Raw genomic sequence first — 206491 nt, 5'->3', positions numbered from 1 at the left:
TGCGGTATTCCGCCGCCGGATGGCAGGGAGACATGGATTTACCGCCGCAGCCGCTGATACCTTACGCCGACTGGTAACGAGGTAGAATCAGAAGTTTAAATCTCGGAAATTAAGTCTAGTAAATCAGCGTCGAGCATGTTCTCAACGCTGATTTACTCATTACTACTAAAGGAAGGAGCCCAGGTCGAAATATGATGTTTTAGAACATCACTTTATGACCATATTGCTCAAGAATCCCTTTCACTCGCTCCATGGTTTCTTTTTTCGGTGGTTTCACACCGTCGAGTTTGTACTCTTCGCCCATCGCCACCCACTTATGTTTGCCTAACTCATGGTAGGGGAGGAGCTCGATTTTTTCGACGTTACCCATATCGCGAGTAAATTCACCGAGGCGATGAGCTGAATCGTCATCGTCAGACCAGCCAGGTACTACGACATAACGTATCCAGACTTTCACATTTTTGTTCGCCAGATATTTAGCAAACTCGAGTGTACGATGGTTGGAAACGCCTACCAGATTCTGGTGGATTTCGTCGTTCATCTGTTTGAGATCGAGCATTACCAGGTCGGTCACTTCCAGAAGTTCATCAATTACTGGATCGTAACGACGAACAAAACCGTTAGTGTCCAGACAGGTATGAATGCCTTCTTTTTTGCAGGCGCGGAACCAGTCGCGAACGAACTCGGCTTGCAGGATTGCTTCACCACCGGATGCGGTAACGCCGCCGCCGGAAGCGTTCATAAAGTGGCGATAGGTCACCACTTCCTTCATTAAATCTTCAACGGTAACTTCTTTACCGCCATGCGTGTCCCAGGTGTCGCGGTTATGACAATACAGGCAGCGCATCAGGCAGCCCTGGAAAAAGGTGATAAAGCGAATACCTGGACCGTCTACGGTTCCACAGGATTCAAAGGAGTGAATGCGACCAATAACTGACTTGGTAGCCCCCGCCGCAGCGGTATTTTCTGTTGTATTACAATTAGTTAAATTACTCATATCGCTTCAATTGGCTCTAGTTAACTCTGGTTTATGGACGCATTATGGACATTCCTGACACCGGGTTAAGAGTCACAGCATCTTGTAAGAAATCCGGTGCAAAGTGTGCGTAGGTCATAGTTTGCTGAATGTTAGAATGACCCAGGATGCGCTGCAATGTGATTATGTTACCTCCATTCATTATAAAATGTGTGGCAAATGTATGCCTCAAAACATGCACTGCCTGTCCGTCAGGTAAATCGGGTTTTACTTCCCTGAGAGCGTTGCGCACTTTGTAGTAACTGGCATTAAAAAGCCTGCCTGAATTTTTGGTCTTGATCCGTTTAATCAGGTCCTGCGACACGGGAATTGTCCTGCGCTTTCCGTTTTTAGTTTTCATAAACGTAACCATCTGGTTAATGATGTGTTCAGCTTTTAAATTTGACACTTCACTCCAGCGTCCACCAGTAGAAAGGCAGACCAGAGTTGCATTTAATTCATCACCATCAAGCATGGATAACAGCCGCGTAATCTCTTCACTGGACAAAAAAGCCATTTCCGTAACAGCTTCACGTAACCGCTTAACCTCACGGAACGGGTTGTGAGAGTGGTATTCACCGGCGTCAATTAACTTGGTGAACATCCCGCTCATTATTGCCAGATGCCGATTTACGCTGGCTGGTTTAAGACCATCGTTCATCATTACAACGCGATAATCAGTTATCGTTTTCTTTGTTAGCTGGTCAGCTCTGGACACTCCCATTTCTGCAAATTTGGCGATTATTGTCGTCAAACGCCCCCGTTCAATATCTCCACGCTCATGTGATTTTCCGTGATATATCCACCATCTGCCTAACAACTCTGTAAGAGTTCGGCGGTCGGCTGGCTTCTCCAACCACTCTTTGTTGTGGTAGTTAACCAGGACATGACGTTCGAATGCTTGAGCTTCACCCTTAGTTTTAAATTTCCGCCTGATACGTTTTCCATCTGCACCCTGCGGTCTGACGTCCACTTCATAACGACCATCATCGAGCTTTTTAATAGACATAAAGCCCTCCGATGACGCTGTTTACTTCTACTACTTGAAAATTAATGCAATTTTCTTTCGTACATTTACTGCACACATATGCTGAATAAATCGTCAGCCAGTCTTTTGGTCTGAGTGGTGCAAGGTTGTTGAGTCTTGCCCAATGTGCGCGAGCGCCGGGGCTATTTGTCCGCCAGCGGGATCAGTTTCATCAAACATGAACCAGTCACGGTACTTGCGAAATCTTTCTGGCTTGAAAAATTTCATACCTGCGTCAAAAGACATCTTTACTTTTCCCTGCTCATATCCAGCATAGGTGTTGTAGTTAATCCCAGTTAATTCAGCGACTTGCTTCCTTGTCATCCTTTCTGACTCCCTAATAAGTGCGAGTTTCTCTGCTTGAGATGTGATTTGTGTATTTGACATGAATTGTCGTATCTCGTAATTTATGTTGCATGCGACAAGCCAGAACAACGCAGAGCGGCTTCAAATAGCTCTGGTTGAATGGCACCAAAGTTGAGGATATCAAAATGAGTATTGGATCAGAAATGAATAACGATGTTGGAGAAAAATTATCTGATCTCACAAAAAGTAAAAAATGTGACATCAAGCTCGCTGCCGCACCGTCGGATCTACTCTCGAAAGAGGGTTTTGCTCTTTACATCGGTAAGACGCCTCGCGCTGTAGCTGAAATGGCGAAAGCAGGCAAGCTGCCTGCCTTTTACATGGCAGACCCATTAAAGCCGGGAGGTCATGCTGAGTTATGGATTAATCGTCGTGAGTGGGACAAGTACGCAGCACAGCTAGTCGATGAAGCTCCATCAGAATGGCACGACTGGAAAAATCGCATTAGTTATAGCAAATCAAGACATGGCCGTGCGGCTTAAGGTGGAAAGGATGAAGGAGCCTCGTTGTATTGCTCAGTTATTGCGTAACGAAAGCCCCAGGGCGATTGACTTCACCATCACCCACGGTAAGGGGCGTAAGGGAATCATTATCCGCACCAAAAAACAGAGTCCGTTAAAAAAGGCTCTGACCTTTCTGAAAAGCCGGAGGGTCTGGAAATGACAGTGATGACGCTCAATCTCGTTGAAAAACAGCCAGCAGCTATGCGCCGGATAATTGGCAAGCATCTTGCCGTCCCTCGCTGGCAGGATACATGTGATTATTATAATCAGATGATGGAGCGCGAACGGCTAACGGTTTGCTTTCATGCACAGTTAAAACAGCGTCACGCAACGATGCGTTTTGAAGAAATGAACGACGTCGAACGTGAACGACTGGTTTGTGCAATTGATGAATTGCGTGGCGCATTCTCAAAACGTCGTCAGGTCGGTGCAAGTGAGTATGCATATATTAGTTTTTTAACAGTCAGTCAGCGTCGTACTTTATTTATGCATGCCGGATTGACTGAAAAAGAATTTAACCAGCCATACTGGCGAATTAATGAAGAGTCATGTTACTGGCGTGATGCTTTATTCCGTGCATTACGTGAATTATTCAGCCTGTTTGAGTATGCACCGACAATTCTGACGTCGGTAAAACCAGAGCAATATCTGCATTAAGTAATTAACCAGAGTTTTTAACGCACTTAATCGTGCGGGGCTTCTTTTTGCCTGGAGAAAGTTATGCATACAGTTTCTGAAAATCAGTGCGGTAAATACGCATTACTGCTGCAACAGGCCAGAACCGAAGCACAGGCCGACGCTGCGACGCGCTTTTCTTCTCATCTTGATGCCATGATTCGCCACATCACAAAGGCGGAGTTATCCCGCGTGGAGATAGTCGAGCTGCTCAGTCAGGAGTCGGAAAAATTTCACAATATCGGATTGTCTCGCGGGGAGGTGCTTTGATGTCCTGTTCTCGTTCAGTTGTATTACTGAATAACGCCTTAAAAATCGCCGTTATGAAAAATGGCGATTTGTCTCTTATTCAACTTGGTCTTGATAAAGAAAAACGCGAAATAACTGAGTCTGTTATCGCGATTTATCAGAACGAATTAAACCTCCTGTCTGATGTGGTCAATTTGCTTGTTAAACGCGCTGTGTTTCACAAGCAAATCTCCTCCGTGGATGAACTGACGAAATTAACGACAGAAATCGCCAGCTATTGCGCTGATGAATTTAAAAACCTTAACGACAAAAGGAACTGGTAATGCCGGACAACGTAGATTTTATTCAGGCACAACAGGCTGAATTACTGGAGCGCCAGATTAACGCGGCAAGGGTAAAACATTGCGGTGCTTCTGCGCTGGTTTGCGAAGAGTGTGACGCGCCAATACCTGCTGCCCGTCGTGCGGCTTATCCGTCAGCCACGCGTTGTGTTTCCTGTCAGTCAGTTTTTGAAGCAAAAAACAAACATTACCGGAGAACGGCATGAGTATTCGTATTGAAATTGGCGAACGTTATGTCGTTACCAGTGACAGCTTTCAGTTTATTCTCCACGAGAAAAAGAGAGCTGAAAGCGGTAAAAACGCCGGTCAGGAATGGCTGGCGGTGGTTGGTTATTACCCGAAATTAAGCCAGCTCGTTTCCGGCCTGATGCATCACGATATTCTGACCGGAAGCGCAAAGTCTTTTGCTGATTTAAACGCGCAGGTTGAGCAACTCAGCAAGCGTTGTTCAGAGGCTTTTGGCTCATATGGCCGTTAAAGCCTCCGGGCGTTTTGTCCCTCCGTCAGCATTTGCCGCAGGCACCGGTAAGACGTTTACCGGTGCTTATGCATGGAACGCGCCACGCGAGGCCGTCGGGCGCGAAAGACCCCTTACACGTGACGAGATGCGTCAGGTGCAAGGTGTTTTATCCACGATTAACCGCCTGCCTTACTTTTTGCGCTCGCTGTTTACTTCACGCTATGACTACATCCGGCGCAATAAAAGCCCGGTGCACGGGTTTTATTTCCTCACATCCACTTTTCAGCGTCGTTTATGGCCGCGCATTGAGCGTGTGAATCAGCGCCATGAAATGAACACCGACGCGTCGTTGCTGTTTCTGGCAGAGCGTGATCACTATGCGCGCCTGCCGGGAATGAATGACAAGGAGCTGAAAAAGTTTGCCGCCCGTATCTCATCGCAGCTTTTCATGATGTATGAGGAACTCAGCGATGCCTGGGTGGATGCGCATGGCGAAAAAGAATCACTGTTTACGGATGAGGCTCAGGATCACCTGTATGGTCATGTTGCTGGCGCTGCACGAGCTTTCAATATTTCTCCTCTCTACTGGAAAAAATACCGTAAAAGACAGATGACCACGAGGCAGGCATATTCTGCCATTGCCCGTCTGTTTAACGATGAGTGGTGGACTCATCAGCTTAAAGGCCAGCGTATGCGCTGGCATGAAGCGTTACTGATAGCTGTCGGGGAGGTCAATAAAGACCGTTCTCCTTATGCCAGTAAACACGCCATTCGTGATGTGCGTGCGCGCCGCCAGGCAAATCTGGAATTTCTTAAATCGTGTGACCTTGAAAACAGGGAAACCGGCGAGCGCATCGACCTTATCAGTAAGGTGATGGGCAGTATTTCTAATCCTGAAATTCGCCGGATGGAGCTGATGAACACCATTGCCGGTATTGAGCGTTACGCCGCTGCAGAGGGTGATGTGGGGATGTTTATCACGCTGACCGCGCCGTCAAAGTATCACCCGACACGTCAGGTAGGAAAAGGCGAAAGTAAAACCGTGCAGCTTAATCACGGCTGGAACGATGAGGCATTTAATCCAAAGGATGCGCAGCGTTATCTCTGCCGTATCTGGAGCCTGATGCGCACGGCATTCAAGGATAATGATTTACAGGTCTACGGTTTGCGTGTCGTCGAGCCACACCACGACGGAACGCCGCACTGGCATATGATGCTTTTTTGTAATTCACGCCAGCGTAACCAGATTATCGAAATCATGCGTCGCTATGCGCTCAAAGAGGATGGCGACGAAAGAGGAGCCGCGCGAAACCGTTTTCAGGCAAAACACCTTAACCGGGGCGGTGCTGCGGGATATATCGCGAAATACATTTCAAAAAACATCGACGGCTATGCACTGGATGGTCAGCTCGATAACGACACCGGCAGGCCGCTGAAAGACACTGCAGCGGCTGTTACCGCATGGGCGTCAACGTGGCGCATCCCGCAATTTAAAACGGTTGGCCTGCCGACAATGGGGGCTTACCGTGAACTACGCAAATTGCCGCGCGGCGTCAGCATTGCTGATGAGTTTGACGAGCGCGTCGAGGCTGCACGCGCCGCCGCAGACAGTGGTGATTTTGCGTTGTATATCAGCGCGCAGGGTGGGGCAAATGTCCCGCGCGATTGTCAGACTGTCAGAGTCGCCCGTAGCCCGTCGGATGAAGTTAACGAGTACGAGGAAGAAGTCGAGAGAGTGGTCGGCATTTACGCGCCGCATCTCGGCGCGCGTCATATTCATATCACCAGAACGACGGACTGGCGCATTGTGCCGAAAGTTCCGGTCGTTGAGCCTTTGACTTTAAAAAGCGGCATCGCCGCGCCTCGGAGTCCTGTCAATAACTGTGGAAAGCTCACCGGTGGTGATACTTCGTTACCGGCTCCCACGCCTTCTGAACACGCCGCAGCAGTGCTTAATCTGGTAGATGACGGTGTTATCGAATGGACTGACCCGGAGGTCGTGAGGGCGCTCAGGGGTGCATTAAAACACGACATGAGAACACCAAATCGTCAGCAAAGAAACGGAAGCCCGTTAAAACCGCATGAAATTGCGCCATCGGCCAGACTGACCCGGTCGGAACGAATGCAAATCACCCGTATCCGCGTTGACCTTGGTCAGAACGGTATCAGACCTCAGCGATGGGAGCTTGAGACGCTGGCGCGTGGCGCGACCGTAAATTACGACGGGAAAAAATTCACGTATCCGGTCGCTGATGAGTGGCCGGGATTCTCAACAGTAATGGAGTGGACATAATGGCAAAAATTCACGAGGTAAAGCTGCACGCAAAATATTTCGACCTTGTGCTGGAAGGACATAAACGTGCAGAGTTTCGGAAAAATGACCGTAATTATGAGTGCGGGGACACGTTGATTTTGCATGAATGGGTGCAGGGTGTGTATACGGGGCGAAAGGTTGAAGCCCGGATAACAGATGTTACTGACCTGTCAGACTGGCTGGAAGATTATGTCTTGCTAAGTATTGAGCGGCTTATTACAGGCGCATATGAGATTGTGAACTGGAAAGAACTTAGTGAGCGTGGTCTGGTATTCAGAATTAATCATGAAATTATGCATCAGCTCGGCCTTGCTGTTATGTATGAACCAGAGACGGGGATGTCTGGCGGGGCAATGGTTGCCACGGATGGAGCATGGAACTATTCAGATGAACAGATGGAGCGTGCACAGCAAAACGGGTGGCTCGGATAATGCACAGAATACCAGGCGAGATACCGCACCATAAAACTAAAAATATCAAGCTGATGGCCATTGTTCACCGTCTACAGCAGATTATGGTCAACGAAAATCTGACGCCCGATGAACTAGTCGGGTGTGCCGAAATAGTCCGGGATAATTACGGGCGACTTAACTATATCGGTATCGGTCAGTCCAGAGTTGCGCCACCACCACGCAGACGATAGAGAACGCCGCCAGTCGTGAAACTTGTTTTCAGGGCTGGCGGCGTTGAACAACGAGCGAAGCGAGGCGTTAGTTGACAGTCATATTTTTACTGCGTTGGTGCTGGTTTTTGACGGTTGAAAGGAGTTAGCCCGGAGAGCTAAAGCTAACAACTTACAAATATTCAAAAGTAAGCTTCCTGTTGCTAACATAAGGTCGATTTTTTATGTGGATGATGCAAAAAGGATAGCTATGGATATTGTAATCGCTTTTCTATCACTCGCTTTTTTCGTTGCTTTTTTCATCGGGTTAATCAAGCCATCACTGGTGCGGATGCCAAACCGTAAACGTGCAAGTGCGGTTTATCTCGGAGGTGGTTTTGCATTGAGCATAATTGGTTCAATACTCTACCCAACAGAAAAAAGCCAGCCAGTTGCTAAAACTGAAACAGCAACCGTAGCAGAACACCAGGCTCAAAAAACATTCGAATATACTGAAAAAACACTCAAGGAATATCGGAACGAGCCAATGAAGACTCGACACGATATTGTGAATAGTTACATTAACTTTAAGAAAGTGCCAGTCACCGCATCAGATGCATTTTATGCCTGCATGAGTGAGTATACATTTACCAAAGATGATGAGTTGAAACTCGGTGATGTTCTTGGGTGGTGCTTTAATGATTATGAAAATGACCCGAATTCACTAAACAATAAAATCAATCTTGATACATTTCAGAGCAATTTTAGTGGTTGGGATGGTTCTTATCGTCCATTGGAAAAACTAATTAAAGATAATATGAACGATGATTCATCTTATAAACATGTGTCAACGGTATATCATTTGGTTTTGAATAAAGACCCGCACGCCATTGTGAAAACCACATTTCGTGGAACTAATGCTTATGGCGGAGTGGTGAAACAGACCGTTGCGGCGCGCGTCAATGTTCGAACTGGTGAGGTAACTTCAATAATTGATAACTAAAGTGAAGGGCTAGGCCATGTTATGTTTAAGCCATAATATGGCTTTTTTATGATTTGGGTAAATTGATAAGGAGTCGATTTAAATGAATTCAAAAAAAAGGAATAAATATCTCAAGTTAATGTTTGAGTGTAGAAAAAGAATTGAAACGCTACATGATTTAGCATCCGGACATACAGGAGGACTTTATCTTCAAGTTTTAATAGAAATAGAAGCGTTACAACTCAGAAAGTTATTGGAGCTTATCGCATTTTCATCGTTAATTTCATATGAGGAATCCTATAAGACTGTTGCGAAGAGTATTGATGGTGTATGGAAAGCCAAGCGTATTATAAGTGAGTTAGAAAAAATAAATCCAAATTTTTACCCGTTACCTGTATCATCATTTACCAATGACGGGTGGAAGAAATTGAAAGGTGGATATTTAACAAAAAAACAATTTATTGCACTGTATGATGAATGTTCAACTCATATTCATGTTAGAAACCCATACAGGATAAGCGAAAACTCGCTGGCTTTTCATAGAAAAGTACCTTCATACTTAGAGAGAATTGAATGTTTATTATCTAAACATATTGTTTCACTTGTAGATGATAGGGAGTTTCTTTTTGTAGAGGTACCTCATTTTGAAGATTCGGCTACCCCTCTAAGAATTAGGTGTTTAATTAAAAATAGAGGGTAAATTTTTATTATCCCTTAATGATAACTTACATTAGTTATGATAAAAGTTTGATAACGTCAGTAGTGCTGGAGCTGTCCTTCAGCACTGATGGAGTTGAACAATGAGCACTTCTGGACGTTATATTAATACTGATATAGTTAGTGGTTTTATTCTAAATTATTAGCGTAGTGCCGAAACTCACTATTTACAATGGTGGGGTAACGCTGAAAGAACCGGAGCGTAGATATCTTTTTTTACTGAAAAATAGTGGTCAATATCGCTTGACCACTATACAGCGTCAGTTCAAACTACAATTAATAAAGTTAAGGTTCATAGCCTTTTTGAAGGGTACGTATCCAAGAGGCCTGTGCTCACTATGTGGTAAAGAGTCAAAATATCGTTATGTCTGATTCTTACGCACAATTGTAATATTTCTTTTAAATGTCAGACATATATTTCTTTGCGATTTCAGAAGCTGTCTTTTCTATACTTGGATAAACAGTGCTCTCAGTAATGTTCAATTGTGCAAGTTCTTTCAAGATTATTTCTTTATTAATTATGTCAACTCTGTCAAGAGGAAAGTCTTCTGTTGTCTCTGGGAGTACTGCCTCGTGACCAAATAATAGAAATGCGCCAGACTGTGATTGAATGCGTTCATTATTTATTCTGGCGCGGATGAATAGTATTTTCCGAAGATCATGCAGGTCTATATTTTTTTTAAAATATGGTTTTTCAGCTTGAATATGATCTAAAAGTTTATTGAGTAGTTCTTTTGCGTGAGATTTGTCGTTTTCAATTAAGCTTTTTGATATAGTGCTTAAGATATTGTGTGGCATAAATGCCAGATTGGCTATACAGCTAACAGTATCAGAGTCAAAATATTTGATATTTTTTCTTTCTGTAGGAAACGAGATGACTTGTCCGGTGTCTTCAGGATCTTCACAGCATGCAAAATATAAAGCAATTAGCGGGTTGGATGTAATATCTAGCAATCTTGTAGGTAAACCATAATGCTGCATTCTAACTAGTTTATCGATCGTAAAATTATCAGATATAAATTCATTAGGCCTTGCTGACAGAATTTCACGAACCATAGATGATTCTGAATCAAGGTGCTTATGAGTCCCGTTATCATGTTTCCGGAAAAGAGATGGGATAAGTTCATATTTATTTCGTGAATGTCCTCTATAAAAAATTTCAGAGTTTGAATTGTTGGATTTTTCTATAAAACTGATATATTCCTTTAAGCTCTTTATTTTTCTTATTTTTGATGTTCTTTTGATGTTTCCAATTTTGGATGTGTTAGAGAGAATTTTTTCAGTTGTATCGTTTTTGGTTTTATTTAGCTCAAGTTTTAGCAGTGTTTCTCTTAATTTTTTATCTTTAACTGCCCAGTGGGTTCTGCTAAGACCATAAGCACCTAAGTCTAATATTTCTTTATATTGTTTTATTTCGGGGTTCTTGATTTCGCCAAAATCATGAACGATTTCAAAGTGATAACAAACATCATCATTATCTATGTGTAAGTTGCCGACTTTTCCAAGTCTTACTCTTAAATATCTATTTTTGTCACCGTCTTTATCGTATATTTCAGTCATGAAAAGAACAGGTAGCTTAGATAGAGCGGCTAAAGTTATAGGGCTTACTGGTGTTAATTTTTTATAAAGTAAGGATGGTGTACCTTCTAGCATTCGGGAAAGAGAGAAACTATCTTCCCCATTTTTAATATTAGGATCCATAGATGGCCATCTATCAAACACAGAGGGCTCACCCCCGATAATGAGATTAAACATTCTAACTCCTTTTTACTTAAGAAATGACATTGATTGTCTTAATGTTGTCGTAAGGGCGATGTAGATTGCCAGATCTGATTCAGCACTACCAGAGAAAACTGTCAGTCTATGTTTGACTCTGTGGGAAGGTAGTTTTGCGTACATTATTGCATCAAATTGCATTTGCTATTATTTGGCCTTTCATACAAATGAGCTCAAAACTGACGTGCTTTCGCCTGGCTTATACATTTGCATTAAAACCGCCCCACGAAGCGGGCGGGCGAGGCGGGGAAAGCACTGCGCGCTGGCGGTGGTGCTGATTTTATTTTTTCAGCGTCTGAGCGCGTCGTGATGGCGTTTAGATTGTGTGCTGGGGCGTTGGTGTGTCTGCGGGCTGTTTTGTGCGGTGGTGAGCGTGTGAGGGCGTGATGACGGGGTGTAAAAAAGCCGCCCGCAGGCGGCGATGTTCAGCCGTTGTCAGTGTCCAGTGAGTAGTTTTTAAAGCGGATGACCTCCTGACCGAGCCAGCCGTTTATTTCCCGAATCCTGTCCTGTAACGGGATAAGCTCATTGCGGACAAAGACCTTTGCCACTTTCTCAATATCACCCAGCGACCCGACGTTCTCCGGCTTGCCGCCCATCAACTGAAAGGGGATGCGGTGCGCGTCCAGCAGGTCTGCGGCACTGGCTTTTTTGATATTAAAAAAATCGTCCTTCGTTGCCACTTCACTGAGCGGGATAATTTTAATGCCGTCAGCTTTCCCCTGTGGGGCATAGAGAAACAGATTTTTAAAGTTGTTGCGGCCTTTCGATTTAACCATGTTTTCGCGGAGCATTTCGATATCGTTGCGATCCTGCACGGCATCGGTGACGTACATGATGTATCCGGCATGTGCGCCGTTTTCGTAATACTTTCGGCGGAACAGCGTGGCCGACTCATTCAGCCAGGCAGAGTTAAGGGCGCTGAGGTATTCCGGCAGGCCGTACAGCTCCTGATTAATATCCGGCTCCAGCAGGTGAAACACGGAGCCGGGCGTGAAAGGTGTCGGCTCGTTGAAGGAAGGCACCCACCAGTAAACATCCTCTTCCACGCCACGGCGGGTATATTTTGCCGGTGAGGTTTCCAGTCTGATGACCTTACCGGTGGTGCTGTAACGCTTTTCCAGAAACGCATTACCGAACACCAGAAAATCCAGCACAAAGCGGCTGAAATCCTGCTGGGACAGCCACGGATGCGGGATAAATGTCGAGGCCAGAATATTACGTTTGACGTAAATCGGGGAGCTGTGATGCACGGCAGCACGCAGGCTTTTTGCCAGACCGGTAAAGCTGACCGGCGGCTCATACCATCTGCCGTTACTGATGCACTCGACGTAATCCAGAATGTCACGGCGGTCGAGTACCGGCACCGGCTCACCAAAGGTGAATGCCTCCATTTTCGGGGCGCTGGCGGTGATTGTTTTTGCCGCAGGTTGCGGTGTTTTCCCTTTTTTCTTGCTCATCAGTAAAACTCCAGAATGGTGGATGTCAGCGGGGTGCTGATACCGGCGGTGAGAGGCTCATTTAACAGGGCGTGCATGGTCGCCCAGGCGAGGTCGGCGTGGCTGGCTTCCTCGCTGCGGCTGGCCTCATAGGTGGCGCTGCGTCCGCTGCTGGTCATGGTCTTGCGGATAGCCATAAACGAGCTGGTGATGTCGGTGGCGCTGACGTCATATTCCAGACAGCCACGGCGGATAACGTCTTTTGCCTTGAGCACCATTGCGGTTTTCATTTCCGGCGTGTAGCGGATATCGCGCGCGGCGGGATAGAACGAGCGCACAAGCTGGAACACGCCGACACCGAGGCCGGTGGCATCAATACCGATGTATTCGACGTTGTATTTTTCGGTGAGTTTGCGGATGGATTCCGCCTGGGTGGCAAAGTCCATGCCTTTCCACTGGTGACGCTCAAGTATTCTGAATTTGCCACCGGCCACCACCGGCGGTGCCAGTACCACGCATCCGGCGCTGTCGCCACGGTGTGACGGGTCGTAACCAATCCATACCGGGCGGGAGCCGAACGGATTGGCGGCAAACGGCGCATAGTCTTCCCATTCTTCCAGCGTGTCGACCATGCAGCGTTGCAGCTCCTCGAACGGGAACACCGACGCCTTGTCGTCAACAAATTCACACATGAACAGGTTTTTAAAATCGTCGGCGCTGTTTTCGCGTTTAAGCTGCTCAATGTCGAACAGCGTGCAGCCACCTTTCAGGGCGTCCTCAATGGTGACAATCTGCCGCCACTGGCCGTCCGCACAGAGAAGCCCACCGGCAAGGGCGTTATGACTGACGTCGATTTCCACGCGTTCGGCGGCGCTGGCGCGTCCCCGGTTAAACAGTTCACCCGACCAGAACGGGTAGGCGTCGTGCGCCAGCGTGGACGGGGTGGAGAAATAGGTCGAGCGCAGGTGACTCTGTGAGGCCATACCTGATGCCACCTTACGCAGTACCTGAAAATTCGGGATCCAGAAAATCTCGTCGACGTACAGGTCGCCGTTATGGCTCTGCGCGGTGTTGGAGTTGGTGCCGAGAAAAATCAGTTTTGCGCCGTTATTGCCCAGGACAATCGGGTCACCGGTCAGGTCAACGTCAACCAGACGGGCAAAGGCGATGATGTATTCACGGAACACATACGCCTGCGTTTTACTGGCCGACAGAAAAATCTGGTTATGACCGGTTTTCAGGGCGCGCAGCAGCGCCTCGCGGGAAAAATAAAACGTCGCGCCAATCTGGCGGGATTTCAGGATATCGCGAATGCGGTGCTCAAGCCCGGCGCGATACCAGTGCAACTGATAGTCGAAAGACTGCTCAAAGAAAATCTGCTCCAGCTTTTCGATGGCCTCGTCACTGAAAAAATTCTTTTTCGGTTTGCGACGCCCGCCTTTGTTGCGGTTAGCGACGTTCGGATTAAGGTCTGCCTCGTTGCCGGTCTGGCTGTAACGGTTTACCCGTGCCAGTCGTTCAATCTGGCGTCCCAGCAGGTCAATTTCCTTGAAGTCACCACCGGTTTTCTGCGGTTTGATGATGAGCTGGGTCAGCCGCGCTTCCAGACTCATTTCGACACGGCTGATGGGGGCAACGCTGTCCCAGCCGTCGCGCTGTTTCCAGCTCTGCACCGTCGGGCGTTTCATCTGCAACATGGCGGCAATCTGCGGCACGGAAAACCCCTGCCAGTACAGCAGCGCCGCCTGACGACGCGGGTCGTGTAAAAGAGTGGTGTCTGTGGTGATGGTCATGAATACCTCGCCGTGATGAATACACGGCAAGGCTACTGAGTCGCGCCCCGCGATTCGCTAAGGTGCTGTTGTGTCAGTGATAAGCCATCCGGGACTGATGGCGGAGGATGCGCATCGTCGGGAAACTGATGCCGACATGTGACTCCTCTAATCACTATTCAGGACTCCTGACAATGGCAAAAAAAGTCTCAAAATTCTTTCGTATCGGCGTTGAGGGTGACACCTGTGACGGGCGTGTCATCAGTGCGCAGGATATTCAGGAAATGGCCGAAACCTTTGACCCGCGTGTCTATGGTTGCCGCATTAACCTGGAACATCTGCGCGGCATCCTGCCTGACGGTATTTTTAAGCGTTATGGCGATGTGGCCGAACTGAAGGCGGAAAAGATTGACGACGATTCGGCGCTGAAAGGCAAATGGGCGCTGTTTGCGAAAATCACCCCGACCGATGACCTTATCGCGATGAACAAGGCCGCGCAGAAGGTCTACACCTCAATGGAAATTCAGCCGAACTTTGCCAACACCGGCAAATGTTATCTGGTGGGGCTGGCCGTCACCGATGACCCGGCAAGCCTCGGCACGGAATACCTGGAATTCTGCCGCACGGCAAAACACAACCCCCTGAACCGCTTCAAATTAAGCCCTGAAAACCTGATTTCAGTGGCAACGCCCGTTGAGCTGGAATTTGAAGACCTGCCTGAAACCGTGTTCACCGCCCTGACCGAAAAGGTGAAATCCATTTTTGGCCGCAAACAGGCCAGCGATGACGCCCGTCTGAATGACGTGCATGAAGCGGTGACCGCTGTTGCTGAACATGTGCAGGAAAAACTGAGCGCCACTGAGCAGCGCCTCGCTGAGGTGGAAACCGCCTTTTCCGCACTTAAGCAGGAGGTGACTGACAGGGCGGATGAAACCAGCCAGGCATTCACCCGCCTGAAAAACAGTCTCGACCACACCGAAAGTCTGACCCAGCAGCGCCGCAGCAAGGCCACCGGTGGTGGCGGTGACGCCCTGATGACGAACTGCTGACCGGCGTCAGTCAGTCCGGGAAAACCTTCACGATTAACCCTTAATTTCAGGAAAAACTATGCGCCAGGAAACCCGCTTTAAATTTAATGCCTACCTGTCCCGTGTTGCCGAACTGAACGGCATCGACGCCGGTGATGTGTCGAAAAAATTCACCGTTGAACCGTCGGTCACCCAGACCCTGATGAACACCATGCAGGAGTCCTCTGACTTTCTGACCCGCATCAACATTGTGCCGGTCAGCGAAATGAAAGGGGAAAAAATTGGCATCGGTGTCACCGGCTCCATCGCCAGCACCACCGACACCGCCGGTGGCACCGAGCGTCAGCCGAAGGACTTCTCGAAGCTGGCGTCAAACAAGTACGAATGCGACCAGATTAACTTCGATTTTTATATCCGCTACAAAACGCTTGACCTGTGGGCGCGTTATCAGGATTTCCAGCTCCGTGTCCGTAACGCCATTATCAAACGCCAGTCCCTTGATTTCATCATGGCCGGTTTTAACGGCGTGAAGCGTGCCGAAACCTCTGACCGCAGCAGCAATCCGATGTTGCAGGATGTGGCGGTCGGCTGGCTGCAGAAATACCGCAATGAAGCTCCGGCGCGCGTGATGAGCAAGGTCACTGACGAGGAAGGCCATACCACCTCTGAGGTTATCCGCGTGGGTAAGGGCGGTGATTATGCCAGCCTCGATGCACTGGTGATGGATGCGACCAACAACCTGATTGAGCCGTGGTATCAGGAAGACCCTGACCTTGTGGTGATTGTGGGACGTCAGCTACTGGCGGACAAGTATTTCCCCATCGTTAACAAGGAGCAGGATAACAGCGAAATGCTGGCCGCTGACGTCATCATCAGCCAGAAACGCATCGGTAACCTGCCGGCGGTGCGCGTCCCGTACTTCCCGGCAGATGCGATGCTCATCACGAAGCTGGAAAACCTGTCCATCTACTACATGGATGACAGCCATCGCCGCGTGATTGAGGAAAACCCGAAACTCGACCGCGTGGAGAACTACGAGTCAATGAACATTGATTACGTGGTGGAAGACTACGCCGCCGGTTGTCTGGTGGAAAAAATTAAGGTCGGTGATTTCTCCACACCGGCTAAGGCGACCGCAGAGCCGGGAGCGTAACCGATGACGAGTCCCGCACAGCGCCACATGATGCGGGTCTCGGCAGCGATGACCGCGCAGCGGGAAGCCGCCCCGCTGCGACATGCAACTGTCTATGAGCAGATGCTGGTCAAGCTGGCCGCAGACCAGCGCACACTGAAAGCGATTTATTCAAAAGAGCTGAAGGCCGCGAAAAAACGCGAACTGCTGCCGTTCTGGTTGCCGTGGGTGAACGGCGTGCTGGAGCAGGGCAAAGGTGCACAGGATGACATTCTGATGACGGTCATGCTGTGGCGTCTGGATACCGGCGATATTGCCGGTGCGCTGGAGATTGCCCGTTATGCCCTGAAGTACGGTCTGACCATGCCGGGTAAACACCGCCGCACCCCGCCGTACATGTTCACCGAGGAGGTGGCGCTCGCGGCCATGCGCGCTCACGCTGCCGGTGAGTCTGTGGAGCCCCGCCTGCTGACGGACACCCTTGAGCTGACCGCCACAGCTGACATGCCTGATGAAGTGCGCGCAAAGCTGCACAAAATCACCGGTCTGTTTCTGCGTGACGCTGGTGATGCCGCCGGTGCGCTGGCTCACCTGCAACGTGCGACACAGCTTGACTGTCAGGCAGGCGTCAAAAAAGAGATTGAACGACTGGAGCGGGAGCTGAAACCGAAGCCGGAGCCGCAGCCAAAAGCGGCCACCCGCGCCCCGCGTAAGACCCGGAGCGTGACACCGGCAAAACGTGGACGCCCGAAAAAGAAAGCCAGTTAACAACCGAATGCGCCCCGCGCCAGGGCGGCACGCCGGTCAGTGAGGGTGAATCACCTGACACTGCACCGGCGTCCACCGCCCGACTTTTCAGAGGTAGTCATGATGACGCTGATTATTCCGCGAAAGGAGGCTCCCGTGTCCGGTGAGGGTACGGTGGTCATCCCGCAACCGGCAGGCGACGAGCCGGTGATTAAAAACACGTTCTTTTTTCCCGATATCGACCCGAAGCGCGTCCGGGAACGTATGCGCCTTGAGCAGACCGTCGCCCCCGCCCGTCTGCGTGAGGCCATCAAGTCAGGCATGGCGGAGACGAATGCGGAGCTGTACGAGTACCGCGAACAGAAAATTGCCGCCGGTTTTACGCGTCTGGCGGACGTTCCGGCGGACGACATCGACGGTGAAAGCATCAAAGTTTTTTACTACGAGCGTGCCGTGTGTGCGATGGCGACCGCGTCGCTTTATGAGCGTTATCGCGGCGTGGATGCCAGTGCGAAAGGCGACAAGAAGGCTGACAGCATTGACAGCACCATTGATGAACTGTGGCGGGATATGCGCTGGGCGGTGGCGCGTATCCAGGACAAGCCGCGCTGCATCGTGAGTCAAATCTGATGAAGACCTTTGCGCTACAGGGCGACACGCTCGACGCCATTTGTGTCCGGTATTACGGGCGCACTGAGGGCGTGGTTGAGACCGTGCTCGCCGCAAATCCGGGACTGGCTGAACTGGGTGCGGTGCTGCCACACGGCACCGCCGTCGAACTGCCTGACGTTCAGACCGCGCCCGTGGCTGAAACTGTCAATCTGTGGGAGTAACGCATGACAGCAGAAGAAAAAAGCGTCCTGTCGCTTTTCATGATTGGAGTGCTGATTGTTGTCGGCAAGGTGCTTGCCGGTGGTGAACCCATCACCCCGCGTCTGTTTATCGGGCGCATGTTGCTCGGTGGTTTTGTCTCAATGGTTGCCGGTGTTGTTCTGGTGCAGTTTCCTGACCTGTCACTGCCTGCGGTGTGCGGCATCGGCTCCATGCTGGGTATCGCCGGTTATCAGGTGATTGAGATTGCCATTCAGCGCCGCTTTAAGGGCAGGGGGAAACCGTAATGCCGGTAATTAACACGCACCAGAATATCGCCGCCTTTCTCGACATGCTGGCGGTGTCCGAAGGGACGGCGAATCATCCGCTGACGAAAAAACGGGGCTATGACGTGATAGTCACCGGACTGGACGGAAAGCCGGAAATCTTCACCGACTACAGTGACCACCCGTTCGCGCATGGCCGACCGGCGAAGGTGTTTAACCGTCGCGGTGAAAAGTCCACGGCCTCCGGTCGCTATCAGCAGCTTTACCTGTTCTGGCCGCACTACCGCAAACAGCTTGCCCTGCCGGATTTCAGTCCGTTGTCACAGGACAGACTTGCCATTCAGTTGATCCGCGAACGCGGTGCACTGGATGACATCCGGGCGGGACGCATTGAGCGCGCCATTTCACGCTGTCGCAATATCTGGGCGTCCCTGCCGGGTGCCGGTTACGGTCAGCGTGAGCATTCACTGGAAAAACTGGTCACCGTCTGGCGTACCGCTGGCGGCGTACCGGCTTAAACGGAGTAAACACCATGAAGAAATTATCCCTTTCACTGATGCTGAACGTGTCGCTGGCGCTGATGCTGGCACTGTCCCTGATTTACCCGCAGAGCGTGGCCGTCAGTTTTGTCGCCGCCTGGGCGATTCTGGCGACGGTTATCTGTGTGGTTGCCGGTGGTGTCGGCGTGTATGCCACTGAGTATGTGCTGGAACGCTACGGGCGGGAGCTGCCGCCGGAATCGCTGGCCGTGAAGATTGTCGCGTCGCTGTTTTTACAGCCGGTGCCGTGGCGCAGGCGGGCAGCGGCTCTGGTGGTGATGGTGGCGACGTTTATCTCGCTGGTCGCTGCCGGGTGGATTTTTACTGCGCTGATTTATCTTGTGGCGTCGCTGTTTTTCCGGCTGATACGTAAAGCCTGTCGTCAGCGTCTTGAGGAGCGGGAACCATGTCAAGGCTGATGATTGTGCTGGTCGTGTTGTTATCGCTGGCGGTGGCGGGGCTGTTTCTGGTGAAACACAAAAATGCCAGCCTGCGCGCCTCGCTGGACAGGGCGAACAACGTCGCCAGTGAACAGCAGACGACCATCACCATGCTGAAAAATCAGCTTCATGTTGCCCTCACCAGAGCAGACAAAAACGAGCTGGCGCAGGTGGCACTGCGTCAGGAACTGGAGAACGCCGCGAAGCGTGAAGCACAGCGCGAGAAAACCATCACGAGGTTACTTAATGAAAACGAAGATTTTCGCCGCTGGTACGGTGCTGACCTGCCTGATGCTGTGCGCCGGTTGCACCAGCGCCCGGCCTGCACCGACGCCAGTGATTGTCGCCAACGCCTGCCCGAAAGTGAGCCTTTGCCCGATGCCGGGCAGTGACCCGCAGACGAACGGCGATTTAAGTGCTGATATCCGGCAGCTTGAGAACGCGCTGGCACGCTGTGCCAGCCAGGTAAAAATGATTAAACACTGTCAGGACGAAAACGATGCTCAAACCCGACAGCCTGCGCAGGGCGTTGACTGATGCCGTCACGGTACTGAAAACCAGTCCCGAGATGCTGCGGATATTCGTTGATAACGGGAGTATTGCCTCCACACTGGCGACGTCGCTGTCGTTCGAAAAGCGTTACACGCTCAATGTCATTGTGACCGACTTTACCGGTGATTTTGACCTGCTCATTGTGCCGGTGCTGGCGTGGCTGCGGGAAAATCAGCCCGACATCATGACCACCGACGAAGGCCAGAAAAAGGGCTTCACGTTTTATGCAGACATCAACAATGACAGCAGCTTTGATATCAGCATCAGCCTGATGCTGACCGAGCGCACGCTGGTCAGAGAGGTGGACGGCGCGCTGCATGTGAAGAATATCCCGGAACCCCCGCCGCCGGAGCCGGTCACCCGCCCGATGGAGCTGTATATCAATGGCGAACTGGTGAGCAAGTGGGATGAATGAGTTTAAGCGTTTTGAAGACCGGCTGACCGGACTGATTGAATCGCTGTCACCGTCAGGGCGTCGGCGACTGAGCGCCGAACTGGCGAAACGTCTGCGTCAGAGTCAGCAGCGCCGGGTGATGGCACAGAAAGCCCCGGACGGCACACCCTACGCGCCACGCCAGCAGCAGAGCGCCAGAAAAAAGACCGGTCGTGTTAAGCGAAAAATGTTTGCGAAACTTATCACCAGTCGTTTTTTGCATATCCGCGCCAGCCCGGAACAGGCATCAATGGAATTTTACGGCGGGAAGTCACCGAAAATCGCCAGCGTGCATCAGTTTGGTCTGTCGGAAGAAAACCGGAAAGACGGTAAGAAAATTGATTATCCGGCTCGTCCTCTGCTCGGCTTTACCGGTGAGGATGTGCAGATGATTGAAGAGATTATTCTGGCTCACCTCGACCGTTAGTTGTGCCATTCCCGACACCTCATCGTCACATTGCCGCCGGTATGACCCGGCGGCATCCTTCCCGTTATGAACACTCTCGCAAATATTCAGGAACTCGCGCGCGCACTGCGCAACATGATCCGCACCGGCATTATCGTCGAAACCGACCTTAACGCCGGTCGCTGCCGTGTGCAGACCGGCGGCATGTGCACTGACTGGCTTCAGTGGCTGACCCATCGCGCCGGGCGTTCGCGCACATGGTGGGCACCTTCCGTGGGGGAACAGGTGCTGATTCTGGCCGTGGGCGGTGAACTCGACACGGCGTTCGTTCTGCCGGGGATTTATTCCGGCGATAACCCCGCGCCGTCTGCGTCGGCGGATGCCCTGCATATCCGTTTCCCTGACGGGGCGGTGATTGAATATGAACCCGAAACCAGTGCACTTACGGTAAGCGGAATTAAAACGGCCAGCGTGACGGCTTCTGATTCTGTTACTGCCACGGTGCCGGTGGTCACGGTGAAAGCATCAACCCGCGTCACCCTGGACACACCGGAAGTGGTCTGCACTAACAAGCTGACTACCGGCACGCTGGAAGTGCAGAAGGGCGGGAAGATGCACGGCAACATCGAGCATACCGACGGGAAATTCACGTCTAACGGCGTTCAGGTGGATGACCACGGTCACGGTGGTGTTAAGTCAGGAGACAACTGGACACAGGGGACAAAATGACAGCACGTTATCTCGGAATGAATCGCAGTGATGGCCAGACTGTCACTGACCTTGAGCATATCAGCCAGAGTATCGGCGATATCCTGCGCACGCCGGTCGGCTCACGGGTGATGCGTCGTGATTACGGCTCGTTGCTGGCGTCAATGATTGACCAGCCGCAGACCCCGGCACTTGAGTTGCAGATTAAGGTCGCCTGTTACATGGCGGTGCTGAAATGGGAACCCCGCGTCACCCTGGCATCCGTCACCACGGCGCGCAGCTTTGACGGGCGAATGACGGTCACGTTAACCGGCCAGCATAACGACACCGGCCAGCCACTTTCGTTAACCATCCCTGTGAGTTGAAACCATGCCGATTATCGACCTGAACCAGCTACCCGCACCGGATGTGGTTGAGGAGCTGGACTTTGAAACCATTCTTGCCGAACGCAAGGCGACACTGATTTCCCTTTACCCGGAAGACCAGCAGGAGGCGGTCGCCCGTACCCTGACGCTGGAATCCGAGCCTCTCGTCAAACTGCTGGAGGAAAATGCTTATCGCGAGCTTATCTGGCGTCAGCGTGTGAATGAGGCCGCACGGGCGGTGATGCTGGCCTGTGCCGCCGGTAATGACCTTGATGTGATTGGTGCCAATTACAACACCACGCGCCTGATTATCACCCCGGCAGATGATTCGACTATCCCGCCGACACCGGCAGTGATGGAGTCTGACACCGATTATCGTCTGCGTATTCAGCAGGCGTTTGAGGGCTTAAGCGTCGCCGGGTCGGTGGGTGCCTATCAGTATCATGGCCGCAGTGCCGACGGGCGTGTCGCGGATATCTCTGTCACCAGTCCGTCTCCGGCCTGCGTCACCATCTCTGTGCTGTCACGTGAAAATAACGGTGTCGCATCCGAAGACCTGCTGGCGGTGGTGCGTAACGCTCTTAATGGCGAGGACGTCAGGCCGGTGGCCGACCGCGTGACCGTGCAGTCTGCCGCCATCGTTGAATACCAGATAAACGCCACGCTTTACCTTTACCCTGGTCCCGAAAGCGAACCCATTCGCGCTGCTGCTGTGAAAAAACTGGAAGCGTATATCACGGCACAGCACCGGCTGGGGCGTGACATCCGTCTGTCTGCCATTTATGCCGCTTTGCATGTGGAAGGCGTGCAGCGTGTCGAACTGACTGCTCCGCTGGCCGACATCGTGCTCAACAGTACGCAGGCGTCTTTCTGTACCGAATACAACGTCGTGACCGGAGGCTCGGATGAGTGATTCGCGACTGCTGCCGACCGGCTCATCACCGCTTGAGGTCGCCGCCGCAAAAGCCTGTGCGGAAATTGAAAAAACGCCGGTCAGTATTCGTGAGCTGTGGAATCCGGACACCTGCCCGGCAAATCTGCTGCCGTGGCTGGCGTGGGCGTTTTCGGTCGACAGGTGGGATGAAAAGTGGCCGGAAGCGACAAAACGCGCCGTTATCCGCGATGCCTATTTCATTCACTGTCATAAGGGCACTATAGGCGCAATCCGACGCGTGGTGGAGCCGCTCGGCTATCTCATTAACGTAAAGGAATGGTGGGAGACAAACGACCCGCCCGGCACTTTCCGGCTTGATATCGGCGTACTGGAAAGCGGTATCACAGAGGAAATGTATCTGGAAATGGAACGGCTGATTGCCGATGCCAAACCCGCAAGTCGCCACCTTATCGGCCTGAACATTATCCAGGACATTCCCGGCTGTCTGTATACAGGCGGTGTGGTCTGTGATGGTGATGTTATTACTGTTTATCCCGGATAAGTGAGAAACAATGAGCACGAAATTTAAAACCGTTATCACTACTGCCGGAGCCGCAAAGCTGGCAGCCGCCACTGTCCCCGGCGGGAAAAAAGTAACCCTGTCTGCAATGGCCGTGGGTGACGGTAATGGCAAATTGCCGGTGCCGGATGCCGGTCAGACGAAACTGGTGCATGAGGTCTGGCGTCACGCCCTGAATAAAGTCAGCGTGGATAATAAGAATAAAAACTATATCGTGGCTGAACTGGTTGTACCGCCCGAAGTGGGCGGCTTCTGGATGCGTGAGCTTGGCCTGTATGACGATGCCGGAACACTGATTGCGGTCGCCAACATGGCAGAAAGCTATAAGCCTGAACTCGCTGAAGGCTCCGGGCGTGCGCAGACCTGCCGCATGGTTATTATTGTCAGTAACGTGGCGTCCGTTGAGCTGAGTATTGATGCCAGCACAGTGATGGCGACGCAGGATTACGTCGATGACAAAATCGCAGAACATGAGCAGTCCCGCCGCCATCCTGACGCCACGCTGACAGAAAAAGGCTTTACTCAGTTAAGCAGTGCAACAAACAGCACCAGTGAGTCATTGGCGGCAACGCCAAAAGCGGTCAAGGCAGCAAATGACAACGCAAATTCACGTCTGGCGAAAAATCAGAATGGTGCAGATATCCAGGATAAATCAGCTTTTCTGGACAATGTTGGCGTTACCAGCCTGACGTTTATGAAAAACAATGGCGAAATGCCGCTTGATGCCGACCTGAATACATTTGGTCCTGTTAAGGCTTATCTGGGGATCTGGTCTAAAGCTACCTCAACTAACGCAACACTGGAGAAAAATTTCCCGGAAGATAATGCTGTCGGTGTGCTTGAGGTTTTTGCTGCCGGCAATTTTGCAGGTACGCAACGCTTTACCACGAGAGACGGCAATGTATACATACGCAGACTCGCCAATAAGTGGAATGGCTCTGATGGTCCGTGGGGTATATGGCGTCACACTCAATCAGCTACCCGCCCTTTGAGTACGACTATAGACCTGAATACGCTTGGAGCCGCCGAACATCTTGGTTTATGGCGTAACAGTAGCTCGGCTATAGCTTCATATGAACGCAATTATCCAGAGGAAGGCGGCTTTGCTCAGGGGATGCTTGAGATCCTCGAAGGCGGGAATTATGGAAGAACGCAACGTTATACCACTCGCCGTGGAAATATGTATGTCCGCTGCCTTGCGGCAAGCTGGGATGCATCAAATCCGCAGTGGGAACCGTGGTTAAGAGTCGGTCATCAGTCAGAGAGTCGTTATTACGAAGGTGATTTAAATGTTCTAACCGACCCCGGTATTTACAGTGTTACAGGAAAGGCAACAAACGGTCCGATGCTGGACACCGTTGGCGCGACACTACTTGGGATACTGGAAGTAATCAGACGTTTTGATGGTGTGTCTGTCTGGCAGCGTTACACAACCACAGGGAAATCAGAAACCACACAGGGGCGCACTTTTGAGCGCGTCTACGCCGGGAGCAAATGGACCGAATGGCGAGAAGTATATAACTCCTTTTCGTTGCCTCTGAATCTGGGCATCGGTGGCGCAGTGGCAAAACTATCCAGTCTGGACTGGCAGACCTACGACTTTGTGCCGGGCAGTCTGATAACCGTTCGGCTTGATAACATGACCAACATTCCCGACGGTATGGACTGGGGCGTCATTGATGGCAACCTGATAAACATCGCAGTGGGTCCGAGTGATGATTCCGGTACGGGGCGCTCAATGCATGTATGGCGCAGCACTGTAAGTAAAGCCAACTACCGCTTTTTTATGGTGCGCATTTCAGGAAATCCGGGAAGCCGCACGATTACAGCAAGACGAGTACCAATCATTGACGAAGCCCAGACATGGGGCGCGAAACAGACATTCAGCGGTGGCCTTTCAGGTGAGCTATCCGGCAATGCTGCTACCGCAACAAAGCTGAAAACGGCAAGGACAATTAACGGCGTAAAATTTGACGGCTCGGCAAATATTGAAGCGTTTCCGCCAGGTGTTCCGCTGCCGTGGCCATCAGATACACCACCTGCAGGCTATGCAATTATGCAAGGCCAGACGTTTGATAAAGCAGCATATCCGAAACTGGCTATTGCCTATCCTTCTGGTGTTATTCCTGATATGCGCGGCTGGACAATCAAGGGCAAACCCGCCAGTGGGCGAGCCGTATTGTCACAGGAACAGGACGGGATTAAATCACATACTCACAGTGCCAGTGCGTCAAATACGGACTTAGGAACGAAAACGACCAGTTCATTTGATTACGGCACGAAGACAGTCAGTACGTTTAACTACGGAACAAAAACCACTAATACCACTGGTAACCATACACATACCATTTACAGAGGGAATGCCAATACTAATGGTGAAACCGGTAAAACAGGCTTTGACAACCCATCGTTTAATGGCACATCAGGAGCTGCCGGGAATCATGCCCACACGGTAGATATTGGTGCACATAATCATACTGTTGGTATTGGTGCACATTCACACACGGTTGCTATTGGCTCACACGGGCACTCTATTACCGTTAATGCTACAGGTAATACAGAAAACACCGTCAAAAACATCGCATTTAACTATATTGTGAGGCTTGCATAATGGCTTTCAGAATGAGTGCAGAAGCACAAACTATCCGCGTATTTAATTTACTTGATGGAACCAATGAATTTATTGGGGAAAGTGATGCGTATATTCCACCGTATACAGGTCTGCCTGCAAACAGTACAGATATTGCGCCGCCTGATATTCCTGCTGGTTATGCAGCCGTTTTCAATGCAGATGAAATGAAATGGGAACTGATGGAAGACCATCGCGGAAAGACCGTCTATGAAACGAAAACGGGAGCAGCCATTTATATTTCTGAACTTGGCGTATTACCTCCAGACGTGACAGCTATTTCCCCGGAGGGGGATTATCAGAAATGGAACGGAAATGCGTGGGTGAATGATGAGAATGCAGAGCGTGATGCACTTGTCAGAGCGGCGGAGTCTCAGAAGAAAGAGCTGATTGCATATGCAGGTGAAATTATTGCCACGCTGCAGGATGCTGTCGATTTAGATATGGCTACCGAGGAAGAAAAGTTAAGTCTGACACACTGGAAAAAATACCGTGTGCTACTGAATCGCGTTCAGCCGGAAGATGCTCCGGATATAGAATGGCCGGAAATGCCGCGATAAATTGTATTAGCTCGGATGTGAGTTTACACATCTATAGCACAGAGTAAAACCTAATCTGGCTGTCCGCTCTGTGCTAGGAGCGGACATTACCAAGTAACATGCCTTAATCAAAAGGAAATGGTTAATATATGCCATCATTGTTTGAAAAATACGCAGTCATATATTGCTATGAACATTGTTGGTGCATTAATTTGCTTAAGAAACTACAATTAAGCATCATAAAACACTCTTATGACTTTTAAGGCTCTACCGTATCATGGCTAAGCGGATTCCTGGTGTTAGTAAAGAATGGTCTAACTATCTCCTTTGTTTATTATTACATATGTCTTTACCTCTCTTACCTTTGGGGTTCGAGACACTTGTGCGTTCCGATCACTTGCCATCAATACAAACATTAAATATTACAGCGGCGTTTTATGCGATCTCGATAGGGCTTTCTTCTAAGAACGTTGCTATGTTTGGTTTGGGTATATTCGTGAGCATTTGTTTCTCTGTTGTATTTGGGATTGTTTCTTCAAATCCTAATTCTGATCCTAATCTTAATTTTAATGATAACTTGTATTTTTATTCTCCAATTGCGTGTATTGTTGCTATATTTGTTATACATGCATGTGAACGATATAACAGGCATGTTGCTGATTGTACACCATTTTTTGAGTTTTAAGGGGGTGCTATGATTGATACAATTATCCCAGTAATACTATCAATTCTCCCGGCAATACTATCTATATTTAGCTTAGTAGCTGTTTTTATAGGTGCATTAGTATCTATCAGGTCTGTTAAAAAAAGACGTGAAATAGAAGTTCAGCTTTTTAATGAGATAATAAATCAACAAATTAAACAAACTAAAAGCAACCGTAAAAAGGATCTTGAAAATAGTGTTAATGAAATAGAAAATGAACTCAAGAGAAGAGTTGATATTTTGAATAAAATGCAAAAAGATCTAGAAGCAGTTTCAGAGAACAAATACTATTTTGATAAAGCAAAATTTCTTCGAAATGTCAAGTATGGAGAGTATTTATTAGAGATAAATGAAGCTGTGAATAATATTGATAATAAAAACAAACACTTACTAAATAACGCTCTTAATCAAAGCTCTGAGATTGGAAAAGTAAGATATCTTGGAAGAATAACAAAGGAAGCACTGGAAAAAACAGTAGGTTGATCATTTTTTCCGCTCGTAATAGATAAACTCAAAGGTTCTTTTTGAGAGCCTTTGAGTTTCAATCTTACCAATATTACTCACCATTTCTTTAGCAGCAATTTGGGGACTATAACTTCTACTTCTTGCTGTGAGTTCAACCGATGGATACAACACATTGGCTAAAACGCCCTGTGGGTGATTCATAGTCTAGCGTTTGGACTCCGTAAATTCACAGTTGGAAACTGAACGAGTACAAATCAAGGCAGGCGGGCTGATTGCCCGCCTTTTCTTTATCTGTTGTTTCATCCACTGGCCAGCCAGGCCAAATAGCGTCTCATGCTCTGCACAACAGAAAATAGTTGCACCCATTAACCACGGAGTTAAACGGATGAGTGACTATCATCACGGCGTGCAGGTGCTGGAGATTAACGACGGCACCCGCGTCATTTCCACCGTATCCACTGCCATTGTCGGCATGGTTTGCACGGCCAGCGATGCGGATGCGGAAACCTTCCCCCTCAATAAACCGGTGCTGATTACCAATGTGCAGAGCGCAATTGCAAAGGCCGGTAAAAAAGGCACGCTGGCGGCATCGTTGCAGGCCATCGCCGACCAGTCAAAACCAGTGACTGTTGTTGTGCGCGTGGAAGACGGCACCGGCGAAGACGAAGAAACGAAACTCGCGCAGACCGTTTCCAATATCATCGGCACCACCGACGAAAACGGTCAGTATACCGGACTGAAAGCCCTGCTGGCGGCAGAGTCGGTAACCGGTGTTAAACCGCGTATTCTCGGTGTGCCGGGACTGGACACCAAAGAGGTGGCTGTTGCACTGGCATCAGTCTGCCAGAAGCTGCGCGCTTTCGGGTATATCAGCGCATGGGGCTGTAAAACCATTTCCGAGGTGAAAGCCTACCGCCAGAATTTCAGCCAGCGTGAGCTGATGGTCATCTGGCCGGATTTCCTCGCATGGGATACGGTCACCAGTACCACCTCCACCGCGTATGCCACCGCCCGTGCGCTGGGGCTGCGTGCTAAAATCGACCAGGAGCAGGGCTGGCATAAAACGCTGTCCAACGTCGGGGTGAACGGTGTTACCGGCATCAGCGCATCTGTATTCTGGGATTTGCAGGAGTCCGGCACCGATGCTGACCTGCTGAACGAGGCAGGCGTCACTACGCTGATTCGCCGCGACGGTTTCCGATTCTGGGGTAACCGTACCTGCTCTGATGACCCGCTGTTCCTCTTTGAAAACTACACCCGGACCGCGCAGGTGCTGGCCGACACGATGGCTGAAGCGCACATGTGGGCGGTGGACAAGCCCATCACCGCAACGTTGATTCGCGACATCGTTGACGGCATCAATGCCAAATTCCGTGAGCTGAAAACAAACGGCTATATCGTGGATGCGACCTGCTGGTTCAGCGAAGAATCCAACGATGCGGAAACCCTTAAGGCCGGAAAACTGTATATCGACTACGACTATACCCCGGTGCCTCCTCTTGAAAACCTGACCCTGCGCCAGCGTATTACCGATAAATACCTGGCAAATCTGGTCACCTCGGTTAACAGCAATTAAGGAGCCTGACCGATGGCAATGCCGCGCAAACTCAAGTTAATGAACGTCTTTCTGAACGGCTACAGCTATCAGGGCGTTGCAAAGTCCGTCACGCTGCCAAAACTGACCCGTAAGCTCGAAAACTATCGTGGTGCGGGGATGAACGGCAGCGCACCGGTAGACCTCGGCCTTGATGACGATGCGCTGTCAATGGAGTGGTCGCTCGGGGGCTTCCCGGATTCGGTTATCTGGGAGCTTTACGCCGCAACCGGCGTGGATGCCGTGCCGATTCGTTTTGCAGGCTCTTACCAGCGCGACGATACCGGCGAAACGGTGGCCGTCGAAGTGGTCATGCGTGGACGTCAGAAAGAAATCGACACCGGCGAGGGCAAACAGGGAGAAGACACCGAGTCGAAAATCTCCGTGGTCTGCACCTATTTCCGGCTGACGATGGACGGTAAGGAGCTGGTCGAAATTGACACCATCAACATGATTGAAAAGGTGAACGGCGTCGACCGGCTGGAGCAACACCGCCGCAATATCGGCCTGTGATTTTCATCCGGTCAGCCTGGCTGGCCGGTTAACCCTGATTCAGAAGTGAGAAAACCATGAACAAAGAAAATGTCATTACCCTGGACAATCCGGTCAAACGTGGTGAGCAGGTTATCGAACAGGTCACGCTGATGAAACCCAGTGCCGGGACGCTACGCGGTGTCAGTCTGGCTGCGGTTGCAAACTCCGAAGTCGATGCACTGATTAAGGTGCTGCCGCGCATGACGGCACCGATGCTGACCGAGCAGGAAGTCGCCGCGCTGGAACTGCCTGACCTTGTGGCGCTGGCCGGTAAGGTGGTCGGTTTTTTGTCGCCGAACTCGGTGCAGTGACGTTTCCAAAAAATCTCTCGGTCGATGACCTGATGGCGGATGTGGCAGTGATATTTCACTGGCCGCCATCAGAACTGTATCCCATGAGCCTGACCGAACTCATCACATGGCGCGAAAAGGCGCTCCGGCGAAGCGGAAACACGAATGAGTAACAATGTAAAATTACAGGTATTGCTCAGGGCTGTTGACCAGGCATCCCGCCCGTTTAAATCCATCCGCACAGCGAGTAAGTCGCTGTCGGGGGATATCCGGGAAACACAAAAATCACTGCGCGAGCTGAACGGTCACGCATCCCGTATTGAGGGATTCCGCAAGACCAGTGCACAGCTCGCCGTGACTGGTCATGCACTTGAAAAGGCACGGCAGGAAGCCGAAGCCCTTGCCACACAGTTTAAAAACACCGAACGTCCGACCCGTGCTCAGGCGAAAGTGCTGGAATCAGCAAAGCGAGCGGCGGAGGACTTACAGGCGAAATATAACCGCCTGACGGATTCCGTTAAACGCCAGCAGCGGGAACTGGCCGCTGTGGGAATTAATACCCGCAATCTTGCACATGATGAGCAGGGGCTGAAAAACCGTATCAGTGAAACCACCGCACAGCTTAATCGTCAGCGCGACGCACTGGCGCGTGTCAGTGCGCAACAGGCAAAACTTAACGCAGTAAAACAGCGTTATCAGGCCGGAAAGGAACTGGCCGGAAATATGGCCTCAGTGGGCGCTGCCGGTGTGGGGATTGCGGCGGCGGGAACGATGGCCGGAGTTAAGCTGCTGATGCCCGGTTATGAGTTTGCGCAGAAAAACTCAGAATTGCAGGCCGTGCTCGGAGTGGCAAAAGACTCCGCCGAAATGACCGCACTCCGCAAGCAGGCGCGCCAGCTCGGCGACAATACCGCAGCCTCGGCAGATGATGCAGCCGGTGCACAGATTATCATCGCGAAAGCGGGTGGGGATGTTGATGCCATTCAGGCGGCAACGCCGGTCACGCTGAATATGGCGCTGGCGAACCGCCGCACGATGGAAGAAAACGCCGCCCTGCTGATGGGGATGAAATCCGCCTTTCAGCTTTCAAACGATAAGGTCGCTCATATCGGGGATGTTCTCTCCATGACGATGAACAAAACCGCCGCCGATTTTGACGGCATGAGCGATGCGCTGACCTATGCCGCACCTGTGGCAAAAAATGCCGGTGTCAGCATTGAAGAAACCGCCGCAATGGTCGGGGCGCTGCATGATGCAAAAATCACAGGCTCAATGGCGGGGACGGGAAGCCGTGCCGTGTTAAGCCGCCTGCAGGCACCGACGGGAAAAGCATGGGATGCACTCAAAGAGCTTGGCGTGAAAACTTCAGACAGCAAGGGAAACACCCGGCCAATATTTACCATTCTGAAAGAAATGCAGGCCAGTTTTGAGAAAAACCGGCTCGGTACTGCCCAGCAGGCTGAATACATGAAAACTATTTTCGGGGAGGAGGCCAGCTCAGCCGCCGCCGTGCTGATGACTGCCGCCTCAACCGGAAAGCTGGACAAACTGACCGCTGCGTTTAAAGCCTCAGACGGGAAGACTGCCGAGCTGGTAAATATCATGCAGGACAACCTCGGCGGTGACTTTAAGGAGTTTCAGTCCGCTTATGAGGCGGTGGGGACAGACCTGTTTGACCAGCAGGAAGGCGCACTGCGTAAGCTCACGCAGACGGCCACAAAGTATGTGTTAAAACTCGACGGCTGGATCCAGAAAAACAAATCACTGGCGTCAACCATCGGCCTCATTGTCGGTGGCGCGCTGGCGCTTATTGGCATCATCGGTGTCATTGGTCTTGTAGCCTGGCCGGTTATCACTGGCATCAATGCCATCATCGCGGCAGCAGGCGCAATGGGGGCAGTCTTCACGACGGTTGGCAGTGCTGTTATGACCGCTATCGGGGCGATTAGCTGGCCGGTTGTGGCCGTGGTGGCCGCCATTGTCGCCGGGGCGTTGCTTATCCGTAAATACTGGGAGCCTGTCAGCGCATTCTTTGGCGGTGTGGTGGAAGGGCTGAAAGCGGCATTTGCGCCGGTGGGGGAACTGTTCACGCCACTTAAGCCGGTGTTCGACTGGCTGGGCGAAAAGTTACAGGCCGCGTGGCAGTGGTTTAAAAACCTGATTGCCCCGGTCAAAGCCACCCAGGACACCCTGAACCGTTGCCGTGACACGGGCGTCATGTTCGGGCAGGCACTGGCTGACGCGTTGATGCTGCCGCTTAATGCGTTCAACAAACTGCGCAGTGGTATTGACTGGGTACTGGAAAAACTCGGTGTTATCAACAAAGAGTCAGACACACTTGACCAGACCGCCGCAAGGACTCATGCCGCCACGTATGGCACCGGTGGTTATATTCCGGCGACCAGCTCTTATGCAGGCTATCAGGCTTATCAGCCGGTCACGGCACCGGCTGGCCGCTCTTATGTGGACCAGAGTAAAAACGAATATCACATCAGCCTGACGGGTGGTACTGCGCCGGGGACACAGCTTGACCGCCAGTTACAGGATGCGCTCGAAAAATACGAGCGGGATAAACGTGCGCGCGCCCGTGCCAGCATGATGCATGACGGTTAAGGAGGTGACGAAAAATGATGCTCGCGTTAGGTATGTTTGTTTTTATGCGCCAGACGCTGCCACACCAGACCATGCAGCGTGAATCAGATTATCGCTGGCCGTCAAATTCCCGTATCGGCAAACGGGATGCCTTTCAGTTTCTCGGTGTGGGTGAGGAAAACATCACGCTTGCCGGTGTGCTTTATCCCGAACTGACCGGCGGCAAGCTGACGATGACCACGCTCAGACTGATGGCAGAGGAAGGCCGGGCGTGGCCGTTGCTGGATGGCACCGGAATGATTTACGGCATGTATGTCATCAGCAGGGTGAGTGAAACAGGGAGTATTTTCTTTGCAGACGGCACACCCCGAAAAATTGATTTTACGCTGTCGCTCACCCGCGTTGATGAATCACTGGCCGCGCTTTATGGCGATATCGGTAAACAGGCGGAATCGCTCATCGGTAAGGCTGGCAGTATGGCGACTAAATTCACGGGTATGACAGGGGCGGGATAATGCTGGATGCGCTGACATTTGATGCAGGCAGTACGCTGACACCGGATTACATGCTGATGCTCGACAGCAGGGATATTACCGGCAATATCAGCGACCGTCTGATGAGCATGACTCTGACGGATAACCGGGGCTTTGAGGCTGACCAGCTTGATATTGAACTGAACGATGCCGACGGGCAGGTAGGGCTACCGGTTCGTGGCGCTGTCCTGACGGTGTATATCGGCTGGAAAGGTTTTGCCCTGGTATGCAAAGGGAAATTTACCGTTGATGAGGTTGAACACCGGGGCGCACCGGATGTGGTCACCATCCGCGCCCGGAGTGCAGATTTTCGCGGGACGCTCAATTCCCGCCGTGAAGGCTCCTGGCATGACACCACGCTCGGTGCGATTGTTGAGGCGATAGCCTCCCGTAACAGGCTGGAAGCCAGTGTCGCGCCGTCACTGGCAGGAATTAAAATCCCGCACATCGACCAGTCGCAGGAGTCTGATGCGAAATTCCTGACCCGTCTTGCAGAACGCAACGGCGGTGAGGTGTCGGTAAAAATGGGAAAACTGTTGTTTCTCAAAGCGGGGCAGGGGGTGACGGCCAGTGGTAAAAAAATCCCGCAGATTACCATCACCCGCAGCGACGGCGACCGTCATCATTTTGCGATTGCTGACCGTGGAGCTTACACCGGCGTAACGGCAAAGTGGTTACACACCAAAGACCCGAAACCACAAAAGCAGAAGATAAAACTGAAACGCAAAAAGAAAGAAAAACACCTGCGCGCACTGGAGCACCCGAAAGCGAAACCGGTCAGGCAGAAGAAAGCGCCTAAAGTACCGGAAGCGCGCGAAGGTGAATACATGGCCGGGGAAGCTGACAACGTTTTTGCCCTGACCACGGTATATGCCACGAAAGCGCAGGCCATGCGCGCCGCTCAGGCGAAGTGGGATAAACTGCAACGGGGCGTTGCGGAGTTCTCCATCAGCCTGGCTACCGGTCGGGCAGATATTTACACGGAAACACCGGTTAAAGTGTCAGGCTTTAAGCGCATCATAGACGAGCAGGACTGGACAATCACTAAGGTGACACATTTTCTGAATAATAGCGGCTTCACGACGTCCTTAGAGCTTGAGGTCAGGCTTTCTGATGTGGAGTACGAAACAGAAGATGATGAGTGATGTTTTTATTTTATCTGTTTGTTTTATAAGGATAATTTAACTAAAATGGCACCATCAACAAAACCGGAAGAGGTGCTCGCGATGTTTCATTGTCCTTTATGCCAGCATGCTGCACATGCGCGTACAAGCCGCTATATTACTGACACGACAAAAGAGCGTTATCACCAGTGTCAGAACGTGAATTGCAGCGCCACGTTCATCACTTATGAGTCGGTACAGCGATACATCGTGAAGCCGGGAGAAGTCCACGCCGTAAGGCCGCACCCGTTACCATCAGGGCAGCAAATTATGTGGATGTAATTACAAACAGAAAGCCCCTCAGTCGAGGGGCTTTTTTGTCGATGTGGTCAATGTGTGGACGTGACCAGAAATAAATCCTTTTATTTCATGTGATTAGATATCAAAAAATGTCACCAATAACTGACATTGCGGTGTTTCTCCAGATGTGGCCCATCTGAGGCCGTGTTGGTGCGCAGCTCGAAGGCTACGTCGAGTCTGTTTTGGCAGTTACCTTAAAGTATAGATAGCTGACAAAAAAGGCTCTCTTGCTAAAAAAGGCCCCACTTCCGTGGAGCCTTTATTGTACGCTTTTTACTGTACGATTTCAGTCAAATCTAATTACATAGACTGAGTGAAGGTACGAGTAATAACGTCCTGCTGCTGTTCTTTAGTCAGCGAGTTGAAACGTACTGCGTAGCCAGATACACGGATGGTCAGCTGCGGATATTTTTCCGGGTTTTCCATCGCGTCGAGCAGCATTTCACGGTTCATCACGTTAACGTTCAGGTGCTGACCACCTTCGATGGACGCTTCGTGGTGGAAGTAACCATCCATCAGACCTGCCAAGTTGGTCTTACGAACTTCGTCGTCTTTACCCAGTGCGTTCGGAACGATAGAGAAGGTGTAGGAGATACCATCTTTAGCGTAGGCGAACGGCAGTTTAGCAACGGAAGTCAGAGACGCTACAGCACCTTTCTGGTCACGACCGTGCATCGGGTTAGCACCCGGTCCGAACGGCGCGCCAGCACGACGACCGTCTGGGGTGTTACCCGTTTTCTTACCATACACAACGTTAGAAGTGATGGTCAGAACAGACTGAGTCGGGATAGCGTCACGGTAGGTGTGCAGTTTCTGAATTTTCTTCATGAAACGTTCTACCAGATCAACAGCCAGGTCATCTACACGCGGATCGTTGTTACCAAACTGCGGGTATTCGCCTTCGATTTCGAAGTCGATAGCCAGACCGTCTTCGTCACGAATCGGTTTAACTTTCGCATATTTGATTGCAGACAGGGAGTCAGCAGCAACGGACAGACCAGCGATACCACACGCCATGGTGCGGATAACGTCACGGTCGTGCAGCGCCATCAGAGAGGCTTCGTAGCTGTACTTGTCGTGCATGTAGTGGATGATGTTCAGTGCAGTGATGTACTGTTTAGCCAGCCAGTCCATGAAGTGATCCATGCGCTCCATCACTTCATCGTAGTTCAGGAGATCGCCTTTGATCGGTTCAGACTTCGGACCAACCTGCATTTTCAGTTTTTCGTCAACGCCGCCGTTGATTGCGTACAGCATGGTTTTCGCCAGGTTTGCACGCGCACCGAAGAACTGCATTTGTTTACCAACGATCATCGGGCTTACGCAGCAAGCGATAGCGTAGTCATCGTTGTTGAAGTCCGGACGCATCAGGTCATCGTTCTCATACTGCAGAGAAGAGGTGTCGATGGACACTTTAGCGGCGAATTTCTTGAAGTTCAGCGGCAGTTTTTCAGACCACAGAATGGTCATGTTCGGTTCCGGAGACGGACCCATGGTGTACAGGGTGTTCAGGAAACGGAAGCTGTTTTTGGTAACCAGGGTACGACCGTCGAGGCCCATACCACCGATAGATTCGGTTGCCCAGATCGGGTCGCCAGAGAACAGTTCATCGTACTCCGGAGTACGCAGGAAGCGAACCATACGCAGTTTCATGACCAGGTGGTCAACCATTTCCTGCGCTTCTTGTTCGGTGATCTTGCCAGCTTTCAGGTCGCGTTCGATGTACACATCCAGGAAGGTGGAAGTACGACCGAAGGACATTGCAGCACCGTTCTGAGACTTAACAGCAGCCAGGTAGCCGAAGTAAGTCCACTGGATAGCTTCCTGAGCGTTGGTAGCCGGACCAGAGATGTCGTAGCCGTATTTAGCAGCCATTTCTTTCATCTGACCCAGAGCGCGGTGCTGTTCAGCGATTTCTTCGCGCAGACGGATGGTCTGTTCCAGGTTTACGCCGTTTTCCAGATCAGCCTGCAGAGAGGTGAACTGTGCCAGTTTGTCTTTCATCAGGTAGTCGATACCGTACAGCGCAACGCGACGGTAGTCACCGATGATACGACCACGGCCATAAGCATCTGGCAGGCCGGTCAGAACACCGGATTTACGGCAACGCAGGATGTCCGGAGTGTAAACGTCGAACACGCCCTGGTTGTGAGTTTTACGGTATTCAGTGAAGATTTTTTTGATCATCGGATCCAGTTCGCGGTTGTACGCTTTGCAGGAACCTTCGATCATTTTGATACCACCGAACGGGATAAGAGCACGTTTCAGCGGAGCTTCAGTCTGCAGACCAACGATTTTCTCAAGCTGCTTGTTGATGTAGCCAGCGTCGTGAGAAGTGATGGTGGAAGCAACAGCGGTGTCAAAGTCAACTGGCGCGTGAGTGCGGTTTTCCAGTTTAACGCCTTCCATTACTTTGTCCCACAGGGTGGTGGTCGCTTCAGTAGCGCCAGCCAGGAAGGACTCGTCACCCTCGTACGGAGTGTAGTTTTTCTGAATGAAGTCACGGACGTTTACTTCATTCTGCCAGTCACCTTTGGTAAAACCTTCCCAGGCTGTGGCTAACTTTTCATTAAGCTCGGACATGTAACACCTACCTTCTTAAGTGGATTTTTTATTTACTGCGTACTTCGACAACCATTAATGGTTGTCGTTTTCACGCAGGTAAATGACCCAGTATGTCAACCCAACCAACAAACCACCGCCGATAATATTACCGATCGTAACCGGAATCAGGTTATCAGTGATGAAGTTCATCACGGTCAGGTGAGAAAAATTTTCCGGTGCAGAACCGACAGCGGTCCAGAATTCCGGAGATGCGAAGTCGCGGATTACAATACCCATCGGGATCATAAACATGTTTGCGATACTGTGCTCAAAACCGCTGGCAACAAACATCGCGACCGGCAGCACCATGATAAACGCTTTGTCCATCAGGCTGCGGCCAGAATAGCTCATCCATACCGCCAGGCATACCATCAGGTTAGCCAGGATACCGAGGCAGACAGCCTCAATAAAAGTATGGTGTACTTTGTGGTCGGCGGTTTGTAGGACGTTAAGTCCCCATTGACCATTGGCGGTCATATACTCGCCGGAAAGCCACATTAAAAGCACAAATAACAACGCGCCGACCAGGTTGCCAAAATAGACGTTCAGCCAGTTTTTCGCTAACTGACCCCAGGTGATGCGCCCACTCGCCTTGGCAACAACAATCAACACTGTAGAAGTAAAGAGATCGGCTCCGCAGACAACACAAAGAATCAGCCCCAGAGAGAAGCAAATGCCGCCAACCAGTTTAGCCATGCCAAAGGGCATTGTGCCTGTGCCAGTAGTTGCTGTGATATAGAAGACGAATGCGATTGAGATGAAAACACCGGCGGTAATCGCCAGATAGAAAGTCTTAAGCGGATGTTTCGTTGCTTTATAGACACCTGCCTCTTCGGCCACTTTGGCCATTGCTGCAGGAAGTAAAAGATCAAAAGGGTTGTCAGCTTTCACACTAACTCTCTCTTTATTAAGTCGGCGACGAGATACTAACAAAGCATTATAGATGAGAAATTGATATAGATCATATCTCGCCTGGCTTATAGGCCCGTAACTCGCATGGTTTTTATGCAAATACGGAGTAAATATTTGATTATCCAAATAAAAATAAATTTTAAAAATTAACAAATGAGTTGAATTTTTTCCACATCCTCCGCTAAAACAGTTAATTAAAAGGGAGCATCAGACAAATAAAGTAACAATATCGATCGTATTTACTAAATACAAATTACCGATATTTAACTTTATAATTACAATTATTTTATTAATGCAAATATATGTAAAGCGGGGCATTAAAAAAACGCCCCGTAATATAACTCAGCCGAATCATTAAGCCTACATTGCGTAGGCTATTTGATTTTATTTTGCCCAGAATGCCGCTTTGGCACGCTGCAGCTTTTCGTAGGCTTTTAACAGCGACTGATGCGCAGCAAACGCGTGTAGATCGTTATCTACCGGTTGCAGGCCATAAAACGCCGCTTCGCCACTCATTGCCGCACTGGCCGCTTCTACCGCGTCTGCGCCGTACATACGAACGAAGGCATTCAGATATTGCAGCGGCTGGCGATCTTCTTCCTGCGCCAGTAATAACAATGTTTGCAGGCAGCGATAATAGTTGGCGCGTTCCGGACTGAACACCGATGAGTTAAATTCCATCGTCCATTCAGTCCAGACCAGGGCTTGTTCCAGATCGCCGCCAGCCAGTGCCAGCATTGCTTTTAATTCACCGATACGCAGGGTATACCAACCGTTATCTGACCCGGTCGCCAGACCTAACAGCTCACGCACGCGGGTAAAGTCATCAAAACCTTCTTCATCCAGTTGTTCGATGAGGTTCAGGTAATCTTCTTTTTCCCACTCACTGCCTGGCAACGAAAGAATTGTTTCACGTAAATGGCTGCCCATACTGTTATTTGCCAGCCACAGATCTTCTGCCGGATAAATATCGGACATACCCGGCACGATAATGCGGCAAGCATAAACGCCCAGATGCTCGTAATCGGCAATATAAACTTCTTTATCCTCTTTGTTGAAGATAGCCATCAGCGTGGCAAACTCTTCTTCAGTGGTGCCAGAGAAATTCCAGTCCACAAACGGATAATCGGCATCTTGTTTGAAAAGATCCCAGGAGATCAAACCGCTGGAATCGATAAAGTGCGTTTCGAGGTTAGTATGTTCGGCGACTTCTTCATCATCGAAGGTCGGCGGAGTAAACACATCCAGATCTTTCAGGCCACGACCCTGCAGCAGCTCGGTCACGGTACGTTCCAGTGCAACGCCAAAATCAGGATGCGCGCCGAAGGAGGCAAAACAAGTGCCATTGGTCGGGTTGAACAGTACGACGCAGATCACTGGATACTGACCGCCAAGCGAGCCGTCATAAGCAAAGATTGGGAAACCTTCCGCTTCCAGTGTTTCGATCGCTTCAACTACAGCCGGATAACGCGCAAGCACCTCTGCCGGGATCTCCGGCAAGCTGATGCTTTCAGCAATAATGCGGTTTTTCACGTAGCGTTCGAAAACTTCGGACACCCCCTGAACGCGCGCCTCGTTGCGGGTATTGCCAGCGGACATACCATTGGAAACGTACAGGTTACCGATAATATTCATCGGAATATAAACGGTCTGATTGTCAGACTGGCGTGTAAACGGCAGGCCACATATACCGCGATCTTCATTACCTGATTGCAGATCAATTAGCATACTGCCGGTCAATTCATTTTCCGGGTCGTAAAATGCGCGCAGACGGTCATCAAGCAGGCCTTCCGGCACATCGTCGTTTTCGGTTAGTGGAAACCATTTTTCGTTGGGATAATGGACGAACGGACCGTTGGCGATAGTTTCGCCCAGCCAGAAATCAGCAAAAAAGTAGTTGGTTGAGAGACGCTCGAAATATTCACCCAGAGCAGAAGCCAGCGCCGCTTTTTTGGTTGCGCCTTTACCGTTGGTAAAACACAGCGCGCACTCTTTGTCGCGAATATGTACAGACCAGACGTTAGGCACCGGATTCAGCCAGGAAGCTTCTTCAATCTGAAAACCGAGGTCGGAGAGTTTTTGCTGGAAGCGAGCGATGGAATCTTCCAGGGCGGCATCTTTGCCGGGGATAAATGTTTGTGTCATGAAAATCACTTTAGTCGTACGGAAAGCGCGCAATAATACGGGTTTTATCTCAAAGGCGCTATCACCGCCGCCACGCCGGTGAACTGTTGACTATGCTTTTAGCGGATAAATTACGATAAGAGCATAAAAATGAAGGCGTTCGATCTCCACCGTATGGCATTCGATAAAGTGCCGCTGGATTTTCTTGGCGAAGTCGCTCTACGCAGTCTCTATACCTTTGTACTGGTCTTTCTGTTTCTTAAAATGACAGGTAGGCGTGGAGTGCGGCAAATGTCGCTGTTTGAAGTGTTAATCATTCTGACACTGGGGTCGGCAGCAGGGGATGTGGCGTTTTACGACGATGTGCCGATGATCCCGGTGCTTATCGTCTTCATTACCCTGGCGTTGTTATACCGCCTTGTGATGTGGCTGATGGCGCACAGTGAGAAACTGGAAGATCTGCTGGAGGGCAAGCCGGTTGTCATTATTGAAGATGGCGAACTGGCCTGGTCGAAACTCAATAACTCCAACATGACGGAATTTGAGTTTTTTATGGAGCTGCGACTGCGTGGTGTAGAACAACTAGGACAGGTACGTCTGGCTATTCTTGAAACCAACGGTGAAATCAGCGTCTATTTCTTTGAAGATGACAAGGTGAAGCCGGGGTTACTTATTTTACCCAGTGATTGTACCCAGCGTTATAAAGTGGTGCCGGAGTCGGCGGACTATGCCTGCATCCGTTGCAGTGAAATCATTCACATGAAGGCGGGTGAAAAACAATTATGTCCGCGCTGTGCAAATCCAGAATGGACGAAGGCAAGTCGGGCAAAACGAGTGACCTGACAGCAAAAATATCGGTTTTTTTCCAATAATCCGAGATTTTCTATTGTGTGACGCGTACCGCATTTTTGCTCTCAACGGTTTTACCCATTGCGATGCGTGTCACTGAATGATAAAACCGATAGCCACAGGAATAACGTATTACCTGCGGTCGCAATCGATTGACCGGGGTTAATAGCAACGCAACGTGGTGAGGGGAAATGGCTCAAATCTTCAATTTTAGTTCTGGTCCGGCAATGCTACCGGCAGAGGTGCTTAAACAGGCTCAACAGGAACTGCGCGACTGGAACGGTCTTGGCACGTCGGTGATGGAAGTGAGCCACCGTGGCAAAGAGTTCATTCAGATTGCAGAGGAAGCCGAGAAGGATTTTCGCGATCTTCTTAACGTCCCCTCCAACTACAAAGTATTATTCTGTCACGGCGGCGGTCGCGGTCAGTTTGCTGCCGTACCTCTGAATATTCTTGGTGATAAAACCACCGCAGATTATGTTGATGCCGGCTACTGGGCGGCAAGCGCCATTAAAGAAGCGAAAAAATACTGCACGCCAAATGTGTTTGACGCCAAAGTGACTGTTGATGGCCTGCGCGCGGTTAAGCCAATGCGTGAATGGCAACTCTCAGATAATGCTGCTTATATGCATTACTGCCCGAATGAAACCATCGACGGTATCGCCATCGACGAAACGCCAGACTTCGGCAAAGATGTGGTGGTCGCTGCCGACTTCTCTTCAACGATTCTTTCCCGTCCGATTGATGTCAGCCGTTACGGTGTGATTTACGCTGGCGCGCAGAAAAATATCGGCCCGGCTGGCCTGACGATCGTTATTGTTCGCGAAGATTTGCTGGGTAAAGCAAATATCGCCTGCCCGTCGATTCTGGATTATTCCATCCTCAACGATAACGACTCCATGTTTAATACGCCGCCAACATTTGCCTGGTATTTATCTGGCCTGGTCTTCAAATGGCTAAAAGCGAACGGTGGCGTGGCTGCAATGGATAATATCAATCAGCAAAAAGCAGAACTGCTGTATGGCGTGATTGATAACAGCGATTTCTACCGTAATGATGTGGCGAAAGCTAACCGTTCGCGGATGAATGTGCCGTTCCAGTTAGCAGATAGTGCGCTTGACAAGCTGTTCCTCGAAGAGTCTTTTGCCGCTGGTCTTCATGCTCTGAAAGGTCACCGTGTAGTCGGCGGAATGCGCGCTTCTATTTATAACGCGATGCCGCTGGAAGGCGTTAAAGCTTTGACAGATTTCATGGTTGAGTTCGAACGTCGTCACGGCTAATGCCTAAAATTTGCTTAATCCCCACAGCCAGACTGTGGGGTTTTTATTTCTGTTGTAGAGAGTTGAGTTCATGGAATCCCTGACGTTACACCCCATCGCCCGTGTCGATGGCACTATTAATCTGCCTGGTTCCAAGAGCGTTTCTAACCGCGCTTTATTGCTGGCGGCATTAGCACACGGCAAAACAGTATTAACCAATCTGCTGGATAGCGATGATGTTCGTCATATGCTGAATGCGTTGCAGGCATTGGGAGTGAGCTATACGCTTTCTGCCGATCGTACGCGCTGCGAAATCATCGGTAACGGCGGTCCATTACATGCGGAAAATGCGCTGGAGTTGTTCCTGGGTAATGCGGGAACAGCGATGCGTCCGCTGGCGGCGGCACTTTGTCTGGGAAGCAATGATATTGTCCTGACGGGTGAGCCTCGCATGAAAGAGCGCCCGATTGGTCATCTGGTGGATGCGCTGCTCCAGGGCGGGGCGAAAATTACTTACCTGGAACAAGAGAATTACCCACCGCTGCGTTTACAGGGGGGTTTTGTGGGGGGCAACGTAGAAGTCGATGGCTCCGTTTCCAGCCAGTTCCTCACCGCACTGTTAATGACCGCGCCGCTCGCGTCGGAAGATACGGTTATTCGTATTAAAGGTGATCTGGTTTCTAAACCTTATATCGACATCACGCTCAACCTGATGAAGACGTTTGGTGTTGAAATTGAAAATCAGCACTATCAACAATTTGTCGTAAAAGGCGGGCAGTCTTATCAGTCTCCGGGGACTTATTTGGTCGAAGGCGATGCATCTTCAGCTTCTTACTTCCTGGCAGCAGCAGCAATCAAAGGCGGCACTGTAAAAGTGACCGGCATTGGACGCAACAGTATGCAGGGTGATATTCGCTTTGCTGATGTGCTGGAAAAAATGGGCGCGACCATTTGCTGGGGCGATGATTATATTTCCTGCACGCATGGTGAACTGAACGCCATCGATATGGATATGAACCATATTCCCGATGCGGCGATGACCATTGCTACAACGGCGCTTTTTGCGAAAGGCACCACCACGCTGCGCAATATTTATAACTGGCGCGTAAAAGAGACGGATCGCCTGTTTGCGATGGCAACAGAGTTGCGTAAAGTCGGTGCGGAAGTAGAAGAGGGACATGATTTCATTCGCATTACGCCGCCGGAAAAACTGAACTTTGCCGAGATAGCCACTTATAACGATCACCGCATGGCGATGTGTTTCTCGCTGGTGGCTTTGTCAGATACGCCGGTGACAATTCTTGACCCAAAATGTACGGCCAAAACATTTCCGGATTATTTCGAGCAACTGGCGCGGATTAGCCAGGCTGCCTGAATAAACGATGGGCAATAAATAGCCAAATCTTTCTTTATCAAAACGTCGACACATTGTCGGCGTTTTTTTTCGGACATTGTGAACCATTTTTATTGATGGTAGCGTTAACTGTCAATGTAAGTTGTTGATACATAATATTTATATATGATTAATCAACGGATGATTCACATGAAGAATACTAAATTACTGCTGGCGATTGCGACCTCTGCAGCATTGCTGACGGGGTGTCAGAATACGCATGGTATTAATACCGATCTGGCCATCAGTTCCGGTTTAAATGCCTATAAAGCTGTAACGTTAAGCGATGCCGATGCAAAAGCGATTGCCAATCAGGGCTGTGCCGAAATGGACAGCGGCAATCAAGTCGCAAGTAAATCCAGCAAGTACGGTAAACGTCTGGCAAAAATCGCCAAAGCATTGGGTAACAATATTAATGGCACGCCGGTCAACTATAAGGTTTATATGACCAGCGACGTCAACGCATGGGCGATGGCGAACGGCTGTGTTCGTGTCTACAGTATGATGAACGACAACGAAATTGAAGGCGTTCTGGGCCATGAACTGGGTCACGTCGCGTTGGGTCACTCGTTGGCTGAAATGAAAGCTTCTTATGCGATCGTTGCCGCACGTGATGCTATTTCCGCCACCAGCGGTGTTGCTTCCCAGCTTTCCCGTTCACAATTAGGTGATATCGCAGAAGGCGCTATCAATGCTAAATACTCCCGCGATAAAGAGTCTGAAGCAGATGATTTCTCCTTTGATCTGCTGAAGAAACGTGGCATCAGCACCCAGGGACTGGTCGGTAGCTTTGAAAAACTGGCCAGCCTGGATGGCGGTCGTACCCAGTCCATGTTTGACTCTCACCCACCATCAACAGAGCGTGCGCAACACATCCGTGATCGTATCGCCTCTGGTAAGTAAATCATTGTCATCTTTCGGGCTGGTCTTCTGCCAGCCCGCTATAATTGCGCAATAAGTCCCCATCTGAATACAGACAAAACTGGTTTTTGCACACAACGTTAACGATTTGTGGCGCCGACGCGTATAATGCGCGCGGTTATGTTAACGGTACGCCTGTTTTAAGGAGATAAAGATGACGGCAATTGCCCCGGTTATTACCATTGATGGCCCAAGCGGTGCAGGGAAAGGCACCTTGTGTAAGGCTATGGCGGAAGCGTTGCAATGGCATCTGCTGGACTCGGGTGCAATTTATCGCGTACTGGCGCTGGCGGCATTACATCACCATGTTGATGTGGCGTCAGAAGACGCTCTGGTGCCGCTAGCATCCCACCTGGATGTACGTTTTGTGTCAACCAATGGCAATCTGGAAGTGATCCTCGAAGGGGAAGATGTCAGCGGTGAAATTCGTACTCAGGAAGTGGCGAATGCCGCTTCACAAGTCGCCGCATTTCCTCGTGTTCGTGAAGCATTATTGCGTCGCCAACGTGCGTTTCGCGAATTGCCGGGCCTGATTGCCGATGGCCGCGACATGGGAACAGTGGTATTCCCTGATGCGCCAGTGAAAATATTCCTTGACGCCTCTTCGGAAGAACGTGCGCATCGCCGAATGCTACAGTTGCAGGAGAAGGGCTTTAGTGTTAACTTTGAACGCCTTTTGGCCGAGATCAAAGAACGCGATGACCGCGATCGTAACCGAGCGGTAGCGCCACTGGTTCCGGCAGCCGATGCTTTAGTGTTGGATTCCACCACCTTAAGCATTGAGCAAGTAATTGAAAAAGCGTTACACTACGCGCGCCAAAAATTGGTTCTCGCATAAGCGACCGAATTTGCAGTACCCCCGTTGCAATGGAATGACAGCGGGTATGTTAAACAACCCCATCCGGCACGGAGCCAGGTGGACGTTAAATATAAACCTGAAGATTAAACATGACTGAATCTTTTGCTCAACTCTTTGAAGAGTCCTTAAAAGAAATCGAAACCCGCCCGGGTTCTATCGTTCGTGGCGTTGTTGTTGCTATCGACAAAGACGTAGTACTGGTTGACGCTGGTCTGAAATCTGAGTCTGCCATCCCGGCTGAGCAGTTCAAAAACGCCCAGGGCGAGCTGGAAATCCAGGTAGGTGACGAAGTTGACGTTGCTCTGGACGCAGTAGAAGACGGCTTCGGTGAAACTCTGCTGTCCCGTGAGAAAGCTAAACGTCACGAAGCCTGGATCACGCTGGAAAAAGCTTACGAAGATGCTGAAACTGTTACCGGTGTTATCAACGGCAAAGTTAAGGGCGGCTTCACTGTTGAGCTGAACGGTATTCGTGCGTTCCTGCCTGGTTCTCTGGTAGACGTTCGTCCGGTGCGTGACACTCTGCACCTGGAAGGCAAAGAGCTTGAATTCAAAGTAATCAAGCTGGATCAGAAGCGCAACAACGTTGTTGTTTCTCGTCGTGCCGTTATCGAATCCGAAAACAGCGCAGAGCGCGATCAGCTGCTGGAAAACCTGCAGGAAGGCATGGAAGTTAAAGGTATCGTTAAGAACCTCACTGACTACGGTGCATTCGTTGATCTGGGCGGCGTTGACGGCCTGCTGCACATCACTGACATGGCCTGGAAACGCGTTAAGCATCCGAGCGAAATCGTCAACGTGGGCGACGAAATCACTGTTAAAGTGCTGAAGTTCGACCGCGAACGTACCCGTGTATCCCTGGGCCTGAAACAGCTGGGCGAAGATCCGTGGGTAGCTATCGCTAAACGTTATCCGGAAGGTACTAAACTGACTGGTCGCGTGACCAACCTGACCGACTACGGCTGCTTCGTTGAAATCGAAGAAGGCGTTGAAGGCCTGGTACACGTTTCCGAAATGGATTGGACCAACAAAAACATCCACCCGTCCAAAGTTGTTAACGTTGGCGATGTAGTGGAAGTTATGGTTCTGGATATCGACGAAGAACGTCGTCGTATCTCCCTGGGTCTGAAACAGTGCAAAGCTAACCCGTGGCAGCAGTTCGCGGAAACCCACAACAAGGGCGACCGTGTTGAAGGTAAAATCAAGTCTATCACTGACTTCGGTATCTTCATCGGCCTGGACGGCGGCATCGACGGCCTGGTTCACCTGTCTGACATCTCCTGGAACGTTGCAGGCGAAGAAGCAGTTCGTGAATACAAAAAAGGCGACGAAATCGCTGCAGTTGTTCTGCAAGTTGACGCAGAACGTGAACGTATCTCCCTGGGCGTTAAACAGCTCGCAGAAGATCCGTTCAACAACTGGGTTGCTCTGAACAAGAAAGGCGCTATCGTAACTGGTAAAGTAACTGCAGTTGACGCTAAAGGCGCAACCGTAGAACTGGCTGACGGCGTTGAAGGTTACCTGCGTGCTTCTGAAGCATCCCGTGACCGCGTTGAAGACGCTACCCTGGTTCTGAGCGTTGGCGACGAAGTTGAAGCTAAATTCACCGGCGTTGATCGTAAAAACCGCGCAATCAGCCTGTCTGTTCGTGCGAAAGACGAAGCTGACGAGAAAGATGCAATCGCAACTGTTAACAAACAGGAAGATGCAAACTTCTCCAACAACGCAATGGCTGAAGCTTTCAAAGCAGCTAAAGGCGAGTAATTCTCTGACTCTTCGGGATTTTTATTCCGAAGTTTGTTGAGTTTACTTGACAGATTGCAGGTTTCGTCCTGTAATCAAGCACTAAGGGCGGCTACGGCCGCCCTTAATCAATGCAGCAACAGCAGCCGCTTAATTTGCCTTTAAGGAACCGGAGGAATCATGACCAAGTCAGAATTGATAGAAAGACTTGCCAACCAGCAATCGCACATTCCCGCTAAGACGGTTGAAGATGCAGTAAAAGAGATGCTGGAGCATATGGCCTCGACTCTTGCGCAGGGCGAGCGTATTGAAATCCGCGGTTTCGGCAGTTTCTCTTTGCACTACCGCGCACCACGTACCGGACGTAATCCGAAGACTGGCGATAAAGTAGAACTGGAAGGAAAATACGTTCCTCACTTTAAACCTGGTAAAGAACTGCGCGATCGCGCCAATATTTACGGTTAAGTTTTCACTCAAACTTGAACGCGAGAAAAGCACCTGTCGGGTGCTTTTTTCATTTCTGTAATCTGGAACTGGAAGCTGCCTCGCAGAGTTTTGTGTAGTTTTCACCTTTCCGTTAAATTCTTCTGAACCCGTCTCGGGGAACGCAAAACTCCCGCCAGACAACCGTTCAACAAAGTTGCACACTTTCCAAAAACAGGGAGGGGTGCATGAAAATAACGACAGTCGGTGTATGCATTATTTGCGGAATTTTTCCGCTGCTGATTTTGCCGCAATTGCCTGGAACATTACCCCTTGCGTGTCTGACTGTCTTTGCCTGCGTACTGGCATTTATTCCTGTAAAAACCGTTCGTTATTTCACGCTAACATTGCTGTTTTTCCTTTGGGGCGTATTGGCGGCAAAGCAAATTTTGTGGGCAGGAGAAACCTTAACTGGCGCGACGCAGGATGCAATTGTCGAAATTACTGCTACTGACGGCATGACCACTCATTACGCTCAAATTACCCATCTACAAGGTCGACGTCTTTTCCCTGCGCCAGGCATCGTGCTGTATGGCGAGTATCTGCCACAAGCGGTTTGTGCCGGACAACAATGGTCAATGAAACTCAGAGTTCGTGCGGTTCACGGTCAGCTTAATGATGGCGGCTTTGACAGCCAGCGTTATGCTATTGCCCAGCACCAGACTCTAACCGGGCGTTTTCTTCAGGCAAGAATCATTGAACCGGGGTGTAGTCTGCGGGCGCAATATCTGGCCTCTTTGCAAACGACCCTGCAACCTTATCTGTGGAAAGCGGTGATTCTTGGCTTAGGTATGGGTGAACGGTTATCTGTGCCTAAAGAAATCAAAGATATTATGCGCAATACTGGTACAGCGCATTTAATGGCTATATCGGGATTGCACATCGCTTTTGCGGCGTTGCTGGCAGCCGGGCTCATTCGCGTTGGGCAAATTTTCCTCCCTGGTCATTGGATCCACTGGCAGATGCCATTAATTGGCGGAATTTGCTGTGCCGCTTTTTATGCCTGGTTGACTGGTATGCAACCTCCGGCACTGCGTACTATCGTGGCGCTTGCAACGTGGGGAATGCTTAAGTTAAGTGGGCGACAATGGCGTGGCTGGGATGTCTGGTTATGCTGCCTTGCGGCAATATTGCTAATGGATCCTGTTGCCATCCTTTCACAAAGTTTGTGGCTCTCTGCTGCAGCGGTGGCGGCGCTGATTTTTTGGTATCAGTGGTTTCCCTGTCCGGTCTGGTCGCTGCCGCCAGTATTGCGCGCTATTGTTTCCTTCATCCATCTGCAACTGGGAATAACGCTCCTGCTCATGCCAGTGCAAATAGTCATATTTCATGGCATTAGCCTGACCTCGTTTATAGCAAATCTGTTCGCTATTCCCTTAGTGACATTTATCACGGTTCCGTTGATTCTCGCCGCGATGATAGTGCATTTAAGCGGACCATTAATCGTGGAACAAGGATTATGGTTTCTGGTCGACAGATCTTTGGCTTTACTTTTCTGGTTGTTAAAGAGCTTGCCGGAAGGATGGGTCAACATTGCTGAACGTTGGCAATGGATATCATTTTTTCCCTGGTTATTACTGGTAGGATGGCGACTAAACGCATGGCGAACGTTGCCTGCGCTGTGCGTGGCTGGAGGCATAATGATGTGTTGTCCATTGTGGCAAAAACCACGGTCTGACGAGTGGCAAGTGTATATGCTTGATGTCGGGCAAGGGCTGGCAATGGTAATTGCGCGAAACGGCAAAGCGATTCTCTATGATACGGGGCTCGCCTGGCCAGAAGGTGACAGCGGGCAACAACTGATTGTCCCTTGGCTACGCTGGCATAACCTTGAACCGGAAGGCGTCATTCTGAGTCATGAGCATCTGGATCATCGGGGAGGGCTGGACTCGATATTACATGTCTGGCCGACGTTATGGGTCAGAAGTCCTTTAAACTGGGAACATCATCAGCCCTGTATGCGTGGTGAAGCGTGGCAGTGGCAAGGATTACGTTTTAGCGCACACTGGCCTTTACAAGGTAGCAACGATAAAGGAAATAACCATTCCTGTGTGGTTAAGATTGATGACGGAACGTATAGCATTCTTTTAACCGGTGATATTGAAGCATTCGCTGAACAAAAAATGCTAAGTCGTTACTGGCAACACGTGCAGGCAACATTACTTCAGGTGCCCCATCATGGCAGTAATACCTCATCATCATTGCCATTAATTCAGCGTGTGAATGGAAAAGTGGCACTGGCATCGGCATCGCGCTATAACGCATGGCGACTACCCTCCAGTAAAGTTAAAAGACGCTATCAACTTCAGGGATATCAATGGGTTGACACCCCGCATCAGGGGCAAATAACCGTCGATTTTTCAGCGCAAGGCTGGCAGGTACGCAGCCTAAGAGAGCAAATTTTACCTTGTTGGTATCATCAGTGGTTTGGCGTGCCAGTGGATAACGGGTAGAATATGCGGCTATTTCAACAAATGCTGGTTTTTTGAATGCATAACGACAAAGATCTCTCTACGTGGCAGACATTCCGCCGACTGTGGCCAACCATTGCGCCTTTTAAAGCGGGTCTGATCGTGGCGGGCATAGCGTTAATTCTCAACGCAGCCAGCGATACCTTCATGTTATCGCTCCTTAAGCCACTTCTCGATGATGGCTTTGGTAAAACCGATCGCTCCGTGCTGATGTGGATGCCGCTGGTGGTTATTGGGCTGATGATTTTACGTGGTATCACCAGTTATATTTCCAGTTACTGCATCTCCTGGGTATCAGGAAAAGTGGTAATGACTATGCGTCGCCGCCTGTTTGGTCACATGATGGGAATGCCGGTGTCATTTTTTGACAAACAGTCAACCGGGACTCTGCTTTCACGTATTACTTACGATTCTGAACAGGTTGCTTCGTCGTCTTCCGGCGCGCTGATTACGGTGGTGCGTGAAGGTGCTTCCATTATCGGTCTGTTCGCCATGATGTTCTATTACAGCTGGCAGTTGTCGATCATTTTGATTGTGCTGGCGCCGATCGTCTCGATTGCGATTCGTATCGTATCGAAGCGTTTTCGCAGCATCAGTAAAAACATGCAGAATACCATGGGGCAGGTGACTACCAGTGCAGAACAGATGCTGAAAGGCCACAAAGAGGTGCTGATTTTTGGCGGCCAGGAAGTGGAAACGAAGCGTTTTGATAAGGTCAGCAACAAGATGCGTTTGCAGGGAATGAAGATGGTATCAGCCTCTTCTATCTCTGACCCAATCATTCAGCTGATTGCCTCTTTGGCGCTGGCGTTTGTTCTGTATGCAGCGAGCTTCCCAAGTGTAATGGATAGCCTGACAGCAGGTACGATTACCGTTGTCTTCTCTTCGATGATTGCACTGATGCGTCCGCTGAAATCGCTGACCAACGTTAACGCCCAATTCCAGCGTGGTATGGCGGCCTGTCAGACGCTGTTTACCATTCTGGATAGTGAACAGGAGAAAGACGAAGGTAAACGCGAGATTGAACGAGCAATCGGCGACGTCGAATTTCGCAATGTCACTTTTACCTATCCGGGGCGTGAAGTTCCCGCTCTGCGTAACATCAACCTAAAAATTCCGGCAGGGAAAACGGTCGCTCTGGTCGGACGTTCTGGTTCAGGTAAATCAACAATCGCCAGCTTGATCACGCGTTTCTACGATATTGATGAAGGCGAAATCCTGATGGATGGTCACGATCTGCGCGAGTATACCCTGGCGTCATTGCGTAACCAAGTTGCACTGGTATCGCAGAATGTCCATTTGTTTAACGATACGGTTGCCAACAACATTGCTTACGCACGTACAGACCAGTACAGCCGTGAGCAAATTGAAGAAGCGGCGCGTATGGCTTATGCCATGGACTTTATCAATAAGATGGATAACGGTCTTGATACGGTGATTGGTGAAAACGGCGTGTTGCTCTCTGGCGGTCAGCGCCAGCGTATCGCTATCGCTCGAGCTTTGTTGCGTGACAGCCCGATTCTGATCCTTGATGAAGCCACCTCGGCGCTGGATACAGAATCCGAACGTGCGATTCAGGCGGCGCTTGACGAGCTACAGAAAAACCGTACCTCACTGGTGATTGCTCACCGTTTGTCTACCATTGAAAAGGCAGACGAAATTGTGGTCGTTGAGGATGGTGTCATTGTGGAACGCGGCACGCATAACGATTTGCTTGAGCACCGTGGTGTCTACGCGCAACTTCACAAAATGCAATTTGGTCAATGATCGAAAAAATCTGGTCTGGTGAATCCCCTTTGTGGCGGCTGTTGCTGCCACTCTCCTGGTTGTATGGCCTGGTGAGTGGCGCTATCCGTCTTTGCTATAAACTAAAACTGAAGCGCGCATGGCGTGCCCCGGTGCCAGTTGTGGTGGTCGGTAATCTCACCGCAGGTGGCAACGGGAAAACTCCGGTCGTTGTCTGGCTGGTAGAACAACTGCAAAAACGTGGTATTCGTGTTGGTGTTGTATCCCGGGGCTATGGCGGTAAGGCCGAGTCGTATCCGATGTTATTGTCGGCAGAGACCACCACAGCACAGGCGGGTGATGAACCGGTGCTGATTTATCAGCGTACTGGCGCGCCTGTTGCAGTTTCTCCCGTCCGTTCTGATGCGGTAAAAGCCATTCTGGCGCAACATCCTGATGTGCAGCTCATCGTAACCGACGACGGTTTACAGCATTATCGTCTGGCGCGTGATGTGGAAATCGTCGTTATTGATGGTGTGCGTCGCTTTGGCAATGGCTGGTGGTTGCCGGCGGGGCCAATGCGTGAGCGAGCGGGGCGCTTAAAGTCGGTTGATGCGGTAATCGTCAACGGCGGTGTCCCCCGCAGCGGTGAAATCCCCATGCATCTGCTGCCGGGTCAGGCGGTGAATTTGCGTACCGGTGCTCGTTGTGATGTTGCACAACTTGTACATGTGGTGGCAATGGCGGGGATTGGTCATCCGCCGCGCTTTTTTGCCACGCTGAAGATGTGTGGTGTGCAACCGGAAAAATGTGTGCCGTTGTCCGATCATCAGTCTTTGAATCATGCGGATGTCAGCGCATTGTTAAGTGCCGGGCAAACACTGGTTATGACTGAAAAAGATGCGGTGAAATGCCGGGGCTTTGCAGAAGAAAATTGGTGGTATTTGCCCGTTGACGCACAGTTTTCGGGCGCTGAGCCAGAGAAACTGCTCGCGCAACTTTCCTCGCTGGCTTCTGGCAACTAATTCGCAGCAGCAGCGTTCAATTGATGGAGTCATGAATGACGCTGCCGTATATCTCTCTTGCTGATGCACGTAATCTTCATCTCGCTGCGCAAGGTCTGTTAAAAAAATCTCGTCGTCGCGCGTTGCCGCAAGATATTCTGGCAGCTATCTCCCGCATGTCCTTGCTGCAAATCGACACTATCAATATCGTTGCTCGCAGCCCTTATTTGGTGCTTTTTAGTCGTCTGGGTAATTATCCTCCTCAGTGGTTGGACGAGTCGCTGGCGCATGGCGAATTAATGGAATACTGGGCGCATGAAGCCTGCTTTATGCCACGTAGTGATTTTCATCTCATTCGCCACCGGATGCTGGCGCCAGAAAAAATGGGCTGGAAATATCAAGACGCCTGGATGCGGGAACATGCAGAAGAAATTGAACAGTTACTTCAGTACATTCAGGATAACGGACCCGTACGTTCAGCCGATTTTGCTCATCCCCGCAAAGGGGCAAGCGGTTGGTGGGAGTGGAAGCCGCATAAACGCCATCTGGAAGGGCTGTTTACTGCTGGAAAGGTTATGGTGATTGAAAGGCGTAATTTCCAGCGCATTTATGATTTAACCCATCGCGTCATGCCGCACTGGGATGATAAGTGTGACCTCGTTTCGCAAACAGAAGCAGAAATCACTATGCTGGATAACAGTGCGCGTAGCCTGGGAATATTCCGCGAACAGTGGCTGGCGGATTACTATCGCCTTAAACGCCCGGCGCTGGCTGCCTGGCGTGATGTGCGTGCTGAACAGCAGAAAATTATCCCCGTAAATGTGGAGAGGTTAGGACAACTCTGGCTGCATATTGATTTGTTGCCTCTTCTCGAAACAGCTCTCGTGGGGAAACTCACCGCGACGCATAGCACTGTACTGTCACCCTTTGACCCTGTCGTCTGGGATCGCAAACGCGCAGAGCAGCTTTTTGATTTTAGCTACCGGCTGGAATGCTACACGCCGGCACCGAAACGCCAGTATGGCTATTTCGTTCTGCCGTTACTGCATCGTGGACAATTAGTCGGGCGAATGGATGCTAAAATGCATCGCCAGACGGGCGTCCTTGAAGTTATCGCCCTTTGGTTACAGGATGGCATCAAACTGACTGCTTCTCTTCAAAAAGGATTACGCCAGGCGATTACCGATTTTGCTGGCTGGCAGCAGGCAACGCGAGTGACATTAGGGCGCTGCCCACACGGTCTCTTTAGTGATTGCCGCACAGGCTGGGAAATAGCCCCCTGGGCATAAATGATTATGATAAGATTTATGCATTCATAACCCGATCCATCTGGAGGAACTATGGATCATCGTCTGCTTGAAATCGTTGCCTGCCCGGTTTGCAACGGCAAACTTTGGTATAACCAGGAAAAACAAGAACTGATTTGCAAACTGGATAACCTGGCTTTCCCGCTGCGCGATGGCATCCCAGTGCTGTTGGAAACGGAAGCCCGCGTGCTGACTGCTGATGAGAGTAAATCATGAGTTTTGTGGTGATTATTCCTGCACGCTACGCTTCTACGCGTCTGCCTGGTAAACCGTTGGTCGATATTAACGGTAAGCCGATGATCGTTCATGTTCTTGAACGCGCCCGCGAATCAGGAGCCGATCGCATCATTGTCGCAACCGATCATCAAGATGTTGCCCGCGCTGTTGAAGCGGCAGGAGGGGAAGTGTGCATGACGCGCGCCGATCATCAGTCAGGCACCGAACGCCTGGCGGAAGTTGTCGAAAAATGCGCGTTCAGTGACGACACGGTGATTGTTAATGTGCAGGGCGATGAGCCAATGATCCCTGCGACAATCATTCGTCAGGTTGCTGATAATCTCGCCCAGCGTGAAGTAGGCATGGCTACTCTGGCTGTACCTATCCACAGTGCGGAAGAAGCCTTTAATCCGAATGCGGTTAAAGTAGTGCTTGACGCTGAAGGTTATGCGCTTTACTTCTCACGAGCCACCATTCCGTGGGATCGTGACCGTTTTGCAAAAGGTCTGGAAACCGTTGGTGATAACTTCCTGCGTCATCTTGGTATTTATGGCTACCGTGCAGGCTTTATCCGTCGTTACGTCACCTGGCAGCCAAGTCCGTTAGAACACATCGAAATGTTAGAGCAGCTTCGCGTACTGTGGTACGGCGAAAAAATCCACGTTGCTGTTGCCCGGGAAGTTCCTGGTACAGGAGTGGATACCCCTGAAGATCTCGAGCGCGTTCGCGCTGAAATGCTCTAAGCTGATTTCACGACACTCCACCTGATTTTGGGGGGAGTGTCGTACCGTTACGATTTTCCTCATTTTTCTTTTCAACAATTGATCTCATTCAGGTGACATCTTTTACATTGGCGCTCATTATGAAGGCAGTAGCTTTTATGAGGGTAATCTGAATGGAACAGCTGCGTGCCGAATTAAGCCATTTACTGGGCGAAAAACTCAGTCGTATTGAGTGCGTCAATGAAAAAGCGGATACGGCGTTGTGGGCTTTGTATGACAGCCAGGGAAACCCAATGCCGTTAATGGCGAGAAGCTTTAGTACACCAGGCCAAGCCCGCCAGTTGGCATGGAAGACCACCATGCTGGCGCGCAGCGGGACTGTTCGTATGCCAACCATCTATGGCGTGATGACACATGAAGAACATCCTGGCCCCGATGTCCTGTTACTGGAGCGGATGCGTGGTGTTTCTGTAGAAGCTCCCGCGCGTACACCGGAACGCTGGGAGCATCTGAAAGAGCAAATTGTTGAAGCTCTGCTGGCCTGGCATCGACAGGACAGTCGAGGTTGCGTCGGCGCAGTCGACAACACTCAGGAAAATTTCTGGCCCTCCTGGTATCGGCAACATGTTGAAGTGCTATGGACCACGCTCAATCAGTTCCATAACACCGGACTAACGATGCAGGATAAGCGTATCCTGTTCCGCACTCGCGAATGTCTTCCGGCCTTATTTGAAGGCTTTAACGACAATTGTGTGCTGATTCATGGCAATTTCTGTTTGCGCAGCATGTTGAAAGATTCTCGTAGCGATCAATTACTGGCGATGGTAGGGCCGGGCCTCATGCTTTGGGCGCCACGTGAGTATGAGCTGTTCCGGTTGATGGATAACACTCTGGCAGAAGATTTACTCTGGAGTTACCTGCAACGCGCGCCAGTGGCGGAGTCTTTCATCTGGCGGCGTTGGCTGTATGTGTTATGGGATGAAGTTGCGCAACTGGTCAATACCGGACGGTTTAGTCGGCGCAACTTCGATCTGGCATCAAAATCACTCCTTCCCTGGCTCGCCTGACGAACCTTTCAGCCACTGCCAGATGCGACCAAGCGTTTCATAGCCTACACGGTCGCTATGCATCAACCAGACCGGAGAGGGAATTGCCCGTTCCCACGGATTAAGCGGCGAGTCGATTGCCAGCTGATTCGCCGGGGCTGGCAGCGGATTCAGGCCTTCCTGCTGGAAAAAGATCATCGCGCGCGGCAAATGAGACGCAGATGTCACCAGCAGGAAAGGGGCGTCACCAATGGCCTGTTTCACTGCGGCTGCTTCTTCTTCGGTATCTTTTGGCAAATCCAGCGTAATAATTTGTTCACGCGGCACGCCCAGCGATTGCGCCACTCTGGCACCTACTTCCGCTGTACTCACCGTATTGGTTTTTGCTACGCCTCCCGTGAAGATCAGTTTTGATCCCGGATTCTCGCGCCATAAACGAATACCTTCATTCAGGCGCGGCAAACTATTATTGATTAAATTTGAACTTGGTGCCCACTGCGGGTTCCAGGTATAACCACCTCCGAGCACCACGATATAGTCCACTTTTTGTGCATTATTCCATGTCGGATAAGTGCTTTCGATGGGACGCAGCAGGCGGTCGGCTACCGGTTGCAAACTTAATAACAAAAGCACCAACCATCCTGCGCTAATAAATATCTTTCCAGTTTTTTGAAAACGGCTAAACCACAGTAGCACCAGACCCACACCGATAATCAACAACATTAGCGGAAGCGGCAGCAGCATACCGCCAATCACTTTTTTCAGTGTAAAAAGCATCCTTTCTGGTTCCTTTTTTAACCATATAGCGAGGGATCGACAGTGATATTACACCAGACGGGTTCATTCTCGCCGTGGCTGTGACAAAATAGCGCCTTTATCAGAAAACGTCTTAGCCAACCGGTGGAGAAAGCAATGCAGGATCGCAATTTTGATGACATTGCGGAAAAGTTTTCCCGTAACATTTACGGCACCACCAAAGGACAGCTTCGACAGGCTATTCTGTGGCAGGATCTCGATCGTGTGCTGGTGGATATGGAACCGCAAAAACTGCGTGTGCTGGATGCCGGTGGTGGAGAAGGACAGACCGCGATCAAAATGGCCGAACGAGGGCATCAGGTCATTTTATGCGATCTCTCCGCCCAGATGATCGACCGCGCAAAGCAGGCGGCAGACGCTAAAGGTGTGAGCGACAACATGCAATTTATACATTGCGCCGCTCAGGACGTTGCTTCGCATTTGGAAACGCCCGTTGATCTGATATTGTTCCATGCGGTGCTGGAATGGGTGGCTGATCCCCGCAGCGTATTGCAAACGTTGTGGTCAGTGTTGCGCCCAGGCGGCGTGTTGTCATTAATGTTCTACAATGCGCATGGCTTGCTGATGCATAACATGGTCGCAGGGAATTTTGATTACGTGCAGGCGGGAATGCCGAAAAAGAAAAAACGGACGCTTTCGCCAGACTATCCACGCGACCCGGCGCAGGTATATCAGTGGCTGGAAGAAGCTGGCTGGCAAATTATGGGTAAAACCGGCGTTCGCGTGTTTCATGATTATCTGCGTGAAAAGCACCAGCAGCGCGACTGCTACGAAGCATTACTTGAATTAGAAACGCGTTATTGCCGTCAGGAACCGTATATCAGCCTGGGGCGTTATATTCATGTCACCGCGCGCAAACCGCAGAGCAAGGATAAAGTATGAGTGAATTTTCCCAGACAGTCCCCGAACTGGTTGCCTGGGCCAGAAAAAATGACTTCTCCATCTCGCTGCCGGTAGACCGACTCTCTTTTCTGCTGGCGGTTGCCACGCTGAATGGCGAGCGTCTGGATGGTGAGATGAGTGAAGGCGAGCTGGTGGATGCATTCCGCCATGTGAGTGATGCGTTTGAGCAAACCAGCGAAACCATCGGCGTGCGCGCCAACAACGCGATCAACGACATGGTGCGTCAACGTCTGCTGAACCGCTTTACCAGTGAGCAGGCGGAAGGGAATGCTATATATCGTCTGACGCCGCTCGGCATCGGCATTACTGACTACTACATCCGTCAGCGTGAGTTTTCTACGCTACGTCTTTCTATGCAGTTGTCGATCGTTGCAGGCGAACTGAAGCGTGCGGCGGACGCGGCAGAAGAGGGCGGCGATGAGTTTCACTGGCACCGCAATGTCTATGCTCCGCTGAAATATTCGGTAGCAGAAATTTTCGACAGCATCGATCTAACGCAACGTCTGATGGATGAGCAGCAGCAGCAGGTGAAAGATGACATCGCTCAGTTGCTGAATAAAGACTGGCGCGCGGCGATCTCCAGCTGCGAATTGTTGCTTTCAGAAACCTCCGGTACGCTGCGTGAATTGCAGGATACGCTGGAAGCGGCAGGTGACAAATTGCAGGCTAACCTGTTGCGCATCCAGGATGCGACCATGACGCATGACGATCTGCATTTTGTCGATAGTCTGGTGTTCGATCTGCAAAGTAAGCTCGATCGTATTATCAGCTGGGGACAGCAATCTATCGACTTGTGGATTGGCTACGATCGCCACGTACACAAATTTATCCGTACTGCTATCGATATGGATAAAAACCGCGTCTTTGCTCAGCGGTTACGTCAGTCGGTACAAACCTATTTTGATGAACCGTGGGCGCTGACTTACGCTAATGCCGATCGTCTGTTGGATATGCGTGACGAAGAGATGGCGCTGCGCGACGAAGAAGTGACCGGGGAGCTTCCGCCAGATTTAGAGTACGAAGAGTTCAACGAGATCCGCGAACAACTGGCGGCGATCATCGAAGAACAGCTCGCCGTGTACAAAACCAGACAAGTACCGCTGGATCTTGGTCTGGTGGTACGCGAATATCTGGCGCAGTATCCACGTGCGCGTCACTTTGACGTTGCGCGTATTGTTATTGATCAGGCGGTACGCCTCGGCGTAGCGCAAGCAGATTTCACCGGACTGCCAGCGAAATGGCAGCCGATTAATGATTACGGAGCCAAGGTACAGGCGCATGTCATCGACAAATATTGAACAAGTGATGCCGGTTAAGCTGGCGCAGGCGCTGGCGAATCCGTTATTTCCGGCGCTGGATAGCGCCTTACGTTCAGGCCGTCATATTGGCCTCGACGAACTGGATAATCATGCATTCCTGATGGATTTTCAGGAATATCTGGAAGAGTTTTACGCACGTTATAACGTGGAGCTTATTCGCGCGCCGGAAGGTTTTTTCTATTTGCGCCCACGTTCTACCACTATTATCCCGCGCTCCGTATTGTCGGAACTGGACATGATGGTCGGGAAAATCCTCTGTTATCTCTATCTCAGCCCGGAACGGCTGGCGAACGAGGGGATTTTTACTCAGCAGGAACTGTATGATGAACTGCTCACCCTGGCTGATGAAGCGAAACTGCTGAAACTGGTAAACAACCGTTCTACCGGTTCGGACGTGGATCGCCAGAAGTTGCAGGAAAAAGTACGCTCTTCGCTCAACCGTCTGCGCCGCTTAGGCATGGTGTGGTTTATGGGGCACGACAGCAGCAAGTTCCGCATTACTGAATCGGTGTTCCGTTTCGGTGCGGATGTCCGTGCGGGCGACGATCCGCGCGAAGCCCAGCGTCGCCTGATTCGCGATGGTGAAGCTATGTCGCTGGAAAACCACCTGCAACTCAACGACGAAACTGAAGAGAATCAGCCAGATAGCGGAGAGGAAGAATAATGATTGAACGCGGTAAATTTCGCTCACTGACGCTGATTAACTGGAATGGCTTTTTTGCCCGTACCTTTGACCTTGATGAGCTGGTCACGACGCTTTCCGGCGGTAATGGTGCGGGTAAATCAACCACCATGGCGGCGTTCGTTACGGCGCTTATCCCCGACCTGACCTTGTTGCACTTTCGTAACACCACGGAAGCCGGGGCTACCAGCGGTTCGCGCGATAAAGGCCTGCACGGTAAGTTAAAAGCGGGTGTCTGTTATTCAATGCTCGACACCATCAACTCGCGCCACCAGCGCGTGGTGGTTGGTGTGCGTCTACAACAGGTTGCCGGGCGCGATCGTAAAGTTGATATCAAACCGTTTGCCATTCAGGGGCTGCCGATGTCGGTGCAGCCGACGCAACTGGTGACCGAAACCCTGAACGAACGTCAGGCGCGCGTGCTGCCGCTTAACGAGCTGAAAGACAAACTCGAAGCGATGGAAGGCGTGCAGTTTAAGCAGTTCAACTCCATCACCGATTACCATTCGCTGATGTTCGATCTGGGCATCATCGCGCGTCGTCTGCGTTCTGCTTCTGATCGTAGTAAATTCTATCGTCTGATCGAAGCCTCGCTGTACGGCGGTATTTCCAGCGCCATTACCCGTTCTCTGCGCGATTACCTGCTGCCAGAAAACAGCGGTGTGCGTAAAGCGTTCCAGGACATGGAAGCGGCGCTGCGTGAAAACCGCATGACGCTGGAAGCGATTCGTGTCACTCAGTCTGACCGTGACTTGTTCAAGCATCTGATTAGCGAAGCCACCAACTACGTGGCGGCGGACTACATGCGTCACGCCAACGAGCGCCGTGTCCATCTCGACAAAGCTCTGGAGTTTCGTCGTGAGCTACACACTTCGCGTCAGCAACTGGCGGCGGAGCAGTACAAACACGTCGATATGGCGCGTGAGCTGGCAGAGCACAACGGTGCCGAAGGCGATCTGGAAGCGGATTATCAGGCGGCCAGCGATCACCTGAACCTGGTGCAGACTGCACTGCGTCAGCAGGAAAAGATCGAACGTTACGAAGCGGATCTCGATGAGCTGCAGATCCGTCTGGAAGAGCAAAACGAAGTGGTGGCAGAAGCCATCGAGCGCCAGGAAGAGAACGAAGCGCGTGCGGAAGCCGCCGAACTGGAAGTGGATGAGCTGAAAAGCCAGCTTGCTGACTACCAGCAGGCGCTGGACGTCCAGCAAACGCGCGCGATCCAGTACAACCAGGCGATTGCTGCGCTTAATCGTGCCAAAGAATTGTGTCATCTGCCGGACTTAACCGCCGACAGCGCCGCCGAATGGCTGGAAACCTTCCAGGCGAAAGAGCTGGAAGCGACCGAAAAAATGCTCTCTCTTGAGCAGAAAATGAGCATGGCGCAAACCGCGCACAGCCAGTTTGAGCAGGCTTATCAATTGGTATTAGCAATCAACGGTCCGCTGGCGCGTAACGAAGCGTGGGAGGTCGCCCGCGAACTGCTGCGCGAAGGGGTCGATCAGCGCCACCTGGCAGAACAGGTTCAGCCGCTGCGGATGCGCTTAAGCGAACTGGAACAGCGTCTGCGCGAGCAGCAAGAAGCCGAACGCCTGCTGGCAGAATTCTGCAAACGTCAGGGCAAGAATTTCGATATCGACGAACTGGAAGCCCTGCATCAGGAACTGGAAGCGCGCATTGCTTCTCTGTCTGACAGCGTGTCTAACGCCCGTGAAGAGCGCATGGCGCTGCGTCAGGAACAGGAACAACTACAATCACGCATTCAGAGTCTGATGCAGCGTGCGCCGGTTTGGCTGGCGGCGCAAAACAGCCTCAATCAGTTGAGTGAGCAGTGCGGTGAAGAGTTCACTTCCAGCCAGGACGTCACTGAATACATGCAACAGTTGCTGGAGCGTGAGCGCGAAGCGATTGTTGAACGTGACGAAGTGGGGGCACGCAAAAACGCCGTTGACGAAGAGATTGAGCGTTTAAGCCAGCCGGGCGGCTCTGAAGATCAGCGCCTGAATGCGCTGGCAGAACGTTTTGGTGGCGTGCTGCTGTCAGAAATTTATGACGACGTTAGCCTTGAAGATGCGCCGTACTTCTCTGCGCTATATGGCCCGTCTCGTCACGCGATCGTCGTGCCGGATCTGTCGCAGATTGCCGAACAACTGGAAGGTTTAACCGATTGCCCGGAAGATCTCTATCTGATCGAAGGTGATCCGCAGTCGTTCGATGACAGCGTGTTCAGCGTTGATGAGCTGGAAAAAGCGGTGGTGGTGAAAATTGCCGACCGTCAGTGGCGTTACTCACGCTTCCCGGAAGTTCCTCTGTTTGGTCGTGCGGCGCGCGAAAGCCGCATTGAAAGCCTTCATGCTGAGCGTGAAGTGCTCTCTGAACGTTTTGCTACGCTCTCCTTTGATGTACAGAAAACCCAGCGTTTGCATCAGGCATTTAGCCGCTTTATCGGCAGCCATCTGGCGGTGGCGTTTGAGTCCGATCCGGAAGCCGAAATCCGCCAACTGAACAGCCGTCGCGTCGAACTGGAGCGGGCGTTGAGTAATCATGAAAATGATAACCAGCAGCAACGTATTCAGTTTGAGCAGGCGAAAGAGGGCGTTACCGCGCTGAACCGCATTCTGCCGCGTCTCAACCTGCTGGCTGATGACAGCCTGGCAGATCGCGTCGATGAAATCCGCGAACGTCTGGATGAAGCCCAGGAAGCCGCGCGTTTTGTTCAGCAGTTCGGTAATCAACTGGCGAAACTGGAGCCGATGGTTTCAGTATTGCAGAGCGACCCTGAACAATTCGAACAGTTAAAAGAAGATTACGCATACTCCCAGCAGATGCAGCGCGATGCCCGTCAGCAGGCATTTGCCCTGACTGAAGTTGTGCAGCGTCGTGCGCACTTTAGCTACTCCGACTCGGCAGAAATGCTCAGCGGTAACAGCGATCTCAACGAAAAACTGCGTGAACGTCTGGAGCAGGCAGAGGCGGAACGTACCCGCGCTCGTGAAGCGTTGCGTGGTCATGCAGCGCAGTTGAGCCAGTACAACCAGGTACTGGCCTCGCTGAAAAGTTCTTACGACACCAAAAAAGAGCTGCTTAACGATCTGCAACGCGAATTGCAGGATATCGGTGTGCGTGCCGATAGCGGGGCAGAAGAACGGGCGCGCATTCGCCGTGACGAACTACATGCGCAACTGAGCAATAACCGTTCTCGTCGCAACCAACTGGAAAAAGCACTTACCTTCTGCGAAGCGGAGATGGACAACCTGACCCGCAAACTGCGCAAGCTGGAACGTGATTACTTTGAGATGCGCGAGCAGGTGGTGACCGCCAAAGCGGGCTGGTGTGCAGTCATGCGCATGGTGAAAGATAACGGTGTTGAGCGTCGCTTGCACCGTCGCGAGCTGGCTTATCTCTCCGCTGATGATTTGCGTTCCATGTCGGATAAGGCGTTAGGTGCGCTGCGTCTGGCGGTAGCGGATAACGAACATCTACGCGACGTGCTGCGTATGTCGGAAGATCCAAAACGTCCGGAACGTAAAATTCAGTTCTTCGTGGCGGTTTACCAGCATCTGCGTGAACGTATTCGTCAGGATATTATTCGTACCGATGATCCGGTTGAAGCTATCGAGCAGATGGAAATCGAACTTAGCCGTCTGACCGAAGAGTTAACTTCCCGCGAACAGAAACTGGCGATCAGTTCTCGCAGCGTGGCAAACATCATTCGTAAAACCATTCAGCGCGAGCAGAACCGCATCCGTATGCTCAACCAGGGATTGCAGAACGTTTCGTTCGGTCAGGTGAACAGCGTGCGTCTGAACGTGAACGTGCGTGAAACTCACGCCATGCTGCTGGATGTCCTTTCTGAACAGCATGAACAACATCAGGATCTATTTAACAGCAACCGTCTGACCTTCTCGGAAGCCCTGGCGAAACTGTATCAGCGTCTTAACCCGCAGATTGATATGGGCCAGCGCACACCGCAGACCATTGGTGAAGAACTGCTGGATTACCGCAACTACCTGGAGATGGAAGTTGAGGTTAACCGTGGTTCCGATGGCTGGTTGCGTGCGGAATCGGGCGCACTATCTACCGGTGAAGCAATTGGTACAGGTATGTCGATTCTGGTGATGGTGGTACAGAGCTGGGAAGATGAATCACGCCGACTGCGCGGTAAAGACATTTCTCCTTGCCGCCTGCTGTTCCTCGATGAAGCAGCGCGACTGGATGCTCGTTCTATCGCCACGCTGTTTGAATTGTGTGAGCGTTTGCAAATGCAGCTCATCATCGCGGCGCCAGAAAATATTAGCCCGGAGAAAGGCACCACCTACAAACTGGTGCGTAAGGTATTCCAGAATACCGAGCACGTTCATGTGGTTGGTTTACGTGGCTTTGCGCCGCAGCTTCCAGAAACGCTTCCAGGGGCTGACGAAGCGTCTTCCCAGGCAAGTTAAGATTAAGGCGGCAGCGATGTCGCCTTTTTTCAGAAAACTCCGTTTCTGCACTAAAAAAATGCCGCATTACGGCGCGCTTTTCTTTAAACTTCTTTACATTAGGTTGTGTAAAAACGTATCGGTGTTTATATACTGAAGGTAAGCCTGATAAGTAACAGGCTTGCTCGTCATACTTTCGTGAGTATTGGCGTTGTACAGGCAAGTAGAGAAAAGCAGCCTGGCTATTCAAAGTATGATAAAAACAGGGGGCAAGGGATGTTGCTTAACATGATGTGTGGTCGTCGGCTTTCGGCAATAAGTTTGTGTCTGGCCGTAACATTCGCTCCACTGTTCAGTGTGCAGGCTGATGAGCCTGAAGTAATCCCTGGCGACAGCCCGGTGGCTGTTAGCGAACAGGGAGATGCACTGCCGCAAGCGCAAGCTACGGCAATTATGGCGGGACTTCAGCCGCTACCAGAGGGTGCGGCGGAAAACGCTCGCACACAAATCGAATCTCAATTACCCGCAGGTTATAAGCCGGTTTATCTTAACCAGCTTCAACTGCTGTATGCCGCACGTGACATGCAGCCTATGTGGGAAAACCGTGATGCGGTAAAAGCCTTCCAGCAGCAACTGGCGGAAGTGGCGATTGCCGGTTTTCAGCCGCAGTTTAATAAATGGGTAGAGTTACTGACTGATCCTGGCGTTAACGGTCTGGCACGCGACGTAGTTCTGTCGGATGCAATGCTGGGCTATCTCCATTTCGTTGCCAACATTCCGGTCAAAGGTACGCACTGGTTGTACAGCAGTAAACCTTATGCGCTCTCTACACCACCGCTCTCGGTCATTAACCAATGGCAGGTGGCGCTAAATAATGGTCAGTTGCCAACGTTTGTTGCAGGACTGGCTCCGCAGCATCCGCAATATGCCGCGATGCATGAATCTTTATTGACCTTACTCAGCGATACGAAACCGTGGCCACAACTGACCGGTAAAGCAACGCTGCGTCCTGGCCAGTGGAGTAATGACGTACCAGCACTGCGCGAGATTTTGCAGCGTACGGGAATGCTCGAAGGCGGGCCGAAAATTGCGCTCCCTGGCGATGAAACACCCGCAGATGCAGTCGTGAGTCCGTCCGCCGTTGCCGTCGAAACAGCAGAAACTAAGCCGATGGACAGGCAAACTACGGCTCGCAGTAAACCTGCGCCAGCCGTACGCGCTGCCTACGATAATGAGCTGGTGGAAGCCGTTAAACGTTTTCAGGCATGGCAAGGATTGGGAGCCGATGGCGCTATTGGTCCGGCAACGCGGGACTGGTTAAATGTAACGCCAGCCCAGCGTGCAGGTGTGCTGGCACTCAACATCCAGCGTTTACGCTTGCTGCCTGCGGAGCTTTCTACTGGCATCATGGTCAATATACCCGCCTATTCTTTGGTCTATTACCAGAACGGTAATCAGGTGCTGGACTCGCGGGTGATTGTCGGCCGTCCTGACCGCAAAACACCGATGATGAGCAGTGCTTTAAACAATGTGGTGGTGAATCCGCCGTGGAACGTACCGCCGACGCTGGCACGCAAAGATATTCTGCCGAAAGTGCGTAACGATCCGGGTTATCTGGAAAGTCATGGCTATACGGTGATGCGCGGCTGGAACAGCAAAGAAGCGATTGATCCGTGGCAGGTTGACTGGTCAACGATTACCGCCTCGAATTTACCGTTCCGCTTCCAGCAAGCTCCTGGCCCACGAAATTCGCTAGGACGGTATAAATTTAATATGCCGAGTTCAGACGCTATCTACTTGCATGACACGCCTAATCACAATCTGTTCAAGCGTGATACACGCGCGTTAAGCTCAGGGTGTGTGCGGGTGAATAAGGCATCTGATCTGGCAAATATGCTGTTGCAGGATGCAGGCTGGAATGACAAGCGTATTTCCGACGCCCTGAAGCAGGGAGATACCCGTTACGTCAATATCCGTCAGTCGATCCCGGTTAATCTCTACTACCTGACCGCTTTTGTCGGTGCAGATGGTCGTACTCAATATCGTACAGATATTTACAATTATGATCTGCCTGCGCGATCCAGCTCGCAAATTGTATCGAAAGCGGAACAATTAATCAGATAAATGAAGTAGTTCGGGTAAATCAGTTGTCGTAATAATTGGCAAAATTGGGGGCTATTCTCGCTAGCCCCCATCACTGCTGGGATTGAGTCATCTTGACGTTAGCTTTATGCGCGGTTAAGGTGCCTCTTGTGCGCCAGAAGTGCATATAAACGATAACATTGACCTGTAGACTTGATTATCATGGACAAATTCGACGCTAATCGCCGTAAACTGCTGGCGCTTGGTGGCGTTGCACTTGGTGCCGCCATCTTGCCGACCCCTGCGTTTGCGACACTCTCTACCCCACGTCCGCGTATTTTGACACTCAACAATCTCCATACCGGAGAGTCCATTAAAGCGGAGTTTTTCGATGGCAGAGGCTATATTCAGGAAGAATTGGCAAAACTAAACCATTTTTTCCGCGATTTCCGCGCGAACAAAATAAAGTCCATCGACCCAGGATTATTCGACCAGTTGTATCGCCTGCAAGGGCTGTTAGGCACCCGCAAACCGGTGCAACTCATTTCCGGTTATCGCTCCATTGATACCAACAATGAACTACGCGCGCACAGCCGTGGGGTAGCGAAGAAAAGCTATCACACCAAAGGCCAGGCGATGGATTTCCATATTGAAGGTGTCGCGTTAAGCAATATTCGCAAAGCAGCGTTATCTATGCGTGCAGGTGGTGTAGGATATTACCCACGTAGTAACTTTGTGCATATTGATACCGGGCCAGCACGGCACTGGTAACAATCGCTTAACAAAACAGGGGCAGTATGAATTATCGTATTATTCCGGTCACTGCATTCTCCCAGAACTGCTCATTGATCTGGTGTGAACAAACTCGCCTGGCTGCACTGGTTGATCCTGGCGGCGATGCGGAAAAAATCAAACAGGAAGTTGATGCCAGCGGCCTGACGCTAATGCAGATCCTGCTGACGCATGGTCACCTGGATCATGTTGGCGCGGCGGCGGAACTGGCGCAACATTACGGCGTGCCGGTTCTTGGGCCGGAAAAAGAAGATGAGTTCTGGCTGCAAGGCTTGCCTGCGCAAAGCCGTATGTTCGGTCTGGAGGAGTGTCAGCCACTAACGCCGGATCGTTGGCTGAACGAAGGCGACACTATCAGCATAGGGAATGTGACTTTACAGGTGTTACATTGCCCTGGGCATACGCCGGGTCATGTGGTCTTCTTTGATAATCAGTCAAAACTGCTCATTTCTGGCGACGTTATTTTCAAAGGCGGAGTAGGGCGTAGCGACTTCCCTCGTGGTGACCATAATCAACTGATCTCTTCGATTAAAGATAAACTGCTGCCACTGGGCGATGACGTGACATTTATTCCGGGTCACGGACCATTATCCACTCTTGGTTATGAGCGCCTGCATAATCCCTTCCTGCAAGACGAAATGCCCGTCTGGTAAAGGCGTATAAAAAAGCCCGCTTTCAATGCGGGCCTGGATTTCTGGCAAAGTGCGCTTTGTTTATGCCGGATGCGGCGCGAGCGCCTTATCCGGCCTACAAAATCGTGCAAATTCAAAATATTGCAGGGGACGCGTAGGCCTGATAAGCGTAGCGCATCAGGCAATGCTGCGTTTGTCAGCAACCTCAGCCCGCTTTCAGCGGGCTTCATTGGTTTTAACTCTTACAGCACTGCCACAATCGCTTCGCACAGCGGAGCCATGTTGTCTGGCGTCATCCCGGCTACGTTCACACGACCGGAAGCCACCGCATACACGCCAAACTCTTCACGCAGACGCAGTACCTGTTCTTTTGTCAGGCCGCTAAAGGAGAACATGCCGTTCTGTTTGATGATGAAACTGAAGTCGCGGTTTGCGCCTTTTTCCTGCAGCGTATTGACGAACAACTGACGCATACGCTGAATACGCTGGCGCATATCAGTCAGCTCTTGTTCCCAAATCGCACGTAACGCATCGTTGCTCAGGATGGTGGCAACAACCGAAGCGCCGTGTGCTGGTGGGTTAGAGTAGTTAGCGCGAATCGCCGCTTTCATTTGGCTGAATGCGCGATCAACGGTTTCACTGTCAGCAGCAACCAGAGTACAAGCGCCAACGCGCTCGTTGTACAGGCCAAAGTTTTTAGAGTAGGAACTGGCGACGATCAGTTCTTTATGCAGACCAGCGAAAACGCGCAGACCTTCAGCATCTTCTTCCAGACCGCGAGCAAAACCCTGGTAAGCGAAGTCAAACAGCGGTAACCAGCCTTTCTCAACGGAAAGCTGCGCCAGCGTTTGCCATTGCTCCAGTGTAGGATCGATACCGGTTGGGTTATGGCAACAGCCATGGAACAGCACTACGTCGCCAGCCTGAGCTTCGTTCAGGCTGTTAATCAGTGCATCGAAGTCAAGGGTGTGATTTTCCGCATCATAATAAGCGTATTCACGAACTTCCAGACCTGCAGAGTTAAAGACGCTCTTATGGTTCGGCCAGCTTGGGTTGCTTACCCACACACGCTTAACGCTGGTATTTTTTGCCAGGAAATCGGCAGCCACGCGTAGTGCGCCAGTGCCACCCGGAGTCTGTGCTGTGCGAGCACGTTTGTCATTGATCAGGGCGCTACCTTTACCAAACAGCAGTTCCTGAGTGCAGCGACCAAATTCAGGGATGCCGTCAATGCCGAGGTAGTTTTTGGTGGTTTCATTTTCGAGCAGATACTGTTCAGCCTTTTTAACGCTGGTCAGCACCGGGGTTTTGCCCGTCTCATCTTTATAGACACCAATCCCAAGGTTAATTTTGCCGGGACGTTCATCGGCACGAAACAGATCGGCCAGACCCAGAATTGGGTCGGCAGGAGCGGCGGTAATGTTCTCAAACATGACGAGGTTCCATTATGGTTACAGAAGGGAAGTCCGCTATCAGGGTAACGGGAGATTTACAAAATTCCAACTATTACTGATGAAAACGCCGACTGTTTTTGCAAGACGTGAGATTGCTCTGGAAGGCATAAAAAAAACAGGACCAAAGTCCTGTTTTTTCGGCATTTAACAAAGAGGTCTGCTATTAGAACTGGTAAACGATACCCACAGCAACGGTGTCGTCTGAACCTACGCCCAGTTTGTTGTCAGAATCGATCTGGTTGATGATGTAGTCAACGTAGGTGGACATGTTTTTGTTGAAGTAGTAGGTTGCGCCCACTTCAAAGTAGTTCACCAGATCAACATCACCGATACCTTCTACGTCTTTCGCTTTAGATTTGGTGTAAGCGATGGACGGACGCAGACCGAAATCGAACTGGTATTGTGCAACTAACAGAACGTCTTGTGTTTTGTTGGCAAAGCCGCCAGTGATCGGCGTAGCGTTACGGGTTTCACCGTAGTTTGCCGCCAGGTAGATGTTGTTTGCATCATACTTCAGGCCAGTAGCCCACTGTTCAGCTTTTTTACCCTGGCCAAGAGGCTGAGCTTCCTGCAAGTTGGTGCGGTCAGCAGCACCATAAGCACCAACGATACCAAAGCCTTCGAATTCGTAGCTGATGGAGCCGCCAACACCGTCGCCGTTAGAACGACGTGCGGTGTCACGTTCGTTTTTACCCAGGTACTGAACAGCGAAATTCAGGCCGTCAACCAGACCAAAGAAGTTGGAGTTACGGTAAGTTGCAACGCCGCCAACACGGCCAACGAAGAAGTCATCGCTGTATGCAGTGTCACCACCAAACTCTGGCAGCATATCGGTGTAACCCAGTGCATCATAAACAACACCATAGTTACGACCGTAATCGATTGAGCCAGCATCAGCAAATTTCAGACCAGCGAACGCCAGACGGGTTTTATTGCCATTTTGGGCATCGGAACCCTCAGAGTTGTTACCCTGGAAGTTGTATTCCCACTGACCGTAACCGGTCAGGTCGGAATTGATTTGAGTTTCCCCTTTAAAACCAAGACGGGCATAGGTCATATCGCCATTGCCACCGTAACTGTTTTCACCGTTACCCTTGGAAAAATAGTGCAGACCGACAGCTTTACCGTACAGATCTACTTTGTTGCCATCTTTGTTATAGATTTCTGCAGCGTTTGCAGTACCTGCTACTAACAGAGCAGGGACGATCACTGCCAGAATGTTGCGCTTCATCATTATTTATTACCCTCATGGTTTTTTTTATGACACCTGCCACTGCCGTCAATAAGTTTCGTCAATAAATATTTACGGAGCTATTGATGAAAGTTTGGTGTCTTTATGTATCTGCAGGCATCTTTCCATTCAAACTAACGTTTCGCTACCGTGAAAGTGCTACAAATATAAAGATATAGTTACAAAAAGAAAAAATATGTAACTAAAAGTAAATTTTAAGGAACTTTGTGAACGCCGTCATATTTCCATTAGACTTTAATGATATTTGCAGAGAGTTTGATCTATATATATGATTTCCTTATATTAAATTTAGCTAAACGAAAATTTTCGCTCTGATAATTTCTCTCAGTGGCTTCGCTAAAACACAGGTTCAGACGTCCAGAAAGCTAATAAGAAGTATAAAAATTGTGCTATCAGCTAAGAAATAACTAATCCGCAATAAGAATGTGGATTATTTTTTGTTCATAAATATTACGTGGAAATATTCCGTAACAGGAAGGTTGTTGTGACAGGGTTGCAAATAGATTGATTGACTTAACAAACAGATAACTTGACAGAAGGGAATAGAAAAGAGCCAGCGGGCGCTGGCTCTCGGAAAAACTAAATTAGAAGCTGGCGTTACGCGGAGTACGCGGGAACGGAATCACGTCACGCACGTTTTGCACACCAGTCACGTAGGCGATCAGACGTTCAAAACCAAGACCGAAACCGGAATGCGGAACAGTACCGTAGCGACGCAGATCGCGATACCACCAGTAATCTTCTTTGTTCAGGCCCATCTCCAGCATACGCTCGTCCAGTACGTCCAGACGCTCTTCGCGCTGTGAACCACCAATGATCTCACCGATGCCCGGTGCCAGAACGTCCATTGCCGCGACGGTTTTACCGTCTTCGTTAAGACGCATATAGAACGCCTTAATATCTTTCGGATAGTTTTTCACCACGACCGGCGCTTTAAAGTGTTCTTCTGCCAGGTAACGCTCATGCTCGGAAGAGAGATCCACGCCCCAGTAAACCGGGTTTTCAAATTTCTTACCGCAAGTTTCGAGGATGGTTACCGCATCGGTGTAATCAACCTGCGCAAAGTCGGCTTCAATGAAGCGTTCCAGACGGCTGACAGCATCTTTATCTACGCGTTCAGCGAAGAATTTCATGTCGTCTGCACGTTCTTCGAGAACCGCTTTGAAGACATATTTCAGCATGGCTTCAGCCAGACCGGCGATATCGTTCAGGTTAGCAAACGCCACTTCCGGCTCCAGCATCCAGAATTCCGCCAGATGCCGGCTGGTGTTGGAGTTTTCTGCACGGAAAGTCGGGCCGAAGGTATAAATTTTGGACAATGCGCAAGCGTAGGTTTCACCGTTCAACTGACCAGATACGGTCAGGAAAGACTCTTTACCGAAGAAGTCTTTGTCGAAATCCACTTTGCCCTGATCGTTACGCGGCAGGTTTTCCAGATCCAGCGTTGAAACGCGGAACATTTCGCCAGCGCCTTCGGTATCAGATGCGGTAATCAGTGGCGTTGAAACCCAGAAGAATCCCTGCTCGTTAAAGAAGCGATGCAGCGCCTGTGCCAGCGTGTGGCGAACGCGCGCAACAGCGCCAATCAGGTTGGTACGTGGACGCAGGTGAGCGACTTCACGCAGATACTCAATGCTGTGGCGCTTTGCTGCCATCGGGTAAGTATCTGGATCTTCAACCCAGCCGGCAACTTCAACGTTGCTGGCCTGAATTTCAAATTGTTGCCCCTGACCCGGCGACGCCACGACTTTACCCGTCACAATGACCGAGCAACCGGTGGTCAGACGCAGGACGTCTTCATTGTAATTGGGCAGAGAATTATTGATGACAGCCTGTACAGGATCAAAGCAGGAACCGTCATAAACGGCGAGGAAGGAGATGCCAGCTTTTGAATCTCGGCGGGTACGCACCCATCCGCGCACGGTGACTTCGCTGTCAACGGCTACGCGGCCCTGGAGTACGTCGGCTACAGGCACAACGCTCATAATATTCTCTCTGTTAATAGTCGGAAAAAATAAACACTTGTCCACCCGTCAATGGGGGGATACCTATGTTACCTGGCATCTGCAATCAGACAAGCAGAATTCGCAGATGGGACAAAAGATTTCGGAATAAAAGGCAAAAAAGGGAGCCGTTATGGCTCCCTGATGATATTAACTGGCTTTTTTAATATGCGGAAGGTCGAACGCTTTACGCAGCGCACGGACAAACGCTTTGTCATGGCAGATAGTTTTGCCAGGGCTGTCAGAAAGTTTCGCCACCGGTTTACCGTTACACTCCACCAGCTTAATCACAATATTCAGTGGTTTGACCTGGGGGATATCGCAGGTCAGGCGTGTACCGATACCAAAACTTAATTGCACACGGGAAGAGAAGTGGCGATAAAGCTCGACCGCTTTGCGTAAATCCAGATTGTCAGAGAAAACCAGCGTTTTGCTCTGCGGATCAATTCCCAGCTTCTCATAATGTGCAATGGCTTTTTCGCCCCATTCTACCGGGTCGCCGGAATCATGGCGAAGCCCCTGGTAACGACTGGCAAATTCCACGCCGAAATCACGCAGAAAGGCATCCATAGTAATGCAGTCGGTTAACGCAATGCCAAGTTGGTCAGGATATTCTTCCAGCCACGCAGCAAGTGCAGCGCGCTGACTATTGGCAAGATCCGGGCTGATTTGTTGATGCGCCTGGAACCATTCATGCGCCTGTGTTCCCATCGGGGTGAGGGAAAGCCGACGTGCCAGATCGTAGTTACTGGTGCCAACGAACCAGGGTTCCTGTTGCAAACGTTTAACGATGGTTTCTTGTACTTCGCGGGAAAAACGGCGGCGAGTGCCGAAATCCATCAGATGGAAGCGCGACATCTCAAGATCGGCGGTTAACGCCGAAAAGTCGACTAATTTGCTTTCCAGCGTATCGAGGGCTTGCGCAACGTCGGCCTGCGGTGAGCGATAGCGATGTACCATTTCACTGATGACCGCCAGCAGAGGAACTTCCCAGAGGATGACTTCACGCCACGGGCCGGTTAAACGAATATCCAGCTTACCGTTATCGTTGGTGACGGTGACCTGTTCCGGGTTAAAGCGGAACTCGCGCAGCCAGTTGAGATAGTCGGCCTTAAAAAAAGGCAGGGCAGAGAGCCATTGATATTCATCATCCTGCAGGCGCAGGTGCTGCATCGCCTGAACCTGTTCACGAATAGCATCGGCATAAATACCCAGCAGATCGTCACCTCGGCAACGAAACTCCGCCGCGACATGCACATCATAATAGTGATGAAACACGGCTTGCTGCATATGCAACTTATAAGCATCTGTATCCAGCAACGAGTGCAGAACAGGAGAAGCGAATTGTGTCATAGGTGCGCAGTAGCGTCCTCGTACGGGAGCGTTTAGTACAATAAACATCTTCAGGAACTGCTGGAGTATACCTTGTTTCGCAATTTATTGAACCCCGATCACACCATATGCCACCTTTATGGTCGATGGCATTGCGCACCTTATGTTATAAAAATGTAGCAATAAAAGCGTTTGTACCTGAAAAGATGAAGATTCTGCGTAGCGAGATTTATGCAACAGGAATAGACTGAACACCTGACTCTATAAAAGATGCTAAAGGTTATTTATGACTCAACAGCCACAAGCCAAATACCGTCACGACTATCGTGCGCCGGATTACCAGATTACTGATATTGACTTGACCTTTGACCTGAACGCGCAAAAGACGGTGGTTACCGCGATCAGCCAGGCTGTCCGTCATGGTGCATCAGATGCTCCGCTTCGTCTGGACGGCGAAGCCCTTAAACTAGTCTCTATTCATATTAATGATGAGCCGTGGACAGCCTGGAAAGAAGAAGAGGGCGCACTGATCATCAGTAATTTACCGGAACGTTTTACGCTCAAGATTATTAATGAAATTAGCCCGGCGTCCAACACCGCGCTGGAAGGGCTTTACCAGTCAGGCGATGCGCTCTGCACTCAGTGTGAGGCTGAAGGTTTCCGCCATATTACGTACTATCTTGATCGCCCGGATGTGCTGGCGCGTTTTACCACCAAAATTATTGCGGATAAAACCAAATACCCGTTCCTGCTTTCCAACGGTAACCGTGTTGCGCAAGGCGAACTGGAAAATGGACGTCACTGGGTACAGTGGCAGGATCCGTTCCCGAAACCGAGCTATCTGTTTGCGCTGGTAGCTGGTGACTTCGATGTACTTCGCGACACTTTCACTACCCGCTCCGGTCGCGAAGTGGCGCTGGAGTTGTATGTCGATCGCGGCAATCTTGATCGCGCGCCGTGGGCGATGACCTCGCTGAAAAATTCCATGAAGTGGGATGAAGAACGCTTTGGTCTGGAGTATGACCTCGACATCTATATGATCGTTGCAGTGGATTTCTTCAACATGGGCGCAATGGAGAATAAAGGTCTCAACATCTTTAACTCCAAATATGTGCTGGCGCGTACCGACACTGCAACCGATAAAGATTATCTCGACATTGAGCGTGTCATCGGTCATGAATATTTCCATAACTGGACCGGCAACCGCGTTACCTGCCGTGACTGGTTCCAGCTCAGTTTGAAGGAAGGCTTGACTGTTTTCCGCGATCAGGAGTTCAGTTCTGACCTTGGTTCCCGCGCGGTAAACCGTATCAACAACGTGCGCACCATGCGCGGATTGCAGTTTGCGGAAGACGCCAGTCCGATGGCGCACCCAATCCGTCCGGATATGGTCATTGAAATGAACAACTTCTACACCCTGACCGTTTACGAGAAGGGCGCGGAAGTGATTCGTATGATCCACACTCTGCTGGGTGAAGAAAACTTCCAGAAAGGGATGCAGCTCTATTTCGAGCGTCACGATGGTAGTGCTGCGACCTGCGACGATTTCGTTCAGGCGATGGAAGATGCGTCAAATGTCGATCTTTCCCATTTCCGTCGCTGGTACAGCCAGTCCGGTACGCCGATTGTGACTGTTAAAGACGACTACAATCCGGAAACCGAGCAGTACACCCTGACCATCAGCCAGCGCACACCAGCCACGCCGGATCAGGCAGAAAAACAGCCGCTACATATTCCGTTTGCTATCGAACTGTATGACAACGAAGGCAAAGTGATTCCGTTGCAGAAGGGTGGCCATCCGGTCAATCCGGTATTGAATGTCACCCAGGCGGAACAGACCTTTGTCTTCGATAACGTCTACTTCCAGCCTGTGCCTGCGCTGCTTTGCGAATTTTCTGCGCCGGTGAAACTGGAATATAAGTGGAGCGACCAGCAACTGACTTTCCTGATGCGCCATGCGCGTAATGATTTCTCTCGCTGGGATGCGGCGCAAAGCCTGCTCGCAACCTACATCAAACTGAACGTCGCCCGTCATCAGCAAGGTCAACCATTGTCTTTACCAGCACATGTTGCCGATGCTTTCCGCGCGGTACTGCTCGATGAGAAGATTGATCCGGCGCTGGCGGCAGAAATCCTGACGCTGCCTTCCGTCAATGAAATGGCAGAACTGTTCGATATCATCGACCCGATTGCCATTGCTGAAGTGCGCGAAGCTCTCACCCGTACTCTGGCGGCTGAACTGGCGGATGAGTTGCTTGCTATTTATAACGCGAATTACCAGAGCGAGTACCGCGTTGAGCATGAAGATATTGCAAAACGCACTCTGCGTAATGCCTGCCTGCGTTTCCTCGCTTTTGGTGAAACGCATCTGGCTGACGTGCTGGTGAGCAAGCAGTTCCACGAGGCCAACAATATGACCGATGCGTTGGCGGCGCTCTCGGCGGCGGTTGCTGCGCAGTTACCATGTCGTGATGCGCTGATGCAGGAGTACGACGACAAATGGCATCAGGACGGTCTGGTGATGGATAAATGGTTTATCCTGCAAGCCACCAGTCCGGCGGCGAATGTACTGGAGACGGTGCGCAGCCTGTTGCAGCATCGTTCGTTCACCATGAGCAACCCGAACCGTATTCGTTCGTTGATTGGGGCGTTTGCGGGCAGCAACCCGGCTGCGTTCCATGCCGAAGATGGCAGCGGTTATCAGTTCCTGGTGGAAATGCTCACCGACCTGAACAGCCGTAACCCGCAGGTGGCTTCGCGCCTGATTGAGCCGTTGATTCGCCTGAAACGTTACGATGCTAAACGTCAGGCGAAAATGCGTGCGGCGCTGGAGCAGTTAAAAGGACTGGAAAATCTTTCTGGTGATCTGTACGAGAAGATCACCAAAGCTCTGGCTTGATACAAACATGCCTGATGCGACGCTTGCCGCGTCTTATCAGGCAACCTGTTGAAACTGCTGGTTTTGTAGGCCGGATAAGGCGTTCACGCCGCATCCGGCAACCGTGCCCAACGGCCTGATGCGACGCTTGCTGCGTCTTATCAGGCCTACAAGCCCGTTGAAACTGCTGGTTTTATGCGCCGCATCCGGCATATTAACCATGACGCCGAATCGGTTGTTCAGAATGCCCACGCTGCATCACCCGCTGCAACACTTCCGCTTCCAGCTCCGCTAATCGTACCGACCCTAACCGGCGCGGACGGGGTATATCCACCGTCAAATCCAGACCAATTTTTCCTTCTTCAATTAACAGCACCCGGTCAGCCATCGCCACCGCTTCGCTCACATCATGCGTTACCAGCAAGACGGTAAAACCGTGCTCCTGCCAAAGTGACACAATCAAATCCTGCACCTCCAGTCGCGTTAAGGCGTCCAGTGCCCCGAGCGGTTCATCAAGCAACAATAAACCCGGTCGATGAATCAACGCTCTTGCCAGCGCCACACGCTGTTTCTGCCCGCCAGACAGCGCCGCAGGCCATTCCCTGGCGCGATTCTCCAGCCCTACCGCAGCCAGCGCCTGACGCGCGGCATTGCGCTACTGGCCTTTCAGACCTAACCCAACGTTATCAATTACCGATTTCCACGGCAGCAGACGGGCATCCTGAAACATCATGCGTGTATCGTCCTGAATTTCGGCAAGTGGCGTTGTACCCGCTAACACATCGCCTGCGGTTGGCGTTTCCAGCCCCGCCAGCAGGCGCAGCAGGGTACTTTTGCCACCACCGCTGCGACCGACCACTGCCACAAACTGACCCGCTGGAATATGCAAATCCAGGTGGTTCAGGACGATATTATCCGCGTAATGTTTGCATACCGCATTGAGCAACAGCGGTGTGCCCTGGTTCAGACGAGCAGTATTCATACCGTGGCCTCCTTCAGATGATAAGCCGGGTTCCAGCGCAACCAGAGGCGCTCTAATAGTTGCGCGCTGACGTCAGCAAGTTTGCCGAGCAGGGCGTAAAGAATAATGGCGACCACCACCACGTCCGTTTGCAGAAACTCCCGCGCATTCATTGCCAGATAACCAATGCCTGAATTGGCAGAAATGGTTTCGGCAACAATCAGCGTTAGCCACATCAGACCCAACGCAAAACGCACGCCGACCATAATTGAGGGCAGGGCTCCGGGCAGGATCACATGGATAAACAGCGGCACGCCGGATAAGCCATAGCTGCGCGCCATCTCTACCAGCCCGCGATCGATATTACGGATCCCATGCCAGGTGTTGATATAAATGGGGAATAGCGTGCCAAGCGCCACCAGGAAAATCTTTGCGGACTCATCAATGCCAAACCACAAAATCACCAGCGGGATCAGCGCCAGATGCGGTACGTTGCGCAACATCTGAATTGAGGTATCCAGTAGTCGCTCACCCCAGCGTGACAGCCCGCTAATCAGCCCCAGAATCAACCCCAGCGATCCGCCAATGGAAAAACCAATCAGCGCCCGCCAGGAGCTGATCGCCAGATGCTGCCACAATTCGCCGCTGGCTGAGAGCGTCCAGAACGCCGTCACCACCCCTTGCGGAGAGGGCAAAATACGCGTCGACAACCAGCCAACTGAGGAGGCCAGTTGCCACACCGCCACGATGCCCACCGGTAAAAACCAGGGGGCAACGCGCAATAACCACTTTTTCACTGGCGTTGCCATCATTTTGTTCCTTAGCTTTGCGCGACTTTACGGGGGATAAAATCATTTGCCACCGCTTCGCCTTGCGGATTCAGCGGCTGCGGCTGGGGAATTTCCGGGATGGCGACATCCAGATGCGGGAACAGCAATTCGCCAACCCGATACGCTTCTTCCAGATGCGGGTAGCCCGAAAGCACAAAACTGTCGATGCCAAGCGCGGCGTATTCGTTGATTCGCGCAGCGACTGTCGGCCCATCGCCCACCAGCGCCGTTCCGGCACCGCCGCGTACTAAGCCAACTCCCGCCCATAAATTGGGGCTGATCTCCAGATTGTCGCGCTTGCCGTTATGTAGCGCCGCCATTCGCTGTTGTCCTACGGAATCCGTCCGGGCGAATGCGGCCTGTGCTTTGGCGATAGTTTCATCATCAAGATGCGAGATTAACCGCTCGGCGGCCTGCCAGGCTTCGTCGTTGGTTTCGCGGACAATTACATGCAGACGAATACCGAAACGAATTTTGCGCCCATGCGCGGCAGCTTTTGCCCGCACTTGTTCTATCTTCTCTTTTACCCGCTCCGGCGGCTCGCCCCAGGTGAGATAGAGATCAACCTGTTCGGCAGCCAGATCCTGAGCGACGTCGGACGATCCGCCAAAGTAAAGTGGCGGATACGGCTGTTGAATCGGCGGGAAGAGCAGTTTTGCTCCGCGCACATGAATATGTTTACCGTTGAAATCGACGGTTTCTCCCTGCAATAAACGTCGCCAGACCTGAGTAAATTCCGCCGAGGCTTCGTAACGCTCGCTATGATCAAGGAACACGCCGTCGCCTGCCAGCTCTTGCGGATCGCTGCCTGTGACCAGGTTAAACAACGCGCGTCCATTAGAGAGGCGATCAAGCGTGGCAGCCTGGCGAGCGGCTACGGTAGGCGATGTCACACTTGGGCGTAGGGCGACGAGGAACTTAAGCCGTTGCGTCACCGGGATCATCGATGCCGCCACCAGCCACGCATCTTCGCAGGAACGGCCTGTTGGGATCAGCACGCCGGTATAGCCAAGACGATCCGCCGCTTGTGCAATCTGTTGCAGATACCCATGATCAACCGGGCGAGACCCTTCTTCCGTTCCCAGATAATGACCGTCACCGTGCGTGGGTAAAAACCAGAACATATTCAGACTCATAATTGTTTTCCTTCCAGTTGAGTGGGCTGCCAGATGCGTTGGCGGATATCGACTTTTTTCGGCACCAGACGATTTTCATAAAACAGGTCGGCAGTGTGTTGCTGTAAAGCGGCAACCTCGGCGTTCACGGGTTTGATGGTGGTAGGGGGGCGATGGTCAAGATATGAGGCAATGACCGGCGCCGGTAAACCCATTGTTTTTGCCAACAGGGCGATGCTTTGTTCGCGCTGGCTATGGGTTAACGCATCGGCCTCGCTAAAGGTTGCCAGTACGCCCTGAATAAATGCGCCGTTTTTTTCTGCATACGGACGGGCTGCCAGATAAAACGATCCGGTTTGATTGAGATCGGTGCCATCTTTCAGCACCCGCACGCCGCCCTGCAATAACGCAGCGGAGTAGTAGGGATCCCAGATAGCCCAGGCGTCGACGTTACCCTGCTGGAATGCAGCGCGCGCATCGGCGGGCGTCAGATAGGTCGGCTGGATATCAGTGAAATTAAGCCCGGCTTGTTGCAGTGCGCGCAGTAAAAGGTTGTGCGAACTTGAACCTTTCTGAAACGCGACTTTGTGGCCCTTTAGTTCAGCCACAGTTTTGATCGGGCTGTTTTCGGGCACCAGAATCACTTCGGCTTTTGGTTTCGGTGGCTCGACACCGACGTAGACCAAATCAGCACCGGCGGCCTGAGCAAAAATTGGAGGAATGTCCCCCGTACTGCCCAGATCGATACTGCCGACGTTTAACGCCTCCAACATTTGCGGACCAGCGGGAAACTCCACCCACGAGATTTTGGTTTGCGGATAGCGTGTTTCCAGTAACTGGTGGCTTTTTGCCAGCACCATGCTGATGCTGCCTTTTTGATAACCTATCCGTAACGCTTCAGGAGAAGACTCCGCAGCAATCGTGAGCGTAGAGACGCTGAATAATCCCATCAGCACCAGTTTAAAAATATTACGCATGAGCGTTACCTCGCAGAGAGAGAAGGTCAGGAACCTGGACATCGCGGCGGTGCAGCGCCTGCCAGAAGGTATCGAGCGTGGTATCTAGACGGGATTGCAGATTCGGCGTGAATTGCGGCTTATGTTGGAAATCAAGCACCTGCGAGTCATCGGCAAATACGCCGTGTAGGATCTCCTGCGCTTTTAAGGCGCTTAGTACCGGTTTGAGGGCATAATCGACAGCCAGTAGATGAGCCACCGTGCCACCTGTCGCCAGCGGCAACACCACTTTTCCTTGTAGTGCGCGTTCTGGTAGCAGGTCGAGAAGCGTTTTCAGTGCGCCGGAATAGGCGGCTTTGTAGACGGGAGTGGCGACAATCAGCCCATCAGCCTGTTGCAACTGATCGGTGAAAGTCTTGAGTGCCGGACTATCGAAACGGGCATAAAGCAAATCTTCCGGGGCGAAGTTTTGCAGATTCCAGTGATAAACTTCCACATCCAGGCCATTCAATTTTTCCCGCGCATATTCTAGCAAAGAGCTGGAGCGAGAAGGAAAGCGAGGACTTCCTGCCAGGGTAATGACACGCATACTCTCTCCTTATAACCAATAGTTCTTGTTTTGTTAAAATTGATAACAATTCGGTCAGTCTGACAGAGAGAGCTTGTGAGTCGAAATGATTTATCTGATGAAGAAAAGCCAAAAAAAGCATAAAAAAAGCACAACAAGAAAACGTTTGCTATTTATTGCCACAGGTCAATTCCCTTTTGATCCGAACTCGCACATAATACGCACCCGGTTTGCACACCGGGAATCCAGGAGAGTTCATGTACTACCCCTTCGTTCGTAAAGCCCTTTTTCAGCTCGATCCTGAGCGCGCTCATGAGTTTACTTTTCAGCAATTACGTCGCATTACCGGAACGCCGTTTGAAGCACTTGTTCGACAGAACGTTCCAGCGAAACCGGTTAACTGCATGGGACTGACCTTTAAAAATCCGCTTGGTCTGGCTGCCGGTCTTGATAAAGACGGGGAGTGTATTGACGCTTTAGGCGCAATGGGATTTGGATCGATCGAGATCGGCACTGTCACCCCTCGTCCACAACCAGGAAATGACAAGCCGCGTCTCTTCCGTCTGGTGGATGCTGAAGGTTTGATCAACCGTATGGGCTTTAATAACCTCGGCGTTGATAACCTCGTTGAGAACGTTAAAAAAGCACATTATGACGGCGTTCTGGGAATTAATATCGGTAAAAATAAAGATACACCGGTTGAGCAAGGCAAAGATGACTATCTGATTTGTATGGAAAAAATCTACGCCTATGCAGGATATATTGCCATCAATATTTCATCACCGAATACCCCAGGATTACGTACTCTGCAATATGGCGAAGCACTGGATGATTTATTAACGGCAATTAAAAATAAGCAAAATGATTTGCAAGCGATGCACCATAAATATGTGCCGATCGCAGTGAAGATCGCACCGGATCTTTCTGAAGAAGAGTTGATCCAGGTTGCCGATAGTTTGGTACGTCATAATATTGATGGCGTTATTGCGACTAATACCACCCTCGATCGTTCTTTAGTTCAGGGAATGAAAAATTGCGATCAAACCGGTGGCTTAAGTGGTCGTCCGTTGCAATTAAAAAGCACAGAAATTATTCGCCGCTTGTCGCAGGAATTAAACGGTCGTTTACCGATCATTGGTGTTGGTGGTATTGACTCGGTTATTGCTGCCCGTGAGAAGATAGCAGCGGGGGCTTCACTGGTGCAAATTTATTCTGGTTTTATTTTTAAAGGACCACCGCTGATTAAAGAAATCGTTACTCATATCTAATTATTTCTTTCACTTTCTCTTTATAAGATAATCAGGGCTTTATTTTCAGCCCTGGTTGTTTTATATTCATTCCTGTTACTTATTTAGACATTTTGTACTTTTCTTGTTGAGGTTATTAAGCAAAGCGACAATGGAATGTGTTGCAGTGAATTTATAGGGTAGAGGAGAGGCATATGCGAATTAAACCAGACGATAACTGGCGTTGGTATTACGATGAAGAGCATGATCGAATGATGCTTGATTTAGCCAATGGTATGCTGTTTCGCTCACGTTTTGCGCGTAAAATGTTGACGCCGGATGCTTTTTCTCCTGCGGGATTTTGCGTTGATGACGCCGCGCTCTATTTCACGTTTGAAGAAAAATGCCGCGACCTTAACTTATCAAAAGAACAAAAAGCTGAACTGGTGCTTAATGCACTGGTAGCGATTCGTTATCTCAAACCGCAAATGCCGAAAAGCTGGCATTTTGTTTCTCATGGCGAAATGTGGGCTCCAGCGTCAGGTGATGCTGCCTGTGTCTGGTTAAGCGACACCAATGAGCAAGTCAATTTGCTGGTTATTGAATCTGGCGAAAATGCCGCACTGTGCCTGCTGGCGCAACCTTGCGTCGTCATCGCCGGGCGCGCCATGCAACTGGGTGACGCCATCAAAATTATGAATGACAGGCTGAGACCGCATGTGAGTTATGACAGCGTCAGCCTTGAACAAGCCGTTTAACTTTTCAGTTTCAATGCAGTCTTCGGTACGCAACTACAGCAAAGAATTGTTCCATCGTCACTCATAGCTGATTTTTTCAGCGGGGTGACTTCGCCTTCGAGAAGCTGAACACGACAACTTCCGCATATGCCGACACGGCAAGAATAGGGAATACGAATCCCTTGATTTTCTAATTGTTCCAGCAGTACCTGTTGGTTATTACCGCGAAATGCCCGCCCTTGCCAGTTGATGTCAACATTCGCGTTTGGTTGTTGTGTCGCAGTGAAAGTATCGTCGGCTGCGGCCGCACCGTAGACTTTTGCCGGTGCTGTCGCTAGGATTTCCACCTCATCGCCAACACGGATAACACCACTGTTACGGGCAATTAAGTTTTGACCGAAATCGACATCGCCATTATCCTGGGCTGTACGGAAAGATTGCAGCGTTTTTAATGGTTCGCCAGCCGGATGCTTTTGCCCTTTTTCCGGGCTAACGGTGGTGAAAATACAACGGCTACAAGGTTTCACCACATCGAACACCACATCGCCAATACGAATCACTTTCCAGGTGTCTTCTTCCCACGCGGCTACGCCAGAAACAACCAGATTGGGACGGAATTGTTCCATTTTGACGCTTGCCGGACAGCGTTGTTGGAGATCGCGCAATGAAGCTTCATTGACGAGCAGATACGGATAGCCATCAGCGAATGACAGGGGTACAGTGTTGTGGCGTTTTACGCGCCGCGTCATCTGTGGCCCCACCCAGCGCAATTGCACGTCGCGGGAGAAAAATCCGCTTAACCATTTGTTTATCTCATCTGGCGCAATGCGCGCAGTAAAATGGTTACCCCACACTTCCGTTGGTGCGTCCTGTTCGGCGAAATCGGCAAAGCGTACCCACGCACTACTACCATCGGGCGCAGTGAGATGCAGACCGTCATGAACGGGAGATGGGGTAAAGCGCACCATCTGTGGAAACTGACGGGCGGTAATAAATGTACCGTCGGGTTCTGTCAGCATAAAAATGCGATCGAAGGCCAGCCCGCTGATATCTGCAAGAGCGTGTGTCAGACCGATGCCACGCATGGATTTAACAGGATGAATAAAAAGCCGGGTTAATGTCGCCACGGTGCGGTCCCCAAATGAAAATAAGCCCTCAACTTTATGACATGACGGACTTATTAGCTATAATGCGCAACAATTTTCTTAGAGTAAAAGTGACGATATGAATTCTCTGTTTGCCAGTACGGCCCGTGGGCTGGAAGAGCTGTTAAAAACTGAACTGGAAAACCTGGGGGCCGTTGAATGCCAGGTGGTTCAGGGTGGGGTCCATTTCAAGGGCGACACGCGGCTTGTATACCAGAGCCTGATGTGGAGCCGCCTGGCCTCGCGTATTATGTTGCCGCTGGGCGAGTGCAAGGTTTACAGCGATTTAGACCTCTATCTCGGCGTTCAGGCGATCAACTGGACAGAGATGTTTAATCCTGGCGCGACCTTTGCTGTCCACTTTAGCGGTCTGAATGACACTATCCGCAACAGCCAGTATGGCGCGATGAAAGTTAAAGACGCAATTGTTGATGCTTTCACGCGTAAAAATCTGCCGCGACCAAATGTTGATCGCGATGCGCCGGATATTCGCGTTAACGTCTGGCTGCATAAAGAAACCGCCAGTATCGCTCTCGACTTAAGTGGTGATGGTTTGCATCTGCGTGGTTATCGTGACCGTGCCGGTATTGCGCCAATCAAAGAAACACTGGCGGCAGCCATTGTGATGCGATCTGGCTGGCAGCCAGGAACACCACTGCTCGACCCGATGTGTGGTTCCGGTACGTTGCTGATTGAAGCCGCGATGCTGGCGACCGACCGCGCGCCGGGCCTGCACCGTGGGCGTTGGGGATTTAGCGGCTGGGCGCAGCACGACGAAGCCATCTGGCAGGAAGTGAAAGTGGAAGCACAAACTCGCGCCCGTAAAGGTCTGGCAGAATACAGCTCTCATTTCTACGGTTCCGACAGCGATGCGCGGGTGATTCAACGTGCGCGTACTAACGCCCGCCTGGCGGGGATTGGCGAACTGATCACTTTTGAGGTGAAAGATGTCGCGCAGCTGACCAATCCGCTACCAAAAGGACCGTATGGCACCGTACTGAGCAACCCGCCATACGGTGAGCGTCTGGACAGCGAACCGGCGCTGATTGCGCTGCATAGCCTGCTGGGCCGAATCATGAAAAACCAGTTCGGTGGCTGGAATCTCTCTTTATTCAGCGCCTCGCCGGATTTGCTAAGTTGTCTGCAATTGCGCGCAGACAAACAGTACAAGGCGAAAAATGGCCCGCTGGACTGCGTGCAGAAAAACTACCACGTTGCCGAAAGTACCCCGGACAGCAAACCGGCGATGGTGGCGGAAGATTACGCCAACCGTCTGCGTAAGAACCTGAAGAAATTCGAAAAATGGGCGCGGCAGGAAGGGATTGAATGTTACCGCCTGTATGACGCCGATTTGCCAGAATACAACGTCGCTGTTGACCGCTACGCCGACTGGGTGGTCGTGCAGGAGTACGCGCCGCCGAAGACCATCGATGCGCACAAAGCGCGTCAACGTTTGTTCGATATTATCGCTGCGACCATTTCGGTACTGGGGATTGCGCCAAACAAACTGGTGCTGAAAACCCGTGAACGCCAGAAGGGCAAAAATCAGTATCAGAAACTGGGCGAGAAGGGCGAGTTTCTTGAAGTCACCGAATATAACGCGCACCTGTGGGTGAACCTGACGGATTACCTTGATACGGGTTTGTTCCTCGATCACCGTATCGCCCGTCGTATGCTCGGTCAGATGAGTAAAGGCAAAGATTTCCTCAACCTGTTCTCCTATACCGGTAGCGCCACCGTGCACGCGGGCTTAGGCGGCGCGCGCACCACCACCACGGTGGATATGTCGCGTACTTATCTGGAGTGGGCAGAACGCAACCTGCGTCTGAATGGCTTAACCGGCCGTGCGCATCGCCTGATTCAGGCCGATTGTCTGGCGTGGTTGCGTGAAGCTAATGAACAGTTCGATCTGATTTTTATCGATCCGCCAACCTTCTCTAACTCAAAACGAATGGAAGATGCGTTTGATGTTCAGCGCGATCATCTGGCGCTGATGAAAGATTTGAAGCGTCTGCTGCGTGCTGGCGGGACTATCATGTTCTCGAACAACAAGCGTGGCTTCCGTATGGATCTTGACGGACTGGCAAAACTGGGACTGAAAGCACAAGAAATTACGCAAAAAACGCTCTCCCAGGATTTCGCCCGTAACCGCCAGATCCACAACTGCTGGCTGATTACCGCAGCCTGAAAGGAATAGTAATGTCATTAATCAGTATGCATGGCGCATGGCTGTCGTTCAGCGACGCGCCGCTTCTCGATAACGCAGAACTGCATATCGAAGATAACGAACGTGTTTGTCTGGTGGGCCGTAACGGCGCAGGCAAATCGACGTTAATGAAAATCCTCAACCGTGAACAGGGGCTGGATGACGGTCGGATAATCTATGAGCAAGATTTGATCGTTGCGCGTTTGCAACAAGATCCGCCGCGTAACGTTGAGGGCAGCGTTTATGATTTCGTTGCCGAAGGCATCGAAGAACAGGCGGAATACCTGAAACGCTATCACGATATTTCGCGCCTGGTGATGAATGACCCGAGCGAGAAAAATCTCAATGAACTGGCGAAAGTCCAGGAGCAGCTTGATCACCATAATCTGTGGCAACTGGAAAACCGCATCAACGAAGTATTGGCACAGCTGGGATTAGACCCCAATGCTGCGCTGTCGTCACTTTCCGGCGGTTGGTTGCGTAAAGCGGCGTTGGGACGCGCGCTGGTGAGCAATCCGCGCGTGTTACTGCTCGACGAACCGACTAACCACCTGGATATCGAAACCATCGACTGGCTGGAAGGGTTCCTTAAAACCTTCAATGGGACGATTATTTTCATCTCCCACGACCGTTCGTTTATTCGCAATATGGCGACGCGCATTGTTGATCTCGATCGCGGCAAGCTGGTGACCTATCCAGGGAATTACGACCAGTACCTGCTGGAAAAAGAAGAAGCCCTGCGCGTGGAAGAGCTGCAAAACGCCGAGTTCGACCGCAAACTGGCGCAGGAAGAGGTATGGATCCGTCAGGGGATCAAAGCGCGTCGTACCCGTAACGAAGGTCGCGTGCGTGCATTGAAAGCGATGCGTCGTGAACGTAGCCAACGCCGGGAGGTAATGGGTACGGCGAAGATGCAGGTCGAAGAAGCCAGCCGCTCCGGTAAAATAGTCTTTGAAATGGAAGATGTTTGCTATCAGGTTGAGGGCAAACAACTGGTGAAAGACTTTTCCGCTCAGGTACAACGTGGCGACAAAATTGCGCTGATTGGCCCGAATGGCTGCGGTAAAACCACGCTGTTAAAACTGATGCTGGGGCAACTTCAGCCAGACAGCGGACGTATTCACGTTGGCACCAAACTTGAAGTGGCTTATTTCGATCAGCACCGCGCGGAACTGGATCCCGATAAAACGGTGATGGATAACCTTGCCGAAGGTAAGCAAGAGGTGATGGTTAACGGTAAACCACGCCACGTGCTGGGTTATTTGCAGGACTTCCTGTTCCATCCGAAACGGGCGATGACGCCGGTACGTGCGCTTTCTGGCGGGGAACGTAACCGTCTGCTGTTAGCACGTTTGTTCCTTAAGCCAAGCAATTTACTGATCCTCGACGAACCGACCAACGACCTTGACGTCGAAACGCTCGAACTGCTTGAAGAGCTAATCGACAGCTACCAGGGGACGGTGTTGTTAGTAAGCCACGATCGTCAGTTTGTCGATAACACTGTGACAGAATGCTGGATCTTTGAAGGCGGCGGCAAAATTGGTCGTTATGTTGGCGGTTATCATGATGCCCGTGGTCAGCAAGAACAGTATGTGGCGCTTAAACAGCCGGTGGTGAAAAAAACCGAAGAAGCGGCAGCGCCAAAAGCAGAAACTGTAAAACGCAACACTAGCAAACTAAGCTATAAATTGCAGCGCGAACTGGAACAGCTTCCGCAATTGCTTGAAGATCTGGAAGCGAAGCTGGAAGCCTTACAGGCGCAGGTGGCGGATGCCTCCTTCTTCAGCCAGTCTCATGAACATACGCAAAAAGTGCTCGCTGATCTGGCTGCTGCGGAGCAGGAGCTGGAGCAGGCTTTTGAACGCTGGGAGTATCTTGAAGCGTTAAAAAATGGTGGCTGATCGCAAAACAGTTGATTGATATAGAGGCTGATGACAAAGGTAAAATTGCCTGATGCGCTACGCTTATCAGGCATGGGGGAGATCATTTGTATTCTCTCAGACCGGTAAAGGCACCAATGCTGCATCCGGCATGAAAAAAGGACACTTTGTCAGCAATCTGTAGAATAGCGCATCATTAAGGAGTACCAATGTGCGAACATCATCATGCCGCGAAGCATATCTTGTGCTCGCAGTGTGACATGCTGGTGGCATTACCCCACCTTGAGCATGGTCAGAAAGCGGCATGTCCTCGGTGTGGCACAACGTTAACCGTTGCGTGGGACGCGCCCCGGCAGCGTCCTACCGCCTATGCGTTGGCCGCACTGTTCATGCTGTTGCTGTCCAACTTATTCCCTTTTGTGAATATGAACGTTGCAGGAGTTACCAGTGAAATTACATTACTGGAAATTCCGGGCGTGCTGTTTTCTGAGGACTACGCCAGCCTCGGCACCTTTTTCCTGTTGTTTGTGCAACTGGTTCCCGCGTTTTGTCTGATAACCATTCTGTTACTGGTGAATCGCGCGGAATTACCGGTCCGTTTAAAAGAGCAACTGGCACGGGTGCTTTTTCAACTCAAAACCTGGGGAATGGCGGAGATTTTCCTCGCGGGTGTGCTGGTCAGTTTCGTTAAACTGATGGCCTACGGCAGCATTGGTGTCGGCAGCAGCTTTCTCCCCTGGTGTTTATTTTGTGTCCTGCAACTGCGCGCCTTTCAGTGCGTTGATCGTCGCTGGTTGTGGGACGATATCGCCCCGATGCCAGAGCTACTTAAGCCGTTAAAACCGGGCATTACGGGTATCCGACAAGGATTGCGCTCTTGCTCTTGCTGTACGGCGATCCTTCCCGCCGATGAAACGGTGTGCCCGCGTTGCGGTACGAAAGGATACGTTCGGCGCAGAAATAGCCTGCAATGGACGCTGGCGCTGCTTGTTACGTCCATCATGCTGTATCTCCCGGCTAATCTTTTACCCATCATGGTGACTGATTTATTAGGCTCTAAGATGCCGTCAACGATTCTCGCCGGGGTCATCCTGTTGTGGAGTGAAGGCTCTTATCCTGTAGCTGCAGTTATCTTTTTAGCCAGTATCATGGTGCCAACGTTAAAGATGATCGCCATTGCATGGTTGTGCTGGGATGCCAAAGGGCACGGCAAGCGTGACAGCGAAAGAATGCATTTGATTTATGAAGTTGTTGAGTTTGTAGGCCGCTGGTCGATGATTGACGTTTTCGTGATTGCGGTGCTCTCGGCGCTGGTGCGTATGGGAGGTTTAATGAGTATTTATCCTGCAATGGGTGCGTTAATGTTTGCTTTAGTCGTCATAATGACAATGTTTTCTGCAATGACGTTTGATCCACGCTTGTCGTGGGATCGTCAACCTGAATCAGTGCATGAGGAGTCCTGACAGTATGGAATCTAATAATGGGGAAGCCAAAATCCAGAAAGTGAAGAACTGGTCTCCCGTGTGGATATTTCCTATCGTCACGGCGCTTATAGGGGCGTGGGTTCTTTTTTATCATTACAGCCATCAGGGACCGGAAGTTACCCTGATCACCGCGAATGCGGAAGGGATTGAGGGCGGCAAGACTACCATTAAAAGCCGTAGTGTTGACGTCGGCGTGGTCGAGAGCGCAACGCTAGCCGATGATTTGACGCACGTTGAAATCAAAGCGCGCCTGAACGCCGGTATGGAGAAGCTGCTGCATAAAGATACCGTCTTCTGGGTGGTAAAACCGCAGATAGGTCGAGAAGGTATTAGCGGCCTGGGCACACTGCTTTCCGGTGTGTATATCGAACTGCAACCGGGGGCGAAAGGCAGCAAACAGGCAAGTTATGATTTGCTCGATTCGCCACCGCTGGCACCGCCTGATGCGAAAGGTATTCGTGTGATTCTTGATAGCAAAAAAGCCGGACAACTCTCGCCGGGAGATCCGGTGCTGTTCCGTGGCTATCGGGTAGGTTCGGTTGAAACCAGCACCTTCGATACGCAAAAACGCAATATCAGCTATCAGCTGTTTATCAATGCACCTTATGACCGGTTGGTGACCGGCAATGTTCGCTTCTGGAAAGATAGTGGCATTGCGGTTGATCTGACGTCAGCGGGAATGCGCGTAGAGATGGGATCGTTGACAACGCTACTCAGCGGCGGCGTCAGCTTTGACGTGCCTGAAGGTCTGGATTTAGGGCAGCCTGTTGCGCCGAAAACCGCATTCGTTTTGTATGACGACCAGAAGAGCATTCAGGATTCGCTATACACCGATCACATTGACTATCTGATGTTCTTTAAAGATTCGGTACGTGGCCTGCAGCCTGGCGCTCCGGTAGAATTCCGGGGTATTCGCCTGGGTACAGTAAGTAAAGTACCTTTCTTTGCGCCGAATATGCGTCAGACATTTAATGATGATTACCGTATTCCGGTACTCATTCGCATTGAACCGGAACGGCTGAAAATGCAGCTTGGCGAAAATGCGGATGTCGTTAAGCACCTTGGAGAGTTGTTGAAACGTGGCTTGCGCGGATCGCTGAAGACCGGAAATCTGGTCACTGGTGCGCTCTATGTTGATCTCGATTTCTATCCAAATACGCCAGCGATAACCGGTATTCGTGAATTTAATGGTTATCAGATTATCCCGACCGTTAGCGGCGGTCTGGCGCAAATCCAGCAACGTCTGATGGAAGCATTAGATAAGATCAACAAGCTGCCGTTGAATCCGATGATTGAGCAGGCGACCAGTACGCTGTCTGAAAGCCAGCGCACGATGAAAAACCTGCAAACGACGCTGGATAGTATGAACAAGATCCTCGCCAGCCAGTCGATGCAGCAGTTGCCAACGGATATGCAGTCAACGTTGCGTGAGCTGAATCGCAGTATGCAGGGCTTCCAGCCAGGCTCCGCAGCCTACAACAAGATGGTAGCGGATATGCAGCGGCTTGATCAGGTGTTGCGTGAACTGCAACCGGTGCTGAAAACGCTTAACGAGAAGAGTAACGCGCTGGTATTTGAAGCGAAGGACAAAAAAGATCCAGAGCCGAAGAGGGCGAAACAATGAAAAAGTGGCTAGTGACGATTGCGGCACTGTGGCTGGCCGGATGCAGCTCCGGCGAGATCAATAAAAACTATTACCAGTTACCTGTTGTGCAGAGCGGTACGCAAAGTACCGCCAGCCAGGGCAATCGCCTGTTATGGGTAGAGCAAGTCGTTGTTCCAGACTATCTGGCGGGGAATGGGGTGGTTTATCAGACCAGTGATGTGAAGTATGTGATTGCCAACAACAACCTGTGGGCCAGCCCGCTGGATCAACAGTTGCGCAACACCCTGGTGGCGAATCTGAGTACGCAACTCCCCGGTTGGGTGGTTGCCTCCCAGCCTCTGGGAAGCGCACAGGACACGCTCAACGTAACCGTAACGGAGTTTAACGGTCGCTATGATGGCAAGGTCATTGTCAGCGGCGAGTGGTTGTTGAATCACCAGGGACAATTGATCAAACGACCGTTCCGTCTGGAAGGGGTGCAAAATCAGGATGGCTACGATGAAATGGTCAAAGTGCTGGCCAGTGTCTGGAGTCAGGAAGCCGCTGCTATTGCGCAAGAGATAAAGCGTCTACCTTAATTATAAATATTTGTAAATATAACCGTCTCCGGCATGTAGCCTGAGGCGGTTTTTTTGTTTAATTCACCGAGAAAAACTTGTTCCGCTTCACATTTTTTGTACAACCAACATGCCCGTGTGGCTCACAAATATGACAGTGGCGTGAATTTTGCGCATTGACGGCAGTTATGATTCGCGGTATTGCTTAACTGTGATTGCACATTTAGTAATCACTGTTTTCTTTTCCACCAGAAACCAGTATGAGGGAAACGAGGCATGAAGAGACAAAAACGAGATCGCCTGGAACGGGCACATCAACGTGGTTATCAGGCCGGCATCGCCGGACGCTCAAAAGAAATGTGTCCCTATCAGACGCTGAATCAAAGGTCACAATGGCTGGGAGGCTGGCGAGAAGCCATGGCGGACAGGGTAGTAATGGCCTGATTCTGTCTCTTTAAAAAGAAACCTCCGCAATGCGGAGGTTTCGCCTTTAATATGTAGCCTGATTTAAATCAGAATGCAGAAGTATCCTGGAACAGACCGACTTTCAGGTCGCTGGCGGTGTAGATCAGACGACCATCTACCAATACTTCGCCGTCTGCCAGACCCATGATCAAGCGACGGTTAACAATGCGTTTAAAGTGAATACGGTAGGTTACTTTTTTCGCGGTAGGTAGAACCTGACCAGTGAACTTCACTTCGCCTACACCCAGTGCGCGGCCTTTACCTTCGCCGCCCAGCCAGCCAAGGTAGAACCCTACCAGCTGCCACATCGCATCCAGACCCAGACATCCCGGCATTACCGGATCGCCGATGAAGTGGCAGCCGAAGAACCATAGGTCTGGATTGATATCCAGTTCTGCTTCGACATAGCCTTTGTCGAAGTTACCACCGGTCTCGGTCATTTTGACCACTCGATCCATCATCAGCATGTTTGGTGCTGGCAATTGCGGGCCTTTAGCGCCAAACAGTTCTCCGCGACCAGAGGCAAGAAGGTCTTCTTTTGTATAGGATTCGCGTTTATCTACCATGTTCTCTGTAAGCCTTATTTTAGTGAAGCACGCAGGATAGCTAACACCTGTACGCTGAACAAGTCCGATCAGTTCGGAATAAACCAGTTCAGCCAACGTAATGGCCATGGAAAACGGTGACGTCCTTCCTGTTGCGATGCTTGCGCAATACGTTCCTGGATAGTTTGCATCAGCGTTGTCTGGCCTTCACCATCCCACACAAGATTTAATAATAAAGGCAGTGCGTCAGTCACATCGTCTACTGCCCAGATGGTGAATTTGCCTTCCTCTACTGCTTTCACCAGTTCACTGTGAAGACTTAAATGGCGAACGTTAGCGGTGGGGATAATGACACCTTGTTTCCCCGTTAACTCACGTTGCTGACAAATAGCAAAGAAGCCTTCGATTTTCTCATTCAAACCACCGACCGGCTGGGCGCGACCGAACTGATCGACTGAACCTGTGATAGCGATACTCTGATTCACCGGCACATCGGCAAGGGCACTTATCAGGGCGCAGAGTTCCGCCATCGAGGCGCTATCGCCGTCCACTTCGCTATATGACTGCTCAAACGTCAGCGATGCTGAGAAAGGGATCTGTTGCTCAAGCTGAAGCTCCGACATCAGGAACGCCTGCATGATCATCATCCCTTTAGCGTGTATGTTGCCGCCAAGCTCGGCCTTGCGTTCGATATCGGTAAATTCGCCATCACCAATATGCACAACGCAGCTAATGCGAGAAGGTTCGCCAAAAGCGCGTGGATGACCCGGAAATTCAATGACCGAAAGGGCATTGATTTGCCCGATGCGTTCGCCTTCGGTTTCAATCAGGATCTGCTCCTGAAGGATCTCATCCTGCATTCGTTCGGCAAGGAAGCCTTCGCGCCATTCCCGTTGTTGTAGCATTAAGTTTAGCTGCTCGCCGGTAAAGCTATTGCCTTCGCACAAGGATGCGACCTCTTTACACTGGCGGAGGATCCACTGCGGGCTAAGCGGCAGTGTTTCTTGTTCACCGGTGTAGCGTGCTGCTTCGCGGATAAGTACCGGCCAGGCATCCGCTCCCGGTGCAGGTAAGTGGTTATGTCTGGCGGTAAATGTCACCCAGCGACACCACTGGTTTACTGACTCCGCATCGACAATCTGCAGAGTATCTTCAAATTCGCTATAAATAGCCTGCTCAGAAAGCTCTGGCTCCATCTCCTGGAAATCAGCCAATGATTCGCGTTCGCCTACCAGAATGACTTTCAGCTTCAGTGGCATCGAAGGCACAGAGACGGGGAGAGGGCGCGACTCATCAAACGCTACCCAGTCAAAACGCTCGCGGTTAACGATGTTTTTCAGCCGCATCCACAGCAGAGGTTGCGCCAGCAGAGTACGCAAAGAGATGATGAGAATACCGCCATTTGCCTGATGCACCAGGCCTGGCTGCAAGGTAATGTCGCCATTAAACTGGCGCAGGCAGCCAAAGAGTTGTTCTGCTTCTACCCAGTCGGCAGCGACAACCTGCGTTAAAGTCGCAAAATTATCATCTACGCTCACTGCGTTACTTAAGCGAATGGTGTGGTCGGAAACCTCATAGTGACCACCCACCAGTTGGCCTGCATCGCTTTGTAGCGCACGTGCGGCATCGGCAATAAGATTCAGATACTCAGACTCTTCCGGGGCCTTTGCCAGCATAAAAGAGGAGGATGCTCGCGTATGCAGCAGCTGCTCCAGCGCAAATTGCAGTCGCGGTTGAGTATCACTGAATAAAGGATCGTTTTCGTCAATCAAATGTGGCTGAGCAAATATTTCCTGATAGCTATCGGTATCAGGAACCAGGTCACGCCATGCAAGTTTCGTAATGGTCAAAGTTGATGTTTTTTAGTCTGTTGTCAAAGCCGCGATTATACCGTAACCGGCACTGCAGCACACGTAGAAAGCACCGACAATACTCCTTGCATGGGCGTTAAAGCTCACAGGATGGAGATTCTTTTCATCGCACAGTTAAAAAACTGATATTCTGTAAAGAGTTACACGGTAACATTGAGATCGCTATGAAATATCAACAACTTGAAAATCTGGAAAGCGGTTGGAAATGGAAGTATCTGGTGAAGAAACACCGTGAAGGGGAGCTAATTACCCGTTACGTAGAAGCCAGTGCCGCCCAGGAAGCCGTTGACGTGTTGCTATCGCTGGAAAATGAACCCGTGCTGGTAAATGGCTGGATTGACAAGCATATGAATCCAGAGCTGGTCAATCGCATGAAGCAGACTATTCGAGCCAGACGGAAACGCCATTTTAATGCGGAACATCAGTACACGCGTAAGAAATCAATCGATCTGGAATTTATTGTCTGGCAACGGCTGGCTGGTCTTGCACAGCGGCGCGGTAAAACACTTTCCGAAACGATTGTCCAGCTGATAGAAGATGCGGAAAACAAAGAGAAATATGCAAATAAAATGTCTTCTTTGAAGCAGGATTTGCAGGCTTTACTCGGAAAGGAATAACTTGCCAAGGTTATTTATTTTACTGAAGACGAAAAAAAACCCCGCATGAAGCGGGGTTTTTTACCAGACGAGAACTTAAGCCTGCGGCTGAGTTACAACGTCTTTGATGCCTTTAACTTCGATCTCTACGCGACGATCCGGAGCCAGGCAGTCAATCAGTGCAGCGCGTTGTTTCACGTTGTCACAGGTGTTGCCGGTAACCGGGTTGGATTCGCCCATACCACGTGCGGAGATCTTGTCAGACGGGATACCTTTAGAGATCAGGTAATCAACGACGGACTGAGCACGACGCTCGGACAGACCCTGGTTGTAAGCATCAGAACCGATGCGGTCAGTGTAACCCAGAACAACTACGGAACCGTCTTTCGGATCCAGGTTGCTCAGCTGGCTGTACAGCTGATCCAGAGCAGCCTGACCTTCCGGTTTCAGGGTTGCTTTGTTGAAGTTGAACAGAACGTCAGACTTCAGAGTGAAGTGCTTGGTCTGTACTTCCGGAGCTGGAGCCGGAGCCGGAGCAACTACCGGAGCTGCTTCGCCCTGACCGAAACGGTAGGAAACACCCAGGCTCAGCAGACCGTTGTCCGGACGAGTACCGATGGTGTGTGCGTCACCGATGTTGTTGGTCCACTGGTATTCCAGACGGGTAGCGATTTCAGGAGTGATCGCGTACTCAACACCACCTGCGAATACCGGAGAAACGCCGGTGTCGTGGTCTTTATAGGATGCGCCACCAGGTACGTTAGCCTTGGTGTCTGCACGCCATACCATACCACCCAGACGAGTGTAGATGTCCAGATCGTCAGTGATTGGGTAACCCAGTTTAGCGGTCAGCTGAACGCCCTGAGCTTTGTATGCGCCATTGATGTTGTCGCCTTTGTACGGCATACGACCTAACCAGTCGTAACCCATTTCAAAGCCAACATACGGGTTAACCTGGTAACCACCAAAAGCACCTGCACCCAGTTGGTTTTCGTGGGTCGGACCATTGTTAGGAATGAAACCAGTGTCATGGTACTGGGACCAGCCCAGTTTAGCACCAGTGTACCAGGTGTTATCTTTCGGAGCGGCCTGCGCTACGGTAGCGAAACCAGCCAGTGCCACTGCAATCGCGATAGCTGTCTTTTTCATTTTTTGCGCCTCGTTATCATCCAAAATACGCCATGAATATCTCCAACGAGATAACACGGTTAAATCCTTCACCGGGGATCTGCTCAATATTAACTCTACCGATATCTTCGGCTTATGCCGAGCACCCCTGGCGATGTAAAGTCTACAACGTAGTTGAAAACTTACAAGTGTGAACTCCGTCAGGCATATGAAAAAAAAGATTTGTATAAGGCGCGTTTAACCTTTTTTGTTAACGACACTTTACAGCATAAAATCGCGGAAACCGCTTCAGACAAGCCTCCGCAGGGAAAGTTAGCCATGAGTGAAATCATCAGACGGGCGATAAAAAAAGTTCCAGGATTAATCCTAAATTTACTTAATGATACAAATTAGAGTGAATCTTTACCCCGGAAAGTTGTCTCGTGGCGTGAGAGGTTGTGCTTACTGGACGCATAATAAACCCCATTGCGTTACCTTCATTAGCGGCATCCACAAGCTCTGCATGTTCTTCTTCTGTCAGATCATCTGCTAACCAACCGATCACCACGCTGTAATTTCCCGTGCGTAAAGCGCGAACCATTGATTCCACCGTGTGGCAAGGGGAAAGCTGGTTTATCTGCATCACTTTCGTTAAAGGTAGCCCAGCAGCCTGAACCCATTCACGACTCAGTTTTTGTTTTGGTGTTAACCATAGTTGCCAACGTGATTGCTGACCGAGTTGCTGCAACAATGGCAAAAGCAGCAGTTGCGTCATCATGGGCTGATCTTCGCGATAGACAACTTCACTAATTAGCCCAGCTGTAGTGTTTTCCGTGGAGACACGCGCAATTTTGCTTGCTGCGGATGAGAACAACGAAGAACGATGTGCATAGCCTGAAGTGTACATAATCAATCCAGCCCTGTGAGTTACTGTATGAATATACAGTACATCCAGTGGCAACAAAGATCAACCCTAATTTCGGAAAGAGCCTCGCAAATTTTGTCGTTCGTGACCTGAAAACTTAAATTAATCTTGCCCCTTGATAATAAGTTGCCTATTTTCGTATTTAACGGATCCGTTAATGTGAATCATTCTTTTATATTATGATTTTAAAAGGAATTTTATGAAAAGCCTCTCTTATAAGCGGATCTATAAGTCACAAGAATACCTGGCTACGCTGGGCACCATTGAATACCGATCATTGTTTGGTAGTTACAGTCTGACCGTTGATGACACGGTATTTGCAATGGTTTCTGATGGCGAGTTGTATCTTCGGGCTTGTGAACAAAGTGCACAATACTGTGTAAAACATCCGCCAGTATGGCTGACATATAAAAAGTGTGGGCGGTTTGTTACCCTCAATTACTACCGGGTCGATGAAAGCCTATGGCGAAATCAACAAAAGCTGGTGCGCCTGTCGAAATTTTCTCTGGACGCCGCGCTTCAAGAGAAAAGTACGCGCAATATCCGGCAACGGCTGAAAGATTTACCCAATATGTCTTACCATCTTGAGGCTATTCTCGGGGAAGTGGGGATTAAGGATGTACGGGCGTTACGTATTCTTGGGGCGAAAATGTGTTGGCTGCGACTGCGGCAACAAAACAGTCTGGTGACAGAAAAAATCTTATTTATGCTTGAAGGCGCAATTCTCGGTATTCATGAAGCTGCGCTCCCGGTAGCACGCCGCCAGGAGCTTGCAGAATGGGCAGATTCTCTTACGCCGAAACAGGAGTTTCCTGCGGAACTTGAGTAATTCTGCGCTGCAGACGACCAATTTCTGGTAGTAATGCAATCAATAATCCGACTTGCTGTACAACCAGAGGTTCTTTGCTGTCTGCCCGTGGTTCAAGTTGCTGCATCTGTTGTTTCAGGTCAGCTAATGCCTGATTGACGCGTTCCTCATCGGCAGGTTGATGATGTAGCGCGTCATCCACATAGCAAACTGCGTCATCAAGAAACGCCAGAATTTCAGGGTTAGTTAACTGCTCACGGTGTGCTCCGAGGGCAGAAATGTAACTGGTAAACGTATGGTTAAGGCAGAGTAACCGGAACGCGTCCTCGCGAATTTGCGGTGTGACATTCGGTTCGCTGGACATATTCGACACCACCGACGCCAGCTCTGCATCACGATTGTGTGCATCGCGACGAGCAATACGATATGCCAGACGGTTATCGCGCCCCTGGTGGTATTGTTCGAGAATAGCATCGAGATAACGGCAGTTAGCATCGGTTGCGCGCTCAAGCATTCGGGGCAGATTACGAAACCGCCAGTCTGGCCAGATGTAACTTACCGCTGCCCATGCAATGGCACATCCGATTAGCGTATCGATTACGCGAGGCAATGCCACTTCAAAACCTTCACCCAGCAAGTTAAAGCACAGTAGCACCAGAAGCGTAATGAACATCGTTGCATGAGCGTATTGCACGTTACGGAAGGCAAAAAAGAGAACACCGGTAATGACCAGCAGCACCAGTTGCCCTTCCAGTGACGGCACAAACCACAGCACAGGAATGCCAATCGCAATACCCACCAGCGTACCAATAATCCTTAATTTCAGGCGGTGGCGCGTGGCGTTATAGTTTGGCTGGCAGACAAACAAACTTGTCAGCAAGATCCAATACCCGTGATGCATCCCGGTTATCTGAATGATGGCGTAGCCGAAGCACAAGACCAGTGACATTCTTACCGCATGACGGAAGAGGGCGGATTCCGGCGTGAAGTGACGGCTAAGACGCAGCCAGATATCGCTCAACCCGTGCGGGCTGTCATCTGCGAGTTCATTTTCGTCATTATTATGGGGCAGTGCCTGAGCCTGTTCTGATTCAATTGTTGCCAGTTGGGCATCAATGGCACGTAAATTGTTCAGCAAAAATCCCAGTGTTTTGAGTAAATCGGCGGGCGCGCCGTTATCGCGCATTCGCTCCAGCGCAGCATCAATATGCGTAAAAGCGCGATCAAAATGCGGATCGTGTTGATAAGGCTGACGCAGCAAAATACAGCGTGACAGTTGCTGGCAGGCCTGTCCCTGCATTGACATCAGTCGCTGGAAACGGAACAGCACGTCGCTGTGGCGAAAATGTTCCCGCAACGTTTGATACTGAATATGGGAAGAGCTGGCACGTTCGTGGATATCCTGCGCCACAAAGTAGTAATGCAATGTGCGACGTGTTCCCCGCTGACCACGATCGCCGCGTAGGCGAGTCAGCAACGAGAGTTTCGTCTGATTCAGTGTCGCCATCAGTTGCCCGTTGGCGAGAGCCAAATCGTACAGCGGTGCCTGGCTTTCATCCTCTATATCAGGATCGAACATGCGTGATTTCAGTTCCAGATAACGCGCCAGTTGTTCATAGCAACGCGCCAGATTGTCCTGCAATGGGCGGACAGGGAACAGTAGATGACCAATAAGCGTCAGAACGTTGTACCAGACGGCACCAGCAAGCAGATACATCGGCTGCTGATACCAGTGCTCATAGAGAGACGTCCCCAGCATGGTGTAAATGGCGATCAGCAACGCACCAAAGGCGATTGTTGCATAGCGTTGACCCAAACCGCCAAGCAAAATGAAACCGCTGGTGGAGAGCGTTAAGCCAATGGCAAATAACCAGGGCCAGGGGAAAAGGAGTTCTACCGAGGCCGAGGCAATAAAAAAGCAGAACAGCGTAATGATGAGGTTACGCAGACGCCCAGCCAGTCGGTCGTCGAGATCGGTTAGCGCCGCTGCCACCATTCCCAGTGTCAGCGGAATCGTCAGTTTTACATCACCCAGCCACCACGGAAACGCTGTGGTTCCACAAAGCGCAATAAAAATACGCGCGTAATACAGCCAGGCGCTGTTCCAGGTATAGCGTTTGAGCAAAGGACTTAGCATAAAAGCCATAATGTTAGATTATTCAAAACGACGTCGCGCATTGGCTTCACGCGCAGCACGAGCTGTTTCCACAGAAACTACGCGGCGACCGACTGGCCACAGTGCAATAGCGGCAATTTTAAAATTCGCAATGCCAACCGGAATGCCAATGATGGAAATGCATTGTGCGATACCTGTCGCAATGTGCATCAGGCATAACCACCAGCCAAAGAAAATCAGCCAGAAAATATTCAGTACCGTACCGCCAGTATTCAGCAGTACATTTTTACCTGCCGGATTCAGTTCATCGACATGAATGGCCTCATTGCCGTAAGGCACCAGAGACAGTTTGGTGATCTCCCAGCAGGATCGTGTCAGCGGTAAGGTAAAAATCAGCACAATACTGACCAGGGTTGCCAACAGCCAGCCCAGAGTGGTGGCAAATCCGCCAAGCACAAAGTTCAGAATGTTCAAAACGGTACGCATAAAACCTCGCTTTACTGTGGTTTTCAGTAATGGGCGGCAATTGTAACGTTTTTTTGGGCTGGAGCACGTTTTCTCTGACGGTTACACTGATAAGAAATAACATCGTGTGGATCTACAGAGTCATGGAACTGAAAGCGACAACTCTTGGCAAACGTCTGGCACAGCACCCTTATGATCGGGCGGTGATCCTCAATGCCGGGATAAAAGTCTCCGGCGATCGTCACGAATATCTCATTCCTTTCAATCAATTACTGGCAATTCACTGCAAGCGCGGTCTGGTATGGGGTGAGCTGGAATTTGTACTGCCTGATGAAAAAGTAGTGCGTCTGCACGGCACCGAATGGGGTGAGACGCAGCGTTTTCACCGCCATCTTGATGCTCACTGGCGGCGCTGGAGCGAGGAGATGAGCGAAATTGCGGCTGGCGTATTACAGCAGCAATTGGATCTTATCGCCGCACGCACCAACGATAATAAATGGCTGACGCGGGAGCAAACTTCTGGCGTGCAGCAACAAATCCGCCAGGCTTTGTCGGCGTTGCCGTTGCCAGTTAATCGACTGGAAGAATTCGATAACTGCCGTGAGGCGTGGCGCAAATGTCAGGCCTGGTTGAAAGATATTGAAGGCGCTCGGTTGCAGCATAATCAGGCGTATACCGAAACCATGCTTAATGAGTATGCGGATTTTTTCCGTCAGGTTGAATCTTCACCTCTTAATCCGGCGCAGGCTCGGGCAGTCGTTAATGGCGAACATTCTCTGTTAGTGCTGGCAGGCGCAGGAAGCGGTAAAACATCGGTGCTGGTAGCGCGTGCAGGCTGGTTGCTGGCGCGTGGTGAAGCGTCCCCTGAGCAAATTTTATTGCTGGCGTTTGGTCGCAAAGCCGCTGAAGAGATGGACGAGCGTATTCGCGACCGGCTACATACCGAAGACATTACCGCACGCACGTTTCATTCACTGGCGCTACATATTATTCAGCAATGTAGCAAAAAAGTACCCACAGTCAGCAAACTGGAAAATGACACCGCTGCCCGACATGAACTCTTTATTGCTGAGTGGCGCAAGCAATGCAGCGAGAAGAAAGCGCAGGCGAAGGGCTGGCGGCAATGGCTGACGGAAGAAATGCAGTGGTCAGTGCCAGAAGGTAACTTCTGGGATGATGAAAAATTACAGCGTCGTCTTGCCTCACGCCTCGATCGCTGGGTAAGTCTGATGCGGATGCACGGCGGTGCACAGGCAGAAATGATTGCCAGCGCGCCCGAAGAGATTCGCGATCTGTTCAGTAAACGTATCAAGTTGATGGCCCCGTTATTAAAAGCCTGGAAAGGTGCGCTGAAGGCAGAAAACGCCGTCGATTTTTCGGGCCTTATTCACCAGGCGATTGTGATTCTGGAGAAAGGTCGCTTTATCAGCCCCTGGAAGCATATTCTGGTTGATGAATTTCAGGATATCTCGCCGCAGCGCGCAGCGTTGTTAGCGGCATTACGCAAGCAAAACAGCCAGACGACGTTGTTTGCCGTTGGCGATGACTGGCAGGCGATTTACCGCTTCAGTGGCGCGCAAATGTCGCTCACCACGGCTTTCCATGAAAACTTTGGTGAAGGCGATCGCTGTGATTTAGACACGACTTACCGTTTTAACAGTCGTATCGGTGAGGTGGCAAACCGGTTTATTCAGCAGAACCCAGGCCAGCTGAAAAAGCCGCTAAATAGCTTAACCAATGGAGACAAAAAAGCCGTCACGTTATTGGATGAGAGCCAGCTTGACGCTTTGCTGGATAAGCTCTCTGGTTATGCCAAACCGGAAGAGCGCATTCTGGTTCTGGCGCGTTATCACCACATGAGGCCTGCCAGCCTGGAAAAAGCGGCAACACGCTGGCCGAAGTTGCAAATCGACTTTATGACTATTCATGCCAGCAAAGGGCAACAGGCGGATTACGTCATCATCGTTGGCTTGCAGGAGGGGAGTGATGGTTTTCCGGCTGCGGCGCGGGAGTCGATTATGGAAGAGGCGCTACTGCCACCGGTTGAGGATTTCCCGGACGCTGAAGAACGGCGGTTAATGTACGTGGCGCTGACCCGCGCACGCCATCGGGTATGGGCACTGTTTAACAAAGAGAATCCCTCTCCCTTTGTGGAAATACTGAAAAATCTGGATGTGCCGGTGGCGAGAAAACCGTAAGAAACAGGTGGCGTTTGCCACCTGTGCAATATTACTTCAGGCGTTCTGCGAGATAACGCTGATAATCGGGGATCAGAATATCGACCGCGTCGTTGAAATGCGGCGACTGGATGATGAAATCTGCCGTTGCCACGTTGGTAGCGACCGGAATGTTCCACACCGTCGCCAGTCGCAGTAACGCTTTCACGTCAGGATCGTGCGGTACGGCGTTTAATGGATCCCAGAAGAAAATCAGCACATCAATTTTTCCTTCCGAAATCAGTGCGCCCACCTGCTGGTCACCGCCCATTGGGCCGCTCAACATGGCGTTAACATTCATACCGGTAGCGCGGGAAATTAAGTTACCCGTGGTGCCCGTCGCATAAAGCTCGTGCTGTTCCAGTAATGGTTGATGCCGTTCCACCCAGCTCATGAGCATTTGTTTACAGTGATCGTGTGCCACCAGCGCAATATGTTTCCGCGCTGGTAAAGTGCGAGTCGTCAGTTCCATAATTTACATCCATAGTTAACTTTCCTACAGATTACTGTAAGCACTTATCGCTGCAAGATAAAGACCGAAAAAGCCTGCGCACAGGCACAAAAATCTCAGGAAGATGGTTGTTTTTTCGCCCATTGCAGGAAGTTATTGCGCGTTTGCGGATCTGCCAGTTTAAACCAATACTTCAGCCGTTGTTCAGTGAGCACTTGGGACTGTGGTGGGATGGCATCCAGTTCGGAAACACCAGAGAGCAGTGTACTGTCATCTGCCATCATGGTGGCAAATTGCGGTAGAGAAGCGCGTTTCGCGGATTTGTTATAACGCTCGACCTCGACTTCATAATCAATCGTTTTTGCGGTTGAAGTAATAGCCAGAATATCCAGCTTTACCGGAATCGGCGTCGCATCGCCATCTAACAATTCAAGGCGCGGCGTTGTGTCGAAATGATTGGCTTCCCGTTCATTCTCCAGGCGTGGCAGGCGAAAGTTCACCTGGCTAATGAGCTGTGTATTAAAACTGACGACCAGCGGCGGGGAGATATAAAGCCGTTCTTCACTACTGGAAAGATGGATAGTCTTCTCGACGCGAAACACTAACTGATGCGGTCCATTATCCAGTTCAATGCTATCCGCTCCGCGTAACAGAGAGCTTGAAACCTTTTTGCCGTCGAGTACCAGAAGATCAATATCGCTGGACAGCCGTAGCGTGGTGGCAAAAACGGATACCGGCAAACATAATGCAATCAAGGTGGTCAAAATGCCGGTTTTCATAGATAGCTCCTGTCTAATGACCGCCTGAATAATAATGTATCAAAATTTTTCTTTAATCATACTTACTAACATATAGACATGTTTTCCGCTTTTGCTCTCATTCATTCGTATTAGCTGCATGGTTGGTATGTTGGGATTGTCGTACACTTTGATAAATAGTCTGGAGGAAATGATGAAAGAGACCGATATTGCAGCCATTTTAACGTCCACTCATACCATTGCGCTGGTAGGGGCAAGTGATAAACCCGACCGTCCAAGTTATCGCGTGATGAAATACTTGCTTGATCAGGGCTATCACGTTATTCCGGTCTCACCTAAAGTCGCCGGTAAAACGCTGCTGGGTCAGCAGGGCTACGGCACGCTGGCAGAGGTTCCGGAAAAAGTCGATATGGTCGATGTTTTCCGTAATTCGGAAGCCGCGTGGGGCGTGGCGCAGGAAGCTATCGCCATTGGTGCGAAAACCTTATGGATGCAGCTAGGGGTGATTAATGAGCAAGCGGCTGTACTGGCACGTGATGCCGGGTTACAGGTAGTCATGGATCGCTGCCCGGCAATTGAGATCCCTCGCTTGGGGCTGGCTAAATAAAAAATACCCGGAAGGTTTTTGCCTTCCGGGTATTTGTATGAGGGTTAGTTACGCAGACGCGGCGCCTGGAGTTGTTTGCGGATGGTCTGCGCCAGCTCATCCATGGATGGCTGTTCAGGATGTTCATCCTGCAATTCGCTACTTAGCTGGGCTTCAGCCAGGTAGGTATGAACCGGTAGGCCGTTGTCATCCTCCATCACCACGTGATACCACGGAGCGGCGCGAAGCTCATCGTTCACCGCCAGCTCATCAGGCGACGGTTCAGAGAGCGAATAAACCGGGTCGATATCCACGACCACTCCGAGATAACCTAACAGGGAATGGCGGACCTGCTGGCCGATACCGAATTTGCTGGCAATCATAGTCACCTCCCGGGAAATCTTCACCTTTGATATAAGGGTAAAATTCCACATTTCAAGTTACATGACGCGACAGGCAAACCCTTTCAGATATAGCCCTTCCGGGTAGGTAGCGATCACCGGATGATCGGCTGCCTGACGGAACTGCTCTATAAATTGTATATCACGACCGGCATCAATTGCGGCATCCGCGATGATTTTCTGAAATAAATCGCTGGTCATCAGGCCTGAACAGGAGAACGTCAGGAGAACACCGCCCTCATTCAGTAACTGAATCGCCAGCATGTTGATGTCTTTATAGCCCCGGCAGGCGCCCATCAACTGGCTTTTGTTCTCAACAAACTTCGGCGGATCCATCACGATAACGTCAAATTTCTCCCCGCGATCGCGATAAGTTCGCAGCAATTTAAAGACGTCATCACGCACGAACTCTGCCTTGCTCAGATCCAGTTTGTTCAGCTCAACGTTCTGCCGTGCAATGTCCAGTGCTTCCTGGGAGGTATCAACGCTAACAACGTTGCTGCAACCGCCCATTAATGCCGATACCGCGAAACCACCGGTATAGGAGAAACAGTTCAGTACGCGTTTATTTTCAACGTAGCGGCGGGTTGCCAGGCGGCTGTCACGCTGATCCAGGTAGTAGCCCGTTTTGTGCCCGTGCTGAATGTCCACCAGCAGCTTCATACCGTGTTCTTCAATCGGCAGCAGGGCAGGCGGCAACTCGCCGGTGATGGGGCCCTGGGTCAGCTCCATCCCTTCTTTTTTACGTACCGCGACGTCGCTGCGATCGTAAATCGCACATTCCGGGTATAGCGTTTGCAGGGCGCTGATCAATGCCGCCCGCTGATATTCTGCGCCAGCACTCAGCAGTTGCAGCACCAGAAAATTACCGAAACGATCGATAGTTATACCCGGCAGGCCATCAGACTCACCGGCAATTAAACGATAGCTATCGAGACCATCTTTTTGCGCCAGCCAGTCGCGCCACTTTTGCGCCTGTTGTAAGCGTCGGGTGAAAAAGGCAATGTCGATGGATTCCGAAGGATCGAAAGTCCAGACGCGAGCGCGGATTTGCGAAGCCGGCGAATAAGCGCCGCGTGCTAACCATTTTCCCTGATGATCAACAATATCGATGGTTTCACCGAGGCTGGCTTTACCTTCCATGCGGGCAACGGCCCCGGAAAAGACCCACGGATGGCGACGAAGTAATGATTTTTCGCGCCCTTTGGCTAACACTAAACGTACACTCATAATTTACTATTCTGTCGATGCAAAGAAATGGGCGCCATTGTCCGGAGTTTTCCATGGATTTGCAACGCAGCTATAAGAATAAGGAGAGCGGTGATGTCGAAAGTATGCATAATTGCCTGGGTTTTCGGGCGAGTTCAGGGGGTAGGCTTTCGCTATACCACGCAGTACGAAGCGAAAAAACTGGGATTAACCGGGTACGCCAAAAATCTTGACGATGGCAGCGTGGAAGTGGTTGCCTGCGGTGAAGAAGGGCAGGTGGAAAAATTAATGCAGTGGTTAAAGAGTGGCGGCCCGCGTTCTGCGCGTGTGGAACGGGTGCTCAGCGAGCCGCATCATCCCTCGGGGGAATTAACCGATTTTCGTATCCGTTAAATACATTTTACCGGTTTTGGCAGGCCAGCAATTTTGGTGGCTTGCTTAGCCGGACCTTTCGGAAACAGTCGGTATAAATATCGGCTGTTACCTTTTTCTTCGCCAAATTTATTCGCCATCGCTTTTACCAGCATACGAATTGCCGGAGAAGTATTAAATTCCAGATAGAAATCACGCACAAAACGCACCACTTCCCAGTGTTCTGGCGACAGCGAAATCCCTTCGTTCTCTGCAATCACCACTGCCAGCGGCTCACTCCACTGGCTGCTTTCTTTGAGATAGCCTTCGGTATCGGTCTCTATCTCTTTACCTTCGAAGATCAGCATAATTATTACTACCTTAATCAGACTGGCGGCAGTGTAACAAAAAACAAAGCCCCGCATAAAGCGAGGCTATGAAAGTGTTAGCGGGTGAGATTAATCGCGGCTGGCGAAGCCCAGAATGCTCAGCAGGCTGACGAAGATGTTGTACAGCGACACATACAGGCTAACCGTGGCACGAATGTAGTTCGTTTCACCGCCATGAATGATGTTGCTGGTTTCAAACAGAATTGCGCCAGAGGAGATCAGAATGAATACCGCACTGATTGCCAGATGCAGGGCAGGCAGTTGCAGGAAGATATTCGCTACCATTCCAATCAGTACCACCACAATACCCGCCATCAGCATACCGCCGAGGAACGACATATCTTTGCGGGTGGTCAGCACATAGGCAGAGCAGCAGAAGAACACTAACGCCGTGCCGCCCAGTGCCATAGCGATTACGTCGCCCATTCCGGCAGACAGATAGGTGTTCAGAATCGGGCCGAGGATATAACCCAGAAAACCGGTAAAGGCGAACGCGGAGATAATCCCGGTCGGCTTATTCGCCGTTTTATAGGTCAGGAACATCAAACCATACATACCTACCAGCGTCAGAATCAGACCCGGAGATGGTAGCATCAGAACCGTACTGGCCGTCGCGGTAATCGCAGAAAAGGCCAGCGTCAGGCTCAGCAAGAAATAGGTATTACGCAGCACCTTATGGGTGCTAAGTAGCGATGTACGGTCATGTGAAGAACTAACTATACGATCCATGGAGTCACTCTCTATGACAGGTGTAATTAATAAAGCAGCATAATGATATTGCCGAAAGCTACCCAGAGGTTTTACCCATCTTTACGCATTTGATCTGGAACAGGTTTAGCAAAGACAGATTAAGTCATTGGGATGGCATAACGGCATGGCGATTTTGACAGGTAAAAGAAAAAGGGGTTAGCATTTAGCTAACCCCTTATCTTATTTGGCGGAAGCGCAGAGATTCGAACTCTGGAACCCTTTCGGGTCGCCGGTTTTCAAGACCGGTGCCTTCAACCGCTCGGCCACACTTCCGGAATGACGCGAACTATAAACATCCCGATGCGTCGTGTAAACCCCCAATGTGTTTGTTTGCCTGAAAAACAGACAAAATCGTGTTGATTGCGTGAAATAACAGCAATTTGCGCATTCCATCGCCATAAAAATCGCTTCATAACCTTCCTGCGGCAAACCTTAAGGAAAATAAGGTTCATTTTTATCGCTAAAAGATAAATCCACACACTCTGTGTTGTTTTGTGCAAAAGTTTCACTACGCTTTATTAACAATACTTTCTGGCGACGTGCGCCAGTGCAGAAGGATGAGCTTTCGTTTTCTGTCTCTCTCGTGAAGCGATGGTTTGCCTTGCTCCAGGGACGTCGCTTGCCGACCAAAAGCGCCCGGCACTCCAGTCGGTGTCGCAAGGAGAAGAGACGTGCTATATGAATAACGAGGAAACCTTTTACCAGGCTATGCGACGTCAGGGGGTTACCCGGCGAAGTTTTCTTAAATATTGCAGTCTGGCTGCCACGTCGCTGGGATTAGGCGCGGGGATGGCACCAAAGATTGCCTGGGCGCTGGAGAATAAACCGCGCATTCCAGTGGTGTGGATCCACGGTCTTGAATGCACCTGCTGTACCGAATCTTTTATCCGTTCTGCTCATCCGCTGGCGAAGGATGTCATTCTTTCCCTTATTTCTCTCGACTACGACGATACTCTGATGGCTGCCGCAGGCACTCAGGCAGAGGAAGTCTTTGAAGACATCATCACGCAATACAACGGCAAATATATCCTCGCAGTAGAAGGTAACCCGCCGCTGGGCGAGCAGGGGATGTTCTGTATCAGTAGCGGTCGACCGTTTATTGAGAAACTCAAACGTGCAGCTGCCGGAGCCAGTGCAATTATTGCCTGGGGCACCTGTGCGTCCTGGGGCTGTGTGCAAGCCGCCCGACCCAATCCGACGCAGGCCACCCCCATCGACAAAGTCATCACCGACAAACCGATCATTAAAGTGCCCGGCTGCCCGCCGATCCCGGATGTGATGAGCGCCATCATTACTTACATGGTGACATTCGATCGTCTGCCGGATGTCGACAGAATGGGGCGTCCGCTGATGTTCTACGGTCAGCGAATCCACGATAAATGCTATCGCCGCGCTCACTTTGATGCCGGAGAGTTCGTCCAGAGTTGGGATGATGACGCCGCGCGTAAAGGTTACTGCCTGTACAAAATGGGCTGCAAAGGGCCTACCACCTATAACGCCTGTTCCTCCACACGCTGGAATGATGGCGTTTCTTTCCCAATCCAGTCTGGTCATGGCTGCCTGGGCTGTTCTGAAAATGGTTTCTGGGATCGCGGTTCGTTCTATAGCCGCGTGGTCGATATTCCGCAGATGGGAACGCACTCTACCGCCGATACCGTGGGCTTAACCGCGCTTGGTGTCGTGGCTGCGGCTGTTGGCGTACATGCAGTCGCCAGCGCCGTTGACCAGCGCAGACGTCATAACCAGCAACTTGCAGAAGCCGAACAACAGCCGGGCAACGAGGATAAACAGGCATGAGCACTCAGTACGAAACTCAGGGATACACCATCAACAATGCCGGACGCCGCCTGGTGGTCGACCCGATTACGCGCATCGAAGGTCATATGCGCTGCGAAGTGAATATTAACGATCAGAATGTGATCACCAATGCTGTTTCCTGCGGCACTATGTTTCGCGGGCTGGAGATCATCCTGCAAGGCCGCGATCCGCGTGATGCGTGGGCGTTCGTTGAGCGTATCTGCGGCGTCTGCACTGGCGTACACGCTCTGGCTTCGGTCTATGCAATTGAGGATGCCATCGGCATTAAAGTGCCGGACAACGCCAATATCATCCGTAATATTATGCTGGCGACGCTCTGGTGCCACGACCATCTGGTGCACTTCTATCAGCTCGCCGGGATGGACTGGATAGATGTGTTAGATGCGCTGAAAGCCGACCCACGGAAAACGTCAGAACTGGCGCAAAGCCTCTCCTCGTGGCCGAAATCATCCCCTGGCTATTTCTTCGACGTACAAAACCGCCTGAAGAAATTTGTTGAAGGCGGGCAGTTGGGGATCTTCCGCAATGGCTACTGGGGGCACCCGCAGTACAAACTGCCGCCGGAAGCCAACCTGATGGGCTTTGCCCACTATCTCGAAGCCCTCGATTTCCAGCGGGAGATCGTCAAAATTCACGCCGTTTTTGGTGGTAAAAACCCGCATCCGAACTGGATTGTCGGCGGGATGCCGTGCGCCATTAACATTGACGAAAGCGGCGCGGTCGGGGCGGTTAATATGGAACGCCTGAACCTGGTTCAGTCGATCATTACCCGCACGGAGGACTTCATTAACAACGTGATGATCCCCGACGCCTTAGCCATCGGTCAGTTCAACAAACCGTGGAGTGAAATCGGCACTGGTCTTTCTGATAAATGCGTCCTTAGCTACGGCGCATTCCCGGATATTGCCAACGACTTTGGCGAGAAAAGTCTGCTGATGCCTGGTGGTGCGGTAATCAATGGCGACTTCAACAATGTGCTGCCAGTGGATTTGGTTGATCCGCAGCAGGTGCAGGAGTTTGTCGATCACGCCTGGTATCGGTATCCCAACGATCAGGTTGGGCGTCATCCTTTTGATGGTATTACCGACCCGTGGTACAACCCGGGCGATGTTAAAGGTAGCGACACCAACATTCAGCAGCTGAATGAACAGGAACGTTACTCGTGGATCAAAGCGCCACGCTGGCGCGGTCATGCGATGGAAGTGGGGCCGCTGGCGCGCACGTTAATCGCCTACCACAAAGGCGATGCTGCGACCGTTGAGTCTGTCGATCGCATGATGTCGGCGCTGAACCTGCCGCTTTCTGGCATCCAGTCAACGTTAGGCCGCATTCTGTGCCGCGCGCACGAAGCACAGTGGGCCGCAGGTAAGTTGCAGTACTTCTTCGACAAGCTGATGACCAACCTGAAAAACGGCAATCTCGCCACTGCCTCCACTGAAAAATGGGAGCCTGCGACCTGGCCGAAAGAGTGCCGTGGCGTCGGCTTTACCGAAGCGCCGCGCGGGGCGTTAGGTCACTGGGCCGCCATTCGCGATGGCAAGATTGATCTCTACCAGTGCGTGGTGCCGACCACCTGGAACGCCAGCCCGCGCGATCCCAAAGGGCAGATTGGCGCTTATGAAGCGGCGCTGATGAACACCAAAATGGCGATTCCCGAGCAACCGCTGGAGATCCTGCGTACTCTGCACAGCTTTGACCCGTGCCTCGCCTGTTCAACACACGTGCTGGGCGACGACGGTAGCGAGCTTATCTCCGTGCAGGTGCGTTAACAGCGAAGGAGAATCATCATGCAAGAGAAAAGCGACAACGTTGTCAGCCACTATGTCTTTGAAGCGCCAGTCCGTATCTGGCACTGGCTGACGGTGTTATGCATGGCGGTGTTGATGGTCACCGGTTACTTTATCGGTAAGCCGCTGCCTTCGGTCAGCGGCGAGGCGACGTATCTGTTCTATATGGGCTACATCAGGTTAATTCACTTCAGCGCCGGAATGATTTTTACCGTGATATTGCTGATGCGGATTTACTGGGCGTTCGTGGGTAATCGCTATTCACGCGAGCTTTTCATTGTGCCGGTATGGCGTAAAAGCTGGTGGCTGGGCGTGTGGTATGAAATCCGCTGGTATCTGTTTCTGGCAAAACGCCCGAGTGCCGACATCGGTCATAACCCCATCGCCCAGGCGGCGATGTTCGGCTATTTCCTGATGTCGGTCTTTATGATCGTCACCGGTTTTGCGCTGTTCAGCGAACACAGCCAGTATGCCATTTTCGCGCCGTTCCGTTATGTAGTGGAGTTTTTCTACTGGACGGGCGGCAACTCGCTGGACATTCACAGCTGGCATCGGCTGGGGATGTGGCTAATTGGTGCGTTTGTGATCGGTCATGTCTATATGGCGCTGCGTGAAGACATCATGTCTGATGACACGGTGATCTCCACGATGGTGAATGGTTACCGCAGCCACAAGTTTTTTAAAGTCAAAAGCAACAAGGAGCGTTCATGAGCGAGCAGCGCGTGGTGGTGATGGGGCTGGGCAACCTGCTATGGGCCGATGAAGGTTTCGGTGTGCGGGTGGCGGAACGGCTATATGCACATTATCACTGGCCCGAAAACGTGGAGATTGTCGATGGCGGCACTCAGGGGCTGAATTTGTTGGGCTACGTTGAAAGCGCCAGTCATTTGTTGATCCTCGATGCCATTGATTATGGGCTGGAGCCAGGAACGCTACGGACATATGCCGGAGAGCGCATTCCGGCATACCTTAGCGCAAAGAAAATGAGTCTGCACCAGAACAGTTTCTCCGAAGTGCTGGCGCTGGCGGATATTCGTGGACATTTGCCTGAACAAATCGCCCTGGTCGGGCTGCAACCGGCAATGCTCGACGACTACGGTGGCAGCCTGAGCGAACTGGCACGTGAACAACTGCCAGCAGCAGAACAGTTGGCGCTGGCGCAACTGGCAGAGTGGGGAATCGTGCCGCATCTGGCAGAGGAATCACGCTGTCTCAACTATGACTGTCTGTCGATGGAAAATTATGAAGGCGTTCGCTTACGCCAGTACCGGATGAGCCTGGAGGAGCAGGGATGATCAATGACTCTCCTTTTAATGCGTTGTGGCAGCGTATGCTGGCGCGCGGCTGGACACCTGTCACAGAATCCAGCCTTGATGACTGGTTATCGCAGGCACCAGACGGCGTAGTGCTGTTAAGCAGCGATCCGAAACGCACGCCGGAGGTCGGTGATAATCCGATAATAATTGGCGAATTATTGCGCGAATTTCCAGACTATGCGTGGCAGGTGGCGGTAGCCGATCTTGCGCAGAGCGAGGCTATCGGCGATCGCTTTGGTGTTTTTCGCTTTCCCGCCACACTGGTGTTTACCGGCGGTAGCTATCGCGGCGTGCTGAATGGTATTCACCCATGGACGGAGTTGATAAACCTGATGCGTGGGCTTGTCGAACCGCAACAGGAGCGTGCCTCATGAGTGACACTTTTTTCCATTTACTGGGGCCAGGAACGCAACCTGATGACGACAGTTTCAGTATGAATCCGCTGCCGATCACCTGCCAGGTGAATGATGAACCGAGCATGGCGGCCCTGGAGCAATGTGCTCACAGCCCGCAGGTGATTGTGCTGTTAAACGAACTGCAACAACAGCTAAGCCAACGTATCCCCCCTTTGGGCGAGGTGCTGGCAGTCGATCTGTTCAATCTCAACGCTTACGATCGCCACTTTATCAATACGCTTCTCGGGGAAGGGGAAGTGTCAGTTCGCATCCAACACGTTGATGGCAGTGAAAGTGAAATTCAGGAGGCAATTTTTTGCGGATTATGGCGAGTGCGCAGACGTCGCGGAGAGCAGTTACTGGAAGACCGTCTGGAGACTGGCTGCGCGCCGCTGCCTTTGTGGCAGGCGGCAACGCAAAACGTCTTGCCGACAGATTCGCTGTTACCGCCACCCATCGATGGCCTGATGAACGGACTGCCGCTGGCTCATGAATTGCTGGCGCATGTGCGTAACCCTGACACGCAGCCGCACAGTATTAACCTGACGCAATTGCCCATCAGCGAGGCTGACCGACTTTTTCTGTCGCGCCTTTGCGGGGAGGGGAATATTCAGATTCGCACCATTGGCTATGGCGAGAGCTATATCAACGCCACCGGGTTACGCCATGTCTGGCATTTACGTTGCACGGACACCCTAAAAGGCCCGCTGCTTGAGAGTTATGAAATCTGCCCTATACCGGAAGTTGTGCTGGCAGCGCCGGAAGATTTGGCTGATTCTGCGCAGCGGTTGGGCGAGGTGTGTCAGTGGCTGGTGGAAAACGAGCAACAGTGAAAACGGCGGCAAATGTCGCTTTCAGTCTTATGAATATCGCAATCAGCGAATACGACCACCTACAAACTGTAAGGATAAAAAGGGAGATCTACTATTAAAGGGTTATTTCCCTCTCTTCGCCTACAGGAGTTCGCATGTGGGATGTTATTGATTTATCGCGCTGGCAGTTTGCACTGACCGCGCTGTACCACTTTTTATTCGTGCCCCTTACCCTGGGGCTGATTTTTTTGCTGGCTATCATGGAAACCATTTACGTGGTCACCGGCAAAACAGTCTACCGCGATATGACGCGTTTCTGGGGTAAGCTTTTCGGTATCAACTTCGCTCTCGGTGTGGCCACCGGCCTGACGATGGAGTTTCAGTTTGGTACTAACTGGTCATTCTATTCCAACTATGTGGGCGACATTTTTGGCGCACCGCTGGCGATGGAAGCATTAATGGCCTTTTTCCTCGAATCCACCTTTGTCGGTCTGTTCTTCTTCGGCTGGCAACGGCTGAATAAATACCAGCATCTGCTGGTGACCTGGCTGGTGGCATTCGGTTCCAATATCTCCGCATTGTGGATTTTGAATGCCAACGGGTGGATGCAGTTCCCGACCGGCGCGCATTTCGATATCGACACCCTGCGTATGGAGATGACCAGTTTCAGCGATCTGGTTTTTAACCCTGTCAGCCAGGTGAAATTTGTCCATACGGTGATGGCGGGCTATGTGACCGGGGCCATGTTTATTATGGCGATCAGCGCCTGGTATTTACTGCGCGGACGGGAGCGTGATGTTGCGCTACGTTCGTTCGCCATCGGCTCGGTCTTTGGCACACTGGCGATAATCGGCGCGCTGCAACTTGGAGACAGTTCTGCTTATGAAGTCGCACGCGTTCAGCCGGTAAAACTGGCCGCAATGGAAGGGGAGTGGCAAACCGAACCCGCACCTGCGCCGTTCCATCTCGTTGCCTGGCCGGAACAGGATCAAGAACGTAATGCCTTTGCCATCAAAATTCCCGCACTGTTAGGGATCCTCGCCACTCACTCATTAGATAAGCCCGTACCCGGGCTGAAAAATTTGATGGCTGAAACCTACCCACGATTGCAACGCGGACGTATGGCCTGGCTGCTGATGCAGGAGATCTCGCAAGGTAACCGGGAGCCGCATGTGTTGCAGGCATTCCGGGAGTTGGAAAGCGACCTTGGTTACGGCATGTTGCTCTCCCGCTATGCGCCGGATATGAATCATGTCACACCGGCGCAGTATCAGGCAGCAATGCGTGGCGCTATTCCACAGGTTGCGCCGGTGTTCTGGAGTTTCCGCATCATGGTGGGCTGCGGTTCGCTGCTGTTACTGGTAATGCTGATTGCGCTCGTTCAGACGCTGCGCGGTAAAATTGACCAGCATCGTTGGGTGCTGAAAATGACGCTCTGGAGTTTGCCGCTGCCGTGGATTGCCATTGAAGCCGGGTGGTTTATGACCGAGTTTGGTCGTCAGCCGTGGGCGATTCAGGACATCTTACCGACATACTCCGCGCACTCCGCGTTAACCACGGGACAACTGGCTTTCTCACTGATCATGATCGTAGGGCTTTATACCCTGTTCTTAATCGCCGAAGTCTACCTGATGCAGAAATATGCCCGTCTGGGGCCGAGCGCGATGCAGAGTGAACAACCGACGCAGCAACAGGGGTAAAGGAGAGAATCATGTTTGATTATGAAACATTGCGCTTCATCTGGTGGCTGCTGATTGGCGTCATCCTGGTGGTCTTTATGATCTCCGATGGATTTGACATGGGGATTGGCTGTCTGTTGCCGCTGGTGGCGCGTAATGATGATGAACGTCGGGTATTGATTAACAGCGTTGGCGCACACTGGGAAGGCAACCAGGTCTGGTTGATTCTTGCGGGCGGTGCATTATTTGCCGCCTGGCCCAGAGTCTATGCAGCGGCGTTTTCCGGCTTTTATGTGGCGATGATTCTGGTGCTGTGCTCGCTGTTCTTTCGCCCGCTGGCTTTTGATTATCGTGGAAAAATCGCTGATGCGCGCTGGCGTAAAATGTGGGATGCCGGTCTGGTCATCGGTAGCCTGGTGCCGCCGGTAGTCTTCGGTATCGCGTTCGGCAATTTGTTACTTGGCGTGCCGTTTGTCTTCACGCCGCAATTACGCGTGGAGTACCTCGGTTCTTTCTGGCAATTGCTGACACCGTTCCCATTACTGTGTGGTTTGCTCAGTCTGGGCATGGTGATTTTACAAGGTGGCGTCTGGTTGCAACTAAAAACGGTCGGAGCTATTCACCTGCGTTCGCAACTGGCGACCAAACGCGCTGCGCTGTTGGTCATGCTGTGCTTTTTGCTGGCGGGGTACTGGCTGTGGGTGGGTATTGATGGCTTTGTATTGCTCGCCCAGGATGTTAACGGCCCGTCCAATCCGTTAATGAAACTGGTTACAGTACTGCCCGGTGCCTGGATGAATAATTTTGTTGAATCGCCGATTTTGTGGATCTTCCCGCTGCTGGGTTTTTTCTGCCCATTACTGACGGTGATGGCTATTTATCGGGGTCGCCCCGGTTGGGGATTTCTGCTGGCCTCATTGATGCAATTTGGCGTTATCTTCACGGCGGGCATCACGCTGTTTCCGTTTGTCATGCCTTCGAGCATCAGTCCGATCTCCAGCCTGACGCTGTGGGACAGCACCTCTAGTCAGCTGACGTTGAGCATTATGTTAGTAATTGTGCTGATATTTTTGCCTATTGTGTTGCTCTACACTGTATGGAGCTACTACAAAATGTGGGGGCGCATGACAACTGAAACGCTTCGCCGTCACGATAGTGAGCTGTACTAAGGAGGGATGATCAATGTGGTATTTATTGTGGTTCGTCGGAATTTTGTTGATGTGTTCACTCTCCACCGTGGTGTTGGTATGGCTGGAACCGCGTCTGAAAGGTTGATTTGACGCACAACAAACGTAGGCCTGATGAGACGCATCAACGTCGCATCAGGCAATAATGCGAAACATGAAAAACGGAAACCTGGCGATGAAAGCGATTTTGATCCCCTTTTTTTCTCTTTTGCTTCCGTTAACTCCGCTACCTGCATTTGCTCAGGGGGCGCCGGAACTGAAGCTGGAAAGTGTGGTGATTGTCAGCCGTCATGGTGTGCGAGCACCCACCAAATCTACGCAAATCATGCAGGACGTTACTCCAGACACCTGGCCTGGCTGGCCGGTGAAACTGGGTTGGCTGACACCACGAGGCGGTGAGCTGATCTCTTATCTCGGACATTACCAACGCCAACGCCTGGTGGCTGACGGTTTGCTGGCAAAAAATGGTTGCCCGAAAGCTGGGCAGGTCGCGATTATTGCCGATGTTGACGAGCGCACTCGTAAAACAGGCGAAGCCTTTGCTGCCGGGCTGGCTCCCGACTGTGCAATAACCGTACATACTCAGTCAGACACTTCCCGTCCCGATCCGTTATTTAATCCCCTGAAAACCGGTGTTTGCCAACTGGATAAAGTGAACGTGACTGAGGCGATTCTCAGCAGGGCAGGCGGCTCTCTCGTTGATTTTACCGATCATCGGCAAACGGCATTTCACGAACTGGAGCGGGTACTCAATTTTCCGCAATCAAGTCTGTGCCTCAAACGAGAGAAACAAGACGAAAGCTGTTCGTTCACGCAGGCATTGCCCTCTGAACTCAAGGTGAGTGCTGATAACGTCTCATTAACGGGTGCGGTAAGCCTCGCATCCATGCTGACGGAGATATTTCTCCTGCAACAAGCACAGGGAATGCCGGAGCCTGGCTGGGGACGAATTACTGATTCACATCAGTGGAACACCTTGTTAAGCCTGCATAATGCGCAGTTTTATTTGCTGCAACGTACCCCGGATGTGGCTCGTCGTCGTGCCACACCGCTGTTGGATTTAGTTCTGACGGCGTTGACGCCAAACAACCCGCAAAAATCGAACTATGGAATTACGCTGCCGACTTCACTGTTGTTTATTGCCGGGCATGATACCAACCTGGCGAATCTGGGGGGGGCACTGAAGCTTAACTGGACGCTGCCGGGTCAACCGGATAACACCCCGCCGGGTGGTGAACTGGTATTTGAACGCTGGCGGCGGCTAAGTGATAACAGTCAATGGATTCAGGTTTCGCTGGTATTCCAGACCTTGCAGCAGATGCGTGATAAAACGCCGCTATCGCTAAAAACGCCGCCTGGAGAGGTAAAACTGACACTGGCAGAATGTGAGGAGAGAAACGCGCAGGGCATGTGTTCACTGGCGGATTTTACGCAAATAGTGAATGAAGCGCGTATTCCGGCATGTAGTTTACATCAGGATAAATAAACATTTGCCGCTGTTGGTCCTCGCAGGCCATTTACGCGGCAAAATTCTACGCGTAATCCTGGGATGAGCACTTCTGCGTCGCGGGGACTGAATGCGGAAACATGAACCTGGACTTCTTTACGACCGTCGGAGGGGATGATGAATCCTTTGCCGCTTTTGCGATCAAAGGTTTTGACAATTCCTGTCATTTTACGGGACAAACAAATTCCTTACTAAAAATACTGCGCCGCACTATACGGTGTTAATAAAATAAAGCCAGCGATATTTAAGACCGCCGGACGGCTAAAATAAAATTTGCTTAATCATATTTATCATGCGTTAATAGCTGCGTCGGTTTGAAAGACAGACAGCATACAAAGTAGTTTACTAAAGCAGTTCTCATTATCAGGCATTATCCCCTTCTTTTGAGTCTCTCTCCTGAACACTAAGTAGTTTCTGTAATAAAGCCCTGTTTGCCGAAAGGCTCAAAATGAAGGAAGTAAAATATGTCTAATAAAATGACTGGTTTAGTAAAATGGTTTAACGCAGATAAAGGTTTTGGCTTTATCACTCCTGATGATGGCAGCAAGGACGTTTTCGTTCATTTCACCGCCATCCAGAGCAATGAATTCCGCACGCTGAATGAAAATCAGAAAGTCGAATTTTCTATTGAGCAGGGGCAACGTGGTCCCTCGGCAGCGAACGTTGTTACGCTCTAAGGTTGCCGTTATTACTCAACATCTCCATTTCCGCTGTCCATGTTGTCATGGTTCACAGTACCGCACATCGGCATTCGATGTGACGGAGCGAAACCCTTTGGGCGCTAAGTGTATTTTTTGTAAATCGACGATGATCACCTTTGATAACGTTGCCTTGCAAATACGCACTGATCATGCGCCGCTGGATTTCACAAAATAATATCAGGCTCCCTCGCGGAGCCTTTTTTATATCTTCTGTTTGCACTTATCCCTGTACGCATATTGAGCGATAACCTACTGATTATTGAATCTTTCATGCAGATGGCTTATAACATTTCTAACCTGACCAGGGGATCGGAACCAACACCTTGCTGGCGTGTTGCTGTCTTTTAAGACCAGAAGAGGTTAACAGTGAATATTGAAGAGCTAAAAAAACAAGCCGAAACGGAAATCTCCGACTTTATTGCGCAAAAAATCGCCGAATTGAGTAAGAACACAGGGAAAGAAGTCTCTGAAATTCGCTTTACTGCGCGGGAGAAAATGACCGGGCTTGAAGGTTATGACGTCAAAATCAAAATAATGTGATTTTGTGAACATCACCCCGTGCGAGGTGATGTTCCGCTTGTTGCTAATTTAGTGACCAATCATTGGCGCTTGTGGAATTAAGCGTCGATACAATTCTTCTGGCACCGGGCTTTGCCATACACCCGCATACATCGCATATCCAATCACCGCAAACATAATCCCCAGAACCAATAGCGTCATTAACCAGCCAGACAACGCAAAGGCCTTTTTATTTGCCGCAGGTTTTTGCAGCGAAAAAGTTAATGTTGAAGTGACCGGACATGACTCTACGCAAGTCATACAGCCGGTACATTCCACTGTTCGTACCTGAATTAATTTATCGACCGGGATCCGTGATGGGCAATTTTTTGCGCATTTGCCACAATCGATACAACTTTCGGCATTGCGACGAATCTTAAACGGCGAAAATAACGAAACCACGCCCATCAGCGCGCCATATGGGCAAAGATAACGACACCAGGCATGGCGAATAAATAGGCTGGCAATCAGCAAAACGGTCACGCTGATTAATGTCGCGGTTCCCATATGACGAAAGAAATCGAGCATTTTAACGTCCATCACCACGCTGTAGGGCGATAGCATAAAATAGTGAATTGCCTGAGCGGGCATCAATAACGCGATATAGAGAAAAAAACTCAACAGCAAATACTTCACTGCGCGCAGAGGAATATCCAGCCAGCGGGGAAGGGCAAATTGCCGACCAAACAGTTTTTTCCCGAGATCGCCGATTAATTCAGAAAGCGTACCAATCGGGCATAACCATGAACAAAAGGCCTTTTTCAGCAACAGACTGATGATGATAAAAGCGACCAGCAACAGCATCGCGGCGGCATGGACGGAAGGTAGCTGGCCTGTTTCAAAGCTATATTTCAGATTCATCAGGCCGGCAATCGGTAGCCAGCCTTCGATGCCTCCTGGTCTGGCGACAAATGTCGTACTACCTGCCGTTTCGTAATAGCGCACCCAGTACCAGAAGGTGACGGCAATATAAATATTGATTGCTAACAGTAATAATTGCGTCGCTTTACGCCAGGTCGTGGCATTACGCCAGTCATTCCACGGTAATTTGCCGCCCGTCGTGCCTGGCCGCCGCTGCCAGCGGGTTCTTTTTTTCTCTGTCATGATTTTGCCAGCCCGTTAAGTTGCATACTAAATGCCACTATTATAAATATTCTTAACTGGCTGATATTGATTCAAATCGCGTTCAGATCTTTCTTATTCAACCACGCTTCCAGAGCGGCAACACTGCGTGTAATTTCTTCGTGTGGGAGGGGCGCAGATAATGGCTGCTGCTCCAGTTGCGCGCATAGCTGGCTGGCGCTACGCATTCCCAGACTCGCGCAGCTGCTTTTTAGCTGGTGCGCGGCACGTTTAATTTTTTCGCCGTCCTGCCTGGCGCGGGCTGCGTCTATTTCATCGAGAAGTGGCAGGGCATGTTGTTTAAATAATGTCAGCCATTCGCGAATACTCTCCGTCCCCATTAACTGAGCATCTTCATGGAGTTGCGATACATCCAGCGATTGATCTTTATTGGTTTGCAGTTGGAGATAGTGCGCCAGTAACTGACCGAGCACTTCACGCGGCACTGGTTTAGGGATAATCCCGCGAAAGAGCGAACTGGTTCGCTGGCGCAGCGTTTCGTCGATGACATGGGCGCTAAAGCCAATCAAAACCAGCGACGGATATTGCTGTACCAGTTGTCGGGCAAGGGTAATGCCGTCGATATCCGGCAGATCAAAATCCACCAGTGCGGCAGCAAATGGTTCACTATTTTGCAGCGTTTCTATCGCCTGCGCGGCATTGCCAACAGCCACGACCTGCGCACCACTGGTGTTTAGCATCTCAACGGTAATTCGCTGGGTTAGCGGGTTATCTTCAATTAACAGCAAACGTAAACCGTCCAGACGTACCGCCTGATTGACTGTTTTTGGCACGGGGGCAGTGGCAACACGTAACGGCAAGCGTAAACAAAAACAGCTTCCAGCCCCCGGCGTGCTGGTGGCGCTCAGTTCGCCGCCCATCGCCTGAGCCAGACTGCTACTGATAGTCAGCCCCAGCCCGGTACCGCCGCGTTTGCCGCTTACCTGAACAAATGGCTGGAATATTTCTGCCAGTTTCGCGGGATCAATACCGCAGCCGCTGTCTTCCACTTCGACCAACCATTGCTCGCCATCAGTGCGACTGCGCAGGACGATCTGCCCCTCGTCAGTGAAACGCACGGCGTTGCTCAACAAGTTGGTAATAACCTGGCGAATACGTCGCGGATCGCCCATTAACGCGCTCGGTACATCGTTGGCAATTGCCGTTGCCAGGCGAATCGGGCGACCTTTCACCCGCCCGCTCATTAATTGCAGGGTACTTTCCAGCAGCGGGCGTGGTTCAAAGGGTTCATTGCTGACCGAAACATTTTTGCCCCCCGCTTCGATAGCCGAATAATCGAGGATATCGTTAAGGATGGTCAGCAGCGATTCGCCGGAGTCGGTAATTGCCCGCAAATCATCACGCTGGGCGTTAAGTGCGGGGTTATCTGCCAGCAGTTGCGCGGTGCCGAGAATACCGTACAGCGGTGTGCGGATCTCATGGCTCATTGCCGCCAGAAACGCAGATTTTGCCTGGCTGGCTTTTTCGGCTTCCGCACGAGCCTGTCGATGTTCTACCACCAGTTCCTGTAATTCAGCCGTGCGCGCTTTTACTTGTGCCGCCAGCTGTTCGCGCTGGCGATTCAGCGCATGAACGCTGCTGCGAAACGCATCCATCAGCCGCCCGATGGTATCCAGCTCCCGCACGCCAGCGGTTTCCGGAAAAGGGGAGTCGATATCACCGTCCAGCAGTCGTTGCAGCGCCTGCGTTTGTTCGGCAAGTGGACGCGTGACTGAGCGATAAACCACGCGCCAGAGGATCAGAATCAGTGCGCAAAGTGAAACTATTCCCAGCAATACCAGGCTGTATTGCCCGCGTGCACTGGCTTTTTCGAGATGCGCCAGTCCGTGCTGATTGCGCAGCTCAATGGTGTCGACCAGCTGACTGACTTCACTACTAAACTGCGCGAACTGGGCGATGTTATTTTGGGCGAGAGTTTGCAGGTGATTGCTGATTTCACTGTCCTGCTGATACAGCGCCAGCAAATCGCTATATTGGCTAACGGTAGTTAACGTTGTCGCAACCTGAGCACGAACACCCGGATCTTCAATGCGTATTTGCCGACGTTGCAGAATTTTCACCGCATTATTGAGCTGCTTTTCCAGCGTTGGCGAATTTTTCTGGATCAGTTCCAGCCCCAGATTCATCACCATTTGCTGCACCCGCAGGGCGCTAAGGCGCAGTTCATTCATCTGGTTAACATACTCAAGATCGATATCAATCAGCCTGTCGAGTGCGCTTTCGGCGGCCTGACGCTGATGTTGTTCGATCAAATCGTAAATCCCGGCCTGGGTAGCTCCGGCGGAGGTGGCCGCATTATTCGCCTGACCTTGCGCCAGGCGTGCGATTTCATCGGCGGCGGCGACTATCTGCTGACTGAGTTGCTGTTGTTGCTGGCGCAGTTGCAAACGCTGCCCCACCAGCTCCCCTTGTTGACGTAACGAACGGGAAATCTCCTGCTCCTGTTGTTCAATAGCGGTGGTATCAAAACCTTGTTCCCGTAATGCTTGCAGCAACGCATTAATCTTCAGGCTTTGTGCGGTGAGCATTCGCCCCTGCGCCTGCCACATCTTTTCGTTATCGGCACTGGTCAGGTTCTGCGCGGCGAAAAGTTCCCAGGCGCTGGCTTCGCTCAACTGGCGCGCCATATTCATGGTAGGAATCAATGCCTGAGTGTTGTCTTTTTCCACCTGGCTGATAAAGCGCAGGTTGTACCATCCCACCAGGGTACTGGTCAGGGTTAACAGCGCCATCAGGGCAAAGCCCATCCAGAGCCTTCGGGTCAGGGTTAAATTCACGGTCGGTGTACTTAAGGTGAAAAATGTTGAGTCGCAAAGCGGAATACATCTAGCATAAAGCCTTATTATTGATGAGGCTATCATGCGCGTACTGCTATTTTTACTTCTTTCCCTTTTCATGTTGCCGGCATTTTCGGCTGATAACCTGTTGCGCTGGCATGATGCGCAGCATTTCACGGTGCAACCCTTTACGCCGCTTAAAGCCAAACGCGCATGGAAACTGTGCGCGCTTTACCCCAGCCTGAAAGATTCATACTGGTTATCGTTGAACTATGGAATGCAGGAGGCTGCTCGCCGCTACGGTGTGGATTTAAAAGTGCTGGAGGCAGGCGGCTACAGCCAGTTAGCTACCCAGCAGGCGCAAATCGACCAGTGTAAGCAATGGGGCGCAGAGGCCATTTTGCTCGGTAGTAGCACGACGTCATTTCCCGATCTGCAAAAGCAGGTAGCAAGTCTGCCGGTGATCGAACTGGTGAATGCCATTGACGACTCACAGATAAAAAGCCGCGTTGGTGTGCCCTGGTTTCAAATGGGCTATCAACCAGGACGATATCTGGTGCAATGGGCGCACGGTAAACCACTGAACGTGCTGTTGATGCCCGGCCCCGATAACGCCGGGGGCAGTAAGGAGATGGTAGAGGGGTTTCGCGCAGCCATTGCCGGAAGCCCGGTGCGTATTGTCGATATTGCGCTCGGCGACAACGATATTGAAATCCAGCGTAACCTGTTGCAGGAAATGCTGGAGCGCCATCCAGAAATCGACGTCGTTGCCGGAACGGCCATTGCGGCAGAGGCGGCAATGGGTGAAGGGCGTAACCTGAAAACGCCGCTTACCGTGGTGTCGTTTTATCTTTCACATCAGGTGTATCGCGGGCTGAAGCGGGGAAGAGTGATTATGGCTGCCAGCGATCAAATGGTCTGGCAGGGGGAACTGGCAGTTGAGCAGGCCATCAGGCAATTACAGGGGCAATCGGTGTCTGATAATGTCAGCCCACCGATTTTAGTTCTGACGCCGAAAAATGCCGACCGTGAACATATCCGCCGCTCGCTGTCGCCAGGGGGATTTCGTCCGGTCTATTTTTATCAGCACACATCAGCGGCTAAGAAATAACCTTCGCCATGTTGCGTCACCAGTAAATCTGCGCTGAGTTTATGACGTAAACGACGAATTAACACATCGACGGTGCGCAGGTCAGGGTTTTCCACCCGACGCGCAGAAAGCATACGCAGCAGACGTTCACGGCTGAGAATTTCGCCCGGATTCGTCACAAATGCCACCAACATTTCATACTCTGCGCGGGTCAGTTTAATCGGCTCGCCATCCCGCTCCAGCGTATGGCGCGACACATTCAGGCAATAACCCGCAAAGCGATAGCAGTTGTCCTGAGTGTGCGGTTGAGCTTGTCGCGCGAGGTCGATTCGCCAGAGCAGATTTTTTACCCGTACTACCAGTTCGCGCAGTTCCAGCGGTTTGGTGACGTAATCGTCTGCGCCCATTTCCAGCCCAACAATACGGTCAATTCGATCGCTGCGTCCGGTAACCAGAATAATCCCCACCGTCGAACGTTCCCGCAGGGCGCGGGTTAACATCAGGCCATTTTCATCGGGCAAGTTGATATCCAGCAGAATTAAATCCACCGGCTGATTCTGCATAATTTCCCGCAGCCCGGCACCGCTCGCCGTAACGGAAACGGTATACCCCTCCTGAGTGAAGTAGGATTGTAATCGTGCCTGGGTAACCGGTTCATCTTCAACAATAACAATGTGATGTGGCATCAGAGGGTTTTACTCATTCTGTTCATATCTGTTCATATTCTGCCGTAAGCCGTTCATCCTGACCAGTGCCGCTGTTCATATTTACTCATTAAGATCGCTTCACTAAACCATAATTTTACAGGGGCTATTATGCGGAAACTCTGGAACGCGCTACGCCGACCCAGTGCTCGTTGGTCGGTACTGGCGCTGGTCGCTATTGGGATTGTGATTGGCATTGCGCTGATTGTATTGCCACACGTTGGGATCAAAGTCACCAGCACAACCGAATTTTGTGTCAGTTGCCACAGTATGCAACCGGTGTATGAAGAATATAAACAGTCGGTGCATTTCCAGAACGCCTCCGGCGTGCGAGCTGAATGCCATGACTGTCATATCCCGCCGGATATTACAGGCATGGTGAAGCGCAAACTGGAAGCGAGCAACGATATCTACCAGACCTTTATTGCCCACTCCATTGATACACCTGAAAAATTCGAAGCCAAACGCGCGGAACTTGCCGAGCGTGAATGGGCGCGAATGAAAGAAAACAACTCGGCAACCTGCCGCTCCTGCCATAACTACGATGCGATGGATCATGCGAAGCAGCATCCGGAAGCGGCACGTCAGATGAAGGTGGCAGCGAAAGATAATCAATCTTGCATCGACTGTCATAAAGGTATTGCCCACCAGTTACCGGATATGAGTAGCGGCTTCCGTAAGCAGTTCGACGAGTTGCGCGCCAGTGCTAATGACAGTGGTGACACGCTGTACTCTATTGATATTAAGCCGATTTATGCGGCGAAAGGCGATAAAGAAGCGTCTGGTTCACTGCTGCCTGCTTCGGAAGTGAAAGTCCTTAAACGTGACGGCGACTGGCTGCAAATTGAGATTACCGGCTGGACAGAAAGCGCCGGACGTCAGCGTGTACTCACCCAGTTCCCAGGCAAACGCATCTTTGTTGCCTCGATTCGTGGTGATGTGCAGCAGCAGGTGAAAACGCTGGAGAAAACCACCGTTACCGACACCAATACCGAGTGGAGCAAGTTACAGGCCACCGCGTGGATGAAGAAAGGCGACATGGTGAACGATATCAAACCGATCTGGGCTTATGCGGATTCGTTGTACAACGGCACCTGTAACCAGTGCCACGGCGCACCGGAAATCTCCCACTTTGACGCTAATGGTTGGATCGGCACGCTCAACGGCATGATTGGCTTTACCAGCCTCGATAAACGTGAAGAACGCACCTTGTTGAAATATCTGCAAATGAATGCGTCTGACACCGCAGGTAAGGCTCACGGCGATAAGAAGGAAGAAAAATAATGAACAATAACGATCTCTTTCAGGCATCACGTCGGCGTTTTCTGGCGCAGCTCGGCGGCTTAACCGTCGCCGGGATGTTGGGGCCGTCATTGTTAACGCCGCGCCGTGCGACTGCGGCGCAAGCGGCTACTGAGGCCGTCACCTCGAAAGAGGGCATTCTGACCGGATCGCACTGGGGGGCTATCCGCGCGACGGTGAAGGATGGTCGCTTTGTGGCGGCAAAACCGTTCGAACTGGATAAATATCCGTCGAAAATGATCGCCGGATTGCCGGATCACGTACACAACGCGGCGCGTATTCGTTATCCGATGGTACGCGTGGACTGGCTGCGTAAGCGCCATCTCAGCGATACCTCCCAGCGCGGTGATAACCGTTTTGTGCGCGTGAGCTGGGATGAAGCCCTCGACATGTTCTATGAAGAACTGGAACGCGTGCAGAAAACTCACGGGCCGAGTGCCTTGCTGACCGCCAGTGGTTGGCAATCGACGGGGATGTTCCATAACGCTTCGGGGATGCTGGCGAAAGCTATTGCCTTGCATGGTAATAGCGTGGGTACGGGCGGAGATTACTCTACCGGTGCTGCGCAGGTGATCCTGCCGCGCGTAGTCGGTTCGATGGAAGTGTATGAACAGCAAACCTCCTGGCCGCTGGTATTGCAGAACAGCAAAACCATTGTGCTGTGGGGCTCCGATTTGCTGAAAAACCAGCAAGCGAACTGGTGGTGCCCGGATCACGATGTTTATGAATATTACGAGCAGCTAAAAGCGAAAGTCGCCGCCGGTGAAGTTGTGGTCATCAGCATCGATCCGGTTGTCACATCCACCCATGAGTATCTGGGGCGCGAGCATGTGAAGCACATTGCGGTTAACCCGCAAACTGACGTGCCGCTGCAACTGGCGCTGGCACATACGCTGTACAGTGAAAACCTGTACGACAAAAACTTCCTCGCTAACTACTGTGTGGGTTTTGAGCAGTTCCTGCCGTATCTGCTGGGTGAGAAAGACGGTCAGCCGAAAGATGCCGCATGGGCTGAAAAACTGACCGGCATTGATGCCGAAACCATTCGTGGGCTGGCGCGGCAGATGGCGGCGAACAGAACGCAAATTATTTCTGGCTGGTGCGTGCAGCGTATGCAGCACGGTGAACAGTGGGCGTGGATGATTGTCGTTCTGGCGGCGATGCTGGGGCAAATTGGCCTGCCAGGTGGTGGCTTTGGTTTTGGCTGGCACTATAACGGCGCAGGCACGCCGGGGCGTAAAGGCGTTATTCTGAGTGGTTTCTCCGGCTCTACGTCGATTCCGCCTGTTCACGATAACAGTGACTACAAAGGCTACAGCAGCACCATTCCGATTGCCCGTTTTATCGATGCGATCCTCGAACCGGGGAAAGTGATCAACTGGAACGGTAAATCGGTAAAACTGCCGCCGCTGAAAATGTGTATTTTTGCCGGAACTAACCCGTTCCATCGCCATCAGCAGATCAACCGCATTATTGAAGGCTGGCGCAAGCTGGAAACGGTTATCGCCATAGATAACCAGTGGACCTCAACCTGCCGCTTTGCCGACATCGTGCTGCCTGCGACCACGCAGTTTGAGCGTAACGATCTCGACCAGTACGGCAACCACTCCAACCGTGGCATTATCGCCATGAAACAGGTCGTGCCGCCGCAGTTCGAGGCGCGCAACGACTTTGATATTTTCCGCGAGCTGTGCCGCCGCTTTAATCGCGAAGAAGCCTTTACCGAAGGACTGGACGAAATGGGCTGGCTGAAACGCATCTGGCAGGAAGGTGTACAACAAGGCAAAGGACGCGGCGTTCATCTGCCAGCGTTTGATGACTTCTGGAATAACAAAGAGTACGTCGAGTTTGACCATCCGCAGATGTTTGTTCGCCACCAGGCATTCCGCGAAGATCCGGATCTCGAACCGCTGGGCACGCCGAGTGGCCTGATTGAGATCTACTCGAAAACCATCGCCGATATGAACTACGACGATTGTCAGGGGCATCCGATGTGGTTTGAGAAAATCGAACGTTCCCACGGTGGACCCGGCTCGCAGAAGTATCCGTTGCATCTGCAATCTGTGCATCCCGATTTCCGACTTCACTCACAGTTATGTGAATCTGAAACCCTGCGTCAGCAATATACGGTAGCGGGTAAAGAGCCAGTATTTATTAGCCCGCAGGATGCCAGTGCGCGCGGTATTCGTAACGGTGATGTGGTACGCGTGTTTAACGCTCGCGGTCAGGTGTTGGCAGGAGCAGTAGTTTCTGACCGCTATGCACCCGGCGTGGCGCGAATTCACGAAGGGGCATGGTACGATCCAGATAAAGGTGGCGAGCCTGGTGCGCTGTGCAAATACGGTAACCCCAACGTGTTGACCATCGACATCGGAACTTCGCAGCTGGCGCAGGCGACCAGTGCACACACTACGCTGGTGGAAATTGAGAAGTACAACGGAACAGTGGAGCAGGTGACGGCGTTTAACGGCCCCGTGGAGATGGTGGCGCAGTGCGAATATGTTCCGGCGTCGCAGGTGAAATCATGACCACGCTGACAGCACAACAGATTGCCTGTGTTTACGCCTGGCTGGCGCAGTTGTTCTCCCGTGAACTGGACGATGAACAACTGACGCAAATCGCCAGTGCGCAGATGGCTGAATGGTTTTCGTTGCTGAAAAGCGAACCGCCGCTCACAGCGGCGGTGAATGATCTGGAAAACCGTATTGCCACGCTGACAGTACGTGACGATGCTCGTCTGGAACTGGCCGCTGACTTTTGCGGCCTGTTTCTGATGACCGACAAACAAGCCGCGCTGCCGTATGCATCGGCCTACAAACAGGACGAGCAAGAGATTAAACGCTTGTTAGTTGAGGCGGGGATGGAAACCAGCGGCAATTTCAACGAACCGGCAGATCATCTGGCGATCTATCTCGAGTTGTTGAGTCATCTGCATTTTTCGCTGGGAGAGGGGACCGTTCCTGCGCGAGGAATCGAAAGTTTGCGGCAAAAAACACTGACGGCGCTGTGGCGCTGGTTACCGGAGTTTGCTGCGCGTTGCCGTCAGTATGATAGCTTTGGTTTTTACGCGGCACTAAGCCAGTTATTGCAGGTGTTGGTGGAGTGCGACAACCAAAAGAGATAATGCCGATTTGTAGGCCTGATAAGACGCGGTAAGCGTCGCATCAGGCAACAAACTCACGGATGAGCCACAAACCGGGAAAGCCGCTGGCGCAGCAGGCGGTTTTCCTGTTTCAGATGTGCAATATCATCCATTAACGTCAGCGCCACCGCGATCCCCGGCCAGTCCAGCGCCAGCTCATTACGCAGCCGTACCGCGCGTTGCACCACAATGGCGGCATGGTCGTCAAATACCCAGGTTGTTTCCTGGATCTCACGCGGTTCAACCACCCCCAAACCGACAATTTCATTCAACTCCTCTTCAGAGATGCCGGTATGCAGGCAAAATTCGGTAATGGTAAAAGTCACCATAACATTAGCCATCATGCTTTCCCCCAATCTTTGCGTGGATCAAAAGACGACTGGGCGTCTGCCAGTTGCTGCCACAGCGCGGCAGTGTTTTCATCTGGTTTCGGCGGCATCACGATTTTCAGTACCGCATACAGATCGCCGGTCTGTTTTTTGCTCACCAGACCTTTGCCTTTAACGCGTAATCGTTGCCCGGCCTGACTGCCTGGCGGGATAGTCAGCAAAATGCTTTCTTTCAGTGTTGGGACGGTGACTTTAGCACCCAGCGCCGCTTCCCACGGGCTAACCGGCACCACAATTTCCAGATCCTGACCGACAATATCAAACAACGGATGCGGCGCAATATGAATCACCAGCCACAAATCGCCATTCGGGCCACCGTTTTCGCCCGGCGTCCCCTGGCCTTTCAGGCGGATGCGTTGACCATTGCCGACGCCCGCCGGGATCTTCACATTCAGCGTTTTCGGGATTTCCTGTTCGATCATGCCAAAGGCGTTATAAACCGGCAGGTTATAGCTGATGGTACGCTTGTGCTCAGTAAGCGTTTCTTCAAGGAATACCGCCACTTCGATTTCAATATCGTGGCCACGTGTGGCGGGGCGTTGGCGGCTCTGGCGGGCATGTTGACCGAAAATTGACGAGAAGATATCGTCAAAATCTTCGGCGTTAAAACTCTGACCGTCGCCATGATGGAACTGACGGTTAAATTGCGGATCGTTGCGATGTTGCCACATCTGATCATACTCAGCGCGACGTTGCTCATCACTCAACACTTCCCACGCTTCAGCGACCTCTTTAAAGCGGGCTTCGGCATCGGGTTCTTTACTGACATCGGGATGGTATTTACGGGCCAGTCGACGATAGGCGGTCTTGATTGTCTTGAGATCGTCCGTCGGTTTCACGCCCATGATGGCGTAATAATCCTTTAATTCCATAGCGTTATCTCGCGTAAATCAATACAGACAAAGGGAAACCCCTGACAAGGTATCAGTGTTAAGTGTAGGGGAAATCAGAAAAAATCGTAGGCCAGAGACAACAACATAACTAAAAATGATATTTTCAGCCTGAATGTTGGCAGGTAAAAGAGGGGACGTTTAACCTTCAGGGATGCCCCATGACGACCTTGCCAGGGGGCAGAAAATGGGGGCTTATCCCGCTTTTACCGCAGTTACCATCACTTCAACCAGAATCTCCGGGCGGGCCATCTCAGCTTGTACGGTAGCACGTGCCGGGCTATATCCTTCTGGTATCCAGCTAACCCATACGTCGTTGAAATCGGCAAAATCGCGGCTGATATCTTTTAACCATATCTGAGCGGACAAGAGATGAAATTTATCACTGTCAGCTGCCGCAAGTAATTCGTCGATTTTCTCCAGCACTTCGCGCGTTTGTTGCGCGATGGACGGGGTATTGCTCTTCGGTGTCTGACCGGAGAGAAAAACAAGATTGCCATATTCCACGCTGGCGGCAAGACGCGGTTGTGGGTTATTACGTTTGATATTCAAGCTGATTGGCTCCATGTCAGTCCATCAAGTGAAATTGCAGGGTCTTCGCCCGACAGCAGAGCGCCTAACACCACGGCACTACCCGCCGCCAGCGTAAAGCCCAGACTGCCCTGACCAAGATTCATCCATAGATTTTGATACTTCGCCCGTCCTAATAGTGGCGGACCCGCAGGGGTGGATGGACGCATACCCGTCCATAATTCGGCCTCATCGATACCTTGTAGTTGCGGAAAGCTGGCCGCTACGATCTGTTTTAGGGCGCCAATGCGTTCAGAGCGCAGTTCATTACCGTCATAGCCAATATCGACCATGGCGGCGATGCGCAACCGATCACCGAGTCGGGCATAGACAATTTTATGACCATAGTCGGTGACACTGATTTGTGGTGCGATCCCCATTTTTTGTGGGAAGGGGAGCGTCAGACTGTAACCTTTCAAACCGCAGAGCGGTACGTGAGTCCCGGTTCCGGCAAGCAAATGCGTGCTGCCATTACCGGCGGCAACGACATAATCATCCGCAACCAGCGTTCCAGTGCGGGTGGTAATAGAGACAATGCGCTCACCTTTTTTATTCAACTGCAAAACTTCACAACCGGTTTGTAGCGAAAAATTCGCGCTGGCATTAAGTTTGGTAAGTAATGCCTGACAGAACTTATAGCAATCTGCCGTTTCATCGCCGGGGGAGTAAATACCACCGCACAGGGAATGACCAATATGTTTTAGTGCAGGTTCAAGATGAACACACTCTTCGCGTGATAAAGCCTGTTGAAATTGCGGATCAATGCCTTTTGCCGCTTTGGCTAAATCTTGCTGACGGCGATGAATAATCAGTTTGCCAGAACGGCGCCAGTGAAAATCATCAAGATTATCTTCCAGCAACCATGCTTCCATGACCTGACGACTTAACAGTGATAAGCGTAAAATATGGTCGCCATTGAGTTTATTTGTCCGGCTATTACAGGACATTAAAAACGCCAGCAACCAGCGCCACTGGCTAAATGACAGGCGCAAACGCATATTCAGAGGGGAGTCACTTTTCCCCATCCATTTAAGCCCCTGCATCGGTACGCCTTTATCCGCCAGAGGGGCAACGTAGCGATAGCTGAGTTGCCCGCCATTAGCGAAACTGGTGGCGACGCCTGCCTGACTGTTGCGTTCTAACAATTGCACCTGATGGCCCTGTTTTACCAGCACCCATGCTGTCGCCAGACCAATTACCCCGCCGCCAATAACTACAATGCGTTTTTTCATCACCTGAGATATCCACCGCTAATAAGTGCGTTGGGGATATGTCAAAACATTTAGGCCTGAGGAGCAATTGACTTTTTATTTTCAGGGTATAACTCAAGGTTAATGGCTCGCAGTTGCTGACGTAATTGCTGACAGAGGAAATCGACAAATTTTTGTGTAATAGGGCTAAGCGAAACATCGGCACGGCGTAGCAAACAAAGGTCAATTTTCATTGGGGGGGCGATGGGGTGAATTGTCTCTGCCGGGAGGTTATGACGGGCAGAGAAAATATCGGTAATACTGCATCCCATTCCTCGTTTTACAAATTCAGTCGCCATGTAATAGGTCTGGACATTCAGGCGTGTCGTCAAAAAATCACGTCGTTTAGCTATTGCATCAGAAAGGGAATAGGGGCCGGGAGAAATCCAGCGTTGTTGGTCAATCTTGTCTATTTCTACCGCGCCCTGTCGATAGTCCCGGTCGATATAAACCAGCGGAACTTCGGCTATCAGCGTCGTCATAATCTCCCCCTGTTGAATCGGCTGTAGCGTCAGAGCCAGATCAATCTCGCGGAGATCAAGCTTTTTAACCAACGTTTCGGTGTGCTCTGTCGTCAGTGTCATTACCAGATTCGCATTCTGCTGGTAAAACGCAGTGACTATTTCCGGCACCAGACTTAATCCCAGGCTTGGCAGACATCCCAGAGCTATTCTGGCTCGCGGATCTCGCGTCAGGTTATCGGCCAGCAGTCGCAGGTTATCGAGTTCGTGATAAATCGACTGCGCTTTTTCAAAAAGTGTGATCGCTTCGCTGGTTGGAAGAAGCTTGCCACGCACTCGCTGAAAGAGCTGAAACCCGAGTTTTTGTTCAGCGTTTTTTAACGCTTTACTGGCGGCCGGCTGGGAAATATTCAGCGATTCCGCTGCCCGGGAAAGTGTCCCGCATGTCATTACGGCATAGAAGATTTCCAGGTGGCGCAGTTTCATTAAGAGTTAACCCAGAGTTATAGACAATAGATAAAAAGTCATTTCATGGTAACACCGAGTTAACATAAATTTAATCTGTAACGCCTGTTCTGGTAACAATGCGTTATTTGCCCACCTAAAGGGGTTAATTACGAACTCAGAATAATACCTGTAGTACCCGGACAAACCCTCAGTGCATTTTGCTAACAATAATAACGAGGGGGGGTATTTTCTGAGCTGTCCAAATACATCGGCTGATATTGATGGTCGATTCGATGGGGTTAAGGAGTTATATGAGTGACTCAATGCTCGCTGGTGGTTCGCTAACCAGACAAAATATCACCAAAAAGAATGTCATTATTGGTTTACTGTTGGTTGTTTTTTTACTGACAGCGTTCTGGTGTCAGGGGCGTCCAGGTAATGAACTCGGACTGCTTGGTTTTACACCGCTGGTAGCGTTAGCGGTGCTCTCGTTGATAGGCGTCGATATTGTTCTGGCGGTTATTTCATCGATTATTATTGCGATGATAATGACTTCCACCGGCTTACCTGAAATGGGCACCATGCTGGCAAAATCGACGGGATCGTTTATCGCCACAGTTGGTCTGATCATTATGCTTGGTGCCGGTGTCGGGGAAGTGGCAACACGTACCGGAGCCGCCGTTGAACTGGTCAAATTTGTGGTACATCGTATCGGGCTTTCCAGCCAGACGCGGGTCAAATTTGGCATCGTTGTCTCTTCCATTCTCATCTGTGGCGCGCTGGGCACTATGGCAGGTGGCAATGCCATTATTGTCGCGGTGATTATTCCTGTGGCGGCGGCAGTACGGCTGACGCCTCCCACGGTGGCTGCACTGATGATGACGGCGGGTTCAGTGGGATTGTTTACCGGGCCATTTACTCCCAGTACCGTGACGATTTTACAACTCGGCGGCCTGACTTATCCGCAATACCTGATGTACGTTGGGCTACCAATGAGCGCCGTGACGTTATTCGCTGGCTGGATCATGGCCGGGCGAATTCAGAAGATGACGGAAGGAAAATTACATTACGAAGTGGATCTCTCTGAGAAAACTCAGGAAGAAGAGCAGCCCGCCCGTGTTCGCCGTCGCAAGCTCAGCGCGCTGGCATTTGCCGCAACCATTATTGTTATGGCGGTTATCGGTGTAGTGATAAAAGCAGGTTTTAGTTTTGCCATTATCGTGATGTTACTGGTGGCTTTGATCACCGGACTGGTGGGAGGATTAAGCCCTGCCGGGATACTGCAGGCGCTGTATAAGGGGTGTGGCAGACTGGTGTGGATGTTTCTGCTCTACTGGCTGTATAACCCGATTCTGGAACTTATGGATAGCCTGCAGGCGTATCAGGGGTTGCTCGAATACACTCAACCTCTGTTAACCGGGATATCACCAGCATGGCTTTGCTTCTGTATTTTTGCCTTTAACATTATCGGTCATGTGCCAGGCGCCGCTGTTGCTCAGATGACCTTTACGCACAAAATATTTGGTCCGATGTTGATGGCTGCGGGAGTGCCGCCACAGGGGACAACGGCGGTATTGTTGGCCTCATCGCAAGTGGACTGGTTTGGGCCTTTCCCTTCATCGGATATGTTTGGTCAAATGGGGCTGGCACAATCAACCCATCTGAAATATATGCTTTATAACGGTTGGACCATTGTCATTGCCAATATCATTCTTTTTGCCGTGCTGTTTCAGATATTAGTTTAACGATACAAACCAGGCGATAGCGCAGCTACTGTCAGTCATCGCCTGGTGCCCTGCAAGTTTCCCGCCTCGTTATCTGCTAATTTGCGAACCGGTTCCCGGAAATAAGTCATATTTCTGTCACACTCTTTAATCATTGATAACAAAAGAGGTGTGAGGAATGAAAAAAACGCTAATCGCCGCAGCCGTGGCAGGGATGGCTTTGCTTTCTTCAAATACTCAGGCACAGGCTGTACCGGAGGGCTATCAGCTACAGCAAGTGCTTATGATGAGTCGCCATAACTTACGCGCACCGCTGGCTAATAATGGCAGTGTGCTTGAGCAGTCGACGCCGAATAAATGGCCAGAATGGGATGTTCCCGGCGGGCAGCTCACCACTAAAGGGGGCGTGCTGGAAGTGTATATGGGGCATTACATGCGTGAGTGGCTGGCAGAGCAGGGGATGGTAAAGTCGGGTGAATGCCCGCCACCGGACACCGTTTATGCCTACGCAAACAGCCTGCAACGTACCGTCGCTACCGCACAATTCTTTATTACTGGCGCATTCCCTGGATGTGATATTCCTGTTCATCACCAGGAAAAAATGGGCACTATGGATCCAACCTTTAACCCGGTAATCACCGATGATTCCGCCGCATTCAGTGAGCAGGCGGTGGCGGCAATGGAGAAAGAGTTCAGCAAACTACAACTGACTGACAGCTATCAGCTACTGGAAAAAATCGTTAACTATAAAGACTCTCCAGCCTGTAAAGAGAAGCAGCAATGTTCGCTGGTGGATGGCAAAAATACCTTCAGTGCGAAGTATCAACAAGAGCCGGGCGTTTCCGGGCCATTGAAAGTAGGCAACTCGCTGGTGGATGCTTTCACTTTGCAATACTACGAAGGTTTCCCGATGGATCAGGTGGCGTGGGGGGAAATTAAATCTGACCAACAGTGGAAGGTGTTGTCGAAGCTGAAAAACGGCTACCAGGACAGCTTGTTTACCTCACCGGAAGTAGCGCGCAATGTTGCGAAACCGCTGGTCAGTTATATCGACAAAGCCCTGGCCACCGATCGTGCCAGCGCACCGAAAATCACTGTGCTGGTGGGGCATGACTCTAACATCGCCTCATTGCTGACCGCGCTGGACTTTAAACCCTATCAGTTGCATGACCAGAACGAACGCACGCCAATTGGCGGCAAAATCGTTTTCCAGCGTTGGCATGACAGCAAAGCCAATCGTGATTTGATGAAAATTGAATATGTTTATCAAAGTTCGGAACAGTTGCGTAATGCCGACGCGTTAACGTTACAGGCTCCGGCTCAGCGGGTGACGCTGGAATTAAGCGGTTGCCCGATAGACGCTGATGGTTTCTGTCCAATGGATAAGTTTGATAGCGTGTTGAATGAAGCAGTGAAATAACAGAAAACTCCCCCGCGAGAAACGGGGGAGTCACTGGTTAAACGTTTTTACGTTCGATGGTCTGTTCGCCCCAAAAAAGCGAATCTTTATCGGTTTTGGCAAAGGCTTTGACTAACACTTCATCGCTACCTTCTTCCCAAATTTTTTCCGCCATTTTCTCGTCGTACCCGGCGACTTCAAAAATGGCCTCGGCTATTTCCGGCGACGTATTGCGCAGAGATGCCCATTCACCCACGTGATGAGCTTTCGCTTCTTGAGTTGGCATGCGTATCCTCCTGTTGAAGATTAGCCATTAAGTTTGACTGCCAGACCAGCAACATATTCCCCCTGGTAACGTGCGATAGACAACTCTTCCTGACTGGGCTGGCGCGAACCGTCACCGCCTGCAATGGTGGTCGCGCCATAAGGCGTTCCGCCGCGAACCTGCGAGACGTCAAATAATTCCTGTGCTGCGTAGCCAATGGGGACAATCACCATGCCGTGATGTGCAAGGGTCGTCCAGGTTGAAGTGATAGTCTGTTCCTGACCGCCGCCGGTGCCGGTCGAACTAAAGACGCTCGCCAGTTTGCCGTACAGAGCGCCGGAAGCCCACAGGCCGCCAGTCTGATCCAGGAAAGTACGCATCTGGCCTGACATATTGCCAAAGCGGGTTGGTGTACCAAAAATAATCGCGTCGTAATCGGCCAGTTCTTGCGGGGTTGCAACGGGCGCAGTTTGCGTTTTACCGCCTGCTTTTTCGAATAATTGCGGCTGCATGGTCTCCGGTACACGCTTAACGACAACTTCTGCGCCATCGACTTTGCTTACGCCTTCAGCGACTGCACGCGCCATCGTTTCGATATGTCCGTACATGGAATAATAAAGCACCAGAACTTTAGCCATTTCTAACCACTCCTCGTGTTATCTCTATTCCGTAGCGATTCGCTACCACTCATTTAAAGATAAGACGTCCTATTCAGAGTGCAAATTTCACAACCACTTATTTGATTTATAACAATTTTCACAAGCATGTAATTTTGTCGCAAAATGATACATTTTTATCCCATAGTGTTTTTTTAATCATAAGAGCGGCTTATGGCTGATTACCGGAAATGATATCTATTCTCGCTAAGAAGCTGTTGCAGGATATTACCAAACGCAGGCTTACCCGCGTCAGTTCACTAAGCTTAGTCCCACGTAGCGAAAATATGGCACCCGCCATACGCCGCGTTAATCCTGGGCACTATGATGACGGAGGTCAGTAATGGCAAACCATCGAGGCGGTTCCGGCAATTTTGCAGAAGACCGCGAAAGAGCATCAGAAGCAGGTAAAAAAGGTGGACAGCACAGCGGGGGGAATTTCAAAAATGACCCGCAGCGCGCATCTGAAGCAGGAAAAAAAGGGGGCAAAAGCAGTCACGGCAAAAGCAACAACTAGCCGGGCTACTCTATGACGAATGCGTTTTGTCTGACGCGCGTCAATACGCCACTGCCGCCGGTAATTCCGGCGGTTTTTCGTTCTGGTACTCTCCTTAATATCCTCGTGTTAATACCTTTCTCGCTCATTCCACCATTATTCATTCGTGCCGTGAATGTTGATGGTCGAGGCATCGTGCTGATTTTGCTATCCTGTTGCCAGTCTACAAGAGGGGTGAGCGCATGACGCAAGGCGCAGTGAAAACAACGGGTAAACGTTCGCGCGCAGTGAGTGCGAAGAAAAAAGCGATTCTTGGTGCGGCACTGGACACTTTTTCACAATTCGGTTTTCACGGCACAAGGCTGGAGCAGATCGCAGAGTTGGCGGGTGTTTCAAAAACCAATCTGCTGTATTACTTTCCGTCAAAAGAGGCGCTGTATATTGCCGTGCTGCGGCAGATTCTCGATATCTGGCTGGCACCGTTAAAAGCGTTTCGTGAAGATTTCGCCCCGCTGGCGGCGATCAAAGAGTACATCCGTCTGAAGCTGGAAGTCTCCCGTGATTATCCGCAGGCTTCGCGCCTGTTCTGTATGGAGATGCTGGCAGGCGCGTCGCTGTTAATGGATGAACTGACGGGCGATTTGAAAGCATTAATTGATGAGAAATCGGCGCTGATTGCCGGTTGGGTCAAAAGCGGCAAACTCGCGCCGATTGACCCGCAGCATCTGATTTTTATGATTTGGGCTTCCACTCAACATTACGCCGATTTCGCCCCTCAGGTGGAGGCGGTGACAGGCGCGACGTTGCGCGATGAGGTATTTTTCAATCAAACGGTTGAAAACGTGCAGCGGATTATTATTGAGGGGATTCGACCACGTTAAAGATGCCGGAGGAGGTTGTAACATCCTCCGGCTACCTGTTTAACCGATCGTCATTAAACTGGCGTTACCGCCAGCGGCAGCGGTATTCACACTCAGCGAACGTTCGATATACAGCCGTTTCAGCAGGATATTGCTTTCGCCACGGGCAAAACCCTGCACCGAAACAATTGCGCCATCCCGCGCGGCAACCGCTTCACACAGTGCACGAAGCTGATCCGAATCACCGTGGAAGATCACCGCATCGAACGGTTGAGCGGTAATATTTTCCGCTTTCGCCAGTTGAATACGTTCGCTGACTGCCGATGGCAATGCCTTCACTAGCTGACGATGCAGCGCGTCATCCGTCCACAGCACCTGACTGCCAACGGCCAACACGGCGGCAAGCTGAGTTAATGCATCCTGTTCATCATCGGCAATACACAACACGCGCTCACGCGGCAGCAGTGTCCAGGTATTACGTTCACCCGTCGGTCCAGGTAGCAATCGCTGTGTTCCTGCCTGCGCCAGCTCACCATATTGCGCACATAACGTCTGCAATTCTGCCCGGTTTGCCGCCCATTCCCGCAGTGCATTCAGTGGCTGAGTCAATGCGGCTTTCAACTGTGCATCGACCGGATACTCTGCATCCTGACGCGCGAGTGTCACTGCCAGCGCGCTTTCCGGGCTATTCGCCAGCAGACGGTAGAGATAGAGCGGACCGCCTGCTTTCGGACCTGTACCGGACAACCCTTCGCCGCCGAACGGCTGCACACCAACCACCGCACCAACCATATTGCGATTAACATACAAATTACCGACATGCGCTGAGCCAGTGACCTGGGCAATGGTTTCATCAATACGCGTATGGACGCCGAGCGTCAGACCATAACCGGAAGCGTTAATCTGCTCGATCAGCTCCGGCAATTGATTACGGTTGTAGCGCACCACATGCAGCACCGGACCAAAGACCTCTTTTTGCAATTCGGCAAAGTCATCCAGTTCGATCAGCGTCGGAGCAACAAAAGTGCCGCTTTGCCATTCACGGGCATCTTCGCTGTTTTCCCGCACCGCCTGGAACACCGGACGGCCTTTGCTGCGCATGGTCTGAATATGACGCTCAATATTGGTTTTCGCTTCGCTATCAATTACCGGCCCGATATCGGTGGTCAGGCGACCCGGATTACCCATTCGGCACTCAGCCATTGCGCCGCGCAGCATTTTCAGCGTGTGGTCGGCAATCTCATCTTGCAGGCACAGTACACGCAGCGCCGAACAACGCTGACCTGCACTGTCGAACGCCGAAGCCAGTACATCCACGACGACCTGTTCGGTCAGTGCTGAAGAATCGACAATCATCGCGTTCATGCCGCCGGTTTCAGCAATGAGCGGAATGGGGCGACCCTGAGCGTCCAGGCGGCTGGCGATATTGCGTTGCAGTAACGTGGCGACTTCGGTTGAACCGGTAAACATCACCCCGCGCACGCGATCATCCCCCGTCAGTTGCGCACCTACGGTTTCACCCTGACCTGGCAGCAACTGCACTACGCCTGGCGGTACACCCGCTTCCAGCAAAATGGCGATCCCTTGCGCGGCAATCAGCGGCGTTTGTTCTGCCGGTTTTGCCAGTACGCTGTTACCTGCCGCCAGAGCGGCAGCGATCTGCCCGGTGAAAATCGCCAGCGGGAAGTTCCACGGGCTGATACACACCACAGGCCCTAATGGACGGTGGGTTTCGTTAGCGAAATCATCCCGCACCTGTCCCGCGTAATAGTGGAGAAAATCGACGGCTTCACGCACTTCGGCGATGGCGTTACTGAAGGTTTTTCCGACTTCACGCACCAGAATACCAATCAGTTGCTGCATCTGGCTTTCCATCAGCACGGCAGCGCGATGCAATATCGCCGCACGTTCAGCCGGAGGAGTGGCAAACCAGATTGGCGCGTTATTGACAGCATTTTCCAGTGCCTGTTCCACTTCACGCGGCGTGGCTTCACGCACATAGCCAACGATATCTTTTGGTTCTGCCGGGTTAATAACGGGCGACATTTCACCTGTCGAAACCGGCTGTTCCAGCATTGGCTGGGCCTGCCATTTTTGCAGTGCGCTGTTGAGCAGGGCAGAGGAGAGCGATGCCAGACGATGTTCATTGGCAAGATCTAATCCTGCCGAGTTATCGCGCCCCTGACCGTAAAGATCGCGCGGCAGGGGAATTTTCGGATGCGGTAAGCCTGTTTGCCCTTCCTGTTGCGCAATTTTTTCTACAGCCGCGACCGGATCGGCAACCAGTTCATCCAGTGGCAAAGAGGTGTCGGCAATACGGTTAACAAACGAGGTGTTGGCACCATTTTCCAGCAGGCGACGCACCAGATACGCCAGCAGCGTTTCATGTGTGCCGACAGGGGCATAAATACGACACGGACGATTAAGTTTACCGTCGGCGATTTTCCCGGTGACCTGCTCATACAGTGGCTCGCCCATACCATGCAGGCACTGGAACTCGTACTGACCCGGGTAGTAGTTTTGACCCGCCAGTTGATAAATTGCCGCCAGCGTATGGGCGTTGTGCGTCGCGAACTGCGGATAAATTAAATTCGGCACCGCCAGCAGCTTTTTCGCACAGGCGAGATAAGAAACGTCGGTATACACCTTACGGGTATAAACTGGATAACCTTCAAGGCCGTCCATTTGCGCACGCTTGATTTCACTGTCCCAGTACGCGCCTTTCACCAGGCGAATCATCAGACGGCGACGGCTGCGGGTGGCGAGATCAATCAGGTAATCGATCACCAGCGGGCAGCGTTTCTGATAAGCCTGAATAACAAAACCGATGCCGTTCCAGCCTGCCAGTTCAGGCTCGAAACAGAGTTTTTCCAGCAAATCGAGGGAGATCTCCAGACGATCGGCCTCTTCGGCGTCAATGTTGATACCAATATCATACTGACGCGCCAGCAGGGTTAATGATTTCAGACGCGGGTAAAGCTCGTCCATTACCCGGTCGTACTGGGCGCGGCTATAACGCGGATGCAGCGCCGACAGTTTGATTGAAATGCCCGGCCCTTCATAGATGCCACGACCGTTGGACGCTTTACCAATGGCATGAATCGCCTGCTGATAGGACACCATATACGCCTGCGCATCTGCGGCGGTCAGCGCGGCTTCGCCGAGCATATCGTAAGAGTAACGGAAACCTTTCTCTTCCAGCTTGCGGGCATTGGCTAATGCTTCCGCGATGGTCTCACCGGTGACAAACTGTTCGCCCATCAGGCGCATCGCCATATCCACACCTTTGCGGATCAGTGGTTCACCGCTCTTACCGATAATGCGGTTCAGCGAACGGGAGAGGCTGGCTTCGTTATGGGTAGAAACCAGTTTGCCGGTAAACAGCAGCCCCCAGGTGGCGGCATTTACAAACAAAGACGGGCTACGACCAATATGTGACTGCCAGTTACCGTTGCTGATTTTGTCGCGAATTAACGCGTCACGGGTGGCTTTGTCGGGAATACGCAATAACGCTTCTGCCAGACACATCAGCGCCACGCCTTCCTGCGATGACAGTGAAAACTCCTGTAATAGCCCCTGAACCATGCCTGCGCGACCACTGGCGTTTTTTTGATTACGCAGTTTATCTGCCAGTTGATATGCCAGTTTGTGCGCCTGTTCAGCAACCGGCTGCGGCAGACGAGCTTGTTCCAGCAGCATAGAAACCGCTTCGGTTTCCGGGCGGCGATAGGCAGCGGTGATGGCAGCACGGGAAACTGACTGCGGCAAAATTTGCTCGGCAAAGTCGAGGAATGGCTGGTGTGGTTCCTCTGCCGGAGTCGGTGCTTCATCGCTCTCATTGGCAGCGCCAGAAAGCAGCGCAGGCAGCTCCGGCAGGGTATCGCTGTTCTCCAGTTGTTCAAGATAAGAAAAAATCGCCTGCTTAATTAACCAGTGTGGCGTGCGATCGATACGTGTCGCGGCAGACTTAATACGCTCACGCGTCGCGTCGTCCAGCTTAACCCCCATGGTGGTGGTTCCCATGCCATTACTCCTGTTGTTCTGAAAGGTGCAACTTAACGTTATTGTGAAATATCTATTATGTTGCAACTTTGTGCAACCATGTTAAATGTGACTTACGTAGCAAGCTTAAAAATGAATTAAATGTTAATAAAAGAAATCGATATGACAGGGAATAAAAAAATAACGCAGACTTTTTCTCTGCGGCAGTTAACATTTTTGACAGGTGCAACCGCAAAAAATGTGAGGGAGTGCAACCTGATGAAAAATAGTATCGCTGGGCACTAAAATTTAATGTAAATGATGTGTTAAATCGATTGTGAATAACCAACGCTTCCGGCAGGATACGGTCGCCCTGGTAAACATAAACTCTGTTACCCCGTTCCGGTGGCAGATATAACGGCAAGTTTCGACATTGCCGATAATAATTTTTTGGAGACTTTAGATGGCTATTAGCACACCGATGTTGGTGACATTTTGTGTCTATATCTTTGGCATGATATTGATTGGGTTTATCGCCTGGCGATCGACTAAAAACTTTGACGACTATATTCTGGGCGGTCGCAGCCTTGGGCCGTTTGTAACGGCGTTATCGGCGGGTGCGTCGGATATGAGCGGCTGGCTGTTAATGGGGTTGCCGGGCGCAGTCTTTCTTTCCGGGATTTCTGAAAGCTGGATCGCTATTGGCCTGACATTAGGCGCATGGATTAACTGGAAGCTGGTGGCCGGGCGGTTGCGTGTGCATACCGAATACAACAATAACGCCTTAACCTTGCCGGATTATTTCACCGGGCGCTTTGAAGATAAAAGCCGTATTTTGCGTATTATCTCCGCGCTGGTTATTTTGCTGTTCTTCACCATTTATTGCGCTTCGGGCATTGTGGCAGGCGCGCGTCTGTTTGAAAGCACCTTTGGCATGAGCTACGAAACGGCTCTGTGGGCAGGTGCAGCGGCGACCATCCTTTATACCTTTATTGGTGGGTTCCTCGCGGTGAGCTGGACCGATACCGTACAGGCCAGTCTGATGATTTTTGCCCTGATCCTGACGCCGGTTATTGTCATTATCAGCGTAGGTGGATTTGGCGACTCGCTGGAAGTGATCAAACAAAAGAGCATTGAAAACGTTGATATGCTTAAAGGGCTGAATTTTGTCGCCATTATCTCGCTGATGGGCTGGGGGCTGGGTTACTTCGGGCAGCCGCATATTCTGGCGCGTTTTATGGCGGCGGATTCTCACCATAGCATCGTCCATGCGCGTCGTATCAGTATGACCTGGATGATCCTCTGCCTGGCAGGGGCGGTGGCTGTCGGCTTCTTTGGGATTGCTTACTTTAATGATCATCCGGCGGTAGCAGGTGCGGTAAATCAGAATGCCGAGCGCGTGTTTATCGAACTGGCGCAAATTCTGTTTAACCCGTGGATAGCCGGGATCCTGCTGTCGGCGATTCTGGCGGCGGTGATGTCAACGTTAAGCTGTCAGTTGCTGGTATGTTCCAGTGCGATTACCGAAGATCTGTACAAAGCATTTCTGCGTAAACATGCCAGCCAGAAAGAACTGGTGTGGGTAGGGCGTGTTATGGTGCTGGTGGTGGCGCTGGTGGCCATTGCGTTGGCAGCGAACCCGGAAAACCGCGTGCTGGGGCTGGTGAGCTACGCGTGGGCAGGCTTTGGCGCGGCGTTTGGTCCGGTGGTGCTGTTCTCGGTGACGTGGTCACGCATGACGCGCAACGGCGCGCTGGCGGGGATGATCATCGGTGCGCTGACGGTTATCGTCTGGAAACAGTTCGGCTGGCTGGGTCTGTACGAAATTATTCCGGGCTTTATCTTCGGCAGCATTGGGATTGTGGTGTTTAGTTTGCTGGGTAAAGCGCCGTCAGCGGCGATGCAAAAACGCTTTGCCGAAGCAGATGCGCACTATCATTCGGCGCCGCCGTCACGGTTGCAGGAAGGTTAAGGGAAGGCGTTTGACCGAAAATTCCACGTCATAATGGGAAGCAGACAGAGGGCAATCAGTGATTGCCCTCTGTGTTTTCTCTCAAAATATTTTTACATTTCCTCATCATTATCACTACATTCCGCTTGTGTTTTTCTTCACCGTAATGATAATCGCTATCACTGCGATTTACTTTTCTTTGCATAGATTGACTCAGAAAAACGTTTAAGGGTGGGTGGCATGTTTGTTCCGTTTCTCATTATGTTGCGCGAAGGACTTGAAGCCGCGCTGATTGTCAGTTTGATTGCCAGCTATCTTAAGCGTACCCAGCGAGGCCGATGGATTGGTGTCATGTGGATTGGCGTGTTGCTTGCCGCTGCGTTGTGCCTGGGTTTGGGTATCTTCATTAATGAAACCACCGGCGAATTTCCGCAAAAAGAGCAGGAGCTGTTTGAAGGTATCGTGGCAGTGATCGCCGTGGTGATCCTCACCTGGATGGTTTTCTGGATGCGCAAGGTGTCGCGCAACGTCAAAGTGCAACTGGAGCAGGCGGTCGATAGCGCATTGCAGCGCGGGAATCATCACGGCTGGGCGCTGGTGATGATGGTCTTTTTTGCCGTTGCAAGGGAAGGGCTGGAGTCGGTCTTTTTCCTGGTGGCGGCATTTCAACAAGATGTCGGGATCTGGCCGCCGCTCGGCGCAATGCTTGGCCTAGCCATGGCCGTGGTGCTTGGTTTCCTGCTCTACTGGGGCGGTATTCGCCTCAATCTTGGCGCATTTTTCAAATGGACCAGCCTGTTTATTCTCTTCGTCGCCGCAGGGCTGGCAGCAGGTGCCATTCGCGCATTTCATGAAGCCGGATTATGGAACCACTTTCAGGAAATTGCCTTCGATATGAGCGCGGTGCTCTCAACTCACTCGCTGTTCGGCACGCTGATGGAAGGTATTTTTGGTTATCAGGAAGCGCCGAGCGTCAGCGAAGTCGCCGTCTGGTTTATTTATCTCATCCCGGCGCTGGTGGCGTTTGCTCTGCCGCCACGTGCAGGAACGACAGCGTCTCGCTCCGCGTAACAAATACGACGCAAACTCTTGCTTAGTTACAACATACTTTAAAGGGATAGTCTCGTCATGACCATTAACTTCCGTCGTAGCGCACTGCAATTAAGCGTGGCTGCGCTGTTCTCTTCTGCTTTTATGGCTAACGCCGCCGATATTCCGCAAGTCAAAGTGACCGTGACGGATAAGCAGTGCGAACCAATGACTATTACGGTTAACGCCGGGAAAACGCAGTTTATCATTCAGAACCACAGTCAGAAGGCGCTGGAGTGGGAGATCCTCAAAGGCGTGATGGTGGTGGAAGAGCGGGAAAATATCGCCCCTGGTTTTAGCCAGAAAATGACGGCGAATTTACAGCCTGGTGAATACGATATGACCTGCGGTCTGCTGACTAACCCGAAAGGGAAGTTGATCGTCAAAGGCGAGGCGACGGCGGATGCGGCGCAAAGTGATGCACTGTTAAGCCTCGGCGGTGCAATTACCGCATATAAGGCGTATGTCATGGCGGAAACCACGCAGCTGTTGACCGACACTAAAGCCTTTACCGACGCCATTAAAGCGGGCGATATCGAAAAAGCGAAAGCACTGTATGCACCGACGCGCCAGCACTATGAGCGCATTGAACCGATCGCTGAACTGTTCTCCGATCTGGATGGCAGCATTGACGCCCGTGAGGATGATTACGAGCAAAAAGCTGCCGACCCCAAATTCACCGGTTTCCACCGTCTGGAAAAAGCCTTGTTTGGCGACAACGGATCAGTACGCTGACCAGCTTTATACCGATGTGGTCGATTTGCATAAACGCATCAGTGAACTGGCTTTCCCACCTTCAAAAGTGGTTGGCGGCGCAGCGGGACTGATTGAGGAAGTGGCAGCCAGCAAAATTAGCGGTGAAGAAGATCGCTACAGCCACACCGATCTGTGGGATTTCCAGGCTAACGTTGAAGGCTCGCAGAAAATTGTCGATCAGCTGCGTCCACAACTGCAAAAAGCTAACCCGGAATTGCTGGCAAAAGTCGATGCCAACTTCAAAAAGGTCGATACCATTCTGGCGAAATACCGTACCAAAGACGGTTTTGAAACTTACGACAAGCTGACCGATGCTGACCGTAATGCGCTAAAAGGCCCGATTACCGCGCTGGCGGAAGATCTGGCGCAACTTCGCGGTGTGCTGGGGCTGGACTAAGCGTTATGCAGTATGAAGATGAAAACGGCGTGAATGAACCGTCACGCCGACGTTTACTGAAAGGGATTGGCGCGCTGGCGCTGGCGGGGAGTTGCCCGGTCGCTCATGCACAAAAAACGCAAAGTGCGCCGGGTACGCTTTCGCCGGATGCGCGCAATGAGAAACAGCCTTTTTATGGCGAACATCAGGCGGGGATTGTGACGCCACAGCAGGCCGCAATGATGCTGGTGGCGTTTGATGTGCTTGCCAGTGATAAAGCCGATCTTGAGCGGTTGTTTCGCTTGTTGACTCAGCGTTTTGCTTTTCTGACTCAGGGAGGAGCGGCACCAGAAACACCAAATCCGCGCCTGCCGCCACTCGATTCCGGCATTCTCGGCGGCTACATTGCGCCCGATAATCTCACCATCACGTTGTCTGTTGGTCACTCGTTGTTTGATGAGCGGTTTGGCCTTGCGCCACAGATGCCGAAAAAGTTGCAGAAGATGACGCGTTTCCCCAACGACTCGCTTGATGCAGCGTTATGTCATGGAGATGTGTTGCTACAGATTTGCGCCAACACCCAGGACACGGTGATCCATGCGCTGCGCGATATCATTAAACACACGCCGGATTTGCTCAGCGTGCGCTGGAAGCGGGAAGGGTTTATTTCCGATCATGCGGCGCGAAGTAAAGGCAAAGAGACGCCAATTAATTTGCTGGGCTTCAAAGACGGCACTGCTAATCCCGACAGCCATAATGCGAAGTTGATGCAAAAAGTGGTGTGGGTCACGGCAGATCAGCAGGAACCTGCCTGGACCATCGGCGGCAGCTACCAGGCGGTGCGGTTGATTCAGTTTCGGGTGGAGTTTTGGGACAGAACGCCACTGAAAGAACAGCAGACGATTATTGGTCGTGATAAGCAAACCGGTGCTCCGCTGGGAATGCAGCACGAGCATGATGTGCCCGATTACGCCAGCGATCCTGAAGGTAAGGTGATTGCGCTGGACAGCCATATCCGGCTGGCGAATCCGCGCACGCCAGAGAGTGAGTCCAGCCTGATGTTGCGCCGTGGCTACAGTTATTCACTGGGCGTCACCAACTCCGGGCAACTGGATATGGGGCTACTGTTCGTTTGCTACCAACACGATCTGGAAAAGGGCTTTCTGACAGTACAAAAAAGACTGAATGGCGAGGCGCTGGAGGAATACGTCAAACCTATCGGTGGCGGTTATTTCTTTGCATTGCCAGGGGTGAAGGACACGAACGATTATCTCGGAAGCGCATTATTGCGGGTTTAATGTTTTTAGGCGGATAGGCGTTTACGCCGCATCCGACGTTCGTGCGCTGATGCCTGATGCGACGCTTGCGCGTCTTATCAGGCCTACAATCGGTGCCGGATCGGTAGGCAGAATAAGGCGTTCACGCCGCATCCGGCAAGCACAAGGCTCATTTTACCAGCAAACGCGAATCCTGCTGAAAGTACACAGCTTTTACCATCACTGTCATCACTCTGTCATCTTTCCAGTAGAAGCTAATGCCATCTAAATGGTGCTTTATGGTTAAATATAAGTAAATATATTGTTGCAACAAATGCGAAAACTGTTGTACTTATTAAGTAACAGCGGTAGTTCCCGGCAGTGATAGTCAGTCACTATGGAGATCGCGGATGGTAACGTCCTGTACTGGACAATGTTTTGTTAAGCAACGCTCCACCACTCGCGGAGATTTCTCCTCCGGTAGTCATCTCGTCACTCTGTATTTTTACCCACTTCCTTTCTTTATTCGTGTTACCGACGCCTTTAACGGTGCGCGTAGCCGTTTTCGGTGTTATTTCCAAAAGCAAACTATGGCTTACAAGGAAGCCAACCCTCTGATGTTCGTGCGCATAATCGCGCTGCCAACGGCGCGTGTGATGAATACAAACAACTCAAGGTGCTCTCCATGGGAAGACAAAAAGCAGTGATCAAAGCTCGTCGCGAGGCAAAACGTGTGCTGAGACGGGATTCGCGCAGCCATAAACAGCGTGAAGAAGAATCGGTCACCTCGCTTGTGCAGATGAGCGGCGTAGAAGCCATTGGCATGGCTCGCGACAGTCGCGATACCTCGCCAATCCTCGCGCGAAATGAAGCGCAATTGCACTATCTGAAGGCTATTGAGAGTAAGCAACTGATATTCGCCACGGGCGAAGCCGGGTGTGGTAAAACCTGGATCAGTGCGGCAAAAGCGGCAGAAGCCCTGATACATAAGGATGTCGACAGGATTATCGTCACCCGTCCTGTTCTGCAAGCCGATGAAGATCTTGGCTTCTTACCTGGAGATATTGCAGAAAAGTTTGCTCCTTATTTTCGTCCGGTCTACGACGTGCTGGTTCGGCGGTTGGGCGCTTCCTTTATGCAATACTGCCTGCGGCCGGAGATAGGGAAGGTCGAAATCGCGCCGTTCGCCTATATGCGTGGACGTACATTTGAAAATGCGGTCGTCATTCTTGATGAGGCGCAGAATGTGACTGCCGCACAAATGAAAATGTTTTTAACCCGTCTGGGGGAGAACGTGACGGTTATTGTTAACGGAGATATTACACAGTGCGATTTACCTCGCGGTGTGCGCTCCGGCTTAAGTGACGCGCTGGAACGTTTCGAAGAAGATGAAATGGTCGGGATTGTCCGATTCGGTAAAGAGGATTGCGTACGTTCGGCACTTTGCCAACGTACGCTACATGCCTATAGTTGAGAGTTTTAATGGTACAAAGCCCTGGCGTGGAGTGCACCCCAAAAGTTGGACACCCAACTGAGTAAGGTGCAGTCCACTCACTGCGTTCGCGGACTGTCGCCAGTTGTCGAACCCCTGTCGGGGCTTCTCATCCCCCCGGTGCGTGCAATATGCGAAAAAAAAGCCCGTACTTACGTACGGGCTCTTCTTAAAAGATGGCGGTGAGGGGGGGATTCGAACCCCCGATACGTTGCCGTATACACACTTTCCAGGCGTGCTCCTTCAGCCACTCGGACACCTCACCAAATTGTCGTTCCTGTCTTGCTGGAACGGGCGCTAATTTAGGGAAATCACGGCCTGAGGTCAACAAACTTTTTTAAAAAATAGCGCGTTTATTCAAACTTCAATCAATCTGCGCTTTTAGTAAGCAGAGTTTGCTTTTTTTGCCACCGGTAGTGGATTTGTTATGCTGAGGTGCTTGTAGATCATAATGATAAGTGCGGGTAAATTCCGCACAACCGCTTTCGGGAGTCAGTATGGATATCATTTTTTATCATCCTGTGTTCGATACCGCCTGGTGGATTGATGCACTGGGTAAAGCTATTCCTCAGGCCAGAGTCAGAGCATGGAAAACCGGTGATAATCATCCTGCGGATTATGCTTTGGTCTGGCATCCGCCTGTTGAAATGTTGGCAGGTCGTGACCTTAAGGCCGTGTTCGCATTGGGTGCCGGTGTTGATTCGATTTTGAGTAAATTACAGACGTACCCTGAAATGCTGAAACCGTCTATTCCGCTTTTTCGTCTGGAAGATACCGGTATGGGCGAGCAAATGCAGGAATATGCTGTCAGTCAGGTGCTCCATTGGTTCAGACGTTTTGACGATTATCGAGCGCAGCAAAATGCTTCGTTTTGGCAACCTCTGCCTGAGTATCAACGGGAAGATTTTACTATCGGCATCCTGGGGGCTGGCGTATTAGGCAGTAAAGTCGCACAGAGCTTGCAGACCTGGCGTTTTCCGCTGCGTTGCTGGAGCCGTAGCCATAAAAGCTGGCCCAGTGTACAAAGTTTTGCCGGAACTGAAGAGTTGGGCAAATTTTTGAGTCAATGTCGTGTATTAATTAATCTGTTACCGAATACGCCTGAAACCGTCGGCATTATTAATCAACAATTATTAGAAAAATTACCGGATGGCGCATATCTCCTCAACCTGGCGCGTGGCGTTCATGTGGTAGAAGATGACCTGCTTGCGGCGCTGGATAGCGGTAAAGTTAAAGCGGCGATGCTGGATGTTTTTAATCGTGAACCTTTACCGCCTGAAAGTCCGCTCTGGCAACATCCACGCGTGACAATAACACCACATGTTGCAGCCATTACCCGACCCGTTGAAGCGGTGGAGTACATTGCTCGCGCCATTACACAACTCGAAAAAGGGAAGACGGTCAGCGGACAAGTCGACCGTGTACGAGGCTACTAATAAACCATACGGATTCCTGCTATCCTTGGCGGGAATTGAATACAGGAGAGAGTTATGTATCCCGTCGACCTTCATATGCATACCGTTGCCAGTACACATGCATATAGCACATTAAGTGATTACATTGCCCAGGCCAAACAGAAAGGCATTAAACTTTTTGCGATCACCGATCATGGCCCTGATATGGAAGATGCACCGCATCACTGGCACTTCATTAATATGCGTATCTGGCCGCGAGTCGTCGATGGGGTGGGGATCCTGCGTGGCATCGAAGCCAATATCAAAAATATTGATGGTGAAATTGATTGCAGCGGCAAAATGTTTGACTCGCTGGATCTGATCATTGCTGGTTTTCATGAACCGGTTTTTGCGCCGCATGATGAAGCTACGAATACTCAGGCCATGATTGCCGCGATGGCGAGTGGGCATGTGCACGTGGTTAGCCATCCCGGAAATCCACGATATCCAATTGATTTTAAAGCTGTTGCTGAAGCTGCTGCTAAGTATCAGGTGGCGCTGGAAATCAATAACTCCTCATTCTTACATTCGCGTAAGGGCAGTGAAGATAACTGCCGTGCGGTTGCCGCTGCGGTGCGCGATGCCGGAGGTTGGGTCGCGTTAGGATCGGATTCTCATACCGCTTTTACCATGGGCGATTTTGAAGAATGCCGTAAGATCCTCGACGCAGTGGATTTTCCGGAAGAGAGAATATTGAATGTTTCGCCACGCCGTTTGCTGAATTTCCTTGAATCTCGCGGTATGGCGCCGATTGCGGAATTTGCTGATCTTTAATTGCTATTAACGGAAATAAATTAATGAACGAGTTTTCTATCCTGTGTCGTGTGCTGGGTTCGCTCTATTACCGTCAACCGCAGGATCCTTTACTGGTTCCGCTGTTTACCTTAATTCGTGAAGGGAAACTGGCGGCGAACTGGCCGCTGGAACAGGATGAATTGCTGGCGCGTTTGCAGAAAAGCTGTGATATGGCGCAAGTTTCTGCCGATTACAATGCATTATTCGTCGGTGATGAATGCGCAGTTTCACCTTATCGCAGCACCTGGGGTGAGGGCGCCACAGAAACAGAAGTCCGTACTTTCCTTTCCGAACGCGGTATGCCGTTAGCGGATACGCCAGCCGATCACATTGGTACTTTGCTGCTGGCCGCTTCCTGGCTGGAAGATCAGTCAACAGAGGATGAAAGCGAAGCTCTGGAAACACTGTTTAGCGAGTATCTGTTGCCCTGGTGCGGCGCATTTCTCGGTAAAGTTGAGGCTCATGCGACTACACCGTTCTGGCGCACCATGGCACCGCTAACCCGCGATGCAATCAGCGCAATGTGGGATGAACTTGAGGAAGAATCAGAGGAATAAATGTGATCGGAATCACTCATTACTGCAATCTATATATAGCTGTTGCATAAAATGTGTGCTCGATCTCATTCATAGTCGCGTTTTCTGCTATCATGCGCGGCATGAACATACTTCTCTCTATTGCAATCACAACAGGCATTCTCTCCGGTATCTGGGGCTGGGTGGCTGTTTCCCTTGGCTTACTTAGCTGGGCAGGTTTCCTGGGCTGTACGGCCTACTTTGCCTGTCCGCAAGGTGGGCTAAAAGGGCTGGCTATTTCCGCTGCAACACTGCTTAGCGGCGTGGTGTGGGCGATGGTTATTATTTACGGCAGTGCTCTGGCACCACATCTGGAAATTCTCGGTTATGTCATAACCGGTATTGTCGCTTTTCTGATGTGTATTCAGGCGAAACAGGTATTGTTGTCGTTTGTTCCGGGGACGTTTATTGGCGCATGTGCGACGTTTGCCGGGCAAGGGAACTGGAAGCTGGTGCTACCTTCGCTGGCGCTTGGGCTGGTGTTTGGTTACGCAATGAAAAACAGCGGTCTTTGGCTGGCGGCGCGCAGTGCTAAGTCCGCTCACCGTGAGCAACAAGTCAAAAATAAAGCGTGAGGAGCACTCACGCTTTAGATTGAATCGTAAAGGGCCGGAATAAACTCCGGCTTTTTATGTATCAGGATTCCGGTGGTACTGATAAGTGACGGTATTTCACCAGAATGTCATTCTGCCGCTCTGATTTATTCTGCAAATCCCACAAGCCACGGTCGATGCCGTCGTTAATCAGGAAGATAACGCCTGTTTCGATGGCGGACATTAGACAGAGCATAACCGGTTCGTTAGAGGTATAACCCACTTCCCCTTCCAGTAACCGCTGGTAGTCAATAAAGCGGAAGACACCCGCCTGGACTTCATAGGAAAGGATCGTCTTACTGGTGTTCACCGAAGAGAGGATCTCACCGGTACTTACATTGACGACGCGCAGGTTCACGGCAATCTGATCAAGTTGGTATTGCGTATCTGCACCAATACCAAAATATCTCGCCCCAACACCGCCCGATTTGACGTTGCTTTCATAACCAATAATAGAGCCTTCAACCATGATATTGGCTGCGGTCAACGATTGAAGCGGGATTCGGTTGTTTACCGCGACAGTGCCGTTTTCCTGTGCCGCACGAATAATCTTGCGTTCGTTGAGCAGGTTTTGTAAGCCCTGACGTTCCAGCGGTATAAACCAGCGAGAATCTTTCAATGCCGTGACCAGCATCGCAGTGGCGCTTTGCGGAACAGCAGTGGAGAAGTTACTCGCCGGGTAGGGTTTAAATTGCCCGGTTTCGTCCTGAATGTTGTATACCGAAACAAAGATCTTACCCGTTGGCGCTGGCAGGTGGGTCAAATCTTTGTAGCTCTGGGCACGAGGCATTAATGTCGGTCTGGCGGCTTCTTTAGGTGGGGCGGTTAAGCATCCGCTCAGCAACATGACGGCAACCAAAACAAATAAGCGCTGCATGATTATTTTCCTTATGAAGCTGGGGCTTAAAAATCGGTTGAGTTATTTTGTAAACCCGAAACCTGGATGGTCGAGGTTTGTCCTGTCTTGCGATCCGTCACATTCAACTGCAATTGACCATCGCGGTTGGCAATATCAACAATATATTCATTGGTTACCATTCTCCCTGGCTGACCCGTGTTAATATTCGACAACAGTCCACCTAAAATTTGGGACTGAATGGCCTGAGTAAAGTTATCTAACGCCGATGGCGTTTCAATACCAAAGTCATCGTCATAGCTCGGATCTTTATACGAGTTCTGCGCCTGGGCACTATTTAATAAAAAAGCGCCGTTATTCGGGTTACCACCAAAGTTTGGATTGCGGAACTGGAAAGTCATATTTCCTGCCCAACTTAATGGTGAAATAAGCATGAGTAGAACTACTGCATGTTTGACACGCATTGCAGCCTCCGAACAATTTTTTATTTAAAATTCATCATGCGCCAAATCGCCCGTACTCAATAACGCCTGATTTATCTGGCGACGATTTAGTGCTTCTTCAGTTTGAATCAGTGCAAAGACAACAGTTTTCTCGAAGTCTCTTTTCAATGGGAATAAAAATGTCTGGAAAATAACGTCCTGATTCACCGTTATTGTGATCCAGCTTCCCCATCGTGCACTGGGTCTTTCATTAATTGTTAAGTTACCGGTGTAGTCACTTTCCCATTTATCACTAAAGGCACGGTAAAAATCATGGCCAATAGAGGAAACAGTATGGTCAGTTAACAATCCCGGTACTTCTACTTCAACGGCGTGAACATTTCCCGCAGCGAAGAGAAGTTCTACTGCTACAATCCAGCATAAATAACGTTTCATGGCTTTATCGCCTGAGGTTATCGTTTGCCCATGAGACCGCTTGTGTTCGGTTTTTAACTGCTATCTTTTTGAAAAGATTATAAAGATGCGTTTTTACCGTGTTTTCGCTGATGAACAGCGAACGAGCAATCTCGTTATTGGAGGCGCCGATACGCAGCTTATTAAGGATCTCTTTTTCCCTATGAGTAAGGAGGGCAGATTCCGTGCTGTTATAACGATAGTTACCGGAATGTGTAATCAAGTAACTGGCAAGCTTTTGCGTAAAGTAGCATTCACCACGTAAGACGCCTTGCAACCCATTGACTACGCGTTCTTGATCCTCCATGGCGTAAAAAACACCATTGATATGCGGCCAGTTTTCAATGTCGCGGTACGGGTAATCATCTGGAGTATTTAACAACAGCGTTTTAATGTTGTTGTGTTTTCTGCTTAATGTATCCTGCCAGTAATGAATGAGCTTTTTATCTGCTTCCATCATATCCAACAGAATAATGCAGCCAGAAGATATATCGTCCAGAGAACGTTGAATATTATGCAGTTTTCCTGTGATTGCCAGCGATTGTTTTAAATGCTGCAATAACGCGGTCGCCTGCAAAGAAGGTTTAGTGATCAACAGTAATGTATGACCATGAATACTATGGACTTCATTAAACATGATGAAACCCCGCTTTTTTTATTAATCGCACACCTGACAGCTGCCTTTATAAAATAGAGGCACCAGAAGTACTGACAGATGTTGCACTGCTGTGTGTAGTAATAAATCAACCCTAAATGGGTAAAATATAAAACTAATGGATTACATCTGATTTCAATCTAGCCATTACAAATCTTAAATCAAGTGTTAAACGTGTAACAAAATGTAACCTGGAATTTTAAAATGTTAACGCGGCGTGGTTGTGGAGTTTAGAATTGATAGAAAAGTTGTACATATGGCTTTTATTGCACAATTTTAAAAAGTCATACAAATTACGCTAAGTCCATAATTATCCATATAAAAATTATTTTCACATAGTTCTTTTGTCGTGTGAAAATTTCTTACTTTCTCTGATGTTGCCCATGGACAATTTTTTGCCGTAAAAAGACGATGTTTGTCACGGCTTGTCAAACAGACATATCGACGTAATCTTCGCGAATCATGAAGGAAGGCTGACTGTCGATTTTTTGCTGTCAAAAAACGGTACTTTAAAAGAAAACAAAATAATTTTTGCGTAAATAACAGCGTATTTGCGCGAGTTTTAATACTTTGGTATGAACAAAAAAAGCAAAATACAACGCACGGGTGAGTTATTAAAAATATTTCCGCAGACATACTTTCCATCGTAACGCAGCGTTAACAAAAAACGGTTTGCGTTAACAACCAAGTTGAAATGATTTAATTTCTTAAATGTACGACCAGGTCCAGGGTGACAACATGAAAAACAAATTGTTATTTGTGATGTTAACAATACTGGGTGCGCCTGGGATTGCAGCCGCAGCAGGTTATGATTTAGCTAATTCAGAATATAACTTAGCGGTAAATGAATTGAGTAAGTCTTCATTTAATCAGGCAGCCATAGTTGGTCAAGCTGGTACTAATAATAGTGCACAGTTACGGCAGGGAGGCTCAAAACTTTTGTCGGTTGTTTCGCAAGAGGGTAATAGCAACCGGGCAAAGATTGACCAGACAGGAGATTATAACCTTGCATATATTGATCAGGCGGGCAATGCCAACGATGCCAGTATTTCGCAAGGCGCATATGGTAATACTGCAATGATTATCCAGAAAGGTTCTGGTAATAAAGCAAATATTACGCAGCATGGTACTCAAAAAACGGCAATTGTAGTGCAGAGACAGTCGCAAATGGCTATTCGCGTGACACAACGTTAATTTCCATTCGACTTTTAAATCAATCCGATGGGGGTTTTACATGAAACTTTTAAAAGTAGCAGCAATTGCAGCAATCGTATTCTCCGGTAGCGCTCTGGCAGGTTCTATTCCTCAGTACGGCGGTGGCGGCGGCAACCACGGTGGTGGCGGCAATAACAGCGGCCCGAATTCAGAGCTGAATATTTATCAGTACGGTGGCGGTAACTCTGCTGTTGCATTGCAGGCTGATGCCCGCAACTCTGATCTGACTATTACCCAGCACGGCGGCGGTAACGGCGCAGACGTAGGACAAGGTTCTGATGACAGCTCAATTGAACTGACCCAGCGTGGCTTCGGTAACAGCGCCACTCTTGATCAGTGGAACGGTAAAAACTCTGAAATGACTGTTAAACAGTTCGGTGGTGGCAACGGTGCAGCAGTTGACCAGACTGCATCTAACTCCAGCGTCAACGTAACTCAGGTTGGCTTTGGTAACAACGCGACCGCTCATCAGTACTAATACAGAATTTGTATGACAGAAACAGGGCGCAAGCCCTGTTTTTTTTCGGGAGAATAGTATGAACGCGTTATTACTTCTCGCGGCACTTTCCAGCCAGATAACCTTTAATACAACCCAGCAAGGTGACATGTACACCATTATTCCTGAAGTTACTCTTACGCAATCATGCTTGTGCCGGGTTCAGATATTGTCACTACGCGAAGGCAGTTCGGGACAAAGTCAGACGAAGCAAGAAAAGACCCTTTCATTACCCGCTAATCAACCCGTTGCCTTGACGAAGTTGAGTTTAAATATTTCCCCGGACGATCGGGTGAAAATAGTTGTTACGGTTTCTGATGGACAGTTACTTCATTTATCACAACAATGGCCGCCCTCTTCAGGAAAGTCTTAATGTATTAATAGTTGAGCATAAAACGAGCCGGAAGAGAACGGTCTGATGCGAATCGACCAACCTGAAAGCATGGATAACCCCCTCAAGGATGATTAATCATTGAGGAAACAGAATAGATGTTCAGACCGTTGTTAAACACCCTTATGCTCGGCAGCCTGGTTTTTCCTTTCTTTGCAACAGCGGAAAGCAATGCGCAAGGTGGCGTGATTCATTTTTATGGTCAAATCGTGGAACCCTCGTGTGACGTGAGCTCCCTGCAAACGCCAGTTGAAATGACCTGTATGCAAAATGGTCCAGTACAGAGCAAAACGTATTCCAGCAAAGAGTTAATGAGTGGCAAAGTTAAAAATGCGCAAATTGCCTCAGTAAAAGTGCAGTATCTTGATGAGCAGAAAAAGCTGGCTGTGATGAACATCGAATATAACTAAGTTTCTGAACTACTCACGTTGCTGACAAGAAAAATGCGATTTACCTAAAAACACTGCTGTACACTTAAGAAACAAGAGGGTGTAAGGAGGCGTTATGAAATCGCGTATTCATGTTGTGCAGGGTGATATTACTAAACTAGCCGTTGATGTTATTGTTAATGCGGCTAATCCGTCATTAATGGGGGGCGGCGGCGTTGATGGCGCTATTCATCGCGCAGCCGGCCCGGCGTTGCTGGATGCCTGTTTGAAAGTTCGCCAGCAACAGGGCGATTGCCCCACGGGACATGCAGTGATTACTCTTGCGGGCGATCTCCCTGCCAAAGCTGTTGTGCATACCGTTGGGCCTGTCTGGCGCGGTGGCGAACAAAACGAAGACCAGTTATTGCAGGATGCCTATCTCAATAGTCTACGACTGGTAGCGGCGAACGGCTATGCGACAGTGGCATTTCCTGCCATCAGCACCGGCGTTTATGGTTACCCGCGTGCTGCAGCGGCTGAAATAGCAGTAAAAACCGTTTCAGAATTTATTACCCGTCACGCTTTGCCTGAGCAGGTATACTTTGTCTGTTATGATGCAGAAAATGCCCACCTCTACGAAAGACTCCTTACCCAACAAGGAGATGAATGATTTGCCCCGGCTGGCGAGCGCGGTGCTGCCGCTGTGCTCGCAACATCCTGGGCAGTGCGGCATTTTCCCCCTTGATAAAAGTCTGGATGCGTTTGCTGCACGATATCGTCTGGCAGAAATGGCGGAGCATACGCTGGATGTTCAGTATTACATCTGGCAGGACGATATGTCGGGGCGATTGCTGTTTTCGGCTCTGTTAGCCGCAGCGAAGCGTGGCGTTCGCGTCCGTTTGCTGCTGGATGACAATAATACTCCCGGTCTTGATGATATTTTACGCTTGCTCGATAGTCACCCGCGTATTGAAGTTCGACTTTTCAATCCTTTCTCTTTTCGCTTGTTACGTCCGCTTGGTTATATCACCGATTTTTCCCGCCTCAATCGTCGTATGCACAATAAAAGTTTTACCGTCGATGGCGTGGTAACGCTGGTGGGCGGGCGCAACGTTGGCGATGCCTATTTCGGCGCGGGAGAAGAGCCACTTTTTTCAGATTTAGATGTCCTGGCAATAGGGCCGGTTGTTGAGGATGTTGCCGATGATTTTGCCCGCTACTGGTATTGCAAATCAGTTTCACCGTTGCAGCAGGTGCTGGATGTTCCCGATGGCGAAATGGCTGACCGTATTGAGCTACCTGCGTCCTGGTACAACGACACCGAGGCACATCGCTATTTGTGCAAAATGGAGTTAAGTCCGTTTATAAATCAACTGGTTGACGGAACATTGCCGCTTATCTGGGCAAGAACGCGTTTATTAAGTGATGATCCGGCAAAAGGGGAGGGCAAGGCAAAACGGCATTCACTGTTACCGCAGCGCCTGTTCGATATCATGGGCTCCCCCAGCGAACGTATTGATATTATCTCTTCCTATTTTGTGCCAACGCGCGCGGGAGTGGCGCAGCTTTTACGAATGGTCAGAAAAGGGGTCAGGATAGCTATCTTAACCAATTCACTTGCCGCTAACGATGTCGCTGTCGTTCATGCCGGGTATGCTCGCTGGCGCAAAAAATTGCTCCGCTATGGCGTTGAGTTATATGAACTGAAACCGACGCGGGAACAAAGCAGCACGTTGCACGATCGCGGTATAACTGGTAGTTCCGGCGCAAGCCTTCATGCTAAAACATTCAGTGTCGATGGCAAAATAGTGTTTATTGGCTCATTCAATTTCGATCCGCGTTCAACGCTGCTCAATACTGAAATGGGCTTCGTGATAGAGAGCGAAACGCTGGCACAATTAATCGATAAACGCTTTATTCAGAGCCAGTATGATGCGGCCTGGCAGCTCCGTCTGGATCGGTGGGGACGAATCAACTGGGTCGATCGCCATGGGAAGGAGGAAATTATCCTCAAAAAAGAACCCGCCACCAGTTTCTGGAAGCGGGTTATGGTCAGACTGGCGTCAATATTGCCCGTTGAATGGTTATTGTAAGTATGGTTTAGCGAGCTGGCGCTTTGTCATTCTCGCGTTTTACGATCGGTTTGCCGGAGAACAAAAACTTCAACAACGGAATGCGTAAATGAATTTCGTACAGAATTATCGCAATCCCTACCACAAATATCAGACCGCAGAGGAAACCCAGCAGATTTGATGTAATGTGCGGAGTGATGTAAGCACCGAAAAAGAGCGTTAACGGGTGGTGAACCAGATAAATAAATAGCGACGCGTTTACAAAATAGGTTACCCGCGCTGACTGGAAATTAAGCAAACGGTGGCCAAAGGAGAAGACCACATTCACCATCCACAGGCCGAGCACCATCGTGATCACTGACTCGGTTTCATACATCCAGGCATCGCCGCTGCCGTAGCGTTGATTGAGCAAATAAGCAACAAATGCCAGTGCTGCCGCGAGAGTGCATCCACGAGACGGTGTGGTAAACAAGGCTTTTAGATTAGGAAAAATGAAAGCCAGCGCACCGAGAATAAAGAACGGCATATAAAACAGCGTCTGCATGAAAATAAAATTGAACATGCCATCGCTTAAAATGGGTGGATAAACGATAAATAGCGTTCTTCTTATTGCTGCATAGCCAGTTCCCAGACAGAAAAATAGTATCGATAGCTTAACCATCGAGAAAGTTTTATTTGTTTTATCTGAATTTTCTAAATTATTTCTTATTCGTTTAAATATCCACACGCAAAGTGTCGTCATAACGACCAACACCAGTAAAAACCACAGGTGTGAAATTAACTCCCAGGCCAGAGTATTATATTTGTCATACAATGATAGCCCAGGCCAGCTTTCCGCTTTGCCCTTGACATATTGCAGCATAATGAATTGCGGCAAGGTGAGCAGGGGAATAGCCGTTAACATCGGGATCCCTACGCGTTCAACGCGCACTTTCCACCATTTTTTCAACGGGTAGCGCAAAAACAGCATGTAGGAAAAATATCCGGAAATAACGAAAAATACCTGCATACGGAAGGCGTGGATGAAATCGTTAAAAAGCGTCAGCCACCATGACGGTTCTGCGCTATTCACATGCCAGGTGTGGCTTGAATAGATTAAAGAAATATGAAAAGGGATCCCTAACAACATCAACCATGCGCGGATGGAGTCGAGGAAATATTCACGCTGCGCGGGTACTGGATTCATATATGGTTAACTAATCTCGGATTTTTCGTCTTATCCCCGCCGGGTAATGCCTTTAGGCTTTTGCCGTAACGACACTGACCTGCTGCATGAGGTGCAGGCTTCAAATGTGTTTTTGCGCGGCATAGCCGCAATCACTAACCAAAATGGAAGCGCCTGTAAGACGGTTGATAAATAAATTTGCCGGCAAACCCTACACGAACTCGCTCCTTCTGTCTTTAGGATAAGCACGGAAAGTGAAAACGGTTGCAATCAGGTGCTTAATCCATGAGCCGGCGCGCTGAATAATACCGGGATTCTGTTGTCGGAATGGCTGGTTATCCATTAAAATAGATCGGATCGATATAAGCACACAAAGGGGGAAGTGCTTACTTATTATGAAACATAAACTACAAATGATGAAAATGCGTTGGTTGAGTGCTGCAGTAATGTTAACCCTGTATACATCATCAAGCTGGGCCTTCAGCATTGACGATGTCGCAAAGCAAGCTCAATCCTTAGCCGGGAAAGGCTATGAGGCGCCTAAAAGTAACTTGCCCTCCGTTTTCCGCGACATGAAATACGCGGACTATCAACAGATCCAGTTTAATCATGACAAAGCATACTGGAACAATCTGAAGACCCCATTCAAGCTCGAGTTCTACCATCAGGGTATGTACTTCGACACACCGGTCAAAATAAATGAAGTCACTGCAACGGCAGTAAAAAGAATCAAATACAGCCCGGATTATTTCACTTTCGGCGATGTTCAGCATGACAAAGACACGGTAAAAGACCTTGGTTTTGCCGGTTTTAAAGTGCTTTACCCGATCAACAGCAAAGATAAAAATGATGAAATCGTCAGCATGCTCGGGGCCAGCTATTTCCGCGTGATTGGCGCAGGTCAGGTTTACGGTCTTTCTGCCCGAGGCCTGGCTATTGATACCGCTTTGCCATCAGGTGAAGAATTTCCACGCTTTAAGGAGTTCTGGATCGAGCGTCCAAAACCGACCGATAAGCGTTTAACGATTTATGCGTTGCTTGATTCGCCGCGTGCGACAGGCGCTTACAAGTTCGTTGTTATGCCGGGACGTGACACGGTTGTTGATGTGCAATCGAAAATCTACCTGCGCGATAAAGTCGGCAAACTGGGCGTTGCGCCGTTAACCAGTATGTTCCTGTTCGGGCCGAACCAGCCATCTCCGGCGAATAATTATCGTCCGGAATTGCACGACTCCAACGGTCTGTCTATCCATGCTGGTAACGGTGAGTGGATCTGGCGTCCGCTAAACAACCCGAAACATCTGGCGATCAGCAGCTTCTCGATGGAAAACCCGCAAGGCTTCGGTCTGTTGCAGCGCGGCCGCGATTTCTCCCGCTTTGAAGATCTCGACGATCGTTACGATCTCCGTCCAAGCGCGTGGGTGACACCGAAAGGGGAGTGGGGCAAAGGCAGCGTTGAGCTGGTGGAAATTCCAACCAACGATGAAACCAACGATAACATCGTCGCTTACTGGACGCCGGATCAGATACCGGAACCAGGTAAAGAGATGAACTTTAAATACACCATTACTTTCAGCCGTGATGAAGACAAACTTCACGCGCCTGATAACGCCTGGGTGCAGCAGACGCGTCGTTCAACGGGGGATGTGAAGCAGTCGAACCTGATTCGACAGCCTGACGGCACTATCGCTTTTGTGGTCGATTTTACTGGCGCAGAGATGAAAAAACTGCCAGAGAATACACCGGTCACTGCACAAACCAGCATTGGCGATAATGGTGAGATTGTAGAAAGCACGGTGCGCTATAACCCGGTCACCAAAGGCTGGCGTCTGGTAATGCGTGTGAAAGTGAAAGATGCCAAGAAAACCACTGAAATGCGTGCTGCCCTGGTGAATGCCGATCAAACGTTGAGTGAAACCTGGAGCTACCAGTTACCTGCCAATGAATAAGACAACCGAGTACATTGACGCAATGCCCATCTCCGCAAGCGAGAAAGCGGCATTGCCGAAGACTGATATCCGCGCTGTTCATCAGGCGCTGGATGCTGAACACCGAACCTGGGCGCGAGAGGATGACTCCCCGCAAGGGTCGGTAAAAGCACGTCTGGAACAAGCCTGGCCAGATTCACTCGCTGATGGACAGTTAATTCAAGACGACGAAGGGCGCGATCAGCTTAAGGCAATGCCGAAAGCAAAACGTTCTTCTATGTTCCCCGATCCGTGGCGTACTAACCCGGTTGGTCGTTTCTGGGATCGTCTGCGTGGGCGCGATGTGACGCCGCGCTATCTGGCGCGATTGACCAAAGAAGAGCAGGAGAGCGAGCAAAAGTGGCGTACCGTCGGCACCATCCGTCGTTACATTCTGCTTCTTCTCACTCTGGCGCAAACCGTCGTCGCTACCTGGTATATGAAGACCATTCTGCCTTATCAGGGGTGGGCGCTGATTAATCCAGTTGATATGGTCGATCAGGATTTGTGGGTTTCCTTTATGCAGCTTCTGCCTTACATGCTGCAAACCGGTATTCTGATCCTCTTCGCTGTTCTTTTCTGCTGGGTGTCAGCCGGTTTCTGGACGGCGTTGATGGGCTTCCTGCAACTGCTTATTGGGCGCGATAAATACAGTATTTCCGCTTCAACCGTTGGCGATGAACCGTTAAATCCGGAGCATCGCACAGCATTGATCATGCCTATCTGTAACGAAGACGTGAATCGCGTTTTTGCAGGTCTGCGTGCAACGTGGGAATCCGTGAAAGCGACTGGTAATGCCAAACACTTTGATGTTTATATCCTGAGTGACAGCTACAACCCGGACATCTGTGTAGCAGAACAAAAAGCCTGGATGGAGCTGATCGCCGAAGTGCAGGGCGAAGGCCAGATTTTCTATCGCCGTCGCCGCCGTCGCGTGAAGCGTAAAAGCGGTAACATTGACGATTTCTGCCGTCGCTGGGGTAGCCAGTACAGCTACATGGTGGTGCTGGATGCGGACTCGGTGATGACCGGTGATTGTTTGTGCGGTCTGGTGCGCCTGATGGAAGCTAACCCGAACGCCGGGATTATCCAGTCGTCGCCGAAAGCGTCTGGTATGGATACGCTATATGCACGTTGCCAACAGTTTGCGACCCGTGTCTATGGGCCATTGTTCACTGCCGGTTTGCATTTCTGGCAGCTCGGCGAGTCGCACTACTGGGGGCATAATGCGATTATCCGCGTGAAACCGTTTATCGAGCACTGCGCGCTGGCGCCGCTGCCTGGTGAAGGATCATTTGCGGGTTCAATCCTTTCGCACGACTTCGTGGAAGCCGCACTAATGCGCCGTGCAGGCTGGGGGGTATGGATTGCTTACGATCTCCCTGGCTCTTATGAAGAACTGCCGCCTAACCTGCTTGACGAGTTAAAACGTGATCGCCGCTGGTGCCATGGTAACCTGATGAACTTCCGTTTGTTCCTGGTTAAAGGGATGCACCCGGTTCACCGCGCGGTGTTCCTGACGGGCGTGATGTCTTATCTTTCCGCACCGCTGTGGTTTATGTTCCTTGCGCTCTCTACCGCATTGCAGGTCGTGCACGCGCTGACCGAACCGCAATACTTCCTGCAACCACGGCAGTTATTCCCGGTCTGGCCACAGTGGCGTCCTGAACTGGCGATTGCGCTGTTTGCCTCGACGATGGTGCTGCTGTTCCTGCCGAAGTTGTTGAGTATTTTGCTTATTTGGTGCAAAGGGACTAAAGAGTATGGCGGCTTCTGGCGAGTTACGTTATCGCTGCTGTTAGAAGTGCTGTTCTCCGTGCTGTTGGCGCCGGTGCGTATGTTGTTCCATACGGTATTCGTGGTTAGCGCCTTCCTTGGCTGGGAAGTGGTGTGGAATTCCCCGCAACGTGATGACGACTCTACCTCCTGGGGCGAAGCGTTTAAACGCCACGGCTCACAGTTGCTGCTGGGGTTAGTGTGGGCGGTCGGTATGGCGTGGCTGGATCTGCGTTTCCTGTTCTGGCTGGCACCGATTGTCTTCTCGCTGATTCTGTCACCGTTTGTTTCGGTGATCTCCAGCCGTACAACCGTTGGGCTGCGCACGAAACGCTGGAAACTGTTCCTGATCCCGGAAGAGTATTCACCGCCTCAGGTACTGATCGATACCGATCGTTTCCTTGAGATGAACCGTCAACGTTCTCTCGACGATGGCTTTATGCATGCAGTGTTTAATCCGTCGTTTAACGCTCTGGCAACGGCAATGGCCACTGCGCGTCACCGCGCCAGTAAGGTGCTGGAAATCGCCCGTGACCGCCATGTTGAACAGGCGCTGAACGAGACGCCAGAGAAGCTGAATCGCGATCGTCGTCTGGTGCTGCTAAGCGATCCGGTGACGATGGCTCGTTTGCATTTCCGCGTCTGGAATTCCCCGGAGAGATATTCTTCATGGGTGAGTTACTACGAAGGGATAAAGTTGAATCCACTGGCATTGCGTAAACCGGATGCGGCTTCGCAATAAAAGTGTAGATACCTGCAATATATTGAATTTGCAAGGTTTCGTAGGCCGGGTAAGGCGTTCATGCCGCATCCGGCAAAAACAACAAGCATTTTGTCAGCAATAAAAATACCGGCGTTATGCCGGTATTTTTTTACGGAAGAGGGTTCAAATGCGTTTCATCGTAGTCAGCATCATGGTTACCTTGCTGAGTGGTTGTGGCAGCATCATTAGCCGCACCATACCGGGACAGGGGCATGGCAACCAATATTATCCCGGCGTGCAATGGGATGTACGTGACTCCGCATGGCGCTATGTCACAATCCTTGATCTCCCTTTCTCTTTAGTCTTTGATACCTTACTGCTACCGATCGACATTCATCACGGAGCATATGAGTAATTAACGCTCATCCCACTCATCTGCTGCTGCGCGTCCTTCTTCGGTATCCAGCGGTGGTTCAAGCTGAAATTCACCTTCGTCCCATTCATGCAGGGTATTTTCTTCCTGCCATTCCTGGCGGATTTCAATCTCATCATAGTCGCCATCAAAGATGCTTTGTGCGGCTTCTCCACTGAACATTGGCAGGCATTCACCTTCTTCGCCCTCATCGGCTAAAAACTCAACCTGCCACATAATGTCGCCATCTTGCAGAATATATTTCTGGACATTGAACTGTTGCACATTCGCTTCTTCGGCGTCGATGCCGGGGTTGTCAGCAAGAAATTCTTCGCGTGCGGCATCAATGGCTTCTTCAAGCGTTGCGTACATAGTCATCACGACTCTCCCTTTGATTTGCTGAGGTGTTCAGGGAAAGAATAGCTGATTCTCCGCTTTTGCAAGTATGAAAGGCGAAAAATCAGTTCGATACCTGGGGGAGTCGGCGACGGCGCAGGCTGTTCCACGAATAGACCGCGTTAAACAAAACGACTCCGGCGGTAACCAGAAATACAGCACGAAAGCCGTAGTGTGCTGAAATAGCTGCGCCCATCAACGGCCCCGTAACGTTGCCAATATCGCGAAACGACTGGTTATAGCTGAAAATGCGTCCGGCGATTTGGTTGGTCGAATTATAAACCAGCAACGTTTGTACGGCTGGGAGCAGAGCGCCGTCTGCGGCGCCGAGCAAAAAGCGTAAAATCCCCAGTTGCAGTGGTGTCTGGACATAAGACATTGGGATCAACAGCAGCACAGAAAAGATCAGCGCAGTTATCAGGATCTTTTCTGGCCCGATACGATCGCCAAGTTTACCAAGTCGTGGAGCACTTAGCAGTGCAGCCACGCCGGGCACGGAGGCGATCATGCCACTAATAAAGGCGATATTACTGACATTTCCTGCCAGTTCGCGGACATACAGCGTCAGGATTGGTGCGATAGATCCAGTAGCAATCTGGATAATTAATGTTGTGACAAACAGGCTAAGTACCAGTTTCGGATTTTTAAGCGATGTTACGACTTCCCGCATGTGCAGCATCTCTTTTTTGCTGACGGGCTGGAATTTTTCTCTGATACAAAACAGGGTGACGAAAAAGCAGAGTATGAGCACACTGGCGGTAATAAAGAATACCGGACGTAAGCCGTAGTTATCAGCGAGTAAGCCACCAGCCATCGGGCCGAGCAACGCGCCGCTAACGCCGCCGGTGGAGAGCGTGCCCAGCGCCCAGCCGCTTTTATTACGCGGTACTTGTGTGGCGATAAGAGCATTGGCGTTGGGGACAAATCCGCCAAGCAAACCAAGCAGCGCCCGCAGAATCAAAAACTGCCAGATATTTTGCGCCAGCCCCATCAGCACCATCACGATGCCCATGCCGAGAGCAGAACGCAATAACATGATTTTTCTGCCTTTGCGGTCGGCAAGCCCGCCCCAGAAAGGGGAGGCGATGGCGGAAAATAAAAAGGTAATACTGAAGACAATCCCCGACCACATATTCAGCGCGCTGTGGCCGGTGATGCCAAGTTGCTCAACGTAGAGGGGTAAGAATGGCATCACCAGACTGAAGGCGGCACCGGTAAGAAAACAACCTAGCCAGGCAACGATCAGGTTTCGTTTCCAGTTTATGGGGGTGTCATTTTCACAGAGTGACATAGCAATCCGCTGTTGGTGCGCCAGGCGCGGTGATTAAAAGAAGAAAAAGTAAGCACACTAATTATGCGCCTGACTTATAGGTGACGCAATGTACAGAGCTTTTATCGCTAAATCAGGAGGATTTGTAGTGGTAATGCCGGATGCAGTTCGAAACATCCGGCAAGGGAGATTTAATAGCGTGAAGGTACGCCTTCCGGGCGCGTTTTAAAGCGACGATGTAGCCACATATACTGTTCCGGTGCCATCATGATGCATTTTTCGACCACTTTATTCATCCATGCAGCGGTGATTTCAGCGTTATCCAACGGAGGTGAACACTCTGGCGGCAGCATGATCAACTGATACCCTTTGCCGTCTGGCTTACGACGCGGAACAAACGGCACCAGGCACGCACCAGACATTTTCGCCAGCATCCAGGTGCCACTGGTGGTCGCCGCCTGCTCAACAGCAAACAGCGGCACGAAAACACTTGAGCGCGGGCCGTAATCATGATCTGGCGCATACCAGACCACTTCGCCTTTCTTTAGTGCCCGGATCATTCCTTTTAAGTCTTTGCGATCAAGCATCGACTTATTCGAACGCAGGCGCCCCCAGGTTTGCAGCCAGTCGAGCAACGGATTATCGTTTGGGCGATAGACGCCGATACCCGGTTCCTGCATACCAAATTGCCTTGCGCCCAGCTCCAGCGTCAGGAAATGGATGCCGACCAACAGAATGCCGCGCTTTTGCGCCTGCACGTCACGGATATGTTCCATGCCAATCACTTCCGTCCAGCGGGCAATTCGACGATCTGACCAGAACCACGCCATGCCGGTTTCCATCAACCCCATCCCAACGGATTCGAAATTCTTCACCATCATTTCATGGCGTTCTTGTTCGCTCATCTCCGGGAAGCACAGTTCCAGGTTGCGATGTACAATTTTGGCGCGACGTTTCATAACATGTAACGCCAGTTTTCCTAATCCACAACCGAGACGGTAGATGACCGGGTAGGGCAATTGCACGACCAACCAAAGTACGCCAATACCCAACCAGGTTAACCAATAACGCGGATGAAGCAGTGCGGTGGAGAACTTGGGTAGATTCGTCATATAAATCCTGTCTTTCAACCTATACGGGCAATTGTATGTATTGTCGCATTTTTTCGTCCGCAACCAAAATTTGTGACCGAAGACTGGGCGAAATTACCGCGTATGTAAATCATTAATAATTTTTAATGCGCAAATGTAGCGTAAAATGTATGGATGTTAATTGTCGATAATTGCTATATCATGCTGCGGATTTTTACTTTCCCACCCTGCAGGAACCGTACACCATGCCAGTGTTACACAACCGCATTTCTAATGACGCGCTGAAAGCCAAAATGCTGGCCGAGAGCGAACCACGTACCACCATTTCGTTCTATAAATATTTCCACATTACCGATCCCAAAACGACCCGCGATGCTTTATATAAACTATTTACCGCGTTGAATGTCTTTGGGCGGGTCTATCTGGCGCATGAAGGGATCAACGCACAAATCAGCGTACCGGCGAGCAACGTAGAGACATTTCGCGCACAGCTTTATGCTTTTGATCCTGCTTTAAACGGTTTACGTCTGAATATTGCGCTGGATGATGACGGGAAATCCTTCTGGGTACTGCGCATGAAGGTACGCGATCGCATTGTTGCCGACGGTATTGACGATACTCACTTTGATGCCAGCAATGTTGGTGAGTATCTGCAAGCGGCGGAAGTGAACGCCATGCTTGACGATCCCGATGCACTATTTATCGACATGCGTAACCACTATGAGTATGAAGTGGGGCACTTTGAAAACGCGCTGGAAATTCCGGCAGATACCTTCCGTGAGCAGCTGCCAAAAGCAGTCGAGATGATGCAGGCACATAAAGATAAAAAAATTGTGATGTACTGCACCGGCGGCATTCGTTGTGAAAAGGCCAGTGCCTGGATGAAACATAACGGATTCAATAAAGTCTGGCATATTGAAGGCGGGATTATTGAATACGCTCGTAAGGCGCGTGAACAAGGTTTGCCTGTCCGCTTTATTGGTAAAAATTTTGTTTTTGACGAGCGGATGGGCGAGCGGATCTCTGACGAAATTATTGCGCATTGTCATCAGTGCGGCACACCTTGTGACAGCCATACCAATTGTAGAAATGATGGCTGTCATCTGTTGTTTATCCAGTGTCCGGCATGTGCCGAGAAATTCAAGGGCTGTTGTAGTGAGATTTGCTGTGAAGAAAGCGCATTACCGCCAGAAGAACAGCGCCGCCGTCGTGCCGGGCGAGAAAATGGCAATAAGATCTTTAATAAATCGCGTGGACGGCTGAACACGACGCTGGTCATTCCTGAGCCAACAAAATAAACATTCGTGCCGGATGCGCGTCATCCGGCAACATCTATGCATTACTTCTGCTGTACACCTTCCACCGAAATAATCAGATCAACCTCCTGCGAAGCTGGACCTAAATCAGTCTTAATGTTGAAGTCTTTCAGCTTAATTTTGCCTTCTGCCTCGAAGCCCGCACGTTTACCGCCCCACGGATCGTCGCCCTGACCAATCAATTTTGCTTCCAGCGTTACTGGTTTGGTTACGCCATTGAGTGTCAGATCGCCCGTAATATCCAGCTCATCACCGTCTTTCTTCACGCTGGTAGAAGTGAACGTCGCCTGCGGATATTTTGCGGTGTTGAGGAAATCTGCGCTGCGAAGATGCTTATCACGTTCGGCGTGATTGGTATCGACGCTGGTGGTGTTAATTGTCACATTCACTTTATCAGCAGCTGGGTTCTTTTCATCAAAGGTAAAAGTACCGTCGAAATCTTTAAAGGTGCCATATAACCAGCTATAGCCAAGATGCTGGATGCGGAAATTGACAAAGGCGTGCTGACCTTCTTTGTCAATTTTGTAATCGGCGGCGACAGCTGAACCGGCAGAGAACATCAGGGAAGCGAAGGTTAAACCAAGCAGGCTTTTTTTCATTTTATACTCCATAGTCAGATGACGATTTTCCCAGCATACGCTTCAGGGTGTCGTCTTTATCGATGAAATGATGCTTCAGGGCCATAAATCCGTGCATAACGGACAGTACGACGACGCTCCACGCTAGCCAAAAATGCAGGGCACCGGCTAAGTCAGCCTGTGCGCCAGCATCGGCAAGGGTCGCGGGGATGTCAAACCAGCCAAAAACGCTGATTGGTTTGCCATCGGCGGTCGAGATGAGATAGCTGCTGATGCCAATGGCGAAGAGCAAAAGGTATAGCGCGAGATGTCCAATTTGTGCGCCGAGACGCGTCATGGTCGAATAACTTTGCAACGGACCAGGTGGTGGGGATATAACACGCCACAGAATGCGTATAACCAGCCCCATCATGAGCAGAATACCGACGCTTTTATGCAGCTCTGGTGCTTTGTGATACCAGCCATCGTAATAACTGAGTGTTACCATCCATAGCCCTAAAGCAAACATGCAGTAGATAATGATTGCACTCAGCCAATGAAAGGTCATTGATATAACACCATAGCGTTTGGGGGTATTTGTAAGGGACATCAGTGCATCCGAAACTTATTTGCGAAAGAATGAAAATGGCGCGTTGGAGAATGAATTGCAACTTAAAAATAACAATTCAAATGATATTTATTTTTATTTCAATAATTTTGATTTAATAATGAAAGAATCTTCATAAGTTTAGTGGTTTCAGGATGAGGTATGTCTGGGGAATGAAGTTAAGAGAGACATAGCTTATTCAATTTTTCACACCAAATGAAAGAGAGATTAAGTTTTTGTCAATTTATGTCAGTGCTGCGTGGTTAAAAATAAATCACGTAGATCAGATCCATAATGGCCAATAATCCCCACAGAAAAAGATAAAGCATCAGATGCTCGCGAATATTATTGATGAGATAGTTCAACAGCCGACGCATTAAATACTCCTGTAAAAACGGCCTCATTTTGAGGCCGTGATGATGATTATTTGAAGCGGGAAAGTCTGAATGGCGTCAAATCAAAATCGCTATTTATACCTTGCGCAAAATCGGTGGCTATTTCCCCTAATACCGATGCAAATTTAAATCCGTGTCCACTCAGGCCGGTAATCAACAGCGTATTATCGTGGCCGGGCAGGGTGTCGATAATAAAATCTTCATCAGGCGAATTATCGTAGGTACAGGCAGCTCCGTACAGGCAGCAACCAATGCCTGGCAGTATGCTACGTAAGAAGGGAAATGCTTCAGAACCGTCACTGGCGATTTCAGCAAACGGAACGCGTTCATCCGCTGAATGAATCACCTGACCACCATTATGTTTTCCAATTTTCAGAGCGTCATTTTCGGCGGGAAAGCCGTAATACTGATCGCCATTGGGCAGTTCTCCGGTAAAGGCCGGAAATTTATTTTTCACGCTATAACGACCATCGGCCTGATACCAGGCGAACACTTTGCGTACTGGCTGGACAGGCAGTTCTGGCAGCAGGTCTTTTACCCAGGTTCCCGCGCAGACGATCGCTTTTTTCGCCTGATACTCGCCGTCAGCTGTTTCAATAGTTACGCCGTCATCGTCATGACGAATTGCGGTGACCGGGCAGTTGAACAGTTGGGCACAGCCAGCTTCCTTCGCCAGTTGGATCCAGGTTTTAATTGCCAGTTCGCTGCGCAGAAAGCCAGAATCAGCCTCAAACAAGCCGATGTAATTGTCAGGGACGCGTATTTCAGGCCAGCGAGCCATAATGGTTTGCGCATCCAGTTTTTCGACGTTGAGTTGCCATTGTTCCGCGCTGTGGGCGACATTGGCGAGGAATTCGGAGTCGGCTGGGCCGAGGTTAATGACGCCAGAGCGCACAAAAATGGGGTCTTCTTCGTTGTAACGGGAGAGTTCATCCCACAGGGTTTGCGCGCGAAGTACCAACGGAACATACTTTTCACCTTCACCATAAGCATGGTGAATTAATCGTGTATCACCGTGGTGGCTGCCGTGTTGGTGCGGCGGCATATGGGCGTCGGTCATCAGCACTTTCAAACCGGCCCGAGTGGCATAATACCCGGCTGCAGCGCCTACGGAACCGCTGCCAATAATGATGAGATCGTATTTCATTTTTTTCTCTCTGCTCTCATGGTTTAAGCAGAGTAATTAAGTGAATGCAGATATACAACCCAGAAATAGTAAAGGCACCAATCTGGTGCCTTTTGGGTGGATGGTCATGTCAAGTTAATGACGACGATACTCATTTACATGGAAATCACCAGATTCAATTTTGGCGATTCCTGCTTCTAATATCGAAATAAATTGTCTGGCAACATCAGTAGTTAACCAGAGTGTCTGACCAACTTCAGTCCCTTCCTGCTCGGACTTATTTGGGGTCTGGTAGTGCAAACGCAACATCAGAGCATCATAGCTATCAACGGTGCTGATGTCCCACCCTACGAGCGGATGAGTCTGAATGACTTCATTGTTTTTTTCCATCATGGCCCCCTAATTCGTGTTACTAGACAACGTTATTCGAGGTTCAATGCATTTTTATCTGAAGCAACTTCAGTATACCAATAAGTAAGGGTATCCACAGAATTTTTAAAGGGGGAAAGAGATATTTTTTTGTTTTTAAGATTTATATGAACAATAAAACAGCATGTCATTCATATTTTTTTAGCATATCGTGCAATTATTTTGAGGAAGTGTAGAAATTTTGTGCTGAAAATAAAAAAGCCGGAGCGACCCGGCAAAAACAAACATTACTGCATATTATTCGCTAACGAACCAGTCATCTGCGCTTTCCCATGTTTCTTGCAGAATTTCGCTAATGCGCTGTTTATCTTCTTTTGTTGCGCCAATAACCGATAAATTATTAGCTGCGGCATAACGAACAGAAACATGACCTTCGTTATCAGGAAACGCATATTGAATACGGCGGGAAAGTTCAACTGCCAGAGCGTCAATGGCTCCGGCAGGTAATGGAGAAGTTTTCGCTATGGTGACTTCAATTCTCATAATAGCCCCCTGTTTAATATACTGGTTATTTATACAGGCAAAATAACCTAATGACAACAGGGAACTACGTTTTTTATTGTTTAACTGTCCAGCGTACTGTTTCTCCGGCTAGGAATGGCACCAACGTGTCGTCAGTCAGAGCGATGCTTTCAGCCACTTTCTGCTCTTCGCGTACCAGTTCAATAAACGATTCGTTGACTGGCAAACCATAGAACTGCGGGCCGTTTAAAGAACAGAATGCTTCAAAGTGCTGTAACGCATTCATTTCTTCAAAGACAGTGGCGTAACTGCCCAGCGCCGTTGGGGCATTAAAACAGCCGGCACAACCGCAGCTACTCTCTTTGCGATGACGCGCATGTGGCGCGGAGTCAGTCCCAAGGAAAACGCGACTAAAGCCACTGGCGACCAGTTCACGCAGCGCCTGTTGATGCACATTACGTTTGAGAATGGGCAGGCAGTACAGATGCGGACGTATGCCACCAACCAGCATATGGTTACGGTTAAACATCAAATGCTGGGGTGTAATGGTAGCAGCCAGCAGTTCATTACCGTCACGAACATATTCAGCGGCATCTTTCGTCGTGATGTGCTCAAAAACCACTTTCAGCCCAGCCAGACGTTGGCGTAGCGGCTCCATAACAGTTTCAATAAAGCGCGCTTCACGGTCAAAAATGTCGATGTCGGCGTGTGTCACCTCTCCGTGTACCAGCAGTGGCATACCCATTTTTTCCATTCGCTCCAGTACGGGCATGATAGCGTCAACCGACGTCACGCCGTGGCTGGAGTTGGTGGTCGCGTTTGCTGGGTAAAGTTTTGCAGCGGTGAACACGCCTTCGTTAAACCCTCGCTCCAGTTCGTCTGCATCCAGTGAATCAGTTAGGTAGCAGGTCATCAGCGGGATGAAGTCGTGCCCGGCAGGGACGGCGTCAAGAATACGTTGACGATAAGCCACGGCAGCTTCAACGGTCGTCACGGGCGGTGCCAGATTGGGCATAACGATGGCCCGACCATAGGTTTGGCTGGTATACGGCACGACAGTTTTTAACATGTCGCCATCGCGGAGGTGAAGGTGCCAGTCGTCTGGGCGGCGGATCTTTAATACCTGGGATGGTGCAGTCATTAATCTCTATGCTCCGGCTGAAGGGATGTTTTTGCCGGACACAAAGGATAAGCGGAAACGTTTTCCTTTGCACGAAAAATAAAGGGCGCGAATGCGCCCTCGTGTTTAATCAGTAAACGGAATGACAATTTCGCCAGGTTTCACCTCAATGCCTTTCGCCAGTTTTTTCGCCATTGCTTCACCTTTGCTGCCATCTTCGCGCAGAATGTAAGCCGGTTGCTGGTTAAAGTAGTTGCGTAATGCCTGATTCAAATAGGGGAGCAACGTTTGCATGACTGTCTGCATTTTTTCCGGTTGTACCGTCGCATCGACCACTTCCATTTCCTTCAGGAAGATAGCGCCTTTTTCTTTATCGAAAACCGGCAGTGCTTTCAGTTTTAGTTTCATGGTCGCTTTCTGGCTGCCGAACAGGGAGTTCATATCCAGATTTGCATCCCCGGTTAAGGTTATCTTATTCGGCTCTTCGCGACCAATTTGGCTGGCCAGGTTTGTCAGAACAATATGGGCATCCGCTACGCCGGGCAAACCGATATCTTTCGAGAAATTATTATGTTTCTCAAGTGACTGGTTAATTTCTTGTTCGCTAATCGTGTACTGGGTGAGTTGATTACAGCCAACGAGCAGGCCGCTGACGAGCAATGCAGCGGCAAATAAAAACTTGTTCATGGTAGTCCTCGACATGAAATCTGCGTCAATATCCTGACACAACGCAGCATGTGCCACCAGCGTTAAACTCGCCAGCAGAAAAAACTGAATTCTGCGGCGGCAGGTAATAACAAGCTGTTAAGGCGCGTCAGGTTGACAGGGCGAGCAATGGTAACAGAAAGCATCGCGTTTTCAGGCGTCGCGTTCCAGCAACCGACGCGCCGCGCGTTTCTGGCTAAATTGCCAACCCAGCGCAAGGAAGGTGATTATGCCAATAATGCCCAACATCATCCACGGTAACTCTGGTTGTTGTGCCGACTTTCCCAGATCAAACAGCCAACCGCCGCCGATATAGCCAATAGCTCCGCCAATGGCCAGACCCAGACGGCTAAAACCCATATAGCTGCCGCGTGCTCGCGCATCCGCCAGCGAGGCGCTTAAGGTTTCACGCGCAGGTTCGGCAATGATCGAACCGATATAAAACAGACAAATCAGGGTGAAAAGTTGTTGCAGGCTGCTGACCATGCCCACCGGCATCATGCTTAATGACATTATCAACAACCCAGCCATCAACCGGTGTTCCAGACGAAAGCGCCTTTCGCTCCAGCGAGCGATAGGGTAGAGCAAGGTTAAGGAGAGACATGCTTCAATGGCATACATCCATTTAACGGCAGAGGGCGCTCCGGCGACGTCGTTGACCATAATCGGCAGCATCAACATCACCTGAACGGCAAGCATGTAGTAGCCCGCCAGCGTCAGGACGTAGGTGACAAAACGTTTATCACGCATCACGCGAGCCATGCCTTCGCGGACTGGCGTGCGCACGGTAGAGAGTTTCCATGCCGGTAACAACCAGGCATTAAACGCTGCACACAGTACAAATAGAATCGCCCCTGTGGCGCAGACCAGGCGGAAATCATATTGCAACAGCCAGCTTCCCAACAAAGCGCCAATGACCGCACCGGCACTGTCCTGCATCATCAACAACGAGAAAAAGCGCCCACGTTGCTGCGGGCGAATCAATTTGACCACCAGCGCCGAACGCGGCGGATCGAAAAGAGTGCCGCCAAGACCTGAGAGAAGGCAGGAAAACCACAGTAACCAGGGCTCCTGGGCGATGCCCATAGTGGCGAATCCGGCGGCGCGCATCAGCATACCGGTGACAATCATTGGTTTAGCGCCAAAGCGGTCAGCAATTGCGCCGCCAAAAATACCCAACCCTTGCTGAATGAACTGACGCAGACCGAGGGCAATACCGACCATCACGGCGGCCCAGCCCATTTGATCAACGAAGCGGATGGAGATCAGCGGGAAGACAACAAAGAACCCCAGCACGACCAGCATATTATCGATGAGCAGGAAATATTTACCCAGGTTCCTCGCCTGCGACACGCGCGACATTTCCCCTCCCGGGAAATAAAAGATGAGCACTTTCTATTCTGCATGGTGGCTAATACTTTTCCCACAATTCCCGGGACAATATTTTTTTATCGAAAGCCCTCTTTGATAGAGAGTTTTTATCAAATATGTGAATAATGCAGGAAATGGCATTTTGGACTTTTCACAGGCTCTGGTTGCGCAGGTATAGTAATACTTACAACGTATTAAAGACGTTACGGGAAGGAGTAGGTATAGAATGTTTGGCTATCGCAGTAACGTGCCAAAAGTGCGCTTAACCACGGACCGACTGGTCGTGCGTCTGGTGCATGATCGTGATGCCTGGCGGCTGGCGGATTATTACGCAGAGAATCGCCATTTCCTCAAGCCCTGGGAGCCAGTGCGCGACGAAAGCCACTGCTATCCTTCAGGCTGGCAGGCCAGGTTAAGCATGATTAATGAATTTCATAAACAAGGTTCTGCATTCTATTTTGGGTTGTTCGACCCGGATGAGAAAGAGATTATTGGCGTTGCCAATTTTTCTAATGTGGTGCGAGGATCTTTTCATGCCTGCTATCTCGGTTATTCGATTGGGCAAAAATGGCAGGGCAAAGGGCTAATGTTTGAAGCCCTGACCGCCGCCATTCGTTATATGCAGCGCACCCAACATATTCATCGCATTATGGCCAACTATATGCCGCACAATAAACGCAGCGGTGATTTACTTGCGCGACTGGGTTTTGAAAAAGAAGGCTATGCGAAAGATTATTTGTTGATTGATGGACAATGGCGCGATCACGTACTGACGGCATTAACCACCCCAGACTGGACGCCCGGCCGCTAAGGAGAATCTCATGAAATATCAACTTACTGCACTGGAAGCCCGCGTGATTGGCTGCTTGCTGGAAAAACAGGTGACAACGCCGGAGCAATATCCGCTTTCTGTAAATGGTGTAGTAACGGCCTGTAATCAGAAAACGAACCGTGAACCGGTAATGAATCTGAGTGAATCCGAGGTGCAGGAGCAGCTGGATAATCTGGTCAAACGTCATTATTTACGCACGGTGAGCGGTTTTGGTAATCGGGTCACCAAATATGAGCAACGCTTTTGTAATTCAGAATTTGGCGATCTGAAACTGAGTGCCGCAGAAGTGGCGTTGATAACCACTTTGTTGTTACGCGGTGCCCAGACGCCAGGCGAATTGCGCAGCCGCGCGGCGCGGATGTATGAATTTAGCGATATGGCGGAAGTGGAGTCCACGCTGGAACAACTGGCTAATCGTGAAGACGGGCCTTTTGTGGTTCGCCTGGCTCGTGAACCGGGTAAACGTGAAAGCCGTTATATGCATCTTTTCAGCGGTGAGGTTGAGGATCAGCCGGTGTTAACGGAGCCGTCGAACGCGGTTGACGGCGATTTACAGGCTCGTGTCGAAGCACTGGAAATCGAAGTGGCAGAACTGAAACAGCGTCTTGATTCATTGCTGGCCCATCTGGGAGATTAAAGTGAAAAAATTACGTATCGGCGTAGTGGGATTAGGCGGCATCGCGCAAAAAGCGTGGTTACCGGTGCTGGCGGAAGCATCAGACTGGACGTTACAAGGCGCGTGGTCGCCAACGCGTGAGAAAGCCCTGCCAGTTTGTGAAAGCTGGCGCATTCCCTACGCTGATTCGTTATCCAGCCTCGCCGCCAGTTGCGATGCGGTTTTCGTACATTCAAGCACTGCCAGCCACTTTGAGGTTGTCAGTGCGCTGTTAAATGCGGGGGGGCATGTTTGTGTTGATAAACCGCTGGCGGAAAATCTGCGTGATGCCGAGCGGCTGGTGGAACTGGCAGCACGGAAAAAACTCACCCTGATGGTCGGTTTTAACCGCCGTTTCGCACCTCTCTACTGTGAGTTAAAAACGCAACTCGCTACGGCGGCCTCGCTAAGAATGGATAAGCATCGTAGCAATAGTGTCGGGCCGCACGATCTTTATTTCACGTTGCTGGATGATTATCTGCATGTGGTGGATACCGCGCTGTGGTTGTCTGGCGGCAAAGCCTCTCTGGATGGCGGCACGCTACTGACTAACGACGCTGGCGAAATGCTATTTGCCGAGCACCATTTTTCTGCGGGTTCTTTGCAGATTACCACCAGTATGCATCGCCGTGCCGGAAGTCAGCGTGAAGCCGTGCAGGCCGTGACTGACGGTGCGCTCATCGACATTACGGATATGCGTGAATGGCGTGAGGAGCGCGGGCAGGGGGTAGTGCATAAACCGATTCCAGGCTGGCAGAGTACCCTTGAGCAGCGTGGATTTGTTGGTTGCGCACGTCACTTCATTGAATGCGTGCAAAATCAGACAGTTCCGCAAACCGCCGGTGAACAGGCTGTGCTGGCGCAGCGCATCGTTGACAAGATCTGGCGCGACGCGATGAGTGAATAAACCCTGTAACATCTGGCGGTAGCAATTCACCATAATCCAGGTAGACTATTCGCCTCTTTCAGCGCCTGCCTTGCAGGCGTTTTGCCCGTGGGTCTGGATTAGAACACCGATGAATTTATTAAAATCGCTGGCCGCCGTCAGCTCGATGACCATGTTTTCGCGTGTGCTTGGCTTCGCACGTGACGCAATTGTCGCCAGAATCTTTGGCGCAGGGATGGCAACCGACGCCTTTTTTGTCGCTTTTAAACTTCCTAACTTGTTGCGCCGTATTTTTGCTGAAGGAGCCTTCTCCCAGGCATTTGTGCCGATTCTGGCGGAATATAAAAGCAAGCAGGGTGAAGACGCCACGCGGGTCTTTGTCTCTTATGTTTCTGGTCTGCTGACACTCGCGCTGGCGGTTGTGACGGTTGCCGGGATGCTCGCCGCGCCATGGGTAATCATGGTGACCGCGCCGGGCTTTGCTGATACTGCCGACAAATTTGCCCTGACTACCCAGCTATTACAGATTACTTTTCCCTATATTTTGCTGATCTCCCTGGCGTCGCTGGTGGGGGCGATTCTCAATACCTGGAACCGTTTTTCGATTCCGGCATTTGCCCCGACGTTACTTAACATCAGCATGATTGGTTTTGCGCTGTTTGCCGCGCCGTACTTTAATCCGCCTGTGCTGGCGCTGGCGTGGGCTGTAACGGTGGGCGGTATCCTGCAACTGGTTTATCAGCTACCGCACCTGAAGAAGATAGGCATGTTGGTTTTGCCACGCATTAACTTCCACGATGCGGGTGCGATGCGCGTGGTGAAACAGATGGGACCGGCGATTCTTGGCGTCTCTGTCAGTCAGATCTCCTTGATCATTAACACCATTTTTGCCTCGTTTTTGGCATCCGGTTCTGTGTCCTGGATGTATTACGCCGACCGTTTAATGGAGTTCCCGTCTGGCGTACTGGGCGTGGCGCTGGGCACCATTTTGCTACCGTCGCTGTCGAAAAGTTTTGCCAGCGGCAATCACGATGAATACAACCGCTTGATGGACTGGGGGCTGCGTCTTTGTTTCTTGCTGGCGCTGCCAAGCGCGGTGGCGCTGGGTATCCTTTCCGGGCCGTTGACCGTTTCACTGTTTCAATACGGTAAATTTACCGCCTTTGATGCGCTGATGACCCAGCGGGCGTTAATTGCTTACTCGGTGGGTTTGATTGGCCTGATTGTGGTGAAAGTGCTGGCTCCGGGCTTTTATTCCCGCCAGGACATTAAAACACCGGTAAAAATAGCCATCGTCACGCTGATCCTGACGCAATTGATGAACCTGGCGTTTATCGGCCCGTTGAAACATGCCGGATTGTCGCTTTCCATTGGTCTGGCGGCTTGCCTGAATGCTTCGCTGCTGTACTGGCAGTTGCGTAAGCAGAAAATCTTCACCCCGCAGCCCGGCTGGACTGCGTTTCTGTTGCGTTTGTTGGTAGCCGTATTGGTGATGTCAGGCGTGCTGTTAGGTATGTTACACATCATGCCAGAGTGGTCATTGGGCACTATGCCCTGGCGTTTACTACGCTTGATGGCGGTTGTTGTTGCGGGGATCGCGGCATACTTTGCCGCGCTGGCGGTGCTGGGCTTCAAAGTTAAAGAGTTTGCCCGTCGGACGGTGTAATAATGCGTTCCGGCCTGCATTGCAGGCCGGAGAAAATCTTCAGATAGATATCTTTTTACTGCCGCGATGGGACGTTGAGGTTTGACCGTTAGCCCCGTACAGCGTCGGTTCCTGATGCGGTTTCAGCATCTCCAGCGCCTGTTGATTGCGCTCAATCTGTCCTTCCAGAAGCCAGCCGTTATGTTGATTTAACTGGCGCAGTTGCTGCGTTTTCACGGTAATTTCCTGCCATCGCTGTGTGATCTCGTCGCTGTTTACAGTATCCAGTGTTTGCCGACGTAACTGCTCAAGGTAATCCAGCGTTGCCAGCAGTGAGCTTTTTTGTTCTGTAGTCCATTGCAACTGGCTGCCGTTGATCTGCCCCATAGAGAGATATTGTTGCTCTTGATCCATCACTATTTTAAGCTCGTTAAGCACTGCGGACATCTGGTCGAGGATCTCTGCAAGACGCGTCATAAGCCTATTTACTCAGTAAGTCTTGTTGTACTTCGCTGATCAGCGCGTCGGCAATTTTGCCGATATCCATTTTTAGCTCACCGTTACGAATCGCCTGTCTCAACGCTTCTACGCGTTCAAGATTGATATCACTGCTGCCTGGCTGCATCAATTTTGCCTGCGCATCGCTTAACGTGACGTTGGTGCTGGTGGCTGCGGTCGTTTTAGTCGAGCGGGTATTGGCTACCGGCGCGTCAGTGTTTTCGCGTGGCTGAACGGTGCTTACGGGCTTCAGAGGTGAAGTGCGGTCAATACTCATGGTTTATTCCTCATTGAGGGCGCTTTTATCATTTGTTGCTTATTTATCGGCAATAGTCGGTCAATCTTTAACAGCTTACAGGTTTATAAGAATATTCCCATCAGCATCCACCACGCCACTGACCACCTGACCCGACACCATGCGGACACGAGCATTTTGCGCGACGGCGGCATTGTTCAGTGCCTGACCTTCAGCATTGGCGCTGAATCCCTCCCCGCTGGCAATCACATTGACGCGTTGACCGGCTTTGACTCGCCAGGCCTGGCGCAGCATGGTTAGCTGTACAGGCTGTTCGGGCGCCAGATCGCGCAGGCTGACGGCATCAACAAGTTGATTGACATCCAGCACAGTACGCGGCGGTAAGGTATCCAGCCGTCCGCGTTTTAGTTTGACACTGCCAGATTCCAGTTTTCCCCCACGCACAACGGGCATCGCAGCAACCACATAATTTCCCGTGGCCTGCACATTAACCTGCAAATATCGTTTGTTGTTGCCGCAGCGCGCCAGCACATTCACATTGCCCCACAGGCGGGAATTGCTGGTCATCGACAGCAATGGCTGTTCACACGGAGGCAGTAAATGGGGCGCAGTACGAACAGAGACACGGACTTCATCACTCAGTCCTGCCAGTTGTGCGGCAAAAAAGGTTTGCAATTGTGATGTGAGATCGCCAGCCGCACTCAGCGGACTGAACAGTATCGCGATGATCGCCATACAACGCTTCATTGCCAGCATTTTCACCTCCAGCCATTTCTACAGGCCAAATTGTACCCGCGCGCTGTGACCATCAACGGCATAAATAGCGACCCATTTTGCGTTTATTCCGCCGATAACGCGCGCGTAAAGCCTTTAAGCTGACGGCAGAATTTTGATACCTGCGGAGGAGATATGCTCGATAAGCTCGACGCCGCCTTACGTTTTCAACAAGAGGCGCTCAATCTGCGCGCCCAGCGTCAGGAAGTGCTGGCAGCAAATATCGCCAATGCTGATACCCCTGGTTATCAGGCGCGCGATATAGATTTTGCCAGTGAACTTAAAAAAGTGATGCAGCGTGGACGAGATGAAACCAGCGTGGTTGCGCTGACCATGACCTCAACGCAACACATTCCGGCGCAGGCGCTGACGCCTCCTTCCACAGAACTGCAATACCGTATTCCGGATCAGCCTTCGCTGGACGGCAATACCGTCGATATGGATCGCGAACGTACCCAGTTTGCCGATAACAGCCTGCAATACCAGATGAGCCTTAGTGCGTTGAGCGGGCAAATCAAAGGCATGATGAACGTTTTACAGAGCGGAAATTAACGGATGGCACTGCTGAATATTTTTGATATCGCCGGATCGGCGTTAACTGCTCAGTCCCAGCGTCTGAACGTGGCGGCCAGTAATCTGGCTAATGCCGACAGTGTGACTGGCCCAGACGGACAACCTTATCGGGCAAAACAGGTGGTGTTCCAGGTGAACGCCGCGCCAGGCGCTGCTACAGGCGGCGTAAAGGTTGCCGATGTTATTGAAAGTCAGGCTCCGGACAAACTGGTTTATGAGCCGGGTAATCCGCTGGCGGACGCGAAGGGCTACGTGAAAATGCCAAACGTTGATGTTGTCGGGGAGATGGTTAACACCATGTCGGCGTCGCGCAGCTATCAGGCCAACGTGGAAGTGCTTAACACGGTGAAAAGCATGATGCTGAAAACCCTCACGCTCGGTCAATAAAGGAGAAAGCCATGTCCATTGCGGTAACCACCACCGATCCGACAAATACCGGCGTCAGCACTACCAGCAGTAGTTCGATCACGGGCAGTAACGCCGCAGATTTACAAAGCAGTTTTCTGACCTTGCTGGTGGCACAACTAAAAAACCAGGACCCGACCAATCCAATGGAAAACAACGAGCTGACGTCGCAACTGGCGCAAATCAGCACGGTCAGTGGGATTGAAAAACTCAATACTACGCTCGGTTCGATTTCCGGGCAGATAGACAACAGTCAGTCGCTACAGGCCAGTAACCTGATTGGTCACGGTGTGATGATCCCCGGCACCACTATTCTTGCCGGAACCGGCAGTGAAGAAGGAGCGGTAACCACGACCACACCGTTCGGTGTTGAACTGCAACAGGCGGCAGACAAAGTCACTGCCACTATCACTGATAAAAACGGCGCGGTTGTGCGCACTATTGATATCGGTGAACTGACCGCCGGCGTCCACAGTTTCACCTGGGACGGTACGTTAACTGATGGCACAACCGCTCCAAATGGTTCTTATAACGTGGCGATTAGCGCCAGTAATGGTGGTACGCAGTTAGTGGCTCAACCGCTACAGTTTGCTCTGGTACAGGGCGTGATTCGCGGCAACAACGGGAATACGCTGGATCTTGGTACTTACGGCACCACCACGCTCGACGAAGTACGGCAGATAATCTAAGCCTTCACATTTCAGGAGTCAGTCATGGCCTTTTCTCAAGCGGTAAGCGGATTAAACGCTGCCGCCACCAACCTCGATGTCATTGGCAACAATATCGCCAACTCCGCCACCTATGGCTTTAAATCCGGCACGGCTTCATTTGCTGATATGTTCGCGGGTTCTAAAGTGGGACTGGGAGTAAAAGTTGCTGGCATCACCCAGGATTTTACCGATGGCACGACCACCAATACCGGACGTGGTCTTGACGTTGCTATCAGCCAGAACGGTTTTTTTCGCCTGGTAGACAGCAACGGCTCGGTGTTTTATAGCCGTAACGGGCAATTCAAACTCGATGAAAACCGCAACCTGGTGAATATGCAAGGTTTACAGTTGACGGGTTATCCGGCAACCGGCACGCCGCCGACCATTCAGCAAGGGGCGAATCCGACCAATATTTCGATTCCAAATACCCTGATGGCGGCAAAAACCACCACCACGGCGTCGATGCAGATCAACCTGAACTCCAGTGATCCGCTTCCGTCGGTGACTACCTTTGATGCCAGTAATGCGGATAGCTATAACAAAAAAGGCTCGGTGACTGTTTTCGATAGTCAGGGGAATGCTCATGACATGAGCGTCTACTTTGTGAAGACCGGGGATAATAACTGGGATGTTTACACCCAGGACAGCAGTGATCCAACAGGCACAGCGAACCACGCAACGACGCTAGCGTTTAATGCCAATGGCATATTGACTTCGGGGGGGACAGCGAACATTACCACCGGCGCAATCAATGGCGCAGATCCTGCCTCATTCTCGTTAAGTTTCCTCAATTCTATGCAGCAAAACACCGGCGCAAACAACATTGTGGCAACCACGCAGGATGGCTACAAACCTGGCGATTTGGTGAGCTATCAAATCAACGATGACGGCACGGTAGTCGGTAACTATTCCAACGAACAAACCCAGTTGCTGGGGCAGATTGTGCTGGCAAACTTCGCTAACAACGAAGGGCTGGCTTCCGAAGGCGATAACGTCTGGTCTGCGACGCAATCTTCTGGCGTGGCGCTGCTGGGGACTGCCGGAACGGGTAATTTTGGCAGTCTGACCAACGGCGCGCTGGAAGCGTCCAACGTCGATCTCAGCAAAGAACTGGTCAATATGATTGTCGCCCAGCGTAACTATCAGTCCAATGCTCAGACCATCAAAACCCAGGATCAGATCCTTAACACGCTGGTTAACTTACGCTAATTGCTGACGGAATAGCTCAATGGATCACGCAATCTATACCGCAATGGGCGCCGCCAGCCAGACGCTGAATCAGCAGGCGGTGACCGCCAGTAATCTGGCAAATGCCTCGACACCGGGTTTTCGCGCGCAGTTAAACGCCTTACGTGCGGTGCCGGTGGAAGGGCTTTCTCTGCCCACGCGCACGCTGGTAACGGCGTCAACGCCGGGTGCAGACATGACTCCCGGCAAGATGGATTACACCTCGCGCCCGCTGGACGTCGCATTACAGCAGGACGGCTGGCTGGCCGTGCAGACTATTGACGGTAGCGAAGGGTATACGCGTAACGGCAGCATCCAGGTTGATCCCACCGGGCAACTGACGATTCAGGGGCATCCGGTGATTGGCGAGGCGGGACCGATTGCTGTACCGGAAGGGGCAGAAATCACGATTGCCGCCGATGGCACGATTTCGGCGCGGAATCCCGGCGATCCGGCAAATACCGTCGCGCCAGTGGGGCGTCTGAAACTGGTGAAAGCCTCGGGCAGTGAAGTACAGCGTGGTGATGACGGTATTTTTCGTTTAAATGCGGAAAGCCAGGCAACGCGTGGCACGGTGCTGCAGGCTGACCCGACGTTGCGTGTGATGTCGGGCGTTCTGGAAGGCAGTAACGTCAATGCCGTTGCGGCAATGAGCGACATGATTGCCAGCGCGCGGCGTTTTGAAATGCAGATGAAGGTGATCAGCAGCGTCGATGATAACGCGGGGCGTGCCAATCAACTGCTGTCGATGAGTTAATTCAACGATTGATGACATTGCAATAAAAGCGCGCGGACTATCCCCTCGCCCCTTTGGGGAGAGGGTTAGGGTGAGGGGAAATTCGCACCGCCGCGTGCTTTTGCTCTGCTTGTCAGCAATCCACCACAGGATATTTTATGATCAGTTCATTATGGATCGCCAAAACGGGTCTCGACGCCCAGCAAACCAATATGGACGTTATTGCCAACAACCTGGCAAACGTCAGCACCAACGGTTTTAAGCGCCAGCGGGCGGTGTTTGAAGATCTGCTTTATCAAACCATTCGCCAGCCGGGGGCACAGTCTTCCGAACAAACCACCTTACCCTCCGGATTACAAATCGGCACGGGGGTACGCCCGGTCGCCACTGAACGCTTACATAGCCAGGGCAACCTGTCGCAGACCAACAACAGCAAAGATGTCGCGATTAAAGGGCAGGGCTTTTTCCAGGTGATGTTGCCAGATGGCTCATCAGCCTATACCCGTGACGGCTCTTTCCAGGTGGATCAGAACGGGCAACTGGTGACGGCCGGTGGCTTTCAGGTGCAGCCAGCAATCACCATTCCGGCGAATGCGTTAAGTATCACCATTGGTCGTGATGGCGTGGTAAGCGTTACCCAGCAAGGTCAGGCGGCGCCGGTTCAGGTTGGACAACTCAATCTCACTACCTTTATGAACGACACCGGGCTGGAGAGTATTGGTGAAAACCTCTACACCGAAACGCAATCCTCCGGTGCACCGAATGAAAGCACGCCGGGCCTGAATGGTGCAGGACTGTTGTATCAAGGGTATGTTGAAACATCTAACGTCAACGTGGCGGAAGAACTGGTCAACATGATCCAGGTACAGCGCGCCTACGAAATCAACAGTAAAGCGGTATCCACTACCGATCAAATGCTGCAAAAACTGACGCAACTCTAAGGCATACCGGTGGGGACTCTCACCGGTTTACTGATTTTGAAGATGATAGCCATGCAAAAAAACGCTGTGCATACTTACGCCATTTCCAGCTTGTTGGTGCTTTCACTATCCGGCTGTGCCTGGATACCCTCCACGCCGCTGGTGCAGGGGGCGACCAGTGCACAGCCGGTTCCCGGCCCGACGCCCGTTGCCAACGGTTCAATTTTTCAGTCTGCCCAGCCGATTAACTATGGCTATCAACCGCTGTTTGAAGATCGCCGACCGCGCAATATTGGTGACACGCTGACCATTGTGTTGCAGGAGAACGTCAGCGCCAGCAAGAGTTCCTCTGCGAATGCCAGCCGTGACGGTAAAACTAATTTTGGCTTTGATACTGTGCCGCGCTATTTGCAGGGGCTGTTTGGTAACGCCCGCGCCGATGTCGATGCCTCTGGTGGCAATAGTTTCAACGGTAAAGGCGGTGCTAATGCCAGCAATACCTTTAGCGGCACATTAACAGTGACGGTCGATCAGGTGCTGGTCAACGGTAACCTGCATGTGGTGGGCGAAAAACAGATCGCCATTAATCAGGGCACTGAGTTTATTCGCTTCTCCGGTGTGGTCAATCCACGCACCATCAGCGGCAGCAATACCGTACCGTCTACTCAGGTGGCGGATGCACGTATTGAGTACGTGGGTAACGGTTACATTAACGAAGCGCAAAATATGGGCTGGTTACAGCGTTTCTTCCTTAACCTGTCGCCAATGTAAGTGAGGCTGTAGTGATTAAATTTCTCTCTGCGTTCATTCTTTTGCTGGTTGCGACGGTGGCGCAGGCCGACCGTATTCGCGATCTCACCAGCGTTCAGGGCGTACGGCAAAACTCGCTGATCGGTTATGGGCTGGTCGTTGGCCTGGATGGTACAGGCGACCAGACGACCCAGACGCCGTTTACCACTCAAACGCTTAATAACATGCTCTCGCAATTGGGAATTACCGTTCCGACTGGCACCAATATGCAACTCAAAAACGTGGCTGCGGTAATGGTGACGGCGTCGCTTCCGCCATTTGGTCGCCAGGGGCAAACCATCGACGTGGTGGTTTCTTCTATGGGGAATGCCAAAAGTTTGCGTGGCGGCACGTTGTTGATGACACCGCTTAAGGGCGTTGATAGCCAAGTGTATGCGCTGGCGCAGGGCAACATTCTGGTTGGCGGCGCGGGCGCATCAGCGGGGGGCAGCAGTGTCCAGGTTAACCAACTGAACGGTGGACGGATCACTAATGGTGCGATTATTGAGCGTGAATTGCCCAGCCAGTTTGGCGCTGGCAATACCCTCAATTTGCAGCTAAATGAGGAAGATTTCACCATGGCGCAGGAAATTGCCGATACCATCAACCGCACACGTGGATACGGTAACGCGACGGCGTTAGATGCGCGGACTATTCAGGTACGCGTGCCGAGTGGCAACAGTTCCCAGGTGCGTTTCCTTGCTGATATCCAGAATATGCAGGTTAATGTCACCCCGCAGGACGCCAAAGTGATTATTAACTCGCGTACTGGTTCAGTGGTGATGAATCGTGAAGTGACGCTGGACAGTTGCGCGGTAGCACAGGGGAATCTCTCGGTTACGGTAAATCGTCAGGTTAACGTGAGTCAACCAGACACACCGTTTGGTGGCGGGCAGACCGTTGTCACGCCACAAACCCAGATCGACTTACGCCAGAGCGGCGGTTCGCTGCAAAGCGTACGTTCTAGTGCCAGCCTCAATAACGTGGTGCGCGCGCTCAATGCGCTGGGCGCTACGCCGATGGATCTGATGTCCATACTGCAATCAATGCAAAGCGCGGGATGTCTGCGGGCAAAACTGGAAATCATCTGATGATTAGCGACAGCAAACTACTGGCAAGTGCCGCCTGGGATGCGCAATCGCTTAACGATCTGAAAGCGAAAGCGGGCGAAGATCCGGCGGCAAATATTCGTCCGGTTGCCCGCCAGGTGGAAGGGATGTTCGTGCAGATGATGCTGAAAAGTATGCGTGAAGCCCTACCGAAAGATGGCCTGTTCAGTAGTGAGCACACTCGCCTCTACACCAGTATGTATGACCAGCAGATTGCCCAACAGATGACGGCGGGCAAAGGTCTGGGACTGGCGGAGATGATGGTAAAACAGATGACGCCAGAACAACCACTGCCAGATGAAGCGACGCCAACGGCACCGATGAAATTCCCGCTCGAAACCGTGGTGCGTTATCAAAATCAGACACTCACGCAGCTTGTGCAAAAAGCCGTGCCACGTAACTACGATGATTCGCTGCCAGGTGACAGTAAAGCATTCCTCGCCCAACTCTCATTGCCCGCCCAACTGGCAAGCCAGCAAAGCGGTGTGCCACATCATCTGATCCTTGCCCAGGCCGCGCTGGAATCAGGCTGGGGTCAACGGCAAATTCGTCGTGAAAATGGTGAACCAAGCTATAACCTGTTTGGCGTCAAAGCCTCTGCCAACTGGAAAGGGGCGGTGACTGAAATTACCACTACCGAATATGAAAACGGCGAAGTGAGGAAAGTGAAGGCGAAGTTTCGGGTCTACAGCTCTTATCTTGAAGCATTGTCGGATTATGTAGGACTGTTAACGCGTAATCCGCGTTACGCTGCCGTGACGACCGCCACAAGCGCCGAGCAGGGCGCGCAGGCATTACAGGACGCGGGCTATGCTACCGATCCTCATTATGCCCGCAAACTCACCAATATGATTCAACAGATGAAATCGGTAAGCGACAAGGTGAGTAAGACCTACAACATCAGTATCGATAATCTGTTCTGAACAACTCAAGTCCGGCGGGTCGCTGCCGATAATGCTCTGTAATTGAAAGCTTATAAGGAACCTCCATGTCCAGCTTGATCAATAACGCCATGAGCGGACTTAACGCGGCTCAGGCGGCGTTAAATACGGCGAGTAATAATATTTCCAGCTATAACGTTGCCGGATATACTCGTCAAACGACCATTATGGCGCAGGCCAATAGCACTCTGGGGGCAGGCGGCTGGGTTGGCAATGGCGTCTACGTTTCCGGCGTACAGCGTGAGTACGACGCCTTTATTACCAACCAGTTACGTGCGGCGCAGACCCAGAGTAGCGGCCTGACTTCCCGCTATGAACAGATGTCGAAAATCGACAATATGCTCTCTGGTAGCACCACGTCGCTGGCAACACAGATGCAGGACTTCTTCACCAGTCTGCAAACGCTGGTCAGTAACGCGGAAGATCCAGCAGCACGTCAGGCGCTGATTGGTAAATCAGAAGGGCTGGTGAATCAGTTTAAAACCACCGATCAGTATCTGCGCGACCAGGACAAACAGGTCAATATTGCGATAGGTGCCAGCGTTGACCAGATCAACAATTTCGCTAAACAAATCGCCAGCCTGAACGATCAAATTTCACGCCTGACAGGTGTGGGGGCAGGGGCGTCACCCAACAATCTCCTGGATCAACGCGATCAACTGGTGAGTGAATTAAACCAGATTGTTGGTGTAGAAGTCAGCGTTCAGGATGGCGGCACTTATAACATCACGATGGCCAATGGTTACTCGCTGGTACAAGGTAGTACGGCGCGCCAGCTGGCGGCAGTACCGTCCAGCGCCGATCCTTCTCGTACCACTGTCGCTTATGTTGATGGGACAGCAGGCAATATTGAGATCCCGGAGAAGTTGCTGAATACCGGGTCGCTGGGCGGCATTCTGACATTCCGTTCTCAGGATCTTGACCAGACGCGCAATACGCTCGGGCAACTGGCGCTGGCATTTGCCGAGGCTTTCAATACCCAACATAACAAGGGATTTGATGCCAATGGTAAGGAAGGGCAGGATTTCTTTGCCATCGGTAAGCCGGCTGTACTGGAGAATACTAAAAACCAGGGTAACAGCGCGATTAGCGCCACCGTGACCGATGGCTCTGCCGTGCTGGCGACAGATTACAAAATCTCCTTTAGCAACGATCAGTGGCAGGTCACCCGCCTTGCCAGCAATACCACTTTTCCGGTGACGCCGGATGCTGACGGTAAAGTCACGTTTGATGGTCTGGAGTTGACGTTTACTGGCACACCAGTCGCTAACGACAGCTTTACGCTGAAACCGGTAAGCGATGCCATCGTCAATATGGATGTTTTAATCACCGACGAAGCAGAAATCGCCATGGCGAGTGATAAAACGGCTGGTGAGAGCGACAACCGCAATGGTCAGGCACTGCTGGATTTGCAAAGCAACGGTAAAACGGTGGGCGGGGCGAAATCCTTTAACGACGCCTATGCCTCGTTGGTCAGCGACATCGGTAATAAAACCGCTACGTTGAAAACTAGCAGTACCACGCAAGGTAATGTGGTAACGCAACTTTCTAATCAGCAGCAATCTATTTCCGGCGTCAACCTCGACGAAGAGTACGGCAACCTGCAACGCTTTCAGCAGTATTACCTGGCGAATGCGCAGGTTTTGCAGACGGCGAACGCCATTTTTGATGCGCTGATTAACATTCGCTAAGGGAGAGAAAAAATGCGTTTCAGTACTCAAATGATGTACCAGCAGAACATGCGCGGTATCACCAGTTCTCAGGCGGAATGGATGAAGTACGGCGAACAGATGTCGACGGGTAAGCGAGTCGTTAACCCTTCAGATGATCCCATTGCTGCATCACAAGCCGTAGTGCTCTCACAAGCGCAGGCGCAAAACAGCCAGTACACGCTGGCGCGTACTTTCGCGACTCAAAAAGTGTCACTGGAAGAGAGTGTGCTTAGCCAGGTGACCACTGCTATCCAGAATGCTCAGGAGAAAATTGTCTATGCCAGCAACGGCACCTTGAGTGACGATGACCGGGCATCGCTGGCAACGGATATTCAGGGGCTCCGTGACCAGTTGTTGAATCTGGCGAATACCACTGACGGTAACGGGCGCTACATTTTTGCGGGTTATAAAACAGAAACCGCGCCGTTTAGCGAAGAGAAAGGTAAATATGTCGGCGGAACAGAAAGTATTAAGCAACAGGTAGATGCTTCGCGTTCGATGGTGATAGGGCATACCGGCGACAAAATTTTTAATAGCATTACCAGTAATGCAGTAGCGGAACCAGACGGTAGCGATTCTGAAACCAATCTTTTTGCCATGCTGGATAGCGCCATCGCTGCGCTTAAAACACCGGTTGCGGATAGTGAAGCGGATCAAGAAACCTCCGCTGCGGCGTTAGATAAAACCAACCGTGGCCTGAAAAACTCGCTGAATAATGTGCTCACCGTACGCGCGGAATTAGGTACGCAGCTGAACGAGCTGGAGTCGCTGGATTCTTTAGGTAGCGATCGCGCTCTGGGCCAAACGCAGCAGATGAGTGATTTGGTTGATGTGGACTGGAATGCGACTATTTCGTCTTACATCATGCAGCAAACAGCATTGCAGGCGTCGTACAAAGCGTTTACTGATATGCAGGGGTTATCGCTTTTCCAGCTCAACAAATAAGCACTTTTTCAAACATATCATGAAACTGGGTATGTTTTGTCTGCCTGCTCTGGGATCGCCGGGGCGGGCATTTTTTTTGCCTGATTTGAGTAGTTGGCTAGCAAGAATGCCATTTGATGAATTTGAATATGTTGATTCAAAGATGAAATAAAAAGCCCCGGCGGTTGCCAGGGCTTGATTACTTTGAGCTAATGATTACTCAACAGGTTGCGGACGCGCAGGAGCGGCAGAGGCATGATGCGTTGCCGTATGACCACCTGCGGCACCTTTACCTTCGAAGGCAAAAGTAGGGCGCTGCCAGTCACTGTGACGCGGTGCTTCCGGAACATATTCCGGTGCCGGAGCGCGTGTCATCGGTGCGGTAGCGTGGTTATGCTCAACGGTAATCTCAGGTTCAACAGCGGCTACCGTTTCAACTTCTGCTGCGACTTCAGCGACCACAGGTGCGGCAGGTTGAGCGACAACTTCAGGTTCGGCAACTACAACCTCGGCAGTTTCGGCAACTTCTTCAATATCTGCCGTCTCTTCCTGCGGTTCAACTACCGGTTCCGCGTGTTCTGCAACGTCCTGCGCTACAGCAACATCAGCCCCGGCAATCACCTGTGGCTGTTCAGTTACCGCTGCGGCAATCACTTCAGGATGCGTCGTTTCAACCACTTCCGGTTGCGCTTGTGCAACCGGAACCGGTGCTTCTATAGTTTCGGTCACTTCTTCAATAACCGGCGCGGCAACGACAGGTTCGACAGCGGCGGCGACAGGGACTTCAGTCACCATCGGCTGCATCTGTACTTCTTCCTGTTCGCGTTGCTCTTCAACCTGTACATCTTGCGGACGTACAACCGGATAGCGGATCCAGACTTTGCCAGAGGCCAGTTCCGGAGACGCACACGCTACGGTTAACGGCATTGGTGACTGAACCGGATAACGCTCGTCACGATAGCGACGACGACGCTGACCACTCACGCGCAGATGGCGAGGCGAGCGACGAGAACGACGCGGCATACCGCCGTTGTCACGGTTATCGACATTGTTCTCTTCTTGTTGTTCCGGCGCAGTTTGTGCAACGACTGGCAATGGTACTTTCACCAGTTCAGTACGTTGGGCAGACGCTTCCTGCATAACAGGTTCGGCGGCGACGGTTTCTTCAACCACCGGAGCGGCTACCACTTCTTCCGCAACGCTTTGCTCGTAACGCACTTTTTGATTTAGCTGGCGCTGTTTACGACGCGGTTGAACCGGACGTACACGCTCCTCCTGTTCAGTTTCCTGAACAGATTGCTCCTCAACATTCAGTGCCTTCGCTTCTTGTTGTACCTGACGTTTATCATCGTTACGGCGACGACTACGCTCACGACGCGGTGTTTGCTGCTCGTCGGTGGTACGCGCTTTTTCTGTTACATCAGCCTGCTGACGGCTCTCACGCGTCTCGGCAGTTTGCTGCTGTGACTGGCGACGATTACGACGGTTTTCTTCGCGATTATCGCTACCCTCTGTACGTTCGCTACGCGTGTCGCGGCGCTCATTACGGTCACGGCGATTGTTCTGACGAGGCTTACGGCGATCCTGTTGACGTTCCGGTTTCGTTTCTGCTTTTGGTGCAGGTTGCTCGGTTGGTTTGGTTTCTTCACCACCGCTGAACAGCGATTTCAGGGCGCTGAAGAGACGGCTTAACAGGCCTGGTTGTGCAGGAGCAGCAGGTGTTGTCGGCGCGGCTTTAGGCGCTGTGGCTGCCGCAGGCGTTACAGGTTCTGCCGGGGCTGGAGCTGGTGGCACATCCGGCATGGCAAAAGTCGCCAGTGCAGGTTGTTCCGGACGTTTACGCTCCGCAAACTCTTCTTCTGACGGCAGCGCCATTGCTTCTTCATGCAGCTTCGGCAGCATGTAGCTTAAGGTCGGCGTCTCTTCCCCTTTACGCACGCGCAGTACGTGGTAGTGCGGGGTTTCCATCTGATCGTTTGGTACAATCACACAGCGCACGCCGTCCTGACGGGTTTCAATTGCATTTACCGCAGAACGTTTTTCGTTCAGCAGATAAGAGGCAATAGGGACAGGAACAATGGCGTGGACTTCCTGGGTGTTCTCTTTCAGGGCTTCTTCTTCAATCAAACGCAGAATAGAGAGCGACAGGGATTCATTATCACGCACGGTGCCAGTACCGGAGCAACGCGGGCAGACGTGATGGCTGGATTCACCCAGCGACGGGCTCAGGCGCTGACGGGACATCTCGAGCAGGCCAAAGCGAGAAATATGGCTGATTTGAATACGCGCACGATCTTGACGTACCGCTTCACGCAGACGGTTTTCCACCGCGCGCTGATGGCGTACAGGCGTCATGTCGATGAAGTCGATAACAATCAGACCGCCGAGGTCACGCAGGCGTAGCTGACGAGCAATCTCATCGGCTGCTTCCAGGTTAGTGTTAAATGCAGTTTCTTCGATATCGCCGCCGCGAGTTGCACGCGCGGAGTTGATGTCGATGGCGGTTAACGCTTCGGTGCTGTCGATAACAATGGAGCCACCAGACGGCAGACGGACTTCACGCTGGAAGGCGGACTCGATCTGCGATTCGATCTGGTAGTGGCTGAACAGGGGAATTTCACCCGTGTACAGTTTGATTTTGCTGCTGAAATCCGGGCGACCCAACGCGGCGATATGCTGACGCGCCAGTTCGAGTACTTTCGGATTGTCGATAAGGATTTCGCCGATGTCCTGGCGTAAGTAATCGCGGAATGCGCGAACGATAACATTGCTCTCCTGATGGATCAGGAACGGAGCAGGGCGGCTTTCAGCGGCTTTTTTGATGGCTTCCCAGTGTTTCAGGCGGAAGCTTAAATCCCATTGCAGCGCCTCAGCAGATTTGCCGACGCCAGCGGTGCGCACGATAAGCCCCATGCCTTCCGGCAGTTCAAGGCTCGCCAGTGCTTCTTTTAACTCGGTACGGTCGTCGCCTTCGATACGGCGAGAAATGCCACCCGCGCGCGGGTTGTTCGGCATCAGAACCAGATAGCTACCCGCCAGGCTGATAAAAGTGGTTAATGCCGCGCCTTTGTTGCCGCGCTCTTCTTTATCGATCTGAACAATGACTTCCTGACCTTCGCGTAACACATCTTTAATGTTAGGACGGCCATGAGCACTGTAATTAGCAGGGAAATATTCGCGGGCAATTTCTTTTAGTGGGAGGAAACCGTGACGTTCAGCGCCGTAATCAACAAAAGCAGCTTCCAGACTCGGTTCAATGCGGGTGATTTTACCTTTGTAGATGTTCGCCTTTTTCTGTTCATGCCCTGGACTTTCGATATCCAGATCATACAGACGCTGCCCATCTACAAGGGCAACGCGCAACTCTTCCTGCTGAGTTGCGTTGATTAACATTCTTTTCATCGTAACTTACTCATTATTCTTACATTGACGACTAAGCTGCGGGCAAAGTAACGCCTTTCCGGGTGTGAACCGATGGCCTCGTGTCTAGTCGCGTCGCCAACCTCACGGTTATCGTCAGCTCAAAGAGGCGCAGAGTGTCGGTTGCCCGTTTTTCATGCGGAAAAACAGCGCAATTATCAGAGAAACAGACTGGGTATTACTCTCCAGAAATATTTCCATCTACCGGTAAGGACTGCAACCCGCAGCCCGCTAACTGCCTGAAAGATCAATACGTCTTACGCCATTGCTGCGTTGATGATCGGTCGGGCAAAATGGGGTATTCCGTAAAATTTCTTGTTTTAACAAGGTTGGACACGGAAACGTTCTCATTATTCCACTGCAAGCCTTGTTATAGCAAGATGACTTTTACCATTTATCACCCACTTACTCACAGTTTTTTCACTTCTTACTGGCGATTGGTTTAATAACCATCAATTAAGTGATTGCACTGGGAAGTAATAAGGTGCAGAACTAAATATAAGCATAGAAAAATGAGTGGCGCGAATCCTGTTGGCTATTTAGAATCGCCCACCATGAAAACAGAGACTCCATCCGTAAAAATCGTTGCTATTACCGCTGATGAAGCGGGGCAACGTATCGACAACTTTTTGCGCACCCAATTGAAAGGCGTACCAAAAAGTATGATTTACCGTATTTTGCGTAAAGGCGAAGTGCGGGTGAACAAAAAACGTATTAAGCCTGAATATAAACTCGAAGCCGGTGATGAAGTGCGTATTCCGCCGGTTCGCGTTGCTGAACGGGAAGAAGAGGCCGTTTCGCCGCATCTGCAAAAAGTGGCGGCGCTGGCGGACGTCATCTTATATGAAGATGATCATATCCTGGTGCTGAATAAACCCTCAGGTACGGCGGTGCATGGCGGCAGTGGTTTAAGTTTCGGCGTTATTGAAGGGCTGAGGGCGTTGCGCCCGGAAGCGCGATTCCTTGAACTGGTGCATCGACTCGACCGGGACACTTCAGGTGTATTGCTGGTAGCGAAAAAACGTTCGGCGTTACGTTCTCTGCATGAGCAATTACGTGAAAAAGGGATGCAAAAAGATTATCTGGCGCTAGTGCGCGGTCAGTGGCAGTCACACGTGAAGAGTGTCCAGGCTCCGCTGCTGAAGAATATTCTGCAAAGCGGTGAACGTATTGTGCGCGTGAGCCAGGAAGGTAAACCGTCAGAAACTCGCTTCAAAGTGGAAGAACGCTATGCGTTTGCCACGCTGGTTCGTTGCAGTCCGGTTACCGGACGTACGCACCAGATCCGTGTGCATACTCAATACGCTGGTCATCCGATTGCGTTTGATGATCGTTACGGCGATCGTGAGTTTGATCAACAGCTCACTGAGACCGGAACGGGGCTGAGACGTTTGTTCCTGCATGCGGCAGCGTTGAAGTTTACCCATCCGGGAACGGGTGAGGTGATGCGTATCGAAGCGCCGATGGATGAAGGTTTGAAGCGGTGTTTGCAAAAGCTGCGTAACGCGCGTTAATACAAGCATATAAGCCAGATATAATGGGCGGTAGGCCTGATACTGCATCAGGCTGCCAGAACCGATTGCCGGATGCGACGTAACCGCATCCGGCGCAAACAACTACCCCATCAGTGGGTTTTTCCCTTCCCGACGTAACATCTGACAGAGTGCGATAAGCGGCAAACCAACCAGTGTGTTAGGGTCACGTCCTTCTAAACGCTCGAATAACGTAATGCCAAACCCTTCACTCTTAAAACTGCCAGCGCAGTGCAGGGGATGTTCTTTACGCACGTAATTATCAATCTCCGCCTCGCTTAAGTGGCGGAAATGAACGTCAAAAGGTTCCACTTCCGTTTGCAGATGCCCGTTCGCCGAATTAAATAGCGCCAGCCCAGTATAGAAGGTGACAATATTGCCGCTGGCTTTGCGTAATTGCAGACGCGCATTTTCTTCCGTTAACGGTTTACCGGTGATTTCCCCATCAAGAACACACACCTGGTCTGAACCAATAATTAAATGAGAGGGATAACGTGACGCTAAGGATTGCGCTTTTTCTTGCGCCAGCCGGAGCACCAGCTGGCGCGGTGATTCATCGCTATGCGGGGTTTCGTCGACCTCCGGGGCGGCACATTCGAAAGAGATTTGTAGTTTTTCAAGTAGGGCGCGGCGCCAGGGCGAAGTGGAGGCTAAAATAAGTTTAGACATATTTTTTTCCATCAGATATAGCGTATTGATGATAGCCATTTTAAACTATGCGCTTCGTTTTGCAGGTTGATGTTCGTTATCAGCACTGAACGAAAATAAAGCAGTAACCCGCAATGTGTGCGAATTATTGGCAAAAGGCAACCACAGGCTGCCTTTTTCTTTGACTCTATGACGTTACAAAGTTAATATGCGCGCCCTATGCAAAAGGTAAAATTACCCCTGACTCTCGATCCGGTTCGTACGGCTCAAAAACGCCTTGATTACCAGGGTATCTATACTCCTGATCAGGTTGAGCGCGTCGCCGAATCCGTAGTCAGTGTGGACAGTGATGTGGAATGCTCCATGTCGTTCGCTATCGATAACCAACGTCTCGCAGTGTTAAACGGCGATGCGAAGGTGACGGTAACGCTCGAGTGTCAGCGTTGCGGGAAGCCGTTTACTCATCAGGTCTACACAACGTACTGTTTTAGTCCTGTGCGTTCAGACGAACAGGCTGAAGCACTGCCGGAAGCGTATGAACCGATTGAGGTTAACGAATTCGGTGAAATCGATCTGCTTGCAATGGTTGAAGATGAAATCATCCTCGCCTTGCCGGTAGTTCCGGTGCATGATTCTGAACACTGTGAAGTGTCCGAAGCGGACATGGTCTTTGGTGAACTGCCTGAAGAAGCGCAAAAGCCAAACCCATTTGCCGTATTAGCCAGCTTAAAGCGTAAGTAATTGGTGCTCCCCGTTGGATCGGGGATAAACCGTAATTGAGGAGTAAGGTCCATGGCCGTACAACAGAATAAACCAACCCGTTCCAAACGTGGCATGCGTCGTTCCCATGACGCGCTGACCGCAGTCACCAGCCTGTCTGTAGACAAAACTTCTGGTGAAAAACACCTGCGTCACCACATCACTGCCGACGGTTACTACCGTGGCCGCAAGGTCATCGCTAAGTAATCACGCATCTGCGTGATGAAGCTTAGTGAGGATTTTCCCCAGGCAACTGGGGAAAGACCAAACCGGGCGGCGACGATACCTTGACACGTCTAACCCTGGCGTTAGATGTCATGGGGGGCGATTTTGGCCCTTCTGTGACAGTGCCTGCAGCTTTGCAGGCACTGAACTCTAATTCGCAACTCACTCTTCTTTTAGTCGGTAATCCCGACGCCATCACGCCATTACTTGCTAAAGCTGACTTCGAACAACGTTCTCGTTTGCAGATTATTCCTGCGCAGTCAGTTATCGCCAGTGATGCCCGGCCTTCGCAAGCTATCCGCGCCAGTCGCGGTAGCTCAATGCGCGTGGCGCTGGAACTGGTGAAAGAAGGTCGAGCGCAAGCCTGTGTCAGTGCTGGCAATACCGGGGCGCTGATGGGGCTGGCTAAATTATTACTCAAGCCCCTGGAGGGGATTGAGCGCCCGGCGTTGGTGACGGTGTTACCGCATCAACAAAAGGGCAAAACGGTGGTTCTCGATTTAGGAGCCAACGTCGATTGTGACAGCACAATGTTGGTGCAATTTGCCATTATGGGCTCAGTTTTGGCTGAAGAGGTGGTGGGAATTCCCAATCCTCGCGTGGCGTTGCTCAATATTGGTGAAGAAGAAGTAAAGGGTCTCGACAGTATTCGGGATGCCTCAGCGGTGCTTAAAACAATCCCTTCTATCAACTATATCGGCTATCTTGAAGCCAATGAGTTATTAACTGGCAAGACAGATGTGCTGGTCTGTGACGGCTTTACAGGAAATGTCACATTAAAGACGATGGAAGGTGTTGTCAGGATGTTCCTTTCTCTGCTGAAATCTCAGGGAGAAGGGAAAAAACGGTCGTGGTGGCTACTGTTATTAAAGCGTTGGCTACAAAAGAGCCTGACGAGGCGATTCAGTCACCTCAACCCCGACCAGTATAACGGCGCCTGTCTGTTAGGATTGCGCGGCACGGTGATAAAAAGTCATGGTGCAGCCAATCAGCGAGCTTTTGCGGTCGCGATTGAACAGGCAGTGCAGGCGGTGCAGCGACAAGTTCCTCAGCGAATTGCCGCTCGCCTGGAATCTGTATACCCAGCTGGTTTTGAGCTGTTGGACGGTGGCAAAAGCGGATCTCTGCGGTAGCAGGACGCTGCCAGCGAACTCGCAGTTTGCAAGTGACGGTATATAACCGAAAAGTGACTGAGCGTACATGTATACGAAGATTATTGGTACTGGCAGCTATCTGCCCGAACAAGTGCGGACAAACGCCGATCTGGAAAAAATGGTGGATACCTCTGACGAGTGGATTGTCACTCGTACAGGCATCCGCGAACGCCACATTGCCGCGCCAAACGAAACCGTTTCAACCATGGGTTTTGAAGCGGCGACACGCGCAATTGAGATGGCTGGCATCGATAAAGACCAGATTGGGCTGATCGTTGTGGCAACGACTTCTGCTACGCACGCTTTTCCGAGCTCAGCATGTCAGATTCAAAGCATGTTGGGCATTAAAGGTTGCCCGGCGTTTGACGTTGCCGCAGCATGTGCAGGTTTCACCTACGCGTTGAGCGTAGCCGATCAATACGTGAAATCTGGTGCGGTGAAGTATGCTCTGGTTGTCGGTTCCGATGTACTGGCGCGCACCTGCGATCCAACAGATCGCGGGACCATTATCATTTTTGGCGATGGCGCGGGCGCTGCAGTGCTGGCTGCCTCTGAAGAGCCAGGAATTATCTCAACGCATCTTCATGCTGATGGCAGCTATGGTGAATTGCTGACGTTGCCTAATGCCGACCGTGTGAATCCAGAAAATTCAATTCATCTGACCATGGCGGGCAACGAAGTCTTCAAGGTTGCAGTAACCGAGTTGGCGCACATCGTTGATGAGACGCTGGCGGCGAATAATCTTGATCGTTCCCAACTGGACTGGCTGGTTCCGCATCAGGCGAACCTGCGTATTATCAGCGCAACGGCGAAAAAACTCGGCATGTCGATGGACAATGTCGTGGTGACGCTGGATCGCCACGGTAATACTTCTGCCGCTTCTGTCCCGTGCGCGCTGGATGAAGCTGTACGCGACGGGCGCATTAAGCCTGGGCAGTTGGTTCTGCTTGAAGCCTTTGGCGGTGGGTTCACCTGGGGCTCCGCGCTGGTTCGTTTCTAGGATAAGGATTTAAAGATGACGCAATTTGCATTTGTGTTCCCTGGACAGGGCTCTCAAACCGTTGGAATGCTGGCTGATATGGCGGCGAGCTATCCCATTGTCGAAGAAACGTTTGCTGAAGCTTCTGCGGCGCTGGGCTACGACTTGTGGGCACTGACCCAGCAGGGACCTGCCGAAGAATTGAATAAAACCTGGCAAACCCAACCAGCACTGTTGACGGCATCTGTTGCGCTGTACCGTGTGTGGCAGCAGCAGGGCGGTAAAGCACCGGCGATGATGGCCGGTCACAGCCTGGGTGAATACTCCGCGCTGGTTTGCGCTGGTGTGATTGATTTTGCTGATGCGGTGCGTCTGGTTGAGATGCGTGGCAAGTTCATGCAGGAAGCTGTACCGGAAGGGACAGGTGCAATGGCGGCAATTATCGGTCTTGATGATGCGTCTATTGCTAAAGCGTGTGAAGAAGCTGCAGAAGGTCAGGTCGTTTCTCCGGTAAACTTTAACTCTCCGGGGCAGGTCGTTATTGCCGGTCATAAAGAAGCGGTTGAGCGTGCAGGCGCTGCCTGTAAAGCTGCGGGCGCAAAACGTGCGCTGCCGTTGCCTGTAAGCGTACCGTCACACTGTGCGCTGATGAAACCGGCTGCCGATAAATTGGCTGTTGAATTGGCGAAAATCACCTTCAATACCCCAACCGTTCCGGTTGTGAATAACGTTGATGTGAAATGCGAAACTAATGGCGATGCTATCCGTGATGCGCTGGTACGTCAGCTGTATAATCCGGTTCAGTGGACGAAATCTGTTGAATACATGGCAGCGCAAGGAGTTGAACATCTTTATGAAGTCGGCCCGGGCAAAGTGCTTACTGGCCTGACGAAACGCATTGTCGACACCCTGACCGCCTCGGCGCTGAACGAACCTTCAGCGATGGCAGCGGCGCTCGAGCTTTAAAAGAGGAAAAATATGAATTTTGAAGGAAAAATCGCACTGGTAACCGGTGCAAGCCGTGGGATTGGCCGCGCAATTGCTGAAACGCTCGCAGCTCGTGGCGCGAAAGTTATCGGTACTGCGACCAGTGAAAGCGGCGCTCAGGCGATCAGCGATTATTTAGGTGATAACGGTAAAGGTCTGATGTTGAATGTGACCGACCCGGCATCTATCGAATCTGTTCTGGAAAAAATTCGCGCAGAATTTGGTGAAGTCGATATCCTGGTCAATAATGCCGGTATCACTCGTGATAACCTGTTAATGCGAATGAAAGATGATGAGTGGAACGATATCATCGAAACCAACCTTTCATCTGTTTTCCGTCTGTCAAAAGCGGTAATGCGCGCTATGATGAAAAAGCGTCATGGTCGTATTATCACTATCGGTTCTGTGGTTGGTACCATGGGAAATGGCGGTCAGGCCAACTACGCTGCGGCGAAAGCGGGCTTGATCGGCTTCAGTAAATCCCTGGCGCGCGAAGTTGCGTCACGTGGTATTACTGTAAACGTTGTTGCTCCGGGCTTTATTGAAACGGACATGACACGTGCGCTGAGCGATGACCAGCGTGCGGGTATCCTGGCGCAGGTTCCTGCGGGTCGCCTCGGCGGCGCACAGGAAATCGCCAACGCGGTTGCATTCCTGGCATCCGACGAAGCAGCTTACATCACGGGTGAAACTTTGCATGTGAACGGCGGGATGTACATGGTCTGACCGCGATTTGCACAAAATGCTCATGTTGCGCGCAGTCTGCGTGGTTATGAGTAATAATTAGTGCAAAATGATTTGCGTTGTTGGGGGGTATGGCCTCAAAATAACGTAAAATCGTGGTAAGACCTGCCGGGATTTAGTTGCAAATTTTTCAACATTTTATACACTACGAAAACCATCGCGAAAGCGAGTTTTGATAGGAAATTTAAGAGTATGAGCACTATCGAAGAACGCGTTAAGAAAATTATCGGCGAACAGCTGGGCGTTAAGCAGGAAGAAGTTACCAACAATGCTTCTTTCGTTGAAGACCTGGGCGCGGATTCTCTTGACACCGTTGAGCTGGTAATGGCTCTGGAAGAAGAGTTTGATACTGAGATTCCGGACGAAGAAGCTGAGAAAATCACCACCGTTCAGGCTGCCATTGATTACATCAACGGCCACCAGGCGTAAGTGAACATCTCCAGGCGGTCGTTCGACCGCCTGAGTTTTATCTTTTTGTCCCACTAGAATCATTTTTTTTCCCTCCCTGGAGGACAAACGTGTCTAAGCGTCGTGTAGTTGTGACCGGACTGGGCATGTTGTCTCCTGTCGGCAATACCGTAGAGTCTACCTGGAAAGCTCTGCTTGCCGGTCAGAGTGGCATCAGCCTAATCGACCATTTCGATACTAGCGCCTATGCAACGAAATTTGCTGGCTTAGTAAAGGATTTTAACTGTGAGGACATTATCTCGCGCAAAGAACAGCGCAAGATGGATGCCTTCATTCAATATGGAATTGTCGCTGGCGTTCAGGCCATGCAGGATTCTGGCCTTGAAATAACGGAAGAGAACGCAACCCGCATTGGTGCCGCAATTGGCTCCGGGATTGGCGGCCTCGGACTGATCGAAGAAAACCACACATCTCTGATGAACGGTGGTCCACGTAAGATCAGCCCATTCTTCGTTCCGTCAACGATTGTGAACATGGTGGCAGGTCATCTGACTATCATGTATGGCCTGCGTGGCCCAAGCATCTCTATCGCGACCGCCTGTACTTCCGGCGTGCACAACATTGGTCATGCTGCGCGTATTATCGCGTATGGCGATGCTGACGTGATGGTTGCAGGTGGCGCAGAGAAAGCCAGTACGCCGCTGGGCGTTGGCGGTTTCGGCGCGGCACGTGCATTATCTACCCGCAATGATAACCCGCAAGCGGCTAGCCGCCCGTGGGATAAAGAGCGTGATGGTTTCGTTCTGGGCGATGGTGCCGGTATGCTGGTGCTCGAAGAGTACGAACACGCGAAAAAACGCGGTGCGAAAATTTACGCTGAACTCGTCGGCTTTGGTATGAGCAGCGATGCCTATCATATGACGTCGCCGCCGGAAAATGGCGCAGGCGCAGCTCTGGCAATGGCAAATGCTCTGCGTGATGCAGGTATTGAAGCGAGCCAGATTGGCTACGTTAACGCGCACGGTACTTCAACGCCTGCTGGCGATAAAGCCGAAGCACAGGCAGTGAAAACCATCTTCGGTGAAGCTGCAAGCCGTGTGCTGGTAAGCTCCACGAAATCCATGACCGGTCACCTGTTAGGTGCGGCGGGTGCGGTAGAGTCTATCTACTCCATCCTGGCGCTGCGCGATCAGGCTGTTCCACCGACCATCAACCTGGATAACCCGGATGAAGGTTGCGATCTGGATTTCGTACCGCACGAAGCGCGTCAGGTCAGCGGAATGGAGTATACCCTGTGTAACTCCTTCGGCTTTGGAGGTACTAACGGTTCGTTGATCTTTAAACGCGTTTAATCCTTAAGTAGATAGTTAAAAAGCGAAACACAATGTGTTTCGCTTTTTTTACGTCAACTTATTGATAAGTAAACGTAAACTGCACAACAGTATGGAATTCACCTGCCGTGACCGTACCGGTAGGTGTATACATCCGTGCAGCAAGTGGGAAGGTCGCTTTTCTACTGGCCTTGTCGACGTTTACCGTCATTTTACCATCCGGGCTTATTTCCGTTATGTGGTCATCCGTCATAATCTGCAGCGCCATCCCGGTGGCATCCCCAAGTGTATTCGCGAACTTCGTCTGGTCAACAAGATCGCTTTCCCCGGTAAACAACGCTGTAACACTGCTTGTTGATGCAGGGCAAGAAGATAAATTCAGACTAAAGTTCTGCCACTCACTGGTATGGCCGACCGTGTCGTAATTAACGGCTCGCGCCTGCTCAAAGCTGACAGTTTGATCCTTCGTTTGTGTATCTATGACGCATGCTGATGCTACCACCGTGCCATTAATGTTAATATCAGCCGCTTGGGCAGAGTGAAATGCACATAAAGGCCAGAGCGTTACCAGTAAGGTAAAAATTGTGGCACTTCGTTGAGTAATCATGGCGCTAGCACCTGTTACTGATAAGTAAATGTTGCCTGAACCAGGCCGGTGATTGAACCAGGCATCACATTTCCTTTCGATACAGCCCGCGTACGAAGCTGAAGGTCATAGGCGTGAGAACCAGGAATAGGGGTATTATTGATTGATGAACCATTACCCAACGTTGTAGAACCATCCTGCGTAGTGAGCTCAAGAGAGAGATTAGTTGCTGAACCAGTATTGGCGTAGTTTGTGGCAATATCACCGTCCGGCGTACCAGAGAAAGCGACGCTAAAGCTGGAGGTTGAGAGTGGGCAATTGGTTAATTGCAAAGAGAAGTCTTTCCAGGTGGATGCGCTTCCCGCAGCCGAAAGAGAATCCGCCTGAATATTATCGCCAATATTTACATTCACGGCACTATTCCCACCATTAACGACGCACGGAGATGCCAGTACTAATCCATTAATATTGATATCTACCGCATTAACGGAGGAAGCCCCCAGAAGACTGCTGGCGATAACAAATATTATAAACTTACGCTTCCGGTAATGACTCTAACTTATTGATAGTGTTTTATGTTCAGATAATGCCCGATGACTTTGTCATGCAGCTCCACCGATTTTGAGAACGACAGCGACTTCCGTCCCAGCCGTGCCAGGTGCTGCCTCAGATTCAGGTTATGCCGCTCAATTCGCTGCGTATA

At 50.9% G+C, this 206491-nt stretch carries 207 protein-coding genes, 2 tRNA genes and 3 pseudogenes; 141 read left to right on the top strand and 71 right to left on the bottom strand.

Annotated elements, in window-relative coordinates:
- Positions 1–199: 199 nt before the first annotated feature.
- From pflA to FC814_RS01055, 3 genes are all read right to left on the bottom strand, one after another.
- The gene (gene pflA / locus FC814_RS01065) at positions 200–997 is read right to left on the bottom strand and encodes a pyruvate formate lyase 1-activating protein (protein ID WP_000067977.1); all 798 of its coding nucleotides are present in this window, start codon (positions 995–997) and stop codon (positions 200–202) included.
- Between the two features lie 31 nt (positions 998–1028).
- Positions 1029–2024: a tyrosine-type recombinase/integrase gene (locus FC814_RS01060; RefSeq protein WP_000023391.1), complete on the bottom strand. Its 996-nt coding sequence runs from the start codon at positions 2022–2024 to the stop codon at positions 1029–1031.
- A 93-nt stretch (positions 2025–2117) separates the two neighbouring features.
- Positions 2118–2429, bottom strand: a complete 312-nt coding sequence (locus tag FC814_RS01055) for a helix-turn-helix transcriptional regulator (RefSeq protein ID WP_000072552.1) — start codon at positions 2427–2429, stop codon at positions 2118–2120.
- Between the two features lie 104 nt (positions 2430–2533).
- Here FC814_RS01055 and FC814_RS01050 point away from each other — a divergent pair, with 104 nt between their 5' ends.
- From FC814_RS01050 to FC814_RS01000, 12 genes are all read left to right on the top strand, one after another.
- A complete protein-coding gene (locus FC814_RS01050; RefSeq protein WP_137325389.1) occupies positions 2534–2890 on the top strand; it encodes a Cox family DNA-binding protein in 357 nt (118 codons plus the stop codon).
- Between the two features lie 10 nt (positions 2891–2900).
- Complete coding sequence (locus FC814_RS22785) at positions 2901–3071, top strand: hypothetical protein (protein WP_162883424.1); 171 nt, start codon at positions 2901–2903, stop codon at positions 3069–3071.
- On the top strand, positions 3068–3568 hold the full coding sequence (locus FC814_RS01045; protein ID WP_000217670.1) for a hypothetical protein: 501 nt from the start codon (positions 3068–3070) through the stop codon (positions 3566–3568). The genes FC814_RS22785 and FC814_RS01045 overlap by 4 nt, the downstream gene beginning before the upstream one ends.
- Before the next feature lie 63 nt (positions 3569–3631).
- The gene (locus tag FC814_RS01040; RefSeq protein ID WP_000557703.1) at positions 3632–3856 is read left to right on the top strand and encodes a DUF2732 family protein; all 225 of its coding nucleotides are present in this window, start codon (positions 3632–3634) and stop codon (positions 3854–3856) included.
- Positions 3856–4158: a DUF5405 family protein gene (locus FC814_RS01035; protein ID WP_001277958.1), complete on the top strand. Its 303-nt coding sequence runs from the start codon at positions 3856–3858 to the stop codon at positions 4156–4158. Before FC814_RS01040 ends, FC814_RS01035 begins: the two co-directional genes overlap by 1 nt.
- Positions 4158–4382 carry a TraR/DksA C4-type zinc finger protein gene (locus FC814_RS01030; RefSeq protein WP_086730332.1) on the top strand — a complete coding sequence of 75 codons (225 nt, stop codon included), beginning with the start codon at positions 4158–4160 and terminating at the stop codon, positions 4380–4382. Before FC814_RS01035 ends, FC814_RS01030 begins: the two co-directional genes overlap by 1 nt.
- A complete protein-coding gene (locus FC814_RS01025) occupies positions 4379–4654 on the top strand; it encodes a DUF5405 family protein (protein WP_000027664.1) in 276 nt (91 codons plus the stop codon). Before FC814_RS01030 ends, FC814_RS01025 begins: the two co-directional genes overlap by 4 nt.
- On the top strand, positions 4644–6929 hold the full coding sequence (locus tag FC814_RS01020) for a replication endonuclease (protein WP_137325388.1): 2286 nt from the start codon (positions 4644–4646) through the stop codon (positions 6927–6929). Before FC814_RS01025 ends, FC814_RS01020 begins: the two co-directional genes overlap by 11 nt.
- Positions 6929–7381, top strand: coding sequence for a DUF3850 domain-containing protein (locus FC814_RS01015; RefSeq protein WP_137325387.1), 453 nt, complete (start codon positions 6929–6931; stop codon positions 7379–7381). Before FC814_RS01020 ends, FC814_RS01015 begins: the two co-directional genes overlap by 1 nt.
- Positions 7381–7593 (top strand): hypothetical protein, encoded by a 213-nt coding sequence (locus FC814_RS01010; protein WP_024188427.1) that lies wholly within the window; start codon positions 7381–7383, stop codon positions 7591–7593. The genes FC814_RS01015 and FC814_RS01010 overlap by 1 nt, the downstream gene beginning before the upstream one ends.
- A gap of 229 nt (positions 7594–7822) precedes the next feature.
- The gene (locus FC814_RS01005; protein WP_137325386.1) at positions 7823–8554 is read left to right on the top strand and encodes a hypothetical protein; all 732 of its coding nucleotides are present in this window, start codon (positions 7823–7825) and stop codon (positions 8552–8554) included.
- Between the two features lie 82 nt (positions 8555–8636).
- A complete protein-coding gene (locus tag FC814_RS01000) occupies positions 8637–9233 on the top strand; it encodes a hypothetical protein (protein ID WP_064773178.1) in 597 nt (198 codons plus the stop codon).
- 416 nt (positions 9234–9649) lie between these two features.
- Here FC814_RS01000 and FC814_RS00995 read toward each other — a convergent pair whose 3' ends face one another.
- The 3 genes from FC814_RS00995 to FC814_RS00985 all read right to left on the bottom strand — a co-directional run bounded on the left by FC814_RS00995 (position 9650) and on the right by FC814_RS00985 (position 14258).
- Positions 9650–11005, bottom strand: a complete 1356-nt coding sequence (locus FC814_RS00995) for an FRG domain-containing protein (protein WP_137325385.1) — start codon at positions 11003–11005, stop codon at positions 9650–9652.
- Between the two features lie 446 nt (positions 11006–11451).
- Positions 11452–12486, bottom strand: a complete 1035-nt coding sequence (locus FC814_RS00990; protein ID WP_052893703.1) for a phage portal protein — start codon at positions 12484–12486, stop codon at positions 11452–11454.
- Positions 12486–14258 carry a terminase ATPase subunit family protein gene (locus FC814_RS00985; protein WP_000156861.1) on the bottom strand — a complete coding sequence of 591 codons (1773 nt, stop codon included), beginning with the start codon at positions 14256–14258 and terminating at the stop codon, positions 12486–12488. The genes FC814_RS00990 and FC814_RS00985 overlap by 1 nt, the downstream gene beginning before the upstream one ends.
- A 173-nt stretch (positions 14259–14431) precedes the next feature.
- Here FC814_RS00985 and FC814_RS00980 point away from each other — a divergent pair, with 173 nt between their 5' ends.
- The 28 genes from FC814_RS00980 to ogrK all read left to right on the top strand — a co-directional run bounded on the left by FC814_RS00980 (position 14432) and on the right by ogrK (position 34462).
- Positions 14432–15286: a GPO family capsid scaffolding protein gene (locus FC814_RS00980; protein ID WP_001406872.1), complete on the top strand. Its 855-nt coding sequence runs from the start codon at positions 14432–14434 to the stop codon at positions 15284–15286.
- 58 nt (positions 15287–15344) lie between these two features.
- The gene (locus FC814_RS00975; protein ID WP_001248569.1) at positions 15345–16418 is read left to right on the top strand and encodes a phage major capsid protein, P2 family; all 1074 of its coding nucleotides are present in this window, start codon (positions 15345–15347) and stop codon (positions 16416–16418) included.
- Between the two features lie 3 nt (positions 16419–16421).
- Positions 16422–17165: a terminase endonuclease subunit gene (locus tag FC814_RS00970; RefSeq protein ID WP_105280163.1), complete on the top strand. Its 744-nt coding sequence runs from the start codon at positions 16422–16424 to the stop codon at positions 17163–17165.
- Positions 17166–17264: 99 nt separating this feature from the next.
- A complete protein-coding gene (locus tag FC814_RS00965) occupies positions 17265–17774 on the top strand; it encodes a head completion/stabilization protein (protein WP_000988633.1) in 510 nt (169 codons plus the stop codon).
- Positions 17774–17977, top strand: a complete 204-nt coding sequence (locus FC814_RS00960) for a tail protein X (RefSeq protein WP_000846409.1) — start codon at positions 17774–17776, stop codon at positions 17975–17977. The genes FC814_RS00965 and FC814_RS00960 overlap by 1 nt, the downstream gene beginning before the upstream one ends.
- Positions 17978–17980: 3 nt before the next feature.
- The gene (locus FC814_RS00955; RefSeq protein ID WP_000123123.1) at positions 17981–18262 is read left to right on the top strand and encodes a phage holin family protein; all 282 of its coding nucleotides are present in this window, start codon (positions 17981–17983) and stop codon (positions 18260–18262) included.
- The gene (locus FC814_RS00950; protein ID WP_001144091.1) at positions 18262–18759 is read left to right on the top strand and encodes a glycoside hydrolase family 104 protein; all 498 of its coding nucleotides are present in this window, start codon (positions 18262–18264) and stop codon (positions 18757–18759) included. Before FC814_RS00955 ends, FC814_RS00950 begins: the two co-directional genes overlap by 1 nt.
- A gap of 14 nt (positions 18760–18773) precedes the next feature.
- Positions 18774–19199 (top strand): DNZ54_00345 family protein, encoded by a 426-nt coding sequence (locus FC814_RS00945; RefSeq protein WP_137325384.1) that lies wholly within the window; start codon positions 18774–18776, stop codon positions 19197–19199.
- Positions 19187–19612: an Rz-like lysis system protein LysB gene (gene lysB / locus FC814_RS00940; RefSeq protein ID WP_137325383.1), complete on the top strand. Its 426-nt coding sequence runs from the start codon at positions 19187–19189 to the stop codon at positions 19610–19612. The genes FC814_RS00945 and lysB overlap by 13 nt, the downstream gene beginning before the upstream one ends.
- Positions 19512–19757 carry an Rz1-like lysis system protein LysC gene (gene lysC, locus FC814_RS23015; protein ID WP_301546324.1) on the top strand — a complete coding sequence of 82 codons (246 nt, stop codon included), beginning with the start codon at positions 19512–19514 and terminating at the stop codon, positions 19755–19757. Before lysB ends, lysC begins: the two co-directional genes overlap by 101 nt.
- A complete protein-coding gene (locus FC814_RS00930; protein WP_100733662.1) occupies positions 19720–20187 on the top strand; it encodes a phage tail protein in 468 nt (155 codons plus the stop codon). The genes lysC and FC814_RS00930 overlap by 38 nt, the downstream gene beginning before the upstream one ends.
- Complete coding sequence (locus FC814_RS00925) at positions 20180–20632, top strand: phage virion morphogenesis protein (RefSeq protein WP_001001780.1); 453 nt, start codon at positions 20180–20182, stop codon at positions 20630–20632. Before FC814_RS00930 ends, FC814_RS00925 begins: the two co-directional genes overlap by 8 nt.
- A 66-nt stretch (positions 20633–20698) precedes the next feature.
- Positions 20699–21340 carry a phage baseplate assembly protein V gene (locus FC814_RS00920; RefSeq protein ID WP_096879917.1) on the top strand — a complete coding sequence of 214 codons (642 nt, stop codon included), beginning with the start codon at positions 20699–20701 and terminating at the stop codon, positions 21338–21340.
- A complete protein-coding gene (locus FC814_RS00915) occupies positions 21337–21684 on the top strand; it encodes a GPW/gp25 family protein (RefSeq protein WP_105280167.1) in 348 nt (115 codons plus the stop codon). The genes FC814_RS00920 and FC814_RS00915 overlap by 4 nt, the downstream gene beginning before the upstream one ends.
- Before the next feature lie 4 nt (positions 21685–21688).
- Positions 21689–22597 carry a baseplate assembly protein gene (locus FC814_RS00910; protein WP_087903411.1) on the top strand — a complete coding sequence of 303 codons (909 nt, stop codon included), beginning with the start codon at positions 21689–21691 and terminating at the stop codon, positions 22595–22597.
- Positions 22590–23120 (top strand): phage tail protein I, encoded by a 531-nt coding sequence (locus FC814_RS00905; RefSeq protein ID WP_001285322.1) that lies wholly within the window; start codon positions 22590–22592, stop codon positions 23118–23120. The genes FC814_RS00910 and FC814_RS00905 overlap by 8 nt, the downstream gene beginning before the upstream one ends.
- Positions 23121–23130: 10 nt before the next feature.
- Positions 23131–25749, top strand: a complete 2619-nt coding sequence (locus FC814_RS00900) for a phage tail protein (RefSeq protein WP_137325382.1) — start codon at positions 23131–23133, stop codon at positions 25747–25749.
- Positions 25749–26327 (top strand): tail fiber assembly protein, encoded by a 579-nt coding sequence (locus FC814_RS00895; protein WP_016235182.1) that lies wholly within the window; start codon positions 25749–25751, stop codon positions 26325–26327. Before FC814_RS00900 ends, FC814_RS00895 begins: the two co-directional genes overlap by 1 nt.
- Before the next feature lie 256 nt (positions 26328–26583).
- Positions 26584–26991 carry a hypothetical protein gene (locus tag FC814_RS00890; protein ID WP_071598983.1) on the top strand — a complete coding sequence of 136 codons (408 nt, stop codon included), beginning with the start codon at positions 26584–26586 and terminating at the stop codon, positions 26989–26991.
- A 9-nt stretch (positions 26992–27000) separates the two neighbouring features.
- Positions 27001–27492: a hypothetical protein gene (locus tag FC814_RS00885; protein ID WP_016157982.1), complete on the top strand. Its 492-nt coding sequence runs from the start codon at positions 27001–27003 to the stop codon at positions 27490–27492.
- A 367-nt stretch (positions 27493–27859) separates the two neighbouring features.
- Entirely contained in the window at positions 27860–29050 is a 1191-nt protein-coding gene (locus tag FC814_RS00880; RefSeq protein ID WP_137325381.1) for a phage tail sheath protein, read from the top strand.
- Between the two features lie 12 nt (positions 29051–29062).
- The gene (locus FC814_RS00875; RefSeq protein ID WP_001251408.1) at positions 29063–29581 is read left to right on the top strand and encodes a phage major tail tube protein; all 519 of its coding nucleotides are present in this window, start codon (positions 29063–29065) and stop codon (positions 29579–29581) included.
- Between the two features lie 56 nt (positions 29582–29637).
- A complete protein-coding gene (locus tag FC814_RS00870) occupies positions 29638–29913 on the top strand; it encodes a phage tail assembly protein (RefSeq protein ID WP_001031307.1) in 276 nt (91 codons plus the stop codon).
- Positions 29910–30065 (top strand): GpE family phage tail protein, encoded by a 156-nt coding sequence (locus FC814_RS00865; protein WP_000143830.1) that lies wholly within the window; start codon positions 29910–29912, stop codon positions 30063–30065. The genes FC814_RS00870 and FC814_RS00865 overlap by 4 nt, the downstream gene beginning before the upstream one ends.
- Positions 30058–32505, top strand: coding sequence for a phage tail tape measure protein (locus tag FC814_RS00860; protein WP_137325380.1), 2448 nt, complete (start codon positions 30058–30060; stop codon positions 32503–32505). Before FC814_RS00865 ends, FC814_RS00860 begins: the two co-directional genes overlap by 8 nt.
- Before the next feature lie 14 nt (positions 32506–32519).
- A complete protein-coding gene (locus FC814_RS00855; protein ID WP_000978896.1) occupies positions 32520–32999 on the top strand; it encodes a phage tail protein in 480 nt (159 codons plus the stop codon).
- Positions 32999–34162, top strand: coding sequence for a phage late control D family protein (locus FC814_RS00850; protein WP_137325379.1), 1164 nt, complete (start codon positions 32999–33001; stop codon positions 34160–34162). The genes FC814_RS00855 and FC814_RS00850 overlap by 1 nt, the downstream gene beginning before the upstream one ends.
- 81 nt (positions 34163–34243) lie before the next feature.
- Positions 34244–34462 (top strand): prophage transcriptional regulator OgrK, encoded by a 219-nt coding sequence (gene ogrK / locus FC814_RS00845; RefSeq protein WP_000468308.1) that lies wholly within the window; start codon positions 34244–34246, stop codon positions 34460–34462.
- A 318-nt stretch (positions 34463–34780) separates the two neighbouring features.
- Here ogrK and pflB read toward each other — a convergent pair whose 3' ends face one another.
- The 3 genes from pflB to ycaO all read right to left on the bottom strand — a co-directional run bounded on the left by pflB (position 34781) and on the right by ycaO (position 40141).
- A complete protein-coding gene (gene pflB, locus FC814_RS00840; RefSeq protein ID WP_001292820.1) occupies positions 34781–37063 on the bottom strand; it encodes a formate C-acetyltransferase in 2283 nt (760 codons plus the stop codon).
- Positions 37064–37117: 54 nt separating this feature from the next.
- Complete coding sequence (gene focA / locus FC814_RS00835) at positions 37118–37975, bottom strand: formate transporter FocA (RefSeq protein ID WP_000642547.1); 858 nt, start codon at positions 37973–37975, stop codon at positions 37118–37120.
- A 405-nt stretch (positions 37976–38380) separates the two neighbouring features.
- Positions 38381–40141, bottom strand: coding sequence for a 30S ribosomal protein S12 methylthiotransferase accessory factor YcaO (gene ycaO / locus FC814_RS00830; protein WP_137325378.1), 1761 nt, complete (start codon positions 40139–40141; stop codon positions 38381–38383).
- 129 nt (positions 40142–40270) lie between these two features.
- Here ycaO and FC814_RS00825 point away from each other — a divergent pair, with 129 nt between their 5' ends.
- The 14 genes from FC814_RS00825 to FC814_RS00760 all read left to right on the top strand — a co-directional run bounded on the left by FC814_RS00825 (position 40271) and on the right by FC814_RS00760 (position 56138).
- A complete protein-coding gene (locus FC814_RS00825; RefSeq protein ID WP_000642857.1) occupies positions 40271–40963 on the top strand; it encodes a DUF421 domain-containing protein in 693 nt (230 codons plus the stop codon).
- A gap of 197 nt (positions 40964–41160) precedes the next feature.
- Positions 41161–42249 (top strand): 3-phosphoserine/phosphohydroxythreonine transaminase, encoded by a 1089-nt coding sequence (gene serC / locus FC814_RS00820; RefSeq protein WP_137325377.1) that lies wholly within the window; start codon positions 41161–41163, stop codon positions 42247–42249.
- A 70-nt stretch (positions 42250–42319) separates the two neighbouring features.
- The gene (aroA, locus tag FC814_RS00815) at positions 42320–43603 is read left to right on the top strand and encodes a 3-phosphoshikimate 1-carboxyvinyltransferase (protein WP_085460584.1); all 1284 of its coding nucleotides are present in this window, start codon (positions 42320–42322) and stop codon (positions 43601–43603) included.
- 168 nt (positions 43604–43771) lie between these two features.
- Positions 43772–44524 (top strand): metallopeptidase YcaL, encoded by a 753-nt coding sequence (gene ycaL, locus FC814_RS00810; protein WP_137325376.1) that lies wholly within the window; start codon positions 43772–43774, stop codon positions 44522–44524.
- Between the two features lie 172 nt (positions 44525–44696).
- Entirely contained in the window at positions 44697–45380 is a 684-nt protein-coding gene (gene cmk / locus FC814_RS00805; RefSeq protein ID WP_137325375.1) for a (d)CMP kinase, read from the top strand.
- Between the two features lie 110 nt (positions 45381–45490).
- Positions 45491–47164 (top strand): 30S ribosomal protein S1, encoded by a 1674-nt coding sequence (gene rpsA, locus FC814_RS00800; protein ID WP_000140327.1) that lies wholly within the window; start codon positions 45491–45493, stop codon positions 47162–47164.
- Between the two features lie 159 nt (positions 47165–47323).
- A complete protein-coding gene (gene ihfB / locus FC814_RS00795; protein ID WP_000167328.1) occupies positions 47324–47608 on the top strand; it encodes an integration host factor subunit beta in 285 nt (94 codons plus the stop codon).
- Between the two features lie 206 nt (positions 47609–47814).
- Complete coding sequence (locus FC814_RS00790) at positions 47815–50079, top strand: ComEC family protein (RefSeq protein WP_137325374.1); 2265 nt, start codon at positions 47815–47817, stop codon at positions 50077–50079.
- Positions 50080–50115: 36 nt separating this feature from the next.
- Positions 50116–51864, top strand: coding sequence for a lipid A ABC transporter ATP-binding protein/permease MsbA (gene msbA, locus FC814_RS00785; RefSeq protein ID WP_000551251.1), 1749 nt, complete (start codon positions 50116–50118; stop codon positions 51862–51864).
- A complete protein-coding gene (lpxK, locus tag FC814_RS00780; protein WP_137325373.1) occupies positions 51861–52847 on the top strand; it encodes a tetraacyldisaccharide 4'-kinase in 987 nt (328 codons plus the stop codon). Before msbA ends, lpxK begins: the two co-directional genes overlap by 4 nt.
- Before the next feature lie 35 nt (positions 52848–52882).
- Positions 52883–54115, top strand: a complete 1233-nt coding sequence (gene ycaQ / locus FC814_RS00775; protein ID WP_137325372.1) for a crosslink repair DNA glycosylase YcaQ — start codon at positions 52883–52885, stop codon at positions 54113–54115.
- Between the two features lie 51 nt (positions 54116–54166).
- Positions 54167–54349: a protein YcaR gene (gene ycaR / locus FC814_RS00770; RefSeq protein WP_000350069.1), complete on the top strand. Its 183-nt coding sequence runs from the start codon at positions 54167–54169 to the stop codon at positions 54347–54349.
- Positions 54346–55092, top strand: coding sequence for a 3-deoxy-manno-octulosonate cytidylyltransferase (gene kdsB / locus FC814_RS00765; RefSeq protein WP_137325371.1), 747 nt, complete (start codon positions 54346–54348; stop codon positions 55090–55092). Before ycaR ends, kdsB begins: the two co-directional genes overlap by 4 nt.
- Before the next feature lie 152 nt (positions 55093–55244).
- A complete protein-coding gene (locus FC814_RS00760; protein ID WP_000436930.1) occupies positions 55245–56138 on the top strand; it encodes a YcbJ family phosphotransferase in 894 nt (297 codons plus the stop codon).
- On the opposite strand, the gene elyC is transcribed toward FC814_RS00760, so the two are convergent.
- Positions 56115–56894, bottom strand: a complete 780-nt coding sequence (gene elyC, locus FC814_RS00755; RefSeq protein WP_137325370.1) for an envelope biogenesis factor ElyC — start codon at positions 56892–56894, stop codon at positions 56115–56117. The genes FC814_RS00760 and elyC overlap by 24 nt on opposite strands.
- Before the next feature lie 135 nt (positions 56895–57029).
- On the opposite strand from elyC, the gene cmoM reads away from it, so the two are divergent.
- From cmoM to gloC, 7 genes are all read left to right on the top strand, one after another.
- Positions 57030–57815 carry a tRNA uridine 5-oxyacetic acid(34) methyltransferase CmoM gene (cmoM, locus tag FC814_RS00750; RefSeq protein ID WP_010344470.1) on the top strand — a complete coding sequence of 262 codons (786 nt, stop codon included), beginning with the start codon at positions 57030–57032 and terminating at the stop codon, positions 57813–57815.
- Complete coding sequence (gene mukF / locus FC814_RS00745) at positions 57812–59134, top strand: chromosome partition protein MukF (protein WP_001288859.1); 1323 nt, start codon at positions 57812–57814, stop codon at positions 59132–59134. The genes cmoM and mukF overlap by 4 nt, the downstream gene beginning before the upstream one ends.
- Complete coding sequence (gene mukE / locus FC814_RS00740) at positions 59115–59819, top strand: chromosome partition protein MukE (RefSeq protein ID WP_010344468.1); 705 nt, start codon at positions 59115–59117, stop codon at positions 59817–59819. Before mukF ends, mukE begins: the two co-directional genes overlap by 20 nt.
- Entirely contained in the window at positions 59819–64279 is a 4461-nt protein-coding gene (gene mukB, locus FC814_RS00735; RefSeq protein ID WP_137325369.1) for a chromosome partition protein MukB, read from the top strand. Before mukE ends, mukB begins: the two co-directional genes overlap by 1 nt.
- 255 nt (positions 64280–64534) lie before the next feature.
- Positions 64535–66382 carry a L,D-transpeptidase gene (gene ldtD, locus FC814_RS00730; protein ID WP_000926032.1) on the top strand — a complete coding sequence of 616 codons (1848 nt, stop codon included), beginning with the start codon at positions 64535–64537 and terminating at the stop codon, positions 66380–66382.
- A gap of 180 nt (positions 66383–66562) precedes the next feature.
- Positions 66563–67111 carry a YcbK family protein gene (locus FC814_RS00725; protein ID WP_001516120.1) on the top strand — a complete coding sequence of 183 codons (549 nt, stop codon included), beginning with the start codon at positions 66563–66565 and terminating at the stop codon, positions 67109–67111.
- Between the two features lie 26 nt (positions 67112–67137).
- The gene (gene gloC / locus FC814_RS00720; protein WP_001109462.1) at positions 67138–67785 is read left to right on the top strand and encodes a hydroxyacylglutathione hydrolase GloC; all 648 of its coding nucleotides are present in this window, start codon (positions 67138–67140) and stop codon (positions 67783–67785) included.
- A 221-nt stretch (positions 67786–68006) separates the two neighbouring features.
- Here gloC and aspC read toward each other — a convergent pair whose 3' ends face one another.
- The 4 genes from aspC to pncB all read right to left on the bottom strand — a co-directional run bounded on the left by aspC (position 68007) and on the right by pncB (position 73826).
- Entirely contained in the window at positions 68007–69197 is a 1191-nt protein-coding gene (aspC, locus tag FC814_RS00715) for an aspartate transaminase (RefSeq protein WP_032225483.1), read from the bottom strand.
- Positions 69198–69381: 184 nt separating this feature from the next.
- Positions 69382–70452, bottom strand: a complete 1071-nt coding sequence (gene ompF / locus FC814_RS00710) for a porin OmpF (RefSeq protein ID WP_000977930.1) — start codon at positions 70450–70452, stop codon at positions 69382–69384.
- A gap of 602 nt (positions 70453–71054) precedes the next feature.
- On the bottom strand, positions 71055–72455 hold the full coding sequence (gene asnS, locus FC814_RS00705; RefSeq protein ID WP_137325368.1) for an asparagine--tRNA ligase: 1401 nt from the start codon (positions 72453–72455) through the stop codon (positions 71055–71057).
- Positions 72456–72623: 168 nt separating this feature from the next.
- A complete protein-coding gene (gene pncB / locus FC814_RS00700; protein WP_010344462.1) occupies positions 72624–73826 on the bottom strand; it encodes a nicotinate phosphoribosyltransferase in 1203 nt (400 codons plus the stop codon).
- 265 nt (positions 73827–74091) lie between these two features.
- Here pncB and pepN point away from each other — a divergent pair, with 265 nt between their 5' ends.
- Positions 74092–76704, top strand: coding sequence for an aminopeptidase N (pepN, locus tag FC814_RS00695; RefSeq protein ID WP_105280974.1), 2613 nt, complete (start codon positions 74092–74094; stop codon positions 76702–76704).
- Between the two features lie 193 nt (positions 76705–76897).
- Here pepN and ssuB read toward each other — a convergent pair.
- From ssuB to ssuE, 5 genes and pseudogenes are all read right to left on the bottom strand, one after another.
- Positions 76898–77665, bottom strand: a pseudogene (ssuB, locus tag FC814_RS00690) (aliphatic sulfonates ABC transporter ATP-binding protein).
- A complete protein-coding gene (gene ssuC / locus FC814_RS00685) occupies positions 77662–78453 on the bottom strand; it encodes an aliphatic sulfonate ABC transporter permease SsuC (RefSeq protein WP_000235208.1) in 792 nt (263 codons plus the stop codon). The pseudogene ssuB and the gene ssuC overlap by 4 nt, the downstream one beginning before the upstream one ends.
- 11 nt (positions 78454–78464) lie before the next feature.
- Positions 78465–79610 carry an FMNH2-dependent alkanesulfonate monooxygenase gene (ssuD, locus tag FC814_RS00680; RefSeq protein WP_137325367.1) on the bottom strand — a complete coding sequence of 382 codons (1146 nt, stop codon included), beginning with the start codon at positions 79608–79610 and terminating at the stop codon, positions 78465–78467.
- Entirely contained in the window at positions 79607–80566 is a 960-nt protein-coding gene (gene ssuA / locus FC814_RS00675; RefSeq protein WP_001244251.1) for an aliphatic sulfonate ABC transporter substrate-binding protein SsuA, read from the bottom strand. Before ssuA ends, ssuD begins: the two co-directional genes overlap by 4 nt.
- A complete protein-coding gene (gene ssuE / locus FC814_RS00670; protein WP_137325366.1) occupies positions 80559–81134 on the bottom strand; it encodes an NADPH-dependent FMN reductase in 576 nt (191 codons plus the stop codon). Before ssuE ends, ssuA begins: the two co-directional genes overlap by 8 nt.
- Positions 81135–81370: 236 nt before the next feature.
- Between ssuE and pyrD the strand changes: the two genes are divergently transcribed.
- Together pyrD and zapC are read left to right on the top strand one after the other, a co-directional pair.
- The gene (gene pyrD / locus FC814_RS00660; RefSeq protein ID WP_010344456.1) at positions 81371–82381 is read left to right on the top strand and encodes a quinone-dependent dihydroorotate dehydrogenase; all 1011 of its coding nucleotides are present in this window, start codon (positions 81371–81373) and stop codon (positions 82379–82381) included.
- Between the two features lie 173 nt (positions 82382–82554).
- On the top strand, positions 82555–83097 hold the full coding sequence (gene zapC, locus FC814_RS00655) for a cell division protein ZapC (protein WP_001220665.1): 543 nt from the start codon (positions 82555–82557) through the stop codon (positions 83095–83097).
- Here the strand turns inward: zapC and ycbX are convergent.
- Complete coding sequence (ycbX, locus tag FC814_RS00650) at positions 83094–84203, bottom strand: 6-N-hydroxylaminopurine resistance protein YcbX (RefSeq protein WP_137325364.1); 1110 nt, start codon at positions 84201–84203, stop codon at positions 83094–83096. The two genes, zapC and ycbX, sit on opposite strands and share 4 nt — an antisense overlap.
- Before the next feature lie 97 nt (positions 84204–84300).
- Between ycbX and rlmKL the strand changes: the two genes are divergently transcribed.
- The 6 genes from rlmKL to rmf all read left to right on the top strand — a co-directional run bounded on the left by rlmKL (position 84301) and on the right by rmf (position 92398).
- Positions 84301–86409 (top strand): bifunctional 23S rRNA (guanine(2069)-N(7))-methyltransferase RlmK/23S rRNA (guanine(2445)-N(2))-methyltransferase RlmL, encoded by a 2109-nt coding sequence (rlmKL, locus tag FC814_RS00645; protein WP_137325363.1) that lies wholly within the window; start codon positions 84301–84303, stop codon positions 86407–86409.
- A gap of 11 nt (positions 86410–86420) precedes the next feature.
- Positions 86421–88328, top strand: coding sequence for an ABC transporter ATP-binding protein (locus FC814_RS00640; protein ID WP_000053066.1), 1908 nt, complete (start codon positions 86421–86423; stop codon positions 88326–88328).
- Positions 88329–88516: 188 nt separating this feature from the next.
- Complete coding sequence (gene pqiA, locus FC814_RS00635) at positions 88517–89770, top strand: membrane integrity-associated transporter subunit PqiA (protein ID WP_000333155.1); 1254 nt, start codon at positions 88517–88519, stop codon at positions 89768–89770.
- A 4-nt stretch (positions 89771–89774) separates the two neighbouring features.
- Entirely contained in the window at positions 89775–91415 is a 1641-nt protein-coding gene (gene pqiB / locus FC814_RS00630; RefSeq protein ID WP_000445527.1) for an intermembrane transport protein PqiB, read from the top strand.
- Positions 91412–91975: a membrane integrity-associated transporter subunit PqiC gene (gene pqiC, locus FC814_RS00625; RefSeq protein ID WP_000759125.1), complete on the top strand. Its 564-nt coding sequence runs from the start codon at positions 91412–91414 to the stop codon at positions 91973–91975. The genes pqiB and pqiC overlap by 4 nt, the downstream gene beginning before the upstream one ends.
- A 255-nt stretch (positions 91976–92230) precedes the next feature.
- On the top strand, positions 92231–92398 hold the full coding sequence (gene rmf / locus FC814_RS00620) for a ribosome modulation factor (RefSeq protein ID WP_000828648.1): 168 nt from the start codon (positions 92231–92233) through the stop codon (positions 92396–92398).
- Positions 92399–92466: 68 nt separating this feature from the next.
- Here the strand turns inward: rmf and fabA are convergent, their stop codons facing one another.
- Both fabA and FC814_RS00610 read right to left on the bottom strand, forming a co-directional pair.
- Positions 92467–92985: a bifunctional 3-hydroxydecanoyl-ACP dehydratase/trans-2-decenoyl-ACP isomerase gene (gene fabA, locus FC814_RS00615; protein ID WP_000227927.1), complete on the bottom strand. Its 519-nt coding sequence runs from the start codon at positions 92983–92985 to the stop codon at positions 92467–92469.
- A gap of 68 nt (positions 92986–93053) precedes the next feature.
- Positions 93054–94814 carry a Lon protease family protein gene (locus tag FC814_RS00610; RefSeq protein WP_137325362.1) on the bottom strand — a complete coding sequence of 587 codons (1761 nt, stop codon included), beginning with the start codon at positions 94812–94814 and terminating at the stop codon, positions 93054–93056.
- 185 nt (positions 94815–94999) lie between these two features.
- Here FC814_RS00610 and matP point away from each other — a divergent pair, with 185 nt between their 5' ends.
- On the top strand, positions 95000–95452 hold the full coding sequence (matP, locus tag FC814_RS00605; protein ID WP_000877169.1) for a macrodomain Ter protein MatP: 453 nt from the start codon (positions 95000–95002) through the stop codon (positions 95450–95452).
- Positions 95453–95527: 75 nt separating this feature from the next.
- On the opposite strand, the gene ompA is transcribed toward matP, so the two are convergent.
- Both ompA and sulA read right to left on the bottom strand, forming a co-directional pair.
- A complete protein-coding gene (gene ompA / locus FC814_RS00600; protein WP_024165063.1) occupies positions 95528–96580 on the bottom strand; it encodes a porin OmpA in 1053 nt (350 codons plus the stop codon).
- A 355-nt stretch (positions 96581–96935) separates the two neighbouring features.
- Positions 96936–97445: an SOS-induced cell division inhibitor SulA gene (gene sulA, locus FC814_RS00595; protein WP_000288697.1), complete on the bottom strand. Its 510-nt coding sequence runs from the start codon at positions 97443–97445 to the stop codon at positions 96936–96938.
- 217 nt (positions 97446–97662) lie between these two features.
- Between sulA and sxy the strand changes: the two genes are divergently transcribed.
- Positions 97663–98292: a CRP-S regulon transcriptional coactivator Sxy gene (sxy, locus tag FC814_RS00590; RefSeq protein ID WP_000839139.1), complete on the top strand. Its 630-nt coding sequence runs from the start codon at positions 97663–97665 to the stop codon at positions 98290–98292.
- On the opposite strand, the gene yccS is transcribed toward sxy, so the two are convergent.
- Positions 98255–100417 carry a YccS family putative transporter gene (gene yccS / locus FC814_RS00585; protein WP_000875031.1) on the bottom strand — a complete coding sequence of 721 codons (2163 nt, stop codon included), beginning with the start codon at positions 100415–100417 and terminating at the stop codon, positions 98255–98257. The genes sxy and yccS overlap by 38 nt on opposite strands.
- Positions 100418–100426: 9 nt before the next feature.
- Positions 100427–100873 (bottom strand): YccF domain-containing protein, encoded by a 447-nt coding sequence (locus FC814_RS00580; RefSeq protein WP_001261238.1) that lies wholly within the window; start codon positions 100871–100873, stop codon positions 100427–100429.
- Positions 100874–100995: 122 nt separating this feature from the next.
- Here FC814_RS00580 and helD point away from each other — a divergent pair, with 122 nt between their 5' ends.
- Positions 100996–103050 (top strand): DNA helicase IV, encoded by a 2055-nt coding sequence (helD, locus tag FC814_RS00575; protein ID WP_137325391.1) that lies wholly within the window; start codon positions 100996–100998, stop codon positions 103048–103050.
- Positions 103051–103081: 31 nt separating this feature from the next.
- On the opposite strand, the gene mgsA is transcribed toward helD, so the two are convergent.
- Together mgsA and FC814_RS00565 are read right to left on the bottom strand one after the other, a co-directional pair.
- Positions 103082–103540, bottom strand: coding sequence for a methylglyoxal synthase (gene mgsA, locus FC814_RS00570; RefSeq protein ID WP_000424180.1), 459 nt, complete (start codon positions 103538–103540; stop codon positions 103082–103084).
- Between the two features lie 95 nt (positions 103541–103635).
- Positions 103636–104298, bottom strand: coding sequence for a DUF2057 family protein (locus FC814_RS00565; protein WP_137325361.1), 663 nt, complete (start codon positions 104296–104298; stop codon positions 103636–103638).
- A gap of 172 nt (positions 104299–104470) precedes the next feature.
- Here FC814_RS00565 and FC814_RS00560 point away from each other — a divergent pair, with 172 nt between their 5' ends.
- A complete protein-coding gene (locus FC814_RS00560; protein WP_010348869.1) occupies positions 104471–104884 on the top strand; it encodes a CoA-binding protein in 414 nt (137 codons plus the stop codon).
- Between the two features lie 44 nt (positions 104885–104928).
- On the opposite strand, the gene hspQ is transcribed toward FC814_RS00560, so the two are convergent.
- Both hspQ and rlmI read right to left on the bottom strand, forming a co-directional pair.
- Positions 104929–105246: a heat shock protein HspQ gene (gene hspQ, locus FC814_RS00555; RefSeq protein WP_001295356.1), complete on the bottom strand. Its 318-nt coding sequence runs from the start codon at positions 105244–105246 to the stop codon at positions 104929–104931.
- A gap of 57 nt (positions 105247–105303) precedes the next feature.
- Positions 105304–106494, bottom strand: a complete 1191-nt coding sequence (gene rlmI, locus FC814_RS00550; RefSeq protein WP_105289670.1) for a 23S rRNA (cytosine(1962)-C(5))-methyltransferase RlmI — start codon at positions 106492–106494, stop codon at positions 105304–105306.
- 93 nt (positions 106495–106587) lie between these two features.
- Here rlmI and yccX point away from each other — a divergent pair, with 93 nt between their 5' ends.
- The gene (gene yccX / locus FC814_RS00545; protein ID WP_024212532.1) at positions 106588–106866 is read left to right on the top strand and encodes an acylphosphatase; all 279 of its coding nucleotides are present in this window, start codon (positions 106588–106590) and stop codon (positions 106864–106866) included.
- On the opposite strand, the gene tusE is transcribed toward yccX, so the two are convergent.
- The 3 genes from tusE to FC814_RS00530 form a co-directional block, all read right to left on the bottom strand.
- On the bottom strand, positions 106863–107192 hold the full coding sequence (gene tusE / locus FC814_RS00540) for a sulfurtransferase TusE (protein ID WP_000904442.1): 330 nt from the start codon (positions 107190–107192) through the stop codon (positions 106863–106865). The genes yccX and tusE overlap by 4 nt on opposite strands.
- Before the next feature lie 90 nt (positions 107193–107282).
- Entirely contained in the window at positions 107283–107942 is a 660-nt protein-coding gene (gene yccA, locus FC814_RS00535; RefSeq protein WP_000375136.1) for an FtsH protease modulator YccA, read from the bottom strand.
- Positions 107943–108148: 206 nt separating this feature from the next.
- Positions 108149–108236 (bottom strand) — tRNA-Ser (locus FC814_RS00530).
- 405 nt (positions 108237–108641) lie between these two features.
- Between FC814_RS00530 and hyaA the strand changes: the two genes are divergently transcribed.
- The 10 genes from hyaA to FC814_RS00475 all read left to right on the top strand — a co-directional run bounded on the left by hyaA (position 108642) and on the right by FC814_RS00475 (position 118443).
- Positions 108642–109760 carry a hydrogenase 1 small subunit gene (hyaA, locus tag FC814_RS00520; protein ID WP_010344442.1) on the top strand — a complete coding sequence of 373 codons (1119 nt, stop codon included), beginning with the start codon at positions 108642–108644 and terminating at the stop codon, positions 109758–109760.
- Entirely contained in the window at positions 109757–111550 is a 1794-nt protein-coding gene (gene hyaB / locus FC814_RS00515; protein ID WP_137325360.1) for a Ni/Fe-hydrogenase large subunit, read from the top strand. Before hyaA ends, hyaB begins: the two co-directional genes overlap by 4 nt.
- A gap of 18 nt (positions 111551–111568) precedes the next feature.
- Entirely contained in the window at positions 111569–112279 is a 711-nt protein-coding gene (hyaC, locus tag FC814_RS00510) for a Ni/Fe-hydrogenase b-type cytochrome subunit (protein WP_001156753.1), read from the top strand.
- Positions 112276–112863 carry a hydrogenase 1 maturation protease gene (gene hyaD, locus FC814_RS00505; RefSeq protein WP_000003650.1) on the top strand — a complete coding sequence of 196 codons (588 nt, stop codon included), beginning with the start codon at positions 112276–112278 and terminating at the stop codon, positions 112861–112863. The genes hyaC and hyaD overlap by 4 nt, the downstream gene beginning before the upstream one ends.
- Positions 112860–113258 carry a hydrogenase-1 operon protein HyaE gene (gene hyaE / locus FC814_RS00500; RefSeq protein WP_000606443.1) on the top strand — a complete coding sequence of 133 codons (399 nt, stop codon included), beginning with the start codon at positions 112860–112862 and terminating at the stop codon, positions 113256–113258. The genes hyaD and hyaE overlap by 4 nt, the downstream gene beginning before the upstream one ends.
- A complete protein-coding gene (locus FC814_RS00495; RefSeq protein WP_105289674.1) occupies positions 113255–114112 on the top strand; it encodes a hydrogenase expression/formation protein in 858 nt (285 codons plus the stop codon). The genes hyaE and FC814_RS00495 overlap by 4 nt, the downstream gene beginning before the upstream one ends.
- A 134-nt stretch (positions 114113–114246) precedes the next feature.
- On the top strand, positions 114247–115791 hold the full coding sequence (gene appC, locus FC814_RS00490) for a cytochrome bd-II oxidase subunit 1 (RefSeq protein WP_137325359.1): 1545 nt from the start codon (positions 114247–114249) through the stop codon (positions 115789–115791).
- A gap of 11 nt (positions 115792–115802) precedes the next feature.
- Positions 115803–116939 carry a cytochrome d ubiquinol oxidase subunit II gene (appB, locus tag FC814_RS00485; RefSeq protein ID WP_032225462.1) on the top strand — a complete coding sequence of 379 codons (1137 nt, stop codon included), beginning with the start codon at positions 115803–115805 and terminating at the stop codon, positions 116937–116939.
- Positions 116940–116952: 13 nt separating this feature from the next.
- Positions 116953–117045: a cytochrome bd-II oxidase subunit CbdX gene (gene cbdX / locus FC814_RS00480; RefSeq protein ID WP_000270307.1), complete on the top strand. Its 93-nt coding sequence runs from the start codon at positions 116953–116955 to the stop codon at positions 117043–117045.
- Positions 117046–117132: 87 nt separating this feature from the next.
- Entirely contained in the window at positions 117133–118443 is a 1311-nt protein-coding gene (locus FC814_RS00475; RefSeq protein ID WP_024212534.1) for an AppA family phytase/histidine-type acid phosphatase, read from the top strand.
- Here the strand turns inward: FC814_RS00475 and cspH are convergent.
- Positions 118431–118643: a cold shock-like protein CspH gene (gene cspH, locus FC814_RS00470; protein ID WP_000087767.1), complete on the bottom strand. Its 213-nt coding sequence runs from the start codon at positions 118641–118643 to the stop codon at positions 118431–118433. The two genes, FC814_RS00475 and cspH, sit on opposite strands and share 13 nt — an antisense overlap.
- Before the next feature lie 285 nt (positions 118644–118928).
- Here cspH and cspG point away from each other — a divergent pair, with 285 nt between their 5' ends.
- From cspG to FC814_RS00445, 5 genes and pseudogenes are all read left to right on the top strand, one after another.
- Positions 118929–119141, top strand: a complete 213-nt coding sequence (gene cspG / locus FC814_RS00465) for a cold shock protein CspG (RefSeq protein WP_000066493.1) — start codon at positions 118929–118931, stop codon at positions 119139–119141.
- Between the two features lie 10 nt (positions 119142–119151).
- Positions 119152–119340 carry a cold-shock protein gene (locus FC814_RS00460; protein WP_071524879.1) on the top strand — a complete coding sequence of 63 codons (189 nt, stop codon included), beginning with the start codon at positions 119152–119154 and terminating at the stop codon, positions 119338–119340.
- Positions 119315–119513 (top strand): annotated as a pseudogene (locus FC814_RS22950) (cold-shock protein). Before FC814_RS00460 ends, FC814_RS22950 begins: the two are co-directional and overlap by 26 nt.
- Entirely contained in the window at positions 119492–119542 is a 51-nt protein-coding gene (locus tag FC814_RS23410; RefSeq protein WP_135486412.1) for a hypothetical protein, read from the top strand. The pseudogene FC814_RS22950 and the gene FC814_RS23410 overlap by 22 nt, the downstream one beginning before the upstream one ends.
- Complete coding sequence (locus FC814_RS00445) at positions 119532–119705, top strand: addiction module toxin, GnsA/GnsB family (RefSeq protein ID WP_001019200.1); 174 nt, start codon at positions 119532–119534, stop codon at positions 119703–119705. The genes FC814_RS23410 and FC814_RS00445 overlap by 11 nt, the downstream gene beginning before the upstream one ends.
- 48 nt (positions 119706–119753) lie before the next feature.
- On the opposite strand, the gene FC814_RS00440 is transcribed toward FC814_RS00445, so the two are convergent.
- Both FC814_RS00440 and torS read right to left on the bottom strand, forming a co-directional pair.
- A complete protein-coding gene (locus tag FC814_RS00440; RefSeq protein WP_000136746.1) occupies positions 119754–120827 on the bottom strand; it encodes a 4Fe-4S binding protein in 1074 nt (357 codons plus the stop codon).
- Positions 120828–120898: 71 nt separating this feature from the next.
- Positions 120899–123643 carry a TMAO reductase system sensor histidine kinase/response regulator TorS gene (gene torS, locus FC814_RS00435; RefSeq protein ID WP_137325358.1) on the bottom strand — a complete coding sequence of 915 codons (2745 nt, stop codon included), beginning with the start codon at positions 123641–123643 and terminating at the stop codon, positions 120899–120901.
- 82 nt (positions 123644–123725) lie between these two features.
- Between torS and torT the strand changes: the two genes are divergently transcribed.
- A complete protein-coding gene (gene torT, locus FC814_RS00430; RefSeq protein ID WP_137325357.1) occupies positions 123726–124754 on the top strand; it encodes a TMAO reductase system periplasmic protein TorT in 1029 nt (342 codons plus the stop codon).
- Here torT and torR read toward each other — a convergent pair.
- On the bottom strand, positions 124727–125419 hold the full coding sequence (torR, locus tag FC814_RS00425) for a two-component system response regulator TorR (protein ID WP_001120112.1): 693 nt from the start codon (positions 125417–125419) through the stop codon (positions 124727–124729). The two genes, torT and torR, sit on opposite strands and share 28 nt — an antisense overlap.
- A gap of 129 nt (positions 125420–125548) precedes the next feature.
- On the opposite strand from torR, the gene torC reads away from it, so the two are divergent.
- The 3 genes from torC to torD are packed head-to-tail and all read left to right on the top strand — an operon-like array spanning position 125549 to position 129863.
- On the top strand, positions 125549–126721 hold the full coding sequence (gene torC / locus FC814_RS00420; protein ID WP_137325356.1) for a pentaheme c-type cytochrome TorC: 1173 nt from the start codon (positions 125549–125551) through the stop codon (positions 126719–126721).
- Complete coding sequence (gene torA / locus FC814_RS00415; RefSeq protein WP_137325355.1) at positions 126721–129267, top strand: trimethylamine-N-oxide reductase TorA; 2547 nt, start codon at positions 126721–126723, stop codon at positions 129265–129267. Before torC ends, torA begins: the two co-directional genes overlap by 1 nt.
- The gene (gene torD / locus FC814_RS00410) at positions 129264–129863 is read left to right on the top strand and encodes a molecular chaperone TorD (RefSeq protein WP_000209885.1); all 600 of its coding nucleotides are present in this window, start codon (positions 129264–129266) and stop codon (positions 129861–129863) included. The genes torA and torD overlap by 4 nt, the downstream gene beginning before the upstream one ends.
- Positions 129864–129916: 53 nt before the next feature.
- Here the strand turns inward: torD and cbpM are convergent, their stop codons facing one another.
- The 5 genes from cbpM to FC814_RS00385 form a co-directional block, all read right to left on the bottom strand.
- A complete protein-coding gene (cbpM, locus tag FC814_RS00405; RefSeq protein ID WP_000024502.1) occupies positions 129917–130222 on the bottom strand; it encodes a chaperone modulator CbpM in 306 nt (101 codons plus the stop codon).
- Positions 130222–131142 (bottom strand): curved DNA-binding protein, encoded by a 921-nt coding sequence (cbpA, locus tag FC814_RS00400; RefSeq protein WP_000420621.1) that lies wholly within the window; start codon positions 131140–131142, stop codon positions 130222–130224. Before cbpA ends, cbpM begins: the two co-directional genes overlap by 1 nt.
- A gap of 213 nt (positions 131143–131355) precedes the next feature.
- The gene (locus tag FC814_RS00395; protein ID WP_024165060.1) at positions 131356–131712 is read right to left on the bottom strand and encodes a RidA family protein; all 357 of its coding nucleotides are present in this window, start codon (positions 131710–131712) and stop codon (positions 131356–131358) included.
- Complete coding sequence (locus FC814_RS00390) at positions 131709–132962, bottom strand: D-amino acid dehydrogenase (protein ID WP_137325354.1); 1254 nt, start codon at positions 132960–132962, stop codon at positions 131709–131711. Before FC814_RS00390 ends, FC814_RS00395 begins: the two co-directional genes overlap by 4 nt.
- Positions 132963–133012: 50 nt before the next feature.
- Positions 133013–133927, bottom strand: a complete 915-nt coding sequence (locus tag FC814_RS00385; RefSeq protein ID WP_000776565.1) for a LysR family transcriptional regulator — start codon at positions 133925–133927, stop codon at positions 133013–133015.
- A 272-nt stretch (positions 133928–134199) separates the two neighbouring features.
- On the opposite strand from FC814_RS00385, the gene FC814_RS00380 reads away from it, so the two are divergent.
- Together FC814_RS00380 and agp are read left to right on the top strand one after the other, a co-directional pair.
- Entirely contained in the window at positions 134200–135633 is a 1434-nt protein-coding gene (locus FC814_RS00380; protein WP_001285185.1) for a hypothetical protein, read from the top strand.
- Between the two features lie 157 nt (positions 135634–135790).
- On the top strand, positions 135791–137032 hold the full coding sequence (gene agp, locus FC814_RS00375; protein WP_137325353.1) for a bifunctional glucose-1-phosphatase/inositol phosphatase: 1242 nt from the start codon (positions 135791–135793) through the stop codon (positions 137030–137032).
- A 37-nt stretch (positions 137033–137069) separates the two neighbouring features.
- On the opposite strand, the gene FC814_RS00370 is transcribed toward agp, so the two are convergent.
- Positions 137070–137297 (bottom strand): YccJ family protein, encoded by a 228-nt coding sequence (locus tag FC814_RS00370; protein WP_001143120.1) that lies wholly within the window; start codon positions 137295–137297, stop codon positions 137070–137072.
- 20 nt (positions 137298–137317) lie between these two features.
- Positions 137318–137914, bottom strand: a complete 597-nt coding sequence (gene wrbA, locus FC814_RS00365; RefSeq protein ID WP_137325352.1) for an NAD(P)H:quinone oxidoreductase — start codon at positions 137912–137914, stop codon at positions 137318–137320.
- A gap of 361 nt (positions 137915–138275) precedes the next feature.
- On the opposite strand from wrbA, the gene FC814_RS00360 reads away from it, so the two are divergent.
- Entirely contained in the window at positions 138276–138449 is a 174-nt protein-coding gene (locus tag FC814_RS00360) for a general stress protein (protein WP_001273661.1), read from the top strand.
- 221 nt (positions 138450–138670) lie between these two features.
- Positions 138671–139309, top strand: a complete 639-nt coding sequence (gene rutR / locus FC814_RS00355; protein WP_137325351.1) for an HTH-type transcriptional regulator RutR — start codon at positions 138671–138673, stop codon at positions 139307–139309.
- A gap of 39 nt (positions 139310–139348) precedes the next feature.
- Here the strand turns inward: rutR and putA are convergent, their stop codons facing one another.
- A complete protein-coding gene (gene putA / locus FC814_RS00350; RefSeq protein ID WP_137325350.1) occupies positions 139349–143311 on the bottom strand; it encodes a trifunctional transcriptional regulator/proline dehydrogenase/L-glutamate gamma-semialdehyde dehydrogenase in 3963 nt (1320 codons plus the stop codon).
- A 421-nt stretch (positions 143312–143732) separates the two neighbouring features.
- On the opposite strand from putA, the gene putP reads away from it, so the two are divergent.
- From putP to phoH, 5 genes and pseudogenes are all read left to right on the top strand, one after another.
- Positions 143733–145241 carry a sodium/proline symporter PutP gene (gene putP / locus FC814_RS00345; RefSeq protein WP_137325349.1) on the top strand — a complete coding sequence of 503 codons (1509 nt, stop codon included), beginning with the start codon at positions 143733–143735 and terminating at the stop codon, positions 145239–145241.
- Between the two features lie 219 nt (positions 145242–145460).
- Entirely contained in the window at positions 145461–146291 is an 831-nt protein-coding gene (gene efeU, locus FC814_RS00340) for an iron uptake transporter permease EfeU (protein WP_137325348.1), read from the top strand.
- A gap of 57 nt (positions 146292–146348) precedes the next feature.
- Positions 146349–147462 (top strand): annotated as a pseudogene (gene efeO / locus FC814_RS00335) (iron uptake system protein EfeO).
- 5 nt (positions 147463–147467) lie between these two features.
- On the top strand, positions 147468–148739 hold the full coding sequence (efeB, locus tag FC814_RS00330; RefSeq protein ID WP_137325347.1) for an iron uptake transporter deferrochelatase/peroxidase subunit: 1272 nt from the start codon (positions 147468–147470) through the stop codon (positions 148737–148739).
- Between the two features lie 643 nt (positions 148740–149382).
- A complete protein-coding gene (phoH, locus tag FC814_RS00325) occupies positions 149383–150171 on the top strand; it encodes a phosphate starvation-inducible protein PhoH (protein ID WP_000533536.1) in 789 nt (262 codons plus the stop codon).
- Positions 150172–150366: 195 nt separating this feature from the next.
- On the opposite strand, the gene FC814_RS00320 is transcribed toward phoH, so the two are convergent.
- A tRNA-Ser gene (locus tag FC814_RS00320) sits at positions 150367–150454 on the bottom strand.
- 232 nt (positions 150455–150686) lie between these two features.
- On the opposite strand from FC814_RS00320, the gene ghrA reads away from it, so the two are divergent.
- From ghrA to FC814_RS00300, 4 genes are all read left to right on the top strand, one after another.
- Positions 150687–151625: a glyoxylate/hydroxypyruvate reductase GhrA gene (gene ghrA, locus FC814_RS00315; RefSeq protein ID WP_137325346.1), complete on the top strand. Its 939-nt coding sequence runs from the start codon at positions 150687–150689 to the stop codon at positions 151623–151625.
- A 54-nt stretch (positions 151626–151679) separates the two neighbouring features.
- Positions 151680–152417, top strand: coding sequence for a phosphatase (locus tag FC814_RS00310; RefSeq protein ID WP_000283652.1), 738 nt, complete (start codon positions 151680–151682; stop codon positions 152415–152417).
- Positions 152418–152440: 23 nt separating this feature from the next.
- Entirely contained in the window at positions 152441–152995 is a 555-nt protein-coding gene (gene ycdY, locus FC814_RS00305) for a molecular chaperone YcdY (protein WP_137325345.1), read from the top strand.
- A gap of 101 nt (positions 152996–153096) precedes the next feature.
- The gene (locus FC814_RS00300; protein ID WP_032147879.1) at positions 153097–153588 is read left to right on the top strand and encodes a DUF1097 domain-containing protein; all 492 of its coding nucleotides are present in this window, start codon (positions 153097–153099) and stop codon (positions 153586–153588) included.
- Between the two features lie 61 nt (positions 153589–153649).
- Here FC814_RS00300 and csgG read toward each other — a convergent pair whose 3' ends face one another.
- The 4 genes from csgG to csgD are packed head-to-tail and all read right to left on the bottom strand — an operon-like array spanning position 153650 to position 155995.
- A complete protein-coding gene (csgG, locus tag FC814_RS00295; protein WP_001189336.1) occupies positions 153650–154483 on the bottom strand; it encodes a curli production assembly/transport protein CsgG in 834 nt (277 codons plus the stop codon).
- 26 nt (positions 154484–154509) lie between these two features.
- Positions 154510–154926 carry a curli production assembly/transport protein CsgF gene (csgF, locus tag FC814_RS00290; protein ID WP_001264078.1) on the bottom strand — a complete coding sequence of 139 codons (417 nt, stop codon included), beginning with the start codon at positions 154924–154926 and terminating at the stop codon, positions 154510–154512.
- 24 nt (positions 154927–154950) lie between these two features.
- Positions 154951–155340: a curli production assembly/transport protein CsgE gene (gene csgE / locus FC814_RS00285; protein WP_000833234.1), complete on the bottom strand. Its 390-nt coding sequence runs from the start codon at positions 155338–155340 to the stop codon at positions 154951–154953.
- Between the two features lie 4 nt (positions 155341–155344).
- Positions 155345–155995, bottom strand: a complete 651-nt coding sequence (gene csgD / locus FC814_RS00280) for a biofilm master transcriptional regulator CsgD (RefSeq protein WP_000481491.1) — start codon at positions 155993–155995, stop codon at positions 155345–155347.
- A 756-nt stretch (positions 155996–156751) separates the two neighbouring features.
- Between csgD and csgB the strand changes: the two genes are divergently transcribed.
- The 6 genes from csgB to clsC all read left to right on the top strand — a co-directional run bounded on the left by csgB (position 156752) and on the right by clsC (position 160576).
- Positions 156752–157207, top strand: coding sequence for a curli minor subunit CsgB (csgB, locus tag FC814_RS00275; protein ID WP_010345644.1), 456 nt, complete (start codon positions 156752–156754; stop codon positions 157205–157207).
- A gap of 40 nt (positions 157208–157247) precedes the next feature.
- On the top strand, positions 157248–157706 hold the full coding sequence (csgA, locus tag FC814_RS00270; protein ID WP_000771421.1) for a curli major subunit CsgA: 459 nt from the start codon (positions 157248–157250) through the stop codon (positions 157704–157706).
- A gap of 58 nt (positions 157707–157764) precedes the next feature.
- Positions 157765–158097, top strand: coding sequence for a curli assembly chaperone CsgC (gene csgC / locus FC814_RS00265; RefSeq protein ID WP_137325344.1), 333 nt, complete (start codon positions 157765–157767; stop codon positions 158095–158097).
- 116 nt (positions 158098–158213) lie between these two features.
- Entirely contained in the window at positions 158214–158525 is a 312-nt protein-coding gene (locus FC814_RS00260) for a type 1 fimbrial protein (protein ID WP_137325343.1), read from the top strand.
- A 94-nt stretch (positions 158526–158619) separates the two neighbouring features.
- Entirely contained in the window at positions 158620–159153 is a 534-nt protein-coding gene (ymdB, locus tag FC814_RS00255) for an O-acetyl-ADP-ribose deacetylase (RefSeq protein WP_000842234.1), read from the top strand.
- Positions 159095–160576 carry a cardiolipin synthase ClsC gene (clsC, locus tag FC814_RS00250; RefSeq protein WP_137325342.1) on the top strand — a complete coding sequence of 494 codons (1482 nt, stop codon included), beginning with the start codon at positions 159095–159097 and terminating at the stop codon, positions 160574–160576. The genes ymdB and clsC overlap by 59 nt, the downstream gene beginning before the upstream one ends.
- Before the next feature lie 7 nt (positions 160577–160583).
- Here the strand turns inward: clsC and mdoC are convergent, their stop codons facing one another.
- Positions 160584–161741 carry a glucans biosynthesis protein MdoC gene (gene mdoC / locus FC814_RS00245; RefSeq protein ID WP_105281000.1) on the bottom strand — a complete coding sequence of 386 codons (1158 nt, stop codon included), beginning with the start codon at positions 161739–161741 and terminating at the stop codon, positions 160584–160586.
- 392 nt (positions 161742–162133) lie between these two features.
- Between mdoC and mdoG the strand changes: the two genes are divergently transcribed.
- The 3 genes from mdoG (at position 162134) to FC814_RS00230 (ending at position 166581) form a co-directional block, all read left to right on the top strand.
- Positions 162134–163669 (top strand): glucans biosynthesis protein MdoG, encoded by a 1536-nt coding sequence (gene mdoG / locus FC814_RS00240; protein WP_137325390.1) that lies wholly within the window; start codon positions 162134–162136, stop codon positions 163667–163669.
- Complete coding sequence (gene mdoH / locus FC814_RS00235; protein WP_071995174.1) at positions 163662–166205, top strand: glucans biosynthesis glucosyltransferase MdoH; 2544 nt, start codon at positions 163662–163664, stop codon at positions 166203–166205. The genes mdoG and mdoH overlap by 8 nt, the downstream gene beginning before the upstream one ends.
- Positions 166206–166353: 148 nt before the next feature.
- The gene (locus tag FC814_RS00230) at positions 166354–166581 is read left to right on the top strand and encodes a YceK/YidQ family lipoprotein (protein ID WP_001211109.1); all 228 of its coding nucleotides are present in this window, start codon (positions 166354–166356) and stop codon (positions 166579–166581) included.
- Here the strand turns inward: FC814_RS00230 and FC814_RS00225 are convergent, their stop codons facing one another.
- The 3 genes from FC814_RS00225 to lpxL form a co-directional block, all read right to left on the bottom strand.
- Complete coding sequence (locus tag FC814_RS00225) at positions 166582–166956, bottom strand: MysB family protein (RefSeq protein WP_000180062.1); 375 nt, start codon at positions 166954–166956, stop codon at positions 166582–166584. It lies immediately after the preceding gene.
- A gap of 82 nt (positions 166957–167038) precedes the next feature.
- Entirely contained in the window at positions 167039–168265 is a 1227-nt protein-coding gene (gene mdtG / locus FC814_RS00220) for a multidrug efflux MFS transporter MdtG (RefSeq protein ID WP_000050573.1), read from the bottom strand.
- 170 nt (positions 168266–168435) lie between these two features.
- Entirely contained in the window at positions 168436–169356 is a 921-nt protein-coding gene (gene lpxL, locus FC814_RS00215; protein WP_010345635.1) for a kdo(2)-lipid IV(A) lauroyltransferase, read from the bottom strand.
- A gap of 224 nt (positions 169357–169580) precedes the next feature.
- On the opposite strand from lpxL, the gene FC814_RS00210 reads away from it, so the two are divergent.
- Positions 169581–170633: a rhodanese-related sulfurtransferase gene (locus FC814_RS00210; protein WP_105289686.1), complete on the top strand. Its 1053-nt coding sequence runs from the start codon at positions 169581–169583 to the stop codon at positions 170631–170633.
- A 41-nt stretch (positions 170634–170674) separates the two neighbouring features.
- On the opposite strand, the gene FC814_RS00205 is transcribed toward FC814_RS00210, so the two are convergent.
- From FC814_RS00205 to mdtH, 9 genes are all read right to left on the bottom strand, one after another.
- Positions 170675–171250 carry a YceI family protein gene (locus tag FC814_RS00205; RefSeq protein WP_000749261.1) on the bottom strand — a complete coding sequence of 192 codons (576 nt, stop codon included), beginning with the start codon at positions 171248–171250 and terminating at the stop codon, positions 170675–170677.
- A gap of 1 nt (position 171251) precedes the next feature.
- The gene (locus FC814_RS00200) at positions 171252–171818 is read right to left on the bottom strand and encodes a cytochrome b (protein ID WP_137325341.1); all 567 of its coding nucleotides are present in this window, start codon (positions 171816–171818) and stop codon (positions 171252–171254) included.
- Positions 171819–172078: 260 nt separating this feature from the next.
- The gene (locus FC814_RS00195) at positions 172079–172192 is read right to left on the bottom strand and encodes a YceO family protein (RefSeq protein ID WP_001253424.1); all 114 of its coding nucleotides are present in this window, start codon (positions 172190–172192) and stop codon (positions 172079–172081) included.
- Between the two features lie 46 nt (positions 172193–172238).
- Entirely contained in the window at positions 172239–173357 is a 1119-nt protein-coding gene (gene solA / locus FC814_RS00190) for an N-methyl-L-tryptophan oxidase (RefSeq protein WP_137325340.1), read from the bottom strand.
- Between the two features lie 114 nt (positions 173358–173471).
- The gene (gene bssS / locus FC814_RS00185) at positions 173472–173726 is read right to left on the bottom strand and encodes a biofilm formation regulator BssS (RefSeq protein ID WP_000414435.1); all 255 of its coding nucleotides are present in this window, start codon (positions 173724–173726) and stop codon (positions 173472–173474) included.
- A gap of 276 nt (positions 173727–174002) precedes the next feature.
- Entirely contained in the window at positions 174003–174248 is a 246-nt protein-coding gene (gene dinI, locus FC814_RS00180; protein WP_001217767.1) for a DNA damage-inducible protein I, read from the bottom strand.
- Between the two features lie 73 nt (positions 174249–174321).
- Complete coding sequence (gene pyrC, locus FC814_RS00175; protein ID WP_000126572.1) at positions 174322–175368, bottom strand: dihydroorotase; 1047 nt, start codon at positions 175366–175368, stop codon at positions 174322–174324.
- 105 nt (positions 175369–175473) lie between these two features.
- Positions 175474–176034 (bottom strand): lipoprotein, encoded by a 561-nt coding sequence (locus FC814_RS00170; protein ID WP_010345626.1) that lies wholly within the window; start codon positions 176032–176034, stop codon positions 175474–175476.
- A gap of 171 nt (positions 176035–176205) precedes the next feature.
- On the bottom strand, positions 176206–177414 hold the full coding sequence (gene mdtH / locus FC814_RS00165; protein WP_000092224.1) for a multidrug efflux MFS transporter MdtH: 1209 nt from the start codon (positions 177412–177414) through the stop codon (positions 176206–176208).
- Positions 177415–177649: 235 nt separating this feature from the next.
- On the opposite strand from mdtH, the gene rimJ reads away from it, so the two are divergent.
- The 4 genes from rimJ (at position 177650) to murJ (ending at position 181462) form a co-directional block, all read left to right on the top strand.
- A complete protein-coding gene (rimJ, locus tag FC814_RS00160) occupies positions 177650–178234 on the top strand; it encodes a ribosomal protein S5-alanine N-acetyltransferase (protein ID WP_000468197.1) in 585 nt (194 codons plus the stop codon).
- A 10-nt stretch (positions 178235–178244) separates the two neighbouring features.
- Positions 178245–178892, top strand: a complete 648-nt coding sequence (locus FC814_RS00155) for a YceH family protein (RefSeq protein ID WP_032225436.1) — start codon at positions 178245–178247, stop codon at positions 178890–178892.
- 1 nt (position 178893) lies between these two features.
- Positions 178894–179817 (top strand): Gfo/Idh/MocA family protein, encoded by a 924-nt coding sequence (locus FC814_RS00150; protein WP_137325339.1) that lies wholly within the window; start codon positions 178894–178896, stop codon positions 179815–179817.
- Positions 179818–179926: 109 nt separating this feature from the next.
- On the top strand, positions 179927–181462 hold the full coding sequence (murJ, locus tag FC814_RS00145; protein ID WP_001050689.1) for a murein biosynthesis integral membrane protein MurJ: 1536 nt from the start codon (positions 179927–179929) through the stop codon (positions 181460–181462).
- A 39-nt stretch (positions 181463–181501) separates the two neighbouring features.
- Here murJ and flgN read toward each other — a convergent pair whose 3' ends face one another.
- From flgN to flgA, 3 genes are all read right to left on the bottom strand, one after another.
- On the bottom strand, positions 181502–181918 hold the full coding sequence (flgN, locus tag FC814_RS00140) for a flagella biosynthesis chaperone FlgN (RefSeq protein WP_137325338.1): 417 nt from the start codon (positions 181916–181918) through the stop codon (positions 181502–181504).
- Positions 181919–181922: 4 nt separating this feature from the next.
- Complete coding sequence (flgM, locus tag FC814_RS00135) at positions 181923–182216, bottom strand: flagellar biosynthesis anti-sigma factor FlgM (protein WP_000020870.1); 294 nt, start codon at positions 182214–182216, stop codon at positions 181923–181925.
- Positions 182217–182291: 75 nt separating this feature from the next.
- Positions 182292–182951, bottom strand: a complete 660-nt coding sequence (flgA, locus tag FC814_RS00130) for a flagellar basal body P-ring formation chaperone FlgA (RefSeq protein WP_137325337.1) — start codon at positions 182949–182951, stop codon at positions 182292–182294.
- Positions 182952–183104: 153 nt separating this feature from the next.
- On the opposite strand from flgA, the gene flgB reads away from it, so the two are divergent.
- The 11 genes from flgB to flgL all read left to right on the top strand — a co-directional run bounded on the left by flgB (position 183105) and on the right by flgL (position 193036).
- Entirely contained in the window at positions 183105–183521 is a 417-nt protein-coding gene (flgB, locus tag FC814_RS00125; protein ID WP_000884706.1) for a flagellar basal body rod protein FlgB, read from the top strand.
- Positions 183522–183524: 3 nt separating this feature from the next.
- A complete protein-coding gene (flgC, locus tag FC814_RS00120; protein ID WP_001196460.1) occupies positions 183525–183929 on the top strand; it encodes a flagellar basal body rod protein FlgC in 405 nt (134 codons plus the stop codon).
- Positions 183930–183940: 11 nt separating this feature from the next.
- Positions 183941–184636, top strand: a complete 696-nt coding sequence (gene flgD, locus FC814_RS00115; protein ID WP_000020458.1) for a flagellar hook assembly protein FlgD — start codon at positions 183941–183943, stop codon at positions 184634–184636.
- Between the two features lie 24 nt (positions 184637–184660).
- The gene (gene flgE / locus FC814_RS00110) at positions 184661–185866 is read left to right on the top strand and encodes a flagellar hook protein FlgE (protein WP_000885864.1); all 1206 of its coding nucleotides are present in this window, start codon (positions 184661–184663) and stop codon (positions 185864–185866) included.
- A 19-nt stretch (positions 185867–185885) separates the two neighbouring features.
- Positions 185886–186641: a flagellar basal-body rod protein FlgF gene (gene flgF, locus FC814_RS00105; RefSeq protein WP_137325336.1), complete on the top strand. Its 756-nt coding sequence runs from the start codon at positions 185886–185888 to the stop codon at positions 186639–186641.
- A gap of 137 nt (positions 186642–186778) precedes the next feature.
- Positions 186779–187561 carry a flagellar basal-body rod protein FlgG gene (gene flgG, locus FC814_RS00100; RefSeq protein WP_000625837.1) on the top strand — a complete coding sequence of 261 codons (783 nt, stop codon included), beginning with the start codon at positions 186779–186781 and terminating at the stop codon, positions 187559–187561.
- A gap of 51 nt (positions 187562–187612) precedes the next feature.
- The gene (flgH, locus tag FC814_RS00095) at positions 187613–188311 is read left to right on the top strand and encodes a flagellar basal body L-ring protein FlgH (RefSeq protein WP_010345611.1); all 699 of its coding nucleotides are present in this window, start codon (positions 187613–187615) and stop codon (positions 188309–188311) included.
- A gap of 11 nt (positions 188312–188322) precedes the next feature.
- Positions 188323–189420 carry a flagellar basal body P-ring protein FlgI gene (gene flgI, locus FC814_RS00090; protein ID WP_032225429.1) on the top strand — a complete coding sequence of 366 codons (1098 nt, stop codon included), beginning with the start codon at positions 188323–188325 and terminating at the stop codon, positions 189418–189420.
- Positions 189420–190361 carry a flagellar assembly peptidoglycan hydrolase FlgJ gene (flgJ, locus tag FC814_RS00085; protein ID WP_137325335.1) on the top strand — a complete coding sequence of 314 codons (942 nt, stop codon included), beginning with the start codon at positions 189420–189422 and terminating at the stop codon, positions 190359–190361. The genes flgI and flgJ overlap by 1 nt, the downstream gene beginning before the upstream one ends.
- A gap of 65 nt (positions 190362–190426) precedes the next feature.
- Positions 190427–192070: a flagellar hook-associated protein FlgK gene (flgK, locus tag FC814_RS00080; RefSeq protein ID WP_085460619.1), complete on the top strand. Its 1644-nt coding sequence runs from the start codon at positions 190427–190429 to the stop codon at positions 192068–192070.
- A gap of 12 nt (positions 192071–192082) precedes the next feature.
- Positions 192083–193036: a flagellar hook-associated protein FlgL gene (flgL, locus tag FC814_RS00075; RefSeq protein ID WP_001212795.1), complete on the top strand. Its 954-nt coding sequence runs from the start codon at positions 192083–192085 to the stop codon at positions 193034–193036.
- Positions 193037–193231: 195 nt separating this feature from the next.
- Here the strand turns inward: flgL and rne are convergent, their stop codons facing one another.
- On the bottom strand, positions 193232–196417 hold the full coding sequence (gene rne / locus FC814_RS00070) for a ribonuclease E (RefSeq protein WP_137325334.1): 3186 nt from the start codon (positions 196415–196417) through the stop codon (positions 193232–193234).
- 572 nt (positions 196418–196989) lie between these two features.
- Here rne and rluC point away from each other — a divergent pair.
- Positions 196990–197949, top strand: a complete 960-nt coding sequence (gene rluC, locus FC814_RS00065; RefSeq protein WP_137325333.1) for a 23S rRNA pseudouridine(955/2504/2580) synthase RluC — start codon at positions 196990–196992, stop codon at positions 197947–197949.
- A 102-nt stretch (positions 197950–198051) separates the two neighbouring features.
- On the opposite strand, the gene yceF is transcribed toward rluC, so the two are convergent.
- Positions 198052–198636, bottom strand: a complete 585-nt coding sequence (gene yceF, locus FC814_RS00060; RefSeq protein WP_010345602.1) for a 7-methyl-GTP pyrophosphatase — start codon at positions 198634–198636, stop codon at positions 198052–198054.
- Positions 198637–198834: 198 nt separating this feature from the next.
- Here yceF and yceD point away from each other — a divergent pair, with 198 nt between their 5' ends.
- The 8 genes from yceD to fabF all read left to right on the top strand — a co-directional run bounded on the left by yceD (position 198835) and on the right by fabF (position 205223).
- A complete protein-coding gene (yceD, locus tag FC814_RS00055; RefSeq protein ID WP_001174481.1) occupies positions 198835–199356 on the top strand; it encodes a 23S rRNA accumulation protein YceD in 522 nt (173 codons plus the stop codon).
- A 51-nt stretch (positions 199357–199407) separates the two neighbouring features.
- Positions 199408–199581: a 50S ribosomal protein L32 gene (rpmF, locus tag FC814_RS00050; protein ID WP_000290727.1), complete on the top strand. Its 174-nt coding sequence runs from the start codon at positions 199408–199410 to the stop codon at positions 199579–199581.
- Between the two features lie 80 nt (positions 199582–199661).
- Positions 199662–200732, top strand: a complete 1071-nt coding sequence (gene plsX, locus FC814_RS00045) for a phosphate acyltransferase PlsX (RefSeq protein ID WP_085460621.1) — start codon at positions 199662–199664, stop codon at positions 200730–200732.
- A 67-nt stretch (positions 200733–200799) separates the two neighbouring features.
- Positions 200800–201753: a beta-ketoacyl-ACP synthase III gene (gene fabH / locus FC814_RS00040; RefSeq protein ID WP_137325332.1), complete on the top strand. Its 954-nt coding sequence runs from the start codon at positions 200800–200802 to the stop codon at positions 201751–201753.
- A 15-nt stretch (positions 201754–201768) separates the two neighbouring features.
- Positions 201769–202698 carry an ACP S-malonyltransferase gene (gene fabD / locus FC814_RS00035; protein WP_000191375.1) on the top strand — a complete coding sequence of 310 codons (930 nt, stop codon included), beginning with the start codon at positions 201769–201771 and terminating at the stop codon, positions 202696–202698.
- A 12-nt stretch (positions 202699–202710) separates the two neighbouring features.
- Complete coding sequence (gene fabG / locus FC814_RS00030) at positions 202711–203445, top strand: 3-oxoacyl-ACP reductase FabG (RefSeq protein WP_001008544.1); 735 nt, start codon at positions 202711–202713, stop codon at positions 203443–203445.
- Between the two features lie 210 nt (positions 203446–203655).
- Complete coding sequence (gene acpP, locus FC814_RS00025; protein WP_000103754.1) at positions 203656–203892, top strand: acyl carrier protein; 237 nt, start codon at positions 203656–203658, stop codon at positions 203890–203892.
- Between the two features lie 89 nt (positions 203893–203981).
- Complete coding sequence (fabF, locus tag FC814_RS00020) at positions 203982–205223, top strand: beta-ketoacyl-ACP synthase II (protein ID WP_000044680.1); 1242 nt, start codon at positions 203982–203984, stop codon at positions 205221–205223.
- 58 nt (positions 205224–205281) lie between these two features.
- Here the strand turns inward: fabF and FC814_RS00015 are convergent, their stop codons facing one another.
- The 3 genes from FC814_RS00015 to FC814_RS00005 all read right to left on the bottom strand — a co-directional run.
- The gene (locus FC814_RS00015; protein ID WP_000632672.1) at positions 205282–205809 is read right to left on the bottom strand and encodes a fimbrial protein; all 528 of its coding nucleotides are present in this window, start codon (positions 205807–205809) and stop codon (positions 205282–205284) included.
- Positions 205810–205823: 14 nt separating this feature from the next.
- Positions 205824–206201, bottom strand: coding sequence for a fimbrial protein (locus FC814_RS00010; protein ID WP_301546316.1), 378 nt, complete (start codon positions 206199–206201; stop codon positions 205824–205826).
- A 146-nt stretch (positions 206202–206347) separates the two neighbouring features.
- A partial coding sequence (locus FC814_RS00005) for an IS1 family transposase (protein ID WP_001498750.1) occupies positions 206348–206491 on the bottom strand: 144 nt, incomplete at its 5' end.

The organism is Escherichia sp. MR (assembly GCF_005280595.1).
Taxonomy (GTDB): Bacteria; Pseudomonadota; Gammaproteobacteria; order Enterobacterales; family Enterobacteriaceae; genus Escherichia; species Escherichia ruysiae.
Note: the sequence above shows the minus strand (reverse complement) of the source record. Positions and strands in the feature narration are given on the sequence as shown.

Bases quoted from the DNA above. Each gene is read 5' to 3' on its own strand.
- pflA (WP_000067977.1), bottom strand. From the start codon at position 997: ATGAGTAATTTAACTAATTGTAATACAACAGAAAATACCGCTGCGGCG.
- FC814_RS01060 (WP_000023391.1), bottom strand. From the start codon at position 2,024: ATGTCTATTAAAAAGCTCGATGATGGTCGTTATGAAGTGGACGTCAGA.
- FC814_RS01055 (WP_000072552.1), bottom strand. From the start codon at position 2,429: ATGTCAAATACACAAATCACATCTCAAGCAGAGAAACTCGCACTTATT.
- FC814_RS01050 (WP_137325389.1), top strand. From the start codon at position 2,534: ATGAGTATTGGATCAGAAATGAATAACGATGTTGGAGAAAAATTATCT.
- FC814_RS22785 (WP_162883424.1), top strand. From the start codon at position 2,901: ATGAAGGAGCCTCGTTGTATTGCTCAGTTATTGCGTAACGAAAGCCCC.
- FC814_RS01045 (WP_000217670.1), top strand. From the start codon at position 3,068: ATGACAGTGATGACGCTCAATCTCGTTGAAAAACAGCCAGCAGCTATG.
- FC814_RS01040 (WP_000557703.1), top strand. From the start codon at position 3,632: ATGCATACAGTTTCTGAAAATCAGTGCGGTAAATACGCATTACTGCTG.
- FC814_RS01035 (WP_001277958.1), top strand. From the start codon at position 3,856: ATGTCCTGTTCTCGTTCAGTTGTATTACTGAATAACGCCTTAAAAATC.
- FC814_RS01030 (WP_086730332.1), top strand. From the start codon at position 4,158: ATGCCGGACAACGTAGATTTTATTCAGGCACAACAGGCTGAATTACTG.
- FC814_RS01025 (WP_000027664.1), top strand. From the start codon at position 4,379: ATGAGTATTCGTATTGAAATTGGCGAACGTTATGTCGTTACCAGTGAC.
- FC814_RS01020 (WP_137325388.1), top strand. From the start codon at position 4,644: ATGGCCGTTAAAGCCTCCGGGCGTTTTGTCCCTCCGTCAGCATTTGCC.
- FC814_RS01015 (WP_137325387.1), top strand. From the start codon at position 6,929: ATGGCAAAAATTCACGAGGTAAAGCTGCACGCAAAATATTTCGACCTT.
- FC814_RS01010 (WP_024188427.1), top strand. From the start codon at position 7,381: ATGCACAGAATACCAGGCGAGATACCGCACCATAAAACTAAAAATATC.
- FC814_RS01005 (WP_137325386.1), top strand. From the start codon at position 7,823: ATGGATATTGTAATCGCTTTTCTATCACTCGCTTTTTTCGTTGCTTTT.
- FC814_RS01000 (WP_064773178.1), top strand. From the start codon at position 8,637: ATGAATTCAAAAAAAAGGAATAAATATCTCAAGTTAATGTTTGAGTGT.
- FC814_RS00995 (WP_137325385.1), bottom strand. From the start codon at position 11,005: ATGTTTAATCTCATTATCGGGGGTGAGCCCTCTGTGTTTGATAGATGG.
- FC814_RS00990 (WP_052893703.1), bottom strand. From the start codon at position 12,486: ATGAGCAAGAAAAAAGGGAAAACACCGCAACCTGCGGCAAAAACAATC.
- FC814_RS00985 (WP_000156861.1), bottom strand. From the start codon at position 14,258: ATGACCATCACCACAGACACCACTCTTTTACACGACCCGCGTCGTCAG.
- FC814_RS00980 (WP_001406872.1), top strand. From the start codon at position 14,432: ATGGCAAAAAAAGTCTCAAAATTCTTTCGTATCGGCGTTGAGGGTGAC.
- FC814_RS00975 (WP_001248569.1), top strand. From the start codon at position 15,345: ATGCGCCAGGAAACCCGCTTTAAATTTAATGCCTACCTGTCCCGTGTT.
- FC814_RS00970 (WP_105280163.1), top strand. From the start codon at position 16,422: ATGACGAGTCCCGCACAGCGCCACATGATGCGGGTCTCGGCAGCGATG.
- FC814_RS00965 (WP_000988633.1), top strand. From the start codon at position 17,265: ATGATGACGCTGATTATTCCGCGAAAGGAGGCTCCCGTGTCCGGTGAG.
- FC814_RS00960 (WP_000846409.1), top strand. From the start codon at position 17,774: ATGAAGACCTTTGCGCTACAGGGCGACACGCTCGACGCCATTTGTGTC.
- FC814_RS00955 (WP_000123123.1), top strand. From the start codon at position 17,981: ATGACAGCAGAAGAAAAAAGCGTCCTGTCGCTTTTCATGATTGGAGTG.
- FC814_RS00950 (WP_001144091.1), top strand. From the start codon at position 18,262: ATGCCGGTAATTAACACGCACCAGAATATCGCCGCCTTTCTCGACATG.
- FC814_RS00945 (WP_137325384.1), top strand. From the start codon at position 18,774: ATGAAGAAATTATCCCTTTCACTGATGCTGAACGTGTCGCTGGCGCTG.
- lysB (WP_137325383.1), top strand. From the start codon at position 19,187: ATGTCAAGGCTGATGATTGTGCTGGTCGTGTTGTTATCGCTGGCGGTG.
- lysC (WP_301546324.1), top strand. From the start codon at position 19,512: ATGCTGTGCGCCGGTTGCACCAGCGCCCGGCCTGCACCGACGCCAGTG.
- FC814_RS00930 (WP_100733662.1), top strand. From the start codon at position 19,720: ATGCTCAAACCCGACAGCCTGCGCAGGGCGTTGACTGATGCCGTCACG.
- FC814_RS00925 (WP_001001780.1), top strand. From the start codon at position 20,180: ATGAATGAGTTTAAGCGTTTTGAAGACCGGCTGACCGGACTGATTGAA.
- FC814_RS00920 (WP_096879917.1), top strand. From the start codon at position 20,699: ATGAACACTCTCGCAAATATTCAGGAACTCGCGCGCGCACTGCGCAAC.
- FC814_RS00915 (WP_105280167.1), top strand. From the start codon at position 21,337: ATGACAGCACGTTATCTCGGAATGAATCGCAGTGATGGCCAGACTGTC.
- FC814_RS00910 (WP_087903411.1), top strand. From the start codon at position 21,689: ATGCCGATTATCGACCTGAACCAGCTACCCGCACCGGATGTGGTTGAG.
- FC814_RS00905 (WP_001285322.1), top strand. From the start codon at position 22,590: ATGAGTGATTCGCGACTGCTGCCGACCGGCTCATCACCGCTTGAGGTC.
- FC814_RS00900 (WP_137325382.1), top strand. From the start codon at position 23,131: ATGAGCACGAAATTTAAAACCGTTATCACTACTGCCGGAGCCGCAAAG.
- FC814_RS00895 (WP_016235182.1), top strand. From the start codon at position 25,749: ATGGCTTTCAGAATGAGTGCAGAAGCACAAACTATCCGCGTATTTAAT.
- FC814_RS00890 (WP_071598983.1), top strand. From the start codon at position 26,584: ATGGCTAAGCGGATTCCTGGTGTTAGTAAAGAATGGTCTAACTATCTC.
- FC814_RS00885 (WP_016157982.1), top strand. From the start codon at position 27,001: ATGATTGATACAATTATCCCAGTAATACTATCAATTCTCCCGGCAATA.
- FC814_RS00880 (WP_137325381.1), top strand. From the start codon at position 27,860: ATGAGTGACTATCATCACGGCGTGCAGGTGCTGGAGATTAACGACGGC.
- FC814_RS00875 (WP_001251408.1), top strand. From the start codon at position 29,063: ATGGCAATGCCGCGCAAACTCAAGTTAATGAACGTCTTTCTGAACGGC.
- FC814_RS00870 (WP_001031307.1), top strand. From the start codon at position 29,638: ATGAACAAAGAAAATGTCATTACCCTGGACAATCCGGTCAAACGTGGT.
- FC814_RS00860 (WP_137325380.1), top strand. From the start codon at position 30,058: ATGAGTAACAATGTAAAATTACAGGTATTGCTCAGGGCTGTTGACCAG.
- FC814_RS00855 (WP_000978896.1), top strand. From the start codon at position 32,520: ATGATGCTCGCGTTAGGTATGTTTGTTTTTATGCGCCAGACGCTGCCA.
- FC814_RS00850 (WP_137325379.1), top strand. From the start codon at position 32,999: ATGCTGGATGCGCTGACATTTGATGCAGGCAGTACGCTGACACCGGAT.
- ogrK (WP_000468308.1), top strand. From the start codon at position 34,244: ATGTTTCATTGTCCTTTATGCCAGCATGCTGCACATGCGCGTACAAGC.
- pflB (WP_001292820.1), bottom strand. From the start codon at position 37,063: ATGTCCGAGCTTAATGAAAAGTTAGCCACAGCCTGGGAAGGTTTTACC.
- ycaO (WP_137325378.1), bottom strand. From the start codon at position 40,141: ATGACACAAACATTTATCCCCGGCAAAGATGCCGCCCTGGAAGATTCC.
- FC814_RS00825 (WP_000642857.1), top strand. From the start codon at position 40,271: ATGAAGGCGTTCGATCTCCACCGTATGGCATTCGATAAAGTGCCGCTG.
- serC (WP_137325377.1), top strand. From the start codon at position 41,161: ATGGCTCAAATCTTCAATTTTAGTTCTGGTCCGGCAATGCTACCGGCA.
- aroA (WP_085460584.1), top strand. From the start codon at position 42,320: ATGGAATCCCTGACGTTACACCCCATCGCCCGTGTCGATGGCACTATT.
- ycaL (WP_137325376.1), top strand. From the start codon at position 43,772: ATGAAGAATACTAAATTACTGCTGGCGATTGCGACCTCTGCAGCATTG.
- cmk (WP_137325375.1), top strand. From the start codon at position 44,697: ATGACGGCAATTGCCCCGGTTATTACCATTGATGGCCCAAGCGGTGCA.
- rpsA (WP_000140327.1), top strand. From the start codon at position 45,491: ATGACTGAATCTTTTGCTCAACTCTTTGAAGAGTCCTTAAAAGAAATC.
- ihfB (WP_000167328.1), top strand. From the start codon at position 47,324: ATGACCAAGTCAGAATTGATAGAAAGACTTGCCAACCAGCAATCGCAC.
- FC814_RS00790 (WP_137325374.1), top strand. From the start codon at position 47,815: ATGAAAATAACGACAGTCGGTGTATGCATTATTTGCGGAATTTTTCCG.
- msbA (WP_000551251.1), top strand. From the start codon at position 50,116: ATGCATAACGACAAAGATCTCTCTACGTGGCAGACATTCCGCCGACTG.
- lpxK (WP_137325373.1), top strand. From the start codon at position 51,861: ATGATCGAAAAAATCTGGTCTGGTGAATCCCCTTTGTGGCGGCTGTTG.
- ycaQ (WP_137325372.1), top strand. From the start codon at position 52,883: ATGACGCTGCCGTATATCTCTCTTGCTGATGCACGTAATCTTCATCTC.
- ycaR (WP_000350069.1), top strand. From the start codon at position 54,167: ATGGATCATCGTCTGCTTGAAATCGTTGCCTGCCCGGTTTGCAACGGC.
- kdsB (WP_137325371.1), top strand. From the start codon at position 54,346: ATGAGTTTTGTGGTGATTATTCCTGCACGCTACGCTTCTACGCGTCTG.
- FC814_RS00760 (WP_000436930.1), top strand. From the start codon at position 55,245: ATGGAACAGCTGCGTGCCGAATTAAGCCATTTACTGGGCGAAAAACTC.
- elyC (WP_137325370.1), bottom strand. From the start codon at position 56,894: ATGCTTTTTACACTGAAAAAAGTGATTGGCGGTATGCTGCTGCCGCTT.
- cmoM (WP_010344470.1), top strand. From the start codon at position 57,030: ATGCAGGATCGCAATTTTGATGACATTGCGGAAAAGTTTTCCCGTAAC.
- mukF (WP_001288859.1), top strand. From the start codon at position 57,812: ATGAGTGAATTTTCCCAGACAGTCCCCGAACTGGTTGCCTGGGCCAGA.
- mukE (WP_010344468.1), top strand. From the start codon at position 59,115: ATGTCATCGACAAATATTGAACAAGTGATGCCGGTTAAGCTGGCGCAG.
- mukB (WP_137325369.1), top strand. From the start codon at position 59,819: ATGATTGAACGCGGTAAATTTCGCTCACTGACGCTGATTAACTGGAAT.
- ldtD (WP_000926032.1), top strand. From the start codon at position 64,535: ATGTTGCTTAACATGATGTGTGGTCGTCGGCTTTCGGCAATAAGTTTG.
- FC814_RS00725 (WP_001516120.1), top strand. From the start codon at position 66,563: ATGGACAAATTCGACGCTAATCGCCGTAAACTGCTGGCGCTTGGTGGC.
- gloC (WP_001109462.1), top strand. From the start codon at position 67,138: ATGAATTATCGTATTATTCCGGTCACTGCATTCTCCCAGAACTGCTCA.
- aspC (WP_032225483.1), bottom strand. From the start codon at position 69,197: ATGTTTGAGAACATTACCGCCGCTCCTGCCGACCCAATTCTGGGTCTG.
- ompF (WP_000977930.1), bottom strand. From the start codon at position 70,452: ATGATGAAGCGCAACATTCTGGCAGTGATCGTCCCTGCTCTGTTAGTA.
- asnS (WP_137325368.1), bottom strand. From the start codon at position 72,455: ATGAGCGTTGTGCCTGTAGCCGACGTACTCCAGGGCCGCGTAGCCGTT.
- pncB (WP_010344462.1), bottom strand. From the start codon at position 73,826: ATGACACAATTCGCTTCTCCTGTTCTGCACTCGTTGCTGGATACAGAT.
- pepN (WP_105280974.1), top strand. From the start codon at position 74,092: ATGACTCAACAGCCACAAGCCAAATACCGTCACGACTATCGTGCGCCG.
- ssuC (WP_000235208.1), bottom strand. From the start codon at position 78,453: ATGGCAACGCCAGTGAAAAAGTGGTTATTGCGCGTTGCCCCCTGGTTT.
- ssuD (WP_137325367.1), bottom strand. From the start codon at position 79,610: ATGAGTCTGAATATGTTCTGGTTTTTACCCACGCACGGTGACGGTCAT.
- ssuA (WP_001244251.1), bottom strand. From the start codon at position 80,566: ATGCGTAATATTTTTAAACTGGTGCTGATGGGATTATTCAGCGTCTCT.
- ssuE (WP_137325366.1), bottom strand. From the start codon at position 81,134: ATGCGTGTCATTACCCTGGCAGGAAGTCCTCGCTTTCCTTCTCGCTCC.
- pyrD (WP_010344456.1), top strand. From the start codon at position 81,371: ATGTACTACCCCTTCGTTCGTAAAGCCCTTTTTCAGCTCGATCCTGAG.
- zapC (WP_001220665.1), top strand. From the start codon at position 82,555: ATGCGAATTAAACCAGACGATAACTGGCGTTGGTATTACGATGAAGAG.
- rlmKL (WP_137325363.1), top strand. From the start codon at position 84,301: ATGAATTCTCTGTTTGCCAGTACGGCCCGTGGGCTGGAAGAGCTGTTA.
- FC814_RS00640 (WP_000053066.1), top strand. From the start codon at position 86,421: ATGTCATTAATCAGTATGCATGGCGCATGGCTGTCGTTCAGCGACGCG.
- pqiA (WP_000333155.1), top strand. From the start codon at position 88,517: ATGTGCGAACATCATCATGCCGCGAAGCATATCTTGTGCTCGCAGTGT.
- pqiB (WP_000445527.1), top strand. From the start codon at position 89,775: ATGGAATCTAATAATGGGGAAGCCAAAATCCAGAAAGTGAAGAACTGG.
- pqiC (WP_000759125.1), top strand. From the start codon at position 91,412: ATGAAAAAGTGGCTAGTGACGATTGCGGCACTGTGGCTGGCCGGATGC.
- rmf (WP_000828648.1), top strand. From the start codon at position 92,231: ATGAAGAGACAAAAACGAGATCGCCTGGAACGGGCACATCAACGTGGT.
- fabA (WP_000227927.1), bottom strand. From the start codon at position 92,985: ATGGTAGATAAACGCGAATCCTATACAAAAGAAGACCTTCTTGCCTCT.
- matP (WP_000877169.1), top strand. From the start codon at position 95,000: ATGAAATATCAACAACTTGAAAATCTGGAAAGCGGTTGGAAATGGAAG.
- ompA (WP_024165063.1), bottom strand. From the start codon at position 96,580: ATGAAAAAGACAGCTATCGCGATTGCAGTGGCACTGGCTGGTTTCGCT.
- sulA (WP_000288697.1), bottom strand. From the start codon at position 97,445: ATGTACACTTCAGGCTATGCACATCGTTCTTCGTTGTTCTCATCCGCA.
- sxy (WP_000839139.1), top strand. From the start codon at position 97,663: ATGAAAAGCCTCTCTTATAAGCGGATCTATAAGTCACAAGAATACCTG.
- yccS (WP_000875031.1), bottom strand. From the start codon at position 100,417: ATGGCTTTTATGCTAAGTCCTTTGCTCAAACGCTATACCTGGAACAGC.
- FC814_RS00580 (WP_001261238.1), bottom strand. From the start codon at position 100,873: ATGCGTACCGTTTTGAACATTCTGAACTTTGTGCTTGGCGGATTTGCC.
- helD (WP_137325391.1), top strand. From the start codon at position 100,996: ATGGAACTGAAAGCGACAACTCTTGGCAAACGTCTGGCACAGCACCCT.
- mgsA (WP_000424180.1), bottom strand. From the start codon at position 103,540: ATGGAACTGACGACTCGCACTTTACCAGCGCGGAAACATATTGCGCTG.
- FC814_RS00565 (WP_137325361.1), bottom strand. From the start codon at position 104,298: ATGAAAACCGGCATTTTGACCACCTTGATTGCATTATGTTTGCCGGTA.
- FC814_RS00560 (WP_010348869.1), top strand. From the start codon at position 104,471: ATGAAAGAGACCGATATTGCAGCCATTTTAACGTCCACTCATACCATT.
- hspQ (WP_001295356.1), bottom strand. From the start codon at position 105,246: ATGATTGCCAGCAAATTCGGTATCGGCCAGCAGGTCCGCCATTCCCTG.
- rlmI (WP_105289670.1), bottom strand. From the start codon at position 106,494: ATGAGTGTACGTTTAGTGTTAGCCAAAGGGCGCGAAAAATCATTACTT.
- yccX (WP_024212532.1), top strand. From the start codon at position 106,588: ATGTCGAAAGTATGCATAATTGCCTGGGTTTTCGGGCGAGTTCAGGGG.
- tusE (WP_000904442.1), bottom strand. From the start codon at position 107,192: ATGCTGATCTTCGAAGGTAAAGAGATAGAGACCGATACCGAAGGCTAT.
- yccA (WP_000375136.1), bottom strand. From the start codon at position 107,942: ATGGATCGTATAGTTAGTTCTTCACATGACCGTACATCGCTACTTAGC.
- hyaA (WP_010344442.1), top strand. From the start codon at position 108,642: ATGAATAACGAGGAAACCTTTTACCAGGCTATGCGACGTCAGGGGGTT.
- hyaB (WP_137325360.1), top strand. From the start codon at position 109,757: ATGAGCACTCAGTACGAAACTCAGGGATACACCATCAACAATGCCGGA.
- hyaC (WP_001156753.1), top strand. From the start codon at position 111,569: ATGCAAGAGAAAAGCGACAACGTTGTCAGCCACTATGTCTTTGAAGCG.
- hyaD (WP_000003650.1), top strand. From the start codon at position 112,276: ATGAGCGAGCAGCGCGTGGTGGTGATGGGGCTGGGCAACCTGCTATGG.
- hyaE (WP_000606443.1), top strand. From the start codon at position 112,860: ATGATCAATGACTCTCCTTTTAATGCGTTGTGGCAGCGTATGCTGGCG.
- FC814_RS00495 (WP_105289674.1), top strand. From the start codon at position 113,255: ATGAGTGACACTTTTTTCCATTTACTGGGGCCAGGAACGCAACCTGAT.
- appC (WP_137325359.1), top strand. From the start codon at position 114,247: ATGTGGGATGTTATTGATTTATCGCGCTGGCAGTTTGCACTGACCGCG.
- appB (WP_032225462.1), top strand. From the start codon at position 115,803: ATGTTTGATTATGAAACATTGCGCTTCATCTGGTGGCTGCTGATTGGC.
- cbdX (WP_000270307.1), top strand. From the start codon at position 116,953: ATGTGGTATTTATTGTGGTTCGTCGGAATTTTGTTGATGTGTTCACTC.
- FC814_RS00475 (WP_024212534.1), top strand. From the start codon at position 117,133: ATGAAAGCGATTTTGATCCCCTTTTTTTCTCTTTTGCTTCCGTTAACT.
- cspG (WP_000066493.1), top strand. From the start codon at position 118,929: ATGTCTAATAAAATGACTGGTTTAGTAAAATGGTTTAACGCAGATAAA.
- FC814_RS00440 (WP_000136746.1), bottom strand. From the start codon at position 120,827: ATGACAGAGAAAAAAAGAACCCGCTGGCAGCGGCGGCCAGGCACGACG.
- torT (WP_137325357.1), top strand. From the start codon at position 123,726: ATGCGCGTACTGCTATTTTTACTTCTTTCCCTTTTCATGTTGCCGGCA.
- torR (WP_001120112.1), bottom strand. From the start codon at position 125,419: ATGCCACATCACATTGTTATTGTTGAAGATGAACCGGTTACCCAGGCA.
- torC (WP_137325356.1), top strand. From the start codon at position 125,549: ATGCGGAAACTCTGGAACGCGCTACGCCGACCCAGTGCTCGTTGGTCG.
- torA (WP_137325355.1), top strand. From the start codon at position 126,721: ATGAACAATAACGATCTCTTTCAGGCATCACGTCGGCGTTTTCTGGCG.
- torD (WP_000209885.1), top strand. From the start codon at position 129,264: ATGACCACGCTGACAGCACAACAGATTGCCTGTGTTTACGCCTGGCTG.
- cbpM (WP_000024502.1), bottom strand. From the start codon at position 130,222: ATGGCTAATGTTATGGTGACTTTTACCATTACCGAATTTTGCCTGCAT.
- cbpA (WP_000420621.1), bottom strand. From the start codon at position 131,142: ATGGAATTAAAGGATTATTACGCCATCATGGGCGTGAAACCGACGGAC.
- FC814_RS00390 (WP_137325354.1), bottom strand. From the start codon at position 132,962: ATGAAAAAACGCATTGTAGTTATTGGCGGCGGGGTAATTGGTCTGGCG.
- FC814_RS00385 (WP_000776565.1), bottom strand. From the start codon at position 133,927: ATGAAACTGCGCCACCTGGAAATCTTCTATGCCGTAATGACATGCGGG.
- FC814_RS00380 (WP_001285185.1), top strand. From the start codon at position 134,200: ATGAGTGACTCAATGCTCGCTGGTGGTTCGCTAACCAGACAAAATATC.
- agp (WP_137325353.1), top strand. From the start codon at position 135,791: ATGAAAAAAACGCTAATCGCCGCAGCCGTGGCAGGGATGGCTTTGCTT.
- FC814_RS00370 (WP_001143120.1), bottom strand. From the start codon at position 137,297: ATGCCAACTCAAGAAGCGAAAGCTCATCACGTGGGTGAATGGGCATCT.
- wrbA (WP_137325352.1), bottom strand. From the start codon at position 137,914: ATGGCTAAAGTTCTGGTGCTTTATTATTCCATGTACGGACATATCGAA.
- FC814_RS00360 (WP_001273661.1), top strand. From the start codon at position 138,276: ATGGCAAACCATCGAGGCGGTTCCGGCAATTTTGCAGAAGACCGCGAA.
- rutR (WP_137325351.1), top strand. From the start codon at position 138,671: ATGACGCAAGGCGCAGTGAAAACAACGGGTAAACGTTCGCGCGCAGTG.
- putA (WP_137325350.1), bottom strand. From the start codon at position 143,311: ATGGGAACCACCACCATGGGGGTTAAGCTGGACGACGCGACGCGTGAG.
- putP (WP_137325349.1), top strand. From the start codon at position 143,733: ATGGCTATTAGCACACCGATGTTGGTGACATTTTGTGTCTATATCTTT.
- efeU (WP_137325348.1), top strand. From the start codon at position 145,461: ATGTTTGTTCCGTTTCTCATTATGTTGCGCGAAGGACTTGAAGCCGCG.
- efeB (WP_137325347.1), top strand. From the start codon at position 147,468: ATGCAGTATGAAGATGAAAACGGCGTGAATGAACCGTCACGCCGACGT.
- phoH (WP_000533536.1), top strand. From the start codon at position 149,383: ATGGGAAGACAAAAAGCAGTGATCAAAGCTCGTCGCGAGGCAAAACGT.
- ghrA (WP_137325346.1), top strand. From the start codon at position 150,687: ATGGATATCATTTTTTATCATCCTGTGTTCGATACCGCCTGGTGGATT.
- FC814_RS00310 (WP_000283652.1), top strand. From the start codon at position 151,680: ATGTATCCCGTCGACCTTCATATGCATACCGTTGCCAGTACACATGCA.
- ycdY (WP_137325345.1), top strand. From the start codon at position 152,441: ATGAACGAGTTTTCTATCCTGTGTCGTGTGCTGGGTTCGCTCTATTAC.
- FC814_RS00300 (WP_032147879.1), top strand. From the start codon at position 153,097: ATGAACATACTTCTCTCTATTGCAATCACAACAGGCATTCTCTCCGGT.
- csgG (WP_001189336.1), bottom strand. From the start codon at position 154,483: ATGCAGCGCTTATTTGTTTTGGTTGCCGTCATGTTGCTGAGCGGATGC.
- csgF (WP_001264078.1), bottom strand. From the start codon at position 154,926: ATGCGTGTCAAACATGCAGTAGTTCTACTCATGCTTATTTCACCATTA.
- csgE (WP_000833234.1), bottom strand. From the start codon at position 155,340: ATGAAACGTTATTTATGCTGGATTGTAGCAGTAGAACTTCTCTTCGCT.
- csgD (WP_000481491.1), bottom strand. From the start codon at position 155,995: ATGTTTAATGAAGTCCATAGTATTCATGGTCATACATTACTGTTGATC.
- csgB (WP_010345644.1), top strand. From the start codon at position 156,752: ATGAAAAACAAATTGTTATTTGTGATGTTAACAATACTGGGTGCGCCT.
- csgA (WP_000771421.1), top strand. From the start codon at position 157,248: ATGAAACTTTTAAAAGTAGCAGCAATTGCAGCAATCGTATTCTCCGGT.
- csgC (WP_137325344.1), top strand. From the start codon at position 157,765: ATGAACGCGTTATTACTTCTCGCGGCACTTTCCAGCCAGATAACCTTT.
- FC814_RS00260 (WP_137325343.1), top strand. From the start codon at position 158,214: ATGTTCAGACCGTTGTTAAACACCCTTATGCTCGGCAGCCTGGTTTTT.
- ymdB (WP_000842234.1), top strand. From the start codon at position 158,620: ATGAAATCGCGTATTCATGTTGTGCAGGGTGATATTACTAAACTAGCC.
- clsC (WP_137325342.1), top strand. From the start codon at position 159,095: ATGATGCAGAAAATGCCCACCTCTACGAAAGACTCCTTACCCAACAAG.
- mdoC (WP_105281000.1), bottom strand. From the start codon at position 161,741: ATGAATCCAGTACCCGCGCAGCGTGAATATTTCCTCGACTCCATCCGC.
- mdoG (WP_137325390.1), top strand. From the start codon at position 162,134: ATGATGAAAATGCGTTGGTTGAGTGCTGCAGTAATGTTAACCCTGTAT.
- mdoH (WP_071995174.1), top strand. From the start codon at position 163,662: ATGAATAAGACAACCGAGTACATTGACGCAATGCCCATCTCCGCAAGC.
- FC814_RS00230 (WP_001211109.1), top strand. From the start codon at position 166,354: ATGCGTTTCATCGTAGTCAGCATCATGGTTACCTTGCTGAGTGGTTGT.
- FC814_RS00225 (WP_000180062.1), bottom strand. From the start codon at position 166,956: ATGACTATGTACGCAACGCTTGAAGAAGCCATTGATGCCGCACGCGAA.
- mdtG (WP_000050573.1), bottom strand. From the start codon at position 168,265: ATGTCACTCTGTGAAAATGACACCCCCATAAACTGGAAACGAAACCTG.
- lpxL (WP_010345635.1), bottom strand. From the start codon at position 169,356: ATGACGAATCTACCCAAGTTCTCCACCGCACTGCTTCATCCGCGTTAT.
- FC814_RS00210 (WP_105289686.1), top strand. From the start codon at position 169,581: ATGCCAGTGTTACACAACCGCATTTCTAATGACGCGCTGAAAGCCAAA.
- FC814_RS00205 (WP_000749261.1), bottom strand. From the start codon at position 171,250: ATGAAAAAAAGCCTGCTTGGTTTAACCTTCGCTTCCCTGATGTTCTCT.
- FC814_RS00200 (WP_137325341.1), bottom strand. From the start codon at position 171,818: ATGTCCCTTACAAATACCCCCAAACGCTATGGTGTTATATCAATGACC.
- FC814_RS00195 (WP_001253424.1), bottom strand. From the start codon at position 172,192: ATGCGTCGGCTGTTGAACTATCTCATCAATAATATTCGCGAGCATCTG.
- solA (WP_137325340.1), bottom strand. From the start codon at position 173,357: ATGAAATACGATCTCATCATTATTGGCAGCGGTTCCGTAGGCGCTGCA.
- bssS (WP_000414435.1), bottom strand. From the start codon at position 173,726: ATGGAAAAAAACAATGAAGTCATTCAGACTCATCCGCTCGTAGGGTGG.
- dinI (WP_001217767.1), bottom strand. From the start codon at position 174,248: ATGAGAATTGAAGTCACCATAGCGAAAACTTCTCCATTACCTGCCGGA.
- pyrC (WP_000126572.1), bottom strand. From the start codon at position 175,368: ATGACTGCACCATCCCAGGTATTAAAGATCCGCCGCCCAGACGACTGG.
- FC814_RS00170 (WP_010345626.1), bottom strand. From the start codon at position 176,034: ATGAACAAGTTTTTATTTGCCGCTGCATTGCTCGTCAGCGGCCTGCTC.
- mdtH (WP_000092224.1), bottom strand. From the start codon at position 177,414: ATGTCGCGCGTGTCGCAGGCGAGGAACCTGGGTAAATATTTCCTGCTC.
- rimJ (WP_000468197.1), top strand. From the start codon at position 177,650: ATGTTTGGCTATCGCAGTAACGTGCCAAAAGTGCGCTTAACCACGGAC.
- FC814_RS00155 (WP_032225436.1), top strand. From the start codon at position 178,245: ATGAAATATCAACTTACTGCACTGGAAGCCCGCGTGATTGGCTGCTTG.
- murJ (WP_001050689.1), top strand. From the start codon at position 179,927: ATGAATTTATTAAAATCGCTGGCCGCCGTCAGCTCGATGACCATGTTT.
- flgN (WP_137325338.1), bottom strand. From the start codon at position 181,918: ATGACGCGTCTTGCAGAGATCCTCGACCAGATGTCCGCAGTGCTTAAC.
- flgM (WP_000020870.1), bottom strand. From the start codon at position 182,216: ATGAGTATTGACCGCACTTCACCTCTGAAGCCCGTAAGCACCGTTCAG.
- flgA (WP_137325337.1), bottom strand. From the start codon at position 182,951: ATGCTGGCAATGAAGCGTTGTATGGCGATCATCGCGATACTGTTCAGT.
- flgB (WP_000884706.1), top strand. From the start codon at position 183,105: ATGCTCGATAAGCTCGACGCCGCCTTACGTTTTCAACAAGAGGCGCTC.
- flgC (WP_001196460.1), top strand. From the start codon at position 183,525: ATGGCACTGCTGAATATTTTTGATATCGCCGGATCGGCGTTAACTGCT.
- flgD (WP_000020458.1), top strand. From the start codon at position 183,941: ATGTCCATTGCGGTAACCACCACCGATCCGACAAATACCGGCGTCAGC.
- flgE (WP_000885864.1), top strand. From the start codon at position 184,661: ATGGCCTTTTCTCAAGCGGTAAGCGGATTAAACGCTGCCGCCACCAAC.
- flgF (WP_137325336.1), top strand. From the start codon at position 185,886: ATGGATCACGCAATCTATACCGCAATGGGCGCCGCCAGCCAGACGCTG.
- flgG (WP_000625837.1), top strand. From the start codon at position 186,779: ATGATCAGTTCATTATGGATCGCCAAAACGGGTCTCGACGCCCAGCAA.
- flgH (WP_010345611.1), top strand. From the start codon at position 187,613: ATGCAAAAAAACGCTGTGCATACTTACGCCATTTCCAGCTTGTTGGTG.
- flgJ (WP_137325335.1), top strand. From the start codon at position 189,420: ATGATTAGCGACAGCAAACTACTGGCAAGTGCCGCCTGGGATGCGCAA.
- flgK (WP_085460619.1), top strand. From the start codon at position 190,427: ATGTCCAGCTTGATCAATAACGCCATGAGCGGACTTAACGCGGCTCAG.
- flgL (WP_001212795.1), top strand. From the start codon at position 192,083: ATGCGTTTCAGTACTCAAATGATGTACCAGCAGAACATGCGCGGTATC.
- rne (WP_137325334.1), bottom strand. From the start codon at position 196,417: ATGAAAAGAATGTTAATCAACGCAACTCAGCAGGAAGAGTTGCGCGTT.
- rluC (WP_137325333.1), top strand. From the start codon at position 196,990: ATGAAAACAGAGACTCCATCCGTAAAAATCGTTGCTATTACCGCTGAT.
- yceF (WP_010345602.1), bottom strand. From the start codon at position 198,636: ATGTCTAAACTTATTTTAGCCTCCACTTCGCCCTGGCGCCGCGCCCTA.
- yceD (WP_001174481.1), top strand. From the start codon at position 198,835: ATGCAAAAGGTAAAATTACCCCTGACTCTCGATCCGGTTCGTACGGCT.
- rpmF (WP_000290727.1), top strand. From the start codon at position 199,408: ATGGCCGTACAACAGAATAAACCAACCCGTTCCAAACGTGGCATGCGT.
- fabH (WP_137325332.1), top strand. From the start codon at position 200,800: ATGTATACGAAGATTATTGGTACTGGCAGCTATCTGCCCGAACAAGTG.
- fabD (WP_000191375.1), top strand. From the start codon at position 201,769: ATGACGCAATTTGCATTTGTGTTCCCTGGACAGGGCTCTCAAACCGTT.
- fabG (WP_001008544.1), top strand. From the start codon at position 202,711: ATGAATTTTGAAGGAAAAATCGCACTGGTAACCGGTGCAAGCCGTGGG.
- acpP (WP_000103754.1), top strand. From the start codon at position 203,656: ATGAGCACTATCGAAGAACGCGTTAAGAAAATTATCGGCGAACAGCTG.
- FC814_RS00015 (WP_000632672.1), bottom strand. From the start codon at position 205,809: ATGATTACTCAACGAAGTGCCACAATTTTTACCTTACTGGTAACGCTC.